The sequence below is a fragment of the Paenibacillus sp. FSL R7-0128 genome (genome assembly GCF_038002245.1).
Classification (GTDB): Bacteria; Bacillota; Bacilli; order Paenibacillales; family Paenibacillaceae; genus Paenibacillus_AQ; species Paenibacillus_AQ silagei.
Window position 1 is genome coordinate 5646993 of the sequence record NZ_JBBOCD010000001.1, and the last position, 230686, is coordinate 5877678.

193 protein-coding genes, 1 other RNA gene and 1 pseudogene (2 of these 195 only partly in view) are annotated in these 230686 nt (G+C 53.5%); 31 read left to right on the forward strand and 164 right to left on the reverse strand.

The genetic code is table 11. The features are described 5' to 3' along the window. From ileS to NST26_RS23845, 13 genes are all read right to left on the reverse strand, one after another. Positions 1–2055, reverse strand: partial view of an isoleucine--tRNA ligase gene (gene ileS, locus NST26_RS23785; RefSeq protein ID WP_340979892.1) — the 5' portion only. 1038 nt of this gene lie to the left of the window's left edge; only the first 2055 of its 3093 coding nucleotides appear in the window; the start codon lies at positions 2053–2055; its stop codon lies beyond the left edge, outside the window. A 1096-nt stretch (positions 2056–3151) separates the two neighbouring features. Continuing rightward, entirely contained in the window at positions 3152–4204 is a 1053-nt protein-coding gene (gene pseI, locus NST26_RS23790) for a pseudaminic acid synthase (RefSeq protein ID WP_340979893.1), read from the reverse strand. Then, on the reverse strand, positions 4182–4754 hold the full coding sequence (pseH, locus tag NST26_RS23795; RefSeq protein ID WP_339311020.1) for a UDP-4-amino-4,6-dideoxy-N-acetyl-beta-L-altrosamine N-acetyltransferase: 573 nt from the start codon (positions 4752–4754) through the stop codon (positions 4182–4184). Before pseH ends, pseI begins: the two co-directional genes overlap by 23 nt. Next, entirely contained in the window at positions 4726–5820 is a 1095-nt protein-coding gene (gene pseG, locus NST26_RS23800; protein WP_340979894.1) for a UDP-2,4-diacetamido-2,4,6-trideoxy-beta-L-altropyranose hydrolase, read from the reverse strand. The genes pseH and pseG overlap by 29 nt, the downstream gene beginning before the upstream one ends. Before the next feature lie 17 nt (positions 5821–5837). Continuing rightward, positions 5838–6632 carry an SDR family NAD(P)-dependent oxidoreductase gene (locus NST26_RS23805; protein WP_340979895.1) on the reverse strand — a complete coding sequence of 265 codons (795 nt, stop codon included), beginning with the start codon at positions 6630–6632 and terminating at the stop codon, positions 5838–5840. Between the two features lie 4 nt (positions 6633–6636). Next, positions 6637–7551, reverse strand: coding sequence for an aldo/keto reductase (locus NST26_RS23810; protein ID WP_340979896.1), 915 nt, complete (start codon positions 7549–7551; stop codon positions 6637–6639). A gap of 20 nt (positions 7552–7571) precedes the next feature. Next, positions 7572–9341, reverse strand: a complete 1770-nt coding sequence (locus tag NST26_RS23815; RefSeq protein ID WP_340979897.1) for an N-acetylneuraminate synthase family protein — start codon at positions 9339–9341, stop codon at positions 7572–7574. 23 nt (positions 9342–9364) lie between these two features. Then, positions 9365–10561, reverse strand: a complete 1197-nt coding sequence (gene pseC / locus NST26_RS23820) for a UDP-4-amino-4,6-dideoxy-N-acetyl-beta-L-altrosamine transaminase (RefSeq protein WP_036724251.1) — start codon at positions 10559–10561, stop codon at positions 9365–9367. Beyond that, the gene (locus NST26_RS23825) at positions 10558–11523 is read right to left on the reverse strand and encodes an NAD-dependent epimerase/dehydratase family protein (protein WP_340979899.1); all 966 of its coding nucleotides are present in this window, start codon (positions 11521–11523) and stop codon (positions 10558–10560) included. Before NST26_RS23825 ends, pseC begins: the two co-directional genes overlap by 4 nt. A gap of 11 nt (positions 11524–11534) precedes the next feature. Continuing rightward, the gene (locus NST26_RS23830; protein ID WP_340979900.1) at positions 11535–12539 is read right to left on the reverse strand and encodes an SDR family NAD(P)-dependent oxidoreductase; all 1005 of its coding nucleotides are present in this window, start codon (positions 12537–12539) and stop codon (positions 11535–11537) included. Positions 12540–12556: 17 nt separating this feature from the next. Further along, positions 12557–13981, reverse strand: coding sequence for a CDP-glycerol glycerophosphotransferase family protein (locus NST26_RS23835; protein ID WP_340979902.1), 1425 nt, complete (start codon positions 13979–13981; stop codon positions 12557–12559). A 39-nt stretch (positions 13982–14020) separates the two neighbouring features. Next, positions 14021–14797 (reverse strand): glycosyltransferase family 2 protein, encoded by a 777-nt coding sequence (locus NST26_RS23840; protein ID WP_340979903.1) that lies wholly within the window; start codon positions 14795–14797, stop codon positions 14021–14023. A gap of 178 nt (positions 14798–14975) precedes the next feature. Further along, complete coding sequence (locus NST26_RS23845) at positions 14976–15950, reverse strand: CgeB family protein (RefSeq protein ID WP_340979904.1); 975 nt, start codon at positions 15948–15950, stop codon at positions 14976–14978. A 111-nt stretch (positions 15951–16061) separates the two neighbouring features. Between NST26_RS23845 and NST26_RS23850 the strand changes: the two genes are divergently transcribed. Then, positions 16062–16505: a hypothetical protein gene (locus tag NST26_RS23850; protein WP_036724258.1), complete on the forward strand. Its 444-nt coding sequence runs from the start codon at positions 16062–16064 to the stop codon at positions 16503–16505. A gap of 102 nt (positions 16506–16607) precedes the next feature. On the opposite strand, the gene NST26_RS23855 is transcribed toward NST26_RS23850, so the two are convergent. From NST26_RS23855 to NST26_RS24030, 36 genes and pseudogenes are all read right to left on the reverse strand, one after another. Then, positions 16608–17093 (reverse strand): DivIVA domain-containing protein, encoded by a 486-nt coding sequence (locus tag NST26_RS23855; protein ID WP_036690176.1) that lies wholly within the window; start codon positions 17091–17093, stop codon positions 16608–16610. Between the two features lie 131 nt (positions 17094–17224). Next, positions 17225–18007 (reverse strand): YlmH family RNA-binding protein, encoded by a 783-nt coding sequence (locus NST26_RS23860; protein WP_340979907.1) that lies wholly within the window; start codon positions 18005–18007, stop codon positions 17225–17227. A 4-nt stretch (positions 18008–18011) separates the two neighbouring features. Beyond that, on the reverse strand, positions 18012–18281 hold the full coding sequence (locus NST26_RS23865) for a YggT family protein (RefSeq protein ID WP_036724260.1): 270 nt from the start codon (positions 18279–18281) through the stop codon (positions 18012–18014). A gap of 7 nt (positions 18282–18288) precedes the next feature. Beyond that, positions 18289–18732, reverse strand: a complete 444-nt coding sequence (locus NST26_RS23870; protein WP_036690181.1) for a cell division protein SepF — start codon at positions 18730–18732, stop codon at positions 18289–18291. Beyond that, on the reverse strand, positions 18732–19427 hold the full coding sequence (locus tag NST26_RS23875; RefSeq protein ID WP_340979909.1) for a YggS family pyridoxal phosphate-dependent enzyme: 696 nt from the start codon (positions 19425–19427) through the stop codon (positions 18732–18734). The genes NST26_RS23870 and NST26_RS23875 overlap by 1 nt, the downstream gene beginning before the upstream one ends. A gap of 4 nt (positions 19428–19431) precedes the next feature. Further along, positions 19432–20289, reverse strand: a complete 858-nt coding sequence (gene pgeF, locus NST26_RS23880; RefSeq protein ID WP_340979911.1) for a peptidoglycan editing factor PgeF — start codon at positions 20287–20289, stop codon at positions 19432–19434. A 143-nt stretch (positions 20290–20432) separates the two neighbouring features. After that, positions 20433–20777, reverse strand: coding sequence for a YlmC/YmxH family sporulation protein (locus tag NST26_RS23885; RefSeq protein ID WP_209871931.1), 345 nt, complete (start codon positions 20775–20777; stop codon positions 20433–20435). Positions 20778–20943: 166 nt separating this feature from the next. Next, the gene (gene sigG / locus NST26_RS23890) at positions 20944–21726 is read right to left on the reverse strand and encodes an RNA polymerase sporulation sigma factor SigG (RefSeq protein WP_036690188.1); all 783 of its coding nucleotides are present in this window, start codon (positions 21724–21726) and stop codon (positions 20944–20946) included. Between the two features lie 78 nt (positions 21727–21804). After that, positions 21805–22527, reverse strand: a complete 723-nt coding sequence (gene sigE, locus NST26_RS23895) for an RNA polymerase sporulation sigma factor SigE (RefSeq protein WP_036690190.1) — start codon at positions 22525–22527, stop codon at positions 21805–21807. A gap of 19 nt (positions 22528–22546) precedes the next feature. After that, the gene (gene spoIIGA, locus NST26_RS23900) at positions 22547–23503 is read right to left on the reverse strand and encodes a sigma-E processing peptidase SpoIIGA (RefSeq protein WP_036724267.1); all 957 of its coding nucleotides are present in this window, start codon (positions 23501–23503) and stop codon (positions 22547–22549) included. A gap of 214 nt (positions 23504–23717) precedes the next feature. Then, entirely contained in the window at positions 23718–24569 is an 852-nt protein-coding gene (locus NST26_RS23905) for an Rpn family recombination-promoting nuclease/putative transposase (protein WP_340979914.1), read from the reverse strand. Positions 24570–24694: 125 nt separating this feature from the next. Beyond that, positions 24695–25816 (reverse strand): cell division protein FtsZ, encoded by a 1122-nt coding sequence (ftsZ, locus tag NST26_RS23910; protein WP_209871940.1) that lies wholly within the window; start codon positions 25814–25816, stop codon positions 24695–24697. A gap of 63 nt (positions 25817–25879) precedes the next feature. Then, the gene (gene ftsA, locus NST26_RS23915) at positions 25880–27142 is read right to left on the reverse strand and encodes a cell division protein FtsA (RefSeq protein ID WP_036690197.1); all 1263 of its coding nucleotides are present in this window, start codon (positions 27140–27142) and stop codon (positions 25880–25882) included. Positions 27143–27509: 367 nt separating this feature from the next. Next, a complete protein-coding gene (locus NST26_RS23920) occupies positions 27510–28274 on the reverse strand; it encodes a cell division protein FtsQ/DivIB (RefSeq protein WP_209871943.1) in 765 nt (254 codons plus the stop codon). A 65-nt stretch (positions 28275–28339) separates the two neighbouring features. Further along, on the reverse strand, positions 28340–29623 hold the full coding sequence (murA, locus tag NST26_RS23925; protein ID WP_036724272.1) for a UDP-N-acetylglucosamine 1-carboxyvinyltransferase: 1284 nt from the start codon (positions 29621–29623) through the stop codon (positions 28340–28342). 185 nt (positions 29624–29808) lie between these two features. Continuing rightward, positions 29809–30924, reverse strand: a complete 1116-nt coding sequence (murG, locus tag NST26_RS23930; protein ID WP_340979915.1) for an undecaprenyldiphospho-muramoylpentapeptide beta-N-acetylglucosaminyltransferase — start codon at positions 30922–30924, stop codon at positions 29809–29811. Positions 30925–30929: 5 nt separating this feature from the next. Further along, positions 30930–32027: a stage V sporulation protein E gene (gene spoVE / locus NST26_RS23935; protein WP_036724276.1), complete on the reverse strand. Its 1098-nt coding sequence runs from the start codon at positions 32025–32027 to the stop codon at positions 30930–30932. Positions 32028–32076: 49 nt separating this feature from the next. Beyond that, a complete protein-coding gene (gene murD / locus NST26_RS23940) occupies positions 32077–33498 on the reverse strand; it encodes a UDP-N-acetylmuramoyl-L-alanine--D-glutamate ligase (protein WP_340979917.1) in 1422 nt (473 codons plus the stop codon). Positions 33499–33501: 3 nt separating this feature from the next. Next, positions 33502–34467 (reverse strand): phospho-N-acetylmuramoyl-pentapeptide-transferase, encoded by a 966-nt coding sequence (gene mraY, locus NST26_RS23945; RefSeq protein ID WP_036724278.1) that lies wholly within the window; start codon positions 34465–34467, stop codon positions 33502–33504. 15 nt (positions 34468–34482) lie between these two features. Then, positions 34483–35892 carry a UDP-N-acetylmuramoyl-tripeptide--D-alanyl-D-alanine ligase gene (locus NST26_RS23950; protein WP_340980863.1) on the reverse strand — a complete coding sequence of 470 codons (1410 nt, stop codon included), beginning with the start codon at positions 35890–35892 and terminating at the stop codon, positions 34483–34485. Beyond that, the gene (locus tag NST26_RS23955; protein WP_036724281.1) at positions 35892–37379 is read right to left on the reverse strand and encodes a UDP-N-acetylmuramoyl-L-alanyl-D-glutamate--2,6-diaminopimelate ligase; all 1488 of its coding nucleotides are present in this window, start codon (positions 37377–37379) and stop codon (positions 35892–35894) included. Before NST26_RS23955 ends, NST26_RS23950 begins: the two co-directional genes overlap by 1 nt. A 247-nt stretch (positions 37380–37626) precedes the next feature. Next, positions 37627–39555 (reverse strand): stage V sporulation protein D, encoded by a 1929-nt coding sequence (locus NST26_RS23960; protein ID WP_036724385.1) that lies wholly within the window; start codon positions 39553–39555, stop codon positions 37627–37629. Positions 39556–39645: 90 nt separating this feature from the next. After that, positions 39646–41877 carry a penicillin-binding transpeptidase domain-containing protein gene (locus tag NST26_RS23965; protein WP_036724282.1) on the reverse strand — a complete coding sequence of 744 codons (2232 nt, stop codon included), beginning with the start codon at positions 41875–41877 and terminating at the stop codon, positions 39646–39648. Positions 41878–41919: 42 nt separating this feature from the next. Further along, complete coding sequence (locus tag NST26_RS23970; protein ID WP_036724284.1) at positions 41920–42318, reverse strand: hypothetical protein; 399 nt, start codon at positions 42316–42318, stop codon at positions 41920–41922. A 23-nt stretch (positions 42319–42341) separates the two neighbouring features. After that, the gene (gene rsmH / locus NST26_RS23975) at positions 42342–43295 is read right to left on the reverse strand and encodes a 16S rRNA (cytosine(1402)-N(4))-methyltransferase RsmH (RefSeq protein WP_036724285.1); all 954 of its coding nucleotides are present in this window, start codon (positions 43293–43295) and stop codon (positions 42342–42344) included. Positions 43296–43334: 39 nt separating this feature from the next. After that, positions 43335–43772, reverse strand: a complete 438-nt coding sequence (gene mraZ / locus NST26_RS23980) for a division/cell wall cluster transcriptional repressor MraZ (protein WP_036724286.1) — start codon at positions 43770–43772, stop codon at positions 43335–43337. 209 nt (positions 43773–43981) lie between these two features. Beyond that, positions 43982–45253 carry an adenosylhomocysteinase gene (locus tag NST26_RS23985; protein ID WP_036724288.1) on the reverse strand — a complete coding sequence of 424 codons (1272 nt, stop codon included), beginning with the start codon at positions 45251–45253 and terminating at the stop codon, positions 43982–43984. 25 nt (positions 45254–45278) lie between these two features. Further along, on the reverse strand, positions 45279–46910 hold the full coding sequence (bshC, locus tag NST26_RS23990) for a bacillithiol biosynthesis cysteine-adding enzyme BshC (protein ID WP_036724289.1): 1632 nt from the start codon (positions 46908–46910) through the stop codon (positions 45279–45281). 194 nt (positions 46911–47104) lie between these two features. After that, positions 47105–48025 carry an ABC transporter ATP-binding protein gene (locus tag NST26_RS23995; RefSeq protein WP_036724386.1) on the reverse strand — a complete coding sequence of 307 codons (921 nt, stop codon included), beginning with the start codon at positions 48023–48025 and terminating at the stop codon, positions 47105–47107. 8 nt (positions 48026–48033) lie between these two features. Further along, positions 48034–48566 (reverse strand): annotated as a pseudogene (locus NST26_RS34090) (peptide ABC transporter ATP-binding protein); the annotation flags it as partial. A gap of 25 nt (positions 48567–48591) precedes the next feature. Next, on the reverse strand, positions 48592–49539 hold the full coding sequence (locus NST26_RS24005) for an ABC transporter permease (protein ID WP_036724290.1): 948 nt from the start codon (positions 49537–49539) through the stop codon (positions 48592–48594). A gap of 3 nt (positions 49540–49542) precedes the next feature. Further along, a complete protein-coding gene (locus tag NST26_RS24010) occupies positions 49543–50475 on the reverse strand; it encodes an ABC transporter permease (RefSeq protein ID WP_036724388.1) in 933 nt (310 codons plus the stop codon). A 226-nt stretch (positions 50476–50701) separates the two neighbouring features. After that, positions 50702–52420 (reverse strand): peptide ABC transporter substrate-binding protein, encoded by a 1719-nt coding sequence (locus NST26_RS24015; protein ID WP_036724292.1) that lies wholly within the window; start codon positions 52418–52420, stop codon positions 50702–50704. Positions 52421–52570: 150 nt separating this feature from the next. After that, on the reverse strand, positions 52571–52930 hold the full coding sequence (locus tag NST26_RS24020) for a DUF3397 domain-containing protein (protein ID WP_305954367.1): 360 nt from the start codon (positions 52928–52930) through the stop codon (positions 52571–52573). 33 nt (positions 52931–52963) lie between these two features. Continuing rightward, positions 52964–53944, reverse strand: coding sequence for a ketopantoate reductase family protein (locus NST26_RS24025; protein ID WP_036724293.1), 981 nt, complete (start codon positions 53942–53944; stop codon positions 52964–52966). Between the two features lie 137 nt (positions 53945–54081). Next, complete coding sequence (locus tag NST26_RS24030) at positions 54082–54729, reverse strand: RsfA family transcriptional regulator (protein WP_036724294.1); 648 nt, start codon at positions 54727–54729, stop codon at positions 54082–54084. Positions 54730–55075: 346 nt separating this feature from the next. On the opposite strand from NST26_RS24030, the gene NST26_RS24035 reads away from it, so the two are divergent. Then, positions 55076–55312, forward strand: a complete 237-nt coding sequence (locus NST26_RS24035; protein ID WP_036724295.1) for a DUF2626 family protein — start codon at positions 55076–55078, stop codon at positions 55310–55312. A 172-nt stretch (positions 55313–55484) separates the two neighbouring features. Beyond that, on the forward strand, positions 55485–56621 hold the full coding sequence (locus NST26_RS24040) for a coiled-coil domain-containing protein (protein WP_340950840.1): 1137 nt from the start codon (positions 55485–55487) through the stop codon (positions 56619–56621). Here the strand turns inward: NST26_RS24040 and NST26_RS24045 are convergent. After that, on the reverse strand, positions 56613–57845 hold the full coding sequence (locus NST26_RS24045) for an extracellular solute-binding protein (RefSeq protein WP_340950838.1): 1233 nt from the start codon (positions 57843–57845) through the stop codon (positions 56613–56615). The two genes, NST26_RS24040 and NST26_RS24045, sit on opposite strands and share 9 nt — an antisense overlap. 384 nt (positions 57846–58229) lie before the next feature. Further along, a complete protein-coding gene (locus tag NST26_RS24050; RefSeq protein WP_036724299.1) occupies positions 58230–59561 on the reverse strand; it encodes a PhoH family protein in 1332 nt (443 codons plus the stop codon). Positions 59562–59667: 106 nt separating this feature from the next. On the opposite strand from NST26_RS24050, the gene NST26_RS24055 reads away from it, so the two are divergent. Further along, the gene (locus NST26_RS24055) at positions 59668–60243 is read left to right on the forward strand and encodes a YhcN/YlaJ family sporulation lipoprotein (RefSeq protein ID WP_340950836.1); all 576 of its coding nucleotides are present in this window, start codon (positions 59668–59670) and stop codon (positions 60241–60243) included. Between the two features lie 34 nt (positions 60244–60277). Here NST26_RS24055 and NST26_RS24060 read toward each other — a convergent pair whose 3' ends face one another. The 6 genes from NST26_RS24060 to NST26_RS24085 form a co-directional block, all read right to left on the reverse strand. Further along, on the reverse strand, positions 60278–60730 hold the full coding sequence (locus tag NST26_RS24060; RefSeq protein WP_036690242.1) for a pyridoxamine 5'-phosphate oxidase family protein: 453 nt from the start codon (positions 60728–60730) through the stop codon (positions 60278–60280). Between the two features lie 100 nt (positions 60731–60830). Then, positions 60831–61934 (reverse strand): LCP family protein, encoded by a 1104-nt coding sequence (locus tag NST26_RS24065; RefSeq protein ID WP_340950834.1) that lies wholly within the window; start codon positions 61932–61934, stop codon positions 60831–60833. Positions 61935–62021: 87 nt separating this feature from the next. Beyond that, the gene (locus NST26_RS24070; RefSeq protein WP_036724304.1) at positions 62022–62318 is read right to left on the reverse strand and encodes a YlaH-like family protein; all 297 of its coding nucleotides are present in this window, start codon (positions 62316–62318) and stop codon (positions 62022–62024) included. Positions 62319–62469: 151 nt separating this feature from the next. Next, positions 62470–64314 (reverse strand): translational GTPase TypA, encoded by a 1845-nt coding sequence (gene typA / locus NST26_RS24075; protein WP_036724305.1) that lies wholly within the window; start codon positions 64312–64314, stop codon positions 62470–62472. Between the two features lie 255 nt (positions 64315–64569). Next, entirely contained in the window at positions 64570–65082 is a 513-nt protein-coding gene (locus tag NST26_RS24080; protein WP_076075875.1) for a hypothetical protein, read from the reverse strand. Between the two features lie 212 nt (positions 65083–65294). Beyond that, on the reverse strand, positions 65295–65954 hold the full coding sequence (locus NST26_RS24085; protein ID WP_036724307.1) for a TerC family protein: 660 nt from the start codon (positions 65952–65954) through the stop codon (positions 65295–65297). A gap of 183 nt (positions 65955–66137) precedes the next feature. Here NST26_RS24085 and NST26_RS24090 point away from each other — a divergent pair, with 183 nt between their 5' ends. Further along, complete coding sequence (locus NST26_RS24090; protein WP_340979924.1) at positions 66138–66827, forward strand: TerC family protein; 690 nt, start codon at positions 66138–66140, stop codon at positions 66825–66827. Here the strand turns inward: NST26_RS24090 and thiI are convergent. The 6 genes from thiI to NST26_RS24120 form a co-directional block, all read right to left on the reverse strand. Further along, positions 66809–68050, reverse strand: a complete 1242-nt coding sequence (gene thiI, locus NST26_RS24095; RefSeq protein WP_340980864.1) for a tRNA uracil 4-sulfurtransferase ThiI — start codon at positions 68048–68050, stop codon at positions 66809–66811. The genes NST26_RS24090 and thiI overlap by 19 nt on opposite strands. A gap of 57 nt (positions 68051–68107) precedes the next feature. Beyond that, positions 68108–69259, reverse strand: a complete 1152-nt coding sequence (locus NST26_RS24100) for a cysteine desulfurase family protein (protein ID WP_340979927.1) — start codon at positions 69257–69259, stop codon at positions 68108–68110. Positions 69260–69373: 114 nt separating this feature from the next. Further along, positions 69374–69955: a lytic transglycosylase domain-containing protein gene (locus NST26_RS24105; RefSeq protein ID WP_445323381.1), complete on the reverse strand. Its 582-nt coding sequence runs from the start codon at positions 69953–69955 to the stop codon at positions 69374–69376. A gap of 284 nt (positions 69956–70239) precedes the next feature. Next, complete coding sequence (locus NST26_RS24110) at positions 70240–70650, reverse strand: hypothetical protein (RefSeq protein WP_339250243.1); 411 nt, start codon at positions 70648–70650, stop codon at positions 70240–70242. A gap of 13 nt (positions 70651–70663) precedes the next feature. Further along, positions 70664–70885 carry a DUF1540 domain-containing protein gene (locus NST26_RS24115; RefSeq protein WP_445253443.1) on the reverse strand — a complete coding sequence of 74 codons (222 nt, stop codon included), beginning with the start codon at positions 70883–70885 and terminating at the stop codon, positions 70664–70666. 249 nt (positions 70886–71134) lie between these two features. Beyond that, positions 71135–71632, reverse strand: a complete 498-nt coding sequence (locus NST26_RS24120) for a YpuI family protein (protein WP_036724316.1) — start codon at positions 71630–71632, stop codon at positions 71135–71137. A gap of 287 nt (positions 71633–71919) precedes the next feature. On the opposite strand from NST26_RS24120, the gene NST26_RS24125 reads away from it, so the two are divergent. Further along, positions 71920–73791 carry a S8 family peptidase gene (locus NST26_RS24125; RefSeq protein ID WP_340979930.1) on the forward strand — a complete coding sequence of 624 codons (1872 nt, stop codon included), beginning with the start codon at positions 71920–71922 and terminating at the stop codon, positions 73789–73791. A gap of 17 nt (positions 73792–73808) precedes the next feature. On the opposite strand, the gene pdxR is transcribed toward NST26_RS24125, so the two are convergent. Then, entirely contained in the window at positions 73809–75242 is a 1434-nt protein-coding gene (gene pdxR, locus NST26_RS24130) for a MocR-like pyridoxine biosynthesis transcription factor PdxR (RefSeq protein ID WP_340979931.1), read from the reverse strand. Between the two features lie 96 nt (positions 75243–75338). On the opposite strand from pdxR, the gene NST26_RS24135 reads away from it, so the two are divergent. Then, complete coding sequence (locus NST26_RS24135) at positions 75339–76553, forward strand: aminotransferase-like domain-containing protein (RefSeq protein WP_340979933.1); 1215 nt, start codon at positions 75339–75341, stop codon at positions 76551–76553. A 154-nt stretch (positions 76554–76707) separates the two neighbouring features. On the opposite strand, the gene rnpB is transcribed toward NST26_RS24135, so the two are convergent. The 37 genes from rnpB to NST26_RS24320 all read right to left on the reverse strand — a co-directional run bounded on the left by rnpB (position 76708) and on the right by NST26_RS24320 (position 126193). After that, positions 76708–77123: RNase P RNA component class A (gene rnpB, locus NST26_RS24140), an RNA gene on the reverse strand. Between the two features lie 63 nt (positions 77124–77186). Further along, the gene (locus NST26_RS24145; protein ID WP_339250251.1) at positions 77187–78302 is read right to left on the reverse strand and encodes a Nif3-like dinuclear metal center hexameric protein; all 1116 of its coding nucleotides are present in this window, start codon (positions 78300–78302) and stop codon (positions 77187–77189) included. Continuing rightward, positions 78278–79057 carry a tRNA (adenine(22)-N(1))-methyltransferase gene (locus NST26_RS24150; RefSeq protein ID WP_340979936.1) on the reverse strand — a complete coding sequence of 260 codons (780 nt, stop codon included), beginning with the start codon at positions 79055–79057 and terminating at the stop codon, positions 78278–78280. Before NST26_RS24150 ends, NST26_RS24145 begins: the two co-directional genes overlap by 25 nt. Then, the gene (locus NST26_RS24155; protein WP_051477947.1) at positions 79054–79971 is read right to left on the reverse strand and encodes a hypothetical protein; all 918 of its coding nucleotides are present in this window, start codon (positions 79969–79971) and stop codon (positions 79054–79056) included. Before NST26_RS24155 ends, NST26_RS24150 begins: the two co-directional genes overlap by 4 nt. A 47-nt stretch (positions 79972–80018) precedes the next feature. Then, the gene (gene rpoD / locus NST26_RS24160) at positions 80019–81152 is read right to left on the reverse strand and encodes an RNA polymerase sigma factor RpoD (protein WP_036690273.1); all 1134 of its coding nucleotides are present in this window, start codon (positions 81150–81152) and stop codon (positions 80019–80021) included. A gap of 40 nt (positions 81153–81192) precedes the next feature. After that, entirely contained in the window at positions 81193–83028 is a 1836-nt protein-coding gene (dnaG, locus tag NST26_RS24165) for a DNA primase (protein ID WP_245368119.1), read from the reverse strand. Between the two features lie 24 nt (positions 83029–83052). Continuing rightward, complete coding sequence (locus tag NST26_RS24170; protein WP_339250257.1) at positions 83053–83532, reverse strand: YaiI/YqxD family protein; 480 nt, start codon at positions 83530–83532, stop codon at positions 83053–83055. A 177-nt stretch (positions 83533–83709) separates the two neighbouring features. Beyond that, positions 83710–85791, reverse strand: a complete 2082-nt coding sequence (glyS, locus tag NST26_RS24175) for a glycine--tRNA ligase subunit beta (RefSeq protein ID WP_339250258.1) — start codon at positions 85789–85791, stop codon at positions 83710–83712. Next, complete coding sequence (gene glyQ, locus NST26_RS24180) at positions 85784–86671, reverse strand: glycine--tRNA ligase subunit alpha (RefSeq protein WP_036724333.1); 888 nt, start codon at positions 86669–86671, stop codon at positions 85784–85786. The genes glyS and glyQ overlap by 8 nt, the downstream gene beginning before the upstream one ends. 446 nt (positions 86672–87117) lie before the next feature. Next, positions 87118–87873: a DNA repair protein RecO gene (gene recO / locus NST26_RS24185; protein ID WP_036724335.1), complete on the reverse strand. Its 756-nt coding sequence runs from the start codon at positions 87871–87873 to the stop codon at positions 87118–87120. Between the two features lie 36 nt (positions 87874–87909). Then, positions 87910–88053 (reverse strand): YqzL family protein, encoded by a 144-nt coding sequence (locus NST26_RS24190; RefSeq protein WP_076075837.1) that lies wholly within the window; start codon positions 88051–88053, stop codon positions 87910–87912. A 110-nt stretch (positions 88054–88163) separates the two neighbouring features. Beyond that, positions 88164–89054, reverse strand: coding sequence for a GTPase Era (gene era / locus NST26_RS24195; RefSeq protein WP_036724337.1), 891 nt, complete (start codon positions 89052–89054; stop codon positions 88164–88166). Between the two features lie 662 nt (positions 89055–89716). After that, positions 89717–90136 (reverse strand): cytidine deaminase, encoded by a 420-nt coding sequence (locus NST26_RS24200; RefSeq protein WP_076075831.1) that lies wholly within the window; start codon positions 90134–90136, stop codon positions 89717–89719. Between the two features lie 246 nt (positions 90137–90382). After that, on the reverse strand, positions 90383–90778 hold the full coding sequence (locus NST26_RS24205; RefSeq protein WP_036724339.1) for a diacylglycerol kinase family protein: 396 nt from the start codon (positions 90776–90778) through the stop codon (positions 90383–90385). Continuing rightward, positions 90778–91278: an rRNA maturation RNase YbeY gene (gene ybeY / locus NST26_RS24210; RefSeq protein ID WP_339250260.1), complete on the reverse strand. Its 501-nt coding sequence runs from the start codon at positions 91276–91278 to the stop codon at positions 90778–90780. The genes NST26_RS24205 and ybeY overlap by 1 nt, the downstream gene beginning before the upstream one ends. Continuing rightward, complete coding sequence (locus NST26_RS24215; RefSeq protein WP_339250261.1) at positions 91250–93529, reverse strand: HD family phosphohydrolase; 2280 nt, start codon at positions 93527–93529, stop codon at positions 91250–91252. The genes ybeY and NST26_RS24215 overlap by 29 nt, the downstream gene beginning before the upstream one ends. A 17-nt stretch (positions 93530–93546) precedes the next feature. Then, positions 93547–94518, reverse strand: coding sequence for a PhoH family protein (locus tag NST26_RS24220; RefSeq protein ID WP_036690294.1), 972 nt, complete (start codon positions 94516–94518; stop codon positions 93547–93549). Between the two features lie 15 nt (positions 94519–94533). Next, complete coding sequence (gene yqfD, locus NST26_RS24225; protein WP_340979939.1) at positions 94534–95715, reverse strand: sporulation protein YqfD; 1182 nt, start codon at positions 95713–95715, stop codon at positions 94534–94536. Further along, positions 95712–96005 carry a sporulation protein YqfC gene (gene yqfC / locus NST26_RS24230; RefSeq protein WP_209872075.1) on the reverse strand — a complete coding sequence of 98 codons (294 nt, stop codon included), beginning with the start codon at positions 96003–96005 and terminating at the stop codon, positions 95712–95714. The genes yqfD and yqfC overlap by 4 nt, the downstream gene beginning before the upstream one ends. 181 nt (positions 96006–96186) lie before the next feature. Further along, positions 96187–96783, reverse strand: coding sequence for a hypothetical protein (locus NST26_RS24235; RefSeq protein WP_340979940.1), 597 nt, complete (start codon positions 96781–96783; stop codon positions 96187–96189). A gap of 16 nt (positions 96784–96799) precedes the next feature. Continuing rightward, the gene (gene floA, locus NST26_RS24240) at positions 96800–97801 is read right to left on the reverse strand and encodes a flotillin-like protein FloA (protein WP_036724346.1); all 1002 of its coding nucleotides are present in this window, start codon (positions 97799–97801) and stop codon (positions 96800–96802) included. A gap of 36 nt (positions 97802–97837) precedes the next feature. Further along, on the reverse strand, positions 97838–99175 hold the full coding sequence (locus NST26_RS24245) for an NfeD family protein (protein ID WP_339257590.1): 1338 nt from the start codon (positions 99173–99175) through the stop codon (positions 97838–97840). Between the two features lie 201 nt (positions 99176–99376). After that, complete coding sequence (locus tag NST26_RS24250; protein ID WP_036724349.1) at positions 99377–99820, reverse strand: GatB/YqeY domain-containing protein; 444 nt, start codon at positions 99818–99820, stop codon at positions 99377–99379. A 15-nt stretch (positions 99821–99835) separates the two neighbouring features. Next, entirely contained in the window at positions 99836–100009 is a 174-nt protein-coding gene (gene rpsU / locus NST26_RS24255) for a 30S ribosomal protein S21 (RefSeq protein WP_005547957.1), read from the reverse strand. A gap of 142 nt (positions 100010–100151) precedes the next feature. After that, entirely contained in the window at positions 100152–100511 is a 360-nt protein-coding gene (locus tag NST26_RS24260) for a histidine triad nucleotide-binding protein (RefSeq protein ID WP_076075810.1), read from the reverse strand. Between the two features lie 894 nt (positions 100512–101405). Then, positions 101406–105107, reverse strand: a complete 3702-nt coding sequence (locus NST26_RS24265; RefSeq protein ID WP_340979941.1) for an AAA family ATPase — start codon at positions 105105–105107, stop codon at positions 101406–101408. 1 nt (position 105108) lies between these two features. Continuing rightward, entirely contained in the window at positions 105109–106290 is a 1182-nt protein-coding gene (locus NST26_RS24270; RefSeq protein ID WP_340979942.1) for an exonuclease SbcCD subunit D, read from the reverse strand. 568 nt (positions 106291–106858) lie between these two features. Further along, positions 106859–111043 (reverse strand): UvrD-helicase domain-containing protein, encoded by a 4185-nt coding sequence (locus tag NST26_RS24275; protein WP_340979944.1) that lies wholly within the window; start codon positions 111041–111043, stop codon positions 106859–106861. After that, the gene (gene addB / locus NST26_RS24280) at positions 111040–114600 is read right to left on the reverse strand and encodes a helicase-exonuclease AddAB subunit AddB (protein WP_340950813.1); all 3561 of its coding nucleotides are present in this window, start codon (positions 114598–114600) and stop codon (positions 111040–111042) included. Before addB ends, NST26_RS24275 begins: the two co-directional genes overlap by 4 nt. A 257-nt stretch (positions 114601–114857) precedes the next feature. Then, positions 114858–116885: an alginate lyase family protein gene (locus NST26_RS24285; protein WP_340979945.1), complete on the reverse strand. Its 2028-nt coding sequence runs from the start codon at positions 116883–116885 to the stop codon at positions 114858–114860. Next, on the reverse strand, positions 116882–117217 hold the full coding sequence (locus tag NST26_RS24290; protein ID WP_076082538.1) for a cupin domain-containing protein: 336 nt from the start codon (positions 117215–117217) through the stop codon (positions 116882–116884). Before NST26_RS24290 ends, NST26_RS24285 begins: the two co-directional genes overlap by 4 nt. Before the next feature lie 136 nt (positions 117218–117353). Continuing rightward, the gene (locus NST26_RS24295) at positions 117354–118772 is read right to left on the reverse strand and encodes an ABC transporter substrate-binding protein (RefSeq protein ID WP_340979946.1); all 1419 of its coding nucleotides are present in this window, start codon (positions 118770–118772) and stop codon (positions 117354–117356) included. A gap of 145 nt (positions 118773–118917) precedes the next feature. Beyond that, positions 118918–120525 carry a response regulator gene (locus tag NST26_RS24300; protein WP_340979948.1) on the reverse strand — a complete coding sequence of 536 codons (1608 nt, stop codon included), beginning with the start codon at positions 120523–120525 and terminating at the stop codon, positions 118918–118920. Between the two features lie 9 nt (positions 120526–120534). Further along, entirely contained in the window at positions 120535–122289 is a 1755-nt protein-coding gene (locus tag NST26_RS24305; protein WP_340979950.1) for a sensor histidine kinase, read from the reverse strand. Positions 122290–122353: 64 nt separating this feature from the next. Next, positions 122354–123235 carry a carbohydrate ABC transporter permease gene (locus tag NST26_RS24310; RefSeq protein ID WP_081751106.1) on the reverse strand — a complete coding sequence of 294 codons (882 nt, stop codon included), beginning with the start codon at positions 123233–123235 and terminating at the stop codon, positions 122354–122356. Between the two features lie 21 nt (positions 123236–123256). Continuing rightward, positions 123257–124147, reverse strand: coding sequence for a carbohydrate ABC transporter permease (locus tag NST26_RS24315; RefSeq protein WP_340979952.1), 891 nt, complete (start codon positions 124145–124147; stop codon positions 123257–123259). 642 nt (positions 124148–124789) lie between these two features. After that, on the reverse strand, positions 124790–126193 hold the full coding sequence (locus NST26_RS24320) for a class I SAM-dependent rRNA methyltransferase (protein WP_340979953.1): 1404 nt from the start codon (positions 126191–126193) through the stop codon (positions 124790–124792). Positions 126194–126293: 100 nt separating this feature from the next. Here NST26_RS24320 and NST26_RS24325 point away from each other — a divergent pair, with 100 nt between their 5' ends. Together NST26_RS24325 and NST26_RS24330 are read left to right on the forward strand one after the other, a co-directional pair. Further along, positions 126294–127283, forward strand: coding sequence for a Na/Pi cotransporter family protein (locus tag NST26_RS24325; protein ID WP_340980865.1), 990 nt, complete (start codon positions 126294–126296; stop codon positions 127281–127283). A 149-nt stretch (positions 127284–127432) separates the two neighbouring features. Further along, complete coding sequence (locus NST26_RS24330; protein ID WP_036732199.1) at positions 127433–127810, forward strand: SpoIIAA family protein; 378 nt, start codon at positions 127433–127435, stop codon at positions 127808–127810. Positions 127811–127931: 121 nt separating this feature from the next. Here the strand turns inward: NST26_RS24330 and NST26_RS24335 are convergent, their stop codons facing one another. From NST26_RS24335 to NST26_RS24395, 13 genes are all read right to left on the reverse strand, one after another. Further along, the gene (locus NST26_RS24335) at positions 127932–128138 is read right to left on the reverse strand and encodes a hypothetical protein (protein ID WP_340979954.1); all 207 of its coding nucleotides are present in this window, start codon (positions 128136–128138) and stop codon (positions 127932–127934) included. Positions 128139–128272: 134 nt separating this feature from the next. After that, a complete protein-coding gene (locus NST26_RS24340; RefSeq protein WP_340979955.1) occupies positions 128273–130519 on the reverse strand; it encodes an Ig-like domain-containing protein in 2247 nt (748 codons plus the stop codon). Between the two features lie 276 nt (positions 130520–130795). Continuing rightward, positions 130796–132145, reverse strand: a complete 1350-nt coding sequence (gene mtaB, locus NST26_RS24345) for a tRNA (N(6)-L-threonylcarbamoyladenosine(37)-C(2))-methylthiotransferase MtaB (protein ID WP_340979956.1) — start codon at positions 132143–132145, stop codon at positions 130796–130798. A gap of 3 nt (positions 132146–132148) precedes the next feature. Beyond that, complete coding sequence (locus NST26_RS24350) at positions 132149–132913, reverse strand: RsmE family RNA methyltransferase (protein WP_340979957.1); 765 nt, start codon at positions 132911–132913, stop codon at positions 132149–132151. 163 nt (positions 132914–133076) lie between these two features. Next, the gene (locus tag NST26_RS24355; protein WP_209987764.1) at positions 133077–133760 is read right to left on the reverse strand and encodes a site-2 protease family protein; all 684 of its coding nucleotides are present in this window, start codon (positions 133758–133760) and stop codon (positions 133077–133079) included. A gap of 2 nt (positions 133761–133762) precedes the next feature. Further along, positions 133763–134821, reverse strand: a complete 1059-nt coding sequence (prmA, locus tag NST26_RS24360) for a 50S ribosomal protein L11 methyltransferase (protein WP_340979960.1) — start codon at positions 134819–134821, stop codon at positions 133763–133765. 160 nt (positions 134822–134981) lie between these two features. After that, entirely contained in the window at positions 134982–135563 is a 582-nt protein-coding gene (locus NST26_RS24365) for a DNA-3-methyladenine glycosylase I (RefSeq protein WP_340979962.1), read from the reverse strand. 119 nt (positions 135564–135682) lie between these two features. After that, a complete protein-coding gene (locus tag NST26_RS24370) occupies positions 135683–137344 on the reverse strand; it encodes a DUF4179 domain-containing protein (protein ID WP_340950800.1) in 1662 nt (553 codons plus the stop codon). Further along, entirely contained in the window at positions 137304–137861 is a 558-nt protein-coding gene (locus tag NST26_RS24375; protein WP_209872145.1) for an RNA polymerase sigma factor, read from the reverse strand. The genes NST26_RS24370 and NST26_RS24375 overlap by 41 nt, the downstream gene beginning before the upstream one ends. A 188-nt stretch (positions 137862–138049) precedes the next feature. Further along, positions 138050–138961: a methyl-accepting chemotaxis protein gene (locus tag NST26_RS24380; RefSeq protein WP_339311119.1), complete on the reverse strand. Its 912-nt coding sequence runs from the start codon at positions 138959–138961 to the stop codon at positions 138050–138052. A gap of 174 nt (positions 138962–139135) precedes the next feature. Continuing rightward, positions 139136–139510 (reverse strand): hypothetical protein, encoded by a 375-nt coding sequence (locus NST26_RS24385; protein ID WP_339250305.1) that lies wholly within the window; start codon positions 139508–139510, stop codon positions 139136–139138. A gap of 122 nt (positions 139511–139632) precedes the next feature. Further along, positions 139633–139812, reverse strand: coding sequence for a YfhD family protein (locus NST26_RS24390; protein WP_036732220.1), 180 nt, complete (start codon positions 139810–139812; stop codon positions 139633–139635). A gap of 40 nt (positions 139813–139852) precedes the next feature. Continuing rightward, positions 139853–140212 (reverse strand): hypothetical protein, encoded by a 360-nt coding sequence (locus NST26_RS24395; protein WP_340950798.1) that lies wholly within the window; start codon positions 140210–140212, stop codon positions 139853–139855. A gap of 508 nt (positions 140213–140720) precedes the next feature. On the opposite strand from NST26_RS24395, the gene NST26_RS24400 reads away from it, so the two are divergent. Next, positions 140721–144857, forward strand: coding sequence for a S8 family serine peptidase (locus NST26_RS24400; RefSeq protein WP_340950797.1), 4137 nt, complete (start codon positions 140721–140723; stop codon positions 144855–144857). 723 nt (positions 144858–145580) lie between these two features. Then, positions 145581–145892 carry a hypothetical protein gene (locus NST26_RS24405; RefSeq protein WP_340950795.1) on the forward strand — a complete coding sequence of 104 codons (312 nt, stop codon included), beginning with the start codon at positions 145581–145583 and terminating at the stop codon, positions 145890–145892. A gap of 227 nt (positions 145893–146119) precedes the next feature. On the opposite strand, the gene NST26_RS24410 is transcribed toward NST26_RS24405, so the two are convergent. From NST26_RS24410 to hrcA, 5 genes are all read right to left on the reverse strand, one after another. Further along, a complete protein-coding gene (locus NST26_RS24410) occupies positions 146120–146392 on the reverse strand; it encodes a hypothetical protein (RefSeq protein ID WP_340950793.1) in 273 nt (90 codons plus the stop codon). 94 nt (positions 146393–146486) lie between these two features. Further along, on the reverse strand, positions 146487–147614 hold the full coding sequence (dnaJ, locus tag NST26_RS24415) for a molecular chaperone DnaJ (RefSeq protein WP_209872156.1): 1128 nt from the start codon (positions 147612–147614) through the stop codon (positions 146487–146489). Positions 147615–147732: 118 nt separating this feature from the next. Beyond that, complete coding sequence (dnaK, locus tag NST26_RS24420; RefSeq protein ID WP_036732232.1) at positions 147733–149580, reverse strand: molecular chaperone DnaK; 1848 nt, start codon at positions 149578–149580, stop codon at positions 147733–147735. 73 nt (positions 149581–149653) lie between these two features. Then, positions 149654–150241, reverse strand: coding sequence for a nucleotide exchange factor GrpE (grpE, locus tag NST26_RS24425; RefSeq protein ID WP_036732234.1), 588 nt, complete (start codon positions 150239–150241; stop codon positions 149654–149656). A 49-nt stretch (positions 150242–150290) separates the two neighbouring features. Then, positions 150291–151322: a heat-inducible transcriptional repressor HrcA gene (hrcA, locus tag NST26_RS24430; RefSeq protein ID WP_036732236.1), complete on the reverse strand. Its 1032-nt coding sequence runs from the start codon at positions 151320–151322 to the stop codon at positions 150291–150293. A 211-nt stretch (positions 151323–151533) separates the two neighbouring features. Here hrcA and NST26_RS24435 point away from each other — a divergent pair, with 211 nt between their 5' ends. After that, positions 151534–152250, forward strand: a complete 717-nt coding sequence (locus NST26_RS24435) for a hypothetical protein (RefSeq protein ID WP_340979964.1) — start codon at positions 151534–151536, stop codon at positions 152248–152250. 100 nt (positions 152251–152350) lie between these two features. Here NST26_RS24435 and NST26_RS24440 read toward each other — a convergent pair whose 3' ends face one another. From NST26_RS24440 to gpr, 6 genes are all read right to left on the reverse strand, one after another. Beyond that, the gene (locus tag NST26_RS24440; protein ID WP_340979965.1) at positions 152351–152860 is read right to left on the reverse strand and encodes an N-acetyltransferase; all 510 of its coding nucleotides are present in this window, start codon (positions 152858–152860) and stop codon (positions 152351–152353) included. Between the two features lie 74 nt (positions 152861–152934). Beyond that, entirely contained in the window at positions 152935–154119 is a 1185-nt protein-coding gene (gene hemW / locus NST26_RS24445; protein ID WP_036732240.1) for a radical SAM family heme chaperone HemW, read from the reverse strand. 143 nt (positions 154120–154262) lie between these two features. Beyond that, entirely contained in the window at positions 154263–156074 is a 1812-nt protein-coding gene (gene lepA, locus NST26_RS24450) for a translation elongation factor 4 (protein ID WP_036732242.1), read from the reverse strand. Positions 156075–156285: 211 nt separating this feature from the next. Continuing rightward, complete coding sequence (locus tag NST26_RS24455) at positions 156286–156783, reverse strand: hypothetical protein (protein ID WP_339250316.1); 498 nt, start codon at positions 156781–156783, stop codon at positions 156286–156288. Between the two features lie 30 nt (positions 156784–156813). Further along, positions 156814–158187: a stage II sporulation protein P gene (spoIIP, locus tag NST26_RS24460; protein ID WP_340979966.1), complete on the reverse strand. Its 1374-nt coding sequence runs from the start codon at positions 158185–158187 to the stop codon at positions 156814–156816. A gap of 293 nt (positions 158188–158480) precedes the next feature. Beyond that, a complete protein-coding gene (gene gpr, locus NST26_RS24465; RefSeq protein WP_036732245.1) occupies positions 158481–159491 on the reverse strand; it encodes a GPR endopeptidase in 1011 nt (336 codons plus the stop codon). A 180-nt stretch (positions 159492–159671) separates the two neighbouring features. Here gpr and rpsT point away from each other — a divergent pair, with 180 nt between their 5' ends. After that, positions 159672–159944: a 30S ribosomal protein S20 gene (rpsT, locus tag NST26_RS24470; protein WP_036732246.1), complete on the forward strand. Its 273-nt coding sequence runs from the start codon at positions 159672–159674 to the stop codon at positions 159942–159944. A gap of 181 nt (positions 159945–160125) precedes the next feature. Here the strand turns inward: rpsT and holA are convergent, their stop codons facing one another. From holA to NST26_RS24495, 5 genes are all read right to left on the reverse strand, one after another. After that, positions 160126–161145, reverse strand: a complete 1020-nt coding sequence (gene holA / locus NST26_RS24475) for a DNA polymerase III subunit delta (RefSeq protein ID WP_036732248.1) — start codon at positions 161143–161145, stop codon at positions 160126–160128. Positions 161146–161457: 312 nt separating this feature from the next. Beyond that, a complete protein-coding gene (locus tag NST26_RS24480; protein WP_340979967.1) occupies positions 161458–162714 on the reverse strand; it encodes an anti-sigma factor family protein in 1257 nt (418 codons plus the stop codon). Then, a complete protein-coding gene (locus NST26_RS24485) occupies positions 162711–163262 on the reverse strand; it encodes an RNA polymerase sigma factor (RefSeq protein ID WP_036690462.1) in 552 nt (183 codons plus the stop codon). The genes NST26_RS24480 and NST26_RS24485 overlap by 4 nt, the downstream gene beginning before the upstream one ends. Positions 163263–163552: 290 nt before the next feature. Next, on the reverse strand, positions 163553–163813 hold the full coding sequence (locus NST26_RS24490; RefSeq protein ID WP_036732251.1) for a hypothetical protein: 261 nt from the start codon (positions 163811–163813) through the stop codon (positions 163553–163555). Positions 163814–163981: 168 nt separating this feature from the next. Beyond that, the gene (locus NST26_RS24495) at positions 163982–164623 is read right to left on the reverse strand and encodes a bifunctional 2-keto-4-hydroxyglutarate aldolase/2-keto-3-deoxy-6-phosphogluconate aldolase (protein ID WP_209872180.1); all 642 of its coding nucleotides are present in this window, start codon (positions 164621–164623) and stop codon (positions 163982–163984) included. A gap of 409 nt (positions 164624–165032) precedes the next feature. Here NST26_RS24495 and NST26_RS24500 point away from each other — a divergent pair, with 409 nt between their 5' ends. Continuing rightward, complete coding sequence (locus NST26_RS24500) at positions 165033–165986, forward strand: sugar kinase (RefSeq protein ID WP_340979968.1); 954 nt, start codon at positions 165033–165035, stop codon at positions 165984–165986. A 580-nt stretch (positions 165987–166566) separates the two neighbouring features. On the opposite strand, the gene NST26_RS24505 is transcribed toward NST26_RS24500, so the two are convergent. The 3 genes from NST26_RS24505 to NST26_RS24515 all read right to left on the reverse strand — a co-directional run bounded on the left by NST26_RS24505 (position 166567) and on the right by NST26_RS24515 (position 169788). Continuing rightward, a complete protein-coding gene (locus NST26_RS24505) occupies positions 166567–167592 on the reverse strand; it encodes a LacI family DNA-binding transcriptional regulator (protein ID WP_340979970.1) in 1026 nt (341 codons plus the stop codon). A 499-nt stretch (positions 167593–168091) separates the two neighbouring features. After that, a complete protein-coding gene (locus NST26_RS24510; RefSeq protein ID WP_340979971.1) occupies positions 168092–169252 on the reverse strand; it encodes a hypothetical protein in 1161 nt (386 codons plus the stop codon). Then, positions 169249–169788: an RNA polymerase sigma factor gene (locus tag NST26_RS24515; protein WP_340979972.1), complete on the reverse strand. Its 540-nt coding sequence runs from the start codon at positions 169786–169788 to the stop codon at positions 169249–169251. The genes NST26_RS24510 and NST26_RS24515 overlap by 4 nt, the downstream gene beginning before the upstream one ends. A gap of 550 nt (positions 169789–170338) precedes the next feature. Between NST26_RS24515 and nrdI the strand changes: the two genes are divergently transcribed. The 4 genes from nrdI to NST26_RS24535 all read left to right on the forward strand — a co-directional run bounded on the left by nrdI (position 170339) and on the right by NST26_RS24535 (position 174992). Continuing rightward, positions 170339–170698, forward strand: a complete 360-nt coding sequence (nrdI, locus tag NST26_RS24520; RefSeq protein WP_036732265.1) for a class Ib ribonucleoside-diphosphate reductase assembly flavoprotein NrdI — start codon at positions 170339–170341, stop codon at positions 170696–170698. Further along, positions 170685–172769: a class 1b ribonucleoside-diphosphate reductase subunit alpha gene (gene nrdE / locus NST26_RS24525; protein WP_340979973.1), complete on the forward strand. Its 2085-nt coding sequence runs from the start codon at positions 170685–170687 to the stop codon at positions 172767–172769. The genes nrdI and nrdE overlap by 14 nt, the downstream gene beginning before the upstream one ends. Before the next feature lie 36 nt (positions 172770–172805). Further along, positions 172806–173765, forward strand: a complete 960-nt coding sequence (gene nrdF / locus NST26_RS24530) for a class 1b ribonucleoside-diphosphate reductase subunit beta (protein WP_339311144.1) — start codon at positions 172806–172808, stop codon at positions 173763–173765. A 447-nt stretch (positions 173766–174212) separates the two neighbouring features. Then, entirely contained in the window at positions 174213–174992 is a 780-nt protein-coding gene (locus NST26_RS24535; protein WP_340979975.1) for an alpha/beta fold hydrolase, read from the forward strand. Positions 174993–175014: 22 nt separating this feature from the next. Here NST26_RS24535 and NST26_RS24540 read toward each other — a convergent pair whose 3' ends face one another. From NST26_RS24540 to NST26_RS24560, 5 genes are all read right to left on the reverse strand, one after another. After that, on the reverse strand, positions 175015–175779 hold the full coding sequence (locus NST26_RS24540) for an ABC transporter permease (protein ID WP_340979976.1): 765 nt from the start codon (positions 175777–175779) through the stop codon (positions 175015–175017). Then, positions 175772–176698 carry an ABC transporter ATP-binding protein gene (locus tag NST26_RS24545; RefSeq protein ID WP_340979978.1) on the reverse strand — a complete coding sequence of 309 codons (927 nt, stop codon included), beginning with the start codon at positions 176696–176698 and terminating at the stop codon, positions 175772–175774. Before NST26_RS24545 ends, NST26_RS24540 begins: the two co-directional genes overlap by 8 nt. Positions 176699–176778: 80 nt before the next feature. Further along, positions 176779–177480 carry a response regulator transcription factor gene (locus tag NST26_RS24550; protein WP_340979980.1) on the reverse strand — a complete coding sequence of 234 codons (702 nt, stop codon included), beginning with the start codon at positions 177478–177480 and terminating at the stop codon, positions 176779–176781. Continuing rightward, on the reverse strand, positions 177461–178411 hold the full coding sequence (locus NST26_RS24555) for a sensor histidine kinase (protein ID WP_340979982.1): 951 nt from the start codon (positions 178409–178411) through the stop codon (positions 177461–177463). The genes NST26_RS24550 and NST26_RS24555 overlap by 20 nt, the downstream gene beginning before the upstream one ends. Before the next feature lie 338 nt (positions 178412–178749). Then, positions 178750–179082 carry a PASTA domain-containing protein gene (locus NST26_RS24560; protein ID WP_036732281.1) on the reverse strand — a complete coding sequence of 111 codons (333 nt, stop codon included), beginning with the start codon at positions 179080–179082 and terminating at the stop codon, positions 178750–178752. 253 nt (positions 179083–179335) lie between these two features. On the opposite strand from NST26_RS24560, the gene NST26_RS24565 reads away from it, so the two are divergent. After that, on the forward strand, positions 179336–179917 hold the full coding sequence (locus tag NST26_RS24565; protein WP_036732284.1) for a hypothetical protein: 582 nt from the start codon (positions 179336–179338) through the stop codon (positions 179915–179917). Between the two features lie 176 nt (positions 179918–180093). Here NST26_RS24565 and NST26_RS24570 read toward each other — a convergent pair whose 3' ends face one another. From NST26_RS24570 to NST26_RS24580, 3 genes are all read right to left on the reverse strand, one after another. Further along, positions 180094–182892, reverse strand: coding sequence for a ComEC/Rec2 family competence protein (locus NST26_RS24570; RefSeq protein WP_340979984.1), 2799 nt, complete (start codon positions 182890–182892; stop codon positions 180094–180096). A 159-nt stretch (positions 182893–183051) separates the two neighbouring features. Continuing rightward, positions 183052–183570 carry a deoxycytidylate deaminase gene (locus tag NST26_RS24575; RefSeq protein ID WP_076082103.1) on the reverse strand — a complete coding sequence of 173 codons (519 nt, stop codon included), beginning with the start codon at positions 183568–183570 and terminating at the stop codon, positions 183052–183054. A 628-nt stretch (positions 183571–184198) separates the two neighbouring features. Continuing rightward, positions 184199–185071, reverse strand: coding sequence for a ComEA family DNA-binding protein (locus NST26_RS24580; RefSeq protein WP_340979986.1), 873 nt, complete (start codon positions 185069–185071; stop codon positions 184199–184201). A 138-nt stretch (positions 185072–185209) separates the two neighbouring features. On the opposite strand from NST26_RS24580, the gene comER reads away from it, so the two are divergent. Beyond that, complete coding sequence (gene comER / locus NST26_RS24585; protein ID WP_340979988.1) at positions 185210–186061, forward strand: late competence protein ComER; 852 nt, start codon at positions 185210–185212, stop codon at positions 186059–186061. A 130-nt stretch (positions 186062–186191) separates the two neighbouring features. Here the strand turns inward: comER and leuS are convergent, their stop codons facing one another. After that, the gene (gene leuS, locus NST26_RS24590) at positions 186192–188621 is read right to left on the reverse strand and encodes a leucine--tRNA ligase (protein WP_036732290.1); all 2430 of its coding nucleotides are present in this window, start codon (positions 188619–188621) and stop codon (positions 186192–186194) included. A 754-nt stretch (positions 188622–189375) separates the two neighbouring features. Next, positions 189376–190443, reverse strand: a complete 1068-nt coding sequence (locus tag NST26_RS24595) for an AI-2E family transporter (RefSeq protein WP_036732291.1) — start codon at positions 190441–190443, stop codon at positions 189376–189378. A gap of 228 nt (positions 190444–190671) precedes the next feature. On the opposite strand from NST26_RS24595, the gene bglS reads away from it, so the two are divergent. Beyond that, positions 190672–191361 carry a beta-glucanase gene (bglS, locus tag NST26_RS24600; protein ID WP_340980867.1) on the forward strand — a complete coding sequence of 230 codons (690 nt, stop codon included), beginning with the start codon at positions 190672–190674 and terminating at the stop codon, positions 191359–191361. Positions 191362–191641: 280 nt separating this feature from the next. Here the strand turns inward: bglS and NST26_RS24605 are convergent, their stop codons facing one another. After that, positions 191642–193222: an extracellular solute-binding protein gene (locus NST26_RS24605; protein WP_340979990.1), complete on the reverse strand. Its 1581-nt coding sequence runs from the start codon at positions 193220–193222 to the stop codon at positions 191642–191644. 84 nt (positions 193223–193306) lie between these two features. Between NST26_RS24605 and NST26_RS24610 the strand changes: the two genes are divergently transcribed. Both NST26_RS24610 and NST26_RS24615 read left to right on the forward strand, forming a co-directional pair. Next, complete coding sequence (locus NST26_RS24610; RefSeq protein WP_340979992.1) at positions 193307–195055, forward strand: sensor histidine kinase; 1749 nt, start codon at positions 193307–193309, stop codon at positions 195053–195055. Further along, a complete protein-coding gene (locus NST26_RS24615; protein WP_036732293.1) occupies positions 195033–196640 on the forward strand; it encodes a response regulator in 1608 nt (535 codons plus the stop codon). The genes NST26_RS24610 and NST26_RS24615 overlap by 23 nt, the downstream gene beginning before the upstream one ends. 5 nt (positions 196641–196645) lie before the next feature. On the opposite strand, the gene NST26_RS24620 is transcribed toward NST26_RS24615, so the two are convergent. The 6 genes from NST26_RS24620 to NST26_RS24645 form a co-directional block, all read right to left on the reverse strand. Further along, the gene (locus NST26_RS24620; protein ID WP_340979993.1) at positions 196646–199618 is read right to left on the reverse strand and encodes a GH36-type glycosyl hydrolase domain-containing protein; all 2973 of its coding nucleotides are present in this window, start codon (positions 199616–199618) and stop codon (positions 196646–196648) included. A gap of 208 nt (positions 199619–199826) precedes the next feature. Then, positions 199827–204380 (reverse strand): carbohydrate binding domain-containing protein, encoded by a 4554-nt coding sequence (locus NST26_RS24625; protein ID WP_340979994.1) that lies wholly within the window; start codon positions 204378–204380, stop codon positions 199827–199829. Positions 204381–204638: 258 nt separating this feature from the next. Beyond that, positions 204639–204848, reverse strand: a complete 210-nt coding sequence (locus tag NST26_RS24630; RefSeq protein WP_036690502.1) for a hypothetical protein — start codon at positions 204846–204848, stop codon at positions 204639–204641. Positions 204849–204862: 14 nt separating this feature from the next. Further along, complete coding sequence (locus NST26_RS24635; RefSeq protein WP_036732295.1) at positions 204863–205384, reverse strand: PRC-barrel domain-containing protein; 522 nt, start codon at positions 205382–205384, stop codon at positions 204863–204865. Between the two features lie 87 nt (positions 205385–205471). Next, the gene (locus tag NST26_RS24640; RefSeq protein WP_036732296.1) at positions 205472–206623 is read right to left on the reverse strand and encodes a cysteine desulfurase family protein; all 1152 of its coding nucleotides are present in this window, start codon (positions 206621–206623) and stop codon (positions 205472–205474) included. A 229-nt stretch (positions 206624–206852) separates the two neighbouring features. Beyond that, positions 206853–207323, reverse strand: coding sequence for a DUF523 domain-containing protein (locus tag NST26_RS24645; RefSeq protein WP_036732298.1), 471 nt, complete (start codon positions 207321–207323; stop codon positions 206853–206855). 113 nt (positions 207324–207436) lie between these two features. Between NST26_RS24645 and NST26_RS24650 the strand changes: the two genes are divergently transcribed. The 3 genes from NST26_RS24650 (at position 207437) to NST26_RS24660 (ending at position 210916) form a co-directional block, all read left to right on the forward strand. Next, positions 207437–208135, forward strand: a complete 699-nt coding sequence (locus tag NST26_RS24650; RefSeq protein WP_339311168.1) for an SOS response-associated peptidase — start codon at positions 207437–207439, stop codon at positions 208133–208135. 110 nt (positions 208136–208245) lie between these two features. Beyond that, positions 208246–210060, forward strand: a complete 1815-nt coding sequence (locus NST26_RS24655; protein WP_340979995.1) for an alpha-glycosidase — start codon at positions 208246–208248, stop codon at positions 210058–210060. Positions 210061–210511: 451 nt separating this feature from the next. Then, the gene (locus NST26_RS24660) at positions 210512–210916 is read left to right on the forward strand and encodes a GNAT family N-acetyltransferase (protein WP_340979996.1); all 405 of its coding nucleotides are present in this window, start codon (positions 210512–210514) and stop codon (positions 210914–210916) included. Between the two features lie 6 nt (positions 210917–210922). Here the strand turns inward: NST26_RS24660 and NST26_RS24665 are convergent, their stop codons facing one another. Genes NST26_RS24665 through NST26_RS24675 form a run of 3 tightly spaced genes read right to left on the reverse strand, consistent with a single transcriptional unit; the run spans position 210923 to position 212848 of the window. Continuing rightward, complete coding sequence (locus NST26_RS24665) at positions 210923–211402, reverse strand: hypothetical protein (RefSeq protein WP_036732304.1); 480 nt, start codon at positions 211400–211402, stop codon at positions 210923–210925. Continuing rightward, entirely contained in the window at positions 211399–212658 is a 1260-nt protein-coding gene (locus tag NST26_RS24670) for a DNA polymerase IV (RefSeq protein WP_036732306.1), read from the reverse strand. The genes NST26_RS24665 and NST26_RS24670 overlap by 4 nt, the downstream gene beginning before the upstream one ends. Then, on the reverse strand, positions 212651–212848 hold the full coding sequence (locus NST26_RS24675) for a hypothetical protein (protein ID WP_340979998.1): 198 nt from the start codon (positions 212846–212848) through the stop codon (positions 212651–212653). Before NST26_RS24675 ends, NST26_RS24670 begins: the two co-directional genes overlap by 8 nt. Before the next feature lie 261 nt (positions 212849–213109). On the opposite strand from NST26_RS24675, the gene NST26_RS24680 reads away from it, so the two are divergent. Both NST26_RS24680 and NST26_RS24685 read left to right on the forward strand, forming a co-directional pair. Next, on the forward strand, positions 213110–213517 hold the full coding sequence (locus NST26_RS24680; protein WP_340980000.1) for a DUF3221 domain-containing protein: 408 nt from the start codon (positions 213110–213112) through the stop codon (positions 213515–213517). Positions 213518–213866: 349 nt separating this feature from the next. Then, positions 213867–214868: a VanZ family protein gene (locus NST26_RS24685; protein ID WP_340980001.1), complete on the forward strand. Its 1002-nt coding sequence runs from the start codon at positions 213867–213869 to the stop codon at positions 214866–214868. Positions 214869–214974: 106 nt separating this feature from the next. Here the strand turns inward: NST26_RS24685 and NST26_RS24690 are convergent, their stop codons facing one another. The 8 genes from NST26_RS24690 to NST26_RS24725 all read right to left on the reverse strand — a co-directional run bounded on the left by NST26_RS24690 (position 214975) and on the right by NST26_RS24725 (position 222249). After that, complete coding sequence (locus tag NST26_RS24690) at positions 214975–215463, reverse strand: DUF4358 domain-containing protein (protein WP_340980003.1); 489 nt, start codon at positions 215461–215463, stop codon at positions 214975–214977. A 22-nt stretch (positions 215464–215485) separates the two neighbouring features. Beyond that, entirely contained in the window at positions 215486–216634 is a 1149-nt protein-coding gene (locus tag NST26_RS24695) for a DHHW family protein (RefSeq protein WP_340980005.1), read from the reverse strand. A gap of 14 nt (positions 216635–216648) precedes the next feature. After that, positions 216649–218055 (reverse strand): MBOAT family O-acyltransferase, encoded by a 1407-nt coding sequence (locus NST26_RS24700; protein WP_340980007.1) that lies wholly within the window; start codon positions 218053–218055, stop codon positions 216649–216651. Positions 218056–218090: 35 nt separating this feature from the next. After that, positions 218091–218777, reverse strand: coding sequence for a GDSL-type esterase/lipase family protein (locus tag NST26_RS24705; RefSeq protein WP_340980008.1), 687 nt, complete (start codon positions 218775–218777; stop codon positions 218091–218093). A gap of 174 nt (positions 218778–218951) precedes the next feature. Beyond that, the gene (locus NST26_RS24710) at positions 218952–220769 is read right to left on the reverse strand and encodes a sensor histidine kinase (RefSeq protein WP_340980009.1); all 1818 of its coding nucleotides are present in this window, start codon (positions 220767–220769) and stop codon (positions 218952–218954) included. After that, positions 220766–221443 carry a response regulator transcription factor gene (locus tag NST26_RS24715; RefSeq protein WP_340980010.1) on the reverse strand — a complete coding sequence of 226 codons (678 nt, stop codon included), beginning with the start codon at positions 221441–221443 and terminating at the stop codon, positions 220766–220768. Before NST26_RS24715 ends, NST26_RS24710 begins: the two co-directional genes overlap by 4 nt. Positions 221444–221687: 244 nt before the next feature. Beyond that, positions 221688–221906, reverse strand: coding sequence for a helix-turn-helix domain-containing protein (locus tag NST26_RS24720; protein ID WP_340980012.1), 219 nt, complete (start codon positions 221904–221906; stop codon positions 221688–221690). Positions 221907–221994: 88 nt separating this feature from the next. After that, entirely contained in the window at positions 221995–222249 is a 255-nt protein-coding gene (locus tag NST26_RS24725) for a hypothetical protein (protein ID WP_340980014.1), read from the reverse strand. A 161-nt stretch (positions 222250–222410) separates the two neighbouring features. On the opposite strand from NST26_RS24725, the gene NST26_RS24730 reads away from it, so the two are divergent. Both NST26_RS24730 and NST26_RS24735 read left to right on the forward strand, forming a co-directional pair. Continuing rightward, complete coding sequence (locus NST26_RS24730; protein WP_340980015.1) at positions 222411–222665, forward strand: helix-turn-helix domain-containing protein; 255 nt, start codon at positions 222411–222413, stop codon at positions 222663–222665. Positions 222666–222941: 276 nt separating this feature from the next. Next, the gene (locus NST26_RS24735) at positions 222942–223184 is read left to right on the forward strand and encodes a helix-turn-helix domain-containing protein (RefSeq protein WP_340980017.1); all 243 of its coding nucleotides are present in this window, start codon (positions 222942–222944) and stop codon (positions 223182–223184) included. Between the two features lie 65 nt (positions 223185–223249). On the opposite strand, the gene cymR is transcribed toward NST26_RS24735, so the two are convergent. Then, positions 223250–223669 carry a cysteine metabolism transcriptional regulator CymR gene (cymR, locus tag NST26_RS24740; RefSeq protein WP_036732323.1) on the reverse strand — a complete coding sequence of 140 codons (420 nt, stop codon included), beginning with the start codon at positions 223667–223669 and terminating at the stop codon, positions 223250–223252. A 276-nt stretch (positions 223670–223945) separates the two neighbouring features. Between cymR and mnmA the strand changes: the two genes are divergently transcribed. After that, entirely contained in the window at positions 223946–225067 is a 1122-nt protein-coding gene (mnmA, locus tag NST26_RS24745; protein ID WP_036732325.1) for a tRNA 2-thiouridine(34) synthase MnmA, read from the forward strand. A 267-nt stretch (positions 225068–225334) separates the two neighbouring features. Here the strand turns inward: mnmA and NST26_RS24750 are convergent, their stop codons facing one another. Together NST26_RS24750 and NST26_RS24755 are read right to left on the reverse strand one after the other, a co-directional pair. Further along, a complete protein-coding gene (locus tag NST26_RS24750) occupies positions 225335–228277 on the reverse strand; it encodes a glycoside hydrolase family 48 protein (protein WP_340980868.1) in 2943 nt (980 codons plus the stop codon). Between the two features lie 30 nt (positions 228278–228307). Then, a protein-coding gene (locus NST26_RS24755) for a glycoside hydrolase family 9 protein (RefSeq protein ID WP_340980018.1) crosses the window boundary here: on the reverse strand, positions 228308–230686 show its 3' portion. 357 nt of this gene lie beyond the right edge of the window; only the last 2379 of its 2736 coding nucleotides appear in the window; the start codon falls outside the window, past its right edge — the gene reads right to left on this strand; it ends in the stop codon at positions 228308–228310.

Sequence of the window (230686 nt, forward strand, 5' to 3'; positions counted from 1 at the left end):
GCTGTTCAGGCGGGACAGAATCCAGCGGTCTAGCTTATGCTCTGACACCTTGAACGGATGATCCGCAGGATCATAGCCGTCGATTCCCGCATACAGCGTTAGGAAGGCATGCGTGTTCACCAGAGTGTCCACTACCTTGGACTTCGTCTCCCCGACCAGACCGCGCGAGAACCGCTTGTTGTTCCACGGCGCACTGTCAGACAGAATGGCCCAGCGGAAGGCATCCGTGCCGTATTCGTTCATGATCTCCCAAGGGTCGATGACATTGCCTTTGGATTTGGACATCTTCTGGCCGTTCTCATCGAAAATATGGCCGTGGGCGATAACCGCCTTGTACGGCGCCTTGCCTGTGAACAGGGTCGATACTGCCAGCAGGCTGTAGAACCAGCCGCGCGTCTGGTCGATCCCTTCGCAGATCATATCTGCCGGATACTGGTCCTCGAACTGGTCTTGATTCTCGAACGGGTAATGACTCTGGGCGAACGGCATCGAGCCGCTGTCGAACCAGACGTCGATCACTTCCGGGGTACGGACCATGACGCCGCCTTCGCTGAACGGGCTGCGCAGCTGGATATTATCCACATACGGCTTATGCAGCTCGATATCCTCAGCGACCTCGCCGATGGCCATCGCTCTCAGCTCGGCGATGCTGTGCGGTGCAAATTCCTTGCCGGTATCCTGGCAGACCCATACGTTAAGTGGTGTACCCCAGTAGCGGTTACGGCTGATATTCCAGTCCACCAGCTCCTCCAGGAACTTGCCGAAGCGGCCTTCGCGCACATGGTCCGGGTACCAGTCCACACTGTTATTGTTGGCAATCAGCTGATCCTTGATCGCAGTCGTCTGGATGAACCAGCTGTCTGTTGCATAATAGAGCAGCGGGGTGTCGCAGCGCCAGCAGAACGGATAGCTGTGCTCGTATTTCTCTTTGTGGTAGAGCAGTCCGCGTTCAGACAGCACCTTCACGATATCAAGGTCACAGTCCTTCACGAACCGTCCGGCAAAATCACTCACTACATCCGTGTATTTCCCGGAAGCATCCACTACATTCACGAAGCTGATCCCATTCTCGCGGCAGCTCTTATAGTCGTCTTCCCCGTGAGCCGGAGCCATATGTACGATCCCGGTACCGCTGGAGTCCGTTACAAAAGAGGCTCCGACAATCACATTATGCTTCTCTGCCTTGATATAACCGAACGGCGGTGTGTAGCTCTGGCCGATAAAGTCAGCGCCTGTGTGTGTAGACAGGATGGTGTACTCGCCCTTCAATACTTCGTCCACCAGATTCTTAGCCAGTACATACACGCCGTCTTCCTGCTGCGCACGCACATATTCCATAGCCGGATTCATCGCCAGCGCCATGTGCGCCGGAAGCGTCCAAGGCGTAGTCGTCCAGGCCAGCACATAGTCGCCGCTGCCGTCCAGCTTGAACTTGGCGGTGGCACTCAGATCCTTAACGGTCTTATACCCCTGGGCTACTTCATGGGAGCTGAGGGTCGTCTGGCAGCTCGGGCAGTACGGGCTAACGCGGTGACCCCGGTACATCAGGCCTTTCTCATGAACCGTAGCCAGGATGTTCCACACACTCTCAATATACGTATTGTCCAGCGTTACATACGGATGATCCAGATCTGTCCAGTAGCCGATCGCTTCCGTGAACTCGCGCCACTGCTTCTCATAGCCGAATACACTTTCCTTACATTCCTTGATGAACTTCTCCACACCATATTCTTCGATATCCTGCTTGCCGGAGATGCCGAGCTTCTTCTGCACCCCGAGCTCTACCGGCAGGCCGTGCGTATCCCAGCCCGCTTTGCGGATGACGCGGAAGCCCTTCATGGTCTGGTAGCGGCCGATAAAATCCTTGATGACCCGGCCCAGCACGTGCCCGATATGCGGCACCCCGTTCGCGGTCGGCGGCCCTTCATAGAACACATAGTTCGGGCGTCCCTCGCGGTTCTCCATCGAGCGGCGGAATGTGTCCTCCTCACTCCACTTTTTCAAGATCCGGACATCTCTGGCCCGGGCTTTTTCTTTGACGTCTACCTTATGCATGATGGTCAATCCCTTCGTTTAGTCTTAAACTGTATCGGATTACATCCGAGCCTTCTTCTTAAAAGATTTTAAAGCTTGCAAGCGTAAACCGTTGCGAGATTTTAAAGATTTTCGATCCCTCCCAAACCCTCCCTTCGCCAAGGGAGGGCCCCAAGGGCGCTGCCCTCTGGACACCCGAAATAAGTGCATCGTGCGAGGAGCAGTGTCAGTGGACGGGAAGGATTACTTCGGCGGGGTCCTCGGCCCTTCTTAGGCTGCCCTGACGGGTACGCCTGAGGGGCCTTAACCGCGCTAATGCAGCATGAATCTTTAACCCAGGCCCACTGAAGGTTGGATGAAAAGAAGCTACACCAACCGAGTAGGTCAGTCCTAGCGGACCGCAGAGCCGTTATATTCAAAAAAACAGCACTTTTGGCGAGCTAACGGACCCAGTCGACCTTATTGTCCTGCTAAGAACCATCTAGAAGCGAATTTTCCGGTAATAAGGGCTGTGGGGTCCTTTACTTGCCCTAATAGTAGCTTTCTTCCAGAATAAGGGCTCCTCAGTCCGTTACACCGTCCGCGCTGTGCCTGGGGTTCTTGCCGGGGGCTCTTGGCCCATTGCTCGGGGCGCTGTTGAGGCCCCGCAGGCGTACCCGATAGGGCAGCCTAAGAAGAGCCGGTCCTACGCCGAAGTAATCCCTTCCCGTCCGCCAACCCCTCTCCCCGCACGGAGCACTTGTTGCGGGTGTCCACCACACAAATAAACGCCGCCCCGCCCCCAAAGGGGCGAGACAGCGCTCGCGATACCACCCTAATTTGTACTGCACGCACATCCTAAGGGTGTGGATTCAGTACAATCTCAGTCCGCAGGCAATAGACAACCTTGCGGGTCCGGGATAACGTCCGGCAGACGGCGGAGCCTACGCACGTATACACGCTTCAGCTTAGCTTCTAGGGGAGGATCTTCGGGTAAGGCGTGAACGATCGGCTCGCAGCAATCACCGACTCTCTGGAGAACGTTACCTTATCGTACTTGTCCCGTCATCGAATTTGGATTCAATGGATACAGATATGTTCTAGTTATAGACGTTTTCTCCCCAATTGTCAAGGCGGATTACAACAGCAGGTCCCAGCTCAGCGGGGTGCCGACGGGCAGATCGGTTCTGAGGCGTTTGCCGAGAAGAAGATCATAGTATTTGGGCCCAAGGCCGTAGCCGGGGCGGATGACTTTGATGTTATCCGCAGTGAGCAGGTCTCCGGCCTTGATGTCCTTGGAGGTATAAACAGATCGTCTGAATTGCAGGGATTTCTCTTCTTCGGGGGTGGGACCGATGGAGATACCCCCGAGTGCCCTCCAGGCCGTATCCGTCTCCCGGACCAGGGAAGCGAATTCTGCCGGCTCCAGGGAGAATGCAGCATCCACGCCGCCTTCCGCACGGTTCAGGGTGAAATGCTTTTCGATCACCGTACTGCCCAGCGCCACGCTTGCCACAGCGGCCCCTACGCCCAGGGTATGGTCGGACAGGCCCACCTGAGCACGGAAGATGTCGCGCAGATACGGAATGGTATTGAGGTTGGTATTCCCGGGCGAAGCCGGATAGCTGCTGGTGCATTTGAGCAGGATATATTCCCGGCAGCCGGCTTCGGTAATGGTGTGGACAGCCTGTTCAATATCGCCAAGCGAGGCCATCCCGGTGGAGATAATCATCGGCTTTCCTTTGGAGGCCACCTTCCGCAATAAGGGAATATCATTATTTTCGAAGGAAGCAATCTTGTAGCAGTCGACACCGAGGGTCTCCAGGAATTCGAGCGAGGACTCATCGAACGGGGTGCTGAACGGAATCATCCCGAGCGCCCTGCACGAAGCAAAGATAGGCTCATGCCACTCCCATGGCGTATACGCCTCAGCATACAACTCATACAGCGATTTCCCCTTCCACAGTCCATTCGAATCCCCAATCATGAAATCCTTATTCTGCAGATTAAGCGTCATGGTGTCCGGCGTATAGGTCTGGATTTTGAACGCATGTGCGCCAGCCCGGGCGGCGGCCTTAACGATGTCGAGCGCGCGGTCCAGGGACTTATTATGATTACCGGACATCTCCGCGATGACAAAAGGCGGATGCCCGCTGCCGATGGTGCGGTTACCGATCCTGATTTCCTTCATGGCCTGTCGTTGCCTCCTCTGTCAGCCGTAGACTGTGCTTCTCCCATTGCTCCCGGAACAGGGCCATCAAGACCACATCCACAGGCTGATGATTTCTGATCCGTTGCCTGCCTAGCCTGCCTTCCTCTATGAAGCCTAGCTTGCGGTGATAGGACAAGCTCCGCTGATTGAAATCCAGGATTTGCGCGCACACCTTATTTAGCTGCTCTACCTGGAAAATATGCTCCAGCGCCAAAATTCCCATCATGGTACCGGAGCCGGGGGGACAGCTCTTGTCCCCTATATAAAAGCCCCATTCACAGGTCTTGTGGACCCTGTCAATCTGTGAGAACTGCACGAAGCCTGCCGGTGTGTCCAGATAGTAACAGATTCGGACCACCCGGCTGGTATCCTCCTCTATAGCATGCATCCAGTTAAGATGCTCTTCCAGCGCAATGATCCCGTCATGATTCATATAAGGCCTGATGTGATCGGCATTGCGCCATTCCCATATGAGCCGGCTATGCTCTTGGCCCAGCTTCTCAAGCCTGTAGTCCCTTAGGTCTGCCATAGTCCCCTCCCATAATCCTGTCTATGACCTCATTCCATTTATCCTCGCCCATCAGGCGGAGCGCCTGCTCAGACATGGCCCGTACCTTGGACGGGTCGGCCAGCATAGCCTTAAGCCCCTGCTCAATGGCTTGAGCGGTCACCTCATTACTCTTCCCCAGGCAAAGTGCAGCCCCCTGCGCATGAACCAAGGCCGTGATCTCCCGCTGATTATCCGCCGTAATAATACACAGTGAAGGCAGGCCCAGGTAACAGCGCTCCCAGGTCGTACTTCCGCCTGCTCCGATGGAGAGGTCTGCCTTCTGCATCAAGTCTGCCATGTAATCAATCTGACAATGGAAGCTGGCCTGTGGCATCGAGTCACATAACGCTGCGATGTCATCCTTGCGGCAGTTCATTCCGCCTGCTACGACATCCAGCTGCAGGTTAGCGAAGGCGGGACTTTGCAGGGCCTGTAAGGCTTTGAGGGTCTCACCCGTAGGATCTGTGCCGCCAAAAAACACCAGAACCCGGTTTATGCCTCCGTCCCGTTCAGCCAGCCCCAGCTTAGCCGCGCGGAATTCCGGCCGCAGCAGCGTATAGCAGGTGCCTGTCAATTTCATGCAGTAGGCGGGAAGCAGCCCCTGGTAGCGGTCCCGGGCAGCGGATGGATTGGGGTCCAGCAGCAGATCACACTCATGCGGGCGGTCCGCCAAATCGTCGATGGCCACGATCTTCTTCGCTTTCCCCTGTACCCATGCTTCCCACCGCTTATCAATCCCGTAATGGTCAACAATGAGGCAATCTATAGGAGCAGCTCCCTCCAGCCGCTGAACTGTCTGCAAGGCATCGGTCCGCCAATCCACCTGAAGCCAGAATGCGGCGTACGACGGATCATCCGGCGGCGGCAGCAGCTCCACCGCATAGCCCTGGCCTCTGATATAGTCAGCCAGATTCCCCGGCAGCTCACGGCAAATGAACGTGATCTGCCCGCCTCTGGCGGCGAGCCCGCCTGCAAGTGTCAGGCAGCGCATGATATGGCCCGTGCCCATAGAATACGAGGAATCGGCCCGGATCCATATATTCATTGGATTAGCTGCTGTGCTTACCATGCGGTCCAGCCTCCGTCAACAGAGATATTCTCACCTGTAACATAGCTTGAAGCGGCAGAAGCCAGGAATACCATCACTCCCTTTAGATCTTCAGGAGTGCCGATCCTGCCCAGCGGATTCTTCCTTTCCAGCTGCCGGATGAACTGCGGGTCGGCTTGAACCGCTGCATTTGGAAAAGGCCCAGGCGATACCGTATTCGCTCTGATTCCATGCTGCCCGAAGTGGCAGGCAATGTAACGGGTAAACTGGCCAATCGCCGCTTTACCGGCCCCGTAATTGGCGGGATTATCCATCCCGCTGTCTCCGTAGACCTCCGGGTTCGGCGAGACCAGCCCATACATCGAGGAGACGTTAATGATGGAGCCTCCTTTTTGTTCAACCATATAGGGCAGGACGGACTTGACACATCTGAAGGTTCCGTTGATCGTCCCGTCCAGCCCGGCCAGCCACTGTTCTTCACTCATGACGGCCAGCTTGGCGGCTGAGCTGAACGCGGCATTATTCACCAGGATATCGATGCTTCCGGCCGCTTCGGCGATGCTCTGAATACATTCTCTGACTGATGCTTCATCCCGGATATCCATTGCCTTGCCGAAGCAGGCTGCTCCGGTGGTGCGGGCGATCGCCTCAGCGGTCTCCTTGCAGCGCTGACCACTTGAGCTTACCAGATAGACTGACGCGCCAGCCTCAGCCAGCCCCTCTGCTATAGCTGTGCCCAGATAACCAGCCCCTCCGGTCACAACCGCTGTCCGGCCTTGCAGATTGAATAATTCTTGAAGAGTACGCATCCGGTTACTTCCACCTCCTGGGGTCAATGATCTCTACAGGAATATCCGTAAAGGATTCACCAAGCTTCTGCCTCACTCCCCGGCTTAGAGGGGGCAACGCCATCATCCGCAGGTTCTCCTGCACCTGTTCCACCTTCTCGCAACCAATCACCAGCCCGGATATCCCCGGAAGATCCCTCACATAGAGGAAGCACAGCTCTTTAACCGGTATCCCGGTTTCCTCGCTGTACCTGACTAATCGTAACAACGGCTGCTCCGCTTGCTTCAGCCCCGCTGGAAGCTGCTCCGGTGCCATCAGCAGCAGGCCTTGCAGATAGACACTGCGGACGAAGATTTCTGTGCCCTTCCGGGCGAGCCGCTCCAGCATTCCATTCGTTATCCATCTCTGGTCCAGCACATTCAGCGGAATTTGAATGCTGTCCAGGTCTTCCTCGCGCATAAAATTCGCAATATCCTCCGCATCATACACGGATACGCCGATTCTGCGGATCAGCTGCTGCTGCTTCAGCTCCTGCAGTATTCGCAGAATTTCGCCGCCCTGGTAAGTCAGATCGAGCGGATCATGCAAGAGACAGACATCCAGCGCAGAGCACTTCAGCCGGTTCAGGGAAGAGCGGACGGAAGAGGTGACGAACCTCCTCCGCGCTTCCTCCGTGTGCAGTCCTAACCGCTGGACGGAAGGGAGCTTCGTCACAATCTGCGGCCGGCTCTGCGGATCTGCATCTTCCAGGCAATCTCCGATGATAGACTCGCTGTCCCCGTATCCCGGTGCGGTATCCAAATAACCGATCCCCGAGGAGAGGGCATATTGGAGCAGCTCATTCCTCTGTTGCCCAGAGAAATTGACAGCTGTATTCGCAATCCCGTAATTTCCGCCTAACTGGGCTGTACCCAGCACAAGCCTGGCTTTATTCATCATCTTCCGTAGCCTCGCTAACGTTATGGTCTCTTCTTCAGGGTGGTTGCTTCATTCAGCTCCTTGACCAGCTCCGTATCATCCCGCCATTTCACCTGAATGCCCCTGTTGCGCTCAGCCATCTCAGGGTGGCCCTGCAGGAATGCCTTCAATTCTTCGAAGTACAGCGGTCTTGCCCCCACATCCAGCGCCTGGTAGATCGCCTTGAACAGCTCCAGATCCTGAAGCTCATCCATGGTTAACCGCCACTCGGGATGCACCCACTCCGCAGGAAGGTCCACAGCATTAAGGTTGAAGAGATTTGGATTGTTGAAAAAGTAAAAGGACAAATACTCCGCATGCGTAAGCGGATTTGAATAGTGCAGCAGCCTTCTCAGCGCTTCAACGGTAAAAACATCCCCGACCGTCCCCATGGTCGACTCCTTGGCGTAGGTGAAGTCTGCACCGCTTGCCAGATGCCGGTCGATCAGAAGCTGAAGCATCTCCGGGGAAATAGCCGGATTGTCGCCGGTCACACGGACCACGATATCCGCCTGGGCCGCTTCTGCCACGCTCAGCATTCTTGCAGCCACATTGTCCGGGTCTCCGGTTACTATCTTCACCTGATGGTTCAGGGTGAACGCCGTAAGCGGCTGGTCATCCGGCAGATCCGAGGTGGCCAGAACCACCTCATAGCCGCCCGGAACGGCCAGACAATTCATCAGGCATCTCTCGATGGCTGGAATGCCGTGAATCTCGCGCAGCGCCTTGCGGCGGAGCCTGGTAGATTTCAATCTACAGATGACGGCGATGCAGATTTTGGGTGCTTTTACCTTCCCGGGCGTGATGGGTGTGTTCGCTGGTATTGCTGCCGTTGCAATCATAGGGAATTGCACCGAAGCATTGCGCGCCATGAGGGCATCTGGCATAGAGGAACGCTTATAGCATATATTCGCAGGCGTGATCATTTCACCCGGGCGCAGCTCCGTACGGGAGACGATCTTCAGAGAGGAATCCTCCAGGTACCTTCTTTCCGATTCCTTAATTTCGAGACTGCCCTGTACACACTCTGCCCGGCGCAGCTTATCCACCATCCGCCCGAATTCCTCCGGCGTAAGCGCCGAATAATAGTCAATGCCCTTCTCCGCACGGTTCAGGGTGATATGCTTCTCAATGACACTGGCCCCCAGCAGATAGGCATAGACCGGAAGATCGACCGCCATTTCATGATCAGCATCCTCATGGTCCGCGAAGCCCACCTCCAGCTGATAGGTTTGCTTAATATGGGCGATCCTGCTCAGATTGGAATCCTCCGTCCGGGTCGGATAGCCCTGGAAGCCGTGCATCAGCACGATGGGACCTTTGAAATGACCCCGGATGTAGGCTAATTGGGAATCCATCTCTTCCTCCAGCCAGCCGCTTACACCGATAAGTAAGGGCTTATCGAACCTGTGCAGGGCTTCTATCAAGGGGAGCGACTGTAAGACGGTTGTGGGTAATTTCAAGCCGTCTACCTGCGATTCAAGCTCCGCGAGAAGCCCGACACCCCATTCGTCATAGACATCTATCCATACCTCCAGCCCCGCAGCCTTGGCAAGCTGTACCGCTTCCGCCCATTGCTGCTTGCCGATGAACAAATTGATATACGTCTGATAATGGATGAAATCCGGCACCGCTAGGCTGTCGTAATGGAACCATTGAAATTTCACTCCGTCTGCACCGCTGCGTGCGGCTGCGAGGATCAGCTCCCGCAGCCGGCCGGGGTCGCCCATATGGGCATTGGCAATCTCGGCAATCACTTTTGCCTTGGCCACATTAATCACTCCCTTCTCTATTTTCACTTGGAGTAGTGGCGGATCACCTTCTTGACCGCGGCGACCACATCCATCACATCTTCGGGGTCCATGCCCGCATATAACGGCAGCGTAATGAATTCCTCGTAGCAGCTTTCAGCAACCGGACAGATTCCCTTGCGGAACCCCAAGCTTTCGTAGTACGGATGGAGATAGGCGGGGATGTAGTGGACGTTCACTCCGATGTTCTCCTTTTGCAGCGCCTGAAAGACCGTCTTGCGGGTGGCCTTCAGCTTCGATAGCTGAAGTCTGACAATGAACAGGTGCCAGCTCGACTCCGCCTCCGGAAGCTGATGCGGCAGAATAAGCTCTTCAGTCCCGCTCAACTCTTGCAGATACAAGGCTGCAAGCTGCTTGCGCTTCTCAATGAAGCTTCCGATTCTGCGCAGCTGGGAGATACCGAGTGAGGTCTGGATATCTGTAATCCGGTAGTTGTACCCGAGGAATTGCATCTCATAATACCAGGGTCCGTGGTTCTCCCTTAACTTGCGCTCATCCCTGGTGATCCCGTGGGTGCGGAACTGCAGCAGCTTCTCATAATACACCGGGTTATTGGTCGTAATCATTCCGCCTTCTCCCGTTGTTATATGCTTTACAGGATGGAAGCTGAACATGGTCATGTCCCCGATAGCCCCAATGCTTGTATTCTTATATCTTGCACCAAGCGCATGGGCGGCATCTTCGATCACGATCAGATTATGCTCCCGGGCAATCTGCAGAATCTCATCAAGCTGCGCCGGCTGGCCGGTGAAGTGGACCGGGATAATCGCTTTCGTCCGCGCGGTAATGCTCTCCCTGATCCGCTGCGGATCAAGGTTATACGTCCGCGGATCGATATCGGCGAATACCGGTACGCCCCCCTGATACAGCACACAGTTCGCCGTGGCGGCAAACGTCATCGGGGTTGTAATCACCTCATCCCCTTCACCGATCCCTGCGGCATAACAAGCTCCATGCAACGCTGCTGTTCCGCTGGAGAAAGCCACCGCATATTTCGCCCCTGTAAACGCTGCGATCTCTGCTTCGAATTGCTCAATGGCCGGCCCGCTGGTCAAGTAATCACTTTGCAGCACCTTGACCACGGACTCAATATCCTCGTCATCGATCATCTGTCTCCCATACGGCAAGTAGTGGGCACGTACAGGCTTCCCGCCGTCAATGGCCAGTTTGCTTTTTCTCATGACTGGTTCGGCTCCTTTCGGTGAAAGGTCTCAAGAATCCACTGCTCTGTCCGCCGGATGCCCTCTTGAATGGTAACCTTAGGCGTCCAGGACAATTGCTTCTCCGCCTTGTTGTAATTGCATAACAGCTTCTGGATCTCACTCTGCGGGTGAATATGCGGAACGTGATGGATGGGGGCCTGCCCGTCTGCAATAAGCTCGGCCAATTGATTAACGGTGATATCCTCACCCGTGCCTGCATTGACAATTTCTCCATGCAGCTTATCGCTGTAGCCCGCCTCCACCACGAAATCTGCACAGTCCCCCACGTATAATAGATCCCGTGATTGGGTGCCGTCTCCGTAGATATTCAGCGGCTCGCCTTTTAATTTGCTGTGAATGAAGATCGCCACGACGCCGCCTTCGCCCCCGGTTTTCTGATAGGGACCATAGGTGTTGAACGGTCTTACAACGACCACCGGCAGATCATAAGCGTAGAAATAGGACAGGACCATATTCTCCGCTGCAATCTTGGCACCGGCGTAAGGCGAGGCTGGCTTGATGGGGGATTGCTCGTCAATTCCCTGCTCATCATTGGCTCTGGCATAGACCATGCAGGTACTCATGAAGACCATCTTCACCTGCTGCTTGCGGCATTCCTCGAGCAGATAGAAGGTGGCCAGCGTATCATTATTGAACGTGGTTTCAGGATCATCAATGCTGTCTTGCACGTTTATGCTTGCCGCCAGGTGGTAGCACAGGTCGAAGGAGGTCTCGCGGAAAAGCTCCTTCAAGGCTGCTCTGTCCTTGAGGTCCATGATCTGCACCTTCTGCAAATGCTCGTTATCCTCATACTTTTTCAGATTATCCAGGGATGAGTTCGCCAGATTATCGATCACCCAGACACTTTGTCCATCCTTTAACAAACGTCCAACGACCCATCTGCCGATGAACCCTGTACCTCCGGTTACGAGTATATTCATAGTAGCCTCCACTAGATTAGTTTTTGTTCCAATGCCAGCTTCCTTACCTGCTCCTTGGTCAGCGGGATCTCTCCTTCGGAGCTGTAGGTGCCCGGCTTCGGCCTGCTTGCTTCCCGGTAGGACTGCGGTGCAGCATAGGGGGAAGGGACAATGTATACATCCTTTAATTCATAAGCGGTTAAGGATTCCTCGTGGGTCATCAGCTCTTCGTACCTCTTCTCACCCGGCTTCAGGCCAATCTCCAGAATGTTCACCGCAGACGGGCGGGTCCCGTATTTCTTCTGCGCCTCTTCGCCTACAACTTCAGCCAGATCCTTCAGCCTGATCACCGGCATCTTCAGAATAAAAGTCTCACCACCCTTCGCCAGCTGCAGGGACTGAACGGTGAGCCGGGTCGCCTGCTCCAGCGTCATCATGAATCTGGTCATCGACAGATCTGTTACGGTGATCGCTCTGCCTTCTCTCGCCTGCTTCACAAACAAGGGAATGACAGACCCTCTGGAGCCCATCACATTCCCGAACCGCACAGTGCAGAACACCGTTTGGCCAGGGGCTCCCGAGGTGACAGCAGAGGAAATCAGCTTCTCAGCAGACAGCTTGGTGGCCCCGTAGTTGTTGGTCGGCGAAATGGCCTTATCTGTACTTGTAAAAACGACCTTGCGTACCTTCTGCTGCTTCGCTGCCTGAATCACGTTATGAGTGCCGATAATATTCGTAAGTACAGCCTCGAACGGGTTATATTCACAGAAGGATACATGCTTCATAGCAGCTGTATGGAACACATAATCTATCCCCTCCATCGCAGCCAGCACACGGTCATAATTACGAACATCGCCAATCAGGTAGCGCAGCCTTGGATTTCCGTTCAGTTCATTCTGCAGCTCAAATTGTTTATATTCATCTCTGCTGAGAATCCGGATGACTTCAGGCTCCTGCTCTGCGATAAGCTTCACAATGCTTTTCCCGATGGTGCCGGTTCCGCCAATGACCAGAATTTTCTTGTTCCGGAAGAACATACTCTCTACCTCCCGCTTCATCGCTTCTCTCTTCCGTGGATCAGACGGTCCATGAGATCCGCAAGCGCTTTGCCGGAGTCAGAAATCTGATAGGATTGCTGCAAGAACTTATCCTTCACAGCCTTGTAGTTTACTTTCTCTTTATTGCTGGAGAAATAATGGGCCACCATTCGGGTCAGATCAGCCGGCTCTTTTTGAATATAGGGATCAAGAGCATCATAGTAATCATATTCACGGTTAGCCTGAATGAATTTGTAGACAAATACAGGTTTATCGAACAAAAGGCCTTCGAGGGCAACCGTAGAGAGGGTGGCGACCACGGCGTCCGATTTCATAATCAGCTCACGGGTGTCTGCCTTTCGGTCGGTAACCACATGAACATTGCTATATTCTTCTTCATACTCGGTATACAGCGAGATCAGCTTCTTGGACAGCTCCCAGGGATGGGGCTTAATAATCAACTGGAATTGCGGATGTGAGGCCAACTGGGTAAGCAGGGTGCGGATCTTGTATTCATCGAGCGTTGGTCCGGTAGCGATTAGTAAGGTGACTTTATGAGGGTCAAGCTGGTAGGTCTCCCGGAACGAATCTTTGGGGGGATGCGGTGCCGTAAAGATATCATCATAACGCGGGTGGCCGGTGATCACAATTCGCTCCGCTTCAAGCCCTCTTCTCGTATACCAGTCGTGTTCGTATTGCCCATAGATTCCAACATGGCTGGAGAATACAGGAATGAACGCTTCCTCTCCCATCAGTATTCCGTGCTGCAGACATACGCTGGGAATCCCCTTAATCCCTGCAACGACAGCAAGTGTCCGGCTGGCAACATCTTCTGTCGTACCTACCATTACAGCGGCTACCGGCAGGTCATTGTAGAGATTAAACACCATTTCAATGGTATCTACAATGGTAGGAATCCGGCTTAGGAAGGTCTGGGTGAAGAATTCATTGCTGAACGCAGGATGTCCTTCGGCCTTAGCGAAGAGGTCTGCCGCCCGTTGGACCAGCTCTTCCGCCGCAGCCTTGGTGTCCTGCTTGTAGCCCAGGCTGTATACATTGGGGATGCCAAATAGCTCATCCGCTCTGGAGCGGGATAGAATCATGGCCGAATCTCCGCTGAAATGCTCGCTGATCGTTTGCTCCGACATTCTGATATAGTCCAGATTAATCAGTATTTTGCCCTTCAGATTGGACTTCACAGACTGATAGAGCGGCGCAACCATCGTTTCAAAAAAAGGCTGAATCTGATCCTGTTCATGAATACCGGAATGCTCCAGCTTCAGCTTAAAATCACTGCTTCCCATCTCGCTTCTAAGCTCATCATTGATTTGCTGGTAGAAGTTCGTCATCAGGGCCAGAGGGATATTCCTGTACTTCAGCTCCTGTGCAGCATGGATAAATTCACTGTAGAGCGACCAGTAATTGGACAGATAGATAGACAATCCGTTTCCCTCCTTGTGGTACCTTTCTATGCAGAGCCTTTATTTCTTTTGCTGCTGAATGGATTTCAGCTCTTCTCTCAGCTCCTTGCAGGTTCGCTGCGGGGGAAGCATCTGGATGAACTGGCTCTTCTCCTGGTGCTGCAATTGATAGTGAATGGACAGCTCGGTGATATAGTTATCATCCAGAACCTCATCCACCGGGTAGAAGTCCCAGAACTGGTTGAGCCGCCAGAAGAACCGGCCGTCACCAATTCTATAGAACTCCGGATTCTCATCCCAGTAGGACCCGAACTTGTCATGTATGACAGGAAGAATGGAGCTTCTGTGCAGGATGGAGCAATGATCGATGACGCAAGGGGCCACCGAAACGATTTTTTTGGCCGGTCTTAACTGGCTGCGGGTCACTTCATTGTGTTCATTTAAGTAGTTGACCAGCGATGCAGAGTAGGCAATCATGACCTCGGGGTTCTCCTCCAGATAGTCCACCATCTGCTCAAGTCTAGTATTTCTGTAACAGTTGTCATCCGTAGCATAGGAAATATACTCTCCCTTTGCTTGATACAGGGCTTGATTAATCAGCGCGGAATATCTGACCTTCTCCACCCTCTGCTGCAGGGTTTCTGTATCGCTTCTGAAGAATTTGATTCTCTTATCCTTGAGATAGGGCTCAATCACTTTCAGAGTTTCTTCATTCGAGTTATCATCCATCAGGTAGAATTCAAAATCTGTAAGCGTCTGATTCAGAATGGATTCAATGGACTTTGCGACATATGCGGCCTTATTGTAGCTGGTCATAATGATCGTAACTTTTGGCAATCGAATACCTCCCTCGCTGTTTACTTGCTATCATATGTATCCTTCTTCGAAACGGTATAGGTTAGAAGACTAAATTTTCAAATGGAGGACAGAATGCTTCTCTGGATCTATGGGCAACCTGAATAAACGCCTAACAGAATAACTGTAAGGCGTCAATCAGGTCCGGTAAATCCGTCTATCAAGCTTGCACGTTCATTAACAAATCATGCACCCGGTGTTCAAAAGTATGAGCGGCCAGCACCTGCTGCCTCGCTGCTTCAGCTATCCGCTTGCGCTCATCGTCATGTGCCATATAGTAATGGATCTTCTGCAGTAAATCATGCTTATCCTGATACGAAACCACCTGTTTGCCTTCCTCAAACTGCTGGCGGAGCCCGCTTTTGTAATCCGTTAGTTGGAATGCTTCACAGCTGGCTGCGTCGAAGGTACGGTTGTTGATGCTTGTGGCGATAATCCCCGCCCGGTTCCGGTTGTACTTCTCTGCGGAAGGGCGGTGGATATTCAGAACGATCTTAGCGCCATTATAATAATTCACGACTGTTTCGGGCTTCACCCATGCGTTCACCAGCTCTATAGTCTGGCCGGGCTGCTTCACCCATTCATTGTAATACCTGCCCCACCCTCTCCCCACAATTTGAATCCGGTAATCGGCTCTCTGGAGTAAGAATTCGATAAGCTCTATGCGGTTACTGTAGGGTACACCTACTAAACAAATATCACTTTCATACTCTTCAGAGACCTCTGAGGGATGAAACAGGCAGGGATCTGTGCCCAGTGGCAGATGATTGACATGGGGATGACCAAGCTGTCTGTACTGTTCCAATGCGGCTTGATCGATGGTGAAGATGTAATCAAAATAAGGGATGAGCGAAACCGTCCAATCCATATAATAAGGGTCCTCGGTCAGCCATATAGCTGACTTCCCTTTGATTTGTTGTATGAATTCCAGCACAGGTGTCGTGATTTTGAGGCCGGCCAGGACCAGAATCAGATCCGGCTGCAGGGACTGCTGCTTAAGCTTTAGCGCATCCAAGCCACTCTTTAGCGTGAAAGATTCACAACGATGGCCGGCCTTCGAAAAGGCTTCTATTATACTCTGCTCAAAAAAGTAATAGACGGCCCGGAAACCTGAGGTAATAAATAGAATATTCAAATATATTCCTCCCTTATAAACTCCCAATTTTCCAAAGAATAGGATGTCGCCCCAAGCATAATATCCATGAAAACCATATGATGTGATTATGATCAAATTGGAGGTGAAAATATGGCGCAAACATTAGTTGAATATGCAAGAAGTTTCCATACCAATCTAAGCACCGGAGTTATTATGATTCCAGTCCCTGCCACACCAACTCTGATATTAGAATTCGGTATGGCAATTCCTCCTGCTCCAAGCAATTATGTAGAACTCACTACTACCGTTGGCTGGGAGGTAACGAACGTATTTGCTACTCCACCCGATCAGCCCAAGCTCCTGCTTGAAGTCCTTGTAGATGGCATCCTGGTCGGCAGTGCCCAGCAGTCCTCCATCTCGAACGATGAAGACGAACCACTGCGGATGACCACCATGTTCCAGACCATTCTTACCGATCTTCCCGAAGGATATTATGCGATTCAGGTATTTGCTACTAACCTGGAGGATCTTCAAGGAGATATCACCTTAAGAGGCCCTATCCTCATCACCGGAAAGGTAATCGCCACTGTATAAAGGCTATACAAAAAAACTCCTTGGTAGAAGTCTTATTTGCACTAAGCAAACAAGATTAACTTCTACTAAGGAGTTTTTGTATGCATCTGAGCGGTTACCTGCTCAGAGCGCGTTCTCACTAACCTCACGACTCTCCAGCGCATTCCAGTCATCCTGGGACAGCAGCTCCAGCTGGGCTTCCAGCAGCGTCCGGAACCGGGTACGGTAGATCGAAGCCTGCTTGCGCAGCTCCTCGGTCTCGATCGCCACCTTGCGGGATTTGGACAACGCTTCGTTGATAATCCGGTCGGCGTTCTTCTCCGCTTCCTTGAGGATCAGCTGGGATTCCTTCTTGGAGTTGTTCTTCACATCATCCGCAGCCTCCTGGGCTACAAGAATGGTCTTGGACAGACTTTCTTCAATATTGACGAAATGATCCAGGCGTTCCTGAAGAGTTAACAGCTGGTTGTGCAGTTCCTTGTTCTCCCGGATCACACTCTCGTAATCCTTAATCACCTGATCCAGAAATTCATTGACCTCATCTTCGTCATAACCGCGGATTCTCCGGGAGAATTCCTTGTTATGTATATCGAGCGGTGTTAATGGCATGCTGTGCACCTCCTAGAAATTTCGGTGAAGATTATAGATGAAAGACAATTACCGGCGCACGGCCTGCTAAATGTCCATATTTCCCTGAGATTATCAATTTCGACAAGCACAGCTGTAATCCTGCAAAGACTTCAGACAAATTTGCCTACCAAAATCCGGTAACGGCCCTTCTTTGTCAAGCTGCCGATCTCCAGCACCTTGAACCGTCCGAAGCCCTGGATAGAGACCATGTCCCCTTCCTTCAGCGAACAGGACGGATCTTCCTCGACCTTCCAATTCACCCGGACGCGCCCAGCCTTGATCGGGGCCAGAATCTTGCTCCGGCTGAGCCGCGTGACATCCGCTGCAATCCCGTCAAGCCGGAGGGAAGCCACTGTGAACTCCATCGTCTCCAGTTTGACTTCACTGCTGCGCAGACCCGATAACGGCAGGATCTCGGTACTGACGTTAATCCGGTGTACACCGGTCAAATGGATAGACAGATAATCTGCAATGTCGGCAGCCACCACTACGTGACAGCCGTCTTCCAGTACATGAATATCACCGATCTTGCCTCTTTTGATGCCAAGTCCCAGGATTGCCCCCATATAATCCCCATGCATAAGCGAGAGAAATTTCTGTTCGCCGGAGGTGATATTCAGCACGCTTAACTCCATATCCTCATCTGTGAGGTCACGATAATCCGGAGCCACCAGCCCCCGCTTCCGTTCGGCATCCGAAGAACCGCCCTCCCAACGCACAATCACATCGGGATGGCGGTTCACCAGACTCTGCAGAATATAGGCCTGACGGGGGTCCAGGAATTCGGTCAGCTTCGTCTCATGATACTCTCCGGCATTCGTAACCCACTCCCAGGCCTTGTCCACAAACGGCCGCTCATCCGGGTGGAAATGCCCGTAGATTTCATTCTTCATCGTATTAGCCGAAGACCGAGGCTACGATAGAGTGAAGCCCGACTGCGGCAAAGCGCAGCATGATAATCGCGACAATCGGGGAAATATCCAGCGTTCCAAATAGCGGAGGAATAATCCTCCGGAACGGTGCCAGATACGGCTCCACCAGCTTGCCCAGCAGCTCACCGATAAAGTTCTCACGCAGATTCGGCAGCCAGGACATCAGAATGTATACGAGGATCATGTAATAGTAAATCTGAAATAGGATGTCTATAATTGAAGATATTTCATTCAAACCCTGCTCACCTCATTCGATTGTAGTCTTGCTCGTCACCCAGGATCTCGGTAATGGAGCCTTGAATCTCCACGGTGTCCGGTGTGCACATAAATATATTGCCCCCAATTTTGGATATTCCTCCACCCAGAGCATAAACAGTTCCGCTGAGAAAATCGATAATCCGCATCGCCTGGTCATTGCGCACCCGCTGCAGGTTAATTACTACCGTGCGGTGTGAACGCAGATGGTCGGCAATCTCCTGCGCCTCATCATACGAACGCGGCTCGTAGAGCACAACCTTCACATTTTTTTGGGAATGAATGCTGACGACGTTGGCCCTCTGATTCTTGCGTGTTTCTACAGGGGCGGGTTCGTATTCATCCTCATCACGGGAGATTTGCTCCCGTTCCACAATCTCCTCTTCCTCCTGCAAGCCCAAGAAACTCATAAATCGGTTCATCACGCCCATCATTCTCCCTCCTCATGACCTACTAATACCGTTCCCAGGCGTACCCGGGTGGCTCCTTCCTGTATCGCCACTTCAAAGTCATTCGACATGCCCATCGACAGCTCTTCTATTGGCTCAGGTGTCAAGCCCAGGAGATTCAGGCGGTCACGCAGCTCGCGGAGTCCGCGGAATACCGGCCGGGTCGCCTCGGGGTCTTCCTCGTGAGGGGCCATCGTCATCAGGCCGATGACCTTCACCCGGTCAAGCGGGGCGATCTCCCTCAGGAAGTCCTCCACCGCTTCCGGCGCCAGGCCGAACTTGGTATCCTCGCCTGAAATATTCACCTGCAGGAACACCTTCACTTCAAGTCCCGCAGCTTCCGCCTTCTTATGCAGCTCCCTGGCCAGCGACAGCCGGTCCAGAGAGTGAATATATTGAAATTTACCGATAACGTCCTTCACCTTATTCGTCTGCAAATGCCCGATAAAGTGCCAGATTCCCTTATGTCCAAGCGCATTCCATTTCGGCTCCGCATCCTGCCAGCGGCTCTCGGCGATCTCCTCAAGACCTGCCTCCAGCACAGCGGCAACCGTATTCAGCGATACGTATTTCGTTACCGCAATCAGCTTGACTTCATTGGCATCCCGGCCGCTGGCCGCGCAGGCCCGTGCGACACGTTCCCGGGTAGTGGCTATTCTTTCTTGTAGCGAGGCCAAAATGTCAACTCTCCTTTATTCCGATCCAGCTCGTCATTCTCCCAGTGACCCCGTTTTCCTTCCGGTACGAAAAGAACAGATCACTGTTACAGCTTGTACACCAAGTTGTACATTCGATATGAGTCGGCAATATTCCTGCTTTTATCATAATGCGTTGATTCAATTCTTTCAAGTTCAGCATCATTTTGCTGCTGTCTGTCTCCGATGGTCTATATACAGCCCGTGCGCCTTCCGCCGCATCCGGCAGGTTCAGCCTGGCCTCCAGCCGGCGGACAGGGTCCATCACGTAATCATCCACCTCATAGCAGCAGTCTCCGATGGAAGGCCCTATAGCGGCCTGTATGTCCTCTGGACGGGTCCCGTACGTCTGTCCCATGCGCTCCACCATCGCCGCCGCGATTTCCGCCACGGTCCCCTTCCAGCCTGCATGCGCCAGCCCTACCACGTGGTTCAGCGGATCATGGAAGAACAGCGGCACACAATCAGCGTAAAAAGAAGTCAGCAGCACCCCGGGCACATTCGTCAGCAGCCCGTCAGTGGCCTGAAAGGCAGAGGCCCGGTCCAGGCTGCCCCGGCCGCGTTCCTGTTCTGTAATGACTGCGATCTCTTTGCCGTGGGTCTGTTCCCCGCAGGTCCAGTCGGCCAGCCGGAAGCCCAGACTCGCAGCCAGCAGGCTGCGATTAGCCAGCACATCCGCCGGATCATCGCCTACATGAAAAGCACAATTGAAGCTGTCATAAGGCTTCGTGCCGCTGCCGCCTGCTCTGCCGGTAAAGCCTGCAGTAATGCCCCTATACAGCTCACGCCACGGCTCCAGATGCAGCAGCATAGGCGCTGCGCCATTTTGCATAAACGGTTCCATCTCTTCACCTCCGCTTAAGTGTACCACAAACTCGTCCCCACAAAGTGACGTAGCGCTCCGAAGCCTACTCAGGTACTTTGCGGGGGCCCCGAAAACATTCTCCTATGACTTTACCCATAAAGGCAGAAAAAAGACGCACCTCATTAATAAGTGCGCCGTTCACTGCGGTCCGGCCGATCCAGGTACATCATCTCGCGGTCTTCCTGTCCCTGCGGTATGCGGGGCTCCTCCAGCTTCACGAGCACGACGTCCGCACCGATCTTCACGATATTCCGCCACGGAATCACCAGATCGGCGCCGCCGCCGAACAGCCCCATGAATCTGGTGTACCCCGGGACAATCACAGCGTCAATGACGCCTCTACGCAAATCCAGCTCCAGATCGCTGATCTGGCCCAGCCGTTTACCGTCAACAATATTGATTACATCTTTGGTTTGAAAATCGGAGATTTTCATCTTCTTCCCCGAAGCTGACGTTTCCTCAATCATCCTGCCACCCCTGTACATTCAGACCTATAGCTTCAGTATATGTCCTTAGGGCTTGGCCGCATGACTGTATTCCAGAGCCTTAGCGCCCCGGACATATAAAAGGATATTCCGGCTAGCCGCTAGTTGCCGCCATCCGGAATATCCTCCGCTCATTTATAGATTGTGGTCAGGACTTTACATGCTTTTGCATTTGCTGGATCGCTGATTTCTCCAGCCGTGAGACCTGGGCCTGTGAGATGCCAATCTCGTCGGCGACCTCCATCTGGGTCTTGCCTTCGAAGAAGCGCATCGACAGAATGCGTTTCTCCCGCTGCCCCAGCCGCTGCATGGCCTCCCGGAGTGCAATCTCCTCAATCCACGAGACATCCTTGTTCTTGTCGTCACTGATCTGATCCATCACATAGATCGGGTCCCCGCCGTCATGATAGATCGGCTCGAACAGGGATACCGGGTCCTGGATCGCATCAAGGGCGAAGACAACATCCTCCTTCGGAACGCCGAGTGCTTCAGATATTTCGAAGATCGTCGGCTCCCGCGAATTCTGGTTCGTCAGGCTGTCACGCACCTGCAGCGCCTTATAGGCAATGTCGCGCAGGGAGCGGGATACCCGGATCGGGTTGTTATCCCGCAAGTAGCGGCGGATCTCTCCGATGATCATCGGCACCGCATAGGTGGAGAACTTGACATTCTGCGATAAATCGAAATTATCGATGGCTTTCATAAGTCCGATGCAGCCTACCTGAAACAAATCATCCACGAACTCTCCACGATTATTGAACCTTTGAATCACGCTTAGCACAAGCCTGAGGTTGCCATTTACCAATTTCTCTCTGGCGGATCGCTCGCCCTGCTGCTGCAGCGAAGTGAACAATGCCCGCATTTCCACGTTCGTGAGAACAGGCAGCTTGGCGGTGTCCACACCGCAAATCTCGACTTTATTTCGGGTCATGATGATTAACCTCCCAAGGAGAAACATTACTGTACATTATCTCCCCGGTCCGGCATTTTATTCCTCAGCTTTCATCACTTACACCATCTTGTTGAACTCCTTGCGCAGCCGCTTGATAATTCGTTTCTCCAGGCGCGAAATATAGGATTGGGAGATGCCCAGCAGATCGGCCACATCCTTTTGCGTTTTTTCCTCGCCGCCCCGCAGCCCGAACCGCAGCTCCATAATCAGCCGTTCCCGCTCGCTGAGCTTCTCCAGCGCCTTTTGCAGCAGCTTGCGGTCCACCTGCTCTTCGATGTTACGGTAGATTGTATCGTTCTCCGTGCCCAGCACATCCGAGAGCAGCAGTTCGTTGCCGTCCCAGTCAATATTCAGCGGTTCATCAAAAGAAACCTCGCTTCTGGTCTTGCTGTTGCGCCGCAGATACATCAGAATCTCATTCTCGATGCAGCGCGAGGCGTAGGTGGCCAGCTTGATTTTTTTCTCCGGATCAAAGGTGTTGACCGCCTTAATGAGTCCAATCGCGCCAATAGATACCAGATCCTCGATGTTAATGCCGGTGTTCTCGAATTTCCGGGCGATGTAGACCACCAGCCGCAGGTTACGCTCAATCAGCATAGCCCGGACCGCTGCATCCCCGCTGGAGAGCCGCTGGAGCAGAAATTCCTCCTCCTCGCGCGTCAGCGGCGGCGGCAGCGCTTCACTTCCCCCGATATAATAAATCTCCTGGCTCTTCAGACCGAGCAGAAACAGCATGCGGTAATACTGCAGTTGCAGCACAAGCTTGAATTTGACCATTATTGTTCCTCCTATAGGTTACTTAGCCCATCACCTTGTCAGCCGGTGCTTCTGGAGCACTCTCTTTATGGGTCAGGTCAGGATGTATGACCGCCCGGTACGCGCCGTCTCCCGACAGTGTCCCGCCATCCAGCCCGATGAGTACCCTTGTGCTGCAAAAGGTATCACCGCCAAGCTCTATCCTCACCTTATCCGGCTTCAGCGCGAGCATGAAGGATGCCCCGCGGTTGACGCCTCTGTACGGCACCAGCCGCACTCTGTCCTGCCAGGCGAACGACTGCCCGTCCGTTTCCAGTACAAGTGTGTCTGCACCCGTCTGGGTCAGCCTCCCTTTCCAGGAAGCCGGCAAATGGCCCTCCCACAGCGAGGCTTCCATCACCATCACCGGAATCCTCGTCAGCGGATCGCTGAGCCGGTTCCCGGTATCCAGCAGTCCGGGGCAGGTAACCGACACTCCGTCGATCTCCACTGTCACTTCCCCGATATAGGAGTCCAGCTGCTCTCTGTGCCGGCGGGAGGACTGGATCAGCTTGAAGAGCAGCAGCACCAGCGGAAGCAGGGCAAGCACGAACCAGAACCCGATCTTCAGCCGGTAAGCTTGGCCTCCCGATGAGGTGAAGATCATGCCCTTCCAGAGGTCACCAGAGCTTTGCAGCAGATAATGAACGCCTATGATCCCTCCCGCCGCCGCAAAATTAATGATATAAAACGCCCCAAATGCCCGAAGATAGCTTTGCAGACTTCTAAATCCAAAGGCTATCCAGATCATCAAAACCGATAAACCGAATTTGACGAGAAAGGTATACAGAAAGGACAGCTCCGGTACGAACATCATGACGACATAGAGTGCACCCGCCAGCGCTGAGAGAGTCAGGCGCCACCAGGATACCTTGTGCTTCACCAGCCAGCTTGTCAGCCACAGCAGGACTCCGTCGATCAGCAGATTGGCGGCAAAAATCAAGTCAATATACACAACCATCGCTCTCACCTGCCTGCAAGCGGATATCTATCCGGAGGCCGGGGTGCAGGCTCTCTTTTTAGACGATAAGATTAGTATAGAAACTCCCGCATCCAAAGTCTGTCTAAACATGGGGGGCGTTCTTGCAGTTTTTTTGTCGAGTTATGGGCCTTGAGAGGAACTTCAGCGCACAATAAAAGCCAGCCTTAAGCGGCTGGCTTCATGCGTATCGTATTTAATTGTTGATAGATTTCAACTCTTCTTCGGAGAGTCCGGTTGCCTTCTGCACTGAAGCACGATCCATTCCCATAGACAGGAGATTCTTTGCTATTACCCGTTTGGCTTCTAGCTCACCTGCCGCCGTACCCTTGGCGAAGCCTTCCCTAAGCGCACCATCCCGCTGCGAGGCTTCGTCCATCAGAAACTTCTGGCGGTCCTCATATTTACGACGGGCCTCCGAGTCCTGGCTCAGAAATTCCAGCGTCTCCATCGCCTTCTTCAAGGCTGGCTCATTCATTTGCAGCACCTCCCATTCAGAGTAGTCAATCCCTTTCAGAAATAACAGCCAGTTCACAAGGCCGCCCTCGCCGGGCGTAACCGGCTGGTTCAGCTTGGGCAGCTCCAGGAAATGAATCTCGATATCGTCTGTCAGCGGCGCTCCGCTGCTGTCCTCCCGCAAATGAAATACACTGTGTGTATGCTCATTAGGCAGCACCTTGTAATTCAGAATGTTAATCGTCACGCATTTCTTAAGCTCGGTATATTTACCGCTGACCTGAAGCTGCCCGGCATACCGTTTGCTCCAATAATACAACGTGCGTTTCTCAATATCATATTTGTTGAACAGCTGCATTTCAATGTTGATCAGCTTGCCGTCAACCGTCTTCGCCCATATATCAAATATCGCCTGCTTATCCAGCGGATCATCCTTATCCGTATAAGGATTAAGCAGCACCATTTCCTCCAGCGGAAGATCACCCGCATCCAAGAATATCCGGTTCAGAAAAGCGAGCAGTACATCCTTGTTGCCCTCGCTTGCAAAAATCCGCTTAAATACAAAATCCACCCGGGGGTCCAGCATTTCCATGGTATCGTCTCCCGTTAACGTTATTATACAGCCTGAAAAGCAAAAAAACACCATACCCCGCAGTTCAAAGCTGCGTGATACGGTGCTTCCGTAACAGTCTAAGCTATAATCGCTATTAATGGCTCTTAATCATTATTGCCGCGTGTCCGGTTGCGCAGGAAGGTCGGAATATCCAGCTGATCAGAGCTTGTCTGATTCCCGAATGGACGAAGATTCTCACTCTTGCTCTTATTATTATCAGCAGATGGTTCGCTGTTTGCCGCAGGACGGCGTACAGGAGCTATGGGAGAAGGCTTGTGTTCAAAACCGGTCGCAATAACCGTAACCTTGATCTCGTCCTTCATGCTCTCTTCGATAATGGCACCGAAGATCATATTCACTTCAGGGTCCGAAGCAGAGGTAACAATCTCGGCGGCTTCATTCACTTCGTACAGGGAGAGGTTAGAGCCGCCTGTAATGTTCATAATGACGCCGCGCGCACCTTCGATGGAGGTTTCAAGCAGCGGGCTCATAATCGCCTTGCGGGCTGCCTCAGACGCCCGGTTCTCGCCGGTGGCAATCCCGATGCCCATGAGCGCTGAACCGCGCTCCGTCATAATCGTCTTCACATCGGCAAAGTCAAGGTTGATCAAGCCGGGAACCTGAATAAGGTCGGAGATGCCTTGTACCGCCTGACGGAGTACATTGTCCGCTTCACGGAAGGCTTCGAGCATTGGAGTCTTCTTATCCACAATTTCCAGGAGGCGGTCATTCGGAATCACAATCAGCGTATCAACCTTTTCCTTGAGCGCTTCGATTCCAAGCTCTGCCTGGTTGGCACGTTTTCTGCCTTCAAAAGTGAACGGGCGGGTCACGACGCCTACCGTCAGTGCTCCGCATTCTCTGGCGATTTCGGCAATGACAGGCGCAGCGCCTGTTCCGGTACCGCCGCCCATGCCTGCAGTAACGAAGACCATATCCGCGCCCTTCAGCGTATTAGAGATCAGATCGCGGGATTCCTCTGCCGCCTTCTTGCCGACCTCAGGATTCGCTCCTGCGCCAAGTCCGCGGGTCAATTTATCCCCGATTTGTAATTTATGCTCCGATTTGGCCATATGCAGCGCTTGGGCGTCTGTATTAACCGTGATGAACTCAACACCCTGAACGCCATTTTCAATCATCCGGTTCACAGCGTTGCTTCCGCCGCCGCCGACGCCGATGACTTTTATTTGCGCCAAACTCTCCATTTCAAAATCAAATTCCAACATATTGTTTCCATCTCCCCCTCGAGTAGTGCTTGGATGGCCAGTCCAAGTATATCTGGATTACACTTATATGAACTCGCTAAACATATTCTTTAGTCGTTCCACCAGACCCGGCTTCTTGGAAGAATCCTGAACCGGCGCTGCGCTCTGCTTGCTGCGGTTAACGGTCTTCTTGTTGGCACTTCCGCCGCTGCTCCGTCCGCGGTAGTTACGTACCACATTATGAAGGATGCCTACGCCGCCGGTGAAGCCGGGGTCGCGCACTCCAATATAATCCGGAACAGCGATCCGTACGGAGGCTGCCAGCTCGTTCTGGGCTACCTTAAGCACCCCAGGCATCGATACTGTGCCACCCGTAAGTATATAACCTCCCGGGAGCTCCGTATAACCAAGCCGCTTCACTTCCTGGCGGATCAGGTGGAAGATTTCCTGGACTCTCGGCTCGATAATCGCAGCCAGATCTTCCTGGTTGAATTCCTTCTCTACATTGCTGCCGATACGCAGGACCTTGAAGACGACCTCCGAAGCGGCATCGTCGATCCAGGCACAGCCGTATTTCAGCTTGACCTTCTCGGCCTGGTCGGTAAGTGTCCGAAGTCCGTACGCAATATCATTGGTTATGAATTCTCCTCCGATCGGAATCGTGGAGGTTGCACTAAGGGAACCTTCTTCATATACGGCTATCGTGGCTTGTCCGGCACCTATATCCACCAGTACAGCCCCCATCGATTTCTCATCTTTGGAGAGCGCTAATCCGCCAGCCCCGAGAGACATAAGGACAAGATCTTTAACCTTCAGACCTGATTTCTCCACGCAGCGGAGCAGATTATGTATGGGGGTCTTGGCACCGGTAATGATCGTGGCCTCCACTTCCAGGCGGACGCCGATCATTCCGCGCGGGTCCTGAATGCCTTCTAGGCCGTCGACGATATACTGCTTGGCGACAACATCAATGACCTCGCGTTCCGGCGGGAGTGCAATAACCTCCGCTGCCTTGATTACACGGTCGATGTCATCTTCGCCGATCTCACGGTCCTCATTCTGAACGGCAACTACGCCGTGGCTGGATTGCAGGCCGATATGATTGCCGGATATGCCGACATACACCTCGGATATTTGAATACCGACCATTTGCTCCGCATGCTCTACGGCACTCCTGATCGATTGCACAGTCTGATCGATGTCTACAATCGCACCCTTGCGTATCCCTTCCGAATCAGCAGATCCAACGCCAATAATATTGAAGGTTCCACTAGTAACTTCCCCGATTATTGCCCGAACTTTGGATGTACCGATGTCCAAACTAACAATGATGTCATTGTTGCTCAAGCCCTATGGCACCTCCTGTTATAATCATAATAAACATGTCTTTGATCCCGGTCGCGGGAAACATCTCTGTACATATTCAACATCCCTAATCCTTTCCCTCTTTTTTCAACAAATTTTTTGAGAGGAATAATATGACAAGGTATTCACGTGCAGGCAGACGCCTCCGCTTAGCGGGATCAGCACCTGACATTCAAACAAGTGGAAACGGCATTGTCGTCCGTTTACATTCTTATATTTTAAGAAAAACAAGAGAACAGCGGCTATATCCTGGATTGCATCTCAAAAAATCCGCAGAAAAAAGAGGGATATTGCTTATTACCCGTAAAACAGATTGTAGCATTTATTCCGCTCTATTAGTAGGGACTATTTACTCTTGTGCATCTGCGTCTTCTCCGGTGTCCCCAGCTTCAGAATGGAAGGGAACATAGGAATCAGCCTCCAGCATTTTGATCAGTCCCGGCTCCTCCGTCTGAATCACCTGATTCAAATAGCCTACTTTATCCTTCAGCAGTGAAACGGCCGTTATGACCTCAAAGCGTGAACGTGTGTAGAGCTTAATCCGGTCAGGAAAAGATAACGTCGGGGAAGGTACAATTTCCGATATATCACTGGTCAGCTCATTCGGAATGCCGGCCAGCGCCTGGCACAGCTTGGTCTTATAAGGATCGTCAGCCTTCCAGTTGGTCAATATCGGCTTCTCTACAGCAATTCCGGTATCCGTCACAGAGACGGCGGCCCCGCTTGACAGAATAGCCTCCAGTACGCCTGCCTGGTCCAGTTCATAAGCAACCGCCGGGTACTCCTTCACAGTGATCGTAACCACACCGGGGAACTTCTTGCTGACCTGCGCCTCCTGAACCGTATTCAGCTTCTCCAGTGCCTCCCCCACGGAATCTCCGGAGACTGCGAAGAACTGTCCTCCGATCTTCAGGCCGCTTGCAGCCAGCAGCTGCTCACGGGACGTATATTTATCCCCCTGCATTTCAATGGCTGTAATCTTGCTGATCGACGAACGGAAGAAGATTACAGCCAGCAGCGCAGTAAACAGCAGTGCCAGGATGATGATGATTTTACGGTTTTTTCTCTTGCTAGGCTTGTCCTCTTTCAAAAGAGGTATTCGCGTTTTTGGCATTCTCATATCTCCGTAATAAGGCCCTGTCTCCTTCCTCACGGCTACGCCGAAGGAGACAGGGAGCTTTAATTGGCCAAATCCAGCGGGTCAGGCACCGGCACCTTGCGGCTAATGCGCGCCCCCAGCTTTTGAAACAATAATTCGATGCCGTCATATCCCCGGTCAATATGATGCGCCTGCTCTACAATAGTCGTTCCCTGAGCAGCCAGCCCGGCGATTACAAGGGCTGCTCCTGCCCGCAGGTCAGTAGCCTCAACCGTTGCCCCATACAACCTCTTAACGCCGCGTATGAATGCCCTGTTCAGATCAATGGAGATATCGGCTCCCATCCGGGCCATCTCCTCCACATGCTTGAAGCGCCCTTCGAAGACCGTTTCCTTAATCACACTGAATCCTTCCGCCAGGGACAATAGAACCATAACCTGAGACTGCAGGTCCGTAGGAAAGGACGGATACGGAGAGGTAACAATTCGCTCAACCGCACGGGGACGTCCCATACAGCTGATATTAATTATATCATTGCACACTGTAATTTGAACACCGGCGCGCCTCAGGATGTGGATCAGGGAGGTCAAATGTCCTGCATTGGTGTGTGTCAGCGTCACATTGCCCCGCGTGGCGGCGGCGGCGATCATCACGGTTCCGGCAACAATCCGGTCGGGGATCACCTCATAGCTGCAGGCATGGAGCTTGCGGACACCCTGAATGGTGATCGTATCCGTCCCTGCGCCGATAATCTGTGCCCCCATCGCATTGAGGAAGTTCTGCAGGTCCTGGATTTCCGGCTCTCTCGCTGCCCCGGAGACGGTGGTCGTGCCCTCGGCCATGGCGGCGGCCATCATGATATTCTCCGTGGCGCCCACGCTGGGATAATCCAGATGGATATCACAGCCTCTCAAGCTAGCAGCCCGGCAGCAGATCCGGCCGCCCGTCTCCTCAATCTCTGCCCCGAGCAGCTTCAGGCCCTGCAGGTGGAGGTCGATCTTGCGCTCCCCGATGGCACAGCCCCCCGGCTGATAGATCGTCACTTCCCCGAACTTGGCCAAAAGCGGGCCCATCAGGAATATGGAGGATCTCATCTGCCGCATCAGGTCCTCCGGAACATGAGAGGTCAGGAGAAAGGACGTATCGACGGTGACCGTCTCCTCTTCATGTACTGTCCTGCAGCCCAGCCGCTGCAGAATATGCAGCATCGTTTCGATGTCCAGCAGCTTCGGCACATTATGCAGTGAGTGAACTCCTTCGGCCAGCAGGCTGGCTGCCAGAATCGGCAGTGCCGCATTTTTTGCTCCATGGATACGTATGGTGCCTGACAGGGGGTTTCCGCCCTCAATCACCAATTTGTCCAATGTATCACCTCCGAGATTACCGCTCACCCACCGTAAGCACTTCCTGCACCACGGTCCTGCAGAATCGGCCGGAACGAACTCCGTTTCCGAATCTCAGACATCAAGAAGCGCTCTGGGTGATTGTCACGATTATAGGATCATCCTATGTTCGGAGCTCCGTGTGTGTGACAATGTCAGCCCGGATTCTAGCGTCCCCGTCCTGCAGCCAGCCTGCGGAGCTCGCTGACAACCAGGGAGGCGGAATCTCTTTTACCGAGGCGTCTAGAGGCCTCCGACATGCTGTGACGCAGCGTATCCGCTCCGATGATCTTCTGAACCGCTGTGAACAGTGCCTCGCCGCTTAAGTCCTTCTCCAGCAGTACCACTGCTGCACCTTCACCTTCCAGCGCTCTGGCGTTGGCTTCCTGATGATTGTTCGTTACATTGGGAGACGGAATGAGGACAGAGGGTATGCCAAGCGCGGTAATCTCTGCGAGAAAAGAGGCGCCTGCCCGGTTCACGATCAGGGAAGTGCAGGCCAGCACCTCAGGCATATTGTGAATGTAAGGGAGGACATGCAGCCAGTTCGGAATACCGCCCAGCTGCTCGCGTACTGCTTTGCGGGTATCCTCGAAGTAAGACTCTCCGGTGACATACACATAGTGAACACCATTACCCTTACCCACAAAGGGTGCCATTTCAATCATGGCACGGTTAATCGCCTTGGCTCCCCCGCTTCCTCCCACAACCAGTACCACCGTGCTTCCTTCGGGGATACCGAGTGAAGCGAAGCCGCGTTGCGGATTAGCCATCATGACCGTAGTGGCCCGGGGATTGCCTGTATAGATTACATTCTTGGCCCCGGGAAAAGCCGGCTCTGTGCCTTCAAAGCTCACCGCGACCGTGCTGGCATACCGGCTGAGAAAGCGGTTGGTCAGTCCCGGAATCGCGTTCTGTTCATGGATCAGCGTCGGGATGCCGAGCCGGGAGGCTGCATACACCACAGGTCCGCAGACATACCCCCCGGTGCCGACAACCACATCAGGCTTGAACTCGCGCAACATAGCTTTGGAGGCTTTGACCCCCTTCAGGAACCGCATGACCGTCTTCACATTATCCATCGACAGCTTGCGGCGGAAGCCTGTAATATCAATAGACTGGAAAGGCAGATTCTCCTGGGGAACCAGCTTGCTCTCCAGACCTCGCTTGCCTCCTATATACAGGAAGACAGAATCCGCATCTTCGGATTCCAGTTGTCTGGCTACGGCTACGGCAGGATAGATATGTCCTCCTGTGCCGCCGCCGCTAAGTACAATACGCATGTCTTTCACCTCGCATAACGGGATAAATTAAGCAGAATGCCAAGAGCTGTGAGCATCAGGGTGAGCGATGAGCCGCCATAGCTGATGAGCGGAAGCGTGATGCCGGTTACCGGAATCAGGCCGATTACCACACCGATGTTGATGACCACCTGAACCGCCACCATACAGACGATGCCTACGGCAAGATAGCTGCCGAAGCGGTCCGGCAGGCTCATGGCTACCTTCATTCCGCGCCAGATCAGCAGCAGGAACAGCAGCAGCACGGCCAGCCCTCCGATGAATCCCAGCTCCTCGGCCAATATGGAGAAAATAAAATCAGTCTGCGGCTCCGGGACATAGCTGTATTTTTGCCGGCTCATCCCGAAGCCCAGTCCGCCCAGCCCGCCGGGACCCACCGCGTAGAGCGACTGAATGATCTGATAACCCGCGCCCAGCGGATCGGACCACGGGTCCAGGAAGGCGGTGATCCGCTGCAGCCGGTAAGGCGCAGCGGCAATGAGTCCGGCGAACCCGGCCAGCCCCAGCGCACCGAGGGAGAGCAGATGCTTCATCCGCGCCCCCGCTGTGAAGACCATCATCATAGCCGCGCCGAACATGACAGTGCCTGTGCCGAGATCCGGCTGAAGCATAATCAATGCGAACGCGGAGCCGATCAGCGCCAGCGGCGGAAGCAGCCCGCGCATGAAGCTGGAGATGTCGTACTCCTCGGTTCCAAGCCACTTGGCCAGGAAGAGGATCATCCCCATTTTCATGAATTCCGAGGGCTGAATGCCGAAGGAGCTGATGCCGAGCCAGCTGCGCGCACCTCCGCGAACCACGCCGATGCCGGGAATCAGCACCAGCACCAGCAGGGCGAAGCACACGAGCAGGAGCGGCCGGGCGAATCTCTTCAGCACCAGGTAATCGGTGTTCGCCGTAATGAACATCGCGATGAGGCCCAGGCCTGCGAACAGCATCTGTCTTTTGACAAAATAAAACGAATCGCCATAATTGCGGAAGCCCAGAACGGACCCGGCACTGTATACCATTACCATACCGATAGCCAGTAAAGCCAGTATCGGAAGCAGCAGCCAGATATCGGGCGCATGACGGGATTTGTTCATCAGGAGCACACCTCTTGCATCCGTAGTAGGGGCTTATCCACCCCCCTACTTAAAGGTTATGCACCGCCTCTTTAAAAATACGCCCGCGCTCCTCATAGGAGGTAAACATATCCCAGCTGGCACAGGCAGGGGACAGGAGAACTATATCCCCAGCTTCCGCCAAGGCGAAAGCCTCCCGCACAGCCTGCTCCAGCACGGCAGCGGCACTCTCCCCATTATCGACGGAGATGACCGTCTTTACTCCTGCCAGCCGGGCTACAGCCGCCAGCTTGTCCCGGGTCTGTCCAAGCGTCACCAGGGCTTTTACATTCTCTCCGAGGACAGGCAGCAGCTCCATATAATCCGAGCCGCGGTCCAGGCCCCCGGCAATCAGAATGACCGGCTTCCGGAAGGAGGTCAGCGCCATGGAGGTAGCTTTGGAATTGGTAGCCTTGGAATTGTTATAATAGGCGGCCCCTGCCTTGTCTGTTACATACTCCAGCCTATGCTCCACCCCGCGGAAGGAGGCCAGCACCGGACCCAGCACCGCCGGGTCCGCTCCTGCGGCAATGGCAATGCCGCAGGCAGCCAGCGCATTCCCCACATTGAAACGGCCGGGAAGTCCGATAGAATCGACATCGGCTATTTCGGTCTCGCTCTCAGTGTAATCACGGTAGATAATGACACGCTTCAGCTCGTCTGCCGTATCCGCCATGTAGGACGGGCGGACGAAGATGCCCTGCACCAGCTCCTCGTTCATGGAGAAGGGCAGAATGCCCGCCTTCAGATAGGGTACCAGCTCGCGGCAGACCGGATCATCCCAGTTCAGCACAGCGGTATCCTCCGGTCCCTGATTGACGAACAGCTTGGACTTGGAGGCTACATAATCCTCCATGCCTCCATGGTAGTCCAGGTGGGTCTCAGCGACATTCAGCAAGGCAGCAATCTTGGGCCGGAACGCTTCCGTGCCCTTCAGCTGGAAGCTGCTTAGCTCGACCACCATCCAGTTGTCCGCGTCAGCCTCCTGTGCAGCCTGAGAGAGCGGCGTTCCTATGTTCCCGGCCACAATGGGGCGCATCCCTGCTGCCTCCAGCATATGGCCCACCCAGGTCGTTGTAGTGGTCTTGCCGTTGGAGCCGGTGATGCCGATCATCGGGGCAGCGCAGAGATGATAAGCTACCTCTACCTCGGTCACCACCTCAATTCCCAGCTCCAGCGCCTGCTGCACCGGAGCGACCGAATAAGGAATCCCCGGATTCTTCACAACCAGCTGCACACCCTCATGGATCAGGCTCTCCGGATGCCCGCCGCATAGAACAGAAATTCCCAAAGATTCCAGTTCGGAAGCTTCGGGACTCTGATCTCTTTCCTTTTTATCATTGACCGTCACCACAGCGCCGTGTTCATGCAGCACCTTGGCCACCTGGACGCCGCTTTTGGCGAGCCCCAGGACGACCACCTCTTGACCACGGTACAGATCCGGATGTTTCATTCGTTACAACCCCTTGATGAGATATAGTCCAGCTGCCGCCAGCACGAGGCCCACCGCCCAGAAGGAGACGACTACACGCCACTCCGACCAGCCGCCCAGCTCAAAGTGATGATGGATCGGGCTCATTCTGAATACCCGTTTGCCGCGCGTCTTAAACGAAGCAACCTGAATAATTACGGACAGCATTTCAACCACGAAGACTCCGCCAATCACCACAAAGAGCAGCTCGGTCTTGGTGACAATAGCAATCGCGCCAATCGCCCCGCCGATCCCGAAGGAGCCGAAATCGCCCATGAACACCTTGGCAGGATGGGCATTGAATACGAGAAAGCCAAGCACTGCGCCAATCATCGCAGCGGCACAGACACCAGCGGCAATCGAGGTTGCCTGCATCGCTACCACCGCGAAGGCAGCGAGCGCAATTGCGCTTACGCCTGATAACAGACCATCCACACCGTCCGTGAAGTTAACGGCATTCGTGACCGCCATCATCATGAGCACAATGAACGGATAATAGAACCAGGGGCCCCAGTCGAAGCTGAAGGAGGTTCCCGGAACGCTGATATTCGTACTATGTCCGGCCGAGATCAGCAGGACGCTGAGCACGACGCCGACCAGCAGCTGGCCCAGCAGCTTCTGGCGCGCCGTAAGGCCGAGGGAGCGCTTGAACACAATTTTGATATAATCATCCAGGAATCCAATGAGTCCATAACCCAGTGTAGCGGCCAGCAGTACATAGAAATCCGAATTAATGACCGAGAATTTCAGAAAAGACAGCGTGAACGCGACCATGATAATTACGCCGCCCATGGTAGGGGTTCCCGCCTTTTTCAGATGGGTCTGGGGCCCGTCGTCACGAACCTGCTGTCCCAGCTTAAGCCGGCGCAGCAGCGGTATGATCAGCGGAGCGGCTATGACCGCAAGGATAAAGGACACAGCAATAGTCAGCAGAAGTAATTGATAATCCATGGGTACACCCCTCCTTTAGTTAGCATTCGCTTCAGAATGTTCTTTCAAGCGGTGAAGCACTTCTTCCAGCCGCATCCCTCTGGATGCTTTGAACAACACAACATCATCATTGCCGCACATCGCAGTCAAGGCATCGATCAAGGCTTCTTTATCTGTAAAAGCATAGATATGCCCGGCCTCGAACCGCTCCGAGGCCGCCGCCGCAAGCTGCGCCGACAGCGGCCCGAAGGTGAATACATCATCCGTCAGCTCCGGGTCGAGATAGCTGCCGATCTGCCGGTGGAACTGAAGCTCCTCCGGCCCGAGTTCCAGCATGTCCCCCAGCACCGCGATTCTGCGGCCGCTGCATTTCATGGACTGCAGCACATCAATCGCCGCTCTCATGGACGTAGGGCTGGCATTATAGGCATCATTCAAGAGCACCAGCCCGCTTGCCGCCTGAATAACCTCAATCCGCATACCGGTCAGCTTGAGGCCGCTTAGTCCTTCTGCCATATTCTCATCGGTCACCTTATAATGACGCGCCACTGCAAGCGCAGCGAGCGCATTAATTACATTATGCTGCCCCGGCAGCGGAAGGGTGAAGGCCCGCTCCCCATGCTGCAGCGAGGTGAAGGTCATTCCCCCGCTGTGCGTCATCAGGCCGGTCGGATAATCATCATTGTCATCCGACTGCCCGAAGCGGAAGGTTAGCAGCCCTTCAGGCGTGCGGAAGCCTGGCTCTGCCAGAACCTCGGCAAGCAGCGGCTCATCCCCGTTATAGATCAGCAGCCCGCCCGGCTGAAGTCCGTCCACAATCTCCAGCTTAGCTCTGGCAATCTCCTTGCGGGAGCCAAGCTGAAGCAGATGGGATTCGCCGACATTGGTAATTACCGCTACGTCAGGAGAAGCGAGCAGAGACAGCAGGGCGATCTCTCCCCGTGAGCTCATGCCCATCTCCAGCACAGCGATCTCAACATCGCTGTCCATGGAGAGAATCGTAAGCGGCAGGCCGATATGATTGTTGAAGTTCCCTTGGGTCTTGTGTACCTTGTACTGCACTTCCAGCAATGCCGTAATCATATCCTTGGTCGTCGTCTTGCCGTTGCTTCCCGTTACGGCAACCACCTGGGGGGCCACCTCGGCCAAATAGGCGGAGGACAGCTTCTGCAGTGCCGCTAAAGTGTCCTCTACCAGAATAACCCCGCCGCCTGCGGGTGCAGGCCCCTTATCCCTCTGCCAGAGGGTAGCGGCAGATCCTGCCGCCAGCGAAGCGGCCGCATAGTGATGGCCGTCGAAGTTCTCTCCAACGAGCGGGACGAACAGGCAGTCCTGCGATATTTTGCGCGAGTCGGTTACGACTCCCTTAATCTCTATATCCTTAGCTTCGGACGAGGACAGCTCTCCTCCGCACATTTCCGCGACGTTATGCAATGTTCTAATAATCAATAGCTTCGGCCCCTTATCACTTCTTTGGCAACGATGCGGTCATCGAAGTCATGAACGACTCCCTTGATCAGCTGATAGGTCTCATGACCTTTCCCCGCAATCAATACTACATCGCCGGGGCTTGCCATTTCAATAGCTTTTGTGATGGCTTCCCTCCGGTCCGGAATCATCTCATAGCGCTCACGCGCCACGCCATCCTCACGCAGGCCCGCCTCAATATCAGCCAGAATCTGCAGCGGGTCCTCCGTCCGCGGGTTGTCGGAGGTGACTAGCACATGGTCGCTGTATTTCGCAGCTATTTTGCCCATGAGTGGCCGTTTGGTCGTATCGCGGTCCCCGCCGCAGCCGAAGACAGTAAGCACCTTGCCCGCAGCGAATTCACATACCGCCTTCAGCACATTCTCCAGACCGTCCGGCGTATGCGCATAATCAACGATCACCGCGAAATCCTGCCCGGCATCCACCGATTCGACACGGCCGTCCACGCCGGCAACCGACTCCAGACTGGCCTTGATGTCCGCAAGCGGCACATCCTCCAGCAGCGCAGCCGTAATAGCCGCAAGCGCATTATAGACGTTGAACTTGCCGACCATGCGAAGCGAAATATCCGTCTCACCCTTAAACGTCTCCACGTGGAAAAAAGTTCCTTTGGCGGTGATCGATATTTGCGAGGCCCGGACATTGGCAGCCTTGTCGATACCATATGTAATGACCTCCGCTGCGGTCTGGGTGGCAAAATAGGCGCTGGCTTCATCGTCAGCATTCAGCACGGCATACTTGCGTTCTTCCTTCCACGGGGAGATCACGTTGCCGAGCCGCGAGAAGAACAAGCCCTTCACTGCACGGTACTCCTCCATCGTATGGTGGTAATCCAGGTGATCCTGGGTCAGATTCGTAAAGATCGCGGTGCGGTAGTCGGTCCCTTTCACCCGGCCCTGCTGGAGTGCATGGGAGGATACTTCCATTACACAGCACTGCACGCCCTTAAGCGCCATATGATTCAGGCTGCGCTGAAGCTCCAGCGACTCCTGTGTCGTACCGGACATCGGATAGCTCTGACCGTCATACCGCATCTGGATTGTACCGATCAGGCCGGTCTTCACCCCATGATCCTGCATGATCCGTTCAATCAGATACGTAGTCGTGGTCTTGCCGTTGGTACCGGTGATGCCGATCAGCTTCATCCGGCTGCTCGGTGAACCGAAGAAGGCATTGGACAGCACAGACATGGCATACCGGCAGTCATCCACCACGATCTGCGGCAGGTCAATGTCCAGCTTCCGTTCGCAGACCAGGGCAGCCGCGCCCTTGGTAGCAGCCTGAGGTGCGTAATCATGTCCGTCCACTGTATGTCCGGGCAGACAGATGAACAGATCGCCCGGACCCACCTTGCGTGAATCGGCCTGCAAATCCGAAATTTCTATGTCTCCGTCCCCATATAGATGGGCAGCGGCCAGACAAGAAGAGAGTTCTTTAATTAACATACCTATCCCTCACTCTGCATTTGTACTTGTAAGTTTTTCAGTATGGGATTACCGTGACTCCAGAGAAGTTTTGGGCTTCCGGCCGCTGTTGTCCCCAGATTTCTCTTAATCAAACCGCTGCTTGCGGTAGAAATCCGGTGACAAAGGCGGACGCTACCGCTCCTACAGCTCCAAAATTCCCTTCCGCCACTTTTCCCTGTCTGTATATTTTCAAGTTCAATTTTTTTAAATCATTATATAACAAATTTCAGGGTTCACTTGGCGTACCCATGTAAATCCGGATCGTAGAGCCCTGCTGCACTCTTGCCCCCGCCTTCGGAGCCTGATTGATCACGGTGTTGCCGGTGCCGGAACGGACCAGCATGAAATTCATATTCAAATCCTCATAGATATCCTGAACGGTGGCTCCCGTAAGATCAGGAACCGTCACTATCGGGGTCTCGCCGTATTTATAGGTTCTTGGCAGCTGATCCTTACGCTCTGGAACCTTCAGATACAGAAGAGAATCCTCAAGAATATTCTGGACAATCGGAGCGGCTACTACACCCCCGAACTGAATTCCCTTCGGGTTATCGACTGCCGTATAGACCACGATCTGCGGATCATCCGCCGGGGCGAAGCCGATAAAGGAAACGATATGCTCCGTTGGAGAATACCGGCCGTTGATTACTTTCTGTGCTGTCCCTGTTTTGCCGCCCACACGGTAGCCGTCAATAAATGCCGGTCGGCCTGTGCCTTTGGCAACCACGCTCTCAAGGGCAGCCCGCACTTTCTTCGAGGTCTCCTCCGAGATCACCTGCCGCACTTCCTCCGGCTCAGTCTCGGAGACAACATTCCCGGTGTCCGGGTTAATCCAGGCCTTGGCCACATGCGGAGTATACAGCTTGCCGCCATTGATGGCTGCCGATACCGCAGCAATCTGCTGGATTGGCGTGACGGATACCCCCTGGCCGAATGCAGTAGTCGCCAGCTCCACCGGGCCCACCTGGGCCGGCTTGAACAGAATTCCGTTCGCTTCACCGTTCAAATCAATGCCCGTCTTGCTCCCGAAGCCGAAATCCCGGATGTACTTGAACAGCGTATCCTTACCCAGACGCTGTCCCAAGGCTACAAATCCCGGGTTGCAGGAGTTCTCGACCACTTCAAGGAAGGTCTGGCTTCCGTGTCCGCCCTTCTTCCAGCAGCGCAGCTTAGCTCCGCCAACCTCAATGTAGCCCGGATCAAAAAAATGCTCATGCTGCAGATCCACCTTCCCCTCCTGCAAGGCCGCAGCCAGCGTGATGATCTTGAAGGTGGAACCCGGCTCATACGTCATCCAGATCGGAAGATTCCGGTTATATACTTCGGCATCGTATTCCTGGTAAGCGCCCGGCTCATACCCCGGCCGGCTGGCCATCGCCAGAATCTCGCCATTGCGGGGGTCCATGGCAATAGACCAGGCCCCCTGCGCCTGATATTTCACCATGGCCTGATCCAGCTCGCGTTCCATTATAGATTGAATCTGCTTGTCGATAGTCAGCTGCAGGCTAAGTCCATCCTGCGGCTCGGTGTACTTCTCGGAGGACCCGGGCATCAGCCGGCCTCCCGCATCGGAGAGATAGGAGATATTGCCCGCGCTCCCCTGAAGCAGCTTATCATAGATGCTCTCAATTCCGGTAATCCCCTGATTGTCAATTCCGGTGAAGCCCAGAATATGTGCGGCCAGATCCCCGAAGGGATAATACCGTTTGTTATCCTCAGCGACAACGATGCCCGGCAGCTGCAAATTACGGATGCTCGCGGCAAGCTCCATCGTAATTTTGCGGCCGCCGGGCTGCAGTTTCACTGAGGCCTTCTTTTGGGTCAGCAGCTGAACCAGCTTCTCCTCGGTCATGCCGAGCAGCGGAGCCAGCTGCTTCGCGGTCTGTTCCTTCTCCTTCACCTGTACAGGAATGGCATAAATCGTAGGTGAGCTGATGTTGTAAGCCAGCGCCACCCCCTCCCTGTCCAGGATCTCGCCGCGCTTGGCGGTGAAGGGGATGTTCCGCCGCCATAAATCCTCGGCCCTCTCGCTCAGCTTCTCACCCTGGGTTAATTGTACATAGGCAAGACGCACAGCCAGCGCGCCGAACAACACGGCCAGTCCCAGCAGCGTCCACAGCATTCTCCGCCGGCTAACGACTTTCGATACCTTCATTGTGTTCTCCCCGCTTTCACTCATAGACATGATCTCTTACCTTCATGACTATTCGGGACAAACAGGGGTTAGAACAAGCCTATATGGGTGTTATTCTGCAGCTTCTTCTTTCTCTGCATCGCCCGCTAAAGCAACAGGAATATTCTCGCCATATTCATTGAGAGGGCTAAGCTTCAGCGCTACCTGCGTTTTTCCCTTATTCTTGGCCTGGCTCTGTTCTGTGACATAGCCTTCTCCCTCAACGGAGATTCCCACCTTCAGCAGGTTCAGAATCTCCAGGGCATCGCGCAGAGACTGGCCGCGCAGATCAGGAAGCGTCACATTCTCTCCCTGCTCGCTTAACAGATAGATCCGCTGCCCGGCGGTCAGGGCGGTGCCTTTCTCAGGGTACTGACTGACCACATTTGCCCCTTGGCCTACAGCTTCGAAATCAAAGCCCTGATTAATGAGCAGCTGTCTCGCTGCCTTCACCGTCTTGCCGGTCAGATCCGGCGCTTTGCGCTGGACAACAGCTTCGGCCTTCACCGTCTTCTTGTCAGCAGGACCTGTGACATCTCCCGCTTTGGGCACGCCCATATAAGGAAGCGCCTGGGAGACGATATCCTTGAAGACCGGACCCGCCGCAGCACCGCCGCCGGCCGCATCGGCAGGCTCGTCAATGGTTACGAAGACCACGATCTTCGGGTCATTGGCCGGTGCGTAACCGAGGAAGGAGGAGCGAACCTTGTCGCGGTTATACCCGCCCTTACCATCCGGCTTAATCGCCGTACCTGTCTTGCCCGCCACCCGGTATCCCTCAATGTAGGCATGCCGGCCGGTTCCGTGCTGCTGATCTGCCACTACCTGCTCCAGATAGCTGCCCGTCTCCCTTGCACTTGCTTCGGAGAGCACCTGCCGCACAACCTCCGGCTGAGTAACCGTGGTCTTGCCGGTGTTCGGATCGGTAACCTCCTTCACTACATGGGGCACCAGCAGCTTGCCGCCGTTCGCAATCGCCGCCATGGCGGTCAACTGCTGAATCGGGGTCACCAGCAGCTTGCCGTGACCGTAGGCAAGTGTAGCATTCTCTACCGCCCGGTTCGGGTCCGGGTTGACAAGCCCGGTGATTTCGCCCGGAAGATCAATTCCTGTCTTCTCACTAAAACCAAAATCATTGATATACTTCAGCAACCCATCCTTGCCCAGCATCTCATACCCAAACTTGACGAAGGCGACGTTACTGGACCGCTTGACCCCTTCCAAAAAGGTAATTGTTCCATATCCGGCTCTGTTCATATCAAAGATAGGCTTGCTGTATCCCTTAATCCGGATGGAGCCGGATTGAAACTTAGCATTCGGATCGAACAGCTTCTCCTGCACAGCACCCGCCAGCGGTACAATCTTGAACGTTGAACCCGGCTCGAATCTCGTCATGATCGCATGGTTGAAGAAGCCCGCCGGGTCCTGATTAAGGTCATAATATTCATTGGGGTTAAAGGTTGGTGTATTCGCCAGCCCCAGGATCTCCATCGTCTTGGGATCGGCGGCAATGACACTGATCGACTTCGGCCGGTACTCGGCATTCGCCTTCTTTATCGCCTCTTCAATATAGTACTGAATCGTGCTGTCGATCGTCAGCTTGAAGTTACTGCCGTTCACCACCGGCTGGAACGTGTCCTTGGAATCGGGGAGCTTAACCCCCTTGCCATCGCTCTGGTAATTGAGCTTGCCATCGACCCCGGCGAGCTGTGTATCCAGATACTTTTCCAGTCCCATCATCGCTTTGCCGTCCCTGTCGGTATAGCCCAGAATATGTGCAGCCAGCGAATCCTTAGGATAATAGCGCTTCTGCTCTCTGACGAGCCCTACCCCGGTTTCCAGCGTATCATGTTCTTCCTTTAGCTTGTCTACAAAAGCCCTCACTTTGTCGGCCATGTCCTTGTCGATCTTCCAGCCTTCATTACGGATCTCACGGTTGGTTAAATACTCGCCTTCATTATTCTTGGCTTCCACCAGCTTCTTCAGCTCATCCACCGGTTTGTTCAGCAGCTCATGCAGACCCTGGATCACCTCTTCGCCGATCTTCTTCTCGGCAATGACCTTAGGATTGACGACTACAGTCTCGGCGGGCACATCGCTCGCCAGCACATTGCCGTTACGGTCTTCGATCACCCCGCGGACGGCCTTGATGGTTGAAGTATGAGCCCACTGCTTAGCTGCGGTCTCCTGCCACTCCTTGCCTTGCAGAACCTGAATCCAGAATACTCTGGCGACTAAAACAAGAAAAAAGAGGGTAATACACCCTCCTATAAACAGCGTGCGAAGTTTGATTCTCTTAACCATAAGGTACCTCACAACCTCTATTATTGCGATTGCCGTTCATCGCTATTTTTTACCGGCTTTGTCAGTAGCCTGGCTGCTAAGCGGAACATAGATAGTAGATTCCTCAGAAGGGACCACAAAGCCCATTTCCTTCGCCCGCGGGACGATTGTCTGCTCCAGCGTCTGCTTCTCCATCTGATAGGTGGCAATTTGTTTTTTATTCTTAGCGATTTCGCTGTCCAGCTTCTGGGCCTGCATATTCAAATCGTAAATATGGACGTAACGCCAGATCAGGGAGGCTGCTACCAGAATAAAGGCTCCCAGCGTCAGCATGTACAAAAGCTTCTCTTGCAGCGGCAGCACTCTGCGCCTGGTGACAACTTTCGTTTTCTCACGGTACAGCGGGTTTGCCTCTTCTTTTCTCTTTGGTTGAACTGCTAAATTTCCGCGGGTATAAGCCATCTCTGATTCTCCTTTATCGTCATCTACAATTTCTCTGCGACACGCAGCTTGGCTGAACGGGCACGCGAGTTAAGCTCCAGCTCTTCTTCCCCCGGCACAATTGGCTTGCGGTTAATTAGCTTCAGGGTGCCTTCGGCACCGCATACACAGTACGGCAGGTCAGGCGGACAAGTGCAACGGCTTAGATAGCTGCTGAAAATCTGCTTGCAGATCCGGTCCTCCAGCGAGTGAAAGGTAATAACGGATACCCTGCCCTCAGGCGCCAGGCAACGTACAGCAGCATGCAGGCCTTCCTCAAAAGCACCCAGCTCATCATTGACGGCAATCCGCAGCCCCTGAAAGCTCCGCTTCGCCGGATGTCCTCCGGTCCTTCTTGCCGCCGCAGGAATGCCTTCCTTAATCAGCTCGGCCAGCTCTCCGGTGGTCTCCACCGGGCGTTCTTCCCTGCGCTCTACAATCTTCCGGGCAATCCGCCGTGAGAATTTCTCTTCTCCATATTGGAAAAGCACCCTGGCAATGTCCTGCTCATTCCATGTGTTAATGATATCTGCTGCACTCAGCTGTGCCGACTGATCCATTCGCATATCCAGCGGGGCGTCATGGTTGTAGCTGAAGCCTCGTTCCCCTTCATCAAACTGCGGAGAAGATACCCCCAGATCAAAGAGAATCCCGTCTACTTGGGGAACTCCGTCCTTTTGCGGAACAAACGGCAGTCCCTTCAGCACCTGCTCCAGATCGCGGAAGTTGGTCTTGACGGTCACCACCTTGTCGCCGTATCCGGACAATCTCTCCTTCGCGTTGTTCAGTGCCCAGTCATCCTGATCCAGACAGATCAGCCGTCCCCCGCCGCTAAGCTTGGATGCGATAAGGGCGCTGTGCCCGGCTCCCCCGAGCGTACAATCTACATATAGGCCATCCTTCTTGATGTGCAGCCCTTCTGTCGCTTCTTCTTTTAGTACCGTGATGTGGTGAAACAAGCTGCATCCCTCCAAGGCAGTAATTCGAAATGTTATGTTTTATAGATCAAAATTGAAATCCACCAATTTCTCGGCGATTTCGTTGAACGATTCCTCTGACTGTTCGAAGTACTGCTCCCATAGCTCCTTGTTCCAGATCTCCACCCGGTTCGAAACGCCCAGAATAACACAGTCCTTGTCCAGCTTGGCATATTGCCGCAAGTTTCCCGGCAGATTCACCCTGCCTTGCTTGTCCCATACACACTCAGTCGCTCCCGAGAAAAAAAAGCGGCTGAAGGCACGGGCATCCGATTTCATCAGTGAAAGGCTTTTAAGCTTTTGCTCCATGATTCCCCATTCTTCCATGGGATAAACAAACAGGCAGGAGTCCAGGCCGCGGGTCGCCACGAAGGAGGTTCCGAGCATGTCACGGAATTTGGCCGGGATAATGATCCGTCCTTTATCGTCAATGGTATGCTGGTATTCCCCCATAAACATGATCTATTCCCACCTCTACATCCCGAGTCCCCACTTTGCCCCACTTTTCACCACCTAAGCATAATAGATTCGCCATTAAAAATCAAAAACCTTTTTCCGGAGCAAGGTAATTTTTTCTTGTTTGTCAAGAGGCTATTCTTGCATCTCCTGCGGACACGTAAAAGCCCGGGCCAATGTGATTGGCTCCGGGCTCGTGCAGATCCATATCCTTAGTCGTTCAGATTCCAGCTGTCCAGATACTCGACTTGCGCCTGTGTCAGGCTGTCGATGGCAATCCCCAGACTTTCCAGCTTGTAGCGCGCTACCTGCTCATCCAGCTCATAGGGAACATTCTCCACTTTGACACCAATGCTCTTATAATTGTCATTCACATATTTAAGGGACAATGCCTGAAGTGCGAAGGTGGTATCCATAATCTCTGCCGGATGACCATCAGCTGCGCCAAGATTCACCAGACGTCCTTCAGCCAGGAGGTACAGCTTGCGTCCATCCTTCAGCTGATACTCTTCGATGTTCTTGCGCACCGTCCGCTGGGACACCGAGCGCTCGGCCAGTTCCGGCTTGTTGACTTCCACATCGAAATGTCCGGCATTGCAGAGAATCGCGCCATCCTTCATCACATCATAATGCTCACCGCGGATCACATACCGGTTACCTGTGACTGTAACGAAGAAATCACCCTGCTTCGCAGCTTCCAGCATCGGCATGACATGGAATCCGTCCATGTGGGCTTCTACCGCCTTGATCGCATCCACTTCCGTTACAATCACATTCGCTCCAAGACCCTTGGCCCGCATTGCTACACCTTTACCGCACCAGCCGTAGCCCACCACAACCACGGTCTTGCCGGCCACAATCAGGTTGGTGGTGCGGACGATACCGTCCCATGCCGACTGTCCTGTACCGTAACGGTTATCGAACAAATATTTGCAATAAGCGTCATTTACCGCCACCATCGGGAATTTCAGCATGCCCTGCTTCTGCAGCGCCTTCAGTCGGATAATACCGGTCGTTGTCTCCTCAGCTCCCCCGCGGATATTCTCCATCAGGTCGGGGCGCTCGGAGTGCAGCAGAGTGGCGAAATCGCCGCCGTCATCGATAATGAGATCCGGCTTGCTCTCCAGTGCCCGGATGTTCAGTGCCTTGAACTCTTCCGGAGAAGGATTGTACTTGGCAAATACGGTAATGCCATCCTCAACGAGTGCAGCACACACATCATCCTGGGTAGATAACGGGTTGGACCCTGTAATTGTTACCTCAGCGCCACCAGCCTGCACTACCTTGGCCAGATAAGCGGTCTTAGCTTCCAGGTGAAGGGTGATCGATACCTTGAGCCCCTTGAACGGCTGCTCTGCTTCGAACTGCTCACGGATACGGTTCAGTACCGGCATATGCTGGCGAACCCAGTCGATTTTGAGATGCCCCTCGGGTGCAAGCGACATATCGGCAACAATACTGTTTTGCTTGGATAATGAACTCATGGTAGGACCCCCTAGAATAATTTGCTTACATATAAATAATACGGTGTGTTCCGCTGTAGTCAGCAGGCACAGCCATCAATTCCTCCAGCCATTCCAGCCCGTACCGGTTCAGATAATACATCATATTATAGACACGCTCCTGAAGCTTACCCAGCGGCATTAGCGATAGCTCGATCCGTTCCCACTGGCGAAGTGCAGCCTCATTCTGCTTCTCCATCGCATCCAGAGCTTTGCCCTGCAGGAAGGAGATCTGGTCGATAATCTTATCCTTGTTATTGCCACCCAGCTTCAGCAGACCTGCCTGAATGCTGCCAAGCTGCTCGATCAGCGGCTCATACATCCCGGAGAAGGCCGTCTTGATCTCTTCAAATTTGTCTTCGAGCTTCAGCTCATCCTGAGCGTTCAGCCACGCTTTGCGTTTATCATCCAGACCCGTCTGCACATCCGTGAAGGACAAGCCGTATTTATCCATATGCTTGCGAAGCGTTCCCTCAATCACTGTAAAAGACATGCGCGGAATAATCAGCGGCATCTGTCCGTCCAGCACCCTGAAGGCTTGATGCGGAATCGCCCAGTAAGCCATTTCCCCTTGTCCAAGCACCGTAGCGAGTACAGGAAGTACATAATCCTGCATCAGCGGACGGGTTAACACATTGTTGCTGAACCGTTCGGGATGGCTCTCCAGCAGCTCCAGCAGCTCAGAACGCGAGAACGAGACCGTAGCCTTCCGGTCTGCGAACCGTCCCTCTACCTTATGGAGCAGAAGCCTTGCACCTTCATGAATATAGAAAAGATTCGCATTGCCGGGCGTCACATCGGCCTGCAGCTCATATCCGCTGGCCGTAATCCGTTCAGCTGCGGCAAGATAAGCTGCCTCCAGCTCGTCATTGCGCTCAATCATTGATGCGAACATGGGCGCTTCCAGCCTGCGCAGGGCAGGATCGGCCGAATCCAGCAGAATCAGTCCGAATTTGCCGAACAAAGATCCCATCAGCTTGGCAAACGCCTCCGTCATATTCCCGGCGGCCGTGGATGCAGCCGTAACCAGTTCCATCAGCTGCGGTTTGAATTCACTGTCCTGCAATAAGCCGTCCAGCTGCGTAACCGCCTGAAGCCAGCTCTCGGTATCTACCTGGATCTCGCTGACCGAGGACCGGGGACCTTCGCCTTTATCCAGCTTAATGCGGGTAATTTCGCCTGTCCGGTTCAGCACATACGTATGATTGACCTCATCCCAGTCATGATCCTCACCCGCAATCCAGAACAGCGGAACGACCGGCCGGCCAAGCTGGGCCGCTGCCTCCTTGGCTGCCTGAATCGTAGTAATGGCCTTATAGACCACGAATAGAGGGCCTGTGAACAAACCGCTCTGCTGGCCGCCTGTCACTACCAGGGTATCCGGCTGTTCCAGCAATTCTATCGAGCGGAGGACGGCTTCATGGGTATTGTGTTTCCCGTTGTAGCTGCGCAGGTACGACACAACCTCTGCACGGTCTGCCCGCAAGCTTCCTGTACGATCAAGCCACACTGCGCGTTCAGCCCGGCTCTCCGGGCTGCGGAAGTCCCCGCCATACAAATGTCCTACTGTTTCGTATTGATGTATATAGTCACTGGCGAGCGCAGATCCGCCCGGCAGTGGTTCCGGTACAACATTCATCGATAATGGCCTCCTTGTTCTGCAATAACCCGCTGCTATATGTAATTCATAAATCGGTAAACCCTTTATGATTGTATCCAAAGTTGGGTGCGGCGTCAAAGTAATATACGCCATCCTTATGAAGGATATCCGTAAATCGAAAGAATAGGCGAGAGCTGAATGCTCCCGCCTACGTTCTACTTGCCCTTTTAAGTTTAGGCAAATTGCTTGGCTACGAAATGTCCCTTGGACACTTCAACCAGTTCATAATCGCTGTCATTTGTTTTCTCGCCGGCCGCATAAATCGGGCTGCCCAGCTCATCATGCAGATGAATGCGTTTTTTGTTCGCTTCAACCTCTGGGTCTGGAACCGGAATCGCCGAGAGCAGAGATTTGGTATATGGATGGATCGGATTAGCATACAACTCTTCGCTTTCCGCCAGCTCTACCATTTTGCCCAGGTACATAACGGCCACACGGTCACTGATATGCTTAACCATGGACAAGTCATGCGCGATGAAGAGATAAGTAAGTCCAAGACGATCCTGCAGCTCCTTCAGCAGGTTAACGACCTGCGCCTGGATGGATACGTCGAGTGCCGAGATCGGCTCGTCACAGACGATGAACTTAGGGTTCACGGCGAGCGAACGGGCAATCCCGATACGCTGACGTTGTCCGCCGGAGAACTCATGCGGATAACGGGTGGCATGGTCATGGTTAAGTCCAACCATATCCAGCAGCTCTTCAATCCGCTTCTTGCGTTCCTGCCGGCTTCCAGCCAGATTGTGAATATCCAGTGCTTCACCGATGATATCAGACACCGTGAACCGCGGGTTAAGCGAGGCATACGGGTCCTGGAAAATCATTTGCATATCACGGCGCATAGCCTTCATCTTGCCGCCGGACAATTTGTAGATATCTGTACCATTGTATTTCACGCTTCCCGCAGTCGGTTCATACAAGCGGAGAACTGTGCGGCCGGCAGTAGTCTTGCCGCAGCCGGACTCCCCTACCATCCCCAGGGTTTCGCCTTCACGGATCGAGAAGCTAATATTATCAACTGCCTTAAGAACTCTTCCTTTGCCCACATTGAAATATTTCTTAAGACCTTCTACTTCAATCAGATTCTTGCTCAGATTCTTACTCAAACGAACTGCACCTCCTTGGCCATCGAATGCAGATTCCAGCAGCGCGCTATAAGCGTATCACTGAACTCTGTGATGCCGGGATCAATCAACTCCTTCACAGGAGGCACTGCTTCGCTGCAGTACGCTGTGAACGGATAACCGACCGGCGGCTTAATCAGATCCGGGGAAGCTGAAGTGATCGGAATCACCTGCTCGCCCTTCTTCGGGTCTTGTGCTGCCATGCCGCACAAGACCCTTGGTGTATTACGATAACCGTCCCGGCAACTACGCCGGGGTTCAGTGTATTCAGGATGATGGAGATCCCAAGCGAATTGCTGCACTTCGCCGGAGAATTCGTGGGGATATTGGTTAAAGCGAGCCTACGCTTTCATAATGCCTACTAGCTTCAGCATTTCAACAGCTTAATGATTCGCTTCGGCCGCTAGCATATTCTGATGTTAATCAAAACTTCGGTTATCTGATTGCCCACTTGGATCATTGGGTTCAAAGAAGTCATCGGGTCTTGAAATATCATGCCAATATCTTTGCCGCATGGGTTCCACCATTGTTAATATCTATTTCTTCAGCTTAGGATCAAGCGCATCACGCAGGCCGTCACCAAAAATATTAAAGGAAAGCATCGTTAAACTGATAAGAATCGCAGGGAACAGGAAACGCCACGGATAGTAAAGCCAGCCGGTCAGCGAGTCATTGATCATCGAACCGAGTGAAGCTACCGGGGCCTGTACACCAAGACCGAGGAAGCTCAGGAACGCTTCGGCAAAGATGGCATTCGGCACGGACAGCGTAATCGTTACAATAATCGGTCCTACAGCATTCGGCAAAAGATGCTTGAACAGCAGACGCTTGGACCCTGCACCCATCGAACGCGAAGCCAATACGAACTCACGGTTCTTCAGCTGCATAATCTCCCCGCGCACAATCCAGGACATCGTAATCCAGCCCGTTATCGTCAGCGCCAGGATAATGGTACCAAGGCTTGGTTCAAGTACGACCAGCAGCAGGATAACTACCAGCAGGTATGGAATGGAGTACAGAATTTCAGAGATCTTATTCATGATATTGTCTACACGGCCACCGAAGTAACCCATGATTCCGCCGTAGATGACCCCAATGAAAAGGTCAATGGCAGCAGCGGCAAGGCCGACAATCAGTGAGATTCGTGCGCCGTACCAGGTACGGACAAAGATATCGCGTCCCAGATCATCTGTACCGAACCAGTGGTCGGATGATGGGGGCTTATTCGTGTTGAGCAAATCGTTAGAGTAGTAATTGAACTTTGAGAAGAACGGCGCAATTATTGCAGCCAGTACAATCAGTCCAAGAACCCCCAGAGCTGTCATTGCCATTTTATTCTGGCGCAGACGTTCCCAGGAATCCCGCCAGGCGGACAGACTTTCGCGCTGAATGACTTCAGCCTGCCGTTCATCAACTCCGACCTTACGGAAATCTTCCGGTTTCAGGTTCGCATCCTGCGATACCAAGTTTTTATCAGAAGCCACTCGTTAGCCCTCCTTTCCGCCAGATAGTTTGATACGCGGATCTATAAACACATAAGCAATGTCAGTGATAAACCGCGCTACCATAAGCAGTACACCATAGAAGATGGTAATCCCCATAATAACGGTATAATCACGGACGCCAATCGCTTCGACAAATTGCTTGCCGATCCCGCCGACACCGAAGATCTGCTCAATAACGACCGAACCGGTTACGATGTTAGCCGTCATAGGTCCCATATAGGTTACCACCGGCAGAATTCCGTTACGCAGCACGTGGCGGCTCAAGATGGCTGCCCAGCTTAGGCCTTTCGCCTTAGCTGTCTTGATGTAATCTGCATGCAGGACCTCCAGCATACTGGAGCGCGTCAGCCTCGCTATGAAGGCTATAGGCTGCGCCGATAACGCGGTTACAGGCAAGACATAATACATCGGCCCTTTGAACCCGGAGACCGGGAACATATGAAATTTGTAGGCGAACACATACTGCAGCAGCGAGGCGACTACAAAGCTCGGAACCGCAATCCCCAGCACCGCCAGCACCATTGCTGCACTGTCAATAAACTTGCGGTGATAGAGTGCCGCCATCATGCCGAGGAAGACTCCGACAATAACCGACACAAGAATTGCGATAAGCCCCAGCTTCAGAGACGCCGAGAATGTCTGACCGATCAGATGTGTTACATCCTGATTCAGACGCTTCATGGATACACCCAGATCGCCCTGGGCGATTTCACCCAAATACTTAAAATATTGATGATAGAGCGGCTTGTCCAATCCATATTGCTCGTATAAACGCGCTTTTATTTCTGGTGGAATCTTCTTTTCAGAAGTAAACGGGTCCCCCGGAATAGCTTTCATCAGAAAAAAGGTCGCTGAAATCAGCACAAACAGCGAGACAAGCATATAGAAAAACTTATTGGCAATATAACGAACCATCCCCATCAACACCTCCTTTGACTTTTTTTAAGACACATAATTAGATTTTATGAAAAAAATGGCCATTTGTCTAATTTCTTATTTTGTAAGTTCGTGAAATGTTTAACAAAATGCCCGAAATGCAAAAAAAAGGGATATATATGGAATTCCACATATATATCCCGAAGTGTAAAGCTCCCTTCAGACTATCACTATTCAGTTATATAAGCTGAAGGTTCTGTCATTCTTAGTGCTCGAGCAGGTAAGCGCGAGTGAAGTCAATTGCACCGCTGAAGTCAAGAGTTACACCTTTGAGGTACTCTTTAGTCAGGGAGTTGTTGGTGTAGTAGTAGAACGGAATCAGGATCATGTCATCCTGAATGATCATTTTCTCAGCCTTAGCAAACAATTCTTGGCGTTTTGCCAGATCAGAGCTTGTTTTGGCTTCTTGGATCAGCTTATCGTACTCAGGGTTAGCATAACCAGTATCATTGTTACCGCCGCCTGTTACCCACATATCCAGGAAGGTCATTGGATCATTGTAATCCGCAGTCCAGCCGGCACGTGCGATCTGGTAGTTCAGGTTCTGACGGTTGTCGATGAATACTGCCCACTCCTGGTTCACCGTGTTAACAGTGATATCCAGAGCTTTTTTCCACATATCAGCTACAGCCAAAGCAATTTTCTTGTGGCCTTCACTTGTGTTGTAAGACAATTCAACCGGTGGCAGTGCAGTCAGGCCTTCTTCAGCAAGACCTTCTGCCAGCAATTTTTTAGCTTCTTCTGTATCTTCTTTGAAGTAATCGTCTTTAACTGCAGTACGGTATTCACCGTCAGCGCCCGCGATACCTGGAGGTACATACCCGAATGCCGGAAGTTGTCCGCCCTGTGCTACGTTGTCAATCAGCGATTGACGGTTAACAGTCATAGCCAATGCTTTACGGATTTTAACGTTATTGAACGGTTTTTCGGTGATGTTGAATTCATAGTAGTAGGTACTTGCGATACCTTTTCTCTGGAATTCGTTAGGAAGCTCTTTCTGTACGATTGGCACCTGTTCTTGCGGGATTTCACCGTGAGGTGCACCAGCGCGGTCAAGCTCGCCGTTCTTGTAGCTCAAGAGTTCAGTTGCTCCACTGTTAACCAGGGAGAAGTCGATTTTAGCCAGCTTGATGTTGGCAGCATCCCAGTATTTATCGTTCTTGCTTACTTGCAGGGATTGGCCGGTAGTCCACTCAGTCAGTGTGAACGCGCCGTTAGTGATCATAGTGTCTTTGCTTGTAGCCCATTTAGCATTACCCTCAACGGATTTGTGTACAGGGTAATAAGTATAGAAGGACAGAAGTCCAAGGAAGTAAGGAGTTGGAGCTTTCAGCGTAACTTCAAGAGTTTTCGCATCTACAGCTTTTACGCCCACTTGACTGAAATCTGTAATTTTCTTTCCATAATATTCTTCAGCGTTCTTCAGGTAGTACAATTGATAAGCGTAAGGTGCAGTAGGATCTGTGTTAGGGTCGAGCACGATTTTCCATGCGCGAACGAAGTCAGCAGCCTCTACAGGGTCACCGTTGCTCCACTGCGCATCACGCAGGTGGAACGTATATACCAGTCCGTCAGCGGAAATATCCCACTTCTCGGCAATACCTGGCTCAGCTTGGCCAGTTTCATCATTCATGCGGGTCAAGCCTTCATACATTGTCTTCAGGACGGTGTTGGCTTGGCTGTCCTGAGCTTGTGCAGGGTTAAACGTAGGTGGTTCTGCAGTCAGGTTGACTCTAAGTGTCTGGTCAGCAGCCAGCTTCTCGTCACCTGTTGTTCCTGTGTTCGTGCTGCCCTCTGGTGCAGTCGTCGCCGCTGCATTGGTGCCGCTGTTCGCATTGTTCTTGTTTCCGCCGCAGCCAGCAAGCACTGTGCCGATCACCAGAACTATTGCAATCATGAGCAATAGACTTTTACTCTTCTTCATCTAGCAGTTCCCCCTAAATAGAATGTGGTATATGGTTTATGATTATACAACCAGTGGTCAAAAAAATCTAGAGCAATATTTTCTGAAAACGAGTTTTTTTTAATTCTTTAAAATTTTGTGACGTTGACGCTTCACCGGAGCAATGGAACGTTACATCGCTTGTGATATGTATTGAATGAGGCCTACCACCATAAATAATACGTAACCTACGCCCAGGAAAAAGAAAGAAAGCCGCCACACAGCACGAAGTAACCGTTTTCCGTCCACCCCTCCTTTGAGGCGGTTTTGCGCGCCGCCAATCAGTCCGGCGGATATTAATACAATAAGTAGTATAAGAAAGAATCCAAAGGTTGAGTCAAAAATAATATTAAACAGTCCCGAAACTGACAGCAATAAAAATAAAGTAGTTACGTCCATCGCCAGCATCATCGTTTTCCTCTTATCATGCCTCAGCCCGATTCCTGCGAAATACACAATCAAAAAAGGAACAATCGGAATAACGCTTAACACGCCGAACGAATTCCGGAGAAATTCCAAACAGCCTCACCCCTCCCTCACAGTCATGCCTTCTACCAGTCCGCAGATCCAGCGGTGCAGCGGAGCCTGAACGCCCTGCCGCAGCCCCATATCTACAATGCTTCCGTTAATCCAGCGGATTTCCGTCTCCCTTGCAGCAAGTACATCAGCAAGCATCGATGATGTATTGCCCGAGGTCGCGCGGCACACTTCAAGAATGGCCTCCCAGGCACCGTGCTCCAGGGAAATCCCGCAGGCCTCTAATATCCCGGCTGCCTCTGTATACAGTTCCTTCATAAGCTGTACACGTGCAGCGGAGGCCAGTAATTCGCCGTTCCGGACCCGCCAAATGGCGGTTAGAGGATTAATGACAGCATTGATCAGAAGCTTCCGGTAAATGATGGTATCCACTTCTTTCGACAGAGAAGCGTGAAATCCTGCTGAGGCAAGAGCTTCTATGAAACTAATTATCGCCGCAGGCTCAGATGCCTGCCGGTCAGTTTCATGAATATTTATAGGAGAGCTGCTCTTCCCTATACATATTTCCCCTTTGCCGGCATGAATAACCTCTGTTAATGTTTTCCTCTTTGCCGCCTCTGTCGTTACAGCCGCCCAGATGGATGATTGCGGCAGCAGCCCCCTGAGCAATTCCAGATGTCCGCAGCCGTTCTGAAAGCCTATGATTACAAGCTCTCTGTCTCTGAGCGGCAGGAGAATCTCAGGCAGAGCCTCATGAAGCACCTTCTGCTTGACCGTTAACAGCGTAACCTCCCCGGGCTCGGCGAGCTGACGCTGTGTATATTCTTCTACCGGTGCAGCGGAGAAACTCCCGCCTGGAAGCTGTGTTGCCTCCCTGCCATCTTCATAGCTGACAGTCAGCCCCCGTTCGGATAGTGCCCTGCTCTGCTCTTCCCCCCTGCACCATATCCGTACTTCAGCCCCACCGGCGATCAGCCGCCCTGCAAGCAGCAGCCCCAGTGACCCCGCACCTATCACATCTATTCTCACTAACCCTGCCCCCTGCCATGCTAAGCACCAATAATTTTCCTAATTATATCCTGCTTGTCTCTGCAAAAGCAAAACAAAAAGCCCTGCTAATCCGTTGCTGTTACGCACTCGGACGCAGGGCTCGCTGCATAAATCTTCTATTCAATCCGTTCCAGGTTTCCGTTCGCATCCATTTTGAAGCGGGGCTTCTCTTCATCCTCTTCATTAAGAAAAGCCAGCCTGCGGGCACGGTCCATAATCTGGATCAGTGCCTTGTAATCATCATTGACCACACGGTAATCGCTCTGGGCAAGATTAACCTCTCTGGATAAGCGTTCATTCTCCACTCTCAGCTCTGAAAGCTCTTCTTCCTTCTCCCGCAGATCGCGCTCCAGCATCTTAAGCTGTCTTCCAGCCTCCTGAAACGTTCCTTTCCATTGCCGCAAAAAGCGGATGACGGCATCGATGGACAAGCTGTTCTCACTTAATCCTTCGCTGCGGCTGTAGTCTTCCTCAATGTCACCGAGAATCAGTCCGGCTACCTGCGCCCCGCGCGAAGCAGGCTGTTTTTTCAGATAGCTCCGTTTCTGGCGCTGGCCTTTGGCAATACCGATGGCATCCTCGTAGCTTTTGCGCACGCAGCTGTTCCAGCGGAAACCGCAGGCAGCCGACGTTCTGCCGATTTTTTCACCCACCTCTTCAAAAGCAGCAAGCTGTGTGCTGCCCTCGCGGATATGACGCAGCGTTATTTCTGCCAATATCAGATCATCTTCTGCACTCCAAGCATCCTGTCTAACGGCTGTCATAAAGCCTAACCCTCCTAACAACATCATGAAATAACCATCTTCAGAACCGGCAGCTCCGCCGGGTAGTGAATAGGGATAAAAGCTGCTTACTCCATTTCTATGCCTCTATTAGAGTTCATAGAATCTATTTGATACTAATTTGTATTGCCAATTTGTCTGCACCTCATACTACCTTTGCTATAAATTCTCTTTTTCGAAACAAAAGGCTTGTGTCAATAATAAAAATCATATTTTTTATGAAATTTTGTATTTTTTTCAATGAATTCGTTTACAGTGTTTTGGAGAGCCGTTATAATAAAGCTAAAGCAGCTGTTAGCCGGATTCATATTGGAAGGGGGACCCTCTCTTGGACCGCATGTTTCGCGTATTGGGATTTTTTACACTTACCATCGGACTTATGGCTTTTGCCGGAAATCTCACGGAAATGGCCCTGTTATTCTTTTTGCAAACCGCTTTTTTTGTGATTTTGGGGTACATGAAGTTTACGGAAAAGACCTACATCCTGCTCTTTTGGGGGTATATGATCCTGACGTTTACGGGCTTCAGCTATTGGACGATATTTGAGATGGAATTGCCGCTCTAACGCATATATATAGAAATGAACGGATATGGCTTCTTGATTAAGGGAGCATTTCCGTTCTTTTTGTTTGCAAAATTGTAGTTCGGGGAGACGCAAAACAGGGTATGATATTTTAACAGGCTGAAACATATTAATAGTACATACCTGTCTAACTCTGTTCAAGGTGGTGGTGCAAGTGTTATCCCGTAATACGGTTCGCCGGTTATTCGCAGCAATATTGATCCTCACCTGCATCGTTATGCCGCCGGCTTCTCCGGTCTATCTGTCCGCCGGTTCCGGCTCCGCTTCAGGAGTCAGCGCTCCGCCGCCCTCTATGCCGGATGACGAAGAGACCCGCAAGCTGCTGGAGCAGACGCTGTCCTCTGCAGAGCTTGAACGTGAGATTGCCCGGATTACTGCAGAGCAACAGACGCTGGAGCACAAAGCCGCTGAGCTGGAGGAGCAAGCTGCTGCCAAGCAGAGTAATATCGCGGATCAGCAGGAACGGGCAGGTGCTGTTGTGCGGGCCTATTATATGGGGGAACGGGATGGACTTCTTACCGCATTCCTCTCCGCCAAAAGCATCAGCAGGCTAATCGCTCTATTCGATTATTATGAGATTATTATGGGGCAAGACCGGAAGACGCTCACAGAATATGAGACGCAGTACAAGGATTTGAAAAGCACACTCACGGCCGCCCGGCGCAGCAGTCAGGAGCTGGCAGAGCTCAAAACGGCGCTCGAAGAGCAGCAGAAGCGTGTGCTTGCCTTAGATAAGGAGATTGCAGGCGGGATTCAGGCCAGTACAGATCCTCAGAGTATGGAGCGGCTGCTGGAGGAGTTCAGTAAATATTGGGAGAATATCGGACTGCATGAGGTGCGGAAGTACTTCAAAGCGCTGGCTTCTGCGATGAAGCAGCTGCCGGAGTTCGTTCAGAGCCGGGATGGCGTGCTGGTGCGCAAGGGGATGACCTATAATCTGGCCCTGTCCGAAAAGGATCTGAATGAGTTCCTGGTCACCCAGAACCCGCTGTTCCAGGATTTCCGGTTTGCGTTCAAGGACAATTCAGTCTCGGCAACGGGTAAAAGCGGGGGCTTGTCGCTGTCGCTGACCGGCCGCTATACCATACAGCAGGAGCCTGTCAACGGCTTGATGTTCCATGTTGATCATGTGGTATTCAATGGCCTGGAGCTGCCGGATACCACCCGCCAGGCTCTGGAGGAAGAATTCGATCTCGGCTTCTATCCGGCGAAGATTGTCTCCTTCCTGCAGGCCACCGAGGTCTCAAGCTCAGACGGCCTCCTGCATGTGAAGCTGTCCCTCTCATTCTAAAGGAGGCTGTACCACCGCTTCATAAGCGGCGGCATTCAGCTTGCCGGTTAACAAACCAAGCGCCGCCTCCGCCTTCCGGTTCCACTCTGCCTCAGAGCCGGGACCGGGGGTGTTATCCTCTGCAAGGAACCATCCGGCTTCCATTGGCAGCTTTCCAATCTTGGGCTGAGCGGAGCGGTACAGCTCATCCAGTGCCGGCAGACGGTCCGTGTTCTCCAGCCATTCCAGCTGGGCCGTGCTTGAAGTCACGTAGGCGAGCCATTTGACCGCTGCTTCCGGACTGCCGGATTGTGCAGGAAGGGCAAAAAAGCGGCTGTGAATAACCTCGTAGCTCGGTATACCCTCCTGCTTCTTCGGCATCTGCACCGCGAGCGTCGAATTCCCGTGCTTCTCCCACTCCGAGAGCGGCACAGCCGCCACCGCAAGCTTCCCATCCTGCAGCAGCTCCCAGATCTCCTTATTGAACCGGCTGGTCAGATACAAATAGCTGCGCGCCGCTTCTGTCCACTGAGCCTGCTCAAGGCTGGCGGAGCGCAAACTGCTGCCCATGCTATGCAGCACGGCGGCATATCCGTAAGGATTCTGCGTATCCATAGCCAGCAGATAACGTTTCTTCTCCGGGTCCTCCTTCAGCCGGCCTAGCAGCATATTCCACTGCTCCAGGCTTGCGGGCACCTCCGCAAAACCCATTCCGGCGAGCCGCTCCGGCGAATAGACAAGGACATAGGGATCGATATCCAGCGGCACTCCCCAGTTATATCCGTTCCACTGCATCTGCGGAATCAGCATCGTAAGCGGCGTGCTCCCGGGAACACTTTGGTAGATATCTACAGGCAGCAAATAGCCCCGGGTCGCCAGATCATAAATGCTGTGGCCGTCCAGCATCACGATATCCGGGCTTGTCCCAATGGTTAGTTCATCACGCACCTGTGCTCCTCCGTCTTCCGCCTCTACATTCTTAAGGATCACGCTGACTCCGCTGGATAAAGCGTACTCTTTGCTAATCTGCTCCAATACGCTGAACTCCTCCGCACTGAGTGAGACGCGGATCTGGAGGCTCTCGATTTCTCCTGCTTCCCCTGAAGGAGGACGCTCTGATTGGTCCAACGGCTGTCTGGGCTGATAGCTTCCATGATCCGTATTCAGCTCCATGCTGGGTGACAGGCTTGTCAGCGCCAGCAGCAGAACTGCAAACAGCAGCCAGTAATTTTTGCGTTTCAGCACATGCGCCCTCTCCTTCAGCGTTTCTTATTCCTCATTTTAGCAGAGATGCAGGCACTTGTCTTGGGTTGTGAAAACGTTCTCTTATATAGAAGGAAAAGGCGGGATTGTTCAGTGCAGGTCTAAACCCAGGTGCGCAAGACGCTGCGTGTGCGGATTATTCTTCCGATCGCTGTTAAAGCCAGATTTCTTACCAGATAACCATTAGAGGTAGAAATCCGTCTTTAAAGGCGAACGCTACGCTTCTCCAGAACAATTCCGCTCCTTCCGCTGAACGCACCTTTTAACTGCACAAAAACTCTCCCGCCCCTTCCGGGGGCGGGCAGGAAAAAGCCGGGAGTGGTGAGCTCCCGGCTGGAATAAAGTTTGTTAGTGTTGTTTAGCGGGTTAGAGCAAATCGGCAGCCAGCTGGGCCAGATGCGAACGCTCACCCTTCTCAAGGGTAATATGTCCGCTAATGCCCTGCTGCTTGAACTTCTCAACGATATAACTGAGGCCGTTGCTCGCCGCATCCAGATAAGGGTGGTCAATCTGCTCGGGGTCACCCATCAGGATCACCTTACTGCCCTCGCCGGCCCGGGAGACAATCGTCTTCACTTCGTGGCGGGACAGGTTCTGCGCCTCATCAATGATAATGAACTGCGAAGGGATGGAGCGGCCGCGGATATAGGTCAGCGCCTCAACCTGGATACTTCCCAGCCCCATCAATATTTTATCGATATCCCCTGCCTTCTTCGTGTCGAACAGGAATTCGAGGTTATCATAAATCGGCTGCATCCATGGACGGAGCTTCTCATCCTTCTCTCCCGGCAGATAGCCGATATCCTTACCCATCGGAACCACCGGGCGGGCAATCAGCAGCTTCTTGTATTTGTGTTCATCCTCTACCTTGAACAATCCGGCCGCTAACGCCAGCAGCGTCTTACCTGTTCCCGCTTTGCCGGTAATGGTCACCAGCGGAATATCATCATTTAGCAGAAGCTCAAGCGCCATCCGCTGCTGCGCATTCCGGGCGCTAATGCCCCATACCGCATCATTGCCCAGATAGAGCGGCTCCAGGCGGGAGGCATCGCTGTTGACCTTCAGCAGCGCTGATTTGCCGCTGCCGATCTCATCCTTCAGAATGACGAATTCATGCGGATACAGCGGATAGGAAAGCGCCAGCTGCTTCGTGGGCAGGAACCGGTGACTGTAATATTCATCAATCAGTGAAGGATGGGCCATCAGCGACTGGCAGCCGGAGTAGAGCTCATTCAGATCGCCGGTGCGGTCAGACAAATAATCCTCCGGCGTTATACCAAGCACATCCGCTTTGATGCGGACAAGAACATCTTTACTTACAAGTACCACAGGACTCGGGTCAGCCTTCTCATTCTCCTCATGGAGATAATTGAGCGCTACAGCGAGTATCCGGTTGTCATTGGAGACTTCGCCGAACATCTCCTGTACCTTGACGAAGCTGCGGTGGTTAAGCTCCACCTTCAGCGTGCCTCCGTGGTCCAGTACCACCCCGCTGTGCAGGTGGCCCAGCTCCCGGAGTCCGTCTAACAGACGCGATACGGTGCGGGCGTTGCGGCCGATTTCATCGGCATTACGCTTCTTGGAGTCGATTTCTTCCAGGACTACAGCAGGAATGACCACCTCATTCGCCTTGAAAGCAAAAATCGAATTGGGGTCGTGCAACAGCACGTTAGTGTCCAGTACGAATATCTTTTTCATGTTATCCCCTCCACAGCGCCTGGTTTGATTGATCATACATAACTCTTTTCAGCAAGGGCAAGATAAGGTAAATCACTAATTCTCAGGCTGAAAGGAGTACGCACATATGAGAAAATCAATGTGTCTGTTGCTGGTACTGCTGCTGCTGACAAGCTGCGGTATCGCTAATAAAGAGACATCACCCTCTCCTCAGGATAAACAATCAGCTGGCACTTTAAACAGCCAGGGGAACCGCGGAGTGCGGACTTTGTCGGAAGATGGTACAGCCGTACAGGAGCCCACCCCAGATTCGGGACAACCTTCAGCAGGCAAGCGCGACAGCGATGTGGCACTCAAGGATCATTTTGAACAATTAGCGCGAAGAGTCCCAGGTGTAGAAGGCGTCCACTGTGTCGTCATGAACAACCTTGCCGTGGTCGGCATTGATGTGGACGGCGCCCTTACCCGTTCGCGGGTCGGAAGCGTGAAATATTCGGTTGCTGAAGCGATCCGCAAGGACCCGAGGGGCGTAAGAGTCCTGGTGACTGCCGACATGGACCTCAGCAGCAGACTCGCCGAGATGGGCAAGCATATCTCCAAGGGCAACCCGGTCTCGGGCTTCGCCTCCGAGATGGCCGATATTATCGGCCGGATCATTCCGCAGCTGCCGGAGGATATTGAGCCGCAAGGCAATACCCGGTAGGAGCTAATTTCAAAAAAAGCCTAGTGATAACACACTAGGCTTTTTGCATGGCGGCAAACACTTGTCCGTCCAGCTTCTCGGCCGCACGTGCATCGTATACCTTCGCATATTTCGGAGCAGATTCCAGGTGCGCACCATAGAACAGCGCATTGCGGACCGCTTCAATCTCAATATCAAAACAACACATCTTAAACGGAACATCCGGCAACGGGTCCAGCCGAACCGCAGCATGACCGTTAATGGCATGCACCGTCCCTTCGCCAAACACAGTAATCGTTACCCTCGGGTTAACCTTCATATTGTTCACCAGTCTGGAGCGGTGGTCCACAGCCAGCCGGACAATGGAAGGGCTCACAGCATAGATCCAGGAGATCGCAGTCGACGTAGGTCCGCCGGATTCTGCATCCACAGTGTTAAGAAGAACAAACGTCTCCGATTGCAGCATAGCTAGCAGAGTTTCATTGAGCTGAGCAACGGCTTCAGACATAGTTACAGGCCCCCTATGCGGCAAGAATACATTCAATTTATTATATTATAGCACAGGACGAAACTTGCATTCAATTTACAGATTGTACCCTGCCTGCTGCTCAAGGCTGGCCTGAGACCACTGCAGCGGACACTCCGGATATCCGGTCCTGAAGGCTTTTCTTGGCTGCGTCCAGCTCCTTATCGTTAATATATACATAGGGGCTGCGCCAGGTTCCGGTTACCGGTACATATTCGACATTCTCCTTGGAAATATCCCAATACGTAGCGATCAGGCTCTTAATCTGCGCATTCTCAATATCGCTCTCCAGATTATCGTCCACCGCATCCAGCACCCGGCCGATTTTGAGAACACCGCCCAGCGACTGCATCTGAGAGATTAATGAAGTCAGTACCTCGTTCTGGCGCTTATTGCGTTCAAAATCATCCGAAGGCTTCGTCGCCGGCTTGCAGTTGGACTTGCGGTAACGCACATAATCCAGCGCTTTATCTCCGTTTAGCTTGGCTTCGCCTTTTTTAAGATTAATATTGGTGCCGTCCACACTGTCCGTGTAACACATATTGGCACTAATATTAACGTCTACGCCGCCGAACTCATCCACAATATCCCGGAAGCCCTGGAAATCCAGTATGGTTGCGTAATCGACCTTAATGTCCAGATATTTGCCCATCATCTTCTTCATCTCATCCTCGGCCAGAGTCCCGGAGGTCTTCTCCTTGCTCTTGAAGCGGGAGTAAAAGGCATTGATCTTCGTCTTCTTGTATCCGCCAAGCTCGACATATGTATCACGGGGTAATGAGACCACCGTAGCCGATTTGGTCTCCGGGTTCAAGGCCGCGACCATGATCACATCCGTCAGGTTGGACGGGTGCTTCGGACGGTTGTCCGTTCCAAGCAGCAGCATCGTCAGCGGCTTCTCCGAGGCGGATTGTCCTGCCGCAACCGGCTGGTCCACGCCGAATCCTCCGTGGTCCACCTTCCAGTACAAATATCCTGCGTAACCTAATGCTGCTATAACAGCAATCAGGAGAATGATGAGCAGCACCCTCATCAGCCGGGCGAAGAATCCGCGCTTTTTCGGTTTCCGCGCTTTTTTCTTTGCAGTTGTAGCTGAAGCAGCAGACCTCGGCTGCTGCCGGTTAGTAGTGGTGCTTCCTTGCTGGCTGTTCCTTCTGGGTGGCAAATTGCCCTTGCTTGTATTCATAATCCTTTTAGTTCCTTTTCATTCAACTGGAGTTGAAGTAGATAACTTCGTAATAACTTAGACGAGCCCTGTCATCAAAAGTTGCGCCTACTGCCGTTTTGCAGCCGCTGCAGCCTTCCGCTTCTGCCGGGCCTCGACCAGGTAGCGGACCCGCACAAGCAGCATCAGCCCGACCGCTACCAGCAGGCACTGGATGATCGGCAGCTTGTCATGCTGGAAGATAAGAAGCATGCCTGAGCCTGCCGCCATCATCACATACAGTACGATCTCTTTGCCGATCGGCAGCTTCTGATTGACGCGGAATACTCGGTTATACACATAAGTGAGTAAGATAAAAATGACAATGTAAGCGATAACTGGATGCTCAGCGAACCAGCTTTGCATAGCCCGTCACTCCTTCCGGATCATAAGTTACGCTTACATTATATCACCCGCAGCCGTTTTATACTGCTATTAATCCCTGCAATTTGAAAGATCCCCGCCTGTAAAATGAGAAAAGCCGCCGGAATAATCCGGCGGCTTCATTGTTATCAGCTTACGCTTGGCTGGCTTGCGCCGCCTTACGCTGCTTCTCTACACGCTCGCGCTCGCCCTTATTCAGGATCTTTTTGCGCAGACGTACAGATTTAGGAGTGATCTCACAATATTCATCATCATTCAAGTATTCAAGCGCGCCTTCCAAAGAGAAGGTACGTGGAGTCTTCATTTTCACAGTATCATCTTTGCCTGAGGTACGCATGTTGGTAAGTGCTTTTTCTTTACAAATGTTAACGATAATATCGTTATCACGGGTATGCTCGCCAACAATCATACCTTCATAAATTTCTGTACCTGCATCCAGGAAGAGAATACCACGATCCTCAACACCCACGATTCCGTATTGGGTTGTTGTACCACTTTCACTTGCTACAAGCACACCCTGATGACGTCCGCCAACTTGGCCGCCAACCAGTGGAGCATAGCTATCGAAGGCATGGTTCATTACACCGTAGCCGCGTGTCAGCGTCAGGAAATGTGTGTTATAGCCGATCAGACCGCGTGCCGGAATCAGGAATTCCAGACGGACTTGGCCGGTACCGTGGTTGATCATGTTGACCATCTCGGCTTTACGGCTGCCCAGACTTTCCATAACGGAGCCCATGCTTTCTTCCGGAATGTCAATCATGAGACGCTCAAGCGGCTCGGATCTGACACCATCGATGTCTTTAATGATTACTTGTGGTTTAGACACTTGCATCTCATAACCTTCACGGCGCATATTCTCGATCAGAATACCAAGGTGAAGCTCACCGCGTCCAGAAACGATAAACGCATCAGGACTGTCTGTCTCATCTACACGCAAGCTCACATCCGTTTCCAGTTCTTTGAACAGACGCTCACGAAGCTTACGGGAAGTTACCCATTTACCTTCTTTACCGGCAAACGGACTGTTATTCACAAGGAAAGTCATTTGCATCGTTGGCTCGTCAATCTTAAGAACAGGCAATGCTTCAGGGTGCTGCGGATCAGCAATCGTCTCACCGATGTTGATGTCCTTGATACCGGCAATAGCCACGATGTCGCCTGCGCCGGCTTCTTCTGTCTCCACACGCTTCAGACCCTGGAAGCCGAACAGCTTCTCGATACGGGCAGTCTTGCTCTTGCCGTCACGCATGATGACTGTAACGGACTGGCCTTGCTTGATTACACCGCGGTTCACGCGGCCAATGGCGATACGGCCCAGGTATTCGTTGTAGTCCATCAGAGTTACCAGGAACTGCAGCGGTTCTTCAACCTTCTCGGTTGGAGCCGGGATATGCTCAACGATGGTTTCATAAAGTGAAAGCATAGTCTCATCCTGCTTCTCAGCGTTCATGCTTGATGTGCCGTTAAGCGCAGAAGCATAGACTACAGGGAATTCAAGCTGGTCGTCACTGGCTTCAAGCTCAATGAACAAGTCCAGCACTTCATCAATAACTTCCTTCGGACGCGCAGCCGGACGGTCAATCTTGTTCACGACTACGATTGGGGTCAGGTGCTGTTCCAGCGCCTTGCGGAGTACGAATTTGGTCTGCGGCATGCAGCCTTCATAAGCGTCAACAACGAGCAGTACGCCGTCAACCATCTTCATGATCCGTTCTACTTCGCCGCCGAAGTCAGCGTGTCCAGGTGTATCTACGATGTTAATCAGGAACTCTTTATAAGTGATTGCTGTATTTTTAGCTAGGATTGTAATTCCACGTTCCCGTTCGATATCGTTAGAGTCCATGGCGCGTTCTTGAACGTGCTCGTGCGCGCTGAAAATCCCGGACTGCTGGAGAAGCTGATCGACGAGTGTTGTTTTACCATGGTCAACGTGGGCAATGATCGCAATGTTACGGATATCTTTTCTTGAATGCATGATTTGTATCCAAATCCTCTCATTTATCAAATTAAAACTGTTTAAATTCTTAGCATGTCACGGCAGTCTCACAAAAGAAGCGCCAGGCAGAAAGCCGACGCTCCAACATTCCTTAATTTTATAGTGAAAGTACTATGAAAAGCAAGTCTTTTTCTGAAAAAAAACGTTGCCAAGTCCGCTTAAATTTTCTAATTTTGCCTCATGTCCGGCTCAGCGGTCTTGAATTGTCCTATCAGGGCGTGTAGACGATCTGTTCTACCAGCCACCGTTCCACTTCTTGCGGCTTCCCGGTCTGCCTCTTCCCAGCATCAGCCACAGTCCCGCAGCAACCAGCACAGCGCCGAGCAGATAGAGGGCACCAGTACCCAGCAGGGTGAAGATAACCAGCACTACACTAAGCAATCCAAGGATCACAGCGGCTGTAGTTAACCCTCCGGTTCTGCCTGAAGCATACAGCGAATATTCATACAGTCCCACTGCGATCCCCAGCAGAAGAACAGGCCATAAGTATCTCATGAGGTCCCAGCCCCAGGTATTGCATAAGCCAAAGAGCAAGCCATACACCGATAGTATGCCCGCAGGAATGAGTACAGATGCAGAAGCGCGGCGGGTGAAAAAGAGCACATGCAGGAACAGGCCCGGAACCAGAATGATGAGCGGCCATAAGGCCCGTCCCAGAAAACCGAACACCCCCAGCTTGCCCAGCAGAATCACGAGGCCGGCGGCGGCGATGAACACACCCAGTTTCATGTCATTTTTGGAAGACATCTTTCACCTATCCCTTCAAAATTTCGTGTCTTTTCACCGGTCGGTGCCCCTTCAGCAGGCAAATCCGGCGACAGGTTTTCCTTTATTTTATCTGATAAACGCATAAAACACCATCATTCTTCACACATCCCGGCGGGGCATTCTCAGGAAAAAAGAAATAAGGCTGCACCAAAGCCTTCCAGCTTTTGGTACAGCCTTATTATTGCCGGTTATCAGCCTGCGGATACTTTCCTGTGCTTCAGCATGCCCGTGACAACCACAATAATGCCCAGCAGCATTGGCAGTATGGTATGAAGCGTCGGCAGCAGGAACGAAATCACCGGGCCGAATTTGGCATCCTGCAGCAGCATGTTCCCGGCGGTATACGCCAGAATATAGGCACCGATGAAGACCAGCACCGGGAAGCGGTGCAGCCAGCCCACGATGATGCCGCTCCCCCAGACGACAATCGGAATGCTGATCGCAATCCCGATCACAATCAGTGCCAGATCCCCTTTGGCCAGCCCGGCAATCGCCAGTACATTATCCAGGCTCATGATAAAGTCCGCCAGCAGGATGGTGCGCACCGACTTCCAAACGCTAGGGCTTCCCTCAATTCTCAGCTCTTCCTCGTCCTCGAGCAGCAGCTTGAAGGAAATCCAGAGCAGCAGCATGGCCCCTCCGGCTTCAATATACGGAATCTTGAGCAGCAGCACTGCGGCGAAGGTCAGGATACAGCGCAGCGCGACTGCTCCAGCGGCCCCCCACCAGACTGCCAGCTTCCTGTGCTTCTCCGGCAGATTCTTGCTGGCCATCGCAATGACCATGGCATTGTCTCCGCTGAGCACCAGATTAATCATTAGAATTTCACCAAGCAGCAATAATGAATCCATCCACCTCAGCCTCCCTGAACTCCATGTATCTACATGTATGCCGGGGGGCGACAAGCTATGCTTCTTGTCCCGCTATTTTAGAAACTGCGCATGTACGGCCGGATTGCAGCGTATATCTATAGTCTCCGGCCGGAATGGCCGCAAGGGGAATGCAAGCCACCAAACCTATAGGAGTGACCCGGGATGAATACATCCGCTGCGGATTTCATATTATCTCTGCTGAATATCGTGTTCCTTGATCTTATTCTGGCGGGCGACAATGCCATCGTCATCGGCCTGGCCGCGCGGAACCTGCAAGGACAACGGCAGAAGCAGGCAATTCTTCTTGGCACAGGCGGAGCGGTAATCTTGCGGATCATCGCCACGATTCTTGTGGTGTGGCTGCTAAAGATTCCATGGCTGCTGGCCATCGGCGGGCTGCTGCTGATCCTTATTGCTTATAAGCTGCTGGCCGGCGGCAGTGCAGAGACGGATATTCAGGCCGGCGGAACGCTGTGGGCGGCTGTTAGGACAATTATTATAGCCGACGCAGCCATGGGACTGGACAACGTCATTGCTGTTGCCGGTGCAGCGAATCATAATATTACGCTGGTCGTACTGGGACTACTGATCAGTGTGCCTATTGTGGTCTGGGGAAGCACCCTGTTTATCCGGTTGATCAACAGATATCCATGGATTATCTATCTCGGGTCAGGCGTACTCGGCTTCACAGCCTCCAGCATGATTTCCGGCGAGAAGGTCATTGCCCCGTACTTCAAGTCACATCCGCTGCTGCATGTTCTGTTCATCGCCGCAGTCATTGCCGCTATTCTGGCTGCGGGACACTGGAAGCGCCGCCGGACACAACTCGCTGTTCAGAACCATTCTTCCTGAAGGCCTGCCTGCGCCGGTACCAAGTCTTCCGGCTTCTCGTTGCCATAAGGTGTAATGAGTACGGTCTCGGTTCCGGCAACCGCCGTATCGAGTAAGGCCTGATAGCCCGGCAGCGTCGCTTCAATCTTGTCTACAATCCGCAGGTTCGGATTCGTCGTCGGTGATTTGGGCACGAACAGTGTACAGCAATCCTCGTATGGCAGGATGGACAAGTCATACGTACCGATGGTCTTGGAGAGCTCCACAATCTCACTCTTGTCCATCATCACCAGCGGACGCAGCAGCGGCAGAGCCGTTGCACGCCCGATCACATTCATACTTGGCAGGGTCTGGCTGGCCACCTGGCCCAGACTATCGCCGGTAATCAGCGCAAGCGCCCCCTCCTTCTCCGCAAGGGCGGTAGCAATCCGCAGCATAGCCCGGCGCATGAGTGTAATAATCAGATTATCCTGCCCGATTCCGGTAAAAGAGGTCTGCACCTCCGTAAACGGAACCAGATGCAGCTTGATCACACCGGCATAACGTGACAAGATACGGGTCAAATCTACAACCTTCTGGCGGGCAAGCTCGCTCGTATAAGGATAGCTGTAAAAGTGGACGCACTCTACCTCCAGCCCCCTGCGCATGGATGACCAGCCCGCAACCGGACTGTCGATCCCGCCGGAGAGCAGCAGCATCGCTTTGCCGTTCGTTCCCAGCGGGAAGCCGCCGACTCCGGCAATATTCTCACAGAAAATAAGAGTATGACCTTCCCGAATCTCAATCTTCAGCTCCAGATCGGGAGACCTCACATCTACCAGCAGCCCCGGATAACCCTGGAGCAGCGGTGTAGCTATAAGCTTATTCATCTCTATAGAGCCGTAAGGGAAGCCCTTCCACACCCGGCGAGCGCTAACCTTGAAGCTGGTTCCCGCCGCTGGAGCAATAAGGTGGAGGAAGGTCCGGCTGGCCGCAAGAATATCGCCGAATTCCGGCCGGGAGACCTTTACCGGGCTAATCGAGGCGATCCCGAATACTTTTACGAGCGCCTCTGTTAATTCTCCTGCCGGTTCACCGTTCAATTCGACGTAGATCCGCCCGAATTCCCGGGTCAGCTTCACGTTCGGATAAGGCTTCACCATCTCCTTCACATGCCGCAGTACGGTCTTCTCGAACCGGCTGCGGTTCTTTCCTTTCAGAATGAACTCCCCGAAGCGCAGCAGGAGCATATCGGCATAGTCCATGCTGCTTCCGTATCTGCCATTCTGTGCTCCGCTACCTGTCTCTGTTGTTGTCATTGGTTATTTCATGCCTCCTTCTGCACTCTTCAAGGATTGGACGGCTGCCAGCAGCGCCTGCTCTAGCCTGCTCACATCCTGTTGCGTGTGACTGTCCCCCAGGCTGATCCGTATGCCGCCAAGCGCAGCAGCGGTATCCCTGCCCATGGACAGCAGAATCCGGCTCGGCTCGGCCAGTCGCGAGGAACAGGCGGAGCGTGTGGCGACCGCCATCCCGAGCTCTTCCAGCCTGCGGGCCAAGACCTCCCCCTTCATGCCAGGGTAAGAGAAGTGGACAATATGCGGCGCCCCGTCCTCCATGCTGTTCAGTACAAGCTCCGGTATCCCTGCTATATAATTCTCCAACTGCGTCTTGAGCGGACGAATTCGGGCGCTGAAGGCCTCCCGCTGTTCTCCGCTCATCCGCATGGCCTTGGCTGAAGCTACAATATTCGGCACATTCTCTGTCCCGGCGCGCTTGCCCTGTTCCTGGGAACCGCCAGTCAACAAGGGAAACAGCGTGACGCCTTCTCTGACATAGAGAATTCCCGTCCCGCGCGGCCCGCGTAATTTATGCGCGGACAGGCTGTACAGATCTGCCTGCCAGGCCTTCAGTGGAGCCTCAAGCTTCCCGTAGCCCTGCACGCCGTCTACATGGAAGAGCGTCCGGCGGTTCACCGCCTTGACCAGTTGTCCGATCTCACGCAGCGGCTGTACCGTGCCGATCTCATTATTCACATGCATCACACTGACCAGCACCGTATCCGGCCGGACCGCAGCGGCAATCCGCGAGGGTTCGACCACCCCCTGAGGGTCAGGGGCTACGAAGGTAACCTCCCAGCCCAGCTTCTGCAGCTGAAGACAGCTCTCGTAGACCGAAGGATGCTCCAGCTCCGTGGTCACAATATGCCGACCTCTGCTCTGATACTGCAGCGCAGCTCCTTTGACCGCCAGATTGTTGCTCTCGGTAGCACTCGAGGTGAATATAATTTCCTGCGGCAACACATCAAGCGCAGCTGCGCACACCTCACGCGCACGCTTGATCAGCTTGTCCGCCTCTTCTCCCGCCCGGTGCAGGGAAGAGGGGTTGGCGAAGTGCTTCCTCATCACCTGCTCCAGCGTCTGCACAACCTCCTCATAGGGAGGGGCAGCAGCGGCATAATCCCAATACAGCATATATCTGCGTTCTCCTTTGTTGATCAGAATTCATAACTGCTTATATGTTGCAAAAAGGATCAAACGGCCTGCCTCCCAAAAGAAGCAGGGGGCAGATTCCGTTTGATCCTTATATTATACCGCGAATTGCGCGCGGGCGCGTTCTATTTTGGCAATGTAGGCCTGTGTCTCCTTCGGAAGCTCGGAGAGATTCGCCATAAGCTCAGCATCGCTGCTGACTCCAAGCTTGTTCACCCGGCCCGGTCCGGCATTATAGGCGGCCAGCGCCATCTTCTCCTGTCCGTCATACCGCTTAAGCTGGTACGAGAGGTATCGTACGCCGCCGTCAATGCTCTGAGCAGGATCGAAGGGATCGGAGACACCCAGTCCGTTAGCCGTTCCGTCCATTAACTGCATCAGTCCCTTGGCACCGGCAGAAGATACAACATTCGGATTGAAGGAGGATTCCGTATCAATAACCGCCTTGATCAGATCAACCGGAACGCCATATTTCGCGCTGGCAGTCTGAATCAGCTGTTCATAATCCGTCGGCACAGTCTGCGTTATTTCCCCGGAAATGCCGCTATTCGCCCCTGCTGCTTCCCCAAGCTGCTGCCAGAGCAGATTATCCATCGAAGAGCTACCTGCAAGAGCAACGTATGTGCTTTTATTGCTGCTGTCAGTGGCTTGAGACGTCCCGGCTGCCTGCTGAAGCATTGCAGTGAACGCCGCTGCCGAGGCACCGGTCACTCCGGGGTTCGATTTGGTATCCTCACGCTTCGTGCTTGAGCTTCTCAGGTCTACCCATTTCAACTGACCGCTTGGCGCAGCGGCATTGATTGACATGCATTCATTCCCTCTTTCACGCGAAGTCTTATATTTGAACTTTACTATTTATTCACAGCAATTACTATATGCCTAAGCGAAAAAACAGACCTCAGACCTGCATAGTTAGGTCTGATAGCCTGTTTTGAAAAGCGGATGTGCAGATTCAGCCGGCTCTAACGGGCAAAAGGAATTAAGACAAAATAGCTTAAAGTGGATACAATCCCCAGCCCCATCGACCAGGCCCCGGCTGATTTTTGTCCTCTGGCATACGCATAATACCCCAGAACAGCGGCGATTGGCCCCAATATAATGGACCAGATGAATAAGGATACTACACCGAAGCCCAGGCCGATATAGCCAATACTCCTGTCCTCTCCCTCTCTTACACGGCCTGATGTCCGCTGAGCTTCGCCGCTCCGTTCCATAGTGTTCTGAAGCTGCGAGGGGAGCGGACTGAGCTCGGCGGCATATTCCTCATTGTGGCTACGGTCCCGGCGGGGGTAATCGACTCTGCTGCGCGGGCGCAGGATAACCTTTCGGCGGGCGGAACGGTCCACTTTGGGTTCATCATTCGGATTATCCATAAGGGCCTCCTTCTCAGGCGTTCGGCTTGAACGTCAGACAACAGGTTGCGGACGAGGTTCCGGCATGATCATGATGATTACCCGCCGTCAGCTCCTCTGCGTATTCCTCCATGTAACGGCTGCCTGCATGCTGATCGATCTCAATGACAATTTCCTCGGCACGGCACAGGTTCTGTTCTCCCCAAAAATGACAGTTGCTTACACTACACTTCACAAGCGGTTTAGCGTTTGTCATAATGATCACCTCGTCATGTATTATGCCCGCTGGTGAAATCGGCTATGCGGCTGAAGGCTGCTCACCTGAACACACAAATGGAAACGGCTTTGCCGTCCTTTTAAAGGACGGTACCGTTTCGGCGAGAAATTGATTTATTGCGTGAAACACATAAATGCTTATATTTACAAAAAAAAGACCGCCCCAAGCAGCCATATCGGCAGTTGGGACAGTCTTTTACAGAAATAAGATGATAGACCGGACAATGGATTACACCTGATTCTGCATCCGCTTCTCTGTCAAATAATCATTCTCATAATAAGTCAGATCATCACGCAATTCTTCATAGACCTTGGTGATCTCCATAATGATATCGCGTGCCGGACGCACAGGCTTCTTACGGAAACGGATCGCATCCTGCCCGGTATAGGCGTAACGTCCATCCTCCGAATAACTCTCATTCTTAGGATAGAAGAAGTTATTAACTCCTAGATGATATACATTATATAGCGCTTTTTGCGCGAAAGGTTCATCGAAGGTAGCGCGGCGCAATGCAAGCCCAAGCTTCTCATAAGACATTTCCGAGAACACCAGCAGATGGCGGAGATCGGACAAGAACCCCCGATAGAAATGCAGCGTTTCTTCATCCTCTTCGGTAACAAGCTGCGGAAGCGCATGCTCATTCAGGAACAGTTCCATTTTGTCGATAACGGATTTAAGCTTCTCTCTCGTCGATTCACACAATTTCTGCACACTTACTGCTGACATGGCGGTTGCTCCCCCTTATTGTTCCTTGCATTAGTAGTTGTTAATGACACTTAGACATTGCAGTTGTACTCTCTTGATAGTATCACAAAATCTCCTAAGCCTCCACCGTACGGATACCGGAAAAGAATCCTTCTTCTAAAAAGAAAAGTACAAGCCCCGGAAGGCGCTTTCTTTTTGATATTAACATAAAACCAAGGACGGCGGTAGCCTTTTCGTAAGATGAATAAAACCAGCTTCAGCTCCGAACCCTAACAGGTATATGAAACGACAAGGAAGGAGCGGAAATCATGTCACGTAAAAATCTAACCGTCGCCGGTATAGTCACTGCCGCGCTGACCGTACTGCTGCTCACCTTCGCCCTGCGGCCGGAAGGCAGCGGCGGCACCCTTCGGCAAGCGTCTGTGCCTAATCCCTCTCAGGAAAAAGTGATCAAGAAAACCACCCTTGTGCAGGATGTAGCGGCCACTGACAAATTGAACCGAGTCGATGTGCACAGACATCTGAGCACACTGCTGGCCGATATGCATCATGCTTCCCCTGAAGCTATCTCAGCTTATGCCGAGAGCCTTCAGCAGGGGTACGGGCATATTACCATGCTGATGATGGTTGATTTCAACACCCGTAAGACAACCACCTTCAAATCTTCACTGCCGGAAGGAACCGATCAGGAGAATAAGCAGCTGCTTCATTATCTGAACACCGCCAAATCTGCGATTAAAGGCCACCAATCCTATGAATCCCCCTCGTTCATCATCGGCGACAAAAAGTATTATTTCGTAGCCCAGCGAAACCGGGAGGGACAAGTGGCTGTCATCGCTCTGATTAACCAAAAGATTCTGGACCGCGTTGCGCTGCATCAGCTGAAGAATCTGCGGCTCATTCCGTACCCGAAGGAAGGCAAGTACCGGGTAGAATCCGTCCATGCCGATACCTTGAAGGACATCACGGTCAAGACCGGACATGACAATGAGAATGCCAGCCATTACTACGAGAATGAGATTGTCGTCCGCTTCCCGAATGGACATCCCACGGCGGCACAGCTTCAGACCATCGCTGCCGATATCCGCTGCAAAGAGCCTCGCAAGTTGGGGTATGCCTATATTTTCCGGTCAGACAAGATGAGTTACTCCCAGCTCAAGACTTACTTCGCCAATAAGTGGCATCCGCTGTACGCAGAGCCTCACTATATGTACTTAACCAATGATACGGTCAGTGAAAATACGGGAGCTAATGTGATTACCCCTAACGACCTGCTCTTCTCAACTTACCAGTGGAATCTGCCGGCGATTGAAACCCCGCAGGGCTGGAATCTGTCCAAGGGCAGCAAGGAGATCGTAATCGCCGTTGTGGATACCGGTGTACAAGCGAACCACCCGGATCTGAAGGGGCAGCTGCTCAAGGGCTACAATGCGATTACCAGCGGCAGCACACCGGATGACGATGTTGGACATGGCACTCATGTGGCCGGCATCATTGGAGCGTTAACCAATAATGAAGAAGGAGTCGCCGGCATCAGCTGGTACAACAAGATCCTTCCGGTAAAAGCGCTCGATAATTCAGGGGCAGGCACCACCTATTCGGTGGCCGAAGGCATTATCTGGGCGGCAGATCAGGGGGCTAAGGTGATTAATCTCAGCCTGGGCAACTATGCCGACTCGCAGTTTCTGCATGATGCGATTAAGTATGCCTATGACCGGGATGTAGTGATTGTCTCCGCTTCCGGCAATGACAATACGGAGCGGCCGGGATATCCCGCAGCCTATGAAGAGGTGATTGCAGTCGCCGCAACGAATGCGGCGGGAGAGCGTGCTTCCTTCTCCAATTACGGGGATTACATCGATGTGGCTGCACCCGGGGAGAGCATTGCCAGCACCTATCCCGATAATCAGTATGCGGCGTTATCCGGCACCTCGATGGCCAGTCCCCATGTAGCGGCGCTGGCCGGACTGGTGCGCTCCTTGAACCCTGCGCTGACGAACAAGGAAGTGACCGCGCTCTTGACCTCTAATGCCATCGATCTGGGCACCGCCGGCCATGATAAGTATTACGGCTGGGGCCAGGTGGATATCTACCGTACCCTGCAGGCGGCAGGAGGAGGCCAGGTTCCGCTCCAGCTGTTCCCGCAGCAGGTCGGCAAACAGCTCGATTCTATACAATAAGCTGCGCACGTTAGCGGTTAAGAGCGCAGATGCCGTTCCAGCAGCAGCAGGAACCGGCGGAGTCCGCGCTCCATCCCCTCCTGCGTCAGCTGCGAATAGCTCAGCCGGATATGCCTGGAGGGGATATCCCCGGCATAGCAGACATCGCCCGGCAGGAAGGAGATCCCTTCCTGCTCGGCCAGAGCATGCAGCTGCTCAATCCCGGGGGATTCCGGCAGCTGCAGCCACAGATTCAGCCCGCCCCCCGGCAGCTGCCAGGTTACTCCGGCCGGAGCATTCTGCTTCAGCAGCCTCGCTGCCGCCTCCTGGCGGACACGCAGCGCTGACCGCAGCTTCGCTGCGTACTCGTCATACTGGCGCTCGATGAAGGGCAGCACTGCCCGCTGGGTCAGCAGCGGACTGCCCAGATCACTGGCCGACTTGGCGGCGATCAGCCGGGAGAGAATATTGCCCTCAGCGGCGACACAGGCGATCCGGCAGCCGGGGGCAAGGACTTTGCTGAAGCTCTTCATGTAGACTACATGCCCGGCGGTATCCAGCGATTTAATGGACGCCGGGGGCGGCTGATGGAAATACAGGTCACTGAACGGATCATCCTCCACAATAAGACAGCGGTAGCTGCGGGCAAGCTCCAGCAGACGCTGTCTTCTTGGCATGCTCATCGTGACCCCGCTCGGATTCTGGAAGGTCGGATTGGTATAGATGAGCTTAGGCGGCCTCCGGTCACACATCGCTGTAAGCCGGTCCACCCGCATGCCGTCCCCGTCCATCGGAACGAAGATCATCTCAGCCCCCCGCCCGGCAAAAACATCAATCGCCCCCGTATAGCTGGGCGCCTCCAGATACACCGTATCCCCCGGACCGACAAAGGTCCGGGCGACCAGATCGATCCCCTGCTGTGCGCCGCTGGTGATCATCAAATCACCGGCGCCCAGCTGGATTCCCCGGCTCTGCAGGTGCCTGCGCATCACCTCGCGCAGCTCCGGGTCACCCTGGAAATTACCATAGGTGGCCATCAGCTCAGGCTGCTCCTTCACAAGTGCAGCCATGGTCGTGCCAATCGGCCCGAGCGGAAGCAGGCTGCTGTGAATGGAGGCCAGATGAAAGGGATAGTCCACCTCAGAATAATCGAAGTTACGCCAGAGCTGGGCCCGTGGCAGATAGTCATCATAACCGTCCTGCCACCTTGCTTCTGCTCCTTGCCTGCTCCGGTCCCGTTCTGCCACATAGCAGCCCTTACCCTGGCTGCACAGAATATGTCCGCGCTGCTCCAGGTCAGCATAAGCCTTGCTTACCGTTACTTGGCTCACCTTTAAGGAGGATGACAGACCTCTAACGGACGGCAGCCGCGTGCCCGGCTGGAGCAGCCCTGAGGTGATACGCTGCGCGATCGTCTCACTGATCTGCCGGGGCAGCGATTTGTCACCGCTGCGGAGTAAATCAATATGCATGGCCTGTCTCCTCCCAACTGTTATATTTACCGCTTTACTGTTATACCGCTATACCGTTATGATACTACAAAATTCAGAATAGCAGGGAGCATGAATATGAAGATCAACTACGCGGATATGACGAACCACCTGGGGTCCTCCGCAGTCCGCGATATCCTTAAGATCACACAGGGCAAGGACATCATCTCGCTTGCCGGCGGGCTGCCTGCCGAGGAGCTGTTCCCGGCAGAAGCGATCCGAGATGCTTACAGCCGCGTGCTGAGCGGCGACAGTTCTGCGCTGCAATACGGACTGACAGAAGGCTATCTTCCGCTGCGCGAACAGATCGCCGCCAGACTGGGACAACAGGGCATCCCTGTCTCCTCCGAGGAAATGATCCTCACTACCGGCTCCCAGCAGGCCATAGATCTGCTCTGCAGAATTCTGCTTGATCCGGGAGACACCGTACTTGTAGAGGCACCGACCTATCTCGCCGCCTTGCAGGTACTGGGCTCTTACCGAGCAGACATCCAGGTTGTAAAGAGCGATGAGGAAGGGCTGCTGCCGGAGCATCTCGAAGAGCAGCTTCGAGTGCACCGCCCTAAGCTGTTGTATGCCGTCCCCACCTTCAACAACCCGTCAGGCGCAACCTGGAGCAAAGTACGCCGTGAACAAGTGGTGGAGCTATGCCGGAAATACGGTGTACTGATGCTGGAGGATAATCCTTACGGAGAGATTAGATTCGATGAATCCCTGCAAGCGTATCCGCCTACCCTCGCAGCCATCGACAGGAATCTGGGCGGGGATACCTGCGTAGTCTATACAGGTACTTTCTCCAAGATCGTAGCTCCGGGACTGCGGACAGGCTGGATCATTGGCCCCGCCGGGCTGGTCAGAGTGATCGCCAGAGCCAAGCAAGCCGCCGATTTGCACTCCAGCACCATCGATCAGCGCGCCCTGCATGAGCTGCTGCTGTCCTTCGACCTTGAAGCTCATATCCGGCTGGTCTCCCGGGAATACAAGTCACGGATGCAGCTGCTATCAGCAGAGTTGGTCTCACCGAACTGGCAGGATACATCCTTTTTGGAGCCGCGCGGCGGCATGTTCCTGTGGCTAAGCCTGCCTGCCCGGATACATACCGCCGAGCTGCTGCCGCTTGCTGTGGAGCAAGGGGTTGCCTTCGTTCCGGGGGAAGTCTTCTATTCGGAGCAGCCCATGAAGAACACGATGCGCCTGAATTTCACCCATACCCGGCCGGAGCTGCTGCCGCTCGCGGTGCAGCGCTTGTCCACCGCGCTGTCCCGGTATGAGGAGCGTTTGTTGCCTCTGTAACTCCATCCGCCCGCAGCAATTGAAGTATCCATACTCTCGTTCAATGCTCCGGATAACCCAACATTTTCTCACAAAAAGGCGGCCCCCATCAGGAGGCCGCCGTCTTATTATTCAGAAATTGTGATTACTGCAATAGCTTATTAGAGTTGTCAGTTAGGAAAGTTTGCCGTAAGCCGGGTTCTGTGCTCGTTGTGGTTCAGCCGGGAACTACCCTCCCACCATAAGCGACAATCATCTATCTAGGCCATACATTACTGCACAGCTCCAGCGACCAACCTAGACACGCCTCAGGCGAAGGCTGCGGCTTCCGTGAAGAAGACGCTGCGTCTCATTAGGTCTTGCTCCAGATGGGGTTTACCAGGAACGAAGTCACCAGCGTTCCTCGGGGTCTCTTACACCTCGGTTCCATCCTTGCCTGTGCCGCCCGAAAGCGGCCATCGGCGGTCCATTTCTGTGGCACTATCCTTCAGCTCGCGCCGACTGGACGTTATCCAGCACCCTGCCTTGTGGAGCCCGGACTTTCCTCCCGCATACGCTCTCACGCATACCGGCGATTGTCTGTCAAACTTTCCGAAACAACATTGTATATTATACAGATATGCCGCCCAGCGCACAAGTGTAAATAATAATAGCCTACAGGAATGTAAAAGGCTCGGTATCCGGCTGCGAGGCATGCACCGCCGTGCCGTACTTATGCTCCGTCAGCTTGCCGGCCAGAAACTCCGCTACCTTCACCTTCATGATCTTCTCCGCATTATGGCCCGGATCGATCAGGGCGATTCCTGCGAGGTGCGCATCCTGTGCGGTATGGTAATCGATATCGCCAGTCACCAGCACATCCGCTCCCTTGAAGATAGCGCTGCTGTAGTACTTGGCACCGGACCCGCCCATGACTGCCGCCTTGCGGACCTTGCGGTCCAGATCTCCAACTACCCGAACGCTCTCCACATCCAGCCCGCGTTTGACCGTATCAATGAACTCACCAAGCGTTGTTGGCTCCTTAAGCTTCCCTACTCTTCCAAGTCCAAGGCTGCGTCCCTTGAGGTCCATGGAATACAGATCATAAGCCACCTCTTCATACGGATGAGCCTTCAGCATGGCCTGTACCACCTTGTTACGGATCGTATGCGGCACAATCGTCTCGATACGGACCTCCTCAGCCCGCTCCAGCTTGCCAGGCGTGCCGAGGTACGGGTCCGTGCCCTCCTGCGGAATGAAGGTGCCATAGCCTTCGATATTGAAGCTGCAATGGCTGTAATTGCCGATCCAGCCCGCTCCGGCGTTCAGGATGGCATCCAGCACCTTCTGGTGATGATCCTTCGGCACGAATACCACCAGCTTGGACAGCTGCTCGGTATGAATATCCTTGATCGGTGCACCGTTCTCAATGCCCAGCGCCTCGGCCATCCAGTCGTTCATTCCGCCTTCGGCCACATCCAGATTCGTATGGCTGATATATACGGCAATGTCGTTTTTAATCAGCTTCTCATATAAGCGGCCTGCCGGGGTATCCGTCAGAATCCCTTTGATCGGCCGGAAAATCACCGCATGATGGGCAATAATCAGATTACAGCCCTTGGCAATCGCTTCGTCCACAATGCTCTCATTAACATCCAGCGCCACCAGCACCCCGGTGATTTCCTTCTGGAGACTGCCGACCTGAAGCCCGACATTATCCCATTCCTCAGCCAGATGCTTCGGAGCAAGCTGCTCCATGTATCCAATTACGGTCTGTCCTTTGGCAAACATTCCAGCACCTCCGCAATCCGTTTAATCTGAAGCTTGATTCTGCTGCGCTTCTCCTCAGCCGCTTCCAGCTCCGAACGTGCGAGCGAGGCCAGGATGCTCTCCAGCTTGGAGATTTCACCCTGCCATTTGGCAGCAAATACTTCATTCGGTGCTTGTAGCAGCAGCGGTCCCATCTCCAGCAGCAGCGCCTGATCAAGGGCTACCTTTCCTGCTGCAAGCAGACGTCCGCTGTACAGCTCTTCATTCGTACCCGCCGCTTCAGCGCCTTCAGGGACAGCGGTCAGGATCTCGTAGATTTTGCCGTCTTCCTCCAAAATATGCTCCGAGACCAACACCCAGCTGTTAGCCAGCAGCCAGCGGCGCAGAATATCCTCGCCTACATTGGGCTGCAGCGCAAGCGTCTTCACCCCGGCCAGCTTGCCGAGCTTCTGCCCGCGGTCCAGAATCGCCGCGATCAGTGAGCCGCCCATCCCGGCAATGGTAATGCAGTCCGTTTCCCCCGGCTCCAGCACCTCCAGCCCGTCTCCGCGCCGTACAGCGATCTTAGCACCGAGTCCTGCTTCCGCAACACCACGACGCGCCGCTTCAAAGGGTCCCGGATTTACTTCTCCGGCAATAGCTGAAGGCACCCGGCCGCTTTTCACAGCGGCAACAGGCAGCAGGGCATGATCTGAGCCGATATCGGCAAGTCTGCTGCCCGCAGGGACCTGCTCCAGCAGCAGCTGAAGCCGGTCAGATAATTTTACGTTGTTCATGAGGCCACCCACGTTATCCATTTTTTTCTGAAGAGGAACAGCAGCGCAAGGCCCACTGCAATCTTCAGTATTAATATCAGCGAGGTCCATTCCGGGAATCCCGCTCTGAGCCATAGCGCATCCACCTCCGGCATCAGCCAGAGGGCAGCACCCGCCCCCAGGTACACCCCAGAGACCCCGCTAACCTTGTGATACATCAACCAGCTCATCCAGATCATAAGCACACACAGCGGAAGCCAGAGCAGCTCCAGCTCCAGAAGAGAGGCATCCGGCCGGACATGTCCGAAGAATCCTGCATAGAGCAGAGCCCAGAAGGCATATCCGCAGAAATGAAGCAGTCCGATGCGCAGAAAAAAACCAAGCACACACCACAGCAGCCCGCAGGCCGCAATCAGCAGCGGTGTCCAAAAATCAGCATCCAGCTTATGCAGCTCAATCAGCCACAGTCCGAATCCCAGCGTTAAAATGCTGCCGATTCCCGCCAGCATCAGACTGATTGTCTTGTTGCGGTTCAGGTAAATCGCTGAATATCCGTAACAAATAATTAGGACGCTGAGCGCTGTAGCAAGTTGCAAAGGCCAGGGAAAAACGCTAAAATAAAGACTAATCAAGAAAATCAAGGAAATAATTCCAAAACCAAACAGCCAAATTTTGATGCTTCCCTGCTGGAGGTTCCGTAACGATACCGGATTGCTGTCCTTCACCTCTGCCTGATCATCATACAGGTTGGTCAGGAAGTCACAGTATTGCTCCGGCAGAAGCTTGCTTCTTCTCCAGTATTGAATTTCTCTTAATATAGTATCACGTTTCTCCAGGTTCAACCGGCATCCCTCTTTCCAGAACTTGCCTTCACTTTCATTACAAGCTCCCGCACACGGCGGGGCTCCAGCATTGGTGAATCCCCTTGACAACATAATAAGACCTCCTGCCACCGTGCAGCAGAAGGTCCAGGTTGTAAGGTCTATTCGAGGAAATCCTTCAGCCGCTTACTGCGGCTGGGGTGACGCAGCTTACGAAGTGCTTTGGCTTCGATCTGGCGAATCCGCTCGCGGGTTACGCCGAACACCTTGCCCACTTCCTCAAGTGTTCTCGTCCGTCCGTCATCCAGTCCGAAGCGCAGGCGGAGCACATTCTCTTCACGCTCAGTCAGCGTGTCCAGCACATCCTCCAGCTGTTCCTTCAGCAGCTCATATGCCGCTGCATCCGCAGGCGCCAGCGCCTCCTGGTCCTCAATGAAATCTCCCAGATGCGAATCATCTTCCTCACCAATCGGTGTCTCCAGCGATACCGGCTCCTGGGCAATCTTCATGATCTCTCTAACCTTCTCAACGGTAAGCTCCATCTCCGCTGCAATCTCTTCAGGCGACGGCTCGCGTCCCAGCTCCTGCAGTAATTGGCGGGAGACCCGGATCAGCTTGTTGATGGTTTCAACCATATGCACCGGAATACGGATCGTACGCGCCTGGTCAGCAATTGCACGCGTAATCGCCTGACGAATCCACCAGGTTGCATAAGTACTGAATTTGAAGCCTTTGTTATGGTCAAACTTCTCAACGGCCTTGATCAGACCCATGTTGCCTTCCTGAATCAGATCCAGGAACAGCATGCCGCGTCCGACATAACGCTTGGCGATACTGACCACGAGCCGCAGATTCGCTTCTGCCAGTCTCCGCTTCGCTTCCTCATCACCATTCTTGATCCGCATCGCCAGTTCCACTTCATCGTCAGCCGATAACAGCGGCACGCGGCCGATTTCCTTCAGATACATCCGGACGGGATCGTTGATCTTGATCCCCGGAGGCAGCGACAAATCATCGTCGAAGCTGAAGTCGTCTCCTTCTTTGTCCTCATTGTCTTCGCTTGGACGGAGGCTGTTCACCTCTTCATCATTCTCATTGACAACCTCGATCCCCAGATCGCTCAGCTGCTCGTAGAATTCCTCCATCTGCTCGGGGTCTTGATCGAATGGCGACAATTTCTCCATGATATCTTTGTAATTAAGTGATGATCTTTTCTTCCCGTGATCAATAAGCTGATCCTTAACCTGATCCAGAGTAAATTCCGCTTCCAGTTCAGTGTGCTGATCGTTCGCCATAATTCGACTCCCTCCTCCCTAGGTACATCCTGTCAACAGCTCATTGTCTCTCTAGGGCTAAAATTTCACTTGCTATTTGTGCTGCACGCAAAAAGTCACCGGATTTCTCCGCCTGAATCATCTCTTCACGCTTGGGTTCAATTTTGCGCTGCAGAGGATACTTCCGCACTTCACGAATACAATCGTCCAGAACCTGGGTATTCCAGTCTGGAGGAGTATCCATCATGGAGATGGCCGTTGCGGTCTTCTCCAGACGGTCGTCCTGAAGCGATGATAGAAACCGGCTGATGCCGGGTGGTTTGCCTTGCGCATAATAAGCATATAGATAAGCGGCGATTGCCGCATGATCATCAATATTGAACTCTTCTCCGAGCCGTTCACCCACATAGGCCGCCGCTTCGGGATCTTGAATCATAAATGATAACAGGCGCCGTTCCGCAACATGGTAAGCAGGCAGTAAGGTAGGTGTCTGCACTTGCCCTTTTTTATGCCTACCATTATTCCACCTATTATCGTTATTATCCCCTTCGGGGTTGTTTTTTTGCATGGAGGCCCGAAGTAAATTACAATCCTGCTTCAGACTGTCGTAAGACAGCTCAAGCTCGGAGGCGATTTCCCGCAGGTACACCTCCCGCTCCGTTGAAGAAGGGAGCCCGGCGATAATCTCCAGAGCCTCCTTGACATAGGCAATTTTGCCGTCTTCCTCTAGGAGTATATGGTTTTTTTTCAGATATATAAGCTTAAATTTGATGGATGACACGGCAGAGTCAATCACCTGTTCCCTGAATCTGTCCCCGCCATGCCGGGAGATGAATTCATCCGGGTCGAGGCCGCTTGGAAGCAGGGCTACCTTGACCCGCAAACCGCTGGCTTCCAGGATAGGAATGGCCTTAAGGGCGGCAGCTTGTCCAGCCTTATCTCCATCATAGGCAAGCACAATCTCATCTCCAAGGCTCTTCATCAGGCCCACGTGACCCTCGGTGAGCGAGGTTCCCATCGTGGCTACCCCGTTCTGTACACCTGCCTCCCAAGCCGAAATGACATCACCGTATCCCTCGAACAGGACGATTTGCCGCGTTTTGCGGATGGATGCTTTGGACTGGTGCAGATTGTACAGAATGCGGCTTTTGTTAAATAACCGGCTCTCGGGAGAGTTCAGGTACTTCGGCTGCCCCTCCCCGAGAATACGTCCGGCGAAGGCGATCGTCTTGCCCATGCGGTTCGCAATCGGAAAAATAACCCGGCCGCGGAAGCGGTCCAGATACCCTTTGCCTTCCCCTCTGGCAGACAATAGTCCGCCCTTCTCCATCTCAGCGAGATCGAAGCTGCGCTTCTCCAGAAACTGCAGCAGCGTATCCCAGCGGTCCGGCGCGTAGCCGATCTGGAATTGGTCAATCATTTTGTCGCTGAAACCCCGGGTTCTTAAGTAATCCATGGCGGCAGTGCCGTATTCCGTGTTTTTCAGCAAAAAATGATAAAACTTCGCCGATAATTCATACGCCTGAATCAGCCGGTCCCGCTCAGGATCGGGGGCAGCAAGCGCCCCGCCTCTCCCCTCAGGAACAGGGATATCACTCTCTTCCGCCATGATTCTGACTGCTTCGGGGAAGGATAATCCTTCGATTTCCATCCTGAATTTGATGGCATTTCCGCCCATACCGCAGCCAAAGCAATGAAAGACTCCCCGGTCAGGGGTGACAGTGAAGGAAGGGGACTTCTCCGAATGGAACGGGCAGAGGCCCCATAAATATTTACCCTGCTTGGACAAATGGACAACCTTGCTGACTGTATCGACAATATCATGCCGCGCCAGCACGTTCTCGATAACCTCTTCGGGAATAGGACCATGTCCGCTAGCCACTTCAACCACCTTCATCTCTTAACAGTTAAATATAATTCGCTATAGCTGGACATTCTCCTGCAAAATTGTTAAAAGTTTTGTCAGTTTATGTTGAAAAAGATTTTTTTCCTCTGCGGTAATCGCTTTGGGACCCTTGGAATAGTGGCCGCGCCTGCGTTCAACCGCCTTGGCATGCCTGCTCTCCAGCATAAAATCCATGGTAGAATTCTCATATTCCTGGCCCCGGTTCGAAAGTGCAAGGCAGCGTTTGCCCAGCGCCAGCGCAGCCAGTCCATAATCCTGCGTAATTACGACATCTCCTGCAGAAATATGATTGGCGATATAGAGGTCGGCACTGTCTGCCCCGCGGTCCACCTGAACCACCGTAACGCCTTCTTCCGCCCGCAGCACATGATCATAGGAAGAGACCATCAGCACCGGAAGCCCGAACCTGCGCGCCACGGTAATAATTTCCTGCTTAACCGGACAAGCATCACCGTCCACAACAATCTTCCTTAGCCGGAAAGTTCCCAAGCTCACCCTCACCAAATTCCTGTGTAATATATATTACGCTCTAACCGTTCAAAAATCCTTCTTTGGTAAAGCATAAATACGGAACGAATGTCAACTTACGCATTGGCACCGTTCCGTATATTTATACCCTAAACCCTCGATCTATACCATAAAATCGCAAACATTACTTAAAACCTGCCTGAATTACCACACCAGCTTGCCAAAATCGGCAAACAGTTTGGAATCCGCATGAATGCCGGCCAGCAGCGCCAGACGGGTCGAGCGGACAGCTTCGTCTTCAGCCATAACCATAACCGAATCGAAGAATCCGGTAACGGCTGCTTCGAGTCCCGACAGAATCTGCAGGGCTTCAGCGGCATGTCTGGAAGCAAGGGCTGCGCGGTAAGGCTCATGAATACTCTGCCAGGTCGCGTACAGCTTCTGTTCCGCTTCTTCCTTAAGCAGAGCCGGGTCGATAACTGCACCTTCCGGAGCTTTAGCGGCCAGATTGCTGACACGGGTCAATGAATCCACGGTGATTTTGAAATCAGCCAGATCCGTCACGGCATTCATCAAGGCAAGACTTCTGCTTACTACATCAACGATGTCATCGAATCCTGCGGCAAGCGCTGCATCCACAACATCATAGCGTACATTGTTGTCGGCTAACAGGCGTTTGACACGCAGACCGAAGAACTCGTACAGAGTTATACGCAGTTCAGGTGTGAAATGTTTCTCTGTACGGAAACTTTCATGGACTTCCAGTGCTGCTGCAAAAATCTCCTGCAGACTTAGGCTCAGCTGATGCTCCAGCACGATCTGGACAATACCTGCCGCCTGGCGGCGCAGGGCATACGGGTCCTGGGAGCCGGTTGGAATAATTCCGATGGAGAAGCAGCCGACAATCGTATCGATTTTATCAGCAAGACTGACTACAAGACCTGCCTGTGTAGAAGGAACGGCATCTCCGGAGAAGCGCGGCTGATAATGCTCGAAGACCGCTTTGGACACCTGCTCTGCTTCCCCGGCCTTGCGGGCATAATCCTCACCCATCGTGCCTTGCAGCTCAGGAAACTCACCCACCATCTGGGTCACCAGATCGAATTTGCAAATATCCGCTGTACGGCTCACTTCCGCAGCAGCCTCTGAAGACAGCTCAAGCTTCACAGCCAAGCGGTCAGCGATGGCACGGATGCGGCGCACTTTGTCACCCACACTGCCCAGCTCTTCATGGTAGACGATATTCTCCAGCTTGGCCAGAGCATCGTTAATCTGCAGCTTCTGGTCTTCTTCATAAAAGAATTTGGCATCCGACAAGCGGGCGCGCAGCACCTTCTCGTTCCCCTTGGCGATGACATCCAGCGATACCGCATTCCCGTTACGTACCGTTACGAAGAACGGCAACAGCTTGCCGTCTTCACCAAATACCGGGAAATAACGCTGATGCTCACGCATCGAGGTGATCAGCACCTCCTGCGGAATATTCAGGAAGGCCGGATCAAAGGTACCGAACAGCACTGTCGGCGTCTCTACCAGGAACAGGACCTCTTCCAGCAGATCCTCCTTGATCGCAATCTTCCAGCCCTTCTCTTCCGCAAGCTTATGAATACCGCTTAGAATCAGCTCTTCGCGCTCCTTCACATCCACGAGCACATGCTGGCTGCGCAGAGCTTCAACGTATGCAGCAGGCTCTGCGATCACAGCTTCTTCACCGAGGAAACGGTGGCCACGGCTTACATTGCCCGCCTTAACTCCGGTGATTGTAAGGTCAATGATCTCCTGGCCGAAGAGAGCTACCATCCAGCGGATCGGACGGACGAACTTGAAATCATAAGCGCCCCAGCGCATGTTTTTCGGGAAGGTCATACTGCTCACAATGCCTGCAAGGCCTTCGGAGAGAAGTGAGGCTGTCTCGATGCCGGTGCTGTTCTTAGTCACATAGATATACTCTACGCCTGCCAGTTCCTTGAACGTGAACTGCTCCGGCGTGGCGCCCTGACTGCGGGCAAAGCCCAGTGCCGCCTTGCTCCATTCGCCGCTGGCATCCAGCGCGATTTTGCGTGACGGGCCTTTGACCTCTTCGCTTACATCCTCCTGCCGCTCAGCGGCATCCTTCACCAGTACGGCAAGGCGGCGCGGTGTTGCATATGCGCTAACGCCCTGATGACTGATCCGCGAGGCTTCCAGCCATTTCGCCGTTCTGTCCTTCAGTTGCTCCATCGCCGCCCGGATAAAGCGTGCAGGGATTTCCTCCAGACCGATCTCGAACAGAATATCCTTAGACATGGTCAGCACCTTCTTTCTTCAGCAGCGGGAAGCCCAGCTTCTCGCGTTCCTCCAGATATGTCGCCGCTACGGTGCGGGCCAAATTGCGAACTCTCGTGATGAAGCCTGTGCGTTCCGTTACGCTGATTGCGCCGCGCGCATCCAGCAGGTTGAAGGTATGCGAGCATTTCAGCACGTAATCATACGCCGGGAAAACCAAATGATTCTCCATCGCCCGGCGTGCTTCCTCTTCGTAGGTATTGAACAGAGTGAACAGCATTTTGACATCCGAGACTTCAAAGGTGTAGGTGGAATGCTCAACCTCCGGCTGATGGAATACATCTCCGTACGTCATGCCGTCTACCCACTCCAGGTCAAAGACATTTTCCTTATCCTGAATATAGGAGGCCAGACGCTCCATCCCATAAGTAATTTCCACCGCTACCGGACTTGCTTCAATTCCTCCGACCTGCTGGAAGTAGGTGAACTGGGTAATTTCCATACCATCCAGCCAGACTTCCCAGCCGAGACCCGCGCAGCCCAGGGACGGATTCTCCCAGTTGTCTTCGACAAACCGCACATCATGCAGCAGGGGATCTACGCCAAGTGCCTTCAGACTGTCCAGGTACAGCTCCTGAATATTGTCCGGGGACGGCTTGATAATCACCTGGAACTGGTGATGCTGGTACAGGCGGTTCGGGTTCTCCCCGTAACGGCCGTCGGACGGACGGCGTGAAGGCTCCACATAAGCAACCTTCCACGGCTCCGGACCCAGGGACCGCAAAAAAGTCATAGGGTTCATTGTGCCCGCCCCTTTTTCCGTATCATACGGCTGGACGAGAATACAGTTCTGGGCGGCCCAGAATTGCTGCAGGGTCAGAATCATCTGCTGAAAGTTCATAACTACCGGCTCCTTCGCTTTACAAGTGTGGTACTGCCTCTTGCGTATGACTGGCTCTTGCTGCTGCGCGATGGAGGCGGCACCCGCTTCTATGTACCTGCGGTCTGTGATGGAAGATGATCTCCCGCACAGCCACAAGCCAAAAAGCTCCCGCCCCCATGCCTGATGAACAGACATAGGGACGAGAGCTCAAATATGTTCTCCCGCGGTTCCACCCTACTTGATTACGCAAAAATCACGAAATCCACTTTTCATGCTGCCGCTTCCGTACTCCCGGGTGCCCTGTTCATGAACGTCGTCCCGCCAGGCTTCCACTACCCCCGGCTCGCTGCTGCGACAATACCGCCCACTACTTTCCCGATCCACGCACTCTCTCCAGTTCTGGAGCAAACACGGCAATCTTATAAAAGAAACTGAACTTATAGTAACGGATAATTCGTGATTCGTCAAATATTGTATTTATCAAGCTGGTCCAGGAAGCTCTGGGTCTTCAGTCTGAGTCCCAGCTGCATATCCATGAATCCCCGCATAACGGTCTTCAGCTCCGCACGGGTCTCCGGCTTCACATCCACATTTCCCAGCCTGGTCAGATCCAGCGCCGCGAAGATCCGCAGCAGCTTCAAGGCACGCGGGGAAATCTCCATGGCCGGAGGATCGTTATGCCGGCAACTGCGGCAGAGAACTCCCCCCAGACGGGGACTGATTCTAAGCTCCTCATCCGGCTTGTCCTTGCCGCAGACGATACAGGCATCGAGCTGAGGCCCATAACCGGCAGCTTGCAGCACCTTCATTTCAAATACATTATTGATAATGCCGGGCTCTTTGTCTTCCTCCAGTGCATTCAGGCAGGCGGTCAGCTGGCGGTACCAGAAGCTGCCTGTCTCTTCATCATGCAGCACCCGGTCCAGCAGCTCGCAGGCATAGGATGCATACGCCGCCTTGACCAGATCCTCGCGCAGCGGATGATGGGACTTCGTGATCTCCCCGGCATTGAGTGTTCCCAGTCCGCCGTTGTTACGGAAGAACACGAACTCACCTGTTGTGAACAGCTGGATCAGGGCAGCATGACGGCTTTTGACCTTCTTGGCGCCCCGCACCAGAACCCCTACTTTACCCGCGTTCTCGGTGCAAAGCGTAATAATGGCGTTCCCTTCACCGTAGTCCATGCTGCGGATGACGATCCCTTCCACCCTGTATAGCATGCCTCTTCCCCCAACCACTCGGCAAGCAACCAGTCCTTATTGTGCTTCTTCATCGATGGCCATCTCTTCCTCCGCCGGCAGCGGTCCGCTGCCCTCGGGCGAATCCCCAGCTTCCCTGTACAGCAAATACGCATCGAGATCTCCAGTCATTGCAAAATACTTCCACGAAAAATTCCGCATTCGTATTCATCCTTTCTTCGGAAACACGATGTCTCTTCAGATGTAGGATGTGCGATGCCCCAGGATCTATCCGTGCAATTCCTGCCATGTTGAGGCGGCGTGAGAGGTGATCATTCTTTATGGAAGCCCAAATCCCGCAGGACGCGGTCCTGGTTACGCCAGTCTTTTTTCACCTTCACCCATAATTCCAGGAAAATCTTCGAGCCCAGCAGGTTCTCAATATCCGTCCGCGCCCGGCGTCCGACTTCCTTCAGCAGCGCTCCCTGCTTACCGATAATGATCCCCTTCTGGGAATCGCGCTCAACAAAGATAACCGCCGAAATATGCACAACCCCATTCGGTTCCACGCTCATATCCTCAATCGCCACTGCGATGGAATGCGGCACCTCTTCACGGGTCAGATGCAGAATCTTCTCGCGGATCAGCTCCGCGCAGACGAACTGCTCGGGGTGATCGGTAATCTGGTCGTCCGGGTAATACTGCGGGCCTTCCGGCAGGTATTTCTGCACCTGCTCCAGCAGCGTGTTGACGTTATTGCCCATCTTGGCAGAAATTGGTACGATTTCGGCGAACTCATGCAGCTTGTTGTATTCCGTAATCATCGGCAGCAGCGCTTCCGGCTCAATCTTGTCAATCTTGTTCATGACCAGAATGACCGGGGTCTTAATGCTGCCAAGCTGTTCCGCGATAAAACGGTCGCCGCCGCCCATACCCTCAGAGGCATCCACGAGGAACAATACCGCTTCCACTTCATGCAGAGTGCTCATCGCCGTCTGATTCATGTAATCACCCAGCTTGGATTGTCTTTTATGGATACCCGGTGTGTCCAGGAATACGATCTGTGAGTTATTTGCCGTGTATACTCCGTGAATTTTGTTGCGGGTGGTCTGCGGCTTGTCCGACATAATGGCAATCTTCTGGCCGATTACCTGGTTCATGAGTGTTGATTTGCCTACGTTTGGTCTGCCGATAATGGCGACAAACCCTGATTTGAATTTCATATGATCCTCCTATTTATCTTACAACTTGGTCAAAAGCTTTTCGGTCAAAAGCGTTCACCCTTAAAAGCGTTCACCCTTAAAAGCGTTTCGATCCCCCTAAATCCCCCTTCGCCAAAGGGGACCCCAAGGGCCCCGGCCCTCTGGACACCCGGAACTGGCGTGGGCGCAGCACTTGGCGCGGTAAGAGACTTTGGAAGTATGAGCGCTGTTCGTTCCCTGCGGGAACACGCTTGACTGCGGCGCGGTTGATTGGCGGTGACCAGCATGCGGCGCGGGACAGGGAGCTGTGGAGCACGAGCGCTTTTCGTTCCCTGCGGGAACACGCTTGACTGCGGCGCAGTAAGAAACTGGTTACTTTGAACCAAAAAATCGAACGGCCTTGGTAACTATACACCCGATAACATTTTTTAGTTGTATTTTGTACACTTATTCTGCTCAAAATCAGAGGTTTTTGCAGTTTAGATGTAATTTGTACATCTATTTTCCTCAGCAAAGTCACTTTTGGAAATATACCGTGAATTTAGATGTACATTTTACACTTAAACCTTATTTCACCTATCCTCACGGAAATATAGTTGTACCATATACACTTAAAGCCGGCTCATACGGTATGCATTTACGATCCTGCTACCGTACAGCAACCGTCTTTACAAGCTTGCCGTTTACTCCGGAGCCTGCCCCTGCGTAAGATCCGCAGGACCGAAGGCGCCGGGGAGCAGGTCACGGACCGTAGTCTCCATAATATCGCCCTTCAGGTTGCCGAGAATGACTGGCATATCGGGGCCGCATAGCTCGACCATCACCTGGCGGCAGACGCCGCAAGGCGATACGGGGCCGTCTGTGTCGGCCACGACTGCGATAGCTTTGAAGGTACCGGGCTTATGGCCGTCCGCAATGGCGCGGAACATGGCCGTCCGCTCGCCGCAGTTGGTGGGACCGTAAGCGGCGTTCTCGATGTTGCAGCCGTGGTGGACTTTTCCGTCCTGATCCAGAAGGGCTGCCCCTACCCCGAAGCGGGAATACGGTATATATGCATTGGCTCTTGCCTTGATCGCTTCCTGAAGAAGTAGCGCATAATCCATAATTGTCCTCCTAAAAGTTTTATCAAGCATCCTCTTCATTGAAATCCCTTCGAGATAAAACTCACTTCGTAAGCATAAGCCTAGTTTTATTGAGCAATCCTCTTCATCGAATCCCTTCGAGATAAAACTCGCTTCGTAAGCATATCCTTAGTTTTGGGAGCATGGATCGAAAATATTATCCTAATTAAAGATGACGGAGCGCGCAAAGCGGGTCCGCCTCTTCCACCACCTGAAGTTGTAAACTGATTATGACATAATACCTGTGATCCAGTCCATCACGGGATGATAAAAAACATAGATTCCGGCAATCACGGCAAACACCGCCGTAAGCAGCACGGCGCCTGCGGCGGTATCTTTGGCCTTCTTGGCCAAGGGGTGAACCTCAGGCGAAACCAGATCAATCGTTGCTTCAATCGCCGTGTTCAGCAGCTCGGCTGTCAGCACCAGCGTAATGGCCAGCAGCAGCAGCATCCAGCTTGACAAAGGAAGCCTGAAAACAGCTGCGGCAATCACAACGATAACCGCAAGGCCGCTATGCACCTTCATGTTCAGCTCCGACCGGAATGCTGCCGCAATGCCGTGTGCGGCGAAGCGAAAGGAGTGCCAGAATTTTTTGTGGCCCACCGCCGTATTCTTGACCATTAGCGTGTCAACCCGACCTGAGCCAGAGCCTGCTCCTGCTTGGACATCATTTCGGCCTCAGCCTCCGGCTCCTGATGATCGTAGCCCAGCAAATGCAGGAACCCGTGCACGAACAGGAAGCCCAGCTCCCGCTCCAGCGAATGGCCGTATTCCTCAGCCTGCTCCTGCGCCCGGGTAACCGAGATGATAATATCCCCAAGCACATTCGGTATTTCCTCCAGCTCATCGTCCTCATCTGCCAGGCCGTACCGGATCTCCAGCTCATCTTCTCCGGCTTCATTCATCGCGAAGGAGAGCACATCGGTCGGACGGTCAATGCCGCGGTACTCGAGATTCAGCTCATGAATGCGTTCGTTATTGACGAAGGTCAGATCTACTTCCCCCGAGTCAATCCCTTCTGCTTCCCCTGCTGTCTGCAGAAGCCTCTCCAGCAGTTCGATCAGATCGCCGTTAATTTCATGTTCATCCTGTTCATTGTTCCAAACGACGCTCAGGCTCATTTTTGATGGCCCCTTCCTCTTTTTTGGGCTTGCGCACATCCTCGGGGTATTCAATCCGGGAATGGAATATGCCCATTACCGTCTCTTTCAGTGTCCGCGAAATAATATCCAGCTCCTTGAGCGTCAGGTCGCATTCATCGAACTGATGGTCATCCAGCCGGCTTTTGATAATTTTCTCAATCATGGTCTCGACCTGCACCACGGTTGGCTTGCGGAGCGAACGGACTGCAGCCTCCACACTGTCGGCGATCCCGACAACTGCGGATTCCTTCGACTGCGCCTTCGGGCCGGGATAACGGAAATCCTCCTCCGTGAAGTCCGGCTCTACACCCTTGTCCTCTGCAAGCTTCAATGCCTTATGATAAAAATAATGCAGGAACGTCGTGCCATGATGCTGCTCGGCAATATCGCGGATCGGCTTCGGCAGCTTGTATTCCTTCTGCATCTCCACCCCGTCCCGGGCGTGGGCCACAATGATCGACTTGCTCAGCTTCGGCTCAATCGTATCATGCGGATTCTCCATATTGTTCTGGTTCTCTATGAAATAGAACGGGCGCTTCGTCTTGCCGATGTCATGATAATATGAGCCTACCCGGCACAGCAGGCCGTCCGCACCAATCGCTTCGGCCGCAGCCTCGGACAGATTGCCTACCATCACGCTGTGGTGATAGGTTCCCGGCGTCTCTGTAAGCAGCTTGCGCAGCAGCGGATGGTTCGGGTTAGACAGCTCTACGAGCTTCAGGGCCGACAGAATGCCGAACGTTACCTCGAAGAACGGCATCAATCCGATGACCAGCACTGCAGTAAGCAGCCCCCCGGCAAAGGAGAAGCCCAGAGCATATAACGTATTCGTCTCGTTCCATACGCCGCCGCTCAGCATGGTCAGTATGGCTACGGTCAGGCAGCCGAGCAGAGACACCATAATACCACCCTTCAGCAGCGTTGAGCGCTGTCCGGCGCGGTGCGTCGAGAAGATGGCAACATAACTCACGATTAGGGCAAAGAAGCCGAAGGTGAAATCAAATATCGTATTCTGCTGGACATTCAGCAGGATACTGGCCAGAATGCTGAACAGAATGGAACAGAAATAAGCTAAGGTCATGTCCAGCAGCATGGAGATCAGCATCGCGCCGAGAGCCACAGGTGCCAGATAGCCTATATATGTCCTCACATCCGTTTGCAGGAAGGCCGTCAGCTTCATCATAACGATGGTAATGATAAAGACCAGAACCAGCATAAGCAGCTGGGAGTTATTGTATTTAAAGCCTGAGGCTCCGCCATTGTAGCGGATGAAGGTCATCAGGCCAAAGGACAGCAGTGCAGAGAGCAGCAGCAAGCCGAGCTGCGGCCAGTAATTAATCTCTTTGCTGAGCAGCCCGTTCTCATCCAGCAGCTTATACAGCTCAGGGGTAATCTCCTGATTCTTGGCGACCAGCACATCCCCCTGCTCGATGAATACATCCGGTGTATTCTGACGGGCCTGCACCTTCGCTTCCTTGGTCGCATCCTCGTCATAGAATTTGTTGGCGGTGATCACCAGCCGTACCAGCTCCTGCACCACCTCGCGGGCGGTCCGCTGGCCCAGTGAACTGACACTGACCTGCTCGGCCACTTTGGCGCGCGCGCTCTGGGCGTCGGTAATCTGGTCATTCATCAGCTTCGTGACAATATCCCGGGCCACCGGCTTCATTTCGATGATATCCTGTGAAGTCAGGCGCGGGATCTTGATATAGGTCTCTTCCGGAATGACGTAGGCCTGATCCTTAATGACGGACTGCATCTCATTCAGCAGATGCTCGGAGTAAGTCCCCGCCTTTTGGCTGGCAGCCACAAAATTAAGGATAAAATCATTGGCCCGCCGCGGAATCTCTTCCCGGTAAATCTCAGTCTTTTCACTCTGTGAAATCGTATCATCCTGATTCAGCCCGCCGATCCGGTCCAGCAGCAGAGTTACTAGATTCTCCGCACGGATAGGAATAATGGCATAACGGTTGGTCACATTCTCTGCAGCAGTCTCCTGGGCCTTGAGCTTGGCGTTGGTGTCCAGGATTTGCTTGGGAGCTGTAATCTCCTTGGCACTGCGGGTTCCCTCTTTGATATCATACCTTTTGGGCAGCAGATCAGAGGACAGGCTGAGGTAGAAAACAACCGCGAGTAACAGGAAAAGAGCATAGCGCGACACCGCGCTATACTTCCATCCGCTGCTGCTGTATACAAATCCGCTTAATTTCGATGGTTGCTTTGAGGCCATGAAGACAATCCCCTTTTTTATTGGAGGTTTTCGGCAGAGCGGTCATAGGCAACGATAATTTTCTGCACAAGGGAATGACGGACAACGTCCTGCTCAGCGAAGTAGACAAAGCCAAGCTCCTCAATACCGGAAAGAATCGTTTTGGCTTCGATCAGCCCTGACTTCTTGCCGCGCGGCAAATCGATCTGGGTCACATCGCCCGTGATGACCATCTTGGAGCCGAAGCCCAGACGGGTGAGGAACATTTTCATTTGTTCGGGTGTGGTATTCTGCGCTTCATCAAGGATGATAAAAGCATCCTCCAGCGTACGTCCGCGCATATAGGCAAGCGGTGCAATCTCGATCAGCCCGCGCTCCAGCGCCTTCGCCACCTGATCAGGCCCCATAACGTCGTACAAGGCGTCGTAGAGCGGCCGCAGATACGGATCTACCTTCTCCTGCAAATCTCCCGGGAGGAAGCCCAGGTTCTCCCCGGCCTCTACAGCCGGACGCGTAAGCACGATCCGTTTGACCGAGCCTTCCTTCAGCGCCGTCACCGCGAGGACCACAGCCAGATAGGTCTTGCCGGTGCCCGCCGGACCGATGCCGAAGACGATATCGCGCTTTTTGATGGTGCTCACATAATGCTTCTGGCCAATCGTTTTGACACGGATCGGCTTGCCGCGGAATGTTGTCGTAATCTCGCCCTTGAACAGGTCCAGCAGCTGGTCGGCACGGAAATCCTTCGCCAGCTCCACGGCGTACTGCACATCGCGTTCGCTCAATATATAACCCCCGCGTACGAGTGACAGCAGCACGTTGAAGAGCTGGCCCAGCATGTCCACTTCCCGCTCCGTACCGCGAATCGTAATTTCGGCCTCGCGTGAATTAATAACTGCCGGAATTTCTTTCTCGATGATTTTCAGGAATCCATCCTGCGGGCCGAACAGGGATTGCGCTTCTCCCGCATTGTGCAAAGATATTTGAATGCTTGCAGTCTGTTCTGACAAGTAGCCTCATTCTCCTCAATTGTTTACTATCGGAAGCTCTTCCGCGATTCTCTCTTCCACCTCAAACAGCACTTTCATATAAACTTTACCATTCTCTTTCTTCTCATGCAAAATTTTTTGACTTTTAATGACGCTGTCAGCGCCGTAACGCGCGAAAATATCGCTCTTGGCCCGTGTCAGCCCTTCTGCACGCGCGGCCTCCGGAGTAAGCGCTTCAGTGGTGTATTTAATCTCCAGTTCCTTCTCGGTCATCAGGCCCAGCGGCAGCTGAAAAGAGCGCCACGACAGCATGTCCGGCTCTGAAAGTGTACGTGACTTCGCAAATCCGGAGTCCCCGTAGCCCCACAGTTGAATCGCCCATTTGCCAAGAACGAGATAGGTGCGGTCCTTGCGTTCTCCTGTATACGCACTGCCCGTTCTTTTGAGCGGTACCTCCAGATTATATTCATGCCATACAAGGCCTTTAACCATGCCTTTGGCGACAACGAACTCTGTATTCTCCTCGTCACCCAGCGCACCGGAGATGAGGATGTCCCCTTTTTTAACCCGCGAATTCCGGCTGACCACCGGTCTGCCCTGCTCCGCATAGATTTCGGTCACCACCGCATCGGTCCGGCTGATGAGATGGCGCTGGCTGAGCAGCGGTTTGTTATCCGGGCGGTCAGCTTCGACGACCTGTATGGTAATGCTCGTCCCGTTCCGGTGGAACCCGGCCCAAGTTAAGCCCGGAACCAGGGTGGTCAACTCCCGGGACAGCTCGTCCGACTCCTGCATGCGCCAAATCCACTGAAACGGATAGACGCCCTCCTTGCGTGCGGCTTCCAGGATGTCCTCAGTCGGAATGCGGGTATTCCCTTCAACCTTGACGCTCCAGATCATCGAGGAGAGCAACAGCAGGCCTACACCGAAGATCAGTATACCTGCGGCAAAAAACTTCCGTCTCCACAAGCGCGCGAGGCGAAACGGAAGTCCGTGCCTGGCTGTAACATGCATACGGCAGCCTGTCTTTTTGAGGAGCGGGCGAAGCCGGAAAAAGTCATCCAGCAGCAGATTCAAAGAAGCGCCGTCCCCGGCAGGCCTCACATCCCAGATGATGATGCCCGCTCCAGTTACAGCATTAATGAATTTCTCCACCTGCGGTCCGCTCACATGCAGTGTAACGAACCCCCGCAGTGATGACAGAGGCGGTTCTTTCATGGATTCTCCCCACTTTCCTTATATCTGATTTCACCGATTACTCCAATGACGGCAAGCTCCTGGCCCAGAATATTGCGGATGACCAGTCCTTCACCGGAAATCTCCAGCACCCCTTGGGTTAATGCCAGCCTGAGCTGCTCCGAAGAGAAGTGCAGCACGCCGCGGTGGTTCTCAATATACAGCTCCTTATTGCCGATCAGGGTGATCCGGGGCATCTCCTGCAGCACATCCTGCGGAAGATCCAGTATCCCGTTTGTCCATCCCCGCAGCCTGCGGCCGATACGGGTCATAAGTAGACGCTCCCCCTTCCTGCCTTCTGTACACCTTATGCGGCGGGGCAGCTGTTTATGAGAAGAACTCACACCCTTCTGCCAGGGAAAACAGCAAAAAAGCCTGAATCCCTTCCGGTTAGGGAATGGATTCAGGCTTATGTGCAGTATTACATGTTGCTCGGGAGGCGGTGGCAAGGTCTTAGCGCCGCGTGGAATGCGGCTGGCGGGCACGGGGCGGACCCAGCACCTCCGCCCATACCAGACCGCTGCGCAGCGTGTCAGGGTCGCCTGTGAGCGGATGGACAGCATATGCCGGCGATGCTGCATCTGCGTCCTCCCCGCCTGCGTCGGAGCCCGCAGAAGGGACCGCAGCCGCCATTCCATCGAAGGCAGCCTTCAGCTTCTCCAGCTCTTGCTGCATGCGTTCTGTGCGGGCCTCTACGCTGTCCAGGTCATCGGCCTGTTCCAGAGACACACCTTCGCCTGTCTCATCACCGGGAGCCGGCTGCCCAGCCTCAGCCCATGCTGGCGAAGGCGGGGCCTCCTGAGCATCCGGCGGCGGGGCAGGCTGGTTTGGGGCCGTCCTTGTCCCGGCAGGCGCCGGAAATCCGCTTCCTCGCTGTTCAACGCGTCCGGCCTTCCGGCGGCGGGGCAGCGGATTGCCGATATCTCCTCCGCCGCCGCCAAAGGTAGGCATCCCCCCGCGCGGGGCCTGTTTGTCTTTGCCCTTCTGTTTGTTCAGATTGGTGATGATCGCTATGGCCGCCAGCACCAGGAAATAGATCACGCCGCTCATGGGAGCTCACATCCCTTTATTTGTGGGGCGGACGGCTGCTGTCGTCCCCATCGTTTAGTTTGCCGAGGGAACCGCGCATCTGCGTATCTGCCTCGATGTTTTTAAGATTCATATAATCCATCACACCAAGCTTGCCGGAGCGCAGGGCTTCGGCCATCGCCAGCGGAACCTGGGATTCGGATTCAACGACCAGAGCCTTCATCTCAACCACGCGGGCCTTCATCTCCTGCTCATGGGCAACCGCCATGGCCCGGCGTTCTTCAGCCTTCGCCTGGGCGATGCGCTTATCCGCTTCCGCCTGCTCGGTCTGTAGGTACGCACCAATGTTCTTGCCTACATCCACATCCGCAATATCAATGGACAGAATTTCAAAGGCAGTCCCTGAGTCCAGACCCTTGGATAATACGGTCCGGGAGATGGAATCCGGATTCTCAAGCACATCCTTATGCGAATTACTGGAGCCAACTGTGGTTACAATCCCCTCGCCGACACGGGCAATAATCGTCTCTTCGCCCGCACCCCCGACCAGCCGGTCGATATTGGCCCGCACCGTTACCCGTGCCTTGACCTTGACTTCAATCCCGTTCTTGGCTACAGCCGCAACAATCGGCGTCTCAATGACACGCGGGTTAACGCTCATCTGAACCGCCAGCAGCACATCGCGTCCGGCCAGATCGATGGCAGCGGCACGTGTGAATTCCAGCGGAATATCCGCTCTCTGGGCAGCAATCAGCGCGTTCACTACACGGTCCACATTCCCTCCGGCCAGATAATGGCTCTCCAGCTGATTGATATTCAGCCCCAGCCCGGCCTTGGTCGCCTTAATCAGCGGATTGACAATCCGGCTCGGTGTTACCCGGCGCAGACGCATCGCTACCAGCGTGATAATGCTGATTTTGACCCCGGAGGCCCAGGCAGATACCCACAGCATTACCGGGAAGAAGCTGAAGAAGACGCTTAGAACAACAATCACGGCTACCGCGATCAGCAAAAAAGTAATCATAGATGCTTCTAACATACGCTTACCTACCTCCGATATTTTGATAGACAAAAATTATTTCGCAGCTTCCTTCACTACCACACGGCCGCCCTCAACCTTCACCACGGACACGGCCGTCTGCGCCTCGATGAACCCGCCTTCTGTCACCACATCTATCCGTTCGCCGCCAAAGGTGGCGGTTCCGGCCGGACGCAGCGGGGTTACACTAATGCCGGAGGCCCCGATCAGACGCAGCTTCTCCGGGACAGGCACGAATCCCTTCTCTCTGGTAAGGCTATCCTGAAGGATGAACCGGTTCCAGATTCCCCGCTCCTTGAAGACTACGGCTACAATCACAATAACCACAGCCGCCGCCGAAAAAGCAATACCAAGGCTGAAAAGGGCATGTGTAAAGCTGTAAGCAGCCCTTACAACACCCGCTACCAGACTGATGGACCCGAGGATTCCCAGAATACCGAAGCTCGGCACGAACAGCTCCAGAATCAGCATCACCAGTCCCAGAATGAACAGCAGCAGCGTCTCCGCCCCGGCGAAGCCGGCCACATAGTTGCCGAAGAAGTAGAGGGCAAATGCCAGCGTACCGACAATTCCGGGCACCCCAAAGCCGGGCACCAGCAGCTCGATGAACACACCGGCTATGCCCACAAAGAGCAGAATCGTCATGACTACCGGATGAGTCAGAAATTGCGACATTTTCTCCGCACCGGTATGCTCAATGCGAAAAATGTCGTCTGTCGAGTAGCCCAGCCAGGTAATCGCCTCCTGCTCTGTTCCAGCAATCCGGTCGGCGTAACCGGCCTGAAGCGCCTCATTGCTGCTCAGAGCGATAATCTCGCCAGCCTGCTTGTTCACACCCAGCTCCGGGCGGTTAACTACCAGATGGACATCCATCATGCCGGCCGCCACTTCAGGATCACGCCCATTCAGCGTGGCAGCCCCGATCATTTTGGATTTCCAATAGGATACCATCTTGGCATCTTCCACGCTCTTCCCGTTCATGTCCACCAGCGAAGCGGCCCCTATCATGCTGCCCGGCTTCATGATAATGGCGTCCGCGCTCAGCGCAATGTAGCTGCCTGCGGAAGCGGCGTTGCCTTTGATATAGGCTACTACCGGGATCTTGCTGTCTCTGACCAGAGTGCCGATTCGTTCGGCAGAATCCACCCGTCCTCCAGGTGTATCGATCTCCAGAACAATCAGAACTGCGCCGTAATTCGCCGCTTCCTGAAAGCCCCGTTCCAGAAAGCTCTGCAGACCCCGCTCAATCTCCTGATCCACCGGAATAATGAAGACGGGTCCGTTGACCACTGTACCTGAGGCCGCTCCCGGTGCGCGGACCGCTTCATTATCCGCCTGAACCGTCCCCGCCAATGGCAGGAACAGAAGAACCATTAAGGCCGCGATACAGGAAAATATGATGGTGCGTAACTTATTCAAGCCTGCGCCCCCCTTTTGTACGTGAACCATTTGCATTCTCAACTTATCATTGTATGTAAGTCTGCATATAATTCTTAGTATACCTTATACGCAGGTCTATCCAAAAAGCTCCACATAATGAAAAACACCCCTTATAAAAGGGGTGCTAGCGTTATATTATTGCAGAAACTGCTGAACCGCCTGGTTCACAAGTTTACCATCGGCGCGACCTTTGACCTTAGGCATCAGTGCGCTCATCACCTTACCCATTTCACTTTTCGAAGAAGCACCGGTTTCCTGGATGGTCTGTTGTACAATTACTTTAATTTCTTCTTCGGTAAGCTGCTCGGGAAGATATTTAATGATAATCTCGATTTCTGCCTTAGTACTCGCGGCAAGCTCATCGCGACCCGCTGCTTCAAATTCTTGGAGGGCATCTTTGCGCTGTTTGATCTCACGACTAAGGATATCAAGCACTTCGTTGTCGTCTAATGTTCTCTTCAAATCTATTTCAAGATACTTTATTGTAGAACGAACCATTCGAATGGTGGAGAGTGTGAACTTGTCCTTACTCTTCATCGCTTGCTTCATATCTTCGTTCAATCGTTCGCTAAGATTCATGCGTGGGTAATCCTCCTAAAACTTTCTCTTACGAGCAGCCTCAGACTTCTTCTTGCGCTTTACGCTTGGCTTCTCATAATGCTTGCGTTTCTTCACCTCAGCCAAGACACCATCCTTAGCAATGGAACGTTTAAAGCGACGAAGTGCAGCATCAATTGTCTCGTTTTTGCGAACTTTCGTTTCAGACACCAGTTTTCCCTCCCTCCGACCAGACCGTCCAAGAGCATAACAACACGGTTCATCACCTTTCATTATAGGTCAAACCTAAATAAGGTGTCAACCTTCGCGTTATTCTTTTTTTAGCCGGGCTGTACATAGTTGCATTGCTTAATTAGGCATGAGAACTGGAGTTCCCCGTAAGGGCACCAAGCTTGGCTCCACCCAGCAGATGATAATGCAGATGCGGCACTGCCATCCCGCTGTCCGGACCGCAATTATTAATCAGCCGGTAGCCGGTATCGGCAATTCCGAGCTCTGCAGCAAGCTGCTGTGCTACGGCATGAATCTCGCCAATCAGCGGCAGATCCTCAGGCGTAACCTCGTTCATAGAAGCGATGTATTTCTTCGGGATAATCAGCACATGCACAGGGGCGGCAGGCTCAATATCGTGGAACGCCAGAATCCGCTCATTCTCGAACACCTTTTTGGACGGGATTACACCTTCGATAATTTTGCTGAATACAGTTTCCATACCACGCTTCCTCCCAAAAAATTTGTAATGCAGAAGCTTGCATCCGGCACTTTCCGCAGCAGAGGCTGAGATAACAGACACGAACCTAACTCTTATTCGTACAACGGCCACCCGCTACTCATAGGAGATGATCCGTCAATACAGCTAGAGCTCTGCGGGGCGCACACGCCTGAAGATCATCGGGCTTCCGGCCTGATCGGCTTCGCGACAAATTTCAATTTATGGAACTAATCATACAGGATGTTGAGCAATTACGAAAGGCGGAAGGCTACATTCTGGTGAAATCAGATGTTCGGCGCGGCTTATGCTGGGATTGTGAGGGAAAGTGAGCAGGCGGCGATGTATGGGGGAGCTGGGGTGGGAGCAGCAAGGAGTATGGGAGCAGGTAAACAGGCAGGGATCAGGGAATAGAGGTCAGGATATCAGGTGGGAGCGGATCAGGGGAGCAGGGGTGGAAGTGTCACGCGAACAGAGCGTTAATATCAGGGGCAGGGAGTGGAGGATCACAATAACAGGGGGTGTAGGTAGGGCAGACTGTATTATAACAGGGTGGCGGCACAATAAATTCGGTTTATCGTGTACATTTGGTCAACAAACACCTCAACAGCCATATTGTGTTCGGTTTTACGCATACGTTTTGTTCGATTGCCTTAAAGGAGGGTGCTCCCTCCTTGGGGTAGGACCGTTGCTAGTTTTGAGCGTGGACCCAAAAAAAGACAAAAAAAAGAAACACCCTTCACAGCTCATATGAGCTGCTTCGGCGGCGGACGTATGAGAAGGAGTTCATTCCCTGTCATACGTCCGCCGAGGTGTTTCAAATAATGTCGGCTTAGCTGTATTATAACAGGGGGTTGGAGGTGTATCTGTGATTCTCATCACAACCAACCCCGTCTTTCACATTTTTTCCAAAAGAATGGTTGAACCCCCGCCGCCCTGCTCTGCAGGAACCACAATCAGCTTGCGCGGCAGGCGGGCCCGAAGCTCAGGAACATGGCTGATGATGCCCACAGACAATTGGTCATTATGCAGTCTCTCCAGTGAAGTGATAACGGTGTCGAGCAGATCCGGGTCCAGGGTGCCAAAGCCCTCATCCAGGAAAAAGAATTGCAGCGGGTATTGTCCGCGCAGCTGAATCTGGGCTGACAGGGCAAGCGCCAGCGACAGGGAGGTCAGGAAGGTCTCTCCCCCGGATAACGTGGACACAGGACGTCTAACGCCGCCGTTCCCGTCATCCCGGATGACGAATCCCCCGCCTGAATCCACCTCCAATGCATAACGCTGCTTGCTCAGGAACCGCAGACGCTGTGACGCAGCCTGGCATACCTGCATCAGCTGCTCCTCTGCAATATACTCCACAAAGGCGTTGCCGCGCAGTACGGTCTGCAGCTTGGATAAACGCTCCTGCATCGCCGCATGTCCGGCCCGCTTGTCCTCCAGCTCTACCCAGCGGATATGGCGCTGCTGCAGATCCTCCAGATCCCGTTCTGCCCGTGCACGGGCCTGAAGCGAGGCTTCGTCCTCCTCTTTGCACCTCAGCAGCGTTTCCTGGCTCTCCTGCCATTCTTCGCTGCTGAGCACAGCTCCAGCCAGCTTCTCTTCAATACTCCGCAGCTGCAGCAGGCACTCCGCCTCTTCTTCGCGGTAGGACTTCACACGTTCGACAGCTTCTGCCCGTTCTCCGGTCTCCAGCGATGAGGCCTCCACTTCTGCGGCCGAAGCGAACGGCGAAGACTGCAGACTCTCCTCCCACTGGGCGGCGGCGGCGGTATAATGCTCCTGCGCCGATTCTGCCGCCTGGCGGGCTACCGCAGCTTCACGGGTCTGCTGCTGCGCCTTGTCTGCTGCCCGGCGGTGTTCCTGCCGGCTGCGCTCCAGCGCAGTCTGCAGCTCCAGCAATCTGCGTTCACACCCGGCCAGCAGTTCCCCGGCAGGCCGGCCGCCGGTCCCTTCGCGAAGGCGCTGCTCTTTATCGCGGGCAAGCGCCTCTTTGCCTTCAAGCTGCGCATCCCACTGCGCCAGCTCCTTGTCCAGCCCGGCCAGTTGCTCGTTCAGCGTCTGCACGGCGAGGCTTTTCTCGTCCAGGAACTTGACACTGATCTCCAGCCGGCTGCGGATCTCCTCGGCGCGTTCATCCTTGCCAAGCATCTCCTGATACGTTCTCTCCGCTTCCTCCGGGGCAAGCTCCGGGAAGAGACGGCTCCATTCCTCCCTTAGCTTGCTGGCTGAAGCAGCCAGCTCCTCTGCCTTGGCAGACAGTCCCTGCAGCCAGGTCTTCTCCGCTTCGGCACCTGCCGCTTCCTTGTGATAGACCTGTTCCAGCTCCTGCAGGGAACGCTGCCAGTCTGAGGCTGCACGGCGCAGCTCTGCGGAGCGGCCTCGCAGTGCGGCCAGCTGATCATTCAAGGCAGACAACCGCCCATCCAGCGCGGATAAGGCTTGTTCATCCGGAAGCTGCGCGGTTACCATGGAGTCGTGAGACTCTGAGGCCGAGGTGATTAAAGAATCAGGTTCGGCGTGGAAGCCGGAACTGTCCAGAGAGTCAGATGCTGTATAAGAGCCGAAACTGCTTGGGAACTTGGAAGCCTCAAGAGACTCCGAAGTGTTTAAGGAATCTGAAGCGGTGTGAGACTCGGAATTGCTGAGAGTGACAGATCCGGCATCCGAACCGGAACTGCTTGAGAGCTTGGGTGCGGGTGCGGCGTAGGAAGTAATGCTTGCCGTCTTGTCCGCAGCCGCCTCTGCCCCGGCGGCGCCAGCGGCGCCAGCGGCGGACTGGTGCAGCGCCTCTTCGGACGCGGCTCCCGCTAGCCCAGCGAGCCACGAGCTGTCCTGCTCCAGCAGGCTGCGCAGCAGATGGCGCGTCTCCAGCGCCTGCCGGGCCTGAGCGCGGACATGGCGGAGCCTATTGTCCAGCTCCCCAGGGTCCCCCTGCTTCTGAACAAGCGCAGGGGAGGGGTGATGCTCGCTGCCGCATACCGGGCAGGGAACACCTTCCTGGAGTTCACCGGCGAGTGCCTGCGAGAGCCGGTGAACCTCCTGCTCCTTCAGCGCAGCCTCCAGCGCGCTGATGTGCCCCTCCAGGCGGCCGGCAGCGTCTCCCGCTGCCCCTTCGGCCGTCCGCAGCTCTTCCTGGTGCAGGGCGGCGGCGGCCAGCAGCTCCCCGCGCCCGGCATCCAGCGCCTGCCGCCGGGACCCGGCGGCAGCCAGCCGCACTTCCGCCGCTGCGAGCACCGCCGCGCGGCTCTGGCGCTCACGTTCTGCCGATTCCCGCTGGGCCTCGGCAGAACGCAGTCCCTGCAGTCTCTGCATGGCTTCCTGCAGAGACTGCCGCTCCTGGGAGCGGACCGCCAGTGGCTGCAGGCTCTGCTGCAGCTCGTGCTGTTTCTTTTGGCCGCGGGCCAAAAGCTCACGCTCCCGGGCCAGGCTCTCCCGCCCGGCGGCCAGGCCCCGGGCGGCTTCCTCGCGGCGCACCTGCAGCGCCGCCCGCTCGCTGTGCAGTGCGCCGAGCTCGGCCTCCAGCTCGAGCGCGCGCCGGTACCGGCCCTCCTCCTCGCGGAGGGCCGGCTCGCCTGCGGACAGCGCGGCCTGGGCCGCTGCTTCCGCTTCCGCCCCGGCTGCCGCCTCCTGCACGGCGGCGGCGGCCAAGGCCTCAAGGCCCCCGGCGCGTGCCGCCCGGGCCTTCCAGGCCTCCTCCGCGCTGCGCCAGGCCTTCAGCGCGGGCAATCTTCGCTCGGCCTCGTCCGCCTTGCCGAGCTTCTGCTCCAGGAGGAGGATCTGCTCCTCCTGGGCCAGCAGAGCCTGCCGCTGCGACTCGCGGCGGGCCCGTTCCTCCTGCAGCTCGCGGATACGGGCGAAGCGCTCGGCGCGCTCCACAGCCTCCGTGAGTCGCCCCCGGCAATCCGCCGCATGACGGATCGCCTCCTGCACACGGACGGCGGCCGCTTCCACATCTGCCTTGCCCGCGCTGCCCAGCCCCTGCTGCTCGGCCTCCAGAGCGCGCAGTGCCGCCTCGTTCTCCTTGACGCGGCGGCTCAGCTTCAGTGCCAGCCCGTCGCCGTACTGTTCCAGATGGAACAGACGCTGGAGCATCTGCCTGCGGTCCACGCCCCGCAGCGACAGGAACTCGGCGAATTTGCCCTGCGGCAGCACAACGGCCCGGGTGAAGTCATCCATCTTCAGCCCGATGTGCTCTTCGACACAGCGCGTAACATCCGCCAGCTTGTCGGCCATCACAAGATCCCCGTCCGCCTTGACCTCGATGAACCGGCTGATCGTATTGCTGACCGACTGCTCCCCGGTGCGTTTGAACTTCCGTTCTACGCGATAGCGACGCGTCCCGGAAGAGGAGTTCAGCTCGAAGGTGAAGGCCACGCTGAGCTGGTCCTCGGAATGGTTCATAATCCCTTGGGTTCCGTTCACGGCGCGCTCCACTTTGCCGTACATCGCCAGTGTAATCGCGTCCAGCAGACTGGATTTGCCGCTGCCCGTCGGACCGAAGATCCCGAACAGCCCCGTCTCGGTCAGGCTGGAAAAATCAATCTCCTGCTCCGCCCGGTAACTCTGCAGCCCGGATAATTTCAACAGAATCGGCTTCAATTCAGTTCTCCTCCCCTTCGACAGCTTCGGTCCGCTCTTCTTCCGCCAGCTCCAGGAACAGCTCAATTAGGCTGTCATCCGGCTCCGCACCGCCGGTCTGGCGCTGATAGAACCTGCGGAACAGCTCCTGTACCGGCATGCGGGAGCGGGACATCTCTTCCAGCTCCTGCTCCATCTGCGGATAGATTGGCCGGATATGGACGATGCCTTCCCGTGACTTGCGCAGCCGCTGGATATCATTCATGGACATGGCCTCGGTCAGCCGCAGCTCCAGATCAATGAATGCTCCTTCATCCCTGCCCTCATCCAGCCAGCCATAGACCTCCTGCAATCCGCCCGCAGACCTCCAGTTCACCAGCGGCCGCCCGCAGGAGAGATAGATCTCCTCGAACACCGGCTCCCCACCGGGTGCAACATCAATCATGGCCACCGACTTGGCCTGGCCTGCCTCAGAGAAGCTGTATGCCAGCGGGGAGCCGCTATAGCGGATCATCCCCTCGCCCTTGACCCGCTGGGCGCGGTGAAGATGTCCGAGTGCCGTATACTGCGCTCCGCAAGAGAGTGCCGAAGGATCAACGGTATACGCACCGCCGACCTGGATCGGCCGTTCGGAGTCACTCTCCACGCCGCCCAGCACATAGATATGGCTCATCGCCAGATTGACGGTCTGCGGGGTGAACTCGCGCCCGAGCAGGTTCATCAGCCGCCCCACCCGGGCGCTGTAAGCCAGCCTCAGCTCAGCCTCCCCGCTATCCCCCGCGAGCAGCTCGCCGAGACGGGCTTCGGAGGGGTAAGGGAGCGCAGCGATTTTGGCAACCTCGCCGGTTCTGGCAGCATGTACCGTGACCGGTTCCGAAGTCGGCATTCCGACGAGCGTAATCCCTTGTCTGCGGACAAGCGGGGACACGGAAGCTACGCGCTCCGGCTGGTCGTGATTGCCCGAAATAACCACCAGCGGACGGCCGCCTGCCGTCAGTCTGGCCGCCGCGTCATAGAACAGCTGCTCTGCCGCAGCCGGAGGATTGACTGAATCATAGACATCCCCCGCCATCAGAATCAGATCCGCCCCGGAGGAGTCGGCTATCATAACCAGCTCATCCACGAACTGCTCCTGCTCCTTCTGCCGGCTTCGGCCCTCCAGCGTCCGCCCCAGATGCCAGTCTCCCGTATGCAATATGCGCATTTCCGCCCTCTTTTCCCCGCCTGTCTGCGGCAATTATAGATTCAAAGAATGTATGCTGTTTTTCACATACATTCGGTTCATACGCCTGCGCGCAAGCACAATGTATGCTGTTTTTCGCATATATTCGGACCATTCACCTGCGTGCGAGCACCATGTATACTGTTTTTCACATACATTCGGTTCATATGCCTGCGCGCAAGCACAATGTATGCTGTTTTTCGCATATATTCGGACCATTCACCTGCGTGCAAGCACCATGTATGTTGTTTTTTAGATACACTCGGGCCATATGTCGCTGTTCCAGCCGGTTCATTCGGCTTATAGCATACATTCAGCCTTTAACCGATGAGATTAGATACACTCTTGCTCTTCCCGGCGATCCTTCAGCCACATTCAGCCAGCAAAGCCACTCTACGAATCATTCATAGAACTCTTATCCATAAATATCATTTCAGTCGACAGCCAACGCACTTCAGACCGCAAGCATGTATTAGTCTAAAATACCGCGTAGCACCCTAGATCCGCCTCATCCTCATCCGCTGCAGCTACCGCAAGCCTTCCCCGCCAATCACAATCTAACAGCATGTCCCCCATCGAAAAAGTATAGCCACACCTCGCTGACCGGCTCGCCCAGAATATCCAGCAGCGCCTTGCTGTACAACTCCAACTGGAAACGGTATTTGTCTGACAGCTGTGCAAGCCCTTCCCCGTGCGGAGGGATATGATCTGTTTTGTAATCCAGCAGAATCAGCCGTCCCTCTTCCCGGAACAGGCAGTCGATCACGCCTTGAATCAGTACCGTCTCCGCAAAATCACCACCGCCCTGCTCATCCGCAAGTCCGGCAGCCGCTTCGTCCAGATAGTCAAGCCCCCGGTAGGCTTCACCGGCTGGCATCGTGTAACTGAAGGGCTGCTCTCTGGTCTTCCAGGCAGAATGGAACAGTCTGTGTCCCAGCTCACTCCGGCAGAACTGCTCAACTTCCTCCAGCACCACCGCATCCGCCTGTTCCTTGCTAAGGATAGCAAGCCTTTCAAGACGCGCAAGCGTAGCCTCCAGCACAGACCGGTCTACCGGCTCATCCAGGGGGATATGCTGCATCACCGTGTGATAAGCCGTTCCGCGCTCGGCAGGGGTAAGTCCCCGCTGCTCCATGAATTTCGGCCGCTGGAGATGCAGGCTGTCCCTATACCCGCGTTCGTTCCGTTCGTCCGGTCCACCCGGGAGCTTCCGCTCCTCCAGCTGGTCGTAAGACGGCTGCTCCTGCATCGACAATAACCCCTTGAGTTCGGTGACAGAGGTCTTAGCAGGGATGCTTGACGCTGCCGCATACCGGTAAGTCCAGCCCAGTCTCTCCGCTATCTGCGCAGCTACCGGGGTCTCAGGTGTTGACACCGCCCTGCCCCTGCGGAGCGCCTCCAGAATTACCCCGCGTTGTTCGTTCTTGTCCTGATCGCCGTCCCCGGCAAGAAAAGCGCCAGGGCTAAGCTCCGCCGCACCAGTCACCGTAATGCTCCAGTTCGACTCATCACCATGCAGCACCGTGGATACCGGGCCCTCACTGCCTGCCAGCTTACGCAGAATAGCAGCGGCAGGGTGGCGGATCAGCGCCGGTCCCACCCAGTCCAGATAGCTGCGGCCCCGGGCCAGCAGGTGATCCGCCAGCAGCAGCTCTTCGCGGCCCTGCATCGCTGCCCAGCCCGAAACCGTGCGCGGCAGATCTCTGACCGTGCCGACCAGAATCATTTTGTCGCGCGGACGGGTCAGTCCGACATAGAGCACGCGCATCTCCTCAGCGAGCAGCTCCAGCCGCGAACGGCGGTTAATCGCCAGATAGGGCAGTGTCGGGTAGCTGACCCTGGTCTCCCGCTCCACGAAGCGCGGCCCGAAGCCAAGCTCCTTGTGCATCAGGAACGGGGAATGCAGGTCCTGACGGTTGAACATTTTGGCCATACCTGCCAGGAAAACAACAGGGAACTCCAGACCCTTGGATTTGTGGATCGTCATAATTCTGACGCCCCCGGCCTCCTCGCTGCTTCCTCCGGCAACCCCCAGATCGCCGCCGTTCTCTCTCAGCCGTGAGATGAACACCAGAAAGCGGAACAGCCCTCTGGCCGAGGTCTCGTTCTCGAATTGAACAGCCCGGTCATACAGCGCCTTCAGATTGTTCTGGCGCTGAAAGCCTCCGGGAAGCCCTCCGACCCACTCCAGATACCCGCTCTCCCGGTAGATCCTCCAGATCAGCTCGCTTAAGCTTCCTTGCCGGGCAGCATTTCTCCAGTTCTCCAGCCTATCCAGGAAGGACTTAAGCTTACGCTGCAGCGTAAGCGGAATATCCCGCAGCGCCGCCGAAGCATCGGTTCCGTCAGTTATACCTTCCTGTACACTCTCATTTCCTGACGATGGCGTAAGCTCTGACGAGGCGGCTGTCTCTCCGGCTGTGTCACCGGTACCGGCCCCCTGTCCCGCCAGCAGCGCGGCCTCCCAGAACAGATCCGGCGGATTGTCCCGCAGTGCCTCCCCTGCTTCAGAAGCCACAACCAACGCATCGTAGAACGTCCCTCTGCTGCACAGCCGCACCTTCGCCAGCTCCTCCTCCTGGAGATTCACCACCGGTGAGCGCAGCACTCCGGCTAGAGGAATGTCCTGTCGGGGATTATCGACAATCTGCAGCAGGGAGAGGGCAATCTCCACCTCGGTAGCCTGAAAATACCCCTTGTTCTGGTCCCCGTATGCCGGAATACCTTCACCCCGCAGCTCCTCAATCATCAGCGGCGTCCATACCCGGGCCGAACGCAACAGAATGACAATGTCGCCGTATACCACGGGACGCATGATCCGCAGTCCTTTATCATAGATCAGCAGCGGCTCACCGCCGGTCATTCCCGTCATCTGTGAGATACGCCGGGCAATGGCCCGTGCTTCCAGCTGCGCCGTCTCACTCTCGGCAGCCTCCAGCTCCAGAAGGGGCAGCTCATCGCCCTCTGCCGCTTCGTCCGCCGGACCCGGGGCAGAGGCTCCCTTGTCGATCAGCAGCAGCTCCGGCGCAAAATAAATATCCGCACCTTTCTCCGCAGCTCCCGGAAAGTTCGCTCCGTACACCAGCTCTGCCCGCTCATCATAACTGATCTCCGCGACATTGCTGTCCATGATCTGCCGGAAGACCATATTCACCGCATTCACCACTTCCATCCTGCTGCGGAAATTGCGGGCCAGATCGATGACGAGACCATCTTCCCGTTCCTCCTGTCCCGGATCAGCCCCCGCCCGGCCATCTGCCTCAACGACATGCAGGGTGCTACCTGCACTGTCTCCGTAGGATGGATCATTACTGAACCTGCGGTATTTGTCCAGGAACAGGCCCGGCTCCGCCAGGCGGAACCGGTATATACTCTGCTTCATATCCCCGACCATGAAGCGGTTGCCGGGGGATTCCCGGGAGATCAGCCGGACAATCTCCTCCTGTACGCTATTGGTATCCTGATATTCATCCAGCAGCACTTCGTCGAACTGGCTGCGGTACTCCATCGCCGCATCCGACGGTAGCGAATGCCCCGGCTGCGAGTCCTTATGGCGCAGAATCTGCAGGCAGTAATGCTCCAGATCACTGAAGTCCACCAGCCCCCGGCCCGCCTTCTCCAGCCTGTAGCGCTCGCCGAACGCGATTACGGTCTCCGCCAGCTCCTGCATCAGCGGAGCCGCCGTATGTAGTTCACTCAGGAAGGATTCCGCCGGACGGCCGAACAGGGATTTTTGCAGCTCGAGCAGGCTCTTCTTCACCTGATCCCGGATTGCCTTCACGCTCTCCTGAAGCAGCGGATCAGTGGCATCCTTCTTGCAGGGCTTCAGCTTCCCGAAGGAGATCTCCATGAAGATATCATACAATCCGGCCCAGGGCTGTGAGTCCACCGCGTCCAGCAGGCCTTGCGCCATCTCCAGATCGGCAGCAAGATTCTCCGCGTAAGGCGCCGGACCGGCGGGTTGAAGCGCAATGTCACGCCCCTGCTCTAGCTGGCTGATCGCCCCCTTCAGCGTCAGCCTGGCTTCGGCAAGAATACTCTGCACCCAAGGCGTATGGCTCAGAGCCTCAGCATCCGGCAGCGCAAAGTCGGCTGCGGTATCCCGCAGCCACTGCGCAGGCCAGGGGTGGCTGCGCGCGAAATCATGCAGCCGCTGAATCAGCGAATGCACTGCATCATCGCTCCGTTCACCGCTGAACCAGTCTGCGAGCTGCACGAACAGGGTATCTTCCCCGTCCTCGGCAACCTCGCCGTATTTCTCTTCCAGCAGCTCTTCCAGCAGCTCCTGGCGCATCATCTCCGCCTCATGCTCATTCAGGATACGGAAGCCGGGATCGATCGGGATCATCTGGTAATACCGGCGGATTACTTCAAGGCAGAAGGAATGCAGTGTGGTAATGGAAGCTCTGCCCAGGAGGGCAAGCTGGCGGCGCAGATATTCATTCCCGCCTTCACTGTCCTCCTCCAGCTTACGCTCCAGCGCTTCCCGGATACGCTGGCGCATCTCGGAGGCGGCAGCCTTGGTAAATGTTGCCACCAGCAGCCGGTCCACACTGAAGCCCGCTTCCTCATTGCTGATTTTGCGGATAATCCGCTCGACAAGGACTGCCGTTTTGCCGGAACCGGCTGCCGCTGCCACGAGAATATCGCTGCCGCTCTCGGCAATGGCGCGCCACTGGTCGTCACTCCACAGACTGCCTTCCGGCTTCGTTTCGGGTACAGGTCTTGTGCTCACAGCTTCTCTCCTCCTTTGCGGGACAGCAGATCCCAGATCACTTCTTTGCCCGGCTTACTTAGAATGTTATAGCTATTGCCCTCCACCGCTTCATCGAACTGGCAGACGGGACGGAAGGAGCAGAAGGTACAGGCCGTTTCCTGCTGAATGCGGTAAGGCTGTATTGCCACATCCCCCTCTGTAATGCTAGTCCCGATCTCCGAGATCGTGCTGCGCACTGAGGACCGCAGTTGCCCCCACTGTTCTGGGGTAGCTACGGATGCGCTGCTGTAGAAGCTGCCGTCACTCTTCAGCGCTACCGGAACAATAGAGGAATACCCTTTGTCGAGTGTGGTATCCATCAGCGATACTACCTCACGGTCGGCGGTCAGCAGGCCCTTCATCTTGAAGCGCTTCATCAGCTCCTGCTCCGCTTGCTCCCGGTTCATTCCGTTGGCTGAGGTCAGGAGCGGATCATGAACGTGGAAATAGAGCGCTCCGGCAGGCAGTGCTGCCTGGCCCAGCCATTGCTCGGAATAGGTCAGCAGCACATCAAGGTAAGTCAGCATCTGTAGCGACAATCCATAGTAGACCTCATGCAGCTTGAGATCCTTCTGGCTTGATTTGTAGTCGATCACCCGCAGCAGAATCCCCTGCTCCCCTTCAGCCTTATCCACCCGGTCAATCCGGCCGACCACCTCCATAACACAGCCGTTCGGCAGTGTGATTCTCAGCGGAGGCAGCTCCTGGCCCGGGCCAAAATCCAGCTCCAGCCCGACCGGCTCAAAACTCCCGCGCCGCGAATGCTCCCCGAGGATGACGGAAGCGCGGCCGACAATATTCTTCAGCTTGCGCGAGATATAGCCGTAGCGCTTGCTGCTCATCAGAATCTCTCCCTGTAACAGCGGAGACAGCTTATCCACTGTCGCCCCTGCCTCACGGCGGCATTCCTCCGCAGTCATGCTGCCCCAGCTGCGGCCTTGCTCCTGCAGCCGCTTCGCCATTTCACTAAGGGCCGCATGGAAAAGCTGCCCGATATCCGGAGCTTGGAGCTTATAGAGCTGTCGCTCCTTCAGCCTCAGCCCGTAGGAAGCGAAATGAGAGAAGGAGCAGGCAACGAACCGCTCCATCCGTGACACGCTGCCGCGCAGCGTAGAGCCGCCATACAGGCGCAGGCTGGTCTCCTTCTTCAGCCGTATGCCTTCATTGCGGTAGAACAGCGAGCCGAGCAACCGCTCCAGCTTCAGCTTCATGGACAGATCCGCATGGCGGTATTCCGCTGCCTGTTCATCCGCAGGCTTGTCTGCACCCTGCTCCGCCGCAAACCAGTTATAGACCTCCCACCACATGCCGGGTATCTCTGCCCCTTGACGCCACTGGCGGAGCTGTAGCAGCAGCATGCGGAGCGTCTGCTCAGGATGGCCGATGAAGTCCATATGGACAGCGTCGTCATCATTGCCGCTCTGCGGGAAGCCGGAGAGGAATTGTTCATCTAACTGCTGCGCGAACATTCCCTGCAGCTGGCGGATGACCTCCGAAGGTAGCAACGCTTTGCCCTCATCGTCAGCTACGGCATAGCTGATCCACAGCTTCCTGCTGGCAGTGGTAAGCGCATTGTAGATCAGGAAACGTTCATCCAGCAGCTTCCGGGATGAGCCCGGCGCAAGCTCCATACCGGACTTCTCCAGCATAAGCCGTTCCCCTTCGGACAGAATGCCGTCTTCCTTGAACTGTGCCGGAACCACTCCTTCGTTGAAACCGAGCAGGAAGGCGTACTTCACCCCCGACACCCGGGTACGGTCCATCGTACCTACCAGCACCTGGTCAAGTGCGGGCGGGACGAGCCCCATTTTAAGCTCAGCCAGCCCGGTCTCCAGCACCCCGGCGAACAGGCTGAAATCTATCCGTTCCTTGCCCATCATCTCGGCAATCTGGTCCAGCAGACCCAGAACAGCGCCCCAGAGCTGGCTATGCTCCCGGGCAGCTTCCGGGCGGCCTTGCTTCAGAGACTCCGCTCCCATCCCTTCGAGCTTCCGTGCCGCTTCCGTATCCTCCAGCAGCAGATATACCGCCCGGCATAGCTCCAGACCGCTGCGGCTGGCTTTGATTCTCTGTTCAAATGCCTGCAGCGGTCCTGTAATCGCACTCCGGCAGGCTTCCATTCTGGATAGCATGGCTTCATCTACAGCCTCACTGCCCTCCAGGGAGAGGCGCGGAATCCCCTTCCAGGAGCGCCCGTCCGTCCAGCGATAGCCGTGAATGCCGCAGGCCAGCACATAGTTCTCCAGCTCATCCATATGGGCACGGGTAATGTTTCCGTCCAGCGGGAGCAGCAGCTCTGTCTTCACGCAGCGGAACACATCTTCATAACGCCAGCGGCGGCGGACGACATCGAGAGCGGAGCGGATGAATTCCACCAGCGGATGATGCAGCTCACTCTGCTTCTGGTCCAGGAAGAACGGAACGCCGAAGTCCTGAAATAACGGGGCAATCAGCGGCTCATAATCAGCCATATTGCGCATGAATACCGCCATTTCCCCATATTTGGCCCCCGATTCTCTGGCCAGGGCCTGCATCTCGCGCAGCATGCCCTCCACCTCGGTGCGGCGTGAAGCCCCAGCTCGGATGCTGATAGCTTCCTTCACCTGTTCAGCCGGTCCCGTCCAGGGATGCCGGCGCTGTAATCCGCGCTCCAGATGCGCGAGTACGGGAGCGTCCTTGAACCTTGGCAGGAGGGGCGGAGCCAGCAGCTCATCCCATACGGTAAGTCCCATCTCCTCCGCTATTCCCCGGAGCTTAATGTAAGTAACCGCCGCCGGATGGAACAGCTCCAGCTCATGCGGGGCAATGCCCGGCGGATAGATCCGGTCCAGTGTGAGCGCAATGTTCATTGTGCCGGCATACTGCATCAGCTCACGCAAGACGACAAATTCCTGGTTGCTGAAGCCGTGGAAGCCGTCCACCCAGATCTCGGCGCCGCGGATATAGGCAGAGTCCGCAATATGCTCAGCCAGTTCGGCCAGTCTGTCCTCTTCATCTATATAGAGCTGTGACATCTCCTGGTCCAGCTCGCTGAAGACGAGATGCAGATCATCCAGCTTCCCGGCCAGAATAGGGCTGCCCAGCGTGGCATCCCGCATTCTGCCGATCTGCTCCTCCAGGTCTCCGGCTCCAAGACAGCAGCGCTTAAGCTCCGTGTGCAGACTGCTGAGCCGCTCCACAAATCCCGGCCGGTCCGAGGAAGCCCCGAACAGCTTCAGCTCCTCCTTGCGCTTGCTGATAATCTTGTAGATCAGCATCTTCTTGCCTTCTTCACTGATAGGCAGACTTGCGCTGCCGCCGGTCTCCTGCTTCACCCGGTAGGCAAGCCGCGAGAAGCTAAGCGTCTGGGCACGCAGACTCCCCTTCACGCCGCCCGCCGCAAGCAGTCCCCGTTCCGCTCCGAACGATCCCTGCTCGGGAACAAGTATAATGATCGGGGCCCCCAGCGGCTCTGCCTTCAGCCTGGAGGATACCCGCTCCCATATTGTAGTCGTCTTGCCGCTGCCCGAGCGGCCGATGATGAAGTTAACCGTCATTTCAGCAGACTCCTTCCGTTGAACCCTGGCACTCTATGCAATACCAGAATCTATGAAACTTCTCGTCTCAATAGTATAGCATACCTCCACCGCACGCTCCAGAACGTACGTTTGCCATTGTTTGCAAATGCAGAAATAAAGAAGACTCTCCCGGAGCCGCGCAAACGGCGGGCGGAAGAGTCTGAATAAATGCATGTAAATTAGGTTCAAGGCTAACAGTTACTGCTGCAACTCCTCCCAAGTGAAGCACAAGACCCTTATTCCTTCCGCTCCGTCCAGCCCAGGGTGTCCGGGCCGATTACAATGGTGCCGATCGCATCTCCGTATACATAGGACAGCTCGACCCGCCGCCGCTCCGCATCCACCACGCAGGTGCTCACGTGCAGCGGACCGCTGCCGTCTGCCGCATCGCCGGGCAGGCACAGCGTCAGAATTCCAGCCTTTCCGGCCCAGGCCGCCCGGCCCTCGATTACCGGAATCTCTGATTTGGAGCCGTAGACCTCCGATACCCAGCCCTGCTCCTTATTCACCGTGAACTGTTCATCCTTCAGGCCGCTGGTCATCCAGCTCATATTCAGCTTCACTGTAGAGCCGGGATAGACCACGGTTGCTGCAGTCCGTGCGGCGACGGCAAATCCTCCAGCTGCGTCTCCTCCGGTTCCAATAACGGCTGTTTCAGCTTCAACTTCAGCTTCTCCGGTCACGGCTTCTCCAGCCGCTCCGGCTCCGGAAGACAGCTCCAGCACCGCCTCCGGGTGCAGATGGAACCGCTGCTCCAGCTCATGCTCGCCATCCGCCTCCAGCCAGTCGGCAATCAGCAACAGCGGCACCTCCACGCCCAGCAGCACCCAGCGCCGGTGCATTACCGGACCGGGAAGACGGATGTATCCGTTATGCGCGGCATCAATGAAGTGGTAACGGCTGTTGCTCTCCCAGCGGAAGGTGCTGGCCTTAGCCACAGGCTCGCCCCATTGCTGGGTAGAGATATACGGCGTCTGATCCAACCCGTCTATGGTAATAGTGTTGTGTGCCCGGGTGCTTTTGAAATAACGGCGCCATTCCCCTTCCTCATAGGTGTACCTCCCGGTATCGGTGAAGAGCAATTGCCCGTTCCACATCCACTCCAGATTCAGCGCATCGGCATGACCGTGCGCTCCGCCCATCTCTGCGGCATCGAAGAACAGATACTGCTGCGGGTCCCGCATCACATAATACCCGGTCTGCACAAAAGCCACGCTGCTCACCGAAGGCGCAGACTCCGCCTGAAGCTGCACACACCGCTCATACGCCTCGGCTCCCAGCAGCCAGAGGCATTCTGCATTGCCCGTGCCGCGTCCGACCAGTGCATCATCCTTCAGAATGGCGCCCAGCAGCGTCAGCCGCTGCCGGCCGCTGCTGATCCAGTCGGAATCGCCGATCCCGGTGGACTGGTGATCCGGGCGGACCAGCGCTTCGGTGAACGCGGCCATCTTGCGGAGCTGCCCGCCGTACCAGGCGGAGAACGGGTGGCAGGATAACGCGCCCAGCAGATAAGGCGTTCCGAACATCTCAATGGCCGCATCATGATAATGGGTGGTCAGCTCAATCTGAATCCCTTCCGGCCCGACCTGATGCAAAAGGCACAGCTCCAGGCGCTCCCCGGCCAGTTGCCGCCAATACGGTGCGCGCGGATGCTCATGATGGAAGACAGCAATCATATAGAGGCCCTGCATATGCATAATCGCATGATTGATCTCCGTGCTGCCCAGGTAGCGGGTCAGATATTCAGCATGCTCCGCAAGCCCCTCCAGCAGCTCACTGCGGAAGTGTCCATCCAGCAGCGGGCTGTCCTCCATATATTTGTACGCAGAGATCCATGACTGCACCCGCAGGCCGGTCTCCAGCAGACGCCATGGACCTAGCTTCTGGAAAAAGACCGCTTCCTCATACGACGGGATCACAGGAACCGGGTTCTGCTCGCGCCAGCTGCGGAAATGCTGCATAAAGGCCGTAACGTATTCCGGCTTGCCATTCATCAGATAGGCCTTGCCCAGATCCAGCATATGCCAGTGGCGGTTGATGCCCCAGGTGAATTCGGGGTCGTTCGTAGGATTATGCAGCCAGTCTACCACCGGCTTGCCCAGCGGAATCCAGCGGCTCAGATCACCGGTATAAGGAATAATGAATTCATTGTCCACGGCATGCTCGGCAATCTGGACCGAGTTTTGCGCCTCGTTGGGGAAATGACGGACATAATAAGCGGCAGCGCTGCGCAGCTCAGATGCGTTCAGATAATAATCCTTCATTCCTGCTTCTCCAGGAAGTCCTCACGAAACGGATTGAACACATCCAGAATCACGGAATCCTCCAGCGCCTTCACACCATGCGGAATATTGTAGCCGGCATAGAAGCTGTCGCCCGCCTTCAGAATACGCGTCTCCTCCCCGACCTTGACCTCAAAGCTGCCCTTCACAATGTAGCTGATCTGCTCATGCGCATCATGGGAATGAACCTCCCCGATGCCGCCTTTGGCGAAGGTAACCTCCACCATCATCAGTGATCCGCCTCTTGCCAGCAGGGTGCGGGAACTGCTCTCATTCAGAACCGTCTTTGCGGCTTGGCTATTCTCTATAATCATTTCGGATCTGCTCCTCTCTTTAAAAATCCCCACAAAGTGGGGCTTTGCTCCGATGTTTACTCAGGTACTTTGCGGGGGGCCCCAAAACAAAGCGGCCGAATCTATCATGCATCGGCCGCCACCTGAACCTTACCTCTTATTCCTCGGTGGATAATTTACCCTGCAGCTTCGATGCGTCAAAGCTTGGATCGGCCACAATATCCGTTGCGCCGGAGGCTCTTGCTTTCTCTAATGAGACATTATACCGGGTATCCAGGTCTTTGATAATGTTGTCCACATCGCCGCCGGTGAAGACGAATGCCGAGAACGCATCGCTCCATTTGCTGCCTTCCAGTGACCCTTCTGTAATGGTCAGCGGGTTCGCCGGATAAATCGCGTCATAACGCTTCGGCAGGAAGCCTTCAATGCCGGGAATGCTTGGTTTTTTGCCGGAGCTGATGACTGTAGGGATCAGGGAGATGCCGTAGCCTTTTTCATAATACTCGCTTTGCAGGCTGTCGCTGTACACATACTCCATGAACTTCCACGCTGCTTCCTTGTGCGTGCTGTCTGCGCTGATGCCGATGTAGGAGCCGCCGATGATCTGCGATGCACCCTTAATCGTTCCGTCCGTAGTCGGTACAGCAACGGCAGCCCAATTAGCGGTGGTCGGGAACTGGTCTTTGTAGACGCCGGGCTCTGCGGAGTGGTTAATGTACATGCCGATTTTGCCTTGGGCGAACTGCGCACGCAGCGGATCGATATCCAGGCTCTCTACGCCCGGCAGCATGCTGCCGTCTTCGTTCATCTGACGCAGGGCCAGCGCAATATCCTTATACATGCTGAAATCAAATTGTCCGGTCTTGTAATTGTAGCCGTCAATGCCGGTATTGTTGCTCGCACCAGCTACAGTATTGGATGCACGCCAGAAGCCGCTTGAGCTCTTGAACGGGCTGGCGAAGCCGTATATGCCGTCCTTTTTGCCGGTATCGGTAATCTTTTTGGCGGCAGCAACCATCTCGTCCAGAGTTTTTGGCGGATTCTCAATGCCCGCTTGCTTGAAGATATCTTTATTATAGATCAGTCTCCAGATCTGTCCGGTGTTGGGCAGGGTATAGGTCTTGCCGTCCACGGTATTCTTGTTCTCCAGCAGGCTGTCCTTGAAGGTCTCCTTCATCTCACTGCTCATATAATCATTGATCGGGGCCATGTAGCCTTTTTTGTAATAGGTCTGGAAGTCGTTGATCTGAAGCACATCAGGAGCCTGCTTACTGGCAAAAGCGATATCTACCGCCTGCGGATAATTGTCCCCCATCACGGTCATTTCCACTTCGATGTTATCCTTATTCGTCTTGTTGAATTCATCAATCTTGGATTTCATGAAATCGGCGTCGTGACGGTCGGGTGTCCAGTAGAGGATTTTGGTTTTGCCGCCGCTTGCTGCTCCGTTATCTCCCTTGGCGTCCGCCGGTTTGCTGTTACTTGCCGCGGGCTCCTTATTGCTGTCGGCAGCGCAGCCGGCCAGACTCAGTGCCAGCACTGTACTCATTGTTGCAACAACCCATTTTTTATCCATCGTTATGCCCCCTTGTGCTTGTCCTGACAGCCTGCAATCGGCTATCTGTTAACGTAATCATAATGGTTCCGCTTTCAGTGGGGTGAGGGACATTCTAACTTTGTAAGGGGGGAAAAATGCTTGTCCCTGTTCCTTCGGCTCCTCCTTATTTCAGGTATTTCTGCCGGAACGCTGTGGGCGTAAGTCCGCAGTATTTTTTGAACAGGCCGCTGAAATACGGGCGGTCCTCATAGCCGAGCATCAGGGAAATCTCCTGCACCTGCGCCCCGGCAATCAGCAGCTCCTTCGCCCGCTCCATCCGCAGCTTGGTAATATACTGAATCAGCGTCATGCCTGTCTCCTTCTTGAAGGCGCCTGCGAAATAGCTCGGGCTGAGATGGACGGCCTGCGCGCAGCTGTTCAGGGTCAGATTCTCCTCCAGATGCAGCCGGATATATTCTCTGGCGCGGTTAATGGACTGCGTTACATCACGGAACTGCTTGCTATCGACGAATTCGCAGCCCATGCTGGCGAAGTGCTTGATATAGCTTTTCCACCCGCCAAAGGTTAAAGAACGGTTCTCCTCAAGCGCCGTCAAGTCAGCCTCCAGCTGTATGCGCTCCTCTTCCGTGATTTCATCACAGAACGCCCGGTACATAGCGAAGGTCAGCCCGGACAACAGACGGACCATCGATAGCGGATCAGGATATCTGCCGGAGAGGGTCCACCGCCGGAAGATCTCGCCGATGATCTCATGACAGCCTTCTTCATTGCCGGATTTGAGCGCGTACAGCAGTTCCTTCACCTTCTCCTCAGGATAGTCCGGGGCTGCGCGGTTCTCCGGGTCCAGCTCTGTGAAGCGGAAGATACAATTCCCCTCACTGTAAAAGCGGTAGGCCAGTGCTTTGGCCGCATGCACGAAGGAGGCCCTGATCTCACGCGGTCCCCGTGCCGCTGTGCCAAGGCCGATCGAAACGGTATTCTTGCTGTATTTCTCCACATTCTCACGGCACAGCTCCAGCAGCTCTACCGTATCCACGGCCTCTGGCGGATTAAAGATCGCGGCCAGCCGCTGTCTGCTCTCGCGCAGTACAACGCCGCGCGTGTGCATTTTCAGCGTCTCGTCCAGGATGTTCTTGATCGCAAAAGGAATGATCTCACTGTCATCCAGATGCAAGGTGTACCCGTATTCGGTATAACAGTCCAGCTCAATAGCCATCACCAGCAGATTGCCGGCATCCAGGTCGATGCCGAGCTCCTGCCAGCGGCTGTCACTCAGGCTGATATTGGTCTCCTGGCGCAGCAGAGCGGTGAGATAATCCTGGCGCAGCTGCGCATGGCTGGCCATCATCTTCTGCTCCATTTGCTGTATCTGCTCTGCTCTCGCCCGCTCTTCTTCAATAGTCTGCTTCACCTTCAGCACAGCGTCCACAATCTCCGGCTGGGTGAACGGCTTCAGCAAATAGTTGGAGGCGCCCAGCTTGATCGCCTCCTGCGCATAGCTGAAATCCGAATACCCGCTGATGAATATGAATTCGGCCCGCAGCTTCGCTTCGGCAGCCCGTTTCATGAGCTCAAGACCGCTGAGCTTCGGCATACGGATATCGCTGATTACGATGTCGGGGTCCTTCTCCAGCAGCAGCTCCCAGCCCTGCTCACCGTTGCCGGCGGTACCCGCCACCTCGATTCCATGATCCGCCCACGGGATCGTTGAAGCAATTCCTTTGACGACAGTCTGAATATCATCCATTACGCACAAGGTCAATGGGTTCATGGCAGCCTCCTAGAGGATCGGTATCGTGACGGTTACAGTTGTAGCAATATCGGGAATGCTGCTGAAGGCAATCGATGCAGATTCACCGTAATGCAGGCTGAGCCTGCTGCGCAGGTTGGGCAAGGCATATCCCCTGCGCTCCGCTTCGGTGCCGTTCACCGCATTCGCAAGCTGAGCGGCATCCATGCCGCAGCCGTTGTCCGTGACCCTCAGAATCAGGAATCCGGCAGCGCGGTAGATGCGGATCTCAATTCTGCCTAGCTCCGCTTTGTCGCGGAAGCCATGCAGAATTGAATTTTCCACCAGTGGCTGAAGCAGAATCTTCAACATCCGCACGGACAGGCAGGCATCATCCTCCACCTCAATCGTATAAGTGAACAGATTCTCATAGCACTTCTGCTGGAGCTGCAAATACTGCCGGACATGCTGGACCTCCTGCTGGAGGGTCGTAATATCGTTCCCGTTGTTCAGCCCCAGGCGGAACAGGAGCGACAAGGCGACGATCATCTCGCTGACATCGCTTTTCTCGCCATTCTCGCTTTTCCAGAAGATCGTATTCAGCGTGTTGTATAAGAAATGAGGGTCCACCTGTGCCTGTAACGCCTTGACCTCCGACTTGCGCTTCTCCTGCTCCGAGGTCCGCACCTCCTGAATCAGAACCTGAATCTGGTCCAGCATCCGGTTGAACTTATGGCCGACGGCGCTCACCTCATCCTCATACCGGCTCTGAAACCGTACATCCAGGTCGTTATACTCTACCTCTACCATCAGACGCTGCAGCTTGTTGAGCGGCCCCAGCAGTGCAGAGGCGAGCAGGTTAGACAAGGCCAACGCGACCACGGTACAGATCAGCATAATCCAGAAGATCAGCCAGCGGATCTGCTTCAGCGGCTGCAGCAGGTCTGCTTTGGACTGAATGCTGACCATAACCCAGTCCTCATTCATCGACAGCGTGCTGTAATTGACGAGCAACTCCTCGCCTGAGGCATTGATATAGTTGAAATCGCCTGCCGTCCCTTGGTTGAACCGGCTGACGAAATTCTGCTCCGTATTGAACGCGTAGGTCTGCGTCTCCGGCCGGATGACCATCGATCCATCCTTTTGCAGCAAAAAGAGCTGAACCTGATTATTCATCAGATCCTGCTCCAGGATGGACCTCATCGCCTCCTCCTTCATGTTCACAACCATATAGACGTCCGGGAAATTATGATTGTCAATTACCGTTGGCTTCAGCAGCAAAGAGAGCACCCGACTCTTCGACTGAAACAGCTCGCTCTGATGCGCCCCCAGCCACAGGGTATTCCAGCCCGGCCGCTCCAGATAGCTCCCGTACTTCTCCTTGAAGTTAGTCTTCCGTTCGGGGAAATCCTTAGTGGAGTAAAAATCGCCAATCGGCGTACTGAGATAGGTCGTATCAATCAGCGGCTCCACCAGCTTAAGCTGGTCAAAGGAGGTCTGCAGCAACGACAGATTCTGATAATAATGAGCGGAATTATTGTTGCTGACATCCTTCATCACTTGACCAAAGCTTTCGCCCAGCATCAGGGAAAAGGAAGAGACCACGATATGCCGGAGATGCTCGTCCATCACCTGAACGGATTTGTTCAAAATGCCTTGCTTCAGCTCAAGTGCACTGCCCTGAATGCTGCGCGCCGCGAAGAGATACGAACCGACTCCGGTTACACTGATACAGAGAATGGCGAGGAAGATGTACAGCACCTGAATTCTTTTCTTCAAAGACTGCTTGTAGAAACCGAGTTTCATCCGTGAACCACTCCTTGCAACCCATTGTAACAACAGTGCAGGCGGAACACTACTCTTTCCGGGACTACCCTTTGACGGCGCCGAGTGTCACCTGCATGAAGGATTTGTTGGCGAATACATAGACCACCAGCAGCGGCAAAATGGACAGACATGCGCCGGCCATCATCAGCTGTACCTCTGACGCCGCTCCGATTCCGTAGCGCAGATTCGCCAGCCCGACCGGAAGTGTCTGGAGCTGGGGATTGCTCATCGTGAAAACCAGCGGCAGAATATATTCATTCCAGGACCCCTGGAACGCCCCCAGTCCGGCAACCGCCAGCGCAGGCCGCAGCAGTGGCAAGATGATACGCAGGTAGACAGAGTAGAAGTTGCAGCCATCGATCATCGCCGCTTCGTCCAGGTCGCGCGGAATGCTCTGGAAGAAGCCGATTAAGATGAAATAACAGGTGGCATGGGCGCTGATCAGGATAATAATGACACCCCAAAGCGTCTTGTTCAGGCCGAGCATGACCATCAGGTCAAATTGCGGACGCAGCACTACGGCCCCGATGGAGATGAACAGCGTGGAGGCCATGAGCAGGGAGTACGCTTTTTTGCCGATAAAAGACACCCGGTTTACGGCATAGGCGGACATCGAAGCCACCAGCAAAGTGCCGACAGTGGTGACCACGCTTACAAATATACTGTTCAGCGTATAGCGGGAGAAGTTGGCGTTCTTCCACGCTTCCAGGTAGTTCGAGAAATGCCAGCTTGACGGCCAGATGGTTGCACTGCCGGTCAGCTCCTGGTTCGTCTTGAACGAGCCCAGCACGACCATGATGATCGGGAACAAGGCCAGCAGGGCGGCCGCAATCAGAAAGATCCAGAGCACAGCCTTGCCGAGCAAGCGGGTCAGCAGCGGGGACATGACGGGACGGGTATGGGTATGAGTACGGGTGTTATTCATTCTGCTCTCCTCCTGTCGGTTCTAGTACACATCGTTTAATTTCTTGGAGATCCGGAAGTAGACCAGCGTCACGCCGCCCACAATGACCGCAGTGGTGAAGCCGACTGCGCTGCCATAGCCGAGCTGCTGGATGGACTGCGCTTCCGCCGAGACCGGGAACAGGAGCTTGAACAGGTACAGGTACATGACTTCTGTTTTGCCGTACGGCCCGCCTTCGGTCAGCACCATAATACTCTCATAACCCTTCAGCGAGATGGTGATCGCCAGCATGATAATCATCTGCATCACCGGTCCCAGCAGCGGGATGGTCACATTCTTCAGCTTCTGGAATTCATTCGCCCCGTCCAGCGAGGCCGCTTCGTACAGATCATTCGGAATGCCTTGGAGTCCGGCGAGGAACAACAGCATATAGTTACCGACGGCACCCCAGATAGCAATAATGATTGTGGTCATCATCGCATGGTCGGCGCTGAGCCAGCCAACCGGTTCGCTGATGATCTGGAAGCGGATCAGCAGCTGATTCAAGATCCCGTTATAGGAGTTGAAAATAATGAAGAAGACAATCGCCATCACCGAGGCGCTGAAGATCGTAGGCAGATAGTAAATCGCTCGCAGGAAGGAACGCCCTTTCATTTTGCGGTTCAAGATAATCGCCAGCAGCAGCGACATCGGAATCGTCACCACGAGCTTGCCGAGCGCATAGATCCCGGTATTGCCGACAGCGGACCAGAACTGATGGTCGCGCATTACCCGCCCGAAGTTATCGAGGCCGATAAATACAGGCGTCCCAAACCCCTGATAGTCATAGAACATATACCGCAAGGCCCACAGCAGAGGATAAATGCCGAACACCAGGGTCAGGAACAAGCTGGGAAATACGAAGACGTAGGCATGTATTTTTTTCTGTTTCATAAACGGCCCCCCTTAGAATCTGTACCTTGATTATAGAGGGTCCGCCTACGCTGCCGGGATAGGGAAATCAACTATTGAAAGGGGAGGATGTTACTGAGCTGGGGCGGCGAGAGGCGGGGGCGGGACTCCGGCGGGCGGCGTGAGGTGGGTGCGGCGGGGGCGGGACTGGGGCGAGTTTTGTGTTTTAGGTAGCTTTAGGTGTATTTGGTACAACTAAAAGCGGCCAAAATGGCTCGTTAACAGGTTTAAGTGTATTCTCTGCAACTAAAAATCAGATTTTCATCTCCACAGTTACTCCGAGCCGATTTTAATTGTACAGAATACACCTATCTCAGCTATTCTGGTTTTGGGCGGTCTTTTAACTGTACCAAATACATCTATTTGTATGAATGCCTATTTACCCTCTCCCTTCTCACATAGAACGTTTACCGCGCACCCCTCTGCCACCTTACATACTTATCCCTCAGAGCACTCTACACCAGAACCCCACTTAACTAGATCTGTAGCATCAATGTTTACGCAGGTACTTTACAGGGGCCTCAGAACAATTAAATTCTGTACTATTGTAAAAAAATAGAAAAAGAGCCTCTATAAAAGAGACTCTTCCCGCCATAACCGGCTGTGCAGCCGGGTCTGACACTTCTATTTGCTGCGCACCTCAAAGATGGCGAACTTCAGATAATGCCCCTCGTCCACCCCGAGAATCTGCGGATGGTCCTTGCCTGCGGCCCGCCATTCGATCAGTCTCAGCACCTTGCCGGCATCCTTGGCCGCTTCCATGATCGTATCGAGGAACAGCTGCGGCTGCATGTGGTATGAACAGCTGGCCGTGACCAGATATCCCCCGTCATTCACCAGCTTCATACCCTGCAGATTGATGTCCTTGTACCCGCGTACGGCACCTGCCACTGCGCTTTTGGTCTTGGCAAAAGCGGGCGGGTCCAGAATCACGACATCCCACGTGCGTCCGCCCCCGGCGGTCATCGGCTTCGCGGTGTCCGCCTTGGCAGCCGGTTTGCTTCCGTTTTTCCCTTCCGCCGCTGTGCCGCCCGTAGCCCGCTCAGTGCGTTCCTCCTGACCCTTGACTTGATTGCGCAGGAAGGCAAATGCATCATCTACCACGAATTCCACCCGGTCGCTGAATCCGTTGATCTCCACATTGGCCTTCGCACTCTCGATGGCATGCGCAGACACATCCAGGCAAGTTACCTTCTTGGCGCCATACTTGCAGGCATGCAGTGTGAAGCTTCCCGTATGCGCAAAGCATTCCAGCACAGTTGCACCATCCCAGTACGGGAAGATGACAGGCTTGCCGCTTTTGTTGACCGGCAGCATCTGGAGTGAACCATCCTCGGCAGCTACATTCTGCAGTGTAATTCCGCTGCGCCCGCCCCAGCCCTTCATCAGCGGAGCAATCGATGCTCTATTCTCCCGCTGATCGAAGAAGTAGCCGGTCTTCTGTCCCTCTTCAATGTCAACGATGACCTTCAGCCCGTTCTCACTTACGGTAATGTGGCGCGGGCATTCGCCGTAGAGCACACCCGTGGTCTGTTCCAGTCCCTCCAGCTCCCGCACACTGACATCGCTGCGCTCGTAGATGCCACGCGGCGCCATCACCTGCACCAGTGCCTCCACAATCTCGGAGCGGTGCTGATCCATAGCCAGTGTCAGCAGCTGCACCACAAGGACTTCACCGAAGCGGTCAATGATCAGCCCCGGCAGAAAATCCGCTTCCCCATAGACCAGACGGTAAGCGTCCGCCCCCGGCAGGAAGCGTTCCCTGTGCTGCAGACAGTCCGAGAACCGCTGTGCAAAAAACGCCGTGTCCATCGCCGCCAGCTTATGCTGCGACAGAATTCTCACCCGGATCTGTGAAGCCGGATTAAAATACCCGGTAGCCAAGTACCGCCCCTGATGGGTCAGAACATCCACCAGTCCGCCTGGCTGCGGATCTCCGTCTACAGATGCTACTTCACTGGCGAAGACCCATGGATGGCCCTGCTCCAGTCTTTTTTTACGGTTGCGTTCCAGAATTACTGATGCCAATACCTTCAACTCCCTATTCTTGTTGCCAGATTAATATACATGTCCTATGCCTGGCGTTCATATATTGGTACAACCCCCGTTCAAAAAGGAGCCTGTCCTTATGATCCATGAACTGTTATTCCCTGTCCTCTATGGTCTTGTCATATTCCTCGCCGGGATGAAGGTGATGGAAGCGTCACTGTCTCGGCTGGCCGGTCCTCTGCTGAAGCGCAGCCTGCACAAGGCTACCTCCACACCGGCCAAAGGCCTGATCGTCAGCGCCCTGCTATCGGCGCTGCTGCAGAGCAGCACCGCTGTAACGGTGCTGACCATCGGCATGGTCAATGCCGGGCTGCTGACCTATGCCCGCACGCTTGGCATTATTCTCGGCAGCAACATCGGCACCTGCCTGACAACGGAGCTGATCAGCCTGCAGATCAGCATGCTGGCCGCGCCGCTGCTGATCGCGGCGCTCTGCCTGTGGGCCGCCGCCGTGATGGCCAGCGAGCTGGCCCCGCAGTCCTGGCGGCTGCTTGAGGCCTGCCGCCGGATCTCGGGACCGCTGCAGTTCATCTGCCTCGCGGTCACCGGCTTTGCGCTCGTCCTGTGGGGCATCGCGGTCATGCAGTCCATCGGCCCCGCCCTGGAAGGCAGCCCCCTGTTCCGCTGGTTCCTCGGGCATGCCGCAACCAGCGCACTCTGGGGGCTGGCCGCCGGGGCTGTGCTGACGGCGATGGTGCACAGCAGCGCCGCAGTCATCGGCATGGCGATGGGCCTCGCCGCCAGCGGCGTGATGCCGCCTGCGCTTGGCATCGCCATCGTCCTCGGCGCGAATATCGGCACCTGCGTCACTGCTGTCATTGCCGCCATTGGCAGTACGCCTTCCGGCGTATTCGTCGCCTGGTCGCATGTGACGCTGAATATCGGCGGCGCCCTGCTCTTCCTGCCCTTCATCCAGCCGCTGCAAGCCCTGTCCGCCTGGATCGGCGGCGGACCTGCCGCCCAGCTCGCCCATGCCCAGACTATTTTCAACGTCGTCTGTTCGCTTGGTGTACTGCCGTTATGCTATATGCGCGTCTGGTCCAGGCTGGAGCAACGGCTGCAGTCCTGAGTCTTCCAAGAATCGTAATCGCAGTCCTCATTATACTTCAAATCCGCCCTGCAGTACTAATCCAAAGCTTTATTGCATAAGAAATTTATCCTTTATTGATTTTATGGGATTTATACGCATAATTGTAACTAAGGGAGATGATTTCAAGGTTGAGTAAACAAAATATCAGCACAACAGTTTCAGGAGATTTAATTGTTACCCATCTAATTGGCAAGATTAACACAGATGATGTGAATGAATGGTTCCATGGGTTCGAGCATGCTTGCCAACAATTCATTTCCGAGAATCGGAAATACAAATTGCTGGTGGACCGAAAAGGATACACGCCAGATCATTTTTCTGTTCAAAAAGCATGGAAAGATAAGTTCTTCAATGAAACCCTATTGAATCACAGCAAGGCAATTGCGTTTCTCCTTGAGGAAGGGGAGATCATGAATTATTTACAACAATCCAACACCAAAAAATCCGTGAATTTTTTTGATAATTATGAACAAGCATTGATTTGGTTGAATGAGTATTCAATATAAAGCCTTACAAATTTCCAGTTCATTGTGAGTCAGCGCTCTGTCATAGCAACAATTTTATAGAATTACAGAAAAGATCCTAAAAAAAGACCCAGGGCCACCGATATTGGCTCCGGGTCTATATTTACATCAGCTTCTTAATCTTATCCAGCGGCAATTCAACAGCCTTAGAGACCGCTTCGGGAGAAAATCCATTAAGCAGCAATTTACGGATGAGCTCCGCCTGACCTTCTTCTTTTCCTTCCGCTTTTCCTTCAGCTTTGCCTTCCTCAATACCTTCCGCTTTGCCCTCTTCGTATCCCCAACGCTTCCAGGCTGGCAGCAATTCCATTATGACTTCTCCCTCCTCCCTCCTTATTAATCTTGAGCATTCCGGTTCCTCACCATAAACAAAAAAACCTGCACACCGTCCATATAGACGAATGTGCAGGTCTTGTTGCCGCTCAAACCGCAAGCAGCATTACACTATTTCACACTAACATATACCGAGACTGTCTTAGTTCCCAGTTTTCCTTTAATAGATGCGCTCCCCTTGCTAACTGCTGTAATCTGCCCGGTAGCACTCACCTTGGCGACAGCAGGCTTGGAGCTGGTCCAGACCATGCTTCCTGTGACAACTGCAGTGCGGCCGGTATCATACAGCGCGGTTACCACTACGTTTTTGCCTGCGCCTGGTGCAAGACTTAGCCGGTTCTCACTGACCGTAAGCTTCATCAGTTTGGGAACAACCGTAATCTTAATCGTCGCCTGAATGCCCTGATAGGAACCGGTTAAGGTAGTTGTACCCTCTGCCAGCGCTTTGACGGAAGTACCCTTAATGGAGGCCACGGCAGGGTTCGAGGATTCCCAGTTCATTGCCCCCGAGAAGTTGGCAGATTTGCCGTTAGAGAAATACCCTGTGGCCTTAATGCTCTTGGAGGCCTTGATATTCATCTCCAGCGTTGCCGGTTCCACCACCAGCTTCACGACCTTCTGTTCAATCGTTACCGGAACACTGATGGTCTTGTTGGAGTAGGTTCCCTTTAGAGTTGCCGTACCTTTGACCAGTCCCTTGATGGTCTTGGCGGCAGTTGTCTGCTTAAGGACGGCATTGCTGCCGCTCAGCTCCCATTTGATGGTTCCCGATACATCCAGCTCGTCGCCATTCTCCAGCACAGCCTGGACAGCGGGCAGTGGCAGCTCTTCACCAATCACTACTCCCAGAGCAGCATCGGGTCCGATCAGGACAAGCACTTTATTCTGAACCGTTACATTAAACTGAACGCTCTTGGAGCGGATCGCCGCAGCCGAAGCAGACGTCACTTCACCCGTCTTGAGCTTCCCGGTCAGGATCGCTGTGCCTGCCTTGCCGCCGACAAACTTCCCGTCCTTGATGGAGACAATCTCTTCATTCGCAGAGGTCCACTCCATCTCATCGCTGATATCCAGTTTGGTGCCGTCATACTTGGTTCCGGTCACCTTCGGCAGGCTTACTGCATCCGCCGTGTAGATTTCCTGCTCCGTCTTCTCCAGGCCCAGCTCCGTCAGGGTTGGATAGACGGTGATCTTGAAGCTTTTGCTGATGCCCAGATAGCTGGCCTTAATGATTGAAGTTCCTACCGCTTTACCCGTAACAGTGGCATAAGCGTTGCTTGCATCCGCCGTATTGGCAGTTACTGTAGCATTCATCAGGTTATCCGAGGTCCAGACGGCGGACGCTGTTTCGTTCGAGGTTGAATTGACAGCATTCCGCATTGCTGCGGTTACATTCAGACTCTCCCCCAGGAAAAGCGACTGGTCGCCGGAAGGCGTCAGCAGCAGCGCTTCATAAGGCGCACGCACATAGACATCCACCGACTGGGTGACACCCAGATAGCTTGCGGTGATGACCGTTTTACCCACGCCCAGGATGGTAATCTCACCGTCTTTAACAGTAGCTACGCTCTCGCTGGAGCTGCTCCATTCCACCTCATTGCCCAGGGTAATCTCCGGACTTGCCGAAGTGGCTTTGGTCTTGGCGGTCAGCTTGGCCGGATGGTCCCCAACCAGCATTTCCATTTCCTTGACGATGGTGTCATTCTTGTCTTTCAGCACGATAGCGGCATAAGGAAGCTCTACCACCGCTTTGATCGTTTCGGTTAACCCTTTATACTTGGCGGTAATGGTAGCCTTACCTTCACCGACCAGCGTAATCTTGCCTGCAGCAATGGTCAACACGCCCGTATTCGAGCTGCTCCATTCCGCATCCTTCGTGACATCCTTCTCCGCAGTGGCCGATGTTCCGCCGATGGCGGTGGCCGTAACAGACAGCAATTCCTCTTTGTCACCTAATTTATAGCTGCCCTCTGTGCTGCGGGTCAATTTCAGTTCCTTAAAGGCATGGGTGACCGACACCTCTACAGAGGCTATCGCATTGTTGAGAGTTGCTGTAATTACCGCCGTTCCGGAATTCACCGGTGTAAGCTGGCCATTTAATACTGTAACTACTTCTTTCTTGGAAGAGGTCCATGTTGCGGCTGCCGTCACATCCCGTTTGGAAGCGGAGCCCTCTACATTGGCATATAGCTTAAGCTGCTTCGGTGACTGGCCAACGGTAAGCTCTACCTTGGCTGAGCTGTCGAATTCAATAGAGATAGTGTCTCCAGCAGCGGCAAAGACGTTTACCGGAAAAGCGGCTACAACGAGCAATATCATAATGAGGAGCGTTTTTGTCATTTTCCTGTACACGGTCATCTGTTCTCTCCTTAGACGGTCTGATTATCGGTGGACTTTTTGCCACTCTCTTCCACTATATCGACAAATCCGACCCAAGTCTTTACCCCATTTTCCATATTTCACGATTCCCGGGCAAATTCAGGTCTTTGTAACTATATAAAATGCCTCCGCCACTTTTCCCTGTCTGTATATTTTCAAGTCCAATTTATATAGATAATTACGGGCTGACGAAAAAAGGATGCCTAGTCGCCTTCATCGGCTAAGTAGACATCCTTTCATTCGCAAGCACCTGTCCTAGCGGACGCTTTCGTGCAGTCCAGCTGCCGTCCGGCTAACACTGACAAGCTCGCCCCGGCATTCATTCACGCCGGCTTCGGTTATCTTCACCTGGCACAGCTCGCCCTGCAGTGAATCGTCGCCGTCAAACAGAACCTGCAGATAGTTATCGCTGAAGCCGTGCTGTACGCTGCGTCCCGCTGAGCCCTTGGCCGCCCGCTCCGGAATGACGGACAAAGTCTGTCCCACGAAGCGCTTGGCATAAGCCAGCTGCATCTCTTCAGAGAGATCGATCAGCTCCTGCACACGCGCATTCTTGATCTCCTCATCGACCTGATTGAGCATCCGTGCAGCCGGGGTTCCGGTCCGTTTGGAATACGGGAAGACATGCATCTCCGAATAGTTGACCGCCTTCATGAAGTCGTAGCCTGCCCGGAACATCTCATCCGTCTCGCCCGGGAAGCCGACGATCACATCGGTTGTGATGCCCACATCCGGCATGGCCTGACGGATCAGCTGCATTTTGGCAAAATACTCTTCCGTGGTATACTTCCGGCGCATCGCCTTCAGCACCTCGTTATGGCCCGCCTGGAGCGGAATATGCAGATGGCGGCACATCTTGGTGCTGCGGTTCAGCACCTCCAGCAGCTTCTCGTCAATCTGGCTCGCCTCAATGGAGCTGATGCGGACACGCTCCAGCCCGTCCACCTTATCCAGCTCCCAGAGCAGGTCAGCGAGGCGGTAGTTGTCCAGATCATCCCCGTACCCGCCGGTATGGATGCCGGTCAGCACGAATTCCTTGTATCCGGCCTCCACCAGCTGATGCGCCTGGGCGACAATCGATTTCGGATCACGGCTGCGCGACAGACCGCGCGACCAGGGAATAATGCAGAAGGTACAGAAGTTGTTGCAGCCGTCCTGTATCTTCATGAACGCCCGCGTCCGGTCAGCGAACCCGGGCACATCCATCTCCTCGAACTCACGCGTTTTCATAATGTTGCGGACCGCATTCACGGGCTGGCGTGACTCCTGAATATTCTTTACATGCGTCATGATCTGTTCACGGTCCTGGTTGCCGATCACCAGATCGACTCCGGGAATATCGAGAATCTCTCCAGGTGAGGTCTGCGCGTAGCAGCCGGTAACCGCTACGATGGCGTCTGGATTGCGGCGCACTGCGCGGCGGATCATCTGCCGGCTTTTTTTGTCGCCCGTATTGGTCACTGTACAGGTGTTAATCAGATAGACATCGGCGGACCCCTCGAAATCTACCTGCTCGTATCCATCATTCTTAAAGAGCTGCCAGATGGCCTCGGTATCATAGAAATTGACTTTGCAGCCCAATGTATAAAAAGCTACAGATGGCATGGTTTAAGCTCCTCCCATTTCTCCGGATTCATATAAAATGCAGGCGGCGGCAACCATACCTGCGGTTTCACAGCGCAGAATACGCGGTCCCAGCCCGACAGAGACTGCCCCGGCTTCCTCAGCCAGTCGGCATTCCTCCGTACTGAAGCCGCCCTCCGGCCCTACAACGATCATCACTTTAGCCGCAGCTTCCTGCGGAAGCGATGCCAGCCATGGCGCGGCTGCGCTGCGGAGCTGGAGGCCCTCTTCCTTCTCATAGCAGAAATAGACGGCATCATAGCCGTTGAAGCTCTGGAGCAGCTGCTTCCAGCTAAGCGGCGAATGCACCAGCGGAACAATATTCCGGTGCGCCTGTTCGGCAGCCTCCTTACAGATTTTGCGCCAACGCTCTAGCCGCTTACTCTCCTTGCGCTCATCGTACTGCACAATCGTCCGCTCTGAGAGGAACGGCGTGAAGGCTACAGCCCCGATCTCCGTGCATTTCTGAATGACTGTCTCCAGCTTGTCCCCTTTGGGCAGGCTCTGGGCGACAGTAATCTGAATGCGCGCTTCATGAGTCATAGCCAGAGGCTCCAGTATGTTCACGGTAACGAGTCCAATCTCTATGTCAGCAATCTCGGCCAGCGCCTCGCGGGCCACGCCGTCGCTGACGATCAGCTTGTCCCCGGCCTTGCCGCGCATGACCTTGGCGATATGGCGGGCGTCTTCACCGTCAATGCTAACCTTGTCTTGTCCGAACTGTGCCGGAGTTACGAAATAACGCTGCATCTCTCAACCTCATTCTGTCCGTTATTCAGCGTAAAAGCGGCGTAGTCCCCGCCAAATCAGGTCCCGGCCGCCGCTTCACACGTATCATTCATCTACTTAATAATCACATTATATTCTACAACGTTTGCCATGCACTGAACAGTCCCTGTCCGTTATGCCGTACTCAGACCCCGAACATCTTTAGGAACAGCTGGAAGAAATCATTACCCGTACGTGTCGCCCAGTAGCTAAGCGGTTCTATCGTATAGGCGCGCAGACCCGGAATGAAGATGATCAGCAGGAAAAGGAAAACCGTATACTGCTCATACTGCTGAAGTCTTCCACGGATCGGACGCGGTGCGATATCCTCTACGATCCGGTAACCGTCCAGCGGCGGCAGCGGAATCAGGTTAAATACGAAGAGGAAGAAGTTGAAGTGAATGAACATCCCGAAGAACCAGATCAGCGCCCGGAGCACCTGCTCGTTCTTGATCGAATCCATCGTGCCTGTTCCCACAAGAATCGCATAGATCAGCGCGCCCAGAATACCCAGCAGCAGATTGCTGATAGGCCCGGCGGCAGATACGATGACACCCATCAGGCGGGGACGGCGGAAGTTATCCCGGTTCACGGGGACCGGGCGCGCCCAGCCGAAGCCCGCAATCAGCAGCAAAATGATACCGAAGAGATCAAAGTGCACCGCCGGATTCAAGGTCATACGGCCCAGCAGGCGTGCTGTAGGGTCCCCGAATTTATTGGCAAAATAGGCGTGGGCGAATTCATGCACCGTAAACGCAATAACAATCGTAATCAGAAAAAACGGAAGCTGCTGCAAAGGATATACTAAAATTTGATCCAGGGAACCCATGTCTACCTCTTTCCGGCTGTGAACGCCACCCAATCTTCTTCGCGGGTTACTTCTAAAATCTCGAAACCGGAAGACTTCAGCGCTTCCGCGACCAACCCTTCCTTATCCTTATAAATCCCCGAGGTAATATAGATCCCCTCCGGCTGAAGCGCACGGTAGACATCGTCCGTGAACAGCACAATAATCTCGGCCAGAATATTCGCCACGACCACACGGACCGGCAGAGTCACTCCCAGCCCGTCTGCCGCCGGGGCAACAACAGGAACGGCCTCTTGGTCAGCCGTATTGCTTGGCCGGGCTGAAGGCCACATCTCTCCGGCTGCGGTATCCGCCGCCCCCTCACCGCCCAGCAGCGAGAGCAGATCGCTCTCCTTCACGGTGATTGCTGACTCCAGCCGGTTCAGCGCCACATTCTCACGGGCACTCTCTACGGCGACCGGGTCCAGATCCAGCGCCAGGACAGAGGCGGCACCGAGCAGCATCGCTCCGACAGCAAGGATGCCGGAGCCCGTACCTACATCGATGACCTCGTCACCGCTGACAATATGCTTCTCAAGAGCGCGAAGGCACAGCGCCGTTGTCGGATGCGTCCCGGTTCCGAAGGCCATGCCGGGGTCGATCTCAATAATTTTTTCATCCGCAGAGGCCGGGGTATATTCTTCCCATGTCGGCTTAATGGTCAGCCGCTCCGAGACGCGCAGCGGCTTGAAGTACTGCTTCCAGGCATGGGCCCAATCCTCCTCATCCACCGTCTTCCAGGAGATCTGTGCCAGCCCGGGGTCGATGCCGAACTCTCTCAGCTCTTCCACCCTTGGCGTCACCTCGGACACAACCGCGTCCATGTCCACCGATTCCGCATAATATCCTTTAATGACCGCTTCCCCTTCGGGGATGTCATTGAGCGGTTCGTCGTATAGTTCACCGTAACGTGTATCCCGGTTTTTATTCAGCGTCCCGGATTCTTCAATAGAGACTCCGCCCGCTCCGGCCTCAACCAGCAGATTGGATATCATCTCCTGTGCTTCCTCGGTTGTATGTACCGTCAATTCGTGCCATAGCATGGTAATGAATCCTCCTAAAAGTTTGTGAGCGTTACTTCTCTCGATTCTGCTTCGAACAAACTTACTTCGGAAGCATAGACTCAGTTTTGGGAGCATAATGTCCCTCGAAGCTTATCTTAGCTAGTATAGCATTTCTTACCCGTTCAGCGCCAAACTGCGTTCAACTCTCTACGGCAGACGGGGTGCTGCGGCAAAAACAATCCAGCGCATGGTCATCTACCATCCCGGCAGCCTGCATAAATGCATAGCAGATCGTCGAGCCGACGAACTTCATGCCTTTGCGCTTGAGCGCCTTGCTCATCAGATCGGACTGTGGGGTCGTCGCGGGAACCTCGGCTCTGTTCTTCCAGTGATTCACCACCGGCGTCCCGCCGACAAAGCTCCACAAATAACCGGCAAAGCCACCCTCTTCCTCCCGGCAGATCTGCTGGTACACCTGTGCATTGGTAATCACTCCCTTAATCTTCAGACGGTTGCGCACAATCCCCACATTTTGCATCAGCTCTTCGACCTTGTCCTCCCCATACAGCACGATCTTCTCCGGATCAAAGCCGTCAAAAGCCTCGCGGAAGCCCTCCCGCTTCTTCAGCACCGTATACCAGCTCAGTCCGGCCTGCATCCCCTCCAGCATCAGCAGCTCGAACAGCTTCAGGTCATCAACCAGCGGCTTGCCCCACTCTTCATCATGATAAGCTATATATACCGGGTCCGAGTTTACCCAGTCGCAGCGCTTAATTTCCATAGTTATTCTCTCCTTTGTCTTATAATTCTGGCAGCTATTCATAGCCATATCTTCTAACTGTATACGAAAAAAAGAGAAGAACACAAGGTTCTTCCCGTTAAAATAATGAAATAATGTTATTATTGTCCTTGCAGCTGTACTCGTGTCTCTTTGTCCGGTTCATTGGTAGAGTAGAAGAACATGTATATTGAAGCCTCTGTGCCTTTGAAATCCTTATATACATCAATGCTGTGATTGTTTCCGTTTCCACGGAAGTTTACAGTTACTATTTTACCCAAGATTCGATCTTTACCTGTGCCAATATGAGTCTGATTCACGCCGCCAAAATTCGGATCATCGCTCTTCGTCTCCACGTAGAGGTCTGCTCCCCGCATATAGTAGGTCCACTGCACCGGATACCCGCCGGTTTGCCGGATTAGCGTCTGCTTCTCACTGGAGATGTTGGTTATTTCCAGTGGCTTCTTGTCATCCTCATGCCGGGTAACCTTATAATTACCTACAAGCGTCATTGGCGTTGTTTTTGTAATCTCAAGATCTACAGGCCGCTCGAAGCGCAGCGTTCTCAGATCCTTGTCCTCCGTTGTCGAATACCACAATCCGCCTTCCAATTTCTGTCCGCCTACCTCAAGAGTATAATTAACATAAGGCAGCTCAGCGAATTTGGCTTTAGTCCGGATGGATACACGGATTTGTGTAGGTGTTATTACCATTTGCTCAATCCGGTTACCGGCGTCTTCCGCTTCCAGCGGCAGATCCAGTGCCGTCTTGATGGTAGCACCCGCCATTTTCTTCTTGCTCAGCTCAAAATCGAACGTCCATGGGCCATCAATATTACGTTCCAGCTTGGTATAGCTGAGTTTATAGGCTGTCTCTGCCCGAGGGACATCTACAGGATTGTAATACTGAATTGAGGTGTATTCCCCGTTATCCCCCGGCTTGCCCATTGCACCTGACTGAGAATTCTTGACAGGCTCTCCATCTCTATATGCTATGATTTGCGGGTATGCCAAGCTCTTAGCTTCGGGATTATTAAAGATTGCAGCCGTGGACAGCATCAGCTGTTCATTCCCTTCCTTAAAGGGCTGAACACTGAACGACTCCAGCCCATCCCGGTTCACCGGGAAGCTCTGCCGCTCCGGTGAGTCCGTATCCAGCTTCAAGTCTACCTCCTGCTGGGAGTAGGATTGAATTCCTGTTGCGGTCAGACTCACCTTGACCGTCTCCTGTCCCGGACTCCAGTTTGTCTCGAAATAACCGTTGTAACGCTGGTTCTTCTCGTCCCACTGCTGGTAGTTGTATTCATTGTCATCGCCGTTCCCATTTGCATCCTTAAGAGACATTCCATTCACATTCCACATTCCATTGCCCTTGTCTCCCCCGACATCTAGGCTGTACAGAATTACCGTCCGGTTCTCATCGGAGAGCGCCGTATGTAGCGTCAGGGTGACTCCATCCTTGGTGATCGTCTGTCCGAGCGGCTGACCCAGATTCTGTGCCAGCGCCGCCTGTACACCGCTTCTATGGTTCAGCAGATTCCCCCAGTCAACTTGCACAGCGGCATACACAGGAACAGCCATCAGCACTACGCTGAAGGAGGCTGCGACAGTGATCTTTCGCCAGTTGCGGTGGCGGACCGGGCTGCCTGCTCCCGCACGGCTGCCGCCTTTGGATGATGCATATCCAGCCTGCTCCATTCTGCCCCACATCTGCTCGAAATCAGGATAATTCAGCTCCTGATCCTCATTTAAGCGACGCTTTAACTGTGCTTCGGTTCTGTCCATATTCATCGTCCTCCTTCGTTATGGGCTGAACGCCCGCTTCTTCCAGAATCCTCTTCATCATCCGTAGCCCCTTATGCTGTCTGGACTTCACAGTTCCCAGCGGGATATCCAGCATCTTGCGGATTTCCTCCAGACTGAAATCATGCATATACCGCAGGGTCAGCACCGCCCTGATCTTCGCCGGGAGCCGGGACATGTATCCCGCCCATTCCAGCTTCGTTTCCTTCTGCTCTACCAGCTTGTCTACCAGCGGCTGCGGATTCTCCCTGAACATATGGAGATGGGCCGTCAGCTTCTGCTGCAGGCTGTTCCTGCGCTTCAGGTGGTTCAGGCAGGTGTTGACGGTGATTTTCATAATCCAGGCCTTCAGATATTCAATGCCCTGCCACTCGCTGCGGAAGAGAGTGATGAATACCTCCTGACACAGATCCTCAGCATCGGCAGCATCGTGCACCATATAATAGCAGGTACGATATACCTCCTTGCTGTAGGTTTGGAATAATTCCCTGTTGCCCACTTGAGCATGCCCTCCTTTCTTGTTTGAATTACCTTTATAACAACCCCGGGCTTCAAAAGGTTCATTTTCAGCAGCATATCCAGCTATATGTACTAAAAAAGCAGCATGTCCACCTGAAAAGCACAGGCTGCATACTGCTTACAATAGATTGTCCGGGAATAACTGCTCAATTTCAGAGCAAGCACAGCTTAGATAATATTCATGACCTCGCGCGCCTGGTTGTCCAGTTCCTGTGCAGAGGTAGCGATCAGCGTGAATTCATCCAGCGCCACTTGAATCTGCCGCTGGCTGAGCTGCACATTATCCTGCACCTGGTTCAATCCCGTTGATATTCTGCCGACCTCTTCCGTAATGGCCTGGACACTGTCCCGGACTTCGGTAATCTGATCCTGCACCATCGCAGACAGCTTTCTTACCTCCTTGGCCACCACATCGAATCCCCGGCCGAATTCTCCGGCATGTGCAGCCTCAATCGCTGCATTCAGGGCAAGCAGATGAGTCTGGGAAGCAATATCACGGATGGTCTGCACTACGCCGCGGATCGCTGCAGCCTGCTTTTGCAGACTTAGCAGTGTTTCGGTATTCTCAGTCGACACCTCGGCAATCCTGTCAATACTCTGCAGCAGCTCCTGACTCCGCTCAATTCCTTTGTCCGCACGCTGATTAAGGCTATCCGCCATGCCCTGCATTAGCTCCACGACATGGCTCATGTTGTTTTGTCTCTCCGTAATGTTAGTGGCCACCTTGGATACGCCGATGACATGGGTATTTGTCTCATCAAACACCGGCATATATGTAGCTTCCAGCCAGACCGAATTCCCCTCTGCGTCCATCCGTTCAATTTTGTCCTGGAAGCTCCGGCCAGCCATTAAATTCTGCCAGAACAACTCATAATCCGGACTGTTCACGAATGAGGGGAAGCACAGCTGGCTGTGCTGCATGCCGTACATGTCCTCCGCTTTGTATTTCACTGACTGGGCAAAGATCTCATTGACATAGGCGACACGCCGATCCAGGTCAAAGCGGATCATGGCAAGGTTTTTTTCCAAGGCTTTGACAACCAGTTCGTCTGTAACTGCTTGGTCTGCTAGATTTTCCATGTTGACTGCTCCCTATACATCTCAATTTTTAACTGATATACGGACGACTCTCGCTTATTTCACTTTACTCTTATTAACGGCTGTTCCAGCGCTTTGGATGATATCAATTAATAATGAGTCTAAACAACTTAGCCTATTCAGAGCAAGGATGGTTAGTCCCCTATTTACATCAGACTACTTCCTGGGGCCATAGTCCCCCATCTTAATTCCCCACACGCTGTCCTTCCGGTAGGCAGCCGCTTCCTGCAGCTCTGGAAGTCTCGTATCCTGCGGATAATGCCGCTCCAGATACTGGACGAAGGCCTGGCGCAAGCCGATCTCCTTATCCAGCTTGTTGAATTCGTTCGGATGGTTCTCCATCTCGGCAAACGATGCTTCCCAGCTCTCCAGATCTCCCGCCTCCGACTGCTCTGCTCGAACCTTTTCAGCAAGCATTCTTAGCTCCCGGTAAGCTCGTTTCACTTTCGAGGAATAGACCTGCTTCTGGTTCATGAAGGTCAACAGCGCCACCAGCAGCGCCAGCCCTACCCACATTATCACTGTATTCACTTATGTATCCTCCCGGCCTCGCATATCACTCCATTATACACGCCAAAACACAAAAATACCCCACTTACGCAGGGTATCCGTAGCAACAATTCGTCTGCTCATCTCTTCTTGACTTCACCGAATTATTCTTTCTTCATAATCTCTCCCAGCTGCCGCTTATCAGCCTCACGGGAACGGTCCATGGCCTCTATATCATCCTGATCTGCTTCAGCTGCTGAGAATTCAACATCCTCGGCCTTCGCCTCATAGAGCATTTTCATTTTTTCGGTTTTGGAAAAGATCTTCGAGTTCTCTCTGTCCATAGCTTGCCATCAGCCTCCACTTAATCTGGTTGTCATAGCTTCAAATCATTCCGCCGGCTTCCTCAATCAGTGACATCGCCTGACCATGAATAGCTGCATCTACAATAACCGTCAGCAGAATATTTCTGCCTGTAGGCCCGCCATCCCCGCCATGGCTCATTCCGCTCCCGCTCGTATGCGCCGCAGCTAATATGCCCGTATGGTCACTGACGGCCATCATCGAATCCATGCTCGCCAAATTGCCGGTAACCGGATTTACTCCCGGCTCCTGCCCGCTTCCCCCAAACCTGCTGAACCGGTCAATGGAAATCTCCTCTGCACGCAGTGCCTGCAGCTTACGGGAGACCCCTTCCGCTTCCTCCGGGGTTTTGAAGTAGGCCAGTATACTTTTTTCAGACATGGGAATTCCCCGCTTTCTGCCTGGTGTCCATAACGTACAAGCTTACTTGGCTATTTTGGATTTCCGGACATGATTTTATACATTTAGGGTTGGCTGTGACTCCAGCGAAGTTCTGGATTTTCACCCGCTGTAGTCCGCAGATTTCATTATCCAGAAGCCACACTTCTAAATTTCAGCCCTGTTTTTCCAACCATCATTCATGTCAGTATTCATGACGATAATTGTTTTTTTCTCTGTTATTTTGTATTTTTTTGTCTTTTAATTTCTTCATAGTAGTTTTAAAAGTCTATTTGTGTCATATAACATTCCGCATGAAATGAAAACATTCTCAAAACTCTATAAATTTTGTGTAGATTTTACAAATAACCAGTGGTAAAATCTTCTTAATATTTTTCCTAGTAATCTTGACGGAAATAAACCGGATTAATAGAAAAGGAGAATCCGGCTACTGTCTGTAGCAGGAGAGATGTAAGCCAGAACCAACATCATATTGTGGAGGGGATTACATTTGGAGTGGACAAAATTACCTCGTAAGCTATCATTACTAACTTTATCATTGGGTGTGGCTGCAAGTATGATTCCAGGCGCGGCATTCGCCGCCAGCAGCTTGAAGACACCCGTATCAGGCAATCATCTTCCAGCCTTGATTCCAGCGAATCAGCCTTATATTTCTCCACAAATTAACACCAAATCCTCAAATCTTGTCCGGGTCATCGTTCAACTCAGCGGTCAGCCTGCTGCCGTTGGCAAGTATGCTGCCAGACAAGGAATTACAGCGCTCGCCAATACAGCGACTGAAGCTGCAGTGAACAGCCAACAGGAAGAAGTACTGGATAAGGCTGAAGCCAAGAAGATTGACCTGACCGTCAATTACAAGTACGACACGATTCTGAACGGCTTTGAAGTCACCGTTCCGGCTGACAAAATCCCTGAGCTGGCGAAGATTTCCGGCGTGTCTTCCATTTATCCGAACAGCACCTGGTATGCTCTCCCTGATCAGACAGTGACCGAAGTGACTTACAGAAACGACAATGCTCCCCTGAAGCAGATTCATGCCGATTGGGCGGCTGACCAAGGCCTCACCGGGGCCGGACTGAAGGTCGGTGTAATTGATACCGGTGTGGACTATACGCACCCGGATATTGCCCCGGCTTATAAGGGCGGCTATGACTCCTTCTATCAGGATAATGATCCTTATGAAGAAGTTCCGCTGACTCCTGAAGAAGATACCGAGTATGGCGTAGGCTATGCGGGAACTTACCACGGTACGCATGTAGCCGGAACGATCATCGGTCAGTATGCAGCTAAAGGCGATGTGGCTCAGAAGGGTGTCGCTCCCGGGGCTGACCTGTATGTCTACAAAGTATTGGGCCGTAATATTGATAAGCCGAACACTTCCTCCGGATCTTCCGCTCAAGTCATTGACGGAATTGAACGTGCGGTCAAGGACGGCATGGATGTCATCAACCTGTCGCTCGGCTCCGATTCCGAGAAGGATGTGAACTCCCCGGATTCCATCGCGATTAATAATGCGGTTCTCTCTGGAGTAACTGCTGTCATTGCAAATGGGAATAATGGAGAAGCAGGTTATTTCTCCATGGGTTCTCCTGCTGCCTCCCAACTCGGAATTTCGGTAGGTGCCGTTAATAGCCCTATCAAAGCGTTCTCCGGTGAGTTCAAGGCAGAGATTACGGGTTCAGTCACTTCAGTGACTTATGACACCTATAATCCGTTCCATGTCATGGCCTATGAATTGGGTCAAACAGACTTTGCCGATATTATTGGAACAGAGCCGGTTAAAGTGTTCTACGCTAATTTAGGCGCAAATGAAGATTACCCGGAAGGAAATTTCGGTGAGAAAACTGTTGTTCTGGTATCCCGTGGCGATCTAGCCTTTGTAGACAAGATTGCTAATGCCAAAGCTCACGGTGCCAAAGCTATTGTGATCTTCAATGGTAATTTCCAGACAGTAGACGGTAAGAAAGTAGCTATTCTGGAAGAGAGCTATACTGACCGTTCTGACTTTATCGGTTCCAACCTTGGCGATGGATATGACAACATCCCTACGCTGGACCTGAAGGGCTCCCAAGGCCGCGCTTTAGCCAGAGCCATTGTTGCTAACGGCAACAAACCTGCTTACTTTACTTTCAGCTCCGAATATCCGATGGATATGACCGCCGGCGATGAAGTGACCAGCTTCTCCTCACTAGGACCGAACTTCGACGGTAAATTAAGCATTAAGCCGGACATCGTAGCTCCTGGTGACGGAGTGCTGTCTACGTGGCCTGCTTATGGCAAAGGTCATCCAGGAACTGATTATTCCAAAGCATACAATCGTATTAGTGGTACAAGTATGGCAACACCGCATGTAGCAGGCTTGGCACTGCTGATCAAGCAGGCACATCCAACTTATACACCATTAGACATTCGTGCCGCTCTGGCCAACACAGCAGATCCTGTGTTCTACCAGGATGCGCCTGAAGATTTCTATCTTCAAGGTCCTGGACGCGCCAATGTAGAAAATGCCATCATCACTCCGGCCCTGCTGCAATCGATAGAGCCGATCTCTATTCTGGACAAGAACTTTGTCCCGCAGAATGTAATCAACTACAATCCGTCTACAAGCTTTGGCACCCTGCTTCCCGGTTCTGAAGCTAGCCAAGTGCTGCAATTAAAGAATATGAGCGATACTGCGCTTACCTATTCTGCTTCCGTGGAATGGAACTATGGTGATCCCAAGCATGTATCTGCGACGCTCGACAAATCATCGGTAACTGCCGCCGCAAAAGGTGCCTCCACGTTCAACCTGAAGGTTACCGTCGCTGCTGATACCGTGCCGCAAATGCTGCAAGGTAATGTCGTCCTGGAAGCAGCAGGACAGCCAACTCTGCACTTGCCGTTTGCAATCAATGTAGATAAGACGACCGAACAACCTGATTGGGGTACAGGCATTCAGGAAGCTGCACTGAGCCAGCCGATCGTCTATACCAATTCAAGTGCTGTTCTGAACTACAAGCTGAAAGCAGATGATATTAACTATTATGAAGTAAATCTGATTGGCTTGGATGATATCAAGAAAGGCTCCTTCCAGGTATCCACGACCGGTGCGCCGGATAAGTTCTTCGAGCCTGGGAACTATAGCACGGTTGTATCATCCACCTATCACCCATATGACCACAATGGTGATCCAATCTTGGATGCTTACGGCAACCCTGCGGTGGCCGGTCTGACCGATGGAGTCTACAAGCTTGAGGTTATCGGCATTAAAGCCAAAGATAACACCAAACCGATCAAGATTGACTATAACAATGATGAATACTACAGTACCTACACCTCATTCCGCTTTATCACTGTCTCTGACAGTGGAAACAATGGCGGCGGCGGTGGTGGAGGTGGCGGTACAGTAGTTACGCCAACACCTGTGGTGGTTCCAGAACCTGTGAAGTCCCTTGTTGAAGAAGGCGTTCAGCAAGTAACGGTAACACCTCTAACCGCATCGAAGGATGGTGTAACGACAGTAACCGTGAGCGACAGCGATCTGAAGGCCGCTCTGGCCAAAGCCGCTACTGTCAAGACAGCCGTTGTTATCTCTCTGATCAGCATCTCAGATAAGTCTGCTGAACTGAGCCTGACTGCTGATCAGGTGAAATTACTGTCCGCCATTCAAGCAGGCAGCACCCTTATCGTGAATGTTGGCGGATCTGCTGTAGCCTTGCCGGTATCCTTATTAGCCGCTTCCCCTGCAGGCCAGAGCTTGAAGCTAGTAATTAAGCAAGAGCCAGACGCAGCCAGCAAGCTGATTGCAGGTACTCCGGGTGCCCAGGTTATTGGAACCCCGGTATCCTATGAAGCTTCATGGACTACAGCTACAGGCAGCACTTACTTGAACGTTCCAACCAACGTGTTCATCAAGCGCACCTTTACTGTACCTGGCAAGATTGAATCCAAGACCGCAGGCGTACTGTTTGAGAAAGACGGACTGGTGACCCCGGTTGCTTCTGTCTTCACCCCGCAAGCCGATGGAACAACCCTTGTGACCGTAAGCCGTCCAGGCTTCTCCGTGTATGCAGCAGTCAGCAAACCGGCAGCAGCCTTCACAGACATCGCGAATTCCAAATCAGCGGTTGCCATCCAGACGTTGGCCGACAAACTGATTATTCAGGGAACCTCGGCAACAACTTTTGCGCCGCAGAGCAATCTGACCCGCGCTGAGTTCACAGCACTCTTGACCCGTGCACTGGGTCTGCGTACCGATGCCAGCGTAACCTTCTCCGATGTGAAATCAACGGATTGGTACGCCAAGGATGTAGCTGCGGCCTCCAAGGCCGGCCTGATTCTGGGTATCGGCAATGGCAAGTTTGCTCCAACTCAGAAGGTAACCCGTCAGGAGCTCGCTGTCATTCTGGACAGAGCAGTGAAACTGACAGGCACTGAACTGAAGGCTATTGCTAATCCTTCGTTCACAACCTACTCCGACAACGCTAAGGTAGCCCCTTACGCCAAGGACAGTCTGCAAGCCCTGACCAAAGCCGGCATCTTCGCCAGCGAAACGGGCATTGCCTTCAATCCAACAGCTCCGGCAACCCGTGAGACAGCAGCCGCTGCACTCTATGAATTGCTGAGCAAGAGCGGGTTGATTCAGTAGGACGCTCCGCGCAAAGAGTAACACATTTAGCCCCTTCACTTCCTGGACAGGAAGTGGAGGGGCTTTACTATTGTTTATGAAGACAGTAGATATTAAGTAATATCTGCAATTCACCCATTAATCCAAAAAGCTCGCTGAGTGCTGCTTCGTTAATCACTTTTTTTTGAGCGGCACTACTATTTCAATGGTAATCCCATCAAGTGAAGCAATAATTTCTTCCACTCTTTGATCCATAGCTCCTCCTTATTCGTTATAAGGAAAAGGAAGCATTTTATGCTAAAATCTTAATATCCTACATCTATGTATATTGTTTTAACCTAGTAGCTCGTCAGCTCTAAACGTATGAAAATTACTTTAACTAATGGTTTGCTGAGTGGTTACCTCACCCCGATTAGGGGCAAGGGGGAGGCTTAATTGCAATTCGTACAACTAAATCGTCCGATATGCCTCCTAATCTCCGTTTAGATGTAGTTCGTGCAATTAAAATGCCCCTATACCTGGATTTTCGTCCACCCGGGTAAATGTAGTTGCACAAAATACAATTAGAAGAGGATGTCCATCCGTTTCACTGTTTTTAGTTGTACAGAATACACTTATCCCTGTTTTTTCACTACGAATGCAGTTTCATACTTCACCGCTTTTATGGAATGAAATCGCTTGTTTAATTCTGATGGACTAGAAGGTCTAAACACTAGTTCGGGAAGGTAAAGGTGATTAAATAACATGGATAATAAGGTGGTAGCTAGAGTTAGCTGGATTCCAACGGAACAAGGTGGGAAAAAGAGGTTTCCTTTAATAAACTATTCAACAGCTGCACATTTTCATTATGATGTGGCAGATCGGGATTGGAGTGTTGTACTAAATATTATTTCAAACTATGATAACTATGAAACACTCTGTAATATAGAATTTTTGTTTCCTGAGAAGGCACCAGGAAATTTGCTTTTTGTAGGAAGTAAATTTGAACTTTATGAACATAGAAAAGTTGCAGATGAAGAAATAATTGAAATCGAAAAAGAAGAAGTAATGCGTTAAAGTGTTAAACATAAAACTAAGGATAAAGCCCCTTCGTTTCCCATACGGGAAGTGAAGGGGCTTTACTTTTGTATATGAAGACATTAGACAAAACTACTCGTATAACTTCTTAAATTCATCCATAATTTCTTGTAAGTTAGCAAAATCCGAATTATCTATAAGCTCTTGAACTGAAATTTCCTCAGTATCTTGCACCCTCTTGCCAAAGATTTCTCTCATCTTGCTTCTCATTTTAGTAAGATAAGCAGTGAATTCATTTTTAACTTCTTCCTCCTTAACATAACCAGCCTGCATATCCAGTTGGAATATATGTGAAATAATTTTTCCACTAATTCTTTCTGTATCCATTTTTCATTAGTAAGTAATTTCTGCAATTCACTCATTAATCCAAAAAGCTCACTGAATGCTGTTTTGTTAATTACTTTTTTTCTAAGTGGTACCACTATTTCAATGCTGAAAGCATCAAGTGAAGCAATGATTTCTTCCACTCTTTTATCCATAGCTCCTCCTTATTCGTTATTAGCAAAAAGCCCCCAATCTCCTCTTCCAGATTGGGGGCTTGCTCTAGTTGCTACACTATAAATTCCTTATCCTTCAGTCTCCCCGGAACGCCCGCTTCACACGGTCGAAGAAAGACTGTTCCTGCTCATGCGTGTTCTCTCCGTTGTAGGAGGCGAACTGGCGGAGCAGGTCCTTCTGCTCATCGCTGAGCTTGCTAGGTGTGACTACGATGACGCGGACATGCTGGTCGCCGACGCCGTTGCCGCGCAGATGCGGAACCCCTTTGCCTTTGAGGCGGAAGAAGGTACCGGTCTGGGTGCCTGCCGGGATCTTGAGCTTCACCTTCTCGGTCAGCGTTGGGATCTCAATCTCGTCACCCAGTGCCGCCTGAGCGAACGTCAAGGGAACCTCGCACATAATATCGTTGTTCTCGCGCTCGAAGAAATCATGATTCTTCACACGGATCACAATGTACAGATCTCCGGCCGGGCCGCCGCGTGTGCCGCCTTCGCCTTCACCGGTCATGCGCAGCTGTGCGCCGTCATCGACACCGGCAGGGATACGCACATGGATCTTGCGCTGTCTCTTCACCTTGCCCTGGCCTGCGCAGGTGGTGCATTTCTCTTTGATGATTTTGCCTGTGCCGCTGCAATGGGAGCAGGGACGGCGGTTACGCATCTGTCCAAGCGGTGTATTCTGCACGAATTCCTGCTGTCCGCTGCCGTGGCAGACGGAACAGGTCTCCGGCTTCGTACCCGGCTTGGCTCCGGAGCCGAAGCAGGTATCGCAGGTCTCCGTGCGCGGAATGGTAATATCGGTCTCTTTGCCGAACACCGCTTCCTTGAACTCAATGGTCATCGTATACTGCAAATCGCCGCCGCGCTGTGGGGCATTCGGATCACGCCGTCCACCGCCTCCGCCGAAAAACATATCGAAGATATCACCAAGACCGCCGAAATCTCCGCCACCGCCGCCAAAGCCGCCGCCCATTCCCTGATTAGGGTCAATATGCCCATATTGGTCATACCGCGCACGCTGTTGCCCGTCACTCAGGACATCATAGGCTTCCTTAACCTCTTTGAACTTGGCCTCAGCATCACTGGCCTTATTCACATCGGGATGGTACTGGCGCGCCAGCTTGCGGTAGGCCTTCTTCACTTCGTCTTCTGAAGCATCTCTTCCGAGGCCCAGAACCTCATAATAATCACGTTTATCTGCCACTGCTTTCACCTCCGTACATCGTTAATTCTCCCCATTTACAAGGTAAAAGGAAAGCCAAAACCCGGGATGCCCCGGTCTTGACCTTCCCTCTCACCACCATAGAACTTATCGTCTAAGGTTACCCTTGATTCTTCTCATCGTCAACCACTTCGTAATCCGCATCTACCACGTTATCCTTCTTGGCATTGCCTTCAGAAGCATCCTGGCCCGCTTCAGCGCCCTGCTGCTCCTGTGCAGCCTGCTCATACAGCTTCACGGACAACTGCTGCACAATCTCATTCAGCGCCTCTGTAGCGGCAGTGATTTCTTCCAGGTTGTCGGTTTCAAGTGCAGCCTTCACCTTGTCCTTGGCTTCATTCGCTTTGTCGATCTCGGAAGCATCGACCTTGTCACCCAGATCCTTAATTACTTTATCTGTGGAGTATACGAGCTGGTCAGCACCGTTCTTGGCTTCGACCAGTTCTTTACGCTTGCGGTCTTCCTCAGCGTGCAGCTCGGCATCCTTCATCATCTGTTCCACTTCTGCGTCGCTCAGACCGCTGGAAGAAGTGATGGTGATCTTCTGGCTCTTGTTGGTGCCTTTATCTGTAGCAGAGACGTTAACGATACCGTTGGCATCGATGTCGAAGGTAACCTCGATCTGCGGTACGCCGCGCGGTGCCGGTGGAATCTCGTTCAGCATGAAGCGTCCCAGTGTCTTGTTGCCGTTCGCCATCTCGCGTTCACCCTGCAATACGTGGATTTCCACGCTAGGCTGGCTGTCTGCGAAGGTCGAGAACACCTGCGATTTGCTTGTAGGGATCGTAGTGTTGCGCTCAATCATCTTCGTGAACACGCCGCCTGCAGTTTCAATACCGAGGGACAGCGGAGTGACGTCGAGCAGAACTACGTCTTTTACATCACCAGTCAGTACGCCCGCTTGAACAGCAGCACCCAGGGCTACTACTTCATCCGGGTTAACGCCCTTGTGAGGCTCTTTGCCGGTAAGCTTCTTGATCGCATCCTGTACGGCAGGAATACGGGTGGAGCCGCCGACCAGTACGATTCTGTTCAGATCCGCAGGGGTCATTCCGGCATCCTTCAGCGCTTGACGTGTAGGTCCCAGCGTGCGCTCAACCAGGCTTGCAGTCAGCTCGTCGAACTTGGCACGGGTCAGGTTGATCTCCAAGTGCTGAGGCACTCCGTCAACTACCGTGATGAACGGAAGCGATACTGTAGTTGTAAGTACGCCGGACAGCTCTTTCTTTGCTTTTTCTGCAGCATCCTTCAGACGTTGAACAGCAGCCTTGTCCTTGCTCAGGTCAATGCCCTGCTCTTTCTTGAATTCAGCTACGAGGTAATCCATCACCAGTTGGTCAAAATCATCTCCGCCCAGACGGTTGTCACCGCTGGTAGCCTTCACTTCAAAGAAGCCGTCGCCCAGTTCAAGGATGGATACGTCGAAGGTACCGCCGCCAAGGTCATAGACCAGGATGGTGTGATCTTCCGATTTCTCCAGACCGTAAGCAAGAGCTGCTGCTGTTGGCTCGTTGACGATACGCAGCACTTCAAGGCCGGCGATTTTGCCTGCATCCTTAGTAGCCTGACGCTGGCTGTCATTGAAATAAGCAGGAACTGTAATAACCGCCTGAGTTACAGGCTGGCCCAGATAGGCTTCAGCATCGGATTTCAGCTTCTGAAGAATCATTGCCGAGATTTCCTGTGCAGAATAGTCTTTGCCGTCAATGCTTTCTTTGTGGCCTGTACCCATGTGGCGTTTGATGGAAGCGATGGTACGGTCCGGGTTCGTAATGGCCTGGCGTTTTGCCGTTTCACCAACGATGCGCTCGCCGTCCTTCTTGAAGCCTACAACCGATGGGGTTGTACGCGCGCCTTCCGGATTCGGGATAACGACGGCTTCGCCGCCTTCCATAACGGCAACGCAAGAGTTCGTGGTTCCTAAGTCAATACCGATAACTTTACTCACAGTAATGTGCCTCCTCAGAAATAATGTGAAGCCCGGGGCTTCATCCATATTTATTATCTTATATAGAACAGATCTACATGCTGACTTTGACCATGGCCGGACGAAGAACCTTATCCTTCAGGAGATAGCCCTTCTGGACCTCCTCCGTCACGATGCCTTCCTCGTACTCCTCGCTCTCCACCTGCATGATCGCCTGATGATATTCAGGGTTAAAAGGCTGCCCTACCACTTCCATAGCTGTAAGCCCTTCAGTCTTAAGGACTCCCTCCAGCTGACGGAAAATCATATTCACGCCTTTGATGAACGCTTCAGCGTCTGCACCTGCTGCAGGAGTCGCCAGTGCGCGTTCAAAGTTATCCATTACCGGGAGCAGCTCAGTTACGAGCTTAGATGTTGCGTACTGCGCCAGCTCTTCCTTTTCTTTCTGGGTCCGGCGGCGGAAGTTATCGAAATCAGCCTGCACACGCAAGGTACGCGCCTGATGTTCATCTGCAAGCTCCTGCAGCTTTCTGTATTCCTCATTGCCTGAAGCCGCCTCGCCGGCCTCTTCAGCCGTGAATGAACCGCTGTCTGCTGTGGTATCAGTCTCTTCAGCCGCAAGATTGTCATTCATCGAGGGGTCATTCTTCTCATTCATTTCCTGAACCTCTTCCTCTTTCAAGTTGTCTTCACCTCCTTAATGTCATTCGCGATGGACTAGTACACTCTGTTCACTTATACCAGTGTGCCAGCATCGCTGTCAAATCCCGGGACAAAATCCCCAGAATACCCATTACACGTGCGTACTCCATACGGGTCGGACCCAGGATGCCGATGCTCCCCAGCGGCTTGCCGTCCAGTGAATAAGTGGCGGTAATCAGACTGCAGTTGGCAAAAGCCTCATGCTTATTCTCTGTACCAATGCGCACCTGCATTCCTGCTTCGCTGCTGGCCGGGGTGAGCATCTTGAGCAGCGTAGGCGTCTCCTCCAGCAGATCGAGAATCGTCTTCACCTTGTCGACGTCCTTGAACTCCGGCTGGGTCAGCATATTCGTGGCTCCGCTTAAGTAAATCCGCTGATCATGGTCGCTTTCCAGCGCCTTATCCAGCACCTGCATTAATTCTTCATAATGGGAGATGTGGCGCTGCATTTCTTCGCCCAGCTCGGAATAGAGCTGACTCTTCAGCTTGTAGAGCGGTACATTGACCAGCTTGCTGTTCAGCAGATTCACGACCTTCTCCATCTCGGAGACAGATATCTCCGGAGGAAGACTCACGGTCCGGTTCTCTACCTGCCCGGTGCTGGTAACGATAATCGCCACAGCGGTCTTGTCATCGAGCGGGAGCAGCTGGAAATGGCGCAATGAAGTATGAAAAACCTCCGGTCCCAGCAGGATGGAAGTATAATTCGTCATATTGGACAGGATCATTGCCGCATGTTGGATAACCTGCTCTGTAGCATTCAGCTTCTCGGCGAAAAAAGCGCGGATCGTGCCCAGTTCGGCCGTTTCGGCGGAATTCCACGGTACCAGATGATCCACATAATAGCGGTAGCCCTTATGGGACGGGATTCTCCCTGCCGACGTATGAGGTTGCTCCAGATAACCCAGATCCTCCAGATCGGCCATTTCGTTGCGGATCGTGGCTGGACTGTAGCCCACATCCCCGCGTTTCGAGATACTGCGCGAGCCTACCGGCTCAGCGGAAGAAATATAGTCATCGACAATGGCATTCAGTATCATTCTCTGGCGTTCAGTTAACATGTTATTCCCTCCTATCCGGCTGTGGCTCCGATTCGTTAGCACTCTAGTGAGATGAGTGCTAACCACTAATACAAAAATACCAAACTGACCTCGGCATTGTCAAGTGAGTTCAGCAACTTGATTGCGCCTATTTTAGTCAAAGCAAGATTTTGTATATTTCACCGCAACCATTTCCCGGACAATGCCGTCCAATACTCAGGGAGTGATAAAAATGCGTTTCAAGAAAACAGCATTATGGGCTATAATCGCAGGCCTCTTAACTGCATTAGCACTTACGGGCTGTACTGGTAAAATCTTACCGGTCAAGTGCATCGGTGTGGATGCGGATTATGCATCCATCCTGCAATGGGACAGCGTCATGTACTACGATGATACCGGTCCTGACCCCGCCCCACTGGGCAAAGGCAAGGAGATCGGCAAAATCACATACAGCAAATCCGAGCAGGAGTGTCCACGCGCTGGGCTGCAGGATGGAGATGCGACAACTCTTAAGACAGGCACACCGCTCTACGAGGTAGAAGGCTATAGGACATCGGCGAGACTCTGGGCGGGAGACCGGCTGTATGAAGCACGCAACAACCCTGACGCCAACACCCTTAACGATCTGCTGGATATCGAGGGAAAAATACAAACTGTCCGTTTTGTGAGCGGCAATGACGGTTCTGACCTCATGGACTTTACCCCGGAGGCCAACGCCGTGTTCATCCGCGAATTCCCCAAGCTGGAATACATCCCGTTCGAGCAGCTCTACAAGCAGACCAAGGGTTGGGTGGGAGACAAATACTGGCTGGAGATTGAGATGACGGACGGGTCCAGCATCGGAATTACTTATAATACACTGTCCCCTTCCTTTAATCCTTCCGCATATGCTACACCGGAGCTTGCCGAACTGGTAGAGCAACAGCGCAAGCTTATCTACGCACAATAAACCTGTATCTGCAAAAAACCACTGTCACCCTGAAGCATCAGCGTCCGGGTGAACAGTGGTTTCTTATTATATAGTTTACCGGGGGCTAGAGCCCGCCGGATTAGTCCAGTCTCTTCAGCACGGCGATCTCGTCGCAGGCATGCTGCTTCTTGCAGTTCACACAATCGGTCCAGACCTTCTCGGGGAAAATCTCCTTCTGCACCACATCGAAGCCGTTCTTAAGGAAGAAGTCCACGGCATAGGTCAGTGCCATAATCTTCGGAATCCGCTGGCGTCTCGCTTCTTCAATCAGCTTCTCCAGGATCATCGTTCCTACACCTTTGCCCTTGCCTGCATCATTCAGGCCAATCGAACGGACCTCCACAAGATCACTTCCGAGCCGGAACAAGGAACCGCAGCCGACAAACTTGCCGCCGATCTCAGCGATCACGAACTGGTCGATCTGGCGGGTCAGTGCTTGCCTTGAACGGGGCAGCATAATCCCCTGCCTGGCATACTCCTCTATCATCAGATACAGCGGCTCTACATCCTCCACCGTAGCATTTCTGCATATCACTTGCTGCTCTCCTGCTGGAGAAGCCTCTTGGAAATGATCCGTTTTGACAAGCACCTTGACTCACCCCTTGTTGTTAATATGAATAAATATACAACAAGGTGAATTACAATTCAAGAGGTATTTCAAAATTAAACCTCTGTCAAAGCACCGACAAATTCCCCGAAAACATCGTTGCCGAACAGGATTCCCTGCTTGCTCAGACGATAGGTGTCCCCGGCCTGCTCCAGCAGCCCGGCCTTCAGCATTTTATGCAGCGGCCCTGCAAAAACAGCCTCCAGCGGCTTTCCGAATTGTGACCGGAACGCCGCATCCGACACCCCTTCGCGCATCCGCAGGCCAACCATCATGAAATCCTCCATCGCCTCCTGCTCGGAGATCTCAAAGCTGTCCAGACGCGGCAGCCCGCTGCGCGAAGCCTCGTTATACGGGTTCACGCCCTTGATATTCATGTGCCGCTGCCGGCCCACATATCCGTGCGCCCCTGCGCCCAGACCGTAATAATCCTCGTTGCGCCAGTACGTGATGTTGTGGCGGCTCTCCAGCCCCGGCTTGGCAAAATTACTGATTTCATATTGCGTATACCCCGCAGCCTCCATGGTAGACATAAGCAGCAGGTACATCGCCAGCTCATCCTCTTCATTCGGCAGCGGAAGCTTGTTCTTGTTGAACAGAGTGTGGAACAGCGTGTTCTCCTCCACTTTCAGACTGTAGATGGAATAATGCGGAAGGTCCAGCGCCAGCGCCTTGTCGATACTCTCTCTAAGCATATCCACCGTCTGGTTCGGCAGGCCGAACATCAGATCCAGCGACAGGTTATTAAGCCCGACCGCACGGGCATTCTCCAGACTGCGGTATACGTCATTCACATCATGAATCCGGCCGATTCCGCTCAGCAGCTCATTCTGGAACGCCTGCACCCCGAAGCTGACCCGGTTGACACCGCCTTCCTTCATGACTCTGAGCTTATCAATATCGGTAGTTCCGGGGTTAGCTTCCATAGAGAACTCAATATTCTCGTCCCACTGCGGAAAATGCCTGCGGACCGATTCCAGGAAATAAGCCATCTCATCAGGCTTGAGGACAGTAGGCGTACCCCCGCCGACAAAAATCGTCTTGATCACACCCGGAGGCGTGTGCTGCACGGTCAGCTCCATCTCGCGGTCAAGCGCATGGAGATAGTCCATCACCGGCTGGTCCTTCAGCACGTAAGAGTTGAAATCACAATAGAAGCATTTATTGGTGCAGAACGGGATGTGAATATATACGGCCTCAGGGGGACGGCCATGGTGTGCAGTGCTCGTAGCTGTATTCATTAGCTGTCTCCTTTGTTCTATTAATATACAGGCCTGCCACACTACCTGCTGCTGAAAAGCAAGAAGAAACGGCTGCACCGCCCTGCGTAGGACGGCACCCGTTTCTGTGATAAACCGAAAGCTCCGGGGGAGCTTATATGCTGCTACTCAATCTGAAGCACGGCCATGAACGCTTCCTGCGGCACCTCGACGCTGCCGACCTGCTTCATGCGCTTCTTCCCTTCCTTCTGCTTCTCCAGCAGCTTCCGCTTACGCGAGATATCGCCGCCGTAGCATTTGGCTAATACGTTCTTGCGCATGGCCTTAACGGTCTCACGCGCAACCACCTTCGTGCCGACGGAAGCCTGAATCGGCACCTCGAACATCTGGCGGGGGATAATACCGCGCAGCTTCTCACAGATGACCCGGCCGCGGTTGTAGGCGCGGTCGCGGTGAACGATGAAGGACAGCGCATCGACCTGCTCATTGTTCAGCAGGATATCCATCTTCACAAGATTGGACTGGCGGTAACCGGAGATCTCGTAATCGTAAGATGCATAACCCTTCGTGCCGGATTTCAACTGGTCGAAGAAGTCGTAGACGATCTCGGACAACGGAATCTCGTACGTAATGGTTACACGGTTGCTGTCCAGATACTCCATGTTGACGAATTCGCCGCGTTTGTTCTGGCACAGCTCCATAACGGTACCCACGAAGTCGTTAGGCACAATAATGGCTGCTTTGACATACGGCTCTTCGATGAAGTCAATCGTCCCGATCTCCGGATAATGCGACGGATTGTCGATCTGAATGGTCTCCCCGTTCGTCAGCTTAATGCGGTAAATAACGCTCGGCGCGGTAGTAATCAGCGGCAGATTGAACTCGCGTTCGATCCGCTCCTGAATAATCTCCATATGCAGCAGCCCCAGGAAGCCGCACCGGAAGCCAAAGCCCAGTGCGCTAGAGCTCTCCGGTTCGAAGCTCAGGGAAGCATCGTTCAGCTGCAGCTTCTCCAGCGCTTCACGAAGGTCATTATAATCAGAGGTCTCAATCGGATAGAGACCGCAATAGACCATCGGATTAATTCTGCGGTAACCCGGCAGCGGCTCAGCAGTCGGACGCTTGGCATCCGTCACGGTATCACCGACACGAGTGTCGCCCACATGCTTAATCCCGGCCACAATGAAGCCGACATCGCCGATGTTCAGCTCGGGTACAATGGTCATACGCGGCATGAATGCCCCCACCTCAATAACCTCAAAGGTTTTATCAGTGGCCATCATTCTGATCTTGGAACCGGCACGGATACTGCCGTCCATTACGCGGACATAGACGATTACGCCCTTGTACGGGTCATAATGGGAGTCGAAGATCAGCGCCTTAAGCGGTTCTTCCGAGTTTCCAGTCGGCGCCGGAACCTGCTTCACGACCTGCTCCAGAATCTCCTTGATGCCAATGCCTGCCTTAGCGGAAGCCAGAACGGCTTCGCTGGCATCCAGCCCGATGACATCCTCAATCTCCTGCTTCACCCGTTCAGGATCTGCATTCGGAAGATCGATCTTGTTGAGTACCGGAAGAATCTCCAGATTGTTGTCAAGCGCCAGATACACGTTGGCCAGCGTCTGGGCCTCAATCCCCTGAGCTGCATCCACTACCAGAAGAGCGCCTTCACAGGCAGCCAGACTGCGGGATACCTCATAGGTGAAATCGACATGCCCCGGTGTGTCAATCAGATTCAAATAATATTCCTGGCCGTCATCGGCACGGTACGTCAGGCGTACGGCCTGCAGCTTGATGGTGATGCCCCGCTCGCGCTCCAGATCCATCTGATCCAGAACCTGCTCCTGCATTTCACGCGAAGTCAGCGCACCCGTATACTCCAGAATGCGGTCAGCCAATGTCGATTTGCCATGGTCTATATGTGCAATAATCGAGAAATTGCGAATTTGTTGTTGTCGTTTCTGAACGTCAGTCATTCCTTACCCCCACAGACAGCCTAATGTTAATCCACTTATTATAACAGTACGGGCTTCACCCATCAATCCCGCCGGACGCTGGAAAAGAAAGAAACCGCCTGAACCCTCTGCAATCGCAGGGTGAATCCTGCAAAAAAACACAAAAACGAGTGCGGACTTCCATCATCCGCAGCCGCTTTTGTGCTAAACCTCGTTCCAGCCCAGCTCCTGCTCACTCCTCCGACGAGTCGAAGAGGGAGACCACCCAGCGGATGCCCTTCTGCGAAGCCTGCTGGAGCAGGCCAGCGGTCTTATCCGCCAGCACATCCACAGTCGGCTTCTGCTCCTCCGGTATCAGAATCTGCTCGGGACTGAGCGCAGAGTAGTCCTTCACCTCCTGTTGCGGGAGGCTGCCCGTGCCGCCAGCCGTCTGCGCCTGTGTACCTGCAACCGGCTGCTTCATGGGCAGCATGGTGTAAGCGCCCGTTACGGGATCAATAGTCACGGGCACATATACATAAGCCTGGCCGCCCGTGGCTGTACTGGCAGCCGGAACATACGCAGTTCCGGCCGGAACGTTCTGTCCAGGCGCGCTGCTCCCGGCTGGCTTACTCCAGTCCGGCAGTATACCGGAGACTCCCGAACCGCCGCCGCCGAACTGCAGTCCGATCAGCAGCCCCACGCCCGCCCATATTCCGACCATTACCAGCTTTTTACCGAACCGTGTCATATTCTCCGCTCCTTTTCAGCTATAATCCGTTCAGGAACCTGTTGATGTCTCTGCCCCGGTGCCTCCAGATTGCGTACTGCCCTGATCTGGCGCAGCTGCCTTCTCGGCATCCCGGCTGCTCCAGTACACATCAGCGATGGCATCCGCCAGAATATCCGCCGTCCGCTTCAGCTCATCGGCGCTGTTGTCAATTCCGCCTACCTCAATCAGCACACTGTTCGGGGACAACGTCTGGTTATATTCCCCATTATTCCCGTTTCCGGACGATTTCCCCCATATCCCGCGTGAAATTCCAGGATAATTTTTCTCCAGCAGCTGATGGATTTTATTGGCGAAGGCCTCGTTTTGTTTCCAGTTTTTATTCGCATGCCCCAAAATAAAATATACCTGGGCATAATTTTTCCCGTTAATCAAAGCTGTCGTTTTGCCATGCCGCTGCGAATCACGGTGAATATCAATCAGCTCACTCATGTTCTGATTGGAGGCCATGGCCGATTTCACAGTCATACGTGAATATTTATAAGAGAAGTTCCAGTTGTAGCCCGGTACCTCTGTAGCATAGTCCTCCTGGGCATGGACAGTTCCGATCCCCCGCTCTTCCAGCCTCTTGGCAATATAGGAGCCTACCAGCATGACATTCTTGGAAGGGACTGCCGAGCTGGGGTTGTCGCTCTGTGCGCCAAGCAGCGGATTATAGGCCTCCCGGGGATGGGAATGATAAACGAGAATACGCTTGACCGAAGTATCTCCTGTGCCATTCTCCGCATCTCCGCTTCCGGAGTAGCCCTCGTCAGGTTCTGTACCGGACGGGTCAGGGACAGGCGAAGCCTCGGGCTCTACCACGCCTTCCCCCGGGCTGTCATGGCCATTACCAGCCTCAGTACCGTTCCCTGAATCCGGCGGGGCTCCAGGATCGCCCCCTGCTCCGGGATCTTCCCCGGTGGCCAGTTCATCGCCCCCCGGATGATAATCGGCCGGTGCTCCTGTACTTCCCCCTGAGCCTTGCCGCAGCAGGAAGGGATCATCGGCAGCAAGTCCGGGCATCTCACGTGAGACCAGACTCTTGGGATCACCAGGATCAACACTGGTAAGCAGCCGGAATACGAAGGAGGTCACCTTGTCCCCGGAGAAGGCTGAAGGCTCCTCGCCCTTCGGCAGATGGGGGACCTCCATGCCCAGCAGCTCCATGAAGAAACCACTGGAGAGCGAAGCCGCCAGACCTTTCATGGAAGGAATGGGCGAAGAATTCAGCTTCTGCCCGGCCAATCCGCCAGCTCCAAGCAGCATGAACAACACAAGCGAACCTCCAGCCAGCAGCAGCATCGTCCTTCCCAGCGACAGAATATCCATCAGCCGTCCGCGCAGCCGCCCTATATTCCATAGCTGAAACCATTTTCTGTTCATGATTGTTATGTCCTCCTCTAAGCCCTCTGTAATCTCTCATACTCCAAATCTATGAGCGGAAGGGTTGTGCTAGAACCACAGAATGAGAGATAGCAGGGAGTAACGATAGAGAAGTGAGGGGGCAACACCAAGTAGAAACGGCTTCGCCTTCCTTTTAAAGGACGGTACCGTTTCAGCGGGAAATAGAAGGATAAGTTATCATGTGAAACATTTAAGTTCTTATATTTATACAAAAAGCCCGCCACCAGTTCTGCATTATAGCAGACGGTGTGGGCGAGGTGATAAGTGACAGATCAGTGAGTGTAAGCTCCGACATTGCCCGGATCTACCGCTTCATGGAGTGCAGCATTCAGTCCGCTTGCCACAATGTTGGCGATCTCTTCAATGAATTCATCGATCTCTTTGGGGGTCACAATCAGGTCATGCCCCAGCGGCTCAAGCACTTCCTTCACCAGGGCGAGACGCTCCTGCTCAGATATATCGTCAAGGAGACCCATAATTTCTTTGGTGTGAGCACCGCCGTCCGCCATCTGCCCGAAATGGGTTCGCATCATCTCCAGCACATTGTTGACGATGGTGGAAGCATAGCAGACCGTCGGGACGCCGATGGCGATGCAGGGCACGCCCAGCACCTCCTTGGTCAGCCCTCTGCGCTTGTTCCCGATCCCTGAGCCGGGATGAATGCCGATGTCCGCAATCTGGATGGTGGTATTGATCCTCTCCAGTGAACGGGAGGCCAGCGCATCAATGGCTATAATGACATCCGGGCTGGTGCGGTCCACAATCCCCTGTACCACTTCGCTGGATTCAATCCCCGTCAGGCCGAGCACTCCGGGAGCAATAGCACTGACATTCCGGTACCCGGGCGAAATCTGGTCGGGCACCAGCTCATAGAACTGGCGGGTAATCAGCGCATTCTCAACGACCAGCGGGCCGAGCGAGTCGGGCGTCACATTCCAGTTGCCCAAGCCTACGATAAGGACCTTGGAATCGCGGTCAATGCCGATTTCATCCAGAAAGTGCTCGAATTCCCGGGCAAACACTGTGGAGACCTTCTGCTGCAGCCCGGTGTCCCCTCCGCGCAGCCCAGGCACCTCCAGGGTCACGTAATTGCCGATAGCGCGTCCAATCGCCTGAGAACCGGCAAGGTCTGCTACAGCAAGTCTCGTGACCTTGATGCCGTCCGCTTCTTCCACTTCCTCATTGACACCCGGGATCGGCGTATTGGCGTGCCGCTCTGCCATTTCCTTCGCTTCCACCGCCAAGTCCGTACGTACCGAATACAGCTGAAGATCCAGTTCCATTCTTAGTTCAGCCTCCTTTTGCATATTGCTGATAGTGTGCGAGAGAAAGCCTCCGTTTATACAAACCGCTCTAAGGGAATTACAAAGCTTTTTATCTTGCTTTTTGCTACCCTTCATGCTAAACTATTTTAAGTTGTGAATCATTTGTTGATTTCGAATGTCTTTCAGGAGGTGAATGCAATGCCAAATATCAAATCCGCGATAAAACGCGTCAAGACGATCGAGAAACGCCGTGCACTGAACGCTTCCCAGAAGTCCGCTCTTCGTACAGCTGTGAAAACTGCTGATGTAGCAGTGACTGGTACGGAAGTTGAAGTAGCTCAGGCTGCTTTCCAAGCGGCTTCCAAAAAGCTGGACAAGGCTGTAACTAAAGGCCTGGTTCATAAAAATGCGGCTGCCCGCAAAAAATCCCGCTTGGCTAAGAAATTGAACGCTCTCAAGGCTCAAGCCTAAGCCAAGGGCGACAATCATAACGAGCACTGAAGAACCTGACCGCTATGCTGCATACGGTTAGGTTTTTTTATGCTCGTTAACTTCCTTCATTAATACCGCTGTACAATCAAAGAGCCTGTCCATCCCATGATACACGCGGGTGGACAGGCTCTTTGATTCGTTCCATGTAAGGCCGCTCTATTCAGGCTCCAAGGCGCAGCATGAACATCTCCAGCCCCAGCACCTTATCGACAGCTCCCGTCTTCATCTGATAGTCCAGATCCGCCAGTATACTCAGGATCTGCCGCAGCCGCTGGCTTCCGAACTTATGAGCCTGCTCTCCGGCAAGCTTCACTGCATACGGATGCAGTCCGAGCTGGGAGGCAATCTGTCCCTGCGAATAGCTAAGGGCCGACAGATCCTTGACCTGCAGGATGATTCTGAACTGCCGGGCAATCAGCGAAGCGATCTTGATCGGCTCCTCCCGCTGCTTGAGCAGCTCATAGAGCGTATTCAGTGCCTTGTCCAGGCGCAGATTCGCAATATCCTCCACCAGCGTGAAGATGTTCTGCTCTGTTCCCCGGTGGACCAGACTTTCCACCGCTGCCGCATCCACCCGCCCGCCAGTACCGGCGAACAGACACAGCTTGTCCATCTCTGCAGACAGACCCTGGAGTCCGGTTCCGCTGCTTGCAATCAGAACCTCCGCTGTCCCCGGCGCAAGGGAGCAGCCGCGTTCGCGGAAGCCCTTCTCCACCCAGCGCAGCAGCTCCTCCGCACCCAGGGGATTGAAGGCCAGCACGGTGCCGGCGGTCTTGATGCTTTTGACGATTTTTTTACGTTCATCCAGCTTGTCGCCGTTCACCATAAATACAATCACACTGAACTCGGCAGGATGCTGCATATATTCGCTCAGCATCTCCACGTTATGTTCCAGCTTCGCCTTCTCCTTGCCTGCCGTGAACAGAGCCGCATCCCGCACCAGCAGGAGCTTGCGTTCTACCATGAACGGAACCGTCTCCGCCTCTTCAATGACCGCCTGAACCGGAGTTTCGGAGAGATCGAACGGGATCACCGCGAAATCACGGTCTTCTTTGGGGATCAGGTGTTCCTCCAGCATGGCCGCGAATTCATTCATCCGGAACTTCTCACTGCCGTACAGCAGGTACAGCGGAGAGACCTTTCCTTGCTTGATGTCTTTGGCCGCCGTTTTGGCATCCATCCCGCCACTTCCTTTTTCATTTACTTGCCTGGTCCGTATCAGACACATACATTCGTACATTTTAACAAAAAAACGGCTGAAAACATAGGTATCACCATTATCACTTTGTCCTGACCGGGGCGCAAGCCAAAACGGAGCAACCTCGGCAGCCAGGGCCAAAGTTACTCCGTTTCAGCGGCGCATCTATATAAACGACGGAGGGAGCAGCTCTAGAAACTCTCCCGGCCGCCGGTCATACCGATGATACTCGCATAGCCTGTAATTCATGTCCTCTTGCCTTAGCATATTCCGCAGGCCGGAAGAACGTTCCGGTTATTTATCGGACGTTGCCGCGTCCGGGGTAATAGCCGGGCTGGTGACCGGTGAAGCAGACGCCGCCGGAGAAGCGGTAGGCGCTGAAGAGTTGGCAGGAGCCGGAGAAGCGGATGGAGCAGGTGTTGCGCTCTCTGCCGGAACCGTGTATACCTTCGTCGTCTGCGTACCGTCCTCAAGCTGTAGCACATAAGTGAACTGGGTGCCGTCTTCCGACCACACACCGGAGACCCAGTTCCCCTCCAAAGGAAGCGAAGTTAATACTGTCCGTTGTTGTTCTTCTCCTTCTGCGGTTAAGCTATAGATTACAACATGCTGGCCAGTCATCTCAGCCATATGCTGCCCGTCGGGTGAAGTCCACGAGGCCTGCGCAGCCATCAGTGACAAGGCTCCTTCTGTAGGGGCTGAAGTCGGCGCCATCCGCTCATCCCCCGCAGCCGCCTTATCGTCCGCTATATTCTCTTGTGTTGGCGCACTCGACGTCGTGCTTTGGGGCTCCGCCGACCGGCTATCCGCTTTCTTGGTGCTCTTGGGGCGGTCCGCCGGAGGCGCAGTAGCGGCGCGGTTGCTGATCGGAGCTTCGCTTATCGCAGGCACCTTGTCTGAAGCCATACCACCGCCGGCTGCGGCTGGTTGATCAGCACCCTCACTGGGAGCAGGCGGTGCAGATTTCAAATTAACGTCTGCAGATTCACTAGGCGTGGCCTGGTCCATCTTATTAAGATCACTGCTGCTGCCGCTGTTATTCTGTCCGTCCGCCTGCGGGGCGTCTGCACTGCTCTCCGTACTCATGCTGGAGTTCGCCGCTCCGCCGCTCATTAGCTTAGATGACATATCCAAGTCTGCGCCTGGCAGACTCTTCGGCATATTGAATACGGCGATGAGCAGAATCACCGCTGCCGCCGCAGCACCAATGCCTGTCCGCGCAGCCAGTGAAGGGCCCTTGGACTTCTTGCCCCGGTTATTTGCACGGGAGAAGGGAATAACCTTCGGATCTTCCGGCTCCATTACGGCAGGCTCTTCCGGGACACCGCGGTCCAGCTGATCAAGCTGAGGCAGGATAGAGTCAACCAGACTGAAGGGGGGCTTCACATCCGGAAGCTGCTCCAGCTGCTGGGAGAGCAGCGTCAGCCGGTCCAAGACTTCCGCGCAGGAAGGACAATCGTCGATATGACGGAACATTTCAAGCATTTCTTCCTGACTGAGATCATGATCTAAATAGCGGTGCATCCATTCCATCACCTCCGCGCACTTCATCCTGACACACCACCTTTCTGATACTCCTGAAGTCTATTCTGCAGCTGCTGCCGCGCCCGGAACAGGTACGATTTGACCGTGTTCAGAGGCAGATCCAGACAGTCTGCAATCTCGTTGTAAGAAAAATCCTGTAAATAGCGAAGCACGATTACCGTCCGGTGATGCTCCGGAAGCTGGTCGATGGCCTCGCGGATATCCTCCGCCAGATAACCCGACATCACTTCGCGCTCTACGTTATGTTTTTTATCCTGGAACACCATTTCGTGTTCATCGATAGAAACGGTAGGCTTCGTTCTCCGGAATTTGTCTATACATATGTTGGTTACTATTCGCTGAACCCATGTTTTGAACTGCGCCTTCTCCTCATAGGAGCCGATCTTGGTGTACACCCGGATCAACGCTTCCTGGGAGGCATCCAGAGCATCCTGTTCATTATGCAGAATGTAGAAGGCCGTCTTATATACATGCCCTTCAATTTCTCGCAATAGGGTGATTAGAGCGTCGCGATCGCCCGCTTGAGCGGCTCTGATGAGTCCCTGCTCCACCACGAAGGTTCCCCCTCTCTATGCAATCTTACTGACGCGCAAGACTGCGAATTTGTTGCAAGCCTGTAATGATTATTTTAAAAGATAAAAACGATATGCTTCGCGCATAAATGTTCCTTATCTTTCTCGCTGAAACGGTACCGTCCTAAAAAAGGACAGCAAAGCCGTTTCTACTTGTAGTCCACAATCCCTACTAAGCATACAAGGGATGCTGCTATCATTCAAATACTCTTTTCATAGAAGTTGGTTACAGAAATGACATGAGAAGCAGACCGTCCCGTACCTGACTTACGCTACGACCGAGACGGCTCCTCTAATGTATATAATGTAGTTGCGCACACCAGGAGCACAGCATAATTCTCCCTGGAGTCATCATCAAGCACATATACTTCCCCCTGCTCAAAAAGTTGCGGATGATTATAGTTACGATACAGCTTATAGATGGCTCCCGCGCTCACCCTGCAGCCGTGGACTGCAGTTCGAATCTCCACATAATCGGCTTCTTCCACTACCAGTGTCGGGTACAGCTTGCTGCGAAGATCGTCGCCAGTCATGGCATCACCTTTCAGGTATACTCCTCAATGTCCGCAGGCGCCTCTGCACTCTGCCTCTATTATAAGTATTGCCCGAAGCGGCAGCAATTCCATCATTTAGGCATATCTACATTCAACAAAAAAATGCCCTGCCCCATAGGGGCAAGACATTTCTGTTGTACATGTATTTTACTTGCCTTGAATCTCCTTGAACTTCGCTACATACTGAGCAGCCAGCTCTGTGATCTGGTCATAGCGGCCTTCCTTGGCCGGTGCGGTCAGGTTGCCGCCGATGCCGACAGCGATGCAGCCGTTCTTGATCCATTGCTCCATATTGTTCAGATCCACGCCGCCGGTAGGCATAATGTTGACATGCGGCATTGGCCCCTTAACCGCCTTGACATAGTCCGGTCCGAACGCACTGCCAGGGAACAGCTTCAGCACATCCACACCCAGCTTCAGGGCTTCCTTCATCTCATTCAGCGTCATGCAGCCCGGCATGTAAGGAATGCCGTACAGATTACACATCTTAGCAGTATCCTCTTCAAAAGACGGGCTGACCACAAATTCCGAACCAGCTAGAATAGCTATTCTTGCCGTCAGCGGATCAAGCACAGTACCGGCACCAATCACGGCGCGGCCCCCGTATTCTTCCACCAAGCGCTTAATCGCTACTTCGGCTCCCGGAGTCGTGAAGGTAACTTCGATATTGTTCAGTCCGCCCTCGATACAAGCCACCGACATGGCATAAGCATCATCGGCATTATCCGCGCGGATAACGGCTACTACGCCAACCGAGGTGATATTCTGTAATACTTTAATTTTCTTCATGATTGTTACTTCCTCTCTGGTTATATATTCATAAGAATAATAATTTAGATAAACTAATTTATCTATTTTACTAACATCAGGCTTTATCCTTCTAAGAAAATAGTAATAACATTGCCGCTAACAGTCAATATATATTTATTCAGGAAGCGTTATCAATCCTTCGAAAATATTCAAAAACGCTTATGTATCAAGGGAAAACGAATGTCTTCCCCTGTTTCCTATACAAAATAAGCCCGCAGAATGAGCATTGCTATATTGTACAAAACCGTTTTATGTGATAATTTCAACTTATATTCTATTCCAAACCATAAACTAGGATCTGATTATACCCCTGCTATGCTTCCGAAGCGAGTTTTGCGAAGAAGACGCAAGGAGTGTATGCTATCAAAACTTTTAGGAGGAACTATTCATGAATAAACAGCTGGATGCAGTCACCTTCGGGGAGCCGATGGCTATGTTCTACGCCAATGAAGCCGGCCCCCTGCATGAGGTCACTTCCTTTTCCAAGGCGCTGGCAGGTGCGGAGAGCAATGTAGCCACCGGATTATCACGCCTGGAGCATCTGACCGGTTATGTGACCAAGCTTGGCGAAGACAACTTTGGCCAGTTCATCACCTCGGCGCTGAACAAGGAGAAGATCGATACCGCTAGCATCACAACGACCAAGGAATTCTCCACGGGCATGCTGATCAAATCCAAGGTACTCACTGGAGATCCCAAGGTGGAATATTTCCGCAAAAATTCCGCCGCCTCCAAGCTGAGTCTCGCCGACTTCGATGAAGATTACTTCGCTTCCGCAGGCCATCTGCATGTGACCAGCATCTCTTCCGCACTCTCGGCTTCGTGTCACGAGTTCTCGCTGCATGCCATGGAGTTCATGAAGCAGCGCGGCAAGACCGTATCACTGGACCCGAATCTGCGCCCGACCCTGTGGCCAGACACCGAAACTATGGTTAATACGATCAACGATCTGGCTACCCGCTGCGACTGGTTCCTGCCCGGACACGGAGAAGGCAAGATTCTCACCGGTCTTGAAACCCCGGAGGAGATTGCCGGGTACTATCTGGAGCGCGGCGTATCCCTTGTAGTGATTAAGCTAGGTCCTGAGGGCGCTTACTACAAGACCTCTGCTGGTGAAGAGGGTTATGTGGACGGCTTCAAGGTCGAGCAGGTTGTCGATACAGTCGGCGCCGGAGACGGCTTCGCGGTTGGGGTGATCAGCGCCATGCTGGAGAAGCTCAGCGTAGCAGAAGCCGTGAAGCGCGGCAATGCGATCGGCGCACTCGCCGTGATGTCGCCTGGCGATATGGACGGACTGCCAACCCGCGACGCGCTGGAGGAGTTCATGAGGGCAGGCGTATAGCCAAAGAGCAGGTGCTCTGCTGCCGGCAGCGCCAGGCTTCAGCATGAACACACATTAGCACAGCAAAAAGGGTGTCCCTGAGCCGACAGACGGCTGGGACACCCTTTTGTATATGTAGCGTGAGAGAGGTGTGGCTGAATTGCAGGTAGTACAGCATGGTTATGGCTCGGTTATGGCTCAGTTATGGCTCAGTTACAGCTCAGTTACGATAAGTCAGTTTCATCCGAGCATTGTTCCTGCGAACCGGCAAGTCGTCATTCCCAGCAGTTCGCGCGGCAAAGTACATAGTCTTGCTCAATGTACATAATCCTGCTCTCAAACTATAGACTTACGGACCGGAGAGCCGTTATTTGGGGAATTGCTGCACTATAGCAAGCCTAACGGACTCAGATGACGTTAAGCCGCACTTCGCGGGCATCTAGCGCCCTAAATAGCAATTTAACGGCTCCTGAGTCCGTAAAACTTACAAAATCCTTCTTTTCCGCACAATAACGGCTCCTGGGTCCGTAAAGCCGTGGATTCCTGAGCAGATTTCCTATAAGTTGTCACCACGATGGACCTTTCGCTGCCCCGACCTGCTCTATTCCAGCTTAGCCGGCGGCTGCACCGACTCCCCCTGCTGCAAGGAAGGCGGGAACCTGTAGGTGATGGGCATCGCGCTGTCCGCATCGTTGATCAAAGAGAGCATGATCTTGGCCGCCTGCATCCCCATCTCGTAAGCCGGCTGGCGGATCGTTGTAATATCAGGATTATAGATCCGGGCGAATTCGGCATCGTCAATGCCGATGACCGACAACTGGCCGGGGATCGCAATGGCATTGCGGTTCGCATATTTAAGAATTTCGCCCAGCACCAGATCATTGGCGGCAAGCAGCGCTGTTGGAGGCTCGGGAAGCTGCAGCAGCTCGTCCAGTGCAGATGCGATGTCTTCGCGTGACACACTTCGCATATACGAACCCAGCAGCGGCAGACCCGCTTCCTCCATCGCTTTTTTGTACCCGCTCATTCGCTCCTTGCGCGGGGTAATCGCATGTACGCCAAGCGGCAGGGATAGAATAGCAATCGCTTCATGGCCGTGGCCGGTCAGCTCCCGGATAGCGGTCTTCACCGCCATCTCGTTATCCAGCAGCAGGCTCTGGGTCGTGATCCCGTCAACCAGCCGGTCCATGAAGACCAGCGGATATTCCGCTTCAATTAATCTGGTGTAAGGCGCAGGCTGATCTCCCGCCGGAAAAATAATCAGGCCATCCACCTGACGGGCGACCAACGTCTCCACATAAGTATTCTCCTTATCGGCATTCTCGTCCGAGTTGCAGATGATCACCTGAATCCCATGGCGCTGCAGCTCATTCTCGATCGCCCGGATACACTGGATGGATAGCGAATAATCAATATTGGCTACAATAATGCCAACCATATGTGTGCGGTTCTGCTTGAGACTGCGGGCAAGCCCGTTGGGCTGGTAATTCAGCTCATCGATAACCTCGGCAATGCGGTTTTTGGTCGCCTCACTCATATACTTGAACCGTTTATTTAAAAATTGCGAGACTGTGCTTTTCGATACGCCCGCTTTCTTAGCCACATCCTCAATAGTCAGCTTCTTCATTGATCCCGCTCCACTCTTCGATATCGAACTCCAGAAGTAAACATAAATCAGGTTTACTTAGAGATATTATCAAAAAGTATAGCTTTTTTTTAGTAAATTATCTATATGAATAGATTGAAAATACGAAATAAGTGGATACGGCGTCTAAGGCGTGAGACAAATACACTAAATGACTGGGCCGCACAATGGTAACGGACAGAGATGCGCTTATTTCCCCGAAAAGCAGCATTATAGTAGCCCTGCGGACTCCAGTGCTCTTATTCACTGTTACTCAGCCGATAAAGACGCGTTTGAACTACAATAAGGGCCTTGCAGTCCGTAAGCGTGGTCAAATGTGCCAAATCGAGAATATAAAGGCTTCACAGTCCGCAAGGGACATAGAAAACAGGCAAATTGGAGGACTCCCTGCCTTCACAGGAATTCCTCCATCGACCGAATGGAACATCTCATGATTAGCAAACTATTCCAGCACACATCCTGCACCTGTACTCTAAGATGATCATTTTTCTATTGAGGAGGCATCAATTTTCACACCGTATTCCTCATACCACCAGTCGTAGAACCACTGGTTGCCCGTCTTCATATCAACTTTTGTACTCCGCTGCTCTCCGTTAACTTCGTAATGGACTATGGTCATAAGATCTTTAGAATCAAGGGTAAGCTCTCCATAATGGAGCTTGGAGGGTCTTTCTACATTCTCTGTAGTGATTTCGCCCGAAAGAACCTGAGCACTGCCAGTTGCAATATCATACAGCTTATTATGCTGTGTATAACCGCCTCTTCCATCATCCGTATAGTAAACAATCAGAAGCTCTGCTTTGTCGGGATTAACGGCCATAAAGGATTTATAGAGCTGATACGATTCCTCTGCGACCAGTAACTCTCGGGGAACAGCAGTCTTCCCCTCAGCTGCCGCTCTGACATCCATCACAAACAGCTTAGCTCCTGACCTTTTCTGATTCTCTCCAACATTATAGCTGCCGCTGAAGAACAAAAGATAATCACCAGCCCCCAATAAACCTCCCAGCGACAAATAAGACTGTGCGCCTCCGGCATACAAAGGAAAGACATACAACCGCTGTGCTGACTCCGCAGATAGCTCTGCATGCCCTTTTGGAGTCAAGTAAAGAGTATATGGCTCTGTATTGTGTGTGTATTTAGGCTTTAGATAGTCAACCATTGGCGGCGGAGGCGACCAGACGATTCCGGCGGAAGTCTCAACAGCCATCGCAGCACTCTTATTACGGTCTAGCGGAAGGGGCATATAATACTTAAGCCCGCCTAGTTCAAACTCTGCCGAGATCATGTATAGACCCAGGCCTTGCGGAGACGCCGAAGGCTGGACCACAGCCGCTCCCGAGCCAGGCTTAAAGACCGCTGCCAGCCTCCCTGCCGGATCGAGCCCGGCCCCTGGGCCAAACGGCCAGATCAGCGTGACGAGCAGCAGGATGGCTGCCAATCCGCCAAGGGCGGCCACCCGCCCGAACGGGCGGCGTAGTCCGCTTTTGCCCGATGAGCCTTCTGCCGCAGCCTCTTCAATCCGCGCCATGAGCTGTGGCGTGAATCCCGGCTCTGTAAGCGGGTTCCGCCCGGCTTGCTTATACCAGTCCTTCTCCCCGCTCATCACCTTCACTTGCTCCTGCTCTTGTTTTGTCTTCACAGGTCTTCCTCCTTTATCGCCGTTCTCACTTTCTCTCTGGCCCGTCCGAGCCGGGATTTGACCGTTCCCTGCGCGATCCCGAGCAGAGCGGACATCTCTGCCACCGGCAGGTCCTGCTGAATATCCAGCACCAGCACCTCCCGGTACTTGTCCGGCAGCTCCATGATAATCTCCCAGATGCGGTTAGCGTATTGATTGCCGATGGCCTCTTTCTCCGCAGATAGGGAGGCCCGTGTGTCCTCATGTTTGCCCAGCGGAGCGAACCTCAGCCAGAAGCTGTTACGCCTTAAGCTGAATGCGGTATTGCGTGTGATGGTCAGCAGCCAGGTTTTTAGAGTAGCCTGTCCCCGGTACTTGCCGATGCTCTTGTAGGCCTTGAGAAATACCTCCTGGCTGATATCGCTGGCCTGCTCCCGGCTGCGGGTTAAGAAAAAAGCATAATTCCATACATCCTGTCCGTAAGTCTCCATCATCTCACGAAGTGATACAGACGGGACGCAGGTCATGTTATATGGTAATTCGTTACTACGATCCATACTTCTCTCCCCTCTCACCCAATAAGACTCACGCGGGCAGAAACGGTTCCCTTTTTATAGTATTGCATTTCCTGCATTAGAATTTGAAGAATCTGCTCAATTAGCCCCTGTTAGCTGAAATCAAGTGTACAAAATACAACAGAGCTGATTTCCTCCTGAATTTAAGGAGCATCTAATGTACGAAGTGCAATGAAATTCATATCCCCCGGAGGCTAAACGCTTTCAAAAATCACAGCCGTTTCCCCTTCCCTGGAGCCCCTGTCTGCATCATTCCACAGCCCCGCAAATTGCTTAAAAAAAATACTAATTAATTATAAGAGAATAGAATGCAGGCGGGGCGTGGGATTGGAGGTTTTAAGCTCTGTTTGGAGGGGCCGCAGAGGTCTGTCTGTCTCTTGACTTTTCAATATATGGTATATAAAATGATTAAGCATTACTAAATATAGTGTATATAAGAGCTGAGCCCATAAATCTAGTGATTTCGCCCAAGTTCATTTGTCAAGTAGAAAGAGCTGTAGAATGGGCAACATGTTATAGGAGGTTAGGAGCCATGTTGATTGCTTACGATTCCAAGACCGGCAACGTCAGAAGATTCATTAATAAACTGAAGCTTCCGGCGGTTCAAATCGAAGAGCATATGACGATCGACGAGCCTTACGTGCTTGTTACATACACTACCGGATTTGGACAGATTCCAGAGAAGGTGTCAACATTCCTTGAACGAAACCATTCCAGGCTCAAGGGCATCGCCGCGAGCGGCAACAAAAACTGGGGCGAGCTATACGCGCACAGCGCAGACTTAATTGCACAGCGTTACAACGTACCGGTGGTCGGCAAGTTTGAATTGTCGGGAACCTTCGGAGATGTACAGCGCATAAAACAGGAGGTGGACCGGGTTGCGGCATATTGAATTGAACAACATGTTGATGAAGAGAGACGAAAGCGGCTTTTTCCAATTGGATAAGGACCAGGAGGCGGTAGCCGAGTTCATGCGGGATGTGGATCAGCGCAGCCTGACATTCACGGATACGAAAGCCAAGATTGATTATATGATTGCCAATGACTACTACGAGGACCTGTACGACCGCTACTCCGCTGCTGAGATGGAGGATGTCTACCGGATCGCCCATGAATATAATTTCCGCTTCCCTTCCTATATGGCGGCTTCCAAGTTCTACACAGATTATGCTGTCAAAAGCAATGACCGTAAGCAGTACCTGGAGCATTATCCGGACCGCGTAGCGGTAGTGGCTCTGCATCTGGGACGGGGCAACGTGGAGACGGCCCGTACACTGGCCCGCTCGATGATGGAACAGCGCCTGCAGCCGGCGACACCAACCTTCCTCAATGCCGGTAAAAGCCGCCGCGGCGAGATGGTCTCCTGCTTCCTGCTGGAAATGGACGACTCGCTCAATTCTATCAACTATGTGCTGAATACCTGCATGCAGCTGTCGAAAATCGGGGGCGGCGTTGCGGTCAATCTGTCCAAGCTGCGCTCGCGCGGCGAGACCATTAAGGGTGTGGAGGATGCGGCCAAAGGCATTATGCCTGTCCTGAAGCTCATGGAAGACGGCTTCTCCTATGCGGACCAGATGGGCCAGCGTAAGGGTTCGGGTGCGGCTTATTATAATATTTTTGGCTGGGACGTACTTGAATTCCTGGACAGCAAGAAGATTAACGCTGACGAACGGACACGCCTGAAGACGTTGTCTATCGGCCTGATCGTGCCTAACCGCTTCTACAAGCTCGCGCAGGACAATCAGCCGCTGCATGTGTTCGCTCCTTACACAGTCTATCAGGCGTACGGTACGCACTTGGATGACATGGATCTGGACGTCATGTATGATACCCTCCTTGCTGATCCGCGCGTGAAGAAAAGAATCGCCATGAGCGCACGCGACATGCTGACCAAGATCGCCATGATCCAGCTTGAATCGGGCTATCCGTATATTATGAATAAGAGTAATGCCAATAACGCGCATGCCCTGCGTAATGTGGGCCAGATCAAGATGTCCAACCTGTGCACCGAGATTTTCCAATTGCAGGAGACTTCAGAGATTAACGACTACGGTCAGCAGGACGAGATCCGCCGCGATATCAGCTGCAACCTGGCTTCCCTCAACATCGTGAACGTGATGGAGCACGGCAAGATCCGTGAATCGGTACATGAGGGCATGCTGGCACTGACGGCTGTCAGCGATATGACTACTGTCTCCAACGCTCCGGGCGTAGCTAAAGCGAACAAGGAAATGCACTCCGTAGGTCTGGGTGTAATGAACCTGCACGGCTATTTCGCCAAGAACAAGGTGGCTTATGAGAGTGAGCAGGCCCGTGATTTCGCACGCACCTTCTTCATGACTATGAACTATCACTCGATTGAGAAAAGTATGGAGATTGCCGCTGAGACCGGCGAGACCTTCTATGGCTTCGAGCAGTCCGACTATGCCAGCGGCGTGTATTTCGACCGTTATATAACTACAGACTACCGTCCGGTTACAGCAAAAGCACAGGAACTCTTCGAAGGGATCTACATTCCTACAACTGAGGACTGGAAGCAGCTGCGTGACCAAGTGATGAAGCACGGCCTGTATCATGCTTACCGTCTGGCGATTGCGCCGACCGCAAGCATCTCGTACATTCAGAATGCTACCTCCAGCGTAATGCCGATTGTAGAGCAGATCGAGACCCGCACGTATGCCAACTCGACCACCTACTACCCGATGCCTTACCTGCGTCCGGACAATGTGTTCTATTATAAATCCGCCTACCAGATGGACCAGTTCAAGGTGATTGATCTGATTGCGGAGATTCAGCCTCATATCGACCAGGGTATCTCAACGGTTCTGCATGTGAACAGTGATGTTACAACCCGTGAGCTGGCCCGCTCTTACCTGTATGCGGCGCACAAAGGGCTGAAATCCCTGTACTACACCCGGACCAACAAATTGTCTGTCGAGGAATGCCTGGCCTGCTCCATCTAAGAGGGGCACAGGTACAGAAAGGGAGAATATACGATTATGAGCGCAATCCAAGCCGTGAACTGGAACCGTCCCGACGACGATTTCTCGCTGATGTTCTGGAACCAGAATATTATGCAGTTCTGGACCGACGACGAAATTCCATTATCCGATGACAAAATGTCCTGGCTCACGCTGAGTGAGATTGAAAAGGACTCTTATATGAAGGTGCTGGGCGGACTGACCCTGCTGGATACGATCCAGGGCGGTGTAGGGATGCCACAGATTATGGAGCATGTGGACGGCTTGCAGCGCAAGGCGGTCCTCGGCTTCATGGGCATGATGGAGCAGATTCATGCGAAGTCGTACAGCAGCATTTTCACCACACTGGCTTCCACCGAGCAGATTGACGGGATTTTCCGCTGGGTGGAGGACAATACGTTCCTGCAGTTCAAGGCCCAGACGATCTCGGAGTATTATCAAAAGATTGAGACCAAGAAAGACCTCTATCTGGCGATGTCCGCATCGGTTCTGCTGGAGAGCTACCTGTTCTATAGCGGCTTCTTCTACCCGCTCTATCTGGCCGGACAAGGCAAAATGACCTGCAGCGGCGAGATCATCGACCTGATCCTGCGTGATGAGAGCATCCACGGCGTCTATGTCGGCGTGCTGGCCCAGGAGATTTTTGAGGAGCTGTCCGAAGAAGACCAGAGCGATGTCTACGAGACCCTGGTTGGCCTGCTTCGTCTGCTCCACGCGAACGAGGAGCAATACACCGAGCAGATCTACGCACCGATCGGTCTGGTGGAGGAAGTGAAGACCTTCCTGCGCTACAATGCCAACAAGGCGATGATGAACCTCGGCCATGATCCGCTGTTCGATGAGGAAGAGATTAACCCGATCGTCCAGAACGGAATCAGCACCCACACGAAGCAGCATGACTTCTTCTCGAAGAAGGGGAACGGATATGTGCGGGCGATGAATGTGGAGCCTTTGCGGGATGAGGATTTTAAGTTTTGAGTGGGTAGATTGAACTTGCAGTATCTTTATCTTGGGATAGTCATGACTCCAGAGAATGTTTGGACTTCCGGCCGCTGTTGTATACAGATTTCCTTGATTAGACCGCTGTTCGCGGTAGAAATCCGTATACAAAGGCGGACGCTATCGCTCCTACAGTTCCAAAATTCCCTTCCGCCATTCATCCCTTAATTTGTATATTACAAGTTCAATCTATTTGATGGTATGTAGAATAAGCACCCGGTCGCTTGGACAAGCTGCCGGGGCTTTTTTTTGTGATACACCTTTTCAGTTCCCTCAAAGGTTCTGAATAAATCATCGAAACCCAAGCTTCACTTTTCACTGAAACGGTACCATCCCGAAAAGGAAGGCAAAGCCGGTTCTACTTATGAGACCATATCGTTACTGGAACGTAGGAGTAGGGATGGTTATTTTTACAAGAATGAGGTGTTGGCTATACATATTCAGGAGTACGGAGACCCAAATGGGGATTGTCTGATGGTCTTCCTGCATGGCGGGGGTGTGAGCGGGTGGATGTGGGAGAAGCAGGTGGCGGCGTTCGCCGGGTATCATTGTCTGGTCCCGGACCTGCCGGGGCACGGGTTCAGCCGGGAGGATACGGAGTTCACGATCCGCAGCAGTGCGGAGGAGCTTCTGTTGCTCATTGAGGAGCGGGCTCAGGGGCGAAAGATCGTTGTCACCGGCTTCTCGCTGGGCGCACAGGTGTTGGTTCAGATGCTGGGGTTAAGACGGGAGCTAATCGATTATGCCATCATCAACAGCGCGTTAGTGCGGCCGATTCCCTCCGCCAGCAGACTGATCGGGCCGGCGGTCAGAGTGTCTTTTCCGCTGATTAAGTACAGATGGTTCGCGAAGCTACAGGCTAAGACGCTCTATCTGGGCGAGGAGTACCTGGAACGGTATGTTGAAGAGAGCCGGCAGATGGAGCTGAAGACGCTGATCCGGGTGCTGGAAGAGAATATGTCATTCCGCATTCCAGCCGGGTTCAGTGAGGCCACAGGCAAGATACTGGTTACTGTAGGTGAACGTGAGAAATCTGTCATGAAGCAATCCGCCCGGGATCTGGTTGCCGCAAATCCCCGCTGCATGGGCGTGGTGATTCCCAAGATTGGACATGGCCTCTCTCTGGCGCAGCCGGAGCTGTTCAATAAGCTGGTCGAGGCCTGGATTCAGGGCGGGGAGCTGCCCGGGGAATGCAGAAGAATCTGATTCCCTCAGGCGCGAAATGACGCTAGTTCAGATCCTCCCTGATTTTGTAGCGGACAGCAAGATAACTTAGTATTAGAATCGCTGCAACCGCTACTCCGAATGTATGAATCAGGTCAGCCGTGCTGCCTAGATCCTTGACCCGTACGAGCGTGTTGATCAGCAGATATTGCGTCAGATGAGTGCCTGTGAACTGATTCTCCAGCGCCCCCAGTACCATCCCGATCACATTCAGGGCCAGAACGAAGCCGGCGCTCAAGCTGATGAGCAGGTTCTTAGTCATCATAGCAATGCAGAGAACAAGCAGTGAGAACGCCCAGTGCAGCAGGAATTGGCTGGCCAGCAGAATAATGAGTGTGCCTGGATCTCCCATATCCGTCTGGTCAAAGAACATCCTTCTCCCGATCCCATCCGCAATTAACATCGTCAGGAACAGCATTGCCACGAATAGGGCGAGAATCGCCATTTTGGAGAAGACGGAGTGGATTCTTGCCTGTCTCATGGAGATATAATTCTTGTGGAAGCCGGAATTCCATTCGCTCATATAGAAATAAATCGTGAACACGGCGATATAGATCAGCATCCAGGAAGGCGGCTGTGAGATCGTGTACTGGATGAAGTCTATCTCCGTTAAATTTCCGATCCGAACACCGCCTTCCTCCACAGGCTGCGCGTATTGCTTCATCATATAGATGCCGAAGATCTGAAAGGCACAGAACAAAAGCAGCAACAAGTACATAATCTTGTTTCGCGTGAAGCGGTACAGGTCCATCCGCAACAGGTTAATCATGGCGTTCACCTGCACTTTCCGTGCGTTCCAGGAAATACTGCTCCAGGCTCTGCTTATGTCTTGAGATGGAATCTACCATTATCCCATGCTGCGCCAGCTCCTGGACGATCTGCCGGATGCGGATATGCTCGTCGTATACATACACCGTACGGCTGTCCACCACTTTATATTGTGTAATCTTCAGCTCGCGCTCCAGCACCGGGAGAGCCTCCCGGGCTGCCTCCACGCTAATCTCGATCCGTTCCTCACAGCGCTGCTGTAATTCTTCCTTGGAGATTACCTCGGCGAATTCCCCCTGATGGATAATGGCATACTTGGTGGCGATTTTGGAGAGCTCCTCCAGAATGTGGCTGGAGATCAGAATCGTCAGACCCGTTGCGTTCAGCTCCAGAATGAGCTCCCTAATCTCTACAATCCCTTGCGGATCAAGCCCGTTAATCGGCTCATCCAGAATCAGCACATCGGGACTTCCAAGCAAGGCCACCGCGATTCCCAGCCGCTGCTTCATGCCCATGGAATAGCTTTTAACTTTGGCGGTATTCTTAGGGTCCAGTCCTACGAGCCTCAGCAATTTCTCTATCGTGGTCTCCCTGTCACTTAGACCATATGCGATGGCGAGCAGCTTCAGGTTCTCATAGGCCGAGATGTTCGGATATAACCCGGGCTGCTCAATCAGTACCCCCATCCGCTCGAAAAAAGACTGGTCCCCCGCCGCCGCACGGTTGAAAAAATGCAGCTCTCCCGAGGTCGGATATACGTGTCCGCTGATCATTTTGAGCAGCGTGGATTTGCCCGCACCGTTCTTGCCGATGATGCCGACAATCTCTCCTCTGTAGATTTTGAGATTGGCATTCCTCACCGCTGTTTTCGATCGGTACATCTTGGTCACTCCGCATAGTTCAATGATGCAATCTGTCATGTCTGGCACCTCCTTACCCTAAGTTAACAGGATGAAGACTAATAGTTCGCCAACAAAAGGTTAAGAAAGTTCAAAGTTCATCATGGACTCAGCCGGAAGCCGATGCCCCAGACCGTATCGATATAGGCTTCGCTGTCGTGCGCTTTGATTTTATTGCGGATATTGCTGACATGTACCGTTATCGTCTTGTCCTCGCCCAGATAGATCTCCTCCCAGGCCAGCTCATAGAGATCCTGCTTCGTGAACACGCGTGAGGGATTCCTGACCAGCAGCTCGACAATCCGGTATTCCTGGCGGGTCAGAGCAAGCACGCTGCCATGAATTCTGACACTGTAGGCCGTGCAGTCCAGTACCAGATTTTTATGCCTGAACTCCTTCACCGGCTCACCAGCAGCTGTCCGCTGGATATGGACATGGATGCGGGCAATCAGCTCCTCCAGCTCAAAGGGCTTGGTCACATAATCATCAGCGCCCAGCGTGAACAGATCCAGCTTATGATCCAGCTGATCCTTTGCCGAGAGGACAATAACCGGAATCCGGGACTTCAGCTCCTCACGCAAACGGTGCATAAATGCCTCGCCGGACAATCCGGGCAGCATCAGGTCCAGGACAATGAGGTGGTACTCCTGCTCTGCCAGATTCAGCATCCCTTCACTGCCCGAATAGGCCCGGGTACACTGAAAGCCTGCGGCGGTAAGCCCGTCATGCAGAATTGCGTTAATATGCTCGTCATCCTCAACGATGAGAATTCTTTTGCTGTTACTATTGAGAGGGATGCCCATGGGGGTGCTCCTTTCCCGCTTTTGCGAATTCGATATCAATGCTGAAGATACCACTGGCGGAATTGGCTGATGCGTCGCCGTTCATTTTCTCCATCAGCGACTTCACAATCGAGAGTCCAAGACCTGAGGAATGCCGGGTACGCGACGGATCTTCTCTGTAAAAGCGGGTAAAGATCTTCGCCGTATCCACACTGCTACCTGGCTTAAGCCGATTAGTGAAGCGTATACACAGCATCTCCTGCCTGTCTTCAACCTCTACGGTCAACGGGCCTTCGCCGTGGATGAAATAGTTGCCGATGATATTGGTAAAGATTCGTTCCAGCGCATGGATATCCCCCATCACCCGCGGAGAACGCTCCGGCAGCCGAAGCTCAGGCTCATTCCCGGACCGGGTAAAATCATCAAAGAACGTGAACAGGTTCCGCTTCAGCACCTCCGCCACATCAACCGCCTGTAGCTTCAATTCATATTCGGGATTCTGCAGCTTGGTATAGAGGAACAGTTCCTCTACCAGCTTAATAATCTGCTGTATTCTCGACTGGGCAAGCGCTACGTACCGCCCCTTCTCCTGCTCCGCCTCTGTCTGAAGCGCCAGCTGAAGGTAACCATCCAGTGAAGTGAGCGGCGTGCGGATATCATGCGACAGACTGGTAATCGCCAGATTCATCTCCTGATTTTTGCGGCTGAACTGTTCTCCCATCGCTTGCTGGCGGCGTAACAGGTTATTGCACTCCCGCACCAGCCTGCCGATCTCCCTTGGCTTCAACTGGGTCGCTACCAGCTTACGGGACTCATGCTCCATAATAAAAGACAGCTGGCTGCTAATCTGACCAACCTGTCTCCGGTAGTTCAGCAGGTACACAGTCTGGGCAATCAGCAGCAGCAGCAGGAGTCCTGCCAGAACAATAAGGATACGATCAACTCCTCTCATATGGTTTTATTATATACGATTGAGAGAGGCTTAATAGTAACACAAAAAGCTACGCTTATACCCAAACTATTTGGGGTAGCGTAGCTTATTTCAATGGCCTTCATCATCCCAGCGCTAACTCATAAACAAATAAAATAATATCTCCGATCTAAACGGTATTGATGTGCTGAGTTCTGGAGATTAATAGAATCGGGTAAAACGGATTGGTACATAGAAGACAGTACTCTGGATTCAAGAGCGAATACCCCCTCCTGATGATTATTAAATAAACTCTTGTGATTCTTTTAGTGTGTTGACTTAAGGAGTTATGGCAATCCGCCATATCCAATTATAAAAATTTATTTATTATTTTTCACACTTATCGTTACAATTTCATTTTTAGCAATTTGAGTATTCTCAATAGGAGATTGGCCAGTTACTATTCCATTCTCTACAAGATAATTATTGGCATCTTCTTTTATGTTTACACGCAAATTAAGATTTTCTAATAGTGTTACGGCTTCTTGCTCAGAAAGCCCTACTAGGAATGGGACATTGGATTTTTTTGGATTTTCTCTGTAAGCAAAAACTATACTAATTGCAATAACTATAACTCCAATAGTAGTTAGCAAATAAACTCTCCTAAATCTCAAGTTAATTTCAAACGATGAAAGTAACCACTTTTTAATCATTTTTAACCTCCTTGAATATTTAGTTCTTATAGGTTTACTCAAATCTCTCCATTACCTTAAAAAGGATTAATTATTATATTTTATCCTATATGCACTCAAAAATGAACCATAAATTTATTTTTTTATTTATTATTGTAATTAAGTTCCATTATATGTAATATATTAATTAGGTAAAAATTAGATGATTATGTATTGAGTGACTACAAAACGCCAGGATTAATCACTAATTTTAATTTACAAAGGAGGAATTATATTGAGGTTTAATTCTAAAAAGCTTTTATTATTTTCAATGATTATTTTAATTCTGGTTTTCCCAAACATGGTATTTGCAAAGGATAACTCTGTTAAATTAACTGAAGAAAAAATTCCAAGTGCAGTTAATGAAATTGTAAAGAATGCAGGCTCTTTCACAGAACCCCTAATAGTTGATTCAGGTCTAGTAGACACAGAAGATAATACAAAAATTTATTTTTATATTTTACCCGTTGATTCGAAAGCTGTTAAATCTTCAAATGATTTTTCAATACAAAGCGTGACCCCTTTAAGCAGTCACACCATTCCACAAGGCGTAAAAATGATTTATTCCAGATCTGATGGTCAGCCGTGGACGGTAGCTACCACTACTCTTGTTAGTATGAGTTTTTCCACTAATCAAACAAGTCCAACAACTATGCAATATGGACATTTCAATACTGACAATGGACAAACTATACAGAGTTTTACTGACACATCTAACTATGCTTATGCCCATTATGCTGGTGCAACTCATATTAGATTCTTTATAACTAATTTATCGGCAGGTTCAGTTATTGTTAGTGGACAAATATCATTCTAAAAACTCAACGCGGTTTGTTTATTACGGTGCTTCAATTTTTATAAGTTTTAATATGACTGCAAGCCCCTCTCCTGAATATCGGAGAGTGGGCTTGTTTTTTGTATTCCAAATTTTATTCGATACAATTACTTGCTCAATAGCTAAAGGGAGTTGAAACAAGCATAAAGAAGTATAGTTTAAACTCTAAGGCTATTTACACACTTATTGAGCTTATGGCGTACGTTGATTCCCCCCTTGCCTACCCTCAACTGAATCTCCCCCTGCTGATCCGTCCGGTAGATCTCAGTATTTGCGTCAGCCAACCGGTCCAACACAACACCGTGCGGATGGCCGTAAAGGTTGTTCACACCGGCTGAGATCACAGCGGCACCGGGCTTCCAGAAGGCCAGCCAGTCAGCGCTGGTGGCTGTTTTGCTGCCGTGATGGGCGACCTTGAGGACGTCGATGGGTCTGCCTTGCCGAATCCCGGATTGCCTTGCGGACCGCAGGATCGCTTCCTCTGCAGCCTGATCCATATCTCCTGTGAAAAGAAAGCTCCGGCCGTTCATCTCCAGCCGGAACACCACCGATTCGTGGTTCTGATCCTCCACTTCCTCTGGCAGGATCTGTCCAGCCGCTCGCGGCTCCGGCCAGAGGAAGTTCAGCCGCGTGGCCTCGTCAGGGGCCAGCGACATGCCCTGCTGCACCGGATACAGCCGGACACCCGTGTCCAATGCGGTCGTCATCAGCTTGGTGTACGGCTCTGTGTCGGCTAATGTTCCGTTGAACAGCAGCGCCGATACCGGCATCCCTTCCAGCACCGCCTGGAGCCCTCCGGCATGGTCCTGATCGCCATGCGTCAGAATAACAGCGTCCAGCCGGTGGATACCCCGCTGCTTCAGGAGCGGCAGCAGCGTCTTCGCCCCGACCTCGAACGGGCTGCGGCGGATGCGCCATTCCTCCCGGTTGCCGAAGCTCACAGTACCGCCGCCGTCCACCAGGATATGCTTTCCACCTGGCGTGGTAATCAGACTGCTGTCCCCCTGACCTATATCCAGGAAGCTGATGGAACCGGAGCCGTCGCGTATAGCCTCAGTGTTATAGCCCTTATAGAGCAGAATGGTCAGGCCTATAGCGCACAGTATCGCTGCGGGATTGCTCCAACGCGTAGCTCCAGTCGGCGGATAGGCTTGAAAGGCCAGCGCGGCTCTTCTGCTGTTCGCAATGGATAGCAAATCTGGCTGGTTGGTGGTGTTTCCACTTTTGCTATTGGCGTTTCTGCCGATCTTCCACCGGCCGTTTCCCGGCGGTTCCGGCCTCTCCAGTTCCGCCAGCGGACGGGTCTCATCATCCATGAACTGGGGAACAAGCCTAGCTTCAGTCCTCCGCTTCAACGCAAGTAAGAGACCGTACAGTAGCCCGTAGTAGAGACAAATCCACAGAAAGGAAGGGGATGCCCAGATCAGCACCCCGGCGGTGAATCTGTTCACCCACTCCACTGCTGCAAAAGTGATATTATTCAGTATCTCTGCAAGCTGTGCCAGCAAAAGTGCTGCTGTATTCCAGATCCGCCCAAGGAGCAGTGCCAGTGTTCCCAGGGGCAGTACCAGGAAGGTGATGAAGGGAACCAGCAGCAGATTGGCAGCAACGGACAACAATGAGAATTGGTTGAAATAATAAATCGTCAGCGGAAACGAGACCAGCTGAGCAATAATCGTTACAGAGAGACTGCTGCCCAGCCAACCCGGTAACCGCCTGAATAGCGGCGCAGCGAGCGGCGTGTACACCATGAGTCCTGCCGTCACCAGAAAAGACAGCTGAAAACTGATACTAAGCAGCAGATAAGGGTTCCAGACCAGCATCATCAGAGCGGATGCAGCCAGAATGTTTAGTCCATCCTTGAGCATGCCCAGTCTTGCCGCCAGCAGGGCAATCATGCTCATGATCCCGGCGCGGATCACGGACGGTCCGGCCCCGGACAGCAGCACATAGACCGGCACCAGCAGCAGGGTCACCGTCAGTGCGGTTTCTCTGGTTAAGCGGCAGCGGCGCAAGAGAACAAGGATCACTCCGACGTACACCGCCACATGCATCCCCGAGATGGCCAGGATATGGGTAAGCCCGAGCTGCGAGAACTGTCTGAAGGTCTCCGGGTCCAGTTCCTTTTGGATACCAATGACGAGGCCCTTCATATAACCCGCATGAGGCTCCTGAAATAAGCGGCTCATTTCTGCACCGAGCACGGATCTTGCCTTATCATTCCAGCGCAGAATAGTGGACGGCTCCCACGAGACTTGGGGGTTAACCGTTACACTGGCTGTTCCCGTTCCTTTGAGCAGCCAGTGAATCTTTTGGGTGAGCAGATAGGCACGGTAGTCGAATCCGCCGAAGTTGCGCGCTATCTGCGGTTGTATCAATTCCCCCTCAATGACCACCCGGTCTCCCCGCTGCCACAAGGCAGCCTCAGCGATCTCACTCTCCTCCTGGAGCTTGATTTGTACAGTTACACGTTCACCTTCAGCCTCCCTCTCCAACGCACGCTCTGCGCCTGTCTTTGCCGTACCACCCGGATTCACTTCGGCCTGCACTTCGCCTTCCGTTCCCGCTGCGGCGGCCAGCTCCCCCTGATGCAGCCTGATCCCGGACAGCTTCACGACAAAATCAACCCGGTCCCCGTCCCGCTCCACCGGAGAAGCGATAACGCCTGCGGCTGTTATATATGCTTCATTCAGTTCGCTCACCGGTTGCCCCAACACCTTAGGCAGCAGACTCACATTGCGTACCTCGCTGTATTCCCAGTATAAGGCTGCCACAATCAGTGCTGTCACCAACACCCCAGCCGTCCTCCAGCGTATTCCGCCGCTCACCGCCCAGACTACAGGCAGCAACAGCAGCCCTGCGAGACAGAATAGCAGACTGCGGCCAGAGAACAAACAACCTGCGGCACTTCCCGCCACCCAGCAAACCGTGAAGCTTAAGAGGGGCCTCCTGTTCATGATCATCTCTCCTTCCTAATTAGCACTAGACACCAAAGAACCCCTGCATACGCATACAAATGCGTGTACAGAGGTTCTTCCCCTGGAGCCCGTCACTATTCTTTTCGCGTCTCGTTCAGCCAACTATGTTCAGCCCGTCAGCCCATCCGTAGGTGCTGCTTATTCAGATACTGAAATCATCGTTTCTTTAGGCGGCTCATAGTTCTCCAGTTGACGGAACACGATGCCTTTGGAGGAGAGCATCGCCTGTACCTTCTCCATGTCTTTCTTGTAAGGACGCAGGTAGACAATCTCCACGATCCCGCTGTTAGCCAGCATATTGGCACAGGTCCAGCAGGGTTCATCCGTCACATAGACTGTACTGCCTTCCCGGTCGCTCCGGTCTGTGAACAGCAGCAGATTCTGCTCGGCATGGATCGTACGGATGCAGCGCTGCTTTTTGACCATTGTCTCTACACCGTCTATCATCTCACGCTCGTATTGCTCAGAGACCATGCAGCCTGCTTCCGAGCAGTCAGGAACGCCCATCGGCGCACCGTTATAGGCCGTACCCAGCAGCTTCTTCCCCTGCACCAGCACCGCGCCGACATGGCGGCGGGGACAGCGCGAACGGGTGGAGACCATGCAGGCAATATCCATGAAGTATGTATCCCAGTTCTTGCGGTAAGCCACAGTCATCAGCAATCTCCACTTTCTCTAAATAGTTGTTCATTATTGTAGCATACCTGGCTGCGTTTTCACTAGGATATTGATAGTACGCAACAACACACATTTCGCCTATCTCTCGCTTAGATCTCCCGCCCGCCCACTTCTACACCTCATTTGTTCATCCGAGAGAGGGGTGTGATTGCACTTCATACAGTAGAAATAGCATTCTCAGCGCCTAAGTAACGTTCTGCTGCACTTCATACAATTGATTCTTTCATTTAGTCTCCAAAAAACCTCTTTTGCAAAATTCTAATGTACGAAGTGCAGCAGATTCAGTTTTCAGGCGGTTTTCGAGCTAATCTAATGTACTGAGTGCAATTGCAGCTTACTGTGCCTCTGTCCATGCTCAGAGTATGGAGCCCGCTAAGTGGAAAAACTACAACTGTTACTGGTAAAAGCGCCGATTGTAAGCTAGTAGTTGGAAAAACGACACTTAATTCGTTACAAATCGCTGATTCAGCGCATTCAGGCTAATTTAGATGCCCTAAATCCACTTACTGTTCGTCAAGGTAGCATTTAAGATTTATTAAGTGGAGGAAATCCAACTGCTTCCCCGACAGACGGGTTGTTCGGAGACGGAGACATTCGGGACGGCGGCCTAAAATGCTACCAGCGGCTTCAGCTTCTCCAGCAGCTTGGGGCCGATGCCCTTCACCTTGCCCAATTCCTTCACGCTGCGGAAGGCACCTTTACTGGTGCGGTAGTCGATAATCGCCTGTGCTTTCTTCTCCCCGATGCCCGGCAGGTCCATGAGGGCTTTGGCATCGGCTGTATTCACATTGATCCGGCCGTCAGCCGCTGCCGGGGCTGCAGTGCCAGCGGCTCCACCAGTTCCAGCTGTTGCAGCCGCCGTTCCACTTGCACCGCCGCTTCCCGCCGCTCCTCCGGGTCCTCCTGAGTCCGCCGCACCCGCACCCGCTATCCCGGCACTCGCCGCTCCAGCGCCATCTGTTCCATCACCGGTGGCCGCACCGCCAACAACTCCGCTACCCGCCTCGCCTCCAACATTCGCGCCAGCAACTCCATTACCAATTACACTCCCGCCAGCTCCTGTGTCCACTGTTGCACCACCCGTGACTGCGTTGCCAGTTACTCCACTACCCGCCATACCGCCACCAGCTATCTCGCCACCTGCCTCTCCACTACCCGCCGCACCTGCAACACTCCAGCCAACTGCCCCGTCCCCCGCCGCACTCCCTCCAGTTACTCCACTCCCCGCCGTACCGCCACCCGATACCTCGCCATCTTCCGCTCTGCTCCCTGCTGCACCAACCGTACTCCCGCCATTAGCCCCGGCGCCTGCGCTGCCACCCTCACCTTCAGCCGCTACACCCAGCGCCTGCGCCATTCCGGCGTTCAGTGTAGACCATCCGGCAATGCCGGCGTCCTGTGCTCTATGGTCTGCGGCCCATACCAGGCCGCCGCCCAGCAGCGCGGCGGTAATGGCGCAGATGATCAATCTTTTATCCATCAGGTTGTCCTCCCTCAATAAATTGGAATTTTATTCAAAACTGTGATGAATACCTGTCATGTGTCCAAGTCTGGCCTGCATACATATAACGAAGAGTATCACTGTAAGCCAGCAGCATAAGAAAGGAGGTACCACAGGATGAAAGTGGGATTTATCGGAACAGGCAGCATGGGAAGTCTGCTGATCGACACCTTCCTTCGGTCGGGAGCCTTTGAGCCATGCGATGTGATGGCCAGCAACCGCAGCCCGGGCAGGCTGATGGAGCTGAAGAAGCTTCATCCCGGAATTACGATATGCTCCGGCAACATCGAAGCCGCCTCGGAGAGCGACCTGGTGTTCCTGTGTGTCAAGCCTTTGCAGTTCAAGCGGGTAACCGATGAGATCGCCCCTTATCTGCGCAGCGACCAGATCGTTGTATCGATTACAAGCCCTGTGCAGCTCTACCATCTGGAATCGGCCCTGCCCTCCAAGGTTGCCAAAATCATTCCCAGCATCACCCATTCCGTCCGAGGCGGGAGCTCGCTGTGCATCTTCGGTAGCCGATTAAATAAAAAAGACAGGCTGCTGCTGCTCCAGTTATTCTCCTGCATTGGTGTTCCTGAGGAAATTCCTGAGAATCATACGCGGATTGCCTCGGATTTCTCCAGCTGCGGTCCGGCCTTTCTGAGCTATTTCCTGGAGCGGTGGATTGAAGCGGCTGTAGAAGCAACCGGCATCGATGAAGCCCTGGTCACCCGGCTGGCGGGTGAGATGCTGCTGGGTACGGGCCAGCTGCTGACCGAAGGCTCGTTCACCCCGCAGGAGCTGCAGGAACGGGTAGCCGTCCGTGGAGGCATTACCGCCCAAGCGCTGAACCATCTGCAGACGAGTCTTGAAGGGGTGTTTGAACGGCTGATTACCACCACACATGACAAGTATGATGAGGATGTGGAAAAGCTCGACGAGCTGTTCGGCCTCGGCAGCATCGCCCAGAGCCGCTTAGACCGTTAAGCCATCCTGCCCCCTGCCTGGCCCTGTCCCTTCCCATTCTGGCAGTCGTCACGCTTCACAGGCCGCCCGAAACCAAGAAAGCCCGCAGCACGGAAACCTCCGTTGCTGCGGGCAGAATTGCGTTCTTCGCTTAACCCACTACGATATTTACCAGCTTGCCGGGAACGGCAATGATTTTGCGTACGGTTTTGCCTTCGACGGCCGCCTTCACATTCGGCAGGGCCAGGGCGTGGTCCTGCATTTCCTGCTGGCCCATATCCGCCGGAATCAGTGCGCGCTGGACGATTTTACCATTGACCTGCACTACAATCTCAACCTCAGCATCTACGGTCAAGGCTTCATCATAGGCCGGCCAGGCGACATAGCTGATGCTTCCTTCATGTCCAAGCAGCTCCCACAGCTCTTCGGCAATATGCGGTGCCAGCGGGGACAGCATCTGCACGAAATGTTCAGCTGCTTCCTTGGACAGGCTCTCCTGCTTGTAGGCATCATTGATGAAGATCATCAACTGGCTGATCGCCGTATTGAAGCGCAGCAGCTCGAAATCCTCCGTGACCTTCTTCAGTGTCTTGTGCCAGGTGCGTTTGAATTCATCCGTACCCCCGCCCTCTGTAATCTTCGCGCTGAGGCTGCCGTCTTCATTCACGAACAGGCGCCATACGCGGGAGAGGAAGCGATGAATGCCTTCTACACCCTTCTCGTTCCAAGGCTTGGTGGCCTCCAGCGGCCCCATGAACATCTCATAGACGCGCAGGGTATCTGCCCCGTAAGCTTCCACGATCTCATCCGGGTTAATGACATTACCGCGCGATTTACTCATCTTCTCGTTGTTGTTCCCCAGGATCATTCCCTGGTTGACCAGCTTGTGGAACGGCTCCTTGGTATCGACTACGCCGATATCATAGAGTACCTTGTGCCAGAAGCGGGCATACAGCAGGTGAAGCACCGCATGCTCGGCTCCGCCGATGTACAGGTCAACCGGCAGCCATTCCTTCTGCTTCTCCGGTGAACACAGCTCCTGGTCGTTGTGCGGATCGATATAACGCAGGTAGTACCAGCAGCTGCCGGCCCATTGCGGCATGGTGTTGGTCTCGCGGCGGGCTTTCATGCCGGTCTCGGGATCAACCGTCTCGACCCACTCGGTCACATTCGCCAGCGGAGATTCCCCGGTGCCCGAAGGCTTGATAGCATCCACATCCGGCAGAACCAGCGGCAGCTGATCCACAGGCACTGTCTTCATCGTGCCGTCTTCCAGGTGCAGAATCGGAATCGGCTCGCCCCAGTAACGCTGGCGGCTGAACAGCCAATCGCGCAGGCGGTAGGTTACTTTGCCCTTACCGCTGCCCTTCTCTTCCAGCCAGGCGATCATCTGAGCCATCGCTTCAGTATTAGACAGACCGTCGAGGAATCCCGAATTGACATGCGGACCGTCGCCGGAGTAGGCTTCTTCTTCGATATTGCCGCCCTGCACCACTTCGATGATGTTCAGGCCGAACTGCTTGGCGAATTCCCAGTCGCGGGCATCATGGCCCGGAACGGCCATAATTGCTCCGGTTCCGTAGCCGGCCAGCACGTAGTCGGCAATCCAGATCGGCACCTGCGCACCGTTCACCGGATTAATCGCATACGCGCCGGTGAATACACCGCTTTTCTCCTTAGCCAGGTCCGTGCGTTCCAGATCGCTCTTGCGGGAAGCCTTGTCGCGGTATTCGGCAACGGCTGCCTTCTGCTCATCCGTGGTGATGGCATCCACCAGCTTATGCTCCGGTGCCAGTACGCAATAGCTTGCTCCGAACAGGGTATCGGGACGGGTAGTGAACACTTCAAGCACAGCCTCATGCCCCTCAATCGCAAAGGTCACCTCAGCACCGGTCGATTTGCCAATCCAGTTGCGCTGCATATCCTTGATACTCTCTTCCCAGTCCAGCTCCTCCAGATCCTCCAGCAGGCGGTCGGCGTATTCGGTAATCTTCAGAATCCACTGGCGCATCGGTCTGCGGACCACGGGATGGCCGCCGCGCTCGCTTTTGCCGTCGATGACTTCTTCATTCGCCAGAACGGTTCCCAGCGCCTCGCACCAGTTCACCGATACTTCGGCCACATAAGCCAGTCCACGATTGTACAGCTGGATGAAAATCCACTGCGTCCACTTGTAGTACCCCGGATCTGTCGTACTGATCTCGCGGTCCCAGTCGTAGGAGAAGCCCAGCGACTTGATCTGGCGGCGGAAATTGTCAATGTTCTTGAAGGTAATGTCACGCGGATGCTGGCCGGTATCCATTGCATACTGCTCTGCCGGAAGTCCGAAGGCATCCCAGCCCATCGGGTGCAGCACGTTGTAGCCGCGCATCCGTTTGAAGCGGGACACGATGTCGGTGGCGGTATAGCCTTCCGGGTGGCCTACGTGCAGTCCTGCGCCGGAAGGATACGGGAACATATCCAGGGCGTAGAATTTCGGCTTGCCTGATTCTTCACTTGTCTTAAAGGTCTTGTTCTCGTCCCAGAATTTCTGCCATTTCGGCTCGATGGTCTGGGCGCGGTATCCAATATTGTCGCTCATCTTGTGCTCCTCCTTGGAGTGTTGCTGTATTAGGTAACTCTATTGTAAAAAAATACTGTAAATAAGGGTCACTGCAGAAAGTTTTGGGCTTCCGCCCGCTGTTATACTCGGATTTCTGATTATAAGCTTCAAGGTAGAAATCCGAGTATAAAGGCGGCCACTAACGTTGCTACAGCTCCAAAATTTCTTTCCGTTCCTTTATATTTACATAAAATCTGTAATAACCAATTCACTTGCCCAGTGCAACAGCAAAGCCCAAGAGCCGCCCATGCTTCGCCGGGCCGGGAGCCGGAGCGAGTCAACATATTCGCTCCTACGCCGTTCCCCCAGGTTAACCACAAAAAAACCTCCCATCCCTAGCGTATAATCGCTAGGGACGAGAGGTATGAATTCCCGTGGTACCACCCTAGTTAGCGGCGGACATTCTTTGTCCGGCACTCACTTTGACACCCTGTATCGGGGGTGAGGCGACGGCGGTTCACTCGCCGGTCCCTCTAAGGAACCTGCGGCTCGCGCCATTACTCGGAGGTGAGTTCACTGCGGTCCGTTAACCGGCTCGCACCTGGGGTGCCGGCTCTCTGCAATAACGGTCTCACGAATTAATACTCCTCTTCATCGCACTGCTATGAATGACTCTTCTTATCGTAATATTCACCACATTATAACCAAAAGATACATGTACCGTCAATCCTTTCACCCGAAGTAGCCGCAGGTCCCCCTGTTCCTGCATGTAACGGGATGAATTACGGCTGCTTTATGCCGGCCTTCTGCGGATATAATAGCCGATGATATGCTGAATGACCACCTTCGCGGCGGCGAAGAAAGGGACGGCCAGAATCAGTCCGATCATTCCGGCGATCTCCCCGCCGACCAGCAGCGCGAAGATGATCAGCAGCGGATGCAGATGCAGCTTCCGTCCTACAACCTGCGGAGAGATCACGTTGCTCTCCAGCATTTGGCACAGGGTATTCACCACCGCTACCAGCAGGACAAGGCGCCACGACAAGGTTGTGGCCATTATAATGGCCGGGGCCGCCCCCAGAAACGGACCCATATAAGGAATAATGTTGAATACCGCGACAACACAGGCGAACAACAGCGCATAAGGCATGCCGATAATCGCGTAGCCGATATAAGCGAGCACGCCGATGATGATACAGACGAGAAACTGCCCGCGGATATAGTTGCCGAGCGCTTCATCAATGTCTTTTAACAGCATCACAATCGACTTGCGGCGCGAACGGGGCAGACAGGATACCACCATCCGTTCGAATACCTCGAAGTCCTTCAGAATATAGAACACGAGAAAAGGCACAATGAATGCGTTGAACAGCACGCCAATGGTCGAAGCGATATTATTAAGGAAGTGGGAGATGCCTTCGGCCAGGCGGTTCTCCAGCTGATAGAACCAGTTATTCATTCCCGTCTCCACCCCGGGCGGAATCAGTCTGGAATTCATGCCCTTCATCAGCCCCTGCGCGTGCAGCGTCATCTCCGGCAAATGCTCGTTAAGCTCCTCCAGCTGTTCAATGAACATCGGGATCAGATTGATCAGAATCACCGCAAGCGAGGTCAGGAACACCGCATAGATCAGCAGGACGGCTACGCTGCGCGGCATTTTTCTCCGGGAGAGCATAGTGACCACCGGATTCAATACATATGAGATAATCATGGCGGCCAGGAACGGGGCCAGAATCGCTTTTAGAAACAGGAATACCCCATTCAGCATCGGACGGAGCAGCCAGACGAAATATAGAATAATCAGTGAGAGCAGCACGCCGATCATCCAGCGGAGCCATTTACTGCGGAACCACTCCTCCATAATCTCCCTCCTGAACGTGTACAGCCCTTAACCATCATGCATATTAGTATGTGTGGGAGGGGAATGAAATACTCCGCTCTGCAAAAAATTGGTTTTTTGTTATTTTAGTTCGCAGGTTGGTATAGTGGCCGGGTTCAAGGTTCGCTACAATCATAGTGTAAAGCGCTTACATTATTGAGGAGGGTATTGTATATGAGGAGAACGCTACACAAGCTATTCGGTGCAGGGATGACCCTGCTGCTTGCCGGTCTGCTGACAGGAGCTCCGTCCGTTTCGGCGGCCACCATCTTTGATGAGCCACTGACCTACTTCAACCCAGCAACCTGGCAAAAAGCAGACGGCTACTCGAATGGCTCCATGTTCAACTGTACCTGGCGTGCGAATAACATCTCTTTCACCAGTGGCGGACAGCTTCGTCTGGCCCTGACCAGTCCCAGCAATAATAAATTTGACGGCGCGGAGTACCGCTCTGTGTACAAGTACGGCTACGGCAAATACGAGGTCAGTATGAAGCCGGCCAAGAACAGCGGGATTGTCTCCTCCTTCTTCACCTACACCGGGCCTTCAGACGGCACGCCTTGGGACGAGATCGATATTGAGTTCCTCGGCAAGGACACCACCAAGGTCCAGTTCAACTATTACACCAATGGTGTTGGCGGTCATGAGCAGATTGTCAATCTTGGCTTCGATGCTTCCCAGAGCTATCATACGTACGCCTTCGACTGGCAGCCGGGTTATATTAAATGGTATGTAGACGGGGTCTTGAAGCATACGGCCACCAGCAACATCCCCTCCCGGCCCGGTAAAATCATGATGAACCTCTGGAACGGAATCGGTGTGGATTCCTGGCTCGGTTCCTATAACGGAGCAAACCCGCTGTACGCCTATTACGATTGGCTGAAATTCACAGGCAACTAACTTGCAGGCAGGAGATGGACCCCGGCGGTGCGCAAGCGGCATCCGCCGGGGTCCTTTTGTCTATGCGGACCATGGCGGCTCATCTTCAATATTTGTTATTCCAATCGCCACATTGGTATGGCGGCTGCTGCCGTCCTTCTGTACGATATATAGCAAGAATACAGCACAGGAGGAACAGATTCGGGTGGGGCCGCCGCCAGGCAAATAGGCAGAAGCACCCAAGCGTGTCTACGACAAGAAACCGCCTTATTATAGAGGCGGTTTCTTGTCCCTGCGGTATTTAGCGGCTGCTGCGGTCCCAGGCATTGACCTCCATGGTTTCGGTAAGTCCGCCGTAGGTGTTCCACTTGTGCACGAATTCGTCGAATTCTTCAAGCGGGCTGTCCGCGAAGATGATTTTGATGAAGCTTTTCTGCTCCAGCTTCTTCAGCAGCTCGCCGTCGCGCTTCATCGTCGCTGTCGGAGGTCCCGTGAACTGCTCCTTGCGGGAAGCCTCCTTCTGGCCCAGCAGCACAGGGGCAATGTCCTTCGGGATCTCCCGGATGACCCCGGAGGGGATCCGGGCCCCGTCGAAGGTTAGCGTGTACGAGGCTACCCGGATGCCGCCCAGCGGCAGCGCGGAAGATTGGGCGCTCGGCTGATCCCCCGCCATGGACCAGTCATAGCCCTCCGCAAGGCCATGGGCGAACTCGCCGGTCGAGGTAGCATATGAATCGAACAAATAATTCTGATACGTAAAAAAGATTTCAGGGTGCTTCATCTGCTTGTTAATCAGAATGGCACCATTGACAGGCAGGGTCCCTCTTCTCATGGTGAGCCCACCTGGCCCCGAAGGGATGGCAATTGCCCGGATGTGCGCCTCAGCGTCACTATTGGTCAGGGAGGACAGCGGCCAGCCGCGCATCCAGTAGGGTCCGGCAATGATGCCTGCCTTGCCGGAGATGAACTGGTTCGCTGCTCCCTCTTCGTCCAGCCAAGCGCTGTCAGCGCTCAGATAACCGCGCTGTACCCATTGCTTCATGAGCTGGACAGCCTTTCTTGCCCCGGGCTGGATGGAGCCGTATTCCAGAGTGCCGTCACTCCGGCGGTTCCACTGCTCAGGAACCGTACCGTAGGCGCCGAACACCCAGCTGCTGTCTCCCATCCAAGTGCTGGGGCCGTTGCGGAATCCGACCGACAGGCCGTAGGTATCCTTGATCCCGTTGCCGTCCGGGTCCCGGTTGACGAAGGCATCCATGACCTGCTCCAGCTCATCCAGGGTCTGCGGGGCTTTCAGATGAAGCTTGTCCAGCCAATCCTGGCGGACCCAGAGCAGCGGATCGGAGTTATATTCATAATCCATAATGGGAATGGCATACCTGTGCGCGCCGCGCATGAAGGGGTTCCATGCCGAAGCATCCTCGGCAACAGCCTTCTTCCACACCTCGGACGCATGCTGCTCGAACAGGTCGCCGACTTCCATGAATTGCCCTGAATCAATCAGCTCCTGGATAATAGCGGCATCTCTGGTCGTTACGATGTCGGGCATATTGCCTTTGGCCAGCTCCAGCCTCAGCTTGTTGGCGTAGGTCTCTGAGGTGCCGGAGATCGTCCAGAGATAACGGATGCGGATGCCCAGCCGCTTCTCGGCCCAGGCCGTATGTACGTTATGCTCCAGGCTCTCCCCTTTGATAAAGTTCAGATTGGGGTTCACGGAGCCTACGGTATACAGGTCTACCGGAGGATCATATTTGCCTTCCTTAACATCGAAGTAAGGGGCTGTACTCTGCGGTGAAGCGGGCGGCTGACTATATTCGGTGCTGTCCCAGGAGCAGCCCGACAACATCAGGAGCAGCAGGAACAGCGGTGAACGGACTTTCATGTAACCACCTGCTTTTCGTAGAGTTCATAATCTTATGATACACTTCTCCATATTACAGCAAATGTCTTGCAAAGGATGATCTTTATGGTGGCATGGCGTCCCAACCTGTTCATTAAAATGGTGGCAATCCTGCTCTCGCTGATTGCCGCCACACTCTTATTCTACGGATCATCCTACCGTAAGGATGTCGGAGTCATTACAAGTCAGATCAAAACCACAGACCTGAATCATCTGGAATTTCTGACCCAGCAGATGGATAACAACATCAACCAGCTGGCGGGCAGCATGTATGCCCTGCAGCGAGACCCCACCATCCGTGATTATGAGCAGATTACGCAGCTGGGCCATCTTATTGATCCCGCCCAGACGATTATGACGGTGCTTGAGAAGCTGTCCCTCCAGACCAGCTCCAGTACGTGGGAGAACCGGATTGTCTTGTACAAGCCCTTCAGCGGGGAGACCTTGGGCTCGGATTCCTCGCTGTCCTTCGATGTCTCTGTCCTGCACAAACTGCTCCCGGCGGGCTGGGAGTATATCTCAGAGGATCGGGCCGGTGCGGAGGCAGGCTTCCGGCTGCTCTTATCGGACCCTGCCCAGGCAACAAGCCGGCCGCGCGAGGCGCAGCTGCTGATGTCCATGTATTTACCGGTCTCCAATATTGAACGGATGTTCGATGCCTACCAGTCGCAGAACACGGGAGACACCTTCCTGTACCATCCGTCATTCGGCGTCATCCTCTCGCGGAGTTCGGACCGGCAGATGGCGGAGCAGGTCACCGCGGCACTGAATATCACGGCCGGGAAGAGTACCTCCGACATCTTCGATCTTAAGCAGGGCAGCTTCCTGGTCAGCTCGGTGCCCTCCTCGGCCATCGACTGGCAGGTCGTGCATTATTCACCGCTGAAGGAGATTCTTGAGCCGATCCGCAGCAGCCGTTCTTCCTTCCTGACAGGATCGGCTATCCTGCTGGTGATGAGCCTGCTTTTCTCCTTGCAGCTCTACCGCCAGGTGCAGCGTCCGGTGAGCCTTCTGCTGCGTTCGCTCAACCGGATGAAGGAAGGGCGCTGGTCTACCCGTATCCATACCCGGACCAACCCGGAGTTCACGCTGCTTAATGAAGAATTTAATGACATGGCCGAGAAAATTCAGTCGCTGATCGAGCAGGTCTATCTGGAGCAGCTCCGGGCCAAGGATGCCCATCTGAAGCAGCTTCAATCACAGATCAATCCGCATTTCCTGTACAACTGCCTGTTCTTCATCAAGAGCAAGGCCGCCATAGGAGATACCGAGTCCGTGGAGGCGATGGCACTCAGCTTAGGCGAATATTACCGCTATATCACCAGGGTCGATCATTCCCTCACCACCCTTCAGGATGAGCTGAAGCTGCTGGAGAATTACCTGAAGATCCAGAACCTGCGGAAGCAGCGTATCTGCTACGAGATGGATATGGAGAGCGAACTGCTGGACCTGCACATTCCGCGGCTGCTGATTCAGCCGCTAGTAGAGAATAGTATCATTCATGGCATTGAGCGAAAAATCGGCCCGGGCTCCATCCGGATCACCGGCCGCCATACCGAGGAAGCCATTCTCATTACCGTCGAGGACAACGGCGCCGGGATGACAGAGGAAGCCATTGCCGCACTTCAGGCGCGTATCAACGAAACTACGCGTGAGGATGGAGGCTGCGGGCTATGGAATGTCCAGCAGCGTCTCAAATTACATTACGGCGAGGCTTCCGGCCTGATGATTGCCCCTTCACCGGAAGGCGGTCTAATAACAACTCTCCGTATGGAGAAGAAAGAGGAACCTGATGCACCAAATTCTATTGGTTGACGATGAACCCTATGTGGTCGATGATCTGTCCATTTCGATTCCCTGGGCGGAGATGGGCTTCGGACAGGTCCACAAGGCTTATTCCGGGTATGAGGCGCTGGAGCTGCTCCAGCGTCATCCCATCGATATTGTAGTCACAGATATCAATATGCCGGAGCTGTCCGGCACCGAGCTGATTGCCGCCATCCGCAAGCGCTGGAAGCATATCCGGGTGGTCATGCTGACCGGCTATGCGGAGTTTGAATATGCCCGCAAGGCCATTGAGGAGCAGGCCAGTGCCTATCTGCTTAAGCCGATAGCCAATGACCAGCTGATCGCCGTCATCGGTAAGCTGCAGGAGAAGCTGCGCAGTGACTGGGAGGCCTGGTCCTCCCACCAGCGGACGATGCAGACCTTCCGCGAGCATCTGCCCATTCTGCGGGACCGCCTGCTCGGGGAGCTGCTGCAGGGACGGAAGCTGCCCGGGCCGCAGCTTCAGGAGCGGCTGGACCAGTTCGACCTGCCGTTCAGGGCCGGACAGCCGGTCTGTCTGGCCGTGGTCCGTCCCGAGGAATTCTTCCGCCGCCAGGATATGCACAGCATGCTGCTGTTTGAATATGCAATCATTAATATCGCCCAGGAGCTGTTCCAGGACCGGTTCCTGATCTGGTCCTGCAAGGATGTGCATGACTATCTCGTATTCCTGCTGCAGCCCAGGGAGGATCTTGAACATGGCGGCAATCCGGGAAATGAGGTGGCCCAGGCTGCCTATCAGCTGCAGAATCATGTCAGTACCCTGATGGGAGGCGGCCTGTCCGTGGTGACCACCGGCTGGGGAGACTTCCCGGATCAGGTCTACACTCTCTATCAATCCGCCATCTCGGCCATCCGCCAGCATATCGGGAGCGAGACCGGCATCTATCTCGATACTACGGATAACAGCAGCTCCCAGCCCGTGGAGATTCTCCAGCCGCTGTATGAGCCTCCGCTGCTGTTCCACATGTTCGAAGCGAACAACTGGCAGGGCATTGAAGATAAGCTGAACGCTATCGTATCGGAGCTGATCCACAGTCCCGAGCGGTCACTGGAGCATATCCAGGAAGCCCGTCTGCACTTGGAGACGGCCTTCTATTACTTTGCCCACAAGAATAACAAGCTGCTGAGCGAGATTGTCGGCAATCCGCTGCTGGAGCAGGCTCCCTTTCAGACGCCGGACAAGCTGCGGGAGTGGGCCATGGAGGTTATCCTTCTGCTGAGAGAGCATACGGATTCCGAACGGCGGAACAGCCGGACCGTGCTGATCCGCAAGGTACATGAGTATATCAACCGCAATCTGCACTATGTCTCCCTACAGGCCATCGCCGACCATGTCCAGATGCATCCGGTCTATCTCTCCAAAATGTACAAGCTGGAGACCGGCAAGCGGATCAGCGACTACATCAGTCAGGTAAAGATGGAAAAAGCGGCGTATCTGCTTATCCATACGCCGCTCAAAATTTATGAAGTTTCCTCGGAGCTCGGGTACTCCAACGCCCACTATTTCATCAAGCTCTTCAAGGAATATGCGGGGATGACCCCGCATGAATACCGTGACCGGGCGCTGTAATTCCGTCAGCCTGCGAAGGTAAGCTCTACCTCATGGGCGAAGCCGTCATCTACGGCCGGTACCAAGCCGTCCTCCAGTACCCGGCCGTCCAGCATCAGGCGGGCCGCCCCATCCTGCATGCGGTGGAAGCCCTCCGGCTTACGGACCTGAATCCTGTAGGAGGAGCTGCCAAGCTTCAAGGTGTAGGTAAGCTCCGTCTGCTCTTCCCGCAGCACCGGACTCAGGGCTATGCCCTGCTCCGTATATTCAATACCCAGCGCTTCCATCAGCGAGAGGGTGAGCCAGGTCGAGGTGCCGCTAAGCATCGGACCGATGTTCTCACCAGTCTCGCTGTTGTTGTATTGGGTGCAGAACCGCGGATTCCCGCAGACGGCAAACGGATCATCCATCGTCTTGAACGGCATAATCCGGTCCAGCAGCCAGTAACCCAGGCGGCAGAGCTCTGCTGCCAGATCCGGGCTGGATACTTCCTTGGCCCCCTTGAACATAGCCGCAGCAGCCATCATGCAGGCATGCTTGAATACGCCGCCGTTCTCACGGTCACCCGGGAAGTATTCATCCGATGCCGTGTGCGTGGATACCCGGCCCAGCGCCACCGGCGAGACCAGCTTCATGCCGTAAGGCGTCATCAGATGCGCCTTCATGGTGTCCAGCATCACCGCGATCTGATCCTCATCTGCACAGCCCGCCAGAATGCTCCAGCTGAACGAATTCAGGAAGTACGAGCCGTCCTTCGCCGGATCGGAGGACATCCCGTCCCCGGCAGCGCCGAGATACGTGTATTCTCCGTTCGCATAGCGGTTGAACAGCACACGGGCGAAGAAATCCCCCTTCCAGGCATGCTCCTGGATGCGTGCGCGCAGCTTGACTCCGAAGCCGGTCAGCTCATCTGCATACGCCTGCTCGCCTTTGCGGGCGGCCAGGGCGGACAATTCATCGACCGCCACCTTCAGCAGGAAGGCATTCATGACGCTCTCGGAATAATCACTCTCCAGCGAATCCCCGAAGACACCGCCAGCCTCCAGCTGCTTCCGGTAGAGTGCTTCCTTGGCCGGGCCGTTCAGGTAGGTGTCATCGAGCTTCAGACAGTCGTTCCAGTCTGCGAAGTCGAGCAGCGGCAGGCCGTGGCGTCCGATCGAAATCTGTCCGGAATAGACAATAATGGCCTTCAGGGTCTCGAATACCGGCCGTTCTGTGTCCGTGCCTGCTACCGGACAAGACTCATCGAGGAACTCCGAATCTCCGGTCAGCATGACATAACGGTAGACAGCCTGGATCAGCCATAGCGCATCATCGGACCATTTGCCCGGCTCTTTGCCGGCCCAGAAGAAATTGTGATACGCATACCCCAGCTCGAAGACCATGCTGGTCCATTCTTTCAGCAGGCTCTTGACGAGGCCGCCCCGGCCCATCCCGACGAAATAATACATCGAGGCATACATATCCTGAATTTCACGGAAGCCGATCTCCCGGTAGCCCTTCTGGGTCTGACAGAAGGAACGGGAGACAAAGCTCTGGTAGAGCACCTGAAAAGGCAGATTACGGTTCACGAACTGGTCGAAATCCGCGTCCCCGGAGGATACCTGCAGGAACCTGGAGTAATTCCGCACGAACTTCAGGGATTGCGCCAAGGCTTCTTCCGCCGAGCTGCGGCTTGTGAAGCGGGCGATCAGCGCACCTACCTCTTCCTCCAGCACCGTATCGCTCCAGGATGCACCGCTCTTGTCGGAGACAAGGCCCGTCAGCTGGTCAACTGCTGCCGTGGCTCCGGCAGCAACCTGAATCTCCCCCGCTACCGCGAAGAAGCCCGGCCCCTTGCGGTGCAGAATGCTGCTTAGCTTCAGCGCGCCGGATGGGCGGTGAAGCGAGCCGGTGCCGACGAACTCATTGTAGCTGACGCAATATTCGCGGGGCAGCACCGGTCCGTCTTCCCCGTGGATGATCATCGTGTGGAAGCGCAGATCATGACGCCCGCCTTCCGGGTAGTAGTCAGGGCTGATTGCAGCCACGGCACCATCAGCGTCCTGCAATACGCCGCCTTGCATAATAACATTGCTATACAGCACATCCTCGAACAGAGCGCCCGGTGCTGCCGAACCGAACATGCCCGTGTACACCAGACGAAGCTGGCGGCTGCTCTCTCCATGGTTCGTAATCGTAACGCGCTGCATCTCGGTCGCCAGCGGCAGACCCTCAGCATGCGGCAGAATGAAGATGGTGCGCGTAATCTCAAGTCCGCCGGACAGGCGGTACGTGATGATGGTTACATTCTGTGAATGGCGGCAGACCGCCGATTCAATGCCTTCTCCGCCCGGATCAGCGGAATAGAAGATCTGCTTCCCGTCCTCGAACAGATAGAATTGACGGTTGGCCGGGAAGCCGTTCTCCTCCTGGCGCATATCCCAGCGGGTCGCCAGCACCTGGGTAGCCGCATGGGAACGGAAGCTGCCGCCGCCAAGGCGGTCTACCACGCTCTTCGGTGTAGTCTGGAGCGGATGAGGGAACTCCAGCCGGTTGCCCAGCAGCAGATTGACCGCGAAGTGCGGACCCGGAACGGGGGAACGCAGGTCAATCACATGCTCGCCTTCAGCGTTAAGGGCACCAGCCCAGCCCGGTGCAGCCTGAAGCTGCGCCAGTGCCGCGCTTGCAGCCGCCTCCGGTATAGCTATTGCCTGTTCCTGTCTTCCGGCATGGCGGATATGCAGGGATAGCTCCGTACCTGTATCATTCACGGTGAACAGCGCCGATGCGCCAGTCTCCTTCGGCAGCAGCGCTGCCACCTCCGGGAGCTTAAGCAGCTCCTGAATGGCAGGCAGCCGAAGCGGAAGGCCCGCTACGCCAACAGCTCCGATGCACTGGGAATCCGTGAAGACGGCGCTTAGCTGGCCGGCTGCGTCTATCCGGTCTGCGAATGCCTGTCTCAGGATATCCTCAGGCGAAGCAGCCGCTGCTCTTGCGGTATTGAATTTCAGCATCATGAATGGTTCTCCTCTTTTCCTGTTTTCTATTGGATGATACTCATTCCCTGTTATGTATACTCATTGGGCCGAAGAATTGGGGAAGGTTCTGGACAAGCATGAAGAACGGTTGCCCGTTCTCCATGTAATGATTATAGAAGTGTATGCGGCCAGTCTAAATACCAAATCGTAAGCCTGAATAACAAAATCCAAAGCATGTTCAAGGTGCTTAAGGTGCAGCTGCTGTCCCGTTATTCGTGAGCACAATATCATCCACATCCACCGTCAGATGCCCGGTGCCGCCATCCTTGATATCCCCCAGCTCGAAGGAAATGCGGCCGATGGAGGTGCTGCCTCCGGCAACATCGAATTCTACGGTATATTCCTGATATTCACTGCCCAGATCAACAATTTTGCTCGTATACCCGTGCCAGTTGTAATTGTCTGCTACATCCAGCCAGCCGATGCTGATATTCATTTTGCGTTCAGCCGATGCCTTGGCCTTGAAGGTAAGTGTATAATGATTGCCTTCGTTGTAAGCGACTCCCTCATAAAAGACCTGCCGGTCCCAGGTGTTCGTGCCGGTGGAGCCCACCTTGATCTGCAGCGCTCCATCCACATTGTCAATGGCTAACTCCCCGTTGTCAGAGGAGTAGCTGCTCCAGCCCTTAAGCGGCTCTGAGAAGTCCCCGTTCGGAATCAGATTCTCCCCGTAAGCCTCACCATCCAGCACCGGGCTTACCTGAAGCAAGGAGATATGGCTCAGGTTGACCATATGCGCTCCCAGCTCTTCGGTGATCTTGCCCAGACTGAACTGGAGCACCGCTGCGGGATCCGTTGCCGGGGCAGTGAACAAATATTCATAGTGTCCGCCGTCTTGGCTGAGTCTCAGCTCCTGTTCCAGATAAGGAGTCCAGTTGCCATCCTCAGTCCCGTCATGCTGAACCAGCGCTTTAATATCCCGGCCTACCGAAGCATCCGCATCGAAGCGCAGCAGATATTTCTTGCCCTGCTCTACCGGGATGCCCGCTTGCTTCACCTGTGCATGCCAAGCCTCCGTTCCAGTTCCGCCGAGGCTAACCTGCAGTTCTCCATACACAGCCTTCATTACAGTGCTCTTCCCCGGGTCATTGTCATCCCAGTCCTTCTTGTATAGCGTCCAGTTGTCGGTGGAAGCGTCCTTGAAGCTGCCGTTCACCACCAGCTCGCGGGACAGATCCAGCCAGGCCAGATTGTAGCCGCTGCCGCCAAGACGGATGTAATAGCTTCCCGCAGGCAACTCCAGTGGTGCTCCAACGATCGCCCGGTAGGACTGAAGCCCTCCGGTATCGCCTACTGCCGTGCTGTAGACAGATTCCGTCACCACCTTCTGCTTGCCGGCATCCAATACGGACAGGGTAAGCTCCGAATCCGCGCGCACACTGGATACGCGGGTTACCGGAACAATGCTGCCTGCCTGTGGCAGTACCACCTTGTATTCCACATAGTCGCCCTTATCCATATCCGTGATATCCTTGCCGCCTTCACCGCTCGGAATCAGGCCGGTTCCTGAGGCTCTCCAGAACTGGTCTCCGCGCAGATGCAGGTAGTTAGTGAGCACTGGCGGATCGGTCATCCGTACCAGACGCACATTGTCAAGCTCGGTCTGTCCCACAGCCGCGCCGAGAAGGAACGATAATGCAGCTTCCGTGCCGGACCCGCCGGACAGCTCAATTTCTGCTGTATAGCTCTTCCACTCCGGTGTCAACGTGAAGATGGTTCCGTCAGGATAGACCGTCTGTCCACCGCTGCTTGCCAGCTTGATGCCAAGCGGCTGCGCCTCGGACGATCTCGCATCGAAGGCAAGCTGGTAGACGGCTGCCGCCGACACAGGAATCCCTGCCTGGGTCAGCGTCACATCCTCCGGCGATCCTCCGGCCTTCTGCACGTCCGCCCGGAATTCCCGCTTCATCATCGGCAGGGCAAGTGTATTGGTTACACTGGCCTTCGCCGCTGCTTCCGAGCCCTGCCTAACGGCAAAGCTCCAATATCCGAGCCGCGCTTCTTCCAGATCGAAGCCTCCGTTATAGATCAGGTTGCCGTCAGCAAGCGGGGTGCGTACTACCGGCGGTGCTTCTGTCTCTACCACTCTTACATTCGCGAAGTAGGCGGAAATGTTGTTCAGACCCAGATTGAATTCAAAGCGGGCATTATTGTCCGAAGCCTTGGCCATTGTGAAGCTGTACTCATACGGCTGCCAGTCCGGTGTAAGCTGGAAATTGCGCTCCCCGGAGTAAGCCGTCCATCCGCCGCCGAATTCGGTCAGCTTGCTCATCAGCGGCCGGGCTGCATCCGCTTTGGCATCGAAGGTTACCTTATAGGCTTTGCCCCGCTCCAGCAGCAGCGGCTTCTGCGCAAGCTGAATGGAATAATTCTGTTTGCCGGCCTCATGGACGGCAACCTTCACCGCCTTGCCCTTATCCTGATCATCAATGACGGAGGCTGTTCCGCTCCCGCCTTCATTCTCAATTAATTCCCAATATTCCGGCTGACCCTGGGCTGCTACAGTACCCTTGAAGTCCCCGTTGTAGATCTGATTCCCGTCTGCCAGGGCAGGACGCTGCGGGGCCGAGTGCCCCGGATCGATCGGCCGCTTGCCTGTTACGTCCGGCCATTGGTCCAGGTTCTTGTACTTGTAGACCCTTACATAGTCCACATACATCTTATCCGACTTGAAGTCGGCCTTCGGATCACCCGGCCAATCGCCGCCCACGGCCAGATTCAGAATCATATAGAACGGCCGGTCAAACGGAGCAGGGTACGTATAGTAATCCGGCTGGCCTTTGGCCATCGTTCCCCAGTCTTTGGTTTCAAAATACATTTCATCGTCCACATAATACCGGATCAGGCCCGGAAGCCATTCCAGCGTGAAGTTGTGATAATCATCCGCGAAGGTCTGGCCCTCCGGCAGTACATAGGTTTTGGTCTGGGATGCGTGCGGAATGTCGTAGTGAATCGAGCCATGGACCGTTCTTGGATAGAGATCCGCCTCTGCCTTGCCGGCAACCGGTCCCGTCAATTCCATAATGTCCATCTCGCCGCTTCCCGGCCAAGGTCCATACTGCGTCTCGTCATCGGTTGGCATCATCCAGATGGCTGGCCACATGCCCTGCTGAACCGGCAGCTTGGCCCGCACGGTAAATTTGCCGTAGGTCCAGTCGCCCTTCATCTTCGAGGTCAGCTTGGCTGAAGTATAATTCTTCCCGCCGTAAGCCTGCTTCCGGGCTTCCAGCTCCAGTACGCTCTGCCCGCTCTCTGTCGTAAGCGAAGCGTTGTCCGGGTGATAATATTCCAGCTCGTTATTGTACACCGTGCCGGTATCCTGTACATTCCATTTGCCCTCATCAATGGCCTGGCCGTCGAATTCGTCATTCCACACCAGCTCCCATGGATTGTTCTGGGTTGGCGGAGTCGGGGCCAGCGTCGGGGTTGGTGTGGCAGCAGGCGTCGCTGTCGGCACCGGCGTCGCTGGTGAAGGTGTTGAGCTTGGCGCTGGTGTGACACCGCCTGCACTTCCGCCGCCCGCTTGGGCCGGGGCAGTGGTAGCCTTGGCACTTGCCTGCGCTGTAGCTCCCGTGCCGGACAAGTCCCGAATCGTCTCGCCGGACTTGAGTGCCTGGCCGTTGAGCAGCACACGATCTGCCTGGTTCTCAAGCCGGCCGATCTGCCCCCGGCTCACGATCTCTGATCCTGCAGCGCCTGCGCCGATGAGCACAGTCTCTGCGCGTGAGCCCGCTCCGATCTCCACCTTCGCCGGCTTAAGCAATTCAATGCGCGCTGCGGTGCTGCCATCCTCCAGTACCATCCTTACCAGGGTGGTAAGCTTATTCAGCTTGATCTGTCCCAGGGTAGATTGGCGGAACACCACCGAATGTTCACCGCCTCCTGAGATATGTGCTGTTCCCTGCACCTTAATGCCCGAGAACGAGACTTCCCCTTCCCCTGCTCCGGCTGTGACGTAGAGATTGCCGCTGACCGGGCCGCCTTCGAGCTGCACATTCGCCCGGTTGACAATCACATTGCCGGACACGGCTCCAAGCTTCTGGCTTCCCTCGCCTGAGCTGATCCACCCGACCATCCGGCTCAGCAGCTCGGCCAGCTCGGCCCGGGTCATCTGCGCCTTGGGATTCAGCTTGCCGTCCGCATCGCCGCGCAGGTAACCGGCGTCCAGCATGGCACTCACGGCTTCCCGGGCATAGCCGCTGACCACTGCCGCATCTGACTGTGCAGCCAGCGCACCCGGGGAGCCCGCCTCCAGCGTGAACGCCCGGCTCAGCATGGTTACAGCTTCCTGGCGGGTGACCGCCGATCCCGGCTGGAACCGGCCGTCCGCGTAGCCTTGAATAACGCCTGCGGCATTCACGCGGCTTACATCCTTGCCATACCAGGAAGAAGCGCTTACATCACTGAATACAGTGCTGCCCGAATCCGAATAACGGAACACGCGGCTGATGATGGCGGCCATCTCTGCCCGTGAGACCGCTTGTCCCGGTCTGAATTGTCCTGCCTCGTCCCCTTGCAGAATTCCTGCGGCTGACAGCCTGTTCACTGCAGCCGACGCCCAGTGCTGCTTCATATCGGTGAACCCTGCCGCCCGGGCTGCATCTGCCTGTCCTGTACTTGCAGACAGCCTGTCTGCGTCTTTCCCGTTATCTGCCTGCACTATTCCTGTAGTTCCCGGAAGCTGAATTCCTGACAGCAGCAATCCGGCAATCAGAAGCTTCGATATTCCTTTGCGGTACATCTGAACATTCCCCCTCGTGTAGAACCTTGTTGAATTCTGGCCCCGTGCCAGTCGATTTCAGTATAGGGTCCGTGTCCCGGAGACGACATACCAATTCCTTAGCCCTTATAACAAAGATGCAACTTTCGTAGTGTTGTTTTTCCAATTGTTTTTGGAGAACAGCAAAAAAGCCCAAATACCAGGCGGCTTCAAGAGCCGCCCGGTATTTGGGCACGGCGAATCTATGTAACTGTTAGCCGGTTATGAATCAGGCAATGCTCAAGAGGAGGCGTGGATTTGCGGGAAATCCTGTGCAACCTCTTCACCCGAGAACAGATCGTCAAGCGAGCTGAGCGTGCCATCCTCTTCAACCTGATACACCGACATTTTCTCGCCGTTGACCGTTAGTTCGATGAAACAGCCCCAGCAATAGAACTGGTGGGAGCCGATCTTGCCGATATCCTTGGAGTTGCAGTTTGGACACTTCATATAATACATTCCACCTATCCGTTAACAATATTAATGGCATTTTGGAGCCGTTCTTCACTCATCGCGGGAACCAGTACAGAATCCTCTCCGATAGTCATCTCTTCAGAACAAGGCAGCCATTTGCGGCCTTCGATCAAATCAGTTACAAGCCCGTCACTGATTTCCAGCGCTACTATTGTGTTTCCCAACTTTTGGTCAAAATAAACATCCGATATTCGCCCAAGCACCGTTCCCGATGCTGTAAGCACCTGCCTGTCCTTCAATTTGTTCTTTCCCAAGAGGAAAGTGTAGGATATATGGTCAGCGTCAACCTTAACAATCGACTCTTTATTGCGGATCATGACAGCATCTTCGCCATAAGCGGCAATATTATCCCATGCCACAACTTTCACAAGCCTTCCAAAAAAAGATTTACTTTCCAGTTCAATACCCGTAATATTCCAGTTTGAATCCAGTCCAATGTCGATTATTTCACCGACTTCCGTACCTTCTTCAACTTCATATACAGTGAGGCCAATCATATCTTGAAGCTTCATGGTATCCAAAGTCCCCTCACCTTAAGTATTGCATACGGGTCCCATGGGCCAAAGACCTCCCGAACGTCTGCCAGACTGCACGAAAACCTAGTCTTTTGTACGCAGCCGGTTCAAAACGGTTCCAACTTTCTGGGCCACAACCTGCATTTCTTCATTAGTATTACCCAAACCTGTACTAAAGCGAATCGCAGAGTTCAAAAGTTCTTCCGGAAGCTTCATCGCCTGCAGAACATGCGAGATTTCCAGAGATCCTGATGTACAGGCTGAGCCGCTGGCTGCCGCAATCCGTTCCATGTCCAGGTTCATCAGCAGCACATCTGTCTTGGCCCCGGGGAAGCTGATATTCAGAATTCCAGGCACCGTATGCTGTTCATTTCCGTTGACGACATATCTCTCTGCTCCGACCTGCTTGTCCAGCTCTTCCAGCAGTGTTCTGCGGAGCTCCAGAGCCTGCTCATGATGACCCGGCAGCCCTTGTACAACCAGTTCAACGGCTCTGGCGAACCCGGCGGTATGAGCCAGACTCTCCGTGCCCGCCCGCCGGCCGCGCTCCTGAAGTCCGCCATGCTGTCTTGGCATAAGCGGCGCCCCCCGCCGGACGTACAAGCCTCCAATCCCCTGCGGACCTCCGATCTTGTGGGCCGAGAAGCTCATATAGTCTACCGGCAGATCGCGGAGCACCAGGGGCAGCGTTCCCAGAGCTTGTACAGCATCTACATGCACAAGCACACCCCGTTCGGCCGCTAATCTGCCAATCTCTTCTATAGGCTGTACAGTTCCCACTTCATTATTCACATACATTATGCTAATCAGTACTGTATCCTCGCGCAGAGCCGATTCTACATCCTCCAAAGAGACACGGCCGGTAGAATCGACAGGAAGATAGGTGACCTCGAAGCCCTGCCCTTCCAGTTCCGCGCAGGTATGCAGCACTGCATGATGCTCAACCGCTGTAGTAATGATATGTCTACCCTTGGAAGCAGAAGCATAGGCCGCCCCGAACAGGGCGAGATTATCGCTCTCCGTGCCGCCGCTTGTGAACACCCACTCCTCAGGGGAACAGCCCAAAAAGCCCGCGATTCTATCGCGCGCCCCATTTATAATTCTCTTGGCAGACCGTCCGAACTGGTGCACACTGGACGCATTGCCGTACTCGTTCAACAGCATATGATACATAACCGCTGCCACCTCCGGATGAACCGGTGTTGAGGCGGCGTGGTCCAAATAGATGGGTTTCATAACGAAATTCTCCACTTCTTGAAATTCAGGATTTTCTTAAAATATAAGAATTTATTTGTTTCACACGATAATTTATCCTTCTATTTCTCGCTGAAACGGTACCGTCCTTGAAAGGACGGCAATGCCGTTTCCACTTACAGGACTACTAGATTATACTGCTGAACTGCCTGTTTTACCACCTGTTAATAAACACAATATTGTAACATTTGTCCATGGTTGGCGCTCCCGATCAGCCCTCTAATTCCGGCAACCGCGCGGCAAGCTGCTCCTCGGAGATCACTTCAATACCATGCAGCCGCAAGAGGGCTGTGGTCACCCCTTCTCCGGGGATTTTCCCGCCCGCAAATTCTCCGTTATAGATCCTTGAGCTGCCGCAGGAAGGGCTGTTCTCCTTAAGGACAACAAGCGTGGCAGCTAAGCTGCGTGCCTGCTCCAGCGCGGCATGCGCGCCTTCTATATACATTGCGGTTACATCATTCCCTGTTCTGTCAACCACCCGGGCCTGCCCCTCCAGCACATCTCTGCCGCTGCCGCCTATAATCTCTGCCGGTTCTCTCGGGGTAGAGAAGCCGCCCAGCAGCTCGGGGCATACTGCAACCGCCTGCCGGCTGTCCAGCAATTGCCGGATGCCCTGCTCCAGACAATCGGTTCCATTATATCTGACCTTCATTCCTGCCAGGCAGGAGCTTACGATAATCATGTGCTGCCCTCTCCCTTCGCAATCTTCAGTCTCATCTTATATAATTCTAATATAATGCTAAGACAAGCTGTTCGGTCTGTAAACCGTTAACTACCCAGGGAGGCATAGATAAAATGTGCGGAAGATATACGATTACGGTAACGCTGGAGGAGCTGATCGCCAAGTATTTCATCCGGGAGCATCCGCTCATCCAATATGCGCCAAGGTATAACGCGGCTCCGATGCAGCATATTGCTGCGGTTATTCATGACGGCACACAGAATAAGCTCGGAGAACTCCGCTGGGGGCTGCTCCCTTCCTGGTCCAAGGAGGACAAGAACGCTGCCAAGCTAATCAATGCACGCAGTGAAACGCTGCTGGAAAAGGCTTCATTCAAAGGGCTGGTGGCCTCCCGCCGCTGTGTGATTCCCGCAGACGGCTTCTATGACTGGAAGACCCTGGAAGGCGGCAAGCAGCCGATGCGGATCACGATGCGGGACGGTAAGCTGTTCTCCATGGCTGCACTGTATGATATCTGGACCAGTCCGGACGGCGGCAGAATCTCCACCTGCACGATCATCACCACCGCTCCGAATACTCTCATGAAAGACATCCATGACCGGATGCCGGTCATTCTGGATGCAGACGGGGAAGCGCAGTGGCTGGAGCGCAGCAACCGGAATATTCCCGGCCTGATGAAGCTGCTGCGGCCTTACGATGCGGAACAGATGATGGCTTATCCCGTCTCCCCAGCCGTGGGCAATGCTCGGAGTGACTACCCGGAGCTGATCCGCAGAGCCGGGCCGGAGCCGGTGCAGGGCACCCTATTTTGACTGCTGCCTGGTAAAATATCTGCTGTTTGAAACCTCCGGTCCCAGGGTATTAACTAAAGCTCATACCTCATAATATCCATCCACAATACGTATCCCAGGAGGAATTTCATATGGCTCCCAGCAGACAAGCAGTGTCCTTAAGCGCATCCGGCGCCTCCATCGAGCTGGAATGTCTCTATCATTCAACGCAGGGGCGATGGGCGTATGCCTATAACAAGGACACCTACCACTTAAGAATCCGCAGCAAAAAAAACAATGTAGACCGGGTATTTGCCCTGACCGGCGATAAATACGACTGGGAGCAGCATCATCAGGAGCTGAGCATGCGCAAGGTGGCTACCGACAGCTTCTTCGATTACTGGGAAGCAGAAATCTTCCCTGAGTTCAAACGCTTTTCCTACGGCTTCCGGCTGGAAACCGATCAGGAAACCGTATGGATGCTAGAATCCGGGTTCTTTACAGACAGGCTGCCCGAGCCTGCCGGAGGCTACTACGAAATGCCTTACCTTCATGAGGCCGACCTGCTCCAGGTTCCCGAATGGGCGAAATCTGCGGTCTTCTATCAGATTATGCCGGACCGGTTCGCTAACGGAGATCCGGCGAATGACCCCGAAGGGACGCTCGAATGGGGGGCACCGCCCACCCACGACAGCTATTTTGGCGGAGACTTGCAGGGGATGATTGACCATCTGGATTATATTGCCGAGCTTGGCGTAACGGCGCTGTATCTGACCCCGATCTTCCAGGCTCCCAGCAACCATAAATATGACACCGTTGACTACGGAACGATTGACGCCAGCTTCGGGGATCTTGATAAGCTCAAGCAACTGGTTGATCTCGCCCATTCCAAAGGGCTTAAGGTGGTCCTCGATGCCGTCTTCAATCATACCAGCTCCGAGTTCGCACCGTTCAAGGATGTGCTGGAGCATGGAGCGGATTCCAAATACGCAGGCTGGTTCCATGTCCATGATTATCCCGTTCAGGTGCTGGACGGCAAGGCCAACTATGATACCTTCGGCTTCTTCAGCGGAATGCCCAAGCTCAACACTGCCCATCCGGAAGCCAGAGATTATCTGCTGGATATCACCAAATTCTGGCTCAAGGAGGTACACATCGACGGCTGGCGGCTGGATGTAGCCAATGAGGTGGACCATGTATTCTGGCGGGATTTCCGCAAGGCGGTCAAAGAAATTAACCCGGAAGCGTTCATCATCGGCGAGGTGTGGAGCGACTCCCTCAGCTGGCTGCAGGGCGACCAGTTCGATTCGGTAATGAACTATCCCTTCTCTGACCGGCTGCTGAAGTTCTTCGGGACCGACGAGGAGGTTGATCCCGGAACCTTCGCTGCTCAAATCTACGGGCTGCTCATGCGTTATCCCCGGCAGGCGAATGAGGTGCTGTTCAATCTTCTGGCGAGCCATGATACCCCGAGAGTGCTTAACCGGCTCGGCGGGGACAAGGGGCGGCTGAAGCTTGCGGTCACCTTCCTCTTCACCTTCACCGGGACGCCGTGCATCTTCTATGGGGACGAGATCGGACTTACCGGCGGAGACGACCCGGACTGCCGCAAATGTATGATCTGGGAAGAGGACCGGCAGGACCGTGAGCTGCTGCACTTTTATCAGAGCCTCATTGCCCTGCGCAAAGAGCACGAGGTGCTGCGCACCGGCCAGTTCCGCTTCCTGCGGAGTGATCCGGGCAGCCGGGCCCTAGTGTATGAACGCTGGAATGAGCACACCCGCTTCACAGTCTGGATGAATAATTCCGCTGAACCGCTGACGCTTACGCAATCCCTGGGTGAGGGCACTTGGCAGGATGCCTTGAGCGGCGAGCCGGCCAAGATGAACGGAGATCAGATCCGTATGACGCTGGAGCCGCTGGAATACCGGATTCTGTATAGCGGACAAGCTGGCGGCGAAGCCTGATTACCTGCGCACCGGCACAATGTATGCTGTTTTTGGCATACATTCGGGCCATGTGCCTGCGCACCACCACAATGTATGCTGTTTTTGGCATACATTTGGGCCATGTGCCTGCGCACCACCACAATGTATGCTGTTTTTGGCATACATTCGGGCCATGCACCTGCGCACCACCACAATGTATGCTGTTTTTGGCATACATTCGGGCCATGCGCCTGCGCACCACCACAATGTATGCTGTTTTTGGCATACATTCGGGCCATGCGCCTGCGCACCGGCACAATGTATGCTGTTTTTGGCATACATTCGGGCCAATCAAAGACAAAGACAAGTCCCAGGAAGGGGCTTGTTTGTTTATAGCTGTTTGTTACACCAAACCCGGCAACCAGAGGTGGTAGACTTTTGTAAGGACAATCGTTCTTCACACACTATACAATGACAGGAGAATCACCCTATGAACATCAGAACCACAACCGAAGCCGATTATGATTATCTCGCAAGCCGTGACCGCCATATCCTGAACTCACTTCTTCTCTCTAAAATAAACCAGCAGGAAATTTACATTCTGAGCGAGGGTAGCCTGGACATTGGCTGGCTGCGGTACGGGTATTTCTGGGACCAGATCCCCTTCATGAATCTGCTGTGGATTGATGAGCCTTATCGCGGCGCAGGCTTCGGCAGACAGGCGGTGCAGCACTGGGAGCAAGCGATGCAGGCCATGGGCCATAAGCAGGTTATGACCTCCTCGATGGCGAGTGAAGAGGCACAGCATTTCTACCGGAAACTGGGCTACCGGGACTCAGGCTGCCTGCTGCCGGATAATGAGCCGCTAGAGATTTTCTTCACCAAAGCGCTGTAGCTGATACTAACTGCTCAAATGCTGGTTTTTCAGGCCGGCTCCAAGCTCCGCCGTGTACCTGGTCAGCCGCAGGCTGATCTCGGTGCGCATCACATCGCGGGTAAGTCCGAAGCGTTCCTGATAGCCCCGGCAAAAGATTTTGTAATACACCAGGAACTCCTCCTGCTCATCGGCCAGCACCCGGATATTATGCTGCTTCAGCTCCTTCTGGAGCTGGTAGGTATCCTGCATAATACGCTGCTGAATCGCCTGGCCGGCGAGCATGAAAGCCCGCTTAAGAATACTATTGGACAGCTCAAGCTCCTTCAGACTTTTGCTGACCATCGTATCGAGGTAAGGAAGCAGAATGAGGTCACGCACCATTGTCCGCTCCTCTACCGTAATCATTTTCCTGCCCTCTGTCCCCTGCTTCTGCTCATACTGCTGGACATGCTCTGTCATTAACATTTTGGATTTCCACCGCTCGTTTCCGTCTAGCTTGCTCATTTATAGTGCCCCCCAATCTGCTGCGCCCGTTCCAGAGCAACCCCAGACTCCAGCAAAGAAGACGCGCGGATCAGCGCCCCGCTTCCGTACCGGTTCTTGATCTGATCAATAGCCCGTTCTCTGCTACTGCTTCGTATCCGGTCATCGAACAAGGTCAGCTGCATCACGCTGTCATCCGTGAGCTGGGATATAGAGATAGCCAACCGGCTAATCGGCAAGCCGCTCCAATGATCTACGAATAGACGGTAGGCAGCCGCTGCCACCTCATGGGTTAACGACGAAGGCTCCGGCAGTGTCGTCTGCCGGCTGTAGGCATTCGAGGTGTTGCCGTCTGTCTCCACTACCGCAACGGACACCACAGCTCCCATGTATCGGTACTTCCGCGCCCGCCGGCAGACCTCAATCACCAGCTCCAGCAGCACCACCTCAATCTCTGGCAGCCGGGTATACAGATTCCAGCGCAGCGCCTTCCCGTGGCCGACGGACTTCATCTCATGGCGTATCCCGGTCACCACCGGGCTGGGATCGATGCCGCGTGCGGTCTGCCAATAATATTCCGCTTGAATATCGCTCTGCTTACCCAGCGTGGTGCGCATTCTCCGCTTCAGCTCACCCAGCTCCATCCGGGCAATGTCTCCAATGGTCGAAATACCCATGCGGTAGAAATTCTTGGTCATCCGGCCCGCCACCATGAACATTTCATGCACTGGGCGCGGCCATAGCTCTGTGTCCAGATTATCGTAATCCAGCCGGAAGGTTCCGCCTGCCTTCTTCTTGGCGAAATTATTGGCCATTTTAGCGAGTATTTTGGACGGGCCGATGCCCACCCGGGTCCACACTCCGGTAGATAACAGAACATGCTGCTGGATCGAGTGAATCAGCTCCGGCAAATCCCCTCCGAACACGCGCAGAGAACCGGTCACATCCAGGAACTGCTCATCAATGCTGAACGCCTCCACCAGATCGGTATACCCCTGGTAGATCTCTGAGATCAGCAGCGAGACCTGAATATACGTCCCCATCCGCGGCCGGATGACCACGAGATCCCGGCATTTCGTCAGGGCTTCGCCCACGCGTGATGCGGTAGTTACGCCATAGGATTTCGCAAGCGGGCAGGCGGCCAGCACAATCCCGTTCATCCGCGACGGATCACCCACAGCGACAGGCTGATCCGCATATTCGGGATGGGCCGCCTTCTCGACGCTGGCATAGAAGGACTGGCAGTCCGAGAGCAGAATAATCCGGTCCTTAGGCATACCTCCGCCCCCGTACCGGATGCCACGACAGAATATTGGCGGTCAGGAATACACGGGGCCGGCCGGTACTCAGACAGGTGGCACGTATGCGGCCGTCACGAATGCCGCGCACTTCAATTTTCCGCTGCGTAATCTGGCCCGCTTTGTCCAGGTATATGATTTCTATGGTTTGGCCGATGCTCATCTTCATGACTAATCGCCTCCGGGCTCAAGTAAGAACATTTGTTTGTATTATAACCAGGATTAAGATTTTTAAGCAATGGTAAAATAGAACAAATGTTCCCGTTAAGATAGGGTATGCTGAGTCGGGGATAGTTAGAACCGGGAAGGAACATTTAGAGATAGAGAAAAGCTGGAACAAACAGGAATTCCACCGCATTCCCTAGCTGGAACTGAAACCCAAAAGGAGGTAATATTGAATAATGTCATACCCCTTCAAAGGAGAACGTCCATGCTTCTAAAAGCGAGTCTCCAATCGACTCTCATTTTCGTTTTTTTGTTAGCCCTGGCCGCCTGTAGCAAGGGGGATAATGTTTTAAAAGGGAAGGTACACACAGTAGATGTAGAGAATACAAGGATCTTGGTAATCGCTCAGTTGAAAGAAGAAGACTTGAATAAGAATTACAAGGAAGTTCTAGAAACTAATATGTATTCTCAAGCCATTTGGGTAAATAAAGTTTCACCTTCTAAATATAAAAAGGGTGAAGAAATTGAAGTGTTCTATCAAACAAGTGATGATTCCTTTCCGGCACAAGTTACCGCCAGCAAAATTGTAAAATCAAAAATAGAGCAATGTAGCCTGCAAGCCAAGCAAGGGCCCCGAGCTACTTCGGTTCCTTACGGACCAGAGAGCCGTTAATTTGAAGAAACAGGAACTTCTTGCGGAGTAACGGACCGAGTGGACCTTATTGTCTCTCTAAAGAACGTTTAGGAGCGGAATATTCGTTAATAAGGGCCGTGGTGTCCGCAACTTGCCCAAGTTGTGACTCTCCTTCGAAATAAGCGCGTCTCAGTCCGTAACGCCGAGCCGACCGTCCCATTAAGACCGAACCCCGTCGGAGTATGAGCATTGTGTGTGGATAGAGGAAGCTCGATTACTGAGGGGCTGGACTGCAACTGTCCGCCTTGCTTGGGCTAACGAAGATAGCTTATACTTCCTTTGTCCTCTGCAAGGGACATAAACTACCGGTAAAGAGAGGTTAACCATCATGCTTCAAGGCAAAAAGAGGACGGCCGTTTGGACCGGTTTGGTTCTGTACACGGGTCTCACTCTGTTTTTCTTATTTGTCGGCTTCAACCGCTCATCGGCTCTACCGGAGACGGGTTTGCGGTATCACCTGTCTTTTGACGGGATTCCGTTGATATTTCCGGGCTATGGTTATTCGGAGCTTTGGGTCTTCAGCCTGGGTAACTATCTGGCCTTCGTACCGTTCGGGCTATTCATTCCGACACTGGTCCGCTCCCGGTTCCTGCCGTTCCTCTTGGTCTTCATAGCAGCCATCACCGGGGTAGAGCTGATTCAGATGGTGACCCATTTGGGTGCGTTCGACATTAACGACATCGTCGTTAATACGCTCGGTGCAGCTGTCGGCTACGGCGCCCAGCGGCTGATCCGCCGCGACCGGTGGGCGCCAATAGGTATGCTCAAGCTCCTGTCCTCAGGCGCGGTCTTGACACTACTCGTCTACTCCGCCGTGAGCGGTATCAATTATTATCTGGAGCATGGCCGCGGGGAGATCAGGGCGCTGGATCAGCTCCCTGTTGAACGTGGTAAAATACAGTGGGAACAAAGGCTCAACAGCTTCACTATGGCCCAAGAACAGATCGAACCAGCTATCAATCTGTACAGCCCTGATCATCCGGGACTCCACGAGTTCTCAATACGCCTGGATGGACAGTATAAGGAGTTAGCCGGGAATTTCGGCGTCCCTGACGATGCTATACCTGCTAAGGGCAGCGGCACCAGCAGCGTCACGATCAGCGCCGACGGAGAAGAGCTTTACTCCCTGGATGTGAATATCGCACCGGGCGAGAATCAGCCGCTGTCTTTTCAGGTGCCGCTTGAAGGCAAACAGGAGCTGACCCTTACAGTCAAAACTGATGCTGCCGACCCTCGAACCCATGCGGTATTGTGGGACCTTACGCTCGTAGAGGCCAATGCCGGACAAAAGCTGGCAGCGCGGCTTCAGCGGCTGCTGGGCGGGGGATAAAATAAATAGGCCCGCTAGCCAGATAGCTCCTGCAGATAGAAACTTATGCGTGCCCCTTCCAAGCCGTGGATGGCCCGAGGGGTCTTTTTCGCATTTGTGAATGAGATTATTTAAGCGCTTCGTTAAACGCACTTTCGATTTGCTCCGCATTCTTGGAGACCGTAAACAAAATATATGGGCCTTTGACCTTTAATATATGCTTTTCGACGAGGTAAAATTGCTCAGGACGGTAGTCCTTCAGCTTGACCTTTTGAGCCTCAATTCTTTTCATGATTTTCTCCTTAACGCTTTCCGCCTGATTCTCTTGCTTCACCCTGATCACGGCCAGCTCATTTGCTTCGACGTTCGATTCTGCCGTATAGAGCACAAAATCCTGAACTTCCTCTGCATTAAGATGATAGAGCTTCTTAAGCCTGTTCATATCCCCTTTTTCCATGGCTTCCATAGAAGCCGCTTGCTTGATACGCTCCTCAATGGTATGGACAGGAACATCCTTGGCGTCTTCCTTCTTACTGGAGCATCCGATCAGAATACCGCATAAGCTCATGCCGGCAGCCAGGACAACTAAGTATTTCATTCTCTTTCCCGGAAACATCGTTACTCAACCCCTTTATGGATTATTCCACAGAATCTGCTAATGATGTAATAGATGGATCTTCAACAAATGTGGTGATGTTATACAAAATCAGCATGTCGCGGATTTGCCGTTCTTCCGTAAGCTTCAGTAGATCCCCATCATAATAACGGAGGTCTACCACATCAATTTCGCTGAAATGCGATGTTAAAAAAGGGATCAGGCTGTTGGCATACGAATCTTTAACAATAAGCAGTCTTCTCCCTTCCGCACTGCCGGTTGTTATGTGAAGCAAGCCATGATTCCCGTTGAAAAAAACAGTGTATTTATCCTTCTTGGTGAGGTTTTCCATAGCGTACATCGAATCCGCACTTTGCTGTTCGTCAACGTACTCCACGGAAACGGTCTCCGGTACCTTTGGATAATACAGCTCAATAGCATCCGGCCGTATGTGCCTGAATCCGCTTTTCGAATACAAAGATCCATAGAACTGACTAGTGACTTGACGGATGTTGAAATCATCTTCGTTCCTGGGTGTAAAACCCATGAGCGCGCCCAGCTCCCGATAGGCAAGGAAAGCGCCTTGGGTCGTCCAGTGATGGTCTGTTCTATAATAGACCGGTTGCTCCTTGTTCGCCTCCAGCGCGGGGGAAACATCGACACACTGAATGTCCTCGAGATCAGAATCCTTGATCTTGTCCCAATAGCCCCTCTCATCCCCACCGGAAGCATAAGGCGGCAATTTATCCTCAAGTATGGAAGCTGCCGTCGGCACCAGCATCATATATTTGCGCAGACCAGGCGTAGCCTGATCAAAGGCTTGAATGGCTTTCACCTTGTCTTCCAAATCCCCTTTTTCGGGAGGAGTAAATTTTTGAATCAGGTACCCGTCCTTGCCGATGTAAACCCCGTTGCTCTCTTTCCTTCCCAATCCCCGGTCTGCGTCAGATTTCAGTCCAATCCAAAAGTCCCTCTCCATAAACTGATCCGATAGATACGCTTCAAATTCGGAAGTAAACTTGCCTGATTCTAAGGCTTGAAGCGAGAATGCCGGGAGCTGCTGCAGCATCCGGTTCTCTGATTCGGAAAATACCTTTCCCGGGGTCAGAATATTGACAACCAATACCGCCCCGGTAAACATAAGTAGTACAATGGCGAGTGCGCGGTAATAGACTTGGTCGTATTTCTTCAATCAAATCACCTCGATCAAAAACGAAAGTATAAGAATGGATTGTACGTTGCATTGACCAGATAGGCTGTTGAGGCCACGATGAAGATGAAGTAGATGGCAAGTGCGGCAAGCGTGCCGGACCGGGCAAATCTGGTTCGGATGCAGGCCAATGCTTTGCCGGGTAACGGCGTGGCACAAACCGTGAGGATCAGCAGCAGCAGGGCATTTCCCGACAGATCGTAGAGCGCCCGGTTGTCCGCGAATTCATGTGTTCCGGCGCCAAACATCGTTCCGATGAAGGTCAGGGCTGCCGGCAAATGTTCAAATTCAAAAATTACCCAGCCGATGATCACAATCATCAGGGTGTAGACATGGCTTACCAAGACAGGCAAGCGCTGAAGCTGTTTCAAGAGAATTAGCTTTTCAAGTGTGACAAAGAGACCGAAATATAAGCCCCAAATGATAAAATTCCAGCTCGCTCCATGCCACAATCCGGTTATAAACCATACCCCCGCCAAGTTTCGCAGCTGTTTCAGCTTGCCCGCCCGGTTCCCGCCGAGGGGGATGTAGATATACTCACGGAACCAGGAACCAAGCGAAATATGCCACCTCCGCCAAAATTCCGTAATACTCTTGGAAATATAAGGATAGTTGAAATTCTCCATAAATTCGAACCCGATCATCTTACCTAAACCGCGTGCCATATCCGAATATCCGCTGAAATCGAAATAGATTTGGAAGGTGAAGGCGATGATGCCGAGCCATGCGGACAGAACCGACAGCTCCGCCGCAGGCACCGCTTTACTGCTTGCCCACAGCGAACCGATGTTGTTGGCCAGCAGTACTTTTTTGGCAAGTCCTCTGATGAACAATTCCGCCCCTTCGCCAAAACGCTCCAACGTCACTGTGCGCTTAGCGAGCTGTCCCGCGATATCTTCATATTTAACAATCGGTCCCGCCACAAGCTGCGGAAACATCGTTACGTAGGCGCCGAAGGCGATCAGATTCTTCTGAACAGGCACCTTCCTGCGGTAAACATCAATGATGTAAGACATCGTCTGGAACGTGTAGAACGATATGCCCACCGGAAGCGGAAGATCTGCTGCCTGCAAATGCAGGTTAAAGAGCGAATTGATATTATCGAACACGAAGCCCGCGTATTTAAAGAAGCCAAGAATCCCCAGGCTGCCCATCATGGACAGGATCAACACTCCGCGTGCAATCACTTTACGATGCCTGTATCTATCGATCAGGACCCCGTTCACATAGTCGAATACCGTCGAGAAGATCATCAGGAAAATGTAGACGGGCTCTCCCCATGCATAGAAGACCAGGCTTGCGGCGAGCAGAACAGCATTTCTAATCCTCATAGGCGAGATATAGTAGATCAGCAGGGTGAACGGCAGAAAGAGGAATACAAATATAAGGCTGCTAAAAACCAATCCCCGTCACCTCCAGACCTTCACTTGTCTGCATGTTATTTCACCCGGTCCTTCAGCAAATCGAGCATCCGTGTATAAAATTCCGGTTTAAAATGAATGCCGTCCGAGCTATACAAATGTTGGCCGTCATCAAAGATCGAAGATAAATCTGCAAATCCAACCTGCTGCTTGTCCGCCAGCTCTTGTAAGCCTTGGTTGTAATCGCTGATATTTTTGTAACGTGGCTCCACTTGTTCAGCCTCTGGCGTGACCGGAGTGACCGGCAAAACCGTTATGGATGCCTCCGGAAGCTTCTCCCTGATACTGTCGATCAATTCGGCGTAAAACTTCAGCGAATACTGCTTGGGGTTATCGGTAATTTGGGGCGGCAACAGGATATCATCGGACCCCAGCATGATAAATACATATTGCGGCTTCCGCTCTGCCAGCTTGTCCACATCTCCACTCATCAGAGATAGCTCGGTAGTCTTTCCGGCACCTGCCACTACATTGAACTCGTCCAGAATGTCATGGTAAGATAGTGCCTCTGTAATCGAATCTCCCAGAAATACGCTGTTCTTAAATATCGTTTTATAGGAAGTCTGGTTTGACTTCTCCACCTGAGCTGTGTCATTGGCTTGCGGCTGAGACGTTACGGTTTGCGGAGCTTGCCCACTCCCGCAAGCTGCCAAGGTAAGCGCGGTACTGCCGATAACTAGCGGCAGGATAATTTTTTTAAACATGAACATCGACCTCTCTTTATTTAGAATTAGGTATAGATAGCAGTGCTCTTGCCCCTCTCTGATAGAAAGAATAACAGGGAGAGATGCAGAACAAGTGCAGAGCAAATCAACGCTGTATCAAAAAATCCAAAAAGAAAAAGCGCAGAACCAAGGTCTGCACTTTCTTCCGTATTGCTACGCTTTTTTATTCAATTGAAAATAAAACATCACTCCATCGGAGGTATTGTTCACGCCGTAAGGTACACCGTGCATCTCCAATATTTTCTTGGATATGGCAAGACCCAGCCCTGTCCCGCCGGTTGACCGGTGGCGGGAGGTTTCACCGCGGTAGAAACGGTCCCATACTTTCTCCAGCTGCTCATCAGGGATATGGGCGCCTTTATTTTCGATACAAATTAGAATGGTGTCCCTCTCTTCCGAAGCGGTTACGTATATGGATTCTCGCTCCGGCGTATACGAAATCGCATTAGTCAGGAAATTGACGATGACCTGCTCTATACGACGCTCGTTCCCCTCGACTTGGGCAGGGATAAGCGAAGTGTGGAGAAGCAGCTGCTTGGCCGCAAAATCAGGCGCTAATTTAGTGCATACCCGCTTGATGACAACATCGATAGAGAACGAGCCGGTGTCCATTTTATACGTACCCGATTCATATTTGGCCAACTCCAGCATATCGTCAATCAGCACATTCATCCGGCCGACCTCGTCTTCCATTGCCGCAAAATAATGCTCCCGCTTATGGCTGGCAACCCCGTCATTCAAAATGGCAAGGCAGCTCTGAATAACGCTTAACGGAGTCTTCAGCTCATGCGATACACCGGCTATAAATTCTTTTCGCGTATGCTCCAGTTGCTTTTCTTTCTCAATATCCTGTTCCAACTGGAGAATATGGGCGTGCAGGCGCTCGGAAAGCTCGTTAATGTTGCCCGACAAGTCTCCGATTTCATCCTTCGTGGTGACGGGAATTTTCTCCGAAAAATCGAGGTTTGCCATTTGCCGGGTGGTACGGCTGATACGCAGCAACGGGCGGGCAATCTGACGGGAGTAGTAAAACGATGTCAGCAGTACAAGCAGCAAGGCCGCAATAATGATATACACATAGTAGTCGTTGATGATCCCAGCGGCTTCATTAACCGGCTGCAGCGATGTCATCGCGAACAGGTATGCCGGATTTCCGTCGCGGTCCCGGGTGCGGTCCACGAAAATTTTGTAGTTCACATGATTTTCTTCAACATCTATGACCTGTTTTGCGTTCGCTGTATCCTTAAAGTCACCGTACAAAAGATCCGCCTGGAAAGCTTTGATACGGTCCAGAAACAAGTGATTGGTGTAACGCGAGACCCCAGCCCCTTCCGGCACCCGGACTTTCGTAATCGTTCCTGTGGCCAGAAAGGTGGAATATTGCTCACGATATTGGACCGCACCTAATCGGCCCAGTACCTCGTACTCTTTGCTCACCATCTGATGATTCTCCAGCCGGCTCTCATCTCTCAGATTGGAACGGTTCCTTCCCATCCGCTGGATCATTGGCTGATTGTTGATGATTAAGCCTTCCATGGCGATCATTCCCCCTTCTTCAATCCAGGGAGTGAGGAACGTTTGATTGCTGCTGAAGTCCTCTACGTTAATAAAACTGTATAGCGGCACGGTTATCGTTGTATCAGCAAGCGCCGGTTCGTCCGAATGATCCAGCTTAATGTCCATGAAGAAATCATCTGCAAACTTTAAATTTCCGCGGGTGTCCAAAGCCGTGACCCAGATGTTATGCTTTTGAAAAAAGTCTTGCTCCAGCTTGGCCATCTCCTGCGTGTTCGAGCCATGATCCAGGTAGTCTTGTTCATAAGCCTGAAGTGCCGCGTTAACGTCTTTTATTTTCTGATGAACGTAGAACTGTTTGAAAAATACGGTCTGCAAGATGAAAATAACGGCGATCAGAAACAGGCACAATCCTGCTGTCAGCAGGAACAGTTTAAGCACAATCCCCTTTTTCATAGCTCTTCCTCGAATTTATATCCAGAACGCACAACCGTAACAATCTGCCTGGCATGCTCCCCCAGCTTGGAACGCAAATTGCGGATATGACTGTTAACCGTACGATCATCGCCTGCGAAATCATATCCCCAAATTCTCGTAATCAGCTGCTCTCTGCTGATAATAATCCCTTTGTTTTGCAGCAGATAGGCTAATATTTCGAATTCCGTATGCGTTAGATCGGAGCTTTTGCCGTCAACCGAAACGGTCCGGGATGGAAAATGGATTGAAATGCCTCCGCCGGACAACGTGTCGCTTTCATGCCCGCCGGTATGTCTGCTCTCGAGCAGCCGCTTGGCCCGGGCCAGCAGAATGAGCGGGCGGTACGGCTTCGTAACATAGTCGTCAGCGCCAAGCTCGAACCCCAGCAATGTATCGTCCTCATCCGAACGGGCCGTCAATATGATAATCGGCACATTCGACGTCTTGCGGATTCGCCTGCATACGGACCATCCATCCAATTCCGGCAACATGATGTCCAGCAAAATCAAGTCCACCTCATGCTCCTGAAATAACGAGACCGCCTGCTTCCCGTCAATGGCTTCAATCACGCGATATCCCTCTTCCAGCAGATAATCCTTCATGATTTCACGTAAAATATCTTCATCTTCCACAATCAATATTGTTTTTGACATATGATAACCTCACCCTTTTTTGTAGAACCAGGAACGCACAGCTCATAGAACTGCCAAGGTACACCGTTAAGTCTACCCTATGCAGATAAAGATCATATGCAGATGGATGGGAGATTAAGTGAATGCTATCATTCCGGTGGACAGGAAGATTGTTCGAAAAAGCTGTAAAAAAGACAAGTCCTCCCCAAGTTTCTTGGGAAGGACGGGTTGGGGGCATTGTTCAAATGGTGGATTGTAGCTCCAATTAATTCTGTGGCGGCTCTTTTTCATATTCAATTAATTCAGAAATATCTCCCAGGTCCAAGGCAACCATAATCTTATTTAAATTTTCCGGCGACCATGCTTTTGATTTATTATCAGCCATATCTGAGATGGTCGGATATCTTATTCCTGTCATCTTGGATAATTGATTTGCATTCAATCTCTTTTCATATAGTAGCTTGTCCAACTTGAGTTTCAACATATCCTCACCTCAAAGTATCTGTAGTACTACTACGAAGTCCTTCAGGCAGGTGATAACCATACTAGAACTCCATGTTTTGGAGAATGCTTCAGATACCATATTTCTGCTTGATTAGAATCCACTGGATTCCTTCTTCACGGGCCAGGCGACGCTGTTCAACCGCATTAGCATCCAGGACACCTACCGGATATTTTGGCAGCTTATCAAGCTTCTGAAGGTGTTCGAACCTGACAGCGGCAATCTCGTCCACCAGAGCGTCAAATTGGTCGCTCGGCTTTTCGCGCAGCGGGGTAAACTGCTCACCAATGGCTGCTCTATTCTCTTCCTTAGTTCGCAAGCTCATCACTCCTCCCCTTGCTGTTAGCGTCCTCAATGTATTGCCGGATAAGTACGAAAAAGCCAGATCAGATGACCAGCCTAATTTCTTTTCTTGATTTACATTAGTCAAACAAAAATCTATAATGTATATAAAAAGATGATGAAAATGAATACAAGGAGTGGGAAATGATGATGAAGCCATTTAAAGACCATCAGGAAATGAAAGAATGGGTCTCAGAGAATATTCTTTTCACCTCAGAAGCCATGGAGATTATGAACTGCTCACGGCAGAACCTTCACCATTTTGTTCAGAAGGGCCGGCTGCTGCCTATCAAAACGGCGGGCCGGGAACGTCTATTCCTTCGCACCGATGTGTTAGCATTACAAGAATCTGTCAGTTCCTACAATCGCAAAGCTAAAGCAGAAAAAAACGATGGTTAAACCGATTAATCCAAGGATCGTTCTTCTCTTCTTGATTATACCACGAAAGAATCAGTTCAAGCCTACCCTCCGATCAATGGACAGGACAAATCCAAATATATACTTTACAAACGTTAATTGAATTGGAATAATTAACATATAGCATATAAATCTAAGGCTTAAAGGAGCTGTCAACATGACCAAAAAAACGTATGAAAATATAGTCTATACTTCCTTCACCTTCAGCGTCATTGCTCTGCTGCTCACCGTAGTTACTTTAGTAAAGGTAGCCTGGTAATGTACACCTTCAACAGCAAAGAAGAACTGGCCGAATGGATCTCCCGTGAAGTCTGCGGTGTCTCGGAAGCGATGGAGATCCTGGAATCCTCCCGGCAAAATATTCACGGCTTCGTAAAGAACGGGAAGTTGAAGCCGGTGAAGGAGACAAGCCGCGAACGCTTATTCTTCCGCTCTGATCTGTTAGAGCGCAAGGAAGCGGCCAAGGCGTACCATACGAAGAAGGATAAGCCCGGTGAATAAGCTCAATCAGTTGTAATAGATAAAAGACCCTTCAAAGCCGGATGGCTTGAGGGGTCTTTCCGTTTTTAGATGTAGAACATATAATTATCCGCCTGGCTCTCTTCCTTGAAGTTGATCAGGTCGGACAAGGTGGTGGAGTCCAGCACATCGGCGATGCTGTCGCGGATGCGCAGCCAGAGGTCGCGCTTGGCCGGGTCGTCTTCTTCGGTGAAGTCTACCGGGGAGATCGGGCCTTCCAGGACGCGGATGATATCTCCGGCGGTAATGGTGTTGGTCTCGCGGGACAGAATATAACCGCCGTAAGCTCCGCGGATGCTCTTCACCAGGCCTGCATTGCGCAGCGGGGCGATGAGCTGCTCCAGGTAATGCTCGGAGAGTCCGTTTTTCTCGGCGATGCTCTTAAGTGATGTAGGCCCCTCGCCGAATTTCAGGGCAAGCTCCATCATAATGGTTAATCCGTAACGTCCTTTGGTTGAGATTTTCAAAGGGGCACCTCTTTCGGTTTAGTTGCATATCAATGTATTCCGATGTCTGCTCTCAGCTTATGTTATCATATCTATGGACACATTTGAAACAGCAAACGGCAATAATTCACGATTTTGTTCTCCACTGGTGGACAAATTGTCAATTTCGGACCGTTTTTCGCTATATTTCATAGCAGTAGTGTCCTCGTTTGGGGTAGACAGGTATGTTATAATACACAATGAGCCGGGTGTTCAGTGAGAACGCCGGTATTTTGTGTACAGAAAATGGTGATCACGATGACAAAAGCTAATCAGGATATCCGGGTCGTCGTCGGGATGTCGGGCGGAGTGGATTCCTCTGTTACAGCGCTGCTGCTGAAGCAGCAGGGGTATGACGTCATCGGCATCTTCATGAAGAATTGGGATGATACCGACGAGTTCGGCGTATGTACGGCCGAGACCGATGCCGAGGATGTGCGCCGCGTCTGCGAGCAGATCGATATTCCTTACTATACCGTTAATTTCGAGAAGGAATACTTTGATAAAGTCTTTTCCTATTTCCTTGAAGAATATAAGGCTGGCCGGACCCCGAATCCGGATGTGATGTGCAACCGCGAGATCAAGTTCGGCGAATTCCTGAACAAAGCACTGCAGCTTGGCGCAGATTATGTCGCTACGGGGCATTACGCCCGGGTCGTGGAAGAAGACGGCCTGTTCAAGCTGCTGCGCGGCGTGGACAACAACAAGGACCAGACGTATTTCCTAAATGCGCTGAACCAGTACCAGCTCTCGAAGGCCATGTTCCCGATCGGACATCTGCCGAAGCCGGAGGTGCGCCGGATTGCCGAGGAAGCCGGACTCTATACCGCGAAGAAAAAAGACAGCACCGGCGTCTGCTTTATCGGAGAACGCAATTTCCGCGAATTCCTCAGCCAATACCTGCCTGCACAGTCAGGCAATATGGTCGATATCGCTACGGGCGAAGTGAAGGGCCGGCATGACGGCCTCATGTACTACACGCTGGGCCAGCGCCAGGGGCTTGGTATCGGCGGCTCGGGGACAGGCGAACCCTGGTTCGTGGCCGAGAAGGATCTGGCAAGCAATACCCTGTATGTGGTGCAAGGTGAGAAGCACATCAGCCTGTACTCGACCAGTCTTATAGCTTCAGGGGTGAACTGGATTGATCCGGACACTCTTGGTGATGAGCCGCTGAAATGTACGGCCAAGTTCCGCTACCGCCAGCCGGATCAGGGAGTTACGCTGACGAAGCAGGCCGATGGAACCGTCCATGTGGCCTTTGATGTTCAGCAAAAGGCGATTACGCCCGGACAAGCCGTGGTCTTCTATCTGGGCGAGACCTGTCTTGGCGGCGGAACCATCGAGACGGCCGACAAAGTCGCGCCGCTGGCGCAGGTCTGATTGCACCCCAGCCAGAGTTCCCCCTACTAAAGAAAAACTTTCTAACGGGTGAACAGTGCTGGTGCTGAGCCCATTGTGTTCGGTTTTCCGACTACATTTGGCCCATGCGCCTTCGCCTACCCCATTGTGTTCGGTTTTTCGACTACATGTTTCTTATTTCGCTTAAAAAAGAACCTTCAACACCACAGCGCGTGGAGTTGAAGGTTCTTCGTCATTGATGGGTCAGGACACGGAGTCACACCGGGGCTGACTCACAAGGCTTCAGCCCTATTGCGGCTGAACGCCCCAGACCAGTACACCGTTCAGATACAGCGGCACCCGGTTCCAGTCTGTGAAAGACGTTTTGGTTGCATCATAGGAGTAATCGTCAGCCTCATTGTAATTGCTCCAGTCGGTCTTGTTAACGCGCAGTTGAATCTCGCCGGTATTCGCACCCGGAGCAAGACTGCCCGCGCCCGCACTAAAGGAAATCTCCACATAGTGGTCCGCTCCTGTAACTGCAGGCTCAAGCTTCACGAAGCTGCCCAGCACATTGCTGCCGCCGAGAGCCGCATAATCGACATTGAACTGCTGTGCCCGCTCGCCGTCAATCGTGTAGTAATACCGTACCTTAACCTTGCTGAGGTCTACCGCTGTGGTCCCGTTATTGACAATCCGCAGCTGCGGACGGAACTGCGGGTCTGTGGCGTTCGTATCGGTTGTACGGTATTGAACAACCAGATTCCCTACGGCAGGCGTAGCGGTTGGTGCGACTGTTGGGGTAGGCGTTGGCACTGTTGTCGGCGTAGACGTTGGTGCGACTGTCGGTGTAGCCGTTGGCACTGTTGTCGGTGTAGCTGTCGGTGCGACTGTCGGTGTAGCGGTTGGCACTGTTGTCGGTGTAGCTGTCGGTGCGACTGTCGGTGTGGCTGTTGGCACTGTTGTCGGTGTTGCTGTCGGTGTAGCCGTTGGCGTGGTTGTAGGGGTAGCTGTTGGCATAGGGCCGCTGCCGTTATTAATCAGCCGGTCATACTCGGCATAGGCCGTAGCCATGTCCACCTGAGACCAGAAGCGGTGATAGGTGAACTCAGGTGCGCCACCCTCCCAAGTCTTGGTGGTTTTGTTGTAGGAGGTATTGTATTTGTCTTCAAGATAACTCCACTTGGGATCATTTTTGATATCCGGGAGAACATCGGTGTAGCTGGCATACACTCCATTTCCACCCTTGGCCGGATCAGAAGGTACGGTAGCGTTGCCCGGTATGGTATTTCCTTGGCCGAAGGTACCTGTCCAGCCCGCTGGGAAGTATACCTCTTTGGTGAAGAAACGGAAATAATCCGCACGCTTCTCAAGTGTCGTAATGCCCAGACCGTCATTGTAGCCCCACGCGGTATCCAGCAGAGACTTGGCCAGTTGTGAAGCTGTTCCGCCAAGCGCGGTGTAGCTGCCGTGCTCCGCCTTAGTGCCTGCAGCGAAGAAGGTGAGCGCTTTGACATAGCTGCCCAGCACTCCGGCATCCTGTCCCGGATCTTTGGTTACAGCTTTCAGGCCGCTGTTGCCGTTGAACGAGCTGAAGCTGCTCCAGGTATTCGGCTGGCCGGACCACTCCACATTGCCTGGAAGCCAGAACTCGCCAGGTGCGGGAACAGTGGCAACCTGCGCATTGGTTCCGCCCAGAATCCGGTTGCCCTGCTGATCCAGATAATAGCCCGCAGCATCCGATACCGGACGGCTGTCTGCAAAGACATAATCCTTGGACCAGTTAATCCAGTTCTCAATGACCCGTTTGGCCATTTTGAAATTGTCTGAGCTGGTATCCCCGCTGGAAGCCAGGATGTAGTACAGCTCAGCCATCCGCTCCATACTCCAGGACTGCATCCCGAACCAGTTGTTGGACGGCGGGTCATGATACACAGGGGCCTCTTCGTAGGCCATGCCGTAGAAGGTGCTTTTGCCGGCTGGATAAGCGCTATACGAGCCGCCGTAGCTGTTGGTAGCCCCGCCCGCAATCGCCCCTTCGGCGGATTGCAGCCAGTTGTAGAATTCAAGCTGGCGGGTCAGCGATTTACCCCAATCCGTTCCAGCTGTTGCCGATGACGGAATCAGCCCTCCAGCTGCGGTGGACAGCGCATAGGCTGCAACCACATTCTGATACCCCTGGTGCGCATGGCTGGCGCCAATTCTCCAGGCCCAGTCCCCGCCGGTTCCGAGACCACCGCCCCAGGCCGTATACCAGGCCAGCAGGTATTGGCTGGAATCCTTACCGGTTCCCGGCTGCGGCGAACCGTTAGCAGCACTGCCGATCTTTTGGAAATACTTGTCGTACATGCCGTAACGCAGGAAATCGCCCATTTTTTTGGCTTTGTTCAGATAGACCATATTGGTATAGCCAAGATCCTTAGCCCAATACATGGCTTGCACAGCGCGTGCATCGGCATCCGTAGCGTTAGTGTAACGCCATTGTGCTGAAGGTACGCTATTTTCCTTGGTGAACAAGCTCATAAAGCCTTCATTGGCTTTACCGAACGTTTTGTTATCCTGTGAGGGGTGGCCTACTGCTTCCCAGACCGATTCCTGCACTCCGCGCTGGAAGGTGTTCACATAACTGGCGGTATGGGTAGGGTTCAGCAGGTTGCCGAAGCCATACCAGTTGTCCACATCCACCAGCCAGTGCATCAGATAAGTCTGGTTATTGCCATAGGTGGACTTCAGCTCTGCATCGAGCGGGTCCTTCCCCGGGGTATACTTGCCGTTCAGTGCGCTTGGATACTGATCCGGCTGAGGGAGCTCTGAGGCGTAGGTGGCCGGGCTGTTCGGGTTGTAGCTGCTCATGGTCGGCTGCTCCTGCACGCCGTCGCCTTCATTAATCGGAATAATGTATTTCTCCATGTTGTCCCAGGCTGATTCGAGCTTGCTCCAGTCCCCGGTGTTATGGCCGTACAGCACTTCAAGCCACATCCAGTAGCTATAGGCCTCGGAGGTAGTCATATGCCCATAGTTGGGCGCCTCGCTGAGCAGGGTCTCTACCGCATGATACGGGATACCTTCAGCCGAGAAATACCCGCTGGCCGGGTCCTTCAGCTGGTCATACAATTGCAGAAATCTGGTCTTCTCCACCGATTCCGCCTTGGCGGTTCCCGGATGGAAATTGATGATCCCGCTGGTGAGAGACAAGGTGAGGACAGCACTCAGCGCGATAGAAAGCGGTTTCTTAAATGAACTTAGCTTCATCATTTCGGCATACTTCCTCTCTGGTATGGTTTAGGGTGCGAGGCCCCAGACAAGTGTTCCTGCACGGTACAGCGTGACTTTATCCCAATTCGCGAAGCTTGCTTGGCTTCCTCCATACGAATAGTCATTGCTCTCATTGTAATTGGTCCAATCCGACTTGTTGAAGCGCACCTGAATCTCCCCGCTGTCTGCTCCCGGAGCCAAACTTCCTGCCCCTGCGGCAAAAGAAATCTCCAAATACGAATCAGCCAGTGCCACAGGCGTACTCAGCTTCCCAAAGGTTCCGCTCACATTGCCGCTGCCGACTTGGGCGTAATCACAGTGGAATTCCTGCGGCTTGTCACCGTCCACGGTGTAATAATAGCGCAGCTTCAGGCCGCTGAGCGGAATGGCCTCGGTTCCCGTATTGACAATCCGGAACTGGCTGCGGATCTGGGAATCCCCGGGACTTGTGTCATTGGTGCGGTACTGCACACGCAGAGCGCCGGCAGGCACAGTAATCTCGCGCGGCTTGGCAGTCACCTGGGCAGACGCTGTACTCTCGCCTACACTGTTCGTTGCAGTCACCACATAATAATAGTCCACACCATTGGTCAGCCCGCTGTCATTGTAGACCGCTGCGGTTGCCGTACCCACTGTAGTGTACGGTCCGCCGCTCACCAGAGAGCGCTTGACCGTATACTTGGTTGCACCGCTGACTGCGTTCCAGCTCAAGGCTACGCTGGCATTGCCGGGTACGGCCTGAAGGCCGGACGGACGGGTCGGAACCTGCGGTTCACCCGGTGTTCCGCCGCCGGAAGGCAGCTCGCCGTACACTTTTACACCTGCATCGTATACCGGGATATACGGGTTCTTCGTTGCCGCTGAAGCATTCGCAGCCACTCCCTTGAAGGAGAAGTCATTGCTGTTGTCCCAGAAGGTAGTATTCAGCGGTCCGGCAATCCGGAACTGTACTTCCTTGCGGTAAGCAGACTGTCCTCCCGGATAGATCGGGGTGCCGGAGAAATCTACTTTGGTATAGTAGATATGGTTCGCTTCATCGTAAGGCAGCAGCTGCGAGACGGTGGCTCCCTGGTTATAGCCGCCTGCCTTGACGGTGATATCGCCGGGGCCATATCCTGCGGCAACAGCCTCACTGATGTCCAGATAGTAGTTGAAGGACAGCTGGCTGCTGGAGCGGGCAGGCCATGCCGAACGGTTATTGAGAACCGCGCGGATCTCCACAAAATTGCTGCCGCTGGCATTCACAGAAGTCTCCGTGAACATCTCATCCTCACGCGTTTCGGCCGGCGGGAAGTTCGCAAGCGGGCTCTGCCCCTGCCCGTGGAGCATCATCATCCGGGCCAGAGAGCCGGTAAAGGCTGAATTGTAATCGGTTGCAACTTCATTAGACACATAATCGCTGATCGCATCGGTGTAAGCATCGGTCTTGGAGGGGCCGCCAACGAGCGCGCCGTAGAGCACATGCCGGTGGTTGGCCGGAGTGGTCTGGCTGTCGCTCCAGGAGCCGTGTGAGGTGCGGTGGTGAGGATGCTCAGGTGCATTCGCGCCGAAGCCAATGACATAGCTGCTGCTCCGCGGATTATCGCCCAGCATATAGTTAATCTGGCGTTCAGCGAAGGCCTGGGCGGTATTTTTTTTCACCGGATCAGTAACCCAGTCTGCATAGACAAAAGCAAGAAAAGCATGGTTGGCTGCATACCGCAGCGCCCCCCATTGATCCAGATGGGCCAGCCCGCCTGGAGTATACGCTACCCGGTCAGAGGTGCCGTTCACCCCGGTCGTCCAGAACTGCATATTGCGTTCCGTGGACTGGATAAACTTCGGGTCCTCGGTGATGCGGGACAGCAGGAGCTGCGCACCATAATGCTTGTCATCCCAGGATTGGGTCCATTGGTAGCCCCAGTCACCAGCCTGGTTGGTGCCCCACAGATCACTGGCGGCAATCGCCTTATCGAGATAGGTCTGCTCACCGGTCGCCAGGTATAGCCAGATACCGCCCCAGCTTAACTCATCCGCGTAACTACTCCACGAATTGTAATACTGCTTGGCGTCAGTGATGGTATCGGAGTAAGCTCCCCGGTACGTATCGGCAAAATTGTATAATTGCTTGGCATGCAGCAGGAGCTTGTCCGCATAGGCGGCATCTGAATCCCTGAAAATAATGGAAGCCGAGGCAAGGGCGGCGGCAGTCTCACCAGCCAGGTCCGAGCCGGGATGTGCAGCATCAATCTTGTAAGCCGGGCGCGCCATAGGCATGACCTCCGCCGGTCCCCACCAGTTATGGTCCGCCGTGCCGTTACCCACCTGGCCCCACAGCTCATTCGGTGCAGTATGCGCTTTCACAAAATAGTCTGTGGCCCAGCGGATATTGTCCAGAATCTCATCCAGCTGCCCGGACTGCACGTA

Excerpts from the sequence above, each read along its gene's own strand:
- NST26_RS24680 (WP_340980000.1), top strand. The coding sequence starts at position 213,110 with ATGCTTCTAAAAGCGAGTCTCCAATCGACTCTCATTTTCGTTTTTTTG.
- gpr (WP_036732245.1), bottom strand. The coding sequence starts at position 159,491 with ATGGAACTGGATCTTCAGCTGTATTCGGTACGTACGGACTTGGCGGTG.
- NST26_RS24455 (WP_339250316.1), bottom strand. The coding sequence starts at position 156,783 with ATGACACGGTTCGGTAAAAAGCTGGTAATGGTCGGAATATGGGCGGGC.
- NST26_RS23855 (WP_036690176.1), bottom strand. The coding sequence starts at position 17,093 with ATGCCATTAACACCGCTCGATATACATAACAAGGAATTCTCCCGGAGA.
- spoVE (WP_036724276.1), bottom strand. The coding sequence starts at position 32,027 with ATGAACAAATCCCGTCATGCGCCCGATATCTGGCTGCTGCTTCCGATA.
- NST26_RS24050 (WP_036724299.1), bottom strand. The coding sequence starts at position 59,561 with ATGAAAAAGATATTCGTACTGGACACTAACGTGCTGTTGCACGACCCC.
- floA (WP_036724346.1), bottom strand. The coding sequence starts at position 97,801 with ATGTTAGAAGCATCTATGATTACTTTTTTGCTGATCGCGGTAGCCGTG.
- NST26_RS24500 (WP_340979968.1), top strand. The coding sequence starts at position 165,033 with ATGAATAAACAGCTGGATGCAGTCACCTTCGGGGAGCCGATGGCTATG.
- nrdI (WP_036732265.1), top strand. The coding sequence starts at position 170,339 with ATGTTGATTGCTTACGATTCCAAGACCGGCAACGTCAGAAGATTCATT.
- NST26_RS24110 (WP_339250243.1), bottom strand. The coding sequence starts at position 70,650 with ATGGATAATCCGAATGATGAACCCAAAGTGGACCGTTCCGCCCGCCGA.
- NST26_RS24370 (WP_340950800.1), bottom strand. The coding sequence starts at position 137,344 with ATGGACAGAACCGAAGCACAGTTAAAGCGTCGCTTAAATGAGGATCAG.
- NST26_RS24670 (WP_036732306.1), bottom strand. The coding sequence starts at position 212,658 with ATGCCTAAGGACCGGATTATTCTGCTCTCGGACTGCCAGTCCTTCTAT.
- NST26_RS24390 (WP_036732220.1), bottom strand. The coding sequence starts at position 139,812 with ATGGACAGAGAGAACTCGAAGATCTTTTCCAAAACCGAAAAAATGAAA.
- spoIIP (WP_340979966.1), bottom strand. The coding sequence starts at position 158,187 with ATGAACAGAAAATGGTTTCAGCTATGGAATATAGGGCGGCTGCGCGGA.
- NST26_RS24295 (WP_340979946.1), bottom strand. The coding sequence starts at position 118,772 with ATGGATAAAAAATGGGTTGTTGCAACAATGAGTACAGTGCTGGCACTG.
- NST26_RS23920 (WP_209871943.1), bottom strand. The coding sequence starts at position 28,274 with ATGCCAAAAACGCGAATACCTCTTTTGAAAGAGGACAAGCCTAGCAAG.
- pgeF (WP_340979911.1), bottom strand. The coding sequence starts at position 20,289 with ATGGAACCGTTTATGCAAAATGGCGCAGCGCCTATGCTGCTGCATCTG.
- NST26_RS24155 (WP_051477947.1), bottom strand. The coding sequence starts at position 79,971 with ATGTTGTCAAGGGGATTCACCAATGCTGGAGCCCCGCCGTGTGCGGGA.
- NST26_RS24335 (WP_340979954.1), bottom strand. The coding sequence starts at position 128,138 with ATGGAATTGCTGCCAGCCTGGAAGCGTTGGGGATACGAAGAGGGCAAA.
- NST26_RS24435 (WP_340979964.1), top strand. The coding sequence starts at position 151,534 with ATGCGTTTCAAGAAAACAGCATTATGGGCTATAATCGCAGGCCTCTTA.
- ybeY (WP_339250260.1), bottom strand. The coding sequence starts at position 91,278 with ATGAGCCTGAGCGTCGTTTGGAACAATGAACAGGATGAACATGAAATT.
- prmA (WP_340979960.1), bottom strand. The coding sequence starts at position 134,821 with ATGCTATGGCACGAATTGACGGTACATACAACCGAGGAAGCACAGGAG.
- NST26_RS24290 (WP_076082538.1), bottom strand. The coding sequence starts at position 117,217 with ATGATTATAGAGAATAGCCAAGCCGCAAAGACGGTTCTGAATGAGAGC.
- NST26_RS24555 (WP_340979982.1), bottom strand. The coding sequence starts at position 178,411 with ATGAGAGGAGTTGATCGTATCCTTATTGTTCTGGCAGGACTCCTGCTG.
- NST26_RS24410 (WP_340950793.1), bottom strand. The coding sequence starts at position 146,392 with ATGGATAAAAGAGTGGAAGAAATCATTGCTTCACTTGATGCTTTCAGC.
- NST26_RS23810 (WP_340979896.1), bottom strand. The coding sequence starts at position 7,551 with ATGATGAATAAAGCCAGGCTTGTGCTGGGTACAGCCCAGTTAGGCGGA.
- NST26_RS24725 (WP_340980014.1), bottom strand. The coding sequence starts at position 222,249 with ATGAGCTTGCGAACTAAGGAAGAGAATAGAGCAGCCATTGGTGAGCAG.
- NST26_RS24215 (WP_339250261.1), bottom strand. The coding sequence starts at position 93,529 with ATGGCCTCAAAGCAACCATCGAAATTAAGCGGATTTGTATACAGCAGC.
- mraZ (WP_036724286.1), bottom strand. The coding sequence starts at position 43,772 with ATGTTTATGGGGGAATACCAGCATACCATTGACGATAAAGGACGGATC.
- NST26_RS24660 (WP_340979996.1), top strand. The coding sequence starts at position 210,512 with ATGAACATCAGAACCACAACCGAAGCCGATTATGATTATCTCGCAAGC.
- NST26_RS24060 (WP_036690242.1), bottom strand. The coding sequence starts at position 60,730 with ATGTCTGAAGCCGTTGCTCAGCTCAATGAAACTCTGCTAGCTATGCTG.
- nrdF (WP_339311144.1), top strand. The coding sequence starts at position 172,806 with ATGAGCGCAATCCAAGCCGTGAACTGGAACCGTCCCGACGACGATTTC.
- NST26_RS24675 (WP_340979998.1), bottom strand. The coding sequence starts at position 212,848 with ATGAAGATGAGCATCGGCCAAACCATAGAAATCATATACCTGGACAAA.
- NST26_RS24620 (WP_340979993.1), bottom strand. The coding sequence starts at position 199,618 with ATGATGCTGAAATTCAATACCGCAAGAGCAGCGGCTGCTTCGCCTGAG.
- NST26_RS24105 (WP_445323381.1), bottom strand. The coding sequence starts at position 69,955 with ATGCTTCAGCAGGCAGCCGGGACGTCTCAAGCCACTGACAGCAGCAAT.
- NST26_RS24630 (WP_036690502.1), bottom strand. The coding sequence starts at position 204,848 with ATGAAGTGTCCAAACTGCAACTCCAAGGATATCGGCAAGATCGGCTCC.
- NST26_RS24575 (WP_076082103.1), bottom strand. The coding sequence starts at position 183,570 with ATGACTGTGGCTTACCGCAAGAACTGGGATACATACTTCATGGATATT.
- NST26_RS24705 (WP_340980008.1), bottom strand. The coding sequence starts at position 218,777 with ATGTTTAAAAAAATTATCCTGCCGCTAGTTATCGGCAGTACCGCGCTT.
- NST26_RS24495 (WP_209872180.1), bottom strand. The coding sequence starts at position 164,623 with ATGAAGAAAATTAAAGTATTACAGAATATCACCTCGGTTGGCGTAGTA.
- NST26_RS23955 (WP_036724281.1), bottom strand. The coding sequence starts at position 37,379 with ATGTTAATTAAAGAACTCTCTTCTTGTCTGGCCGCTGCCCATCTATAT.
- NST26_RS24200 (WP_076075831.1), bottom strand. The coding sequence starts at position 90,136 with ATGGATTATGCGCTACTTCTTCAGGAAGCGATCAAGGCAAGAGCCAAT.
- NST26_RS24245 (WP_339257590.1), bottom strand. The coding sequence starts at position 99,175 with ATGGTTCTTCTGTTCCTGCCATTGGCGGGGACGGTTCAGGCGGATAAT.
- NST26_RS23825 (WP_340979899.1), bottom strand. The coding sequence starts at position 11,523 with ATGAATATACTCGTAACCGGAGGTACAGGGTTCATCGGCAGATGGGTC.
- NST26_RS24080 (WP_076075875.1), bottom strand. The coding sequence starts at position 65,082 with ATGTCTTCCAAAAATGACATGAAACTGGGTGTGTTCATCGCCGCCGCC.
- NST26_RS24685 (WP_340980001.1), top strand. The coding sequence starts at position 213,867 with ATGCTTCAAGGCAAAAAGAGGACGGCCGTTTGGACCGGTTTGGTTCTG.
- NST26_RS23960 (WP_036724385.1), bottom strand. The coding sequence starts at position 39,555 with ATGAAGGTATCGAAAGTCGTTAGCCGGCGGAGAATGCTGTGGACGCTG.
- mraY (WP_036724278.1), bottom strand. The coding sequence starts at position 34,467 with ATGGATTATCAATTACTTCTGCTGACTATTGCTGTGTCCTTTATCCTT.
- dnaG (WP_245368119.1), bottom strand. The coding sequence starts at position 83,028 with ATGAAGGTGGTTGAAGTGGCTAGCGGACATGGTCCTATTCCCGAAGAG.
- NST26_RS24380 (WP_339311119.1), bottom strand. The coding sequence starts at position 138,961 with ATGGAAAATCTAGCAGACCAAGCAGTTACAGACGAACTGGTTGTCAAA.
- comER (WP_340979988.1), top strand. The coding sequence starts at position 185,210 with ATGAAAGTGGGATTTATCGGAACAGGCAGCATGGGAAGTCTGCTGATC.
- pseH (WP_339311020.1), bottom strand. The coding sequence starts at position 4,754 with ATGGCAGACCTAAGGGACTACAGGCTTGAGAAGCTGGGCCAAGAGCAT.
- NST26_RS24545 (WP_340979978.1), bottom strand. The coding sequence starts at position 176,698 with ATGACAGATTGCATCATTGAACTATGCGGAGTGACCAAGATGTACCGA.
- NST26_RS23985 (WP_036724288.1), bottom strand. The coding sequence starts at position 45,253 with ATGAGTTCATTATCCAAGCAAAACAGTATTGTTGCCGATATGTCGCTT.
- NST26_RS24550 (WP_340979980.1), bottom strand. The coding sequence starts at position 177,480 with ATGGGCATCCCTCTCAATAGTAACAGCAAAAGAATTCTCATCGTTGAG.
- NST26_RS24365 (WP_340979962.1), bottom strand. The coding sequence starts at position 135,563 with ATGGAAATTAAGCGCTGCGACTGGGTAAACTCGGACCCGGTATATATA.
- NST26_RS24560 (WP_036732281.1), bottom strand. The coding sequence starts at position 179,082 with ATGATTAAAAAGTGGTTACTTTCATCGTTTGAAATTAACTTGAGATTT.
- NST26_RS24655 (WP_340979995.1), top strand. The coding sequence starts at position 208,246 with ATGGCTCCCAGCAGACAAGCAGTGTCCTTAAGCGCATCCGGCGCCTCC.
- NST26_RS24125 (WP_340979930.1), top strand. The coding sequence starts at position 71,920 with ATGTCACGTAAAAATCTAACCGTCGCCGGTATAGTCACTGCCGCGCTG.
- NST26_RS23850 (WP_036724258.1), top strand. The coding sequence starts at position 16,062 with ATGGCGCAAACATTAGTTGAATATGCAAGAAGTTTCCATACCAATCTA.
- NST26_RS24710 (WP_340980009.1), bottom strand. The coding sequence starts at position 220,769 with ATGAAAAAGGGGATTGTGCTTAAACTGTTCCTGCTGACAGCAGGATTG.
- bshC (WP_036724289.1), bottom strand. The coding sequence starts at position 46,910 with ATGAATGTTGTACCGGAACCACTGCCGGGCGGATCTGCGCTCGCCAGT.
- NST26_RS24735 (WP_340980017.1), top strand. The coding sequence starts at position 222,942 with ATGTACACCTTCAACAGCAAAGAAGAACTGGCCGAATGGATCTCCCGT.
- NST26_RS24015 (WP_036724292.1), bottom strand. The coding sequence starts at position 52,420 with ATGAAGAAGAGTAAAAGTCTATTGCTCATGATTGCAATAGTTCTGGTG.
- NST26_RS24715 (WP_340980010.1), bottom strand. The coding sequence starts at position 221,443 with ATGTCAAAAACAATATTGATTGTGGAAGATGAAGATATTTTACGTGAA.
- sigG (WP_036690188.1), bottom strand. The coding sequence starts at position 21,726 with ATGACCCGAAATAAAGTCGAGATTTGCGGTGTGGACACCGCCAAGCTG.
- NST26_RS24605 (WP_340979990.1), bottom strand. The coding sequence starts at position 193,222 with ATGAAAGTCCGTTCACCGCTGTTCCTGCTGCTCCTGATGTTGTCGGGC.
- typA (WP_036724305.1), bottom strand. The coding sequence starts at position 64,314 with ATGCATTCAAGAAAAGATATCCGTAACATTGCGATCATTGCCCACGTT.
- murD (WP_340979917.1), bottom strand. The coding sequence starts at position 33,498 with ATGAAACATCCGGATCTGTACCGTGGTCAAGAGGTGGTCGTCCTGGGG.
- NST26_RS24490 (WP_036732251.1), bottom strand. The coding sequence starts at position 163,813 with ATGACTGGCGACGATCTTCGCAGCAAGCTGTACCCGACACTGGTAGTG.
- NST26_RS24625 (WP_340979994.1), bottom strand. The coding sequence starts at position 204,380 with ATGTACCGCAAAGGAATATCGAAGCTTCTGATTGCCGGATTGCTGCTG.
- glyS (WP_339250258.1), bottom strand. The coding sequence starts at position 85,791 with ATGTCTAAGGATATTCTGTTCGAGATCGGTCTGGAGGAAATCCCTGCA.
- mtaB (WP_340979956.1), bottom strand. The coding sequence starts at position 132,145 with ATGCCATCTGTAGCTTTTTATACATTGGGCTGCAAAGTCAATTTCTAT.
- NST26_RS24730 (WP_340980015.1), top strand. The coding sequence starts at position 222,411 with ATGATGATGAAGCCATTTAAAGACCATCAGGAAATGAAAGAATGGGTC.
- NST26_RS24315 (WP_340979952.1), bottom strand. The coding sequence starts at position 124,147 with ATGAAACAGAAAAAAATACATGCCTACGTCTTCGTATTTCCCAGCTTG.
- NST26_RS24610 (WP_340979992.1), top strand. The coding sequence starts at position 193,307 with ATGGTGGCATGGCGTCCCAACCTGTTCATTAAAATGGTGGCAATCCTG.
- NST26_RS24750 (WP_340980868.1), bottom strand. The coding sequence starts at position 228,277 with ATGAAGCTAAGTTCATTTAAGAAACCGCTTTCTATCGCGCTGAGTGCT.
- NST26_RS24480 (WP_340979967.1), bottom strand. The coding sequence starts at position 162,714 with ATGAAGTGCGCGGAGGTGATGGAATGGATGCACCGCTATTTAGATCAT.
- NST26_RS24580 (WP_340979986.1), bottom strand. The coding sequence starts at position 185,071 with ATGGATAAAAGATTGATCATCTGCGCCATTACCGCCGCGCTGCTGGGC.
- NST26_RS23830 (WP_340979900.1), bottom strand. The coding sequence starts at position 12,539 with ATGTTCTTCCGGAACAAGAAAATTCTGGTCATTGGCGGAACCGGCACC.
- NST26_RS24205 (WP_036724339.1), bottom strand. The coding sequence starts at position 90,778 with ATGGTCAAGAATACGGCGGTGGGCCACAAAAAATTCTGGCACTCCTTT.
- rpoD (WP_036690273.1), bottom strand. The coding sequence starts at position 81,152 with ATGGCGAACGATCAGCACACTGAACTGGAAGCGGAATTTACTCTGGAT.
- yqfC (WP_209872075.1), bottom strand. The coding sequence starts at position 96,005 with ATGACCCGTATCGGCCGCAGGCTGCGGGGATGGACAAACGGGATACTG.
- bglS (WP_340980867.1), top strand. The coding sequence starts at position 190,672 with ATGACCCTGCTGCTTGCCGGTCTGCTGACAGGAGCTCCGTCCGTTTCG.
- NST26_RS24645 (WP_036732298.1), bottom strand. The coding sequence starts at position 207,323 with ATGATTATCGTAAGCTCCTGCCTGGCAGGAATGAAGGTCAGATATAAT.
- rpsT (WP_036732246.1), top strand. The coding sequence starts at position 159,672 with ATGCCAAATATCAAATCCGCGATAAAACGCGTCAAGACGATCGAGAAA.
- NST26_RS24650 (WP_339311168.1), top strand. The coding sequence starts at position 207,437 with ATGTGCGGAAGATATACGATTACGGTAACGCTGGAGGAGCTGATCGCC.
- NST26_RS24270 (WP_340979942.1), bottom strand. The coding sequence starts at position 106,290 with ATGCGCATATTGCATACGGGAGACTGGCATCTGGGGCGGACGCTGGAG.
- NST26_RS24010 (WP_036724388.1), bottom strand. The coding sequence starts at position 50,475 with ATGGTTCGTTATATTGCCAATAAGTTTTTCTATATGCTTGTCTCGCTG.
- NST26_RS23870 (WP_036690181.1), bottom strand. The coding sequence starts at position 18,732 with ATGGGCGTGATGAACCGATTTATGAGTTTCTTGGGCTTGCAGGAGGAA.
- NST26_RS24250 (WP_036724349.1), bottom strand. The coding sequence starts at position 99,820 with ATGAATCTTAGCGAACGATTGAACGAAGATATGAAGCAAGCGATGAAG.
- spoIIGA (WP_036724267.1), bottom strand. The coding sequence starts at position 23,503 with ATGGTTGTGTATATTGACTTGATTTTTGCCGCCAATCTGCTGATCGAC.
- pdxR (WP_340979931.1), bottom strand. The coding sequence starts at position 75,242 with ATGCATATTGATTTACTCCGCAGCGGTGACAAATCGCTGCCCCGGCAG.
- NST26_RS23965 (WP_036724282.1), bottom strand. The coding sequence starts at position 41,877 with ATGGTTAAGAGAATCAAACTTCGCACGCTGTTTATAGGAGGGTGTATT.
- NST26_RS24690 (WP_340980003.1), bottom strand. The coding sequence starts at position 215,463 with ATGTTTCCGGGAAAGAGAATGAAATACTTAGTTGTCCTGGCTGCCGGC.
- NST26_RS24285 (WP_340979945.1), bottom strand. The coding sequence starts at position 116,885 with ATGAAGGATTATTATCTGAACGCATCTGAGCTGCGCAGCGCTGCCGCT.
- NST26_RS24635 (WP_036732295.1), bottom strand. The coding sequence starts at position 205,384 with ATGAAGCTTCAAGATATGATTGGCCTCACTGTATATGAAGTTGAAGAA.
- NST26_RS23905 (WP_340979914.1), bottom strand. The coding sequence starts at position 24,569 with ATGGAAATGCTGGACCCCCGGGTGGATTTTGTATTTAAGCGGATTTTT.
- recO (WP_036724335.1), bottom strand. The coding sequence starts at position 87,873 with ATGCTATACAGGGTGGAAGGGATCGTCATCCGCAGCATGGACTACGGT.
- NST26_RS24540 (WP_340979976.1), bottom strand. The coding sequence starts at position 175,779 with ATGATTAACCTGTTGCGGATGGACCTGTACCGCTTCACGCGAAACAAG.
- NST26_RS24350 (WP_340979957.1), bottom strand. The coding sequence starts at position 132,913 with ATGCAGCGTTATTTCGTAACTCCGGCACAGTTCGGACAAGACAAGGTT.
- NST26_RS24325 (WP_340980865.1), top strand. The coding sequence starts at position 126,294 with ATGATCCATGAACTGTTATTCCCTGTCCTCTATGGTCTTGTCATATTC.
- NST26_RS24150 (WP_340979936.1), bottom strand. The coding sequence starts at position 79,057 with ATGAACAACGTAAAATTATCTGACCGGCTTCAGCTGCTGCTGGAGCAG.
- NST26_RS24615 (WP_036732293.1), top strand. The coding sequence starts at position 195,033 with ATGCACCAAATTCTATTGGTTGACGATGAACCCTATGTGGTCGATGAT.
- NST26_RS24720 (WP_340980012.1), bottom strand. The coding sequence starts at position 221,906 with ATGTTGAAACTCAAGTTGGACAAGCTACTATATGAAAAGAGATTGAAT.
- NST26_RS24665 (WP_036732304.1), bottom strand. The coding sequence starts at position 211,402 with ATGAGCAAGCTAGACGGAAACGAGCGGTGGAAATCCAAAATGTTAATG.
- pseG (WP_340979894.1), bottom strand. The coding sequence starts at position 5,820 with ATGAATATATGGATCCGGGCCGATTCCTCGTATTCTATGGGCACGGGC.
- NST26_RS24505 (WP_340979970.1), bottom strand. The coding sequence starts at position 167,592 with ATGAAGAAGCTGACTATTGAGGATGTGGCTAAGAAAGCGGGCGTATCG.
- NST26_RS24190 (WP_076075837.1), bottom strand. The coding sequence starts at position 88,053 with ATGCGGAATTTTTCGTGGAAGTATTTTGCAATGACTGGAGATCTCGAT.
- NST26_RS23970 (WP_036724284.1), bottom strand. The coding sequence starts at position 42,318 with ATGGCTTATACCCGCGGAAATTTAGCAGTTCAACCAAAGAGAAAAGAA.
- hemW (WP_036732240.1), bottom strand. The coding sequence starts at position 154,119 with ATGAATACAGCTACGAGCACTGCACACCATGGCCGTCCCCCTGAGGCC.
- NST26_RS24300 (WP_340979948.1), bottom strand. The coding sequence starts at position 120,525 with ATGAACCCATTGACCTTGTGCGTAATGGATGATATTCAGACTGTCGTC.
- NST26_RS24235 (WP_340979940.1), bottom strand. The coding sequence starts at position 96,783 with ATGAGCGGCGTGATCTATTTCCTGGTGCTGGCGGCCATAGCGATCATC.
- NST26_RS24640 (WP_036732296.1), bottom strand. The coding sequence starts at position 206,623 with ATGAAACCCATCTATTTGGACCACGCCGCCTCAACACCGGTTCATCCG.
- NST26_RS24135 (WP_340979933.1), top strand. The coding sequence starts at position 75,339 with ATGAAGATCAACTACGCGGATATGACGAACCACCTGGGGTCCTCCGCA.
- mnmA (WP_036732325.1), top strand. The coding sequence starts at position 223,946 with ATGACAAAAGCTAATCAGGATATCCGGGTCGTCGTCGGGATGTCGGGC.
- NST26_RS23805 (WP_340979895.1), bottom strand. The coding sequence starts at position 6,632 with ATGCGTACTCTTCAAGAATTATTCAATCTGCAAGGCCGGACAGCGGTT.
- murG (WP_340979915.1), bottom strand. The coding sequence starts at position 30,924 with ATGCGTATTGTACTTAGCGGCGGCGGCACAGGAGGACATATCTATCCT.
- NST26_RS24090 (WP_340979924.1), top strand. The coding sequence starts at position 66,138 with ATGAATACATCCGCTGCGGATTTCATATTATCTCTGCTGAATATCGTG.
- NST26_RS24055 (WP_340950836.1), top strand. The coding sequence starts at position 59,668 with ATGAGAAAATCAATGTGTCTGTTGCTGGTACTGCTGCTGCTGACAAGC.
- lepA (WP_036732242.1), bottom strand. The coding sequence starts at position 156,074 with ATGACTGACGTTCAGAAACGACAACAACAAATTCGCAATTTCTCGATT.
- ftsZ (WP_209871940.1), bottom strand. The coding sequence starts at position 25,816 with ATGTTGGAATTTGATTTTGAAATGGAGAGTTTGGCGCAAATAAAAGTC.
- pseC (WP_036724251.1), bottom strand. The coding sequence starts at position 10,561 with ATGAGAAAAAGCAAACTGGCCATTGACGGCGGGAAGCCTGTACGTGCC.
- NST26_RS24085 (WP_036724307.1), bottom strand. The coding sequence starts at position 65,954 with ATGGATTCATTATTGCTGCTTGGTGAAATTCTAATGATTAATCTGGTG.
- pseI (WP_340979893.1), bottom strand. The coding sequence starts at position 4,204 with ATGAAGGAAATCAGGATCGGTAACCGCACCATCGGCAGCGGGCATCCG.
- NST26_RS24355 (WP_209987764.1), bottom strand. The coding sequence starts at position 133,760 with ATGGGTTCCCTGGATCAAATTTTAGTATATCCTTTGCAGCAGCTTCCG.
- NST26_RS24120 (WP_036724316.1), bottom strand. The coding sequence starts at position 71,632 with ATGTCAGCAGTAAGTGTGCAGAAATTGTGTGAATCGACGAGAGAGAAG.
- leuS (WP_036732290.1), bottom strand. The coding sequence starts at position 188,621 with ATGAGCGACAATATTGGATACCGCGCCCAGACCATCGAGCCGAAATGG.
- NST26_RS24340 (WP_340979955.1), bottom strand. The coding sequence starts at position 130,519 with ATGACCGTGTACAGGAAAATGACAAAAACGCTCCTCATTATGATATTG.
- holA (WP_036732248.1), bottom strand. The coding sequence starts at position 161,145 with ATGGATGCCAAAACGGCGGCCAAAGACATCAAGCAAGGAAAGGTCTCT.
- NST26_RS24395 (WP_340950798.1), bottom strand. The coding sequence starts at position 140,212 with ATGTCTGAAAAAAGTATACTGGCCTACTTCAAAACCCCGGAGGAAGCG.
- NST26_RS24260 (WP_076075810.1), bottom strand. The coding sequence starts at position 100,511 with ATGGAAACTGTATTCAGCAAAATTATCGAAGGTGTAATCCCGTCCAAA.
- NST26_RS24070 (WP_036724304.1), bottom strand. The coding sequence starts at position 62,318 with ATGCAAAGCTGGTTCGCTGAGCATCCAGTTATCGCTTACATTGTCATT.
- addB (WP_340950813.1), bottom strand. The coding sequence starts at position 114,600 with ATGACGGTTAACTTCATCATCGGCCGCTCGGGCAGCGGCAAGACGACT.
- NST26_RS24405 (WP_340950795.1), top strand. The coding sequence starts at position 145,581 with ATGGATAATAAGGTGGTAGCTAGAGTTAGCTGGATTCCAACGGAACAA.
- NST26_RS24145 (WP_339250251.1), bottom strand. The coding sequence starts at position 78,302 with ATGTTTGCCAAAGGACAGACCGTAATTGGATACATGGAGCAGCTTGCT.
- glyQ (WP_036724333.1), bottom strand. The coding sequence starts at position 86,671 with ATGAACTTTCAGCAGATGATTCTGACCCTGCAGCAATTCTGGGCCGCC.
- NST26_RS24030 (WP_036724294.1), bottom strand. The coding sequence starts at position 54,729 with ATGACAGCCGTTAGACAGGATGCTTGGAGTGCAGAAGATGATCTGATA.
- era (WP_036724337.1), bottom strand. The coding sequence starts at position 89,054 with ATGAAATTCAAATCAGGGTTTGTCGCCATTATCGGCAGACCAAACGTA.
- NST26_RS23885 (WP_209871931.1), bottom strand. The coding sequence starts at position 20,777 with ATGATTGAGGAAACGTCAGCTTCGGGGAAGAAGATGAAAATCTCCGAT.
- NST26_RS24305 (WP_340979950.1), bottom strand. The coding sequence starts at position 122,289 with ATGAAACTCGGTTTCTACAAGCAGTCTTTGAAGAAAAGAATTCAGGTG.
- NST26_RS24100 (WP_340979927.1), bottom strand. The coding sequence starts at position 69,259 with ATGCTGTATTGGGATTATGCCGCTGCTGCCCCTCCCTATGAGGAGGTT.
- NST26_RS24115 (WP_445253443.1), bottom strand. The coding sequence starts at position 70,885 with ATGACAAACGCTAAACCGCTTGTGAAGTGTAGTGTAAGCAACTGTCAT.
- NST26_RS24515 (WP_340979972.1), bottom strand. The coding sequence starts at position 169,788 with ATGGATCGTAGTAACGAATTACCATATAACATGACCTGCGTCCCGTCT.
- hrcA (WP_036732236.1), bottom strand. The coding sequence starts at position 151,322 with ATGTTAACTGAACGCCAGAGAATGATACTGAATGCCATTGTCGATGAC.
- NST26_RS23860 (WP_340979907.1), bottom strand. The coding sequence starts at position 18,007 with ATGAAGAATGAAATCTACGGGCATTTCCACCCGGATGAGCGGCCGTTT.
- NST26_RS24310 (WP_081751106.1), bottom strand. The coding sequence starts at position 123,235 with ATGAATAACACCCGTACTCATACCCATACCCGTCCCGTCATGTCCCCG.
- NST26_RS24595 (WP_036732291.1), bottom strand. The coding sequence starts at position 190,443 with ATGGAGGAGTGGTTCCGCAGTAAATGGCTCCGCTGGATGATCGGCGTG.
- NST26_RS24065 (WP_340950834.1), bottom strand. The coding sequence starts at position 61,934 with ATGAATACAAGCAAGGGCAATTTGCCACCCAGAAGGAACAGCCAGCAA.
- thiI (WP_340980864.1), bottom strand. The coding sequence starts at position 68,050 with ATGGACTATGCCGATATGCTCCTGCTGCGCTTCGGGGAGTTCATTCTG.
- yqfD (WP_340979939.1), bottom strand. The coding sequence starts at position 95,715 with ATGAAAGAACCGCCTCTGTCATCACTGCGGGGGTTCGTTACACTGCAT.
- NST26_RS24570 (WP_340979984.1), bottom strand. The coding sequence starts at position 182,892 with ATGAACAGGAGGCCCCTCTTAAGCTTCACGGTTTGCTGGGTGGCGGGA.